This window comes from Streptomyces sp. NPDC007907, from assembly GCF_042959365.1.
GTDB lineage: Bacteria > Actinomycetota > Actinomycetes > Streptomycetales > Streptomycetaceae > Streptomyces > Streptomyces indiaensis.
Window position 1 is genome coordinate 112,910 of record NZ_JBIBKR010000001.1, and the last position, 228,028, is coordinate 340,937.

The window sequence follows — 228,028 nt, forward strand, 5'->3', positions numbered from 1 at the left end:
CATCACCAGGGCGGAACAGATGAGCATGAACCCTGTGTTCGCGGCAGAGAGCTTGGGCGCTTCTGCGGCAAGGGTGATGGCTGGTGCCATCGGCGTCTCCTCGTCATTGGTACGGCCCCGTGCGGGCGAAGCCTCGAGCGGAATGAGGGGTGGGCCGGTTATGCGCCACGAGATTGGCGCAGCGCGGTTTCGGTCGAAGCCCCTCGTTGTTTCGCGACCGTGACGAAGGCGCGTTCTGTGTTACGCGTCGATGAACTGCCCGATTGCGGGCGAGCCGATCGTTATCGTGGCGCAACCTTCGGCTTTCAGGCAGCCGTGGGCGCATGGAACCGGCCGCGGTCGGCCTTCCGATGACCTGGCATGGGGGAGCCGAGTCGGGCAGTTCGGGAGGGCCGGCCGCGGCCGGGGTTCAGGGGGTGAGGCGGCTTCTCAGACGGCCTCGGCGGTCTCGGGCAGCTCGACCGCGAGCCGCTCGGTGAGGTCGACGACCTCGCCGAGGTCGCCGAAGTCGCGCGCCGCGGTGTCGATCGTCTTGCGGATCCGGGTGTTGACCCGCTCGGAGCGAACCTTCTTGGCGACCTGCATGGCCTCGGTGGCGAAACCCGTGCTCCGTTCGGGCTCGCGCTGCAGGAGGTGGACCGTGGCCATGCCGATGAGGTTGAGCGCGTAGGAGCGCTGGTGCTCGGCGTCCTTGGCGAAGAGCTCCACGGCCCGGCTCATCAGGGGCTCGGCCAGCGAGGCGTAGGTGGGGCTGCGGCCGGCGACGTAGGCCAGGTCGCGGTACGAGTGGGAGTTCTCCCCGTAGAGCTCTGCCTCGGAGAAGAAGCGGATCCAGTCGGGGTCGGGCTCGTCCCACTCGTCGGCCTCGGCGAAGGTGTCCTCGGCCATCCGCACCGCCCGCTTGCACTTGCCGGGCTGCCCCATGTTGGCGTAGGCGCGGGCCTCCATCGCATACAGCATCGACTGGGTGCGGGGGCCGGCGCAGTCCCGGCTGCCGTACTGTGCGAGGTGGATCAGCTCCAGCGCGTCGTCGGGCCGGCCCAGGTGGATCATCTGGCGGCTCATGCTGGACAGCACGTACGACCCCAGGGGCCGGTCACCGGCCTCCTTGGCGGCGTGCAGCGCGAGGACGAAGTACTTCTGCGCGGTCGGCTGGAGCCCGATGTCGTACGACATCCAGCCGGCCAGCTCGGCCAGTTCGGCGGCGACCTTGAACAGGCGCCTGGTCGTGGATTCCGGCTGGGGCTCCTGGAGGAGGTCGGTCACCTCGTGCAGCTGCCCTACCACCGCCTTGCGGCGCAGGCCGCCGCCGCACTGGGCGTCCCACTGCCGGAACATCACCGTCGTGGACTCCAGGAGGTCCAGTTCCGGCTTGGAGAGCCGGCCGCGGGCGCGCCCCGAGCCGCCCACGGGCCCGGGCTCGGAGCGCGGGGCCGGCGGCGAGGGGACGAGCCAGCGCTGCATGGGCTCGATGAGGGCCGGGCCCGCAGACAGGGCCAGCGAGCTCCCGAGGAAGCCGCGCCGCGCCAGCATCAGGTCGCTGCGCGAGAACTCGCTGAGCAGGGCCACGGTCTGCGGGCCCGTCCACGGCAGGTCGACGCCGGTCGCGGAGGGTGACTGACGCGCGGTGCGCAGGCCCAGGTCCTCGACGGAGACGACGACGCCGAAGCGCTCGGAGAACAGCTCGGCCAGGATCCGGGGGATGGGCTCGCGGGGGTTCTCGCCATCGAGCCAGCGGCGCACCCGCGAAGTGTCCGTGGAGATGTGGTTGGCGCCCAACTGCCGTGCTCTGCGGTTGACCTGCCGGGCGAGCTCGCCCTTGGACCAGCCGCTGCGCACGAACCAGGAGGTGAGCAGCTCGTTCGAGCGCTTGTCAGCGTGCGTCGCGCTCGCAGCGTTGGTTCCGCTTCCGCCGTTGCCGCTCACTGGAACGCCCCCATTCCTGAGACCACTTGTCGCCGAGTGCGCCAAGCCCTATCAGCATGCCGGTTCGTACGGCCGCCCGTCCGGCCCTTGTCACCCTTCGAACGGAATGACGACTTGCCTCCGGCATACCCACGAGCGCATGTGCCCCTCGGGACTCGTGCACACAAAGTAATCCTACGATCACTGCTCCAGCCACGGCTCACACGGAAACGCCACCATTCGCCACCCCTTCGAATGAACTCACGTATCCCCAGGCGCGATTGACTTGACGCAGCACGACCGAGAGCGGGTGCAGCGATGCAATCGGGGGCGCGCGTCGCCGGGCACACCACCCCGGGCACATCCGGGCGCCGAGTGGGCCGACCGCCGACGGGAAGGCGGAATACGGAGAGTCACACACCGCGCCCGCTGCGTAACCACCGGTGCGCCGGACCCGTTGGAGGGGGCATGGGCTTCACGATCGGCATCAACCGTGGCATGCGCGACATCCGGTCCGGCTCACGCCGCCGCCGCACGTCGGACGGCACCGCCGTCGCCGAGTACACCGGGCTGTGGGGCTGGGACGTGGTGCCGGGTGCCCGGGCCTCGGCGGGCGCCTGCTCCTGCGGCCGCGGCGACTGCCCCGCGCCGGGCGCGCACCCGCTCGACTTCGCCCCGGTGCTCCCGGCCGGAGCGACGCTGGACGCCGTGACCGAGACGTGGAGCGAGTTCCCCGGGGCCTCGGTGATGCTGCCGGTCGGCGGGGCGTTCGACGTCATCGAGGTGGCCGAGCCCGCCGGCTGCCGCGCGCTGGCCCGGCTGGAGCGCATGGGCCTGCCCGTCGGCCCGGTCGCCGTGACCCCGGACGGCCGGGCACAGTTCTTCGTCGCCCCCGGCGCCGCCGCCGGCCTGCGCGGGCTGCTCTACCGCATGGGCTGGGACGACCCGGACGCGCTCGACCTGCGCGGCCTCGGCCCGGGCACGCACATCACGGCACCGCCCTCCGACCGCGGCGGCCTGGGCCGGGTGTGCTGGCTGCGCTCCCCCGCGCTGGACTCGGCGTCCCGCCCGCCGGAGGCCCGCCTGGTGCTGGGCACGCTGGCGTACGTGGCCCACCGGTCACGGGCCTAGGGGCAGGTCCCGGCCGCGCTACGGACGTACACAGCGAAGCGCCCGTCCCCGACTGCACCTCGGGGGCGGGCGCTTCTCGCGCGTGTACGGATTCTCGGCGGTCGTTCCTCGGTGGGTGCCGAGCTCACTCTCCGATAAGGGCGTCAACGAACGCCTCCGGCTCGAACGGCGCCAGGTCGTCCGCTCCCTCGCCGAGTCCGACGAGCTTGACCGGGACGCCCAGCTCGCGCTGGACCGCGACCACGATGCCGCCCTTGGCCGTGCCGTCGAGCTTGGTGAGCACGATGCCGGTGATGTCGACCACCTCGGAGAAGACCCGGGCCTGGACGAGGCCGTTCTGGCCGGTGGTGGCGTCCAGGACGAGCAGCACCTCGTCGACCGGGGCCTGCTTCTCGACGACCCGCTTGACCTTGCCGAGCTCGTCCATGAGGCCGGTCTTGGTGTGCAGGCGGCCGGCGGTGTCGATGAGCACGACGTTCGCACCCATCTCCTTGCCCTCCTTGACCGCGTCGAAGGCCACGGAGGCAGGGTCGCCACCCTCGGGCCCGCGCACGGTGTGGGCGCCGACGCGCTCGCCCCAGGTCTGGAGCTGGTCGGCGGCGGCGGCACGGAAGGTGTCGGCGGCGCCGAGCACGACGCTCTGGCCGTCGGCCACCAGGACACGGGCGAGCTTGCCGGTGGTGGTGGTCTTGCCGGTGCCGTTGACGCCGACGACCATCACGATGCCCGGCTTGCGGTCCTCCGGCTCGGTCTTGACCACGCGGTCCATGTCGCGGCCGACCAGCGTGACGAGCTCCTCGCGGAGCAGGGTGCGCAGCTCCTCCGGGGTACGGGTGCCGAGCACCTTCACCCGCTCGCGCAGCCGCTCGACCAGCTCCTGGGTGGGCTGCACGCCGACGTCGGCGGTGAGCAGCGTGTCCTCGATCTCCTCCCAGGTGTCCTCGTCGAGGTGCTCGCGCGACAACAGCGTGAGCAGCCCCTTGCCGAGGGCGTTCTGCGAGCGGGAGAGCCGGGTCCGCAGCCGGACCAGGCGGCCCGCGGTGGGTTCCGGGATCTCGATCGCGGGGGCTTCGGCGGGCGGCTCCTCGACTACGACCGGAGCCGAGCCGTCCGGGAGATCCACCTCCTCTATCGTTCGCCGCGGTTCCTCCCGCGGCGTCTCGGCCTCGTCGCCGACGTGCGGCTCGGCCGGTGGGGCGGTGATGTCGGGCGCCGCGGGCGGGGGCGGAGGCAGCTGCTTCTTGCGCCGGCTGCCGACGATGAGCCCGCCGAGCGCGCCGATCACGACCACGGCGATGACTACAGCAAGGATGACGATGTCCATAACGGGTCCAGTATCAGTCATGGGCCCCCGGGTCACCCCGCTCGCGCCGCCCCGCGGGGCCGGGTGCCGCCGGATCTCCACACCCCTGGATGTCTGACGCCTCGTCAGCTAACGTCCTCCGGACACCCGCCCGGCGGAGGGAGACGCCCCCATGCCCGTCACGGTCGCACGCTTCAACCTCGTCGCTCCCGGGGCCGGCCCCGCCGAGCTCGGCGCCCGCTACCGGGCGGCCCTGGAGATGGCCGCGTACGCCGACGACCGGGGTGTCACGACGGTGCAGACGGAGGAGCACCACGGGGCGGAGAACAACTGGCTGCCCTCACCGTTCGCCTTCGCGGGGGCCGTCTTCGGTGCGACCCGGCGTGTCGCCGTCACCGTCTCGGCGGTCATCGGCCCGCTACACGACCCGCTGCGGCTGGCCGAGGAGATCGCCGTGCTGGACCTGCTGAGCGGCGGCCGGCTGGTGACCGTCGCCGGGATCGGGTACCGGCTGGAGGAGTACGAGCAGTTCGGCGTGGACTTCGCCCGGCGCGGCGCCCTCCAGGACGAGCTGCTGGAGACGCTGCCGGCGGCCTGGACGGGTGAGCCCTTCTCCTACCGCGGCCGCACGGTCCGCGTCACACCGCGTCCCTTCACCGAACCGCACCCGCTGCTCCTGGTCGGCGGTTCGTCCCGGGCAGCGGCCCGGCGCGCCGCCCGGCTCGGTCTGCCGTTCTTCCCGAGCGCGCACCTGCCGGAGCTGGAGGCGTACTACAAGGAGCGGCTCGCCGAGTACGGCACCGAGGGCTGGGTGATGATGCCGGCCGCCGAGACGCCCCTGCTGCACGTGGCGGAGGACCCGGACCGGGCCTGGGCGCAGTACGGGCGGCACTTCCTGCACGAGGCCCGGACGTACGCCTCCTGGCAGACGGGCGGGATGCGCTCGGCGGTGAAGTCGGCCGCAGCGACGGTCGGGGAGCTGCGCGCGGAGGGCGTGTACCGGATCCTCACCCCGGAGGCGTGCGTGGCGCTGGGGCTGGACTCCTACGTCCTGCATCCGCTGGCGGGCGGGATGCCGGTGGAGGAGGGGTGGCGGAGCCTGCACCTGTTCTGCGAGCGGGTGCTGCCCCGGCTGGCCGGGTGAGACGACAGACCGCCGCCCCGGCTCGGGCAGTGGCCGAACCGGGGCGGCGGCGGGTTACGGGGAGAGGGGCAGCGGGGACTTGGCCCCTTCTCCCCGAGTCGCGGGGCGGGTCTAGCCCATCTCCTCCAGGGCCTTGCCCTTCGTCTCCTTGACGAACTTCAGGACGAACGGGATCGAGAGCGCGGCGAACGCGGTGTAGATCACGTACGTCACGGAGAGGTTCCAGTCGGCCAGGGACGGGAAGCTCGCGGTGATGGCCCAGTTGGCGATCCACTGCGCGGCGGCGGCCACGCCCAGGGCGGCGGCACGGATCCGGTTGGGGAACATCTCGCCGAGCATGACCCAGACGACCACGCCCCAGGACAGGGCGAAGAAGAGGACGAAGACGTGCGCGGCGATCAGGGCGATCCAGCCCTGCGTGGCCGGCAGCTTGCCGTCGACGAGGTGGTAGGAGAACGCCCAGGCCTCCAGCGCCAGGCCGACGACCATGCCGACCGAGCCGATGATCGCGAGCGGCCGGCGGCCGATGCGGTCGACGAAGATCATCGCGATGACGGTGCCGACGATGTTGATGATCGACGTGGTGAAGGAGTAGAAGAACGAGTCGGCGGGGTCGACGCCGACGGACTGCCACAGCGTGGCGGAGTAGTAGAACGCGACGTTGATGCCGACGAACTGCTGGAAGACCGACAGGCCGATACCGACCCAGACGATCGGCTTGAAGAAGAAGCCGCCGCCGAGCAGGTCCTTGAAGCTCGACTTGTGCTCGCTCTTCATGGCGCCCTCGATCTCGGCGACACGGGCCTTCAGGTCGACGTCCTTGCCCTCGACCTCGGCGAGGATCTCCCGGGCGCGCTCGTGCTTGCCGACGGAGATGAGGAAGCGCGGGGACTCGGGGATGGCGAAGGAGAGCAGGCCGTAGAGGACGGCCGGGACGACCATGACGCCGAGCATGACCTGCCAGGCCTCCAGGCCCATCAGCTTGCCGCGCTGGTCACCGTCGGCGGCGTTCAGCAGGCCCCAGTTGACCAGCTGCGACACGGCGATGCCGATGACGATCGCGGCCTGCTGGAAGGAGCCGAGCCGGCCGCGGTAGGCGGGCGGCGCGACCTCGGCGATGTAGGCCGGGCCGATCACGGACGCCATGCCGATGGCGAAGCCGCCGACGACCCGCCAGAAGGCCAGGTCCCACAGGCCGAAGGGCAGCGCGGAGCCGACGGCGCTGACGGTGAAGAGGGCCGCGGCGATCTGCATGCACCGGATGCGGCCGATGCGGTCGGCTATGCGGCCGGCCGTCGCCGCGCCGACGGCGCACCCGATCAGGGCGATGGCGATGACCTGGGCGAGGGCCGCGGAGCCGACGTCGTAGCGGTCCCGGATGGCCTCGACGGCGCCGTTGATCACGGAGCTGTCGTAGCCGAAGAGGAAGCCGCCCATCGCGGCCGCCGCCGCGATGAAGATGACGTGCCCGAGATGATCGGGGTGAGCCGTCCTGGCTCCTGACTTGGGGGCCTGCGCTGTGCTGGTCACGTGAACTCCTCGGGCCACCGGCAACGCTGCCGGAGGGGATCAGCCCTTCGTGGTGCCACCTGAAGGTACCTGAAGGTAAAAGGAACGTTGCAGAGACTATGCCTTCAAGTTTCGAAGTCAATAGGTCAGCAGCTGTGAACCTGAGACAGGAGTGTGGGGGCTATGTGTTCAAGTGTTGAAGTCACGAAGAGATGCAGGTGAAGACGGTGTAACGCGCACGCATCTAGCGGAGGCGCTGGCTGATGACCTTCGACACACCGTCGCCCTGCATGGAGACGCCGTAGAGGGCGTCGGCGACCTCCATCGTGCGCTTCTGGTGTGTGATCACGATCAGCTGGGAGGCTTCCTGGAGCTCCTGCATGATCCGGATGAGCCGCTGGAGGTTGGTGTCGTCCAGGGCGGCCTCGACCTCGTCCATGACGTAGAACGGACTGGGCCGTGCCTTGAAGATCGACACCAGCATCGCCACCGCCGTCAGCGACCGCTCCCCGCCCGAGAGCAGCGACAGCCGCTTGACCTTCTTGCCCGGCGGACGCGCCTCGACGTCCACGCCCGTGGTGAGCATGTTGTCGGGGTCGGTCAGCACCAGCCGCCCCTCACCACCGGGGAACAGCCGGCTGAAGACGCCCTCGAACTCCCGGGCCGTGTCGCGGTACGCCTCGGTGAAGACCTGCTCGACGCGTTCGTCGACCTCCTTCACCACCTGGAGGAGGTCCGCCCGCGTCTTCTTCAGGTCCTCGAGCTGCTCGCTGAGGAACTGGTGGCGTTCCTCCAGCGCCGCGAACTCCTCCAGGGCGAGCGGGTTCACCTTGCCGAGCTGCTGGTAGGCACGCTCGGCGGCCTTGAGGCGCTTCTCCTGCTCGGCCCGGAGATAGGGCCGGGGCCGGTTGCGCGGGTGCTCCGGGTCCTCCGGCAGCTCCTCGCCCTCGGCGGGGGGCGAGGGCGGCACGAGCTGGTGCGGTCCGTACTCCGCCACCAGCCCGGCCGGTTCGACACCCAGCTCCTCCAGCGCCTTGGTCTCCAACTGCTCGATGCGCAGCCGTTTCTCGGCGCCGAGTACCTCGCCGCGGTGGACCGAATCCGTCAACTTGTCGAGCTCGGCCTTGAGATCGCGCCCCTCGGTGCGTGCACGGGCGAGTTCCTGCTCGCGGCGGGCCTTGGCGGCCTCGGCGGCGGTGCGCTCCCGGTCGGCGCGGGCCAGGGAGACCTCGACGTGCGCGAGCAGCTGCCGCGCACCGGAGCCGACGGCCTCGGCGACGGCCGCCTCGTGGCGCAGCCGGGCCCGCCGCTGCTCGGCACGCGCGCGTGCCTCGCGTTCCGCGCGGGCGGCCCGGTCCAGGGAGTCGGCCCGTCCGGCCAGTCCCTTGACGCGTTCCTCGTGCGTCCGGGCCTGGAGCCGGGCCTCCATCTCGGTCTGCCGTGCGTTGGCACCGTCGGCGGCGAGCCGGTCCCGTACGGAGGTGTCGGGCTCCTCGTCGATCGGCATCTCCTCGGCGACGGCGAGCCGCTCGGCGAGTTCCTCGACCTCTTCCAGTGCCCTGTCGAGGGCTTCCTGCGCCCGGGCCGCGGCGGCGGTGGACCGCTCGGCCTCCCCCGCCGCGCCCCGTGCCTGCCCCGCGAGACGGCCGAGCTGCTGGGCGACGGCCGACTTCTCCCGGTCGGCCGCCCGGCGCCGCTCCCCCAGCTCCTCGACCAGCACGGCGGCTTCCTTGCGCCGCTCGACGGCTGCATGCTGGGCCTCGGTCAGCTCCTCGCAGCGGACGGCGAGCTCTTCCAGCTCGGCGGCGGCCTCGTCGACGGATGCCTGGACCTCGAGGAGGCTGGGGGCGCCGGCGGAGCCGCCGTGGGCGAAGTGGGTGCCGAGGAGGTCGCCTTCGGCGGTGACGGCGGTGAGGTCCGGGTGGGTGTAGACGAGGCTTTCCGCGTCTTCGAGGGTGTCGACCACGACGATGCCGTGGAGGAGCCGTCTTACGGCAGGCATGAGGTCCGTGGGGCCGCGGACCAGGTCTGCGGCACAGGTGTGGCGGGCGTCTGCGGGGCCGTGGCTGCTCGCGCAGTTCCCCGCGCCCCTGAGGGCGTCATCTCCTGCCAGGAGCAGGGTGGCCCTGCCCCCGTCCTGTTTGCGGAGGAGTCGGATCGCGTCGGCCGCGGTTGCCGGGGACGTGACCGCGATGGCGTCCGCCGCCGCCCCGAACGCCGCGGCCAGGGCGACCTCGTGGCCCTGGACCACCGTCAGGAGTTCCGCCGCCGGGCCGAGCAGGCCGGAGAGGCGGTCCTTCGCGGCCAGCAGTATGCCGGTGCCGTCCTTGCGGCGCAGGCCGAGGGCCAGGGCCTCGTGGCGGGCCTGGGTCGCGGCGCGTCTGCGTTCCGCCGCGGTGGCGGCCTCACGGGCGGCCGTGAGGGCGGACTCGGCGTCGGCCAGCCGCTGCTTGGCCGACTCGTGCTGCTCGGCGAGTTCCGCGTCGCCCGCGTCGAGACCGTCGACCTCGGCCTGGAGGGCCTCGTACTCCTCCTGGGCGGCGACGGCACGTTCCTGCGCCTCGTCGCGGGCGGCGGCCAGGCGTTCGATCTCGGCCTGGGCGGAGGCCGCGCGGGAGCGGGCGGCGTTGACCTGGCCGCTGAGGCGGGCCAGTCCCTCACGCCGGTCGGCGATGGCACGGGCGGCGTCCTTGAGGCGCCGTTCCTCCTCGGTGAGGGCGCGTTCCAGCTCGGCACGGTGGGCGACCGTGTCCTCCAGGGCGCGTTCGGCCGCCTCCAGGGCCGCCTCCAGCTCGGCCTCCTGCTCGCGGATGCGGGCCGCCTCGCGCTCCATGTCCTCGGGATCGCGGCCGCGCCGCTCCTCGGGGGGCGCGGAGGTGGCGCTCTTCACCCGGGCGTCGGCGAGGGAGATCGTGCCGCGCACGCGTTCGGCGAGCTGGGAGAGCTCGTACCAGGTCTGCTGTGCCCGCTGGAGGCGTGGCGTGAGCTGCCGGACCTCGTCCTCCAGGAGGGCCTCGCGCTGGAGCGCCCTGCGCAGGTCCTGCTCGGCGGACTCCTTGCGTTCCTTCAGCGCGGCCTCGTCGGCGACCTCGGCCTTGAGCGCCTCCTGGAGCCGTACGAGGTCGTCGGCCAGCAGGCGCAGGCGGGCGTCGCGCAGGTCGGCCTGGATGACGGCGGCCCGGCGGGCGACGGCCGCCTGGCGGCCGAGGGGCTTGAGCTGGCGTCTGAGTTCGTCGGTGAGGTCCTGCACGCGTGCGAGGTTGGCCTGCATCGCGTCCAGCTTGCGCAGCGCCTTCTCCTTGCGCTTGCGGTGCTTGAGGACGCCGGCGGCCTCCTCGATGAAGGCGCGCCGGCCCATGGGGTCGGCGTGCAGCACGGAGTCGAGCTGGCCCTGCCCGACGATCACGTGCATCTCACGGCCGATGCCGGAGTCGGAGAGGAGCTCCTGGATGTCGAGGAGGCGGCAGGTGTCGCCGTTGATCTGGTACTCGCTGCCGCCGTTGCGGAACATGATCCGCGTGATGGTGACCTCGGCGTACTCGATGGGGAGGGCCCCGTCGGAGTTGTCGATGGTCAGGGACACCTCGGCCCGGCCCAGCGGGGGGCGGCCGGTGGTGCCGGCGAAGATGACGTCCTCCATCTTGCCGCCGCGCAGCGACTTGGCGCCCTGCTCGCCCATGACCCAGCTGAGCGCGTCGACGACGTTGGACTTGCCCGAGCCGTTCGGTCCGACGACGCACGTGATCCCCGGCTCGAACCGGAGGGTGGTCGCCGAGGCGAACGACTTGAACCCACGGAGGGTCAGGGCCTTGAGGTGCACGCCGCCGGACTTTACCGCCCGGGTCGGTCTCACTCCATGAACCCACGGTTTCACCGCTGAACGCGCAGGGCACATCAGACGTTAAAGACGGTGAAAGGATGCGGGGGCAAGAAAGAAGGGACGCCGACGGGGCGTCCCTTGCACTTCTGACAATCAGGCGGTTGTGACGGGCGGCCCGACCACTGCTGTGCCGATGTGGAGCGGCGCAGTGATCAGGTGAGCGCAGGCTCCGCCTGGTGTGCGTCAACGCTCTCCATGATCCTGTCGTGAGAAGCGGCAGCCGTCAGCGCTTCGTTCTCCGCCTGGATCCGTCCGAGCTCGGATTCCAGGTCCTGGACGCGCTGCTGGAGCCGTCGCATCTCGGCGAGGAGTCGCGGGTCGGAGCCGCCGACGTAACCGAGAAGCGCCTTTGCCATGATGGATGGTCCTCCACAATGCGTGACCGACCGCTGCGGTGTGGGTCGTGAGGGATTCGCACCCGCGGTCTTGGCAGGGCCTGGAGTTGTACTGCCGTTCAGCCATGCCAAACAGCTAAGGTGCGCGGGGCTTTCAGCGTCTCACCAAAAAGTTTGACGGTCAACACGATCACGCCCCGTATCAAGGGGCAGCCCGGGCACGCGCGGCCTGGAACGGCCGTACCGCGGCTTCTGCGGGACCCTCGGGGCGTGGCGATCATCCTTGCGTGCGGAGCGCGCCGAGGCAAGCGGTTCCGGCAATCACCAGCAAGTTTCGTCTCGGGGTGGCTGTCCGCGCCCCGTGCGCGGGCGGCCCGGGGGGCCGCCCGGCGGGCCTGATCAGCGGATGGCGAAGCCCTCGTAACCGCCGCGGGGTGTGTCCCAGATCTCGGTGACGCCGTCCACGCGGCCGGGCGTGTCGTCGCCCTGCAGCCACTCCAGAAGGCCCTCGCAGCCCTCGCGCCCGCCCTCGGCGACCACCTGGACCCGCCCATCGCCCAAATTGAGAGCAAAACCACTCAGGCCGCCGATCTCCAACGCCTTGGCCCGCGTGAACCAGCGGAAACCCACACCTTGGACGCGTCCTCGCACCCAGGCGACCAGTCGCACATCTTCGCTCATGACTGCAACCTAACCGCCCAATCTCCCTGCGGGCACTTCCTCCACTTGCGCCATGCGGTACCGTCCCCCCTCAACGAATCTCATATGAAACTCACACGATCGAGTGAGTTTGGTGTTGATCTCGAGGACGAGTCGACCGCCAGGACGAGGAAGGCCAGGACATGGGACGCCACCGACGCTCCGACGCCGGCCGCGCCGCCACGGGCCGCGCCACGGGAATCACCCACCCCGACGGCTTCGCGGAGCGCCACGGACCGCTGTACACCGCGGACGACGCCCCGACGATGGGCATCGCGCCCTATCTGAACCCGGAGGCGTACGCCGAGACCAGCGCCAGAAGCGACGCCTACCTGTTCGGCGCGGAGGCCTCCCCGGCCGGTGACCGCTTCACGGACACGGCCGTCTTCGCGAGCGGCGGGTTCGGCTCCGACGGGTTCGGCTCCGACGGTTTCACCCCCGACGGCGGCACCCGCCGGGCGGGCGCGCACCGTCGCCGCAAGAAGACCGCCCGGCCGATGCGCACCGGCCTGCTCGGTGTCTCCGCCGCGGTCGCCCTCGGCACGGTCGCGGTCGCCACGGGCGCCGTGCCCGGCCTCGACAACTACAAGCTCGGCGGGGGCGGCGGGGCCGACAACGTCCAGGCCGGCGACACCCCCACGAACACTCCGATCGAGCAGGGCGGCACGTCCGGCAGCGCCGACAGCCGGGACGAGACGTCCACCAGCCGGGGCACCGAGCGCTCCGCCTCGCCGTCGCCGTCGGCCTCGAAGACCTCGGCCGCGCCGACGAAGACGCCGGAGAAGCCCGAGAAGACGCAGGAGAAGAAGACCCCGGAGAAGAAGCCGGCGGCCACTCCCAGCGAGAAGCCGGAGAGCACGCCCTCCCGGACGGCCACGAAGGCGCCCCAAAAGCCCGACGCCTCCGCCGCGCTGTCCGGGGAGTCCGCCGCCGCGGCACAGGTGCTGAGCCTCGTGAACGAGGAGCGGGCCAAGGTGGGTTGCAGCCCGGTGGCCGCCAACAGTGCACTGACCGCCCTGGCCCAGAACTACAGCGAGGCCATGGCCGCCCGGGGCTTCTTCGATCACACCGACCCGGACGGCCGCACGCCGTGGGACCGGGCCGAGAAGGCCGGGATATCCAACCTCGGCGGTGAGAACATCGCCCGCGGCCAGGCCGACGCCGCGGCCGTGATGGACGCCTGGATGAACAGCCCCGGCCACCGCGCGAACATCCTGAACTGCGACTTCAAGACTCTGGGCGTCGGCGTCGAGCTCGGCTCGGGCGGCCCCTGGTGGACCCAGAACTTCGGCTATTGAGATAACCGCAGGTCACAGGACTATGCCCCTCGTGGGCCGTGTCCGGGCCGTCCGTGGCAGGTTCCTCGTCAGAGAAAACGCGATCCACGGCGGCCCGGGTCCGGGTCCCGCTCGACGGCATCAGGATCTACTTCGCCGGGAGGGGCCTGATCCGCCGTCGCAAGCGATGCGTTGCCCCGAAGCCCGACGAACCGCGCCTTGTCTACGACGGGGATGGCCCCAACGTCGTGCTGTGGCGGGCAGGTCCACAGACTGCCCGACGTGCCGGAAACTTACGGGGCCATGATCACTCGCTCCGAAGCCGCTCCGCCGACCTTCAGTGCTGGCTGTTGCGGAATCCGATGACCACGGCGCCCCACCAGCAGGCCTGAGAGACGAGAGCCGTCGCGGCTCCCCAGGCCAAGAGGCGCGGCGAGAACACACCGCTGCCCTGTTGCATCATGCGTCTGTTCAGGAGGCCGGCCTGGAGGCCGTTGAGGGTGAGGCCGAGCACCAGCCCCAACTTGATGCGAGTGAGGGTGGAGCCAAGGTTCGGGTGGAGCATCACGCCGCTGGCCACGAGACCGGCAAGGCCGGTCCAGATGGGGACGTGGAGGTGGGCCGTGCTGTTCAGGGCATCGCGCAGGGCGCACCGGCCCGTCAGATACAGGAGCGCGTAGTAGTCGGTCACCAGGACAGCCCCAAAGCCGAGCACGAGCGAGGCCAGGTGAGCAAAGAGCACCACGGTGTGGAGGGCGGCGTCCACGTGCAGGTGCATGGATATCCAGGCGCAGGCCGAGAGCCCCAGGCAGGCGGCGAGCGCGGCAGCTCCGACTGTCCACCATGTGTCGTACAGCCCCAGCGGCCGGGCGGGCGCCGCCGGAGGGGACACGGATGACTCCGAGGGCAGCACGGACACAGATGACTCCTACGGCAACCACAGACGAGATTTAGGTAAGGCTCACCTAAGGGCTATTTTTAGTCAAGGTCGCAGTGCGAATAGGGTTCCAGCCGCGACGCAAGCGTGATCAGGGCGTGCCACTCCCGCGACCTGCGCGGCTAGAGGCAAAAGACGGTCAGCGCTGGCCGGTGGGGTTGCGTGCTCAACGACGACCAACGCCGACAACCACCGACAGCTGAGTCGCAGGTCGCAGCGTTGATCGAATATACGGCCGCAGGTCAGAGACCCGGCCCTTCACTTCTTCGGCTACTGAGTCCCGCTCGCGGCACTCAGGCGGCGGCCAGGCCCCTGCGGAACACCCTGGCCGTCTCGGCCACCCTGCGGCCCAGCGCCTCGGCCGTGGCGATGTCCGCCTTGTGGACCGCCTCGGGGCCCTCGTCGGCGTTGGTCTGAGCGGCCGCGCCCGCGAAGACGCCGAGACGGTTGAGGTCCTGCTCGGAGCCGGTGCTGCTGTTCCAGCCGGGGAGCAGCCCCAGGTTCACCCAGTGCATGCCGAGCTGGGCGGCGAGGATCTGGAAGTACTGCAGGGTGTGCAGCTTGTCACCGCTCTTGGAGGCGGAGTTCGTGAAGCCCGCGGCCAGCTTGTCCTTCCAGGCCTGGGTCGCCCAGCGCTTCGACGTGGCCTCCGCGAAGACGTGGAAGGCGCCGGACGCGGTGCCCATGTAGGTGGGCGATCCGAACACGATGGCGTCCGAGCGGTCGAGGACCGCCCACTGCTCCTCGGTGATCTCGTCGACGTTGATCAGGTGCACCTCGGCACCGGCCTCAACGGCACCGTCCCGGACGGCCTCGGCGATGACGGCAGTGTGGCCGTAGCCCGAGTGGTAGGCGAGGGAGACGACAGGGGTGGTCACGTGAGTACTCCTGAGACAGAGGCGAGTTGCTGACGATGACCAAAGGAAAGCACTAACTTTTGGTTAGTGCAACCTGTTGGTTAGCGCTGCGCTGACGTACCCTGGTCGTATGACCACCACCCAGGAGCTCCCGGAGGGGCTCGGCGACCTTCCGTTCAACGTGTTCGCCAAGGCCTGCCCGTCGCGCGGCACGCTGGAGCACGTCACGGGACGCTGGGGCGGCCTCGCGCTCGGCGCCCTGTACGAGGGTTCGCTGCGCTTCAACGAGCTGCGCCGACGCGTCGACGGTGTGAGCGAGAAGATGCTGTCCCAGACGCTGCACGCCCTGGAGCGCGACGGCCTGGTGCACCGTGAGGCCCAGCCGACCAATCCGCCCCGCGTGGACTACGAACTGACGCCGCTGGGGCGCGAGGTGGCCGAGCGGCTGCTCGCCCTGATCCACTGCGTGGAGGGCAGCATGGAAGAGGTCCTGGCCGCGCGCGAGCGGTACGACTCCGCTAGGGCGTGATCCTCGGCGGCCGCTGGCACTTCGGGCAGTAGTAGCTCGACCGGTTCATCCAGGGCCGTCGGCGCATCGGCGTGCCGCAGCGCCGGCAGGGCAGGCCCTCGCGCCCGTACGCGTCGAGCGACCGGTCGAAGTAGCCCGACTCTCCGTTGACGTTGACGTAGAGGCTGTCGAAGCTGGTGCCGCCCACCGCGAGGGCCGCGTTCATCACGTCCCGTACATGGCCCAGGAGCATCAGGGTGCGGGGGCGCGTGAAGGTCGCGGTGGGGCGCTCGTAGTGGATGCGGGCCCGCCAGAGGGCCTCGTCGGCGTAGATGTTGCCGACGCCGCTGATCAGTGACTGGTCGAGCAGGGCCCGCTTGATGGTGGACCGCTTGCGGCGCAGCGCCCGGTGGAAGGCCTCGTCGTCGAAGAGCTCGTCGAGCGGGTCGCGGGCGATGTGCGCGATGACGTCCGGCAGCCCCTCGGCGGTGTTGTCGTGCAGCGAGAGACCGCCGAAGGTGCGCTGGTCGACGAAGCGGAGTTCGGTCTCCAGGGCGTCGGTGAAGCGGACGCGGATGCGCAGGTGCTTCTCGTCCGGGGCGGTGTGCGGCTGGACCAGGAGCTGGCCGCTCATCCCGAGGTGGGCGAGGATCGACTGGTCCGTGTCCTCCAAGGGCAGCCACAGGTACTTGCCGCGGCGGCTGGGCACGCCGATGCGGTGGCCCTTGAGGCGGTGCGCGAAGTCGTCGGCGCCGGCGAGGTGGCGGCGCACTGCGCGCGGGTGCAGCACCTCCGCCTCGGCGACGGTCCGGTGGGCGACCCACCGCTCGAGACCGCGCCGTACGACCTCGACCTCGGGCAACTCGGGCATGGCTCCCCCGTCACGGACCTGTGGATGACGCGAGCGCCCGCCCCGGGCAGGGGCGGGCGCTCGGGTGCGCTTGCTTTCCGCCCGGTGCGGGCGGCGGCGGTCAGCCTGCGGCGCTGCCGTCGGTGACCGCCTGGGCGGCCTGAGCTGCTGCCGTCTGCGTCGCCTCGGCGTCCTTCGCCGCCTTGGCACGCTCGTCCGCCGCGGCCCGGATGGACCGCCATGCGGACTCGGCTGCCTGCTGCTCCGCCTCCTTCTTGCTGCGGCCGGTGCCGGTGCCGTACGAGACGCCTCCGACGCGGGCGGCAGCAGTGAAGGTCTTCTCGTGGTCGGGGCCGGTCTCCGTGACCAGGTACTCGGGAACGCCGAGCCCCTCGGTCGCGGTGAGCTCCTGGAGACTGGTCTTCCAGTCCAGGCCGGCTCCGAGGTTCGAGGACTTCTCGATCAGGGGGTCGAACAGGCGGTGCACCAGCTCCGCCGCCGAGTCCAGTCCCTGGTCCAGGTAGACCGCGCCGATCACCGCTTCGAGGGTGTCGGCGAGGATGGACGCCTTGTCCCGGCCGCCCGTGCCCTCTTCACCCCGGCCGAGCCGGATGAAGGAGCCCAGGTCGAGCCCACGGCCCACCTCGGCGAGCGCACGCGAGTTCACCACCGCGGCCCGCAGCTTGGCCAGCTGGCCTTCTGGGAGGTCGGGGTGGGTGCGGTACAGCGTGTCCGTGACCACGAGGCCGAGGACGGAGTCCCCGAGGAACTCCAGGCGCTCGTTGGTCGGCAGACCGCCGTTCTCGTATGCGTACGACCGGTGGGTCAGTGCGCGCACCAGAAGGGCGGACTCGAGCTTGTAGCCGAGCCGCCCTTCCAGAAGCGTGTGGGACGAGGCCTGGCTGTCCGCCGGAGCATTCCCGCTCGCACGGGAAGACTTGTTCTTAGGCGTGGACACAGTGCCTCTCACCAGCCGCTCAGACCTCGAGGACCTGGCGCTTGTTGTAGGTGCCGCACGACGGGCACGCGATGTGCTGCTGCTTGGGCTCGTGGCAGCGCTCGCACGCAACCAGGGTGGGGACCGCAGCCTTCCACTGCGACCGGCGGTGGCGCGTGTTGCTGCGCGACATCTTCCGCTTCGGAACAGCCACGGCTACTTCTCCTGCTTCTCGTCGACGCCCGCTTCCGCGTCAGCGCCGCTCATCTCGTCCTTCTCGCCGTCCTTCATGGTGCCGGCGAGTCCCTGCAATGCCGCCCAACGGATGTCGACGGCGTCATGGTGGTGGTCCGGGTCGTCCGCCAGTCGCGCGCCGCACTCGGCGCACAGCCCGGGGCAGTCTTCCCGGCACACCGGCTGCATCGGCAGTGCGAGCACCACCGCATCACGCAGCACGGGCTCGAGGTCGAACAAGCCGTCCTCGAGGAAGAGCCTGTCCTCGTCGTCCTCGGCGTCGTCGCCCGGTTCCGCGATCACGCGGCCCCGGTCGTCGGCGTCAGGGTACGAGAACATCTCCTGGAACTCCGCTTCGAGCTCCTGCTCGAGCGGCTCCAGACACCTTACGCACTCCCCCTCGGCCGCGGCACGAGCGGTGCCTGTGACGAGCACCCCTTCCATGACCGACTCCAGGCGGAGTTCGAGCTCCACCGGGGCGCCTTCCGGCACTCCGATGACTCCCTTGATACCGAAGTCCTTGGGAGCGTCGACCGTGCGGGTCAGGCGCTGCAGCGCACCAGGCCGCCGACCCAGCTCGTGTGTGTCGAACACGAGGGGGTTGCGGTGGTCGAGGCGGGCGTTCAGGGCCATTCCAACTTTCGGTCTGCTGATGAGCTCAGGGGGGACGCCGCCCTTCGTCATTCCCGGGCAGCGTTGATCGCGGACGTACGCGCGACCGAAGAGCCAGGATACTGGACCTTTCGCTTTCGGCCCAATCCGGGGTTCAGCCCTGCCCGCGGCCCTGCTCGTAGGCCCGCAGCTGCTCGGCGCTGATCATGCTGGTGTCGAAGAGGCTGGTCTCGTCGAGGGCGTAGCCCTGCTGGGCCTGGTGCCCCTGCTGCGGCTGCTGCTGGGCCTGGTGGGGGTCGTAGCCGCCCTGCTGGGGGTCGTAGCCCTGGTACGCGTAGGGATCGGCGTGCTGGTAGCCGTAGGAATCCTGCTGGGCGGCGTAGGCCTGCTGGGGGTAACCGCCATAGGGGTCGGGCTGCTGGACCGGGGCGTCCGGCGCCGGGGCGTAGCCGGCGGTCGGGGCGTACGCCGGCTGCGACTGCGCGTAGTCCTGCTGCTGGGCGGGCTGCCCGGGCGGGGGCTTCTGGTCGGCGAGGGCGGCCAGGTCGGCGAGGTAGTCGGCGTCGCTGGAGTGCTGGACGGTGCTCGCGTCGTCGGCGAGGGCGCCCAGGTCGTCGGTGGCGATCCGGCCGTGCAGCTTCTGCCGGCCGCGGCCGACGGCCTCCAGGGTCTTGGCGAGGACCGCCTCGAAGGCGCCGAGCTTGACGTCGACGTACTCGTCGGCGCTGCGGCGCTGGGTCTGCGGGTCGTGGCTGCGCTCGGGGGCGTCCTCGTCCTCGTAGCCGTGCTCGTCGACGCCGGGGCCGGTGCCCAGCAGCTTCTCGCGGCCGCGGCCGACGGAGCCCAGGGTCTTGGTGAGGACGACCTCGAAGTTGGCGAGCTTGGAGTCGACGTACTCGTCGGCCTCGGCGCGGATCTCCTCGGCCTCCTGGCGGGCCTCGGCGAGGATGCGGTCGGCCTCGGCCTGGGAGCGGCGGGCGACCTCGGTGCCGGAGATCAGCGAGCCGCGCTCGGCGTGCGCGCTCTCGATGATCTGCTGGGCCTCCTGGCGGGCCTGCTCGACCATCTGCTCGCGCCCGCCGATCAGCTCCTGGGCCTGGGCGAGGGAGTCGGGCAGTGCCGCGCGCACCTCTTCCAGCATCGCGAGCAGTTCGGCGCGGTTGACCACGCACGAGGCCGACATGGGCATGGACCGGGCGCCGGAGACCGCGGAGACGATCTCGTCGAGCTTCTTCTGCACGTCCACCGTGTGCTCGCCACTCTCTACAGATGCGTTGGAGACGGACGGGACGACTGTACGGCCACGGGGTCGCCCCGGAACACCGGGTGACGGGCAGTCAGCCTCCGTGCAGGCCTCCGGGGCGGGTTCAGTCCCTCTTCAGGCGCTCGGTGAGGACCTGGAGGACCTCGGCGGGCACCAGGTGGGAGACGTCGCCGCCCCAGGTCGCGACCTCCTTGACCAGGGAGGACGACAGGAAGCTGTAGGTGGGGTTGGTGGGGATGAAGAGGGTCTCCACGCCCGAGAGGCCGTTGTTCATCTGGGCCATCTGCAGCTCGTAGTCGAAGTCGCTGACCGCGCGCAGGCCCTTGACGATGGCCGGGATGTCGCGCTGCTTGCAGAAGTCGACGAGCAGGCCGTGGAAGGCCTCCACGCGGACGTTGCCGTACTCGGCGGTGACCCGGCGGATCAGGTCGATCCGCTCCTCGATCTCGAACAGGCCCTTCTTGGCCTGGTTGATCATCACCGCGACGTAGACCTCGTCGTACAGCCTGGAGGCGCGGGAGATGATGTCGAGGTGTCCGTTGGTGATCGGGTCGAACGACCCGGGACAGACGGCGCGGCGCACTTGTGATCCCTCGCTCTCCGGTCCGGTCATCGTGCGTCTTCGCACGTAGAGGCGGCGCGACCGTACCAAAACGTTCCCTCGCCGTAGCGACGGGCCCGGAGGGGTTCGAAACCCTCGGGCCACCGGAATTCACCGCCTCTGGTGCTGCGCTCCACGGTGACGAGGGCTTCTTCGCCGAGCCAGCCCTCTGTGCGGAGTGTGAGGAGGATCTCCCGAAGATCGTCGTCGGTGACGGCGTACGGGGGGTCGAGAAAGACCAGGTCGTAGGGGTCGCCGGGGGGTGCCGTGCGGATGATCCGTTCCGCTTTGCCCGCTCTGACCTCGGCGCCGGGGAGACCGAGGTTCTTGACGTTCTCGCGGACCGTCCGCACGGCCTTGGCGTCGGCCTCGACGAGGAGGGTGTGGCCGGCGCCTCGGGAGAGGGCCTCCAGGCCCACGGCTCCCGAGCCTGCGTAGAGGTCGAGGACGCGTTCGCCGTCCAGGGGGCCGCCGAGGAGGGACTGCCAGGTGGAGAAGAGGCCTTCGCGCGCGCGGTCGGAGGTGGGGCGGGTGCCGGTGCCGGGAGGAACGGCGAGTCGACGTCCGCCGGCGGTGCCGGCGATCACGCGGGTCATCTGTGGTCCTTGGTCGTGGGCGGCTTCGGGTATCAGTTTGGCTGGTCGCGCAGTTCCCCGCGCCCCTGGGGCGGCATCCCTCACCCTTTTTCCAGGTACTGCTCCCGTTCCTCGTCCAGCAGGGCGTCCAGAGCCGTCCGCAGGGCCGGGAGGTGGGTCAGGTCCGGGTCGGCGCTCACCACCGCCGTCGCCTCCTGCCTCGCCTCCGCGATGATCTCCTCGTCCTCGATGACGGCGAGGACCTTCAGGGAGGTCCGGGCTCCGGACTGGGCCTGGCCCAGGACGTCTCCCTCGCGGCGCTGTTCCAGGTCGATGCGGGAGAGCTCGAAGCCGTCGAGGGTGGAGGCGACGGCGTTGAGGCGCTGGCGGGCCGCGCTCGCCTCGGGCATCTCGGTGACCAGCAGGCACAGGCCGGGGGCCGAGCCGCGGCCCACGCGGCCGCGCAGCTGGTGGAGCTGGGAGACGCCGAAGCGGTCGGCGTCCATGATCACCATGGCGGTGGCGTTCGGGACGTTGACACCGACCTCGATGACCGTCGTGGCGACCAGGACGTCGGTGTCGCCGGCGGCGAAGCGGCGCATGACGGCGTCCTTGTCGTCGGGGTGCATGCGGCCGTGCAGCACCTCGACGCGCAGGCCCTGGAGAGGCCCCTTGACCAGTTGGTCGGCCACGTCGAGCACGGCGAGGGGCGGGCGCTTCTCCGCCTCGTCCTCGGGGGACTTCTTCCTGGCGGACTTCTTCGGGTCGTCCTCCTCGTCGCCGATGCGGGGGCAGACGACGTAGGCCTGGTGGCCGTTCTCCACTTCCTCTCGGACCCTTTCCCACGCGCGGGACAGGAAGTGGGGCTTGTCGGCGGCCGGGACCACGTGGCTGGCGATCGGCGAGCGGCCGGCCGGCAACTGGTCGAGGACGGAGGTCTCCAGGTCGCCGAAGACGGTCATGGCGACCGTGCGCGGGATGGGTGTGGCGGTCATGACCAGCAGATGCGGGGGTTGCTTGCCCTTGCCGCGCAGGGCGTCGCGCTGCTCGACGCCGAAGCGGTGCTGTTCGTCGACCACGACCAGGCCCAGGTCGTGGAACTGCACCTTGTCCTCGATCAGCGCGTGCGTGCCGATGACGATGCCGGCCTCGCCGGTGGTGAGGTCGAGCAGGGCGTGCCGCCGGGCGGCCGCTCCCATGGAACCGGTGAGCAGCACGACCTTGGTGGCCTGCTCGGCCCCGCCCAGCATCCCGCCCTCGGCCAGCTCGCCCATCATCTCGACGATGGACCGGTGGTGCTGCTGGGCGAGGACTTCGGTGGGCGCGAGCATGGCGGCCTGTCCCCCGGCGTCGACCACGGCGAGCATGGCGCGCAGCGCGACCATGGTGTTGTGGGTGACGGTGAAGTTGTCGGTGACATAGGCATGGCTGGGGTGGGCGACGCTGATGCACTGGACAGGCTTCCGCCCCACGTACTCGACCGCCCGGACACCGCGCCGGAACGGGTCGTCCTTCGGCCTCGGACGCAGGCGTTCTGCTTTGCCGGTGAGCCGGAACGGGGTGTACGCGTCCGGCAGCGACACCTGCACGTGGTACGCGGCTGTCCTCGGCTGCACGCGGGCCCGGCCGCCCAAAGAGCGCACGAGCCATGCGACGTCCTGTGCGAGCCGGCGTGAAGGCGAGCAGAGGGAGATGCTCAGGCCGTCGGCCTGGACGCTGCCGTCCGTGTCCAGAAGCCCTTGCAGGACGGCGAGACGGTCCTTGATCGAAGCGTTCTTGAAAGCCGCAGGGACGAACCTGTCGTGGGACGTCCTTCCCCAGAGGCCCACGTCGCGCAGGACCTGGACGACGGGATTCCGCACGCCTCCGGCACGTTCCTGGAGCTGAATCGCGTAGTCACAGTGGGACCCCTCCACCGGTACCAGCGAGCAATCAGGCGCGAGTGCCGCCGCCACCGCCTCACGGATCTCGTCGTCGATGACGGAAAGGCGGAGACGGTGGCGGAATGAACCACCCCCCAGCAGCAGCCCGAGCAGGTAGGGGTCGAGGGGCAGCCCGGCGTCGCCGCCGAGGTCGACCGGCTGTGCAGGCGGGATGTACCACTTCGAGGACCCGTCGGCCTTGAACGTATCGAGACGGATCTCCCGGGTCGTCATGACCTTGGGAGTCCGGCCACCGTGCCGACCACAGCTCGTGCCGACGATCCAGAGATGCTCGTCGTCGCACTCGACGGAACTCCCGTCGGACAGGACCAGGCGCCACACATCGCGCTCGCCCTGCGGGAAGACACCATCGATCAGCCCGATGCCGCCGTCCGGCACGACCACCTCGTCACCCACGCGCAGATCTCCCATGCGACGGAAGCCCATGGGTGTGAGCACCTGCGCGTCGAGGGGTTGGGCCTTGCCCGAACCCACCTCCCCCTGCAACAGCCGGTGCATCGGATGACTCGTGGCCAGGTCGTCGAAGATTTCGCGGGAGACGCGCTGCTGGCCGTCGGTGAGGGTGAAGGGGAGTCGGGCGTCGAAGGCGGTGAGGAGGCCGTCGGGGGCGGGCTTGCGGGGGACGGCGGGGAGTTGGGAGTCCGCGTGGCGGCGGCGGGCCAGGGCGACCTGGAGGACGAAGGCCTCGTCCCACTTGAGGCGGGAGCGGGCGTCCTCGACGTCGGCCTTGGTGTGCGGGCGGTGGATCTTGAGGAGGGCTTCGGGGAGCGGGACCAGACCGCGGCCCTCGCGCAGGGTGTCCGGCAGCGGGTCGACGGCCTCCTGGGCGGTGGGCAGGACCGTCTGGATCGCCTTGCCGATCTTCCAGGACTCGAGCTTGGCGGTGGCGGGGTAGATCGGGATCAGGGCGCCCGCCCACGTCTCGACGGACTCCTCTGGGTCACCGCGCAGCAACTCGTAGGCCGGGTGGGCGAGTTGGAGGCGGCGGTTGAAGACGGAGACCTTGCCGGCGAACATCGCGCGGGTGCCCGGCAGGAGTTCCTTGTGGGGCTTGTGGACGCCCGCGCCGAAGAAGACCAGTTGGAGACGGCCGCTGCCGTCCGTGATCGTGACCTCCAGGCGCTGGCCCTTGCCGCGCGGGGCCTTGGCGGAGGCGAAGGTGTGCAGCCGGGCGTCGGCGACCTGCGCGACCACCGTGACGTGCTCGTCCATGGGGAGGTCGGCGAGGTGGGTGAGCTGGCCGCGCTCCTCGTATCTGCGCGGGTAGTGGTGCAGGAGGTCACCGACGGTGAGCAGGCCGAGGTGCTCGGCCATCACCTTCGCGGTGGCGGGGCCGAGCACCGACTTGAGCGGTTGGCGCAGGGGTTCTTCCAGTGCGGGCACGAGATCCATTGCACACCACGCCACTGACATTGGCCCCAGGTCGCGGCCGGATCGCCGTAAAGATCCCGGAAACCCCTGGTCAGGCCGCTGGTTCGGGCCTTAGGATGACGCGCTCCCGGCCCTCTTCCGCGGTCGCCGCCCCACCGGGACCGCCCGACCCCGCGCCGTCGCGAGTCCCCCACCGGCGCCGTGATGATGGACTCCCAGACCTCACAGCCGTCCCAGGCACCCCATTCGCCCCCGTCACCTCATACGTTCCAGGTCGACCTGCGTGGTCTGGTGGACCTGCTCTCCCATCACCTCTACTCCAGTCCGAAGGTGTATCTGCGGGAGCTACTGCAGAACGCCGTCGACGCCATCACGGCCAGACGCGCGACGGAACCCGACGCTCCGGCCCGGGTCCGGCTGTACGCCGAGGGCGGCGCCCTGCGCGTCGAGGACACCGGCGTGGGACTCACCGAGGCCGACGTGCACGACCTGCTGGCCACCATCGGGCGCAGTTCCAAGCGGGCCGAGGGGCTCCAGGAGGTCCGGTCGGACTTCCTCGGGCAGTTCGGCATCGGGCGGCTGGCCTGTTTCGTCGTGGCCGAGCGGATCCGGGTCGTCAGCCGCAGCGCCCGTACGCCCGGGGCGCCGCCGGTGGAGTGGACGGCGTCCGACGACGGTTCGTACACGGTGCGGACGCTGCCGGACGCCGAGCGGCCCGAACCGGGCACCACCGTGCACCTGGTGGCCCGGGCCGGTTGCGCGGAGTGGCTCGCACCCGGGCGGGTCGCGGCGCTGGCCCGGGACTTCGGGTCGCTGCTGCCCTACGACGTCCGGGTCGGCGACGAGACGGTCACCGACCTCCCGGCGCCCTGGGACCGCCCGTATCCCGGTCCGGCCGCCCGCAGGGTCGCCCTGGCCCGGCACTGCCACGACCTGTTCGGCTTCACCCCGCTGGACACGATCGACCTGTCCGTGCCGCTGGCCGGCGTGCGCGGGGTGGCGTACGTGCTGCCGTCGGCGGTGAGCCCGGCCCGGCGTGCGGGGCACCGGGTGCACCTCAAGGGCATGCTGCTGACCGAGCGGGCCGAACAGCTGCTGCCCGACTGGGCGTTCTTCGTGCGCTGCGTGCTCGACACGGACAGTCTGCGGCCCACGGCGTCGCGCGAGGCGCTGTACGAGGACGAGACGCTGGCCGGTGTGCGCGAGGCGCTGGGCGAGCGGATCCGGGCCTGGCTCACGGGGCTGGCGGCCGGCGATCCGGAGCGGCTGGCCGCGTTCCTGGCGGTGCACCACCTGGGCGTGAAGTCGCTGGCCCGGCACGACCGGGAGATGCTGCGCACGATGCTGCCGTGGCTGCCGTTCGAGACGACCGACGGGCGGCTGTCCCTGGAGGAGTTCGCGCAGCGGCACCCGGTGGTGCACTTCACGCGGACCGTCGAGGAGTACCGGCAGGTCGCGCCGATCGCGTCCGCGCAGGGCATCGGCGTGGTCAACGGCGGTTACACGTACGACAGCGAGCTGGTGGAGGCACTGCCGTCGGTGCGGCCGGGCACGGTGGTCGCCGAGCTGGACGCGGAGACGGTCACCGCGCATCTGGACGCCGTGGAACCGGCCGAGGAGCTGGCCCTGTCCGGCTTCCTGGCGGCGGCCCGCGCCCGGCTCGACCCGCTCGGCTGCGACGTCGTACTGCGGGCCTTCCACCCGCTCTCCGTGCCCGCGCTGCACCTCGACGACCGGGACGTCCGGCACGAGCAGGCCCGGGCGGACGCCGAGGAGCGGGCCGACGACCTGTGGGCGGGCATCCTCGGCTCCCTGCGGGGCGGCGCACCCCGCGCGCGGCTGGTGCTGAACCATCTCAACCCGCTCGTGCGGCGGATCAGCGCGCTGCCCGACCCGGAACTGATCGGCACCGCCGCGGAGTCGCTGTACGGGCAGGCGCTGCTGATGGCGCAGCGGCCGCTGCGGCCGGCCGACTCGGCGCTGCTCAACCGCGCGTTCATCGGCCTCCTGGAGTGGGCCACACACGGCGAGGACGGTCGGGCATGACGGAGATCACGGACTTCGACACGCTGCGCGCGGCGATGACGGAGAACTCCGGGCAGCCGGAGGGGCCGGCCCGCAACGCGCGCGCGGAGCAGCTGCTGGCGGCGGCCGAGAAGCTGAACATCCCGCTGGCCGTGATCGAGGCGCTCGGGCACCAGCTGAAGGTCTACAACTACAGCTCCGAGAAGGGGAAGATGTTCGTCCCCTTCGCGCGTCTGCTGCGCATGTGGGACGAACGGCCCGAGGACTTCGACGAGTACGAGACCCACTCGCTGCACTGGGTCTTCAAGTGGGTCTCGGCCGGCATGCTCGACCAGCCGCACATCCCGCTCGCGTCGATCGAGAAGTGGCTCGGCGAGATGGAGCACCGCTACCGGCTCGCCGGGCACTCCGAACGGGCCGTGCGCAGCGCCGAGCACAGTGTGGCGGCGCACGTCGGGGACGTGGCGCGGGCCGAGCGGGCGTACACGGCGTGGCTGGCCGCCGACCGGGACGCGATGGCCGACTGCCACGCCTGTGAGCTGCACGGGCAGGGCTGGTGGCAGGCGGAGAGGGGGCGGGACGCGGAGGCGCTCCGGCTGTGGGGGCCGGTGCTTGAGGGCGAGTACGCCTGCGCCCACGAGCCGCACACGGCCCTCGCGTCCTCCCTGCTGCCGCTGCTGCGGCTGGGCCGCCTCGACGAGGCCCGGGCCAACCACCTGCGGGGTTTCCGGCTGGTGCGGGCCATGGAGAGCATGCGCGGCGCGTACGCGGACCACGTGGAGTTCTGTGCGCTGACCGGCAACGAGGCGCGGGGCCTGGAGTTGCTCGCGGAGCGCCCGGCGTACTTCACGGACGACGGGCATCCGCGGAGCAGGCTGGACTTCATGAGCGTGGTGGCCCTGCTCATGGACCGGCTGACCGCGCTCGGGCTGGGTGAGCGGCAGGTGCCGGGGCCGGCCGGCCGGGAGTGGACCGCGAGTGAACTCGCCGCGCACGCGCGTGGGGAGGCCCTGGCCTTGGCGGCGCGCTTCGACGCACGCAACGGCACCGGGCACGTGAGTGAGCGGGCACGCGTGCGCATGGCGGGCCGGCCGCTGGTGGAGCGGCTGCCGCTGGGCGTGCGGTCGGTACGGCCGGCTCCCCCGCCCGCTCCTCCGAAGGCTCCGGTCCGCGTCACCGGGCAGCCGGACCTGGCCGCGCTGCTGGCCGAGGCACGGCGGCTGTCGGACACCCTGCGGCCGAACGCCGTGGAGGCGTGGGCGGCCGCCGCAGAGGCCGCGGAGGGCGCCGAGACGGCCCCGCGCGACCGTGCCGAGATGGCGGACCACGAGGCGATGTCCCTGGGCCCCGAGGGCGCCGGGCTCTTCGAGCGGGCGGCGGACCTGTACGCGGAGGCGGGCGACCCGGGCGAGGCCCTCGCGGCACGCGCGCGTGGGGCGTACGTCCGCGCCCTGGCGGGTGACGTGGACGGCGCGGTCGCGGCGGTGGCGGGCCTGTACGACGAGGTCCTCGCGCTGTACGCCGCGGAGGGCACGGGCGTGCGGCAGACGGCGTCCGTCGTGATGAGCCGGGCGCGGATCCTGACGCGGCGGGCGCACGAGACCGACGGCGACACGGCCGCACTCGCCGAGGCCGGGGCCGCCGTCCGTGAGGTCCTGGCGCTCGTGGACGGCCGGACCGGGGAGGACGTAAGGCTGGCCGCGCGGGCCGCCGAGTCGCAGGCGATGCTCGGGGAGCTGGCGGGTCTGGCCGGGGACCTGGAGACGGCCGCGGAGCTGTTCGCGCGGGGCGCTGCGGCGTTCGTCGCGGCGGGGCTGCCCTGGTTCGCGGTGGAGTACGAGGCCCGTCTGGCCTCCCTGGCCCACCACCTCGGTGACGCGGCGGAGACCGAGCGGGCGCTGCGGGCGGCCCTGGAGCACGGCGGAGCGCAGTTGGAGGCGCCCGGACGGGCCCAGCTGCACCTTCAGCTCGCCGAGGTCGTCGGCGGCCGGGGCGACGCCGTGGAGGCCGCCGAGCACGCCCTGGAGGCCGCCCACTGGGCCGACGAGGCGGGTGAGTCGGCGACGCTGGGTGCCTGGGCGAGGCAGCAGCTCGGCGGGTTCCTGCTGCGGCAGGGGCGGTGGGCCGAGGCCGCGGAGGTGCTGGAGTCTGCGCTGCCCGACCTGACCGCCGAGACGCACGGCGACGGGGCGGTCGTGCAGACGCAGTGGTGGCTCGGCGACTGCCTGAGCGAGCTCGGTGAGCACCGCGCGGCGGCGGAACGGCGTCTGCAGGCCGCCGACATCGCCCGGCACTGGCCCGAGCAGCACGACCATGCGACCCTCGCGCACCTGGCCGGGGAGTCCCTCGGGCAGGCCGGTCTGCCCGCCGAGGCGGACCGGGCCTACGCCCGCGCGGGCGACCTGTGGCGCGCGCTCGGCGACACCCACGGTCTGGTCCGCTCCCTGCGCGCCCGCGCCTGGCTGGCGTTGGACACGGCGGGCGGGCCGGACGCGGCACGCGCCCTGATGACGGACGCGCTCCGCGCGTGCGAGACGGCACGGGACGCAGCGCCCGACGAGCAGTCCCGGCAGCGGCTCGTCGCCGAACTCGGCCACACACACGGACAGTTCGGCGACCTGCTGGCCCGCTCCGCCGCCGAGGACGCCGAAGCCGTTCCGGACGGGGACCTGTTCGAGGAGGCGCTGGCCCAAGTGGTCCGGTCGGCCGCGGTGTTCGCCTCCCTCGGGGACGGCGCCCTGCACAGCCGCACCGGCGCGGAACTCGCCGCGGGCCGGCTGGAGGCCGAACTGGACCGCCGCGCCGACGCGGTGGCACGCGCGCGTGCGGTGCTGGCGGTGTACGAGGGGTACGACGACGCGGTGACGGGCGACGGGGACGGCGAGGCCGAAGCGGTGCGGGTCCGCCGGGCGGAGGCGGAGCAGCTGCTCCGCCTGCTGACGGAGCGGCCGGACTGAGGAGGCCAGGGCACGCCGGACGCGGAAGGCACGCTGCTCCACGCCCGGATGCAGAAGACCGGCCCTGCTCCACGCCCGGATGCAGAAGACCGGTGGAAGGCCTGCCCTACTCCACGCCGATGAGGAGCAGGGCCCCCTGCCGTCCGCCCCGGTAGAGAACCGTGTCGACGGCGAGGTAGCCCTCGCGGACCCGGCCCTCCAGGTGCTCGGCGACGGTGTCGGGGACGTCGTCGCCGAGGACCAGGGTGACCATCTCGCCCCCGGCCGAGAGCATGCGGTCCAGGACGGCCTCGGCGGTAACCGTGACGTCCGAGCCGATCACGGCCACGTCCCCGTCGATCAGGCCCAGGACGTCGCCGGCCTGGCAGATGCCGGCCATCGTCCAGGACTGCCGTTCGGCGACGGTGACCTCGGCGTAGCGGGTGGCCCCGGCGGCCGAGGTCATGGACACGACGTCCTCGTCGAAGCGGCGGTCCGGCTCGTGCACGGCCAGCGCCGCGATGCCCTGGACCGCCGAGCGGGTCGGGATCAGGGCCACCCGGACGCCCTCCGCGCGGATCTGCTCGGCGGCCGCCGCCGCGGTGTGCCGCAGGTCGGCGTCGTTGGGCAGCAGCACGACCTCGCGCGCGTGGGCCCGCCGTACGGCCTGGACGAGCTCGCCGCTGGCGGGCGGCTCCCCGGGGCGGGCGAGCACGGTCGTCGCACCGGCCTCCGTGTACAGCCGGGCCAGCCCCTCACCGGGCACGACGGCCACGATCGCCCGCTCGGCACGCTCTCGTGGCGGCCGCTCGGCGCCGGTTGTGTGCACGTCACCGGCGCCGAAGTGCGTGATGCGGATGCGGTGGGGCCGTCCGGCCTCGATGCCGGCCTCGACGGCGGCGCCCGCGTCGTCGACATGGACGTGCACGTTCCACAGCCCGTCGCCACCGACCACGACGAGGGAGTCCCCGAGGGCGTCGAGCCGCTCCCGCAGCCGCTCCACGGCCGTGTCCTCGGCGTCCAGGAGGTAGATCACCTCGAAGGCGGGCCCCTCCACACCGGGCACCGCGGCGGTGCCGTCGACGCGCTCCCCCGGGCCGCCGTCGGCGCACTCGCCGAGGCCGCCGTCGACAGGCGCGGAGCCCACGGGGGAAGCGGCGTCCACGGGGGATCCAGTGACCGTGGAGGAACCAGAGGCCGGGGAGGAAGCAGTGGCCGAACTCGCCACCACCCCTCGCGCCCTCTCCCCCGTGAGCGTCTCCACCAGCGCTCCGAGCACCGCGACCAGCCCCCGCCCACCGGCGTCGACCACCCCGGCACGCTCCAGGACGGGCAGCTGGCCCGGCGTCGCGGCCAGGGCCGTGCGGGCTCCGCCGTAGGCCGCCCGGGCCACGGTCCCGCAGTCCCCCTCCGCGGCGTCCGCGGCATCGGCGGCGGCCGAGGCGACGGTGAGGACGGTGCCCTCGACGGGGTGGGCGACGGCCCGGCGGGCGGAGTCGGCGGCGTGGCGCAGGGCGAGCCGCAGCCCTGAGCCGTCGGCGGGGGCGTCGTCGTCGGCCAGCACCTGGGCCATGCCGCGCAGCAGCTGGGCGAGGATCGTCCCGGAGTTCCCGCGGGCGCCGATGAGCGCGCCGTGCGCCATGGCCCGGGCGGCGTCGGCGAGTGTCGGGCCCTCGGAGCCCGTGGCACCGGATCCGGCGGCGCCCGGGCCCGTCGCGGTCACGGGTCCCGCCGCGTGCCCCGCGAACACCGCCTCGACCGCCGCGACCGCCGACTCCAGGGTCAGATACAGGTTGGTGCCCGTGTCGCCGTCCGCCACCGGGTAGACGTTGATCGCGTCGATCTCCTCACGCGCCCGCCCCAGTGTCTCCAGCGCGAGACCGCACCAGGTGCGCACCGCGAGAGCATCGAAGAATGTCTGCGGCACCTGCGCCACTGCGCCTCCTTGAGCTGCTGGACGTGGCACGCAGCGTAGACCCCGGGGCGGTGTCCAGCGGAAGCGGGAGGGGACCGGGCCCCTGAGCTGCCATGGTAGTTTCGCTCTACGGGTGCAGCCGTTGTATGCTGCTCCGGTTGCCCGATCTGATCGGGCCTTCCCCCTGGCAACGCCACTCAGATTTCGACCGGCTGTCCACAGCCCGAGAATCTTGATCCCGGCCTGCCGGGATCAACCGTAAGTGCATCTGAAGTCTTTGGAGTGACCCGTGGCTGCCAACTGCGACGTCTGCGGCAAGGGGCCGGGCTTCGGCAACAACATCTCGCACTCGCACCGCCGTACGTCCCGCCGCTGGAACCCGAACATCCAGCGTGTGCGTACCGTGGTGGGCGGGACGCCGAAGCGCGTGAACGCTTGCACCTCGTGCATCAAGGCCGGCAAGGTCTCGCGCTGACGCTCAGCTAGCGCGCGGCCACTGCTGGTTCGCTGCAGAGCCGGTCCACCTCTGGTGGACCGGCTCTTTGCCGTGCCCGATCGCGGCCGACCCCGTGCCGTACCTGATCGTCCCCTGTCCCGTACCTGATCGTCGCCGGGCTGTGCCGTGTCCGCCCGCCAGCGCTCGGGGCCGGGCCCTGCCCTCAGCGCTCGGGGGCGGCCCGGAAGCGCCAGCCGTGATCCACCGGGCCGATGCCACCGCCGAGCGCGAACCCGGCGGCGACGGCGCCCGTGACGTACTCCTTGGCCGCCGCCACCGCCTCGGGCACGGACTGTCCCTTGGCGAGCTGGGAGGCGATCGCGGAGGCGAGGGTGCAGCCGGTGCCGTGGGTGTGGCGGTTGTCATGCCGCGGCGCCCGCAGCCAGTGCTCCTCGGAGCCGTCCGTGAGCAGATCGACGGCGTCCCCGGGCAGGTGCCCGCCCTTGATCAGCACCCAGCGCGGCCCGTAGGCGAGGAGGGCCTCAGCGGCCCGCCGCAGCTCCCCCTCCGACTCGACCCGGACGCCCGCGATCTGGGCGACCTCGTCGAGATTCGGGGTGGCGACCGTCGCCACGGGCAGCAGCTTCGTACGGACGGAGTCCAGCGCGGAGGCGGCGAGCAGGGCGTCGCCGTGCTTGGAGACACCCACCGGGTCGACGACCGCCGGGGCGTCCGTCCCGGCGATCAACTCGGCGACCGCCTCCACGAGTTCCGCGGAGGCCAGCATCCCCGTCTTGACCGCCCGGACACCGATGTCGTCGACGACACTGCGGTACTGGGCCCGCACGGCCTCCACGGGCAGCTCCCAAGCCCCCTGCACACCCAAGGAGTTCTGCGCGGTCACCGCGGTCACGACGCTCATGCCGTGCACGCCGAGCGCGAGCATCGTCTTGAGGTCGGCCTGGATGCCCGCGCCGCCGCCGGAGTCGGAGCCCGCCACCGTCAGGACGCCCGGGATCATGACTCCATGTCCCCGAAGTGGTCCCAGCCGCCCTTGCTGGTCCACGGCGCCCCGTCGACCGTCACCTGGGGCAGCGCCGACGGGTTGAGGACCTCACCGATGACCTTCCAGCGGGCGGGCAGTTTCACGTCCGGCGGGAAGGTCGCCACGATCGCGTGGTCCTCTCCCCCGGTCAGCACCCACTGCATGGGGTCGACCCCGACGGCCTGCCCGATGTCGTTCATCTGGGAGGGGATGTCGATCGCCCCGGAGCGGATGTCGATCCGCACCTTGCTGGCCTCGGCGATGTGCCCGAGGTCCGCGATCAGCCCGTCGCTGACGTCGCACATCGCGGTCGCGCCGAGCCCCGCGGCGGCCGGGCCCGCGTGATAGGGCGGCTCCGGGCGCCGGTGGGCCTCCACGAACGCCCGCGGCGAGCGGAACCCCCGGGACAGCACCGCGTACCCGGCCGCCGACCAGCCCAGCCAGCCGGTCACCGCGACGCGGTCGCCGGGCTGGGCGCCCGCCCGCGTCACCGGCTCCTGGTTGCGCAGATCGCCGAGGGCGGTGATCGACACCATGATCGAGTCGCCGCGTACGACGTCCCCGCCGACCACGGCGGCACCCGCCACCTGGCATTCGTCGCGCAGCCCGTCCATCAGCTCGCTCGGCCAGGTCACCGGCAGCTCGGCCGGGACGACCAGGCCGAGCAGCAGCGCGGTCGGCACGGCACCCATGGCGGCGATGTCGGCGAGGTTCTGCGCGGCCGCCTTGCGGCCCACGTCGTACGCCGTCGACCAGTCGCGCCGGAAGTGCCGGCCCTCGACGAGGATGTCCGTGCTCGCCACGACCCTGCGGTCGGGTGCGGCCACCACGGCGGCGTCGTCGCCGGGGCCGACCCGCACCGCCGGGGTGGTGGTCAGACGGGAGGTGAGCTCCCTGATGAGCCCGAACTCACCGAGCTCACCAACAGTGCCCTTCATTGCCCGTTCTCCCCTTCTGTCCCTGTCCGTTCCCGGTCGCGAGGCATCTCGGTCCTCGCTACGGTCGAAGTGACCGTCAAGTTCTGCCGGCCCTGCACCCCGGCGCGCACAACCCGGTCCCCGCGGGTCTCCCCGCGGCGAGCGGCGACGCGATACCGTGGCGTTCCTTTTCCCCACATGATCCTCGTGGCCGCCCTGGAGGTTCCGTGGTACAGGCGTACATCCTGATCCAGACCGAGGTCGGGAAGGCCTCGGTCGTCGCCGAGACGATCAGCAAGATCCCTGGGGTCATCCAGGCCGAGGACGTGACGGGACCCTACGACGTCATCGTGCGGGCCCAGGCCGACACCGTCGACGACCTCGGCCGCATGGTGGTCGCCAAGGTCCAGCAGGTGGACGGCATCACCCGCACCCTGACCTGCCCGGTCGTCCATCTGTAGCCCCCGTCTACCCTGTGCCGGTGAACTCTTTCCGTCACCGGCACCGTTGTGTCTTCCGCGTGTTCCGCCTGCCCGCTGTCGCGCTGTTGATCACTGTTGCGGGCTGCTCCTCAGCAGACGACAGCGCGTCGGCGGCGGTTCCCAGTCCGGACGCGAAGGTCGCGGGACTGTGCCGGAACCTGGACAAGGTACTGCCCGCGACGGTGGACGGTGAGCGCCGTGAGGATCCCGAACCCGCGTCGGCGTTGACGGCGGGCTGGGGCAGCCCGGCGATCATACTGCGCTGCGGTGTGCCGCAGCCGCCGAAGATGGTCGACCCGAAGGTGGCCGAGGGACGGGATCCGGATGCCGTCGCCGGGGGTGTGAACGGGGTCGACTGGCTGATGGAGGAGCAGGACGGCGGGGGGTACCGGTTCACCACCGCCAACCGCGAGGCCTACGTCGAGGTCCGGGCGCCCGAGGGCGCGGACAGCTCGGGTGTGCTGATCGATCTGGCCGCGGCAGTGAAGAAGGCGATCCCCAAGGGGATCGCCTCCTGAGCACCGCGTTTCAGAGCGGGTTCACCGCAGGCCCGTGGACCTGCGCAGCGCGGCCTGCACCAGCCGGTCGATGAGCTCCGGGTAGCTCACCCCGCTCGCCTGCCACATCTGCGGATACATCGAGATGGGCGTGAAGCCGGGCATCGTGTTGATCTCGTTGATCACGAACTCGCCGTCCTCGGTGAGGAAGAAGTCCGCGCGCACCAGACCCTCGCAGGACGCCGCGTCGAAGGCGTCGACCGCCAGGCGCTGAACCTCGGCCGTCTCCTCGGGCGTGAGGGGCGCCGGGACGAGCCCCGGGGTGGAGTCGATGTACTTGGCCTCGAAGTCGTAGTACGCCTGCGCCTCGGGCGGCGGGATCTCCGCGGGCAGGGAGGCCCGGGGGCCGTCCTCGAACTCCAGGACGCCGCACTCGATCTCGCGGCCGCGCAGGGCGGCCTCCACGAGGATCTTCGGGTCGTGGCGCTGGGCCTCGGCGATGGCCTCGTCGAGTCCGGAGAGGTCGTCGACCTTGGTGATGCCGATCGACGAACCGGCCCGCGCGGGCTTCACGAACAGCGGCCAGCCGTGCTCGCCGGCGAAGTCGACGATCTTCTTGCGGGCGGCCGCCCGGTCCTGCTCCCACTCGCGGGGACGCACCACCACGTACGGGCCGACCTTCAGCCCGAACGAGGTGAACACCCGCTTCATGTACTCCTTGTCCTGGCCCACGGCCGAGGCGAGCACGCCCGAACCCACGTACGGGACGCCGGAGAGCTCCAGGAGGCCCTGGAGGGTGCCGTCCTCGCCGTACGGGCCGTGCAGCACCGGGAAGACCACGTCGACCTCACCGAGGGCCTTGGGGACCGATCCCGGCTCGCTGTAGACGACTTCGCGGTTGGCGGGGTCGACCGGGAGGATCACCCCGCCCTCGGCGGACTCGGCCAGGGCGTCGACGCTCGGCGGGCGCCGGTCGACGATCGCCATCCGCTCCGGTTCGTCCGCCGTGAGCGCCCAACGCCCGTCCTGCGTGATGCCGATCGGCAGGACGTCGTACTTCGTCCGGTCGATGGCCTTGAGGACGGCGCCGGCGGTGACCACGGAGATCCCGTGTTCGGAGCTGCGCCCGCCGAACACGACGGCCACACGCGGCTTGCGAGGCGGCTGCTCGGGGCTCTGGGGGAGGTTCTCGGTGCTCATATCGCGTTGAGAGTACCCGTTGGTAGGGCCGCTAGTAAGCGCCGCCGGCCTCGCGTCGCTCAGCGTCGTTCGGGCTTCGCGCTGCGCGACATCAGCTCCTTGAGGGCCACCACGGGGGGCTTGCCCTCGTGCACGATGCCGACCACCGTCTCCGTGATGGGCATGTCGACGCCGTACCGGCGGGCCAGGTCGAGCACCGACTCGCAGGACTTGACGCCCTCGGCGGTCTGCTTGGTGACCGCGATGGTCTCCTGGAGGGTCATGCCCTTGCCGAGGTTGGTGCCGAAGGTGTGGTTGCGCGACAGCGGCGACGAGCAGGTGGCCACCAGGTCACCGAGGCCCGCGAGTCCGGAGAAGGTCAGCGGATCGGCACCGAGGGCCATGCCGAGCCGGGTGGTCTCGGCGAGGCCGCGGGTGATGAGGGAGCCCTTGGCGTTGTCGCCGAGTCCCATGCCGTCCGCGATGCCGACGGCGAGGCCGATGACGTTCTTCACGGCTCCGCCCAGTTCGCAACCCACCACGTCCGTATTGGTGTACGGCCGGAAGTACGGCGTGTGGCAGGCGGCCTGGAGGCGCTGGGCGACGGCCTCGTCGGTGCAGGCCACCACGGCGGCGGCCGGCATCCGTGCGGCGATCTCCCGCGCCAGGTTGGGCCCGGTGACCACGGCGATCCGCTGCGGGCCGACCTTGGCGACGTCGTCGATGACCTCGCTCATCCGCATCGCGGAGCCGAGTTCGACGCCCTTCATCAGCGACACCAGGACCGTGCCGGGGGCCAGCAGCGGGCTCCACTCGGCGAGGTTGCCGCGCAGGGTCTGCGAGGGGACCGACAGCACCGTGAAGTCGGCGTCCGCCGCGGCCTCGGCGGGGTCGGTGGTGGCCCGGACGTTCTCCGGGAGCTCGACCCCCGGGAAGTAGTCGGGATTGGTCCGCGTGGAGTTGATCGCCTCGACGACCTCCGGGCGGCGCGCCCACAGGGTGACCTCGCACCCCGCGTCGGCGAGCACCATGCCGAAGGCCGTGCCCCACGAACCGGCGCTCAGGACCGCCGCCTTGACCGGCTTGCTCACTTGCCCAGCCCCTCTTCCTGCACGGTCTGCCCGGACTTCAGGTGCGTCTGCGTCTGTGCCTGCGTGCGGCGCCGCTGCTCGATCCGCTCCCGGCGCGGGTCGTACGGCGTCTCGGGCGCCTTCTCGCCGCGGATCTGCTCCAGCTGGGCGGTGACGGCGGCCATGATGACCTCCGTGGCCTCCTTCAGCAGCTCCGCGGTCATCTCCCGGTCGTAGAACCGCGCGAGGTCCACGGGCGGCCCGGCGAGTACGCGGTGCGTCTTGCGCGGCAGCAGGTTCGGCTTCTTCGCGTACGGCGGCAGCAACTCGTTGCAGCCCCACTGGGCCACGGGGATCACCGGGCACTTGGTCTGCAGGGCGACGCGCGCGGCCCCGGTCTTGGCGGTCATGGGCCAGCCGTCCGGGTCGCGGGTGAGGGTGCCCTCGGGGTAGAAGGCGACGCATTCACCGCGGTCCACGGCGTCGATCGCGGCCCGGAAGGCGCTCAGCGCGTCCGTGCTCTCGCGGTAGACGGGGATCTGCCCGGTGCCCCGCATCGCGGCCCCTATGAATCCCTTCTTGAAAAGCCCGCTCTTCGCGAGGAATCGCGGGACGCGCCCGGTGTTGTACTGAAAGTGCGCGTAAGCGAAGGGATCAATGTGCGAATTATGGTTCACCGCGGTGATAAATCCACCCTCTGCCGGAATGTGCTCCATTCCACGCCAGTCCCGCTTGAGCAGAACCACCAGCGGCGGTTTGCAGATCACCGCGGCGAAGCGGTACCAGAAGCCGATTCTGCGGCGGGGCACGCGGACACCTTCCTCTAGGGCCTGAAGCCGGGGCCACGGGGGCCGCACAAGTGTCGCCCCAGGCCGCCGGTCTGTCGAGAACACCGTACGCCCCGGCACGCCGCCCGCCCGAGGCCCCGGGTGACAATGACCGCGACAAGAGGAGGACGGAACACCCGTGCAGTGGACCCTGGTCGTACCCCTGAAGCCCCTGGCAGAGGCCAAGAGCAGGCTTGCGGACACCGCGGACGACGGGCTGCGGCCGGACCTGGCGCTGGCCTTCGCGCAGGACACGGTGGCGGCCGCGCTGGCCTGTCCGGGGGTGGGGGATGTGGCAGTCGTCACGGACGACGCCCGGGCGGGCCGTGAGCTGGCCGCACTGGGCGCGGCGATCATCCCGGACGAGCCGGGCGGCGGTCTCAACGCCGCCCTCGCACACGCGACGCGGTCCGTACGGTCCGTGCGCCCGGCCCGGGCGGTGGCCGCGCTGAACGCCGATCTGCCGGCTCTGCGCCCCGCGGAATTGTCCCGGGTACTCGATGCCGCCGCCGAATTCCCGCGGGCTTTTCTCGCGGACGCGGCCGCAATCGGCACGACCTTGCTGGCCGCCGCCCCGGGCCGGGAATTGCGCCCGGCCTTCGGCACGGACTCCCGGGCCCGGCACCGCGCGTCGGGGGCCGTGGAACTGTCCCTCTCCGCCGTCGATTCCGTACGCCAGGACGTGGACACCGGCGACGACCTGCGCAGCGCGCTGGCCCTGGGGGTGGGCCCTCATACGGCCGCGGCCGCCGCGCGGTTGCTCATTCCCGGGCAGTAGGCTGCGGCCATGCAGGCGACCGCGTACACGTACGACCCCGAGAGCCGCAGCGGGCAGGTGCTCCTGGACGACGGCACCCCGGTGCCCTTCGACGCGGCCGCGTTCGACGCGGGGGGACTCAGACTGCTGCGCCCGGGCCAGCGGGTCCGCATCGAGGTGGAGGGCGCGAGGGACGCGCTGCGGATCACACTGGTGACCCTCCAGACCCTCTGACCTCACGCTGAACACGCCGCGGGCCGGACTCCGTGCGGAGTCCGGCCCGGCGCGTGAGTACCCCGGTGCCCTTACTTCTTGCGGGCGGTGGTCTTCTTGGCGGTGGTCGTGCGCGCCGTCGACTTCTTGGCGGGGGCCTTCTTGGCCGTGGCCTTCTTCGCCGGGGCCTTCTTCGCGGTGGTCTTCTTCGCGGCGGTGGTCTTGGACGTCGCCGTGGTCTTCTTGGCGGGCGCCTTCTTCGCGGTGGTCTTCTTCGCGGCCGCGGTCTTCGTCGTGGCCTTCTTCGCCGTCGTCTTCTTGGCGGTGGTCTTCTTGGCGGCGGCCGACTTGGTGGTCGCCTTCTTCGCGGCGGCCTTCTTGACCGTCGCGCCGGCACCGCCGGTCAGGCTGCCCTTCGGCGCCTTCTTCACGGAGACCTCGCCGCCGCGCGGGAGCTTCTTCGAGCCGCTGACCAGGTCCTTGAAGCCCTGACCGGCGCGGAAGCGCGGAACGGAGGTCTTCTTGACCCGAACCCTCTCGCCCGTCTGGGGGTTACGGGCGTACCGGGCCGGACGGTCAACCTTCTCGAACGAACCGAAGCCGGTGACCGAGACCCGCTCACCCGAGACGACCGCGCGGACGATGGCGTCCAGTACATGGTCGACAGCGTCGGCGGCCTGCTGGCGGCCGCCCATCTTGTCGGCAATCGCTTCTACGAGCTGCGCCTTGTTCACGTCTTCCCCTTCGGAGACATCGCCAGAACGAAAGTGTTCAAGCTTTTTCGCACGTTAGGCAGATATATACCGCAAATCAAACACGAAACGGGCTTATCACCCTTGTGCCGCAACGAACTCGACGGTGTCGAAGGGTTCAGCGTTCCTCGTCGGGGAGACGTCCCTCGTCGAGGTCCGCATTGAACCGCTCCAGCCGCCTTGCCGCGTCGGCGAGATCGTGCTTGGCCGCGGCCGTAATGACCAGCAGCTTCCGGGTCAGCGCCATCCGTACGCCCTCCGGGACTTGCAGTGCGCGCACCCTTGTGTGCGCTTCCTTGAGTTGGTCCGCGACTGCCGCATAGAGCTCGAGTTGGCCGTCGTGTTCCATGCACAGATTGTGCCATCTGGGGCGAGTTGTCGCCTGCGCAGGGGACAACTGCCGCCTCAAACGGCCTTCCCGGCACACGTGGAAGTCACGGCTGTACTCCTCGCGTACCCCAGCAACCACCCGCTTAACGTGGGAAGTTGGCAGCGGAACAACGGGTGGGCAGGGCCGTTCGGGTGCAGAGACGGCTGTACCCCCGATCGGGCTGATCGGGGGTACGGAGGGGGTGTTGCCGTGGCCGAAAGTCGCCTTGTTCAGAGGCGGCGGACCGTGCCCGGGGTCAGACCGGGAGGGTGCGCGGCTTGAACGACGGGCGCTTGGCCTCGTAGGCGGCGATGTCGGCTTCGCTCTGGAGGGTGATCGAGATGTCGTCGAGGCCATTCAGCAGCCTCCAGCGGGAGTTCTCATCCAGCTCGAAGGAGGCGGTGATGCCCTCGGCCCGCACCTCGCGGCGCTCCAGGTCGACGGTGATCTCGGCCTGCGGGTCCTTCTCGGTGAGCTCCCACAGCGCGTCGACGGTCTGCTGCTCCAGCACGACCGTGAGCAGGCCGTTCTTGAGTGAGTTGCCGCGGAAGATGTCGGCGAAGCGGGAGGAGATCACGGCCTTGAAGCCGTAGTTCTGCAGGGCCCAGACGGCGTGCTCGCGGGAGGAGCCGGTGCCGAAGTCGGGGCCGGCGACCAGCACGGTCGCCCCCTGCCGCTCGGGCTGGTTGAGGATGAACTGCGGGTCCTTGCGCCAGGCCTCGAACAGCCCGTCCTCGAACCCGTCGCGCGTGACCTTCTTGAGCCAGTGGGCGGGGATGATCTGGTCGGTGTCGACGTTGGAGCGGCGCAGCGGGACGGCCCGGCCGGTGTGGGTGGTGAAGGCTTCCATGACTGTTCAGACTCCAGCGGGCGTGACGGCGTCGGCGGACAGGTCGGCCGGGGAGGCCAGGTGGCCCAGGACGGCGGTGGCGGCGGCGACCTGGGGGGAGACCAGGTGGGTGCGGCCGCCCTTGCCCTGCCGGCCTTCGAAGTTGCGGTTGGAGGTGGACGCCGAGCGCTCACCGGGGGCGAGCTGGTCGGGGTTCATGCCCAGGCACATCGAGCAGCCCGCGTGCCGCCATTCGGCGCCGGCCTCCTTGAACACCACGTCCAGGCCCTCGGAGACGGCCTGCAGACCGACCCGCGCCGAGCCCGGGACGACCAGCATCCGTACCCCGTCGGCGACTTTGCGGCCCTTGACGAGCTCGGCGGCGGCGCGCAGGTCCTCGATGCGGCCGTTGGTGCAGGAGCCTACGAAGACGGTGTCCACCTTGATGGAGCGCAGCGGCTGGCCGGCCTCCAACCCCATGTACTCCAGGGCCTTTTCGGCGGCGAAGCGCTCCGAAGCGTCTTCGTACGAAGCGGGGTCGGGGACGGACGCCGAAAGCGGTGCGCCCTGGCCCGGGTTGGTGCCCCAGGTGACGAACGGCGACAGCTCGGCGGCGTCGATGACGACCTCGGCGTCGAACTCGGCGTCGTCGTCCGTCCTGAGCGTCTTCCAGTACGCGACGGCGGCGTCCCAGTCCTCGCCCTCGGGGGCGTGCGGGCGGCCCTGGAGGTAGGCGAAGGTGGTCTCGTCCGGGGCGATCATGCCCGCGCGGGCGCCGGCCTCGATCGACATGTTGCAGATGGTCATGCGGGCCTCCATCGAGAGCTTCTCGATGGCCTCGCCGCGGTATTCCAGGACGTAGCCCTGGCCGCCGCCCGTGCCGATCTTCGCGATGATCGCCAGGATCAGGTCCTTGGCGGTGACACCCTCGGGCAGTTCGCCGTCGACCGTGATCGCCATGGTCTTGGGGCGCGTCATCGGCAGCGTCTGCGTGGCCAGGACGTGCTCGACCTGCGAGGTGCCGATGCCGAACGCCAGCGCGCCGAAGGCGCCGTGCGTGGAGGTGTGCGAGTCGCCGCAGACGACGGTGGTGCCGGGCTGGGTCAGGCCCAGCTGCGGGCCCACCACGTGCACCACGCCCTGCTCGACGTCGCCCAGCGGGTGCAGACGCACCCCGAAGTCGGCGGCGTTCTTGCGCAGCGTCTCCAGCTGCACCCGCGACACCGGATCCGCGATCGGCTTGTCGATGTCGAGGGTGGGGGTGTTGTGGTCCTCGGTCGCGATGGTGAGGTCCAGGCGCCGCACACTGCGGCCGCTCTTGCGAAGGCCGTCGAAGGCCTGCGGGCTGGTCACCTCGTGCAGCAGGTGCAGATCGATGAAGAGAAGGTCGGGCTCGCCCTCCGCGCGCCGGACGACGTGGTCGTCCCAGACTTTCTCCGCGAGTGTCCTACCCATCGCTGTTCCCTCCGGCCGACGACGATCCGCCGACCCAACTAGAGATCTTGAGGAGGCGATGCCCGGACCCCTGCTTCCGGGCACACACCGCCAGGCCCTTATGTCACGGGCCGTTGTGACTTCGTGATTCCAGGGTGGCGGGTTCCACGGAAAATTGAACTTGCGTTTCACAGAGTGAGACGGGAGTATCGTTGCATGGACAACAGTAGCGGCGTCGGCGTTCTGGACAAGGCGGCCCTCGTCCTGAGCGCTCTGGAGTCCGGTCCGGCCACCCTCGCGGGTCTGGTCGGTGCCACCGGACTGGCACGACCCACGGCCCACCGCCTGGCCGTGGCGCTGGAACACCACCGCATGGTGGCGCGCGACATGCAGGGCCGTTTCATTCTCGGCCCTCGCCTGGCCGAGCTTGCCGCGGCCGCGGGTGAGGACCGTCTCCTCGCCACCGCCGGCCCGGTGCTCACGCATCTTCGTGACATCACGGGCGAGAGCGCGCAGCTCTATCGCCGCCAGGGCGACATGCGCATCTGCGTCGCCGCGGCGGAGCGCCTGTCCGGACTGCGGGACACCGTCCCGGTCGGTTCGACGCTCACGATGAAGGCCGGCTCCTCGGCGCAGATCCTGATGGCCTGGGAGGAGCCGGAGCGGCTGCACCGCGGTCTACAGGGGGCGCGCTTCACGGCGACGGCCCTGTCGGGTGTGCGGCGGCGTGGCTGGGCGCAGTCGATCGGTGAGCGGGAGCCGGGTGTCGCGTCGGTGTCGGCGCCGGTGCGGGGGCCGTCGAACCGGGTGGTTGCCGCGGTGTCCGTGTCCGGGCCGATCGAGCGGCTGACGCGTCACCCCGGGCGGATGCATGCGCAGGCTGTGATCGATGCGGCGGGGCGCCTCTCCGAGGCGTTGCGGCGCACCGGCTGAACCGACTGATCGCCCTTGGGGAGAGCAGGCCTCAACGCCGCGGCAGGCTTTCCCCGAGTACGCGCCGCAGAACGTGCGGTTTCGCTGTCGAGCGCAGGGCGGCCGCGGCTGATCGCGCAGTCCCCGCGCCCCTGAAAGCCAAGAAGGCCCTCCACCGAAGTGGAGGGCCTTCTCTGTTGTACCCCCGACCGGATTCGAACCGGCGCTACCGCCTTGAGAGGGCGGCGTGCTAGGCCGCTACACAACGGGGGCCTGGACACTGCGTTTCCGCAGGTCCGAGCTGGTCTACCTGGACTCGAACCAAGACTAACTGAACCAGAATCAGTCGTGCTGCCAATTACACCATAGACCAATGTGGTTTAGACCAGTCAGTACCCCCGACCGGATTCGAACCGGCGCTACCGCCTTGAGAGGGCGGCGTGCTAGGCCGCTACACAACGGGGGCCCTAGCAGTCCCGAGATGATCGTCGATCTGCCGATCTTCGGAACCAGTACCCCCGACCGGATTCGAACCGGCGCTACTGCCTTGAGAGGGCAGCGTGCTAGGCCGCTACACAACGGGGGCGATGCAGATAAGCTCTGCGAGCTGGCCTACCTGGACTCGAACCAAGACTAACTGAACCAGAATCAGTCGTGCTGCCAATTACACCATAGGCCACTGGAACGCAATCCCCCGAGGGGTTCGTGTTCTAGCTTTGCGCCTGGGGTTCCGGCCTTCCGGCCCGCTCCCGCGGCGCAGGAAGAACATTACCCGAAGGTGGACGGGGCTCCAAAACGAGTATCCGAGCCCAGCAGGGACGGCAGTTCGGCGAGTGAGGCGATGCGGTGCGGCCCGACGGGCGGTTCGATCGTGGCGTACAGACCGCCGCGGTCGATCCACACCGACAGCAGCCCCGCGTCGGCGGCGCCCCGTCCGTCGATCTCCGGATGGTCACCGACGTAGGCGACCTGGTGCGGCGGGAGCCCGAGGAATGCGCAGGCCGCGAGGAACGCACCGGCCTCGGGCTTGGAGACGCCGAGCTCGGCCGCGCACAGGATGGTCTCGAAGCGGTCGTGGACGCCGAGGGCACGCAGCTTGCGGTCCTGGACGTGGAGGCTGGAGTTGGAGAGCACGGCGTGCCGGTGGCTGGCGGCGAGGGCGTCGAGGACGGGCAGGACGTCCGGGAAGAGGGCCCAGACCGCCTCGTAGTGGGTGACGTACCGCTGGAACCAGGCGTCGGCCTCGGTGTCGGTGAGGTCCTGGTCCAGGAACGCCCGGACGCGGTCGCGCCGCTGGTCCTCGAAGGTGACCTCGCCGGCGGAGAAGCGCGCCCACTGCACTTCGGTGGTCCTCCGCCAGTGGTCGATGGCCTGCTCGACGCTGTCGTAGCGGTCGAGCAGGCCCTCGGCCGCGAGGTGGGCGTGCATGCCGAGCCGGTCGGCGGTGGTGTAGTCGAAGAGGGTGTCGTCGACGTCCCAGACCACGGCGTGGATGCTCATGCTCCGACCGTACCCACCGCGTTCCGTTCTCAGCCCGGGTTCATGGTGCCCGAGAGGGTGAGTCGGGGCCTTGGCCGTCGCGGGGGTGAGCGGTGAGTTTCCAGGTGAGCGCGCCGCCCGGGGTGCCGCCGCCGCTGTCCGTGGTGCCGTCCCAGGCGGGGCGTACGGCGGCTCCGGTGGAGGCGCCGGTCAGGGTGCGGACTCTCTTGCCGAAGGCGTCGGTGAGGGTCAGGGTCCAGGTGGAGGGCTTGTTCAGCTGCCAGACCGGAGTCCAGGGGAAGGATGTGCCGATCACGGACGGCGAGTGGACCTGGGCCTCCATCTGCGCGAGGGGCGAGGTGGGGACGCCGCTGGGGACGATCGAGACCTCGCCGTACGTGCCGTTGAGGTAGGCGATGGCGCCGCCGAAGCGGTCGACCGCCCAGCGGCCGTTGCTGCCGCCGGTGTTCCGGTCCGTGGCGGGCAGCTTCACCAGGGCGCGGGTGGTGGCCGTTCCGGTGTGGAAGTCGGTGAGCAGCAGTTCGTGGGTGGTGCGGTTCTCGCGCAGCAGGAAGCCGTCGGCGAGGCGGGCCGGGCCGAGGTCGGCCGGGACCGTGATCTTGCGCTGGGTGGCCCGGTCGTAGACGCCGGCCGAGGTGCCGCAGGACCAGTACAGCCAGGTGTTGACGGCCTGGATGTCGGTGGGGATGCAGGGGGCGCCGGTGGCGATGGATGTGGTCGTGCCGGTCTTGATGTTGCGGCCGGTGACCTGGCCCTGGGCGCTGCCCGGGGCCCACAGGGTCTGCCCCCACACCGCGGCGGCGGTGCGGTCACGGGTGAGGGTCGTCTCGCCCGCGGTCGCGGCGCGCGGGAAGTCGACGACCCGCTGCTTGCCGGAGCCGCCGTTGTAGAGCACGTACCGGCCGGTGCCGCCGCCGGTGCGGCCGCGGGAGTCCCCGTCCGTGGGCGCGCTGAGGACGGTGGTGGTGTCGAGGCCGACGGTGACGACGGACGCCTGGCCCGTCTCGCTGGTCCACAGGTGACTGACGCGGCCGTCGCCGAGGGCCTCCAGCTGAGGGCAGGCGGCGTCACCGGTGAGGCAGGTGGGTGCGCTAAGTCCGGGGCTGCGGCGCCTCTGCGGGCCGTTGGGCCGGCCGGCGGCGTCCAGCTGGAAGCTGCTGTAGCGCAGCGAGGCGCCGGGCGTCGCTCCATACAGGAACAACTCGCCGCCGGCGAGGGCCAGTCCCTCGACGCCGGTGGCCGCGGCGGGGACCCGGGCGACTTCGGCGGTGGTGAGGCCGCCGCTGCCGTCAGGGGTGATCCGGTGGATGTTCCAGTCGAGGCTGGAGGGGCCGGCGGTGGCGAGGGCGCCGCCGTCCAGGGTCGGGCCGATGCCGCCGAACGACGAGGGGAGCACGGTGGTCGAGGCGCCGGTGACCAGGGACCGGGCGGTCAGCGCGGCCTCGGTGCCGCCCAGCACGAAGCCGGGGTTGCCGATCAGGAGCTGGTCGCCGACGACGGCTTCGAGCTGGGTGTCGGTGCTGGTCAGGGCGGTGGGCTCGGTGCCGGGTCCGGCGTCCACCCGGATCGCCTTCCAGTCGGCGACGAGCCAGCGGTCGTTGAAGGCGAGCTGGGGGGTGGCGCTGTCGCCGGTGACGTACGTGCGGAACGTGCCGTCGGAGAGGTCGACCAGGCCCACGGACGTCTTGCCGTCCAGCGCGTAGACGATCGCGAGGCGGGTGACCGAGCCGCCGGTGCGGTAGAGGACGGGGCGGGCGCCCGTGGGGAAGCCGGTGACCGGGGTGTCCACGGTGAGGGTGCCGTCGACGGTGCGCAGCACGTGCAGGGCGCCGGTGCCGTCCATGGTCAGCACGCTCCAGCCGACGGCGGCCCGGTAGGCCTGGCCGGTGGGGATCGTGACGGTGGCGGTGACGCCCGTGGAGCGGTGCTTCTGGGCGACGGTCTGGCCGTCGCGGGTGTTCACGACGTCGGTGCCGGTGGCCAGGTCGTCCGGGCCGGCGTGGGCGGGCGGGGCTGTGTCGGGGTAGTCGACCGTGGTGACCGAACTGGTCCCCGGGCGGTACTGGAAGCCGGACGCGCCGGCCCACGGGTAGTCGACGGTCACGCGCTTCTCGGTGGCCAGCCGCACCGTACCGGCCGGCTCGTCGACCGCGGGCGCCGCCTGCGCGGGTGCGGTCAGCACCGTGCAGGACAGGGCCATCGCCCCGCCGACCGCCGCGTGGACGAGTCTTCGTGAACGGATCATGCTCTCTCCCCCGGGACCAGGGCGCACACGCGCACCGTGCGCACAGAGGGCATCCAACGTCCCTTCCTGGGACGGGAGTTGGCCGGAAGGGTGAACTCCGGGTGACGGCTGGGAGGACACGGCGAGGGCGGCGCCCGAACCGGACGCCGCCCTCGTGGTGTGGGATGTCGCGCGCTACGCGGCCAGCTTCGCCAGCGCCGCGTCGATCCGGGCCAGGGTGGTCTCCTTGCCCAGGACCTCCAGGGACTCGAACAGCGGCAGACCGACCGTGCGGCCGGTGACGGCGACGCGGACGGGGGCCTGGGCCTTGCCGAGCTTCAGGCCGTGCGCCTCGCCGGCGGCCAGGACGGCCTCCTTGAGCGACTCGGCGGAGGTCCAGTCGGCGGCCTCCAGCTTCTCGCGGGCCGTGCGCAGCAGGGCGTCCGAGCCCTCCTTCATCGCCTTGGCCCAGGAGGCCTCGTCCTCGACCGGCTCCGGCAGGAACAGGAAGTCGACGTTGTCGGTGATCTCGGAGAGGACCTTGAGGCGGGTCTGCGCGTGCGGCGCGATGGCCTGCCACTTCGCCTCGTCGAAGGCCTCCGGGTCCCAGGGGGCGAACGGGGGCTGGAGCCAGGGGCGGCAGCGCTCCGTGAAGTCCTTCACATCCAGCAGACGGATGTGGTCGCCGTTGATGGCTTCGCACTTCTTGAGGTCGAAGCGGGCCGGGTTGGGGTTCACGTCGGAGATGTCGAACGCCGCGATCATCTCGTCGATCCCGAAGACGTCCTGGTCGGCCGAGAGGGACCAGCCGAGCAGCGAGAGGTAGTTGAGCAGGCCCTCGGGGAGGAAGCCGCGCTCCCGGTAGAGGTTGAGGGAGGACTGCGGGTCGCGCTTGGAGAGCTTCTTGTTGCCCTCGCCCATCACGTACGGCAGGTGGCCGAAGGACGGGATCTCCTTGGCGATGCCGAGCTCGATCAGCGCCTTGTAGAGGGCGATCTGGCGGGGGGTGGAGGAGAGCAGGTCCTCGCCGCGCAGGACGTGGGTGATCTCCATCAGGGCGTCGTCGACCGGGTTGACCAGCGTGTACAGCGGGGCGCCGTTGGCACGGACGATGCCGTAGTCCGGGACGTTCTCCGGGGTGAAGGTCAGTTCGCCGCGGACGAGGTCGGTGAAGGTGATCGTCTCGTCGGGCATCCGGAAGCGGACGATCGGCTCACGCCCCTGGGCCTGGTACTCCTCGACCTGGGCGGCGGTCAGCTCGCGGCAGTGGCCGTCGTAGCCGGAGGGCTTGCCGGCGGCGCGGGCGGCCTCGCGGCGGGTGTCCAGCTCGTCCTGGGAGCAGTAGCAGCGGTAGGCGTGACCGGCGTCGAGCAGCTTCTGCGCGACGTCCTTGTAGAGGTCCATGCGCTGCGACTGGCGGTACGGCGCGTGCGGGCCGCCGACCTCGGGGCCCTCGTCCCAGTCGAAGCCCAGCCAGCGCATCGCGTCGAGCAGCTGGGTGTAGGACTCCTCGGAGTCGCGGGCGGCGTCGGTGTCCTCGATGCGGAAGACCAGGGTGCCCTGGTGGTGCTTGGCGAACGCCCAGTTGAACAGGGCGGTGCGCACCAGGCCCACGTGGGGGTTACCGGTGGGTGAGGGGCAGAAACGGACGCGTACTGGAGTGCCGGATGCGCTAGCCACGCTTGACAACCTTGTTGGTGAGAGTGCCGATGCCTTCGATGGTGACGGCGACCTCGTCGCCGACGTTCAGGGGGCCGACCCCAGCCGGGGTGCCCGTGAGGATCACGTCGCCGGGGAGCAGCGTCATGGCCTCGGAGATGTTGACGACCAGGTCCTCGATGGAGTGGATCATCTCGCTGGTGCGGCCGAGCTGGCGCTGCTGGCCGTTGACCGTGAGCTGGATGGTGAGGTCGCTCGCGTCCAGGTCCGTCTCCACCCAGGGGCCGAGCGGGCAGGAGCTGTCGAAGCCCTTGGCCCGGGCCCACTGCTTCTCGCGCTTCTGCACGTCGCGGGCGGTGACGTCGTTGGCGCAGGTGTAGCCGAAGATCACGTCCTTGACGCGTTCGCGCGGGACCTCGCGGCACATCCGGCCGATGACCACGGCCAGCTCGGCCTCGTGGTGCACCTCCTCGGAGAACGAGGGGTACTGGATCTCGTCGCCGGGGCCGATCACCGAGGTGGACGGCTTGAAGAAGGCGAAGGGGGCGTCGGGCACCTCGTTGCCCAGCTCGCGCGCGTGCTCCGCGTAGTTGCGGCCGAAGGCCACGACCTTGTTCGGGAGCACCGGCGGCAGCAGCCTGACCTTGCCGACCGGCACCTTCGTGCCGGAGAGCTCGAAGTCCGCGAACGGGATGCCCTTGATGATGTTCAGGACGAGCTCGTCCTGCTTGTCGCCCTCGATGGCGCCGAAGGCGACGTTCCCGTCGATGGAGAACCTGGCGATGCGCACGGGATGCTTGGCCCCTTGACTGAAGCGGCTGGAGTCTGACGGTCCAGGCTAACGCGGGGAGGTGACCTCGCCCCGCGCATTACGCGGCGGCGCCCCGGCACGCACGAAGGGGCGCCCCGTCCTGGGGGCGCCCCTCCGAAATCCGGTGCCCGGCGCCATGAGCATCCGGCGGCCGGCGCGCGTACTAGCGGGTGTCACTCCGCGGCCGCGGCGGCCGCGACGGGGATCTCCATGAGGACGGTGCGCTTGGGGTTTGCGGTCTGGGCCGGCAGGTCGACGGGGTGTTCCGGCTGCTCCGGCGTCTGCAGTTCGTCGGCGTCGTTCAGGTGTGCCAGCGTCGTGCGTCGCGGGTTGGCGATCTTGTGGAACATCGTCGTCGTCTTCACTGTTTACTTGACCCTGTCCTGTGACGGGCGCCGGCAGGGTGGGTGTGAACCCCCGTACGGGCGCGGGTTGTCGATAGTGCCATCGCTGTAAAGCGTCAGGCTAAACATCCAATTCCCCGGCCCGGACGCGCAGAGGGCATGATCAGCATGTGAGTTTCCTCACGAATCAGAGGGCGAATCGGTCAATCCGGACTCGCGTTCCACCCCAACGAAACGGACATTGACCCCCTGAAGCCCTCATTCCGCTCCTGATCATGGCGACTGGGACACCCGGCACGGCTCGACGACTCGCGGGCTTACGCCCGAAATGGGCGAACTCACCTTCTACGGCTGGTAGTCCCGCACTCACATGGCGTCACCTACATCACGGCTCGGCCTACGGGCCTTGTTGGAGATCCTGTGCTGTGCTGGAATCTCACGGACCGCCGCAGGATCGAGCCGGCGCACAGGGGGCGCACAGTCGCGCCGAGTGGCGGCGAGAAGGGGGAGCCAGCGCCGGTCACTCACGACCACCACGGGGGCGAATTTCAGGGCGTCCCCAGAACGCCGACACCGTGCTCCGTCGTTTCAGGCGACGGGGTGCCTGGTCCAGAGGTTGCGACGCTAGTGCAGGGACGTTTCAAGAGGGATGGCAGCGCTTCGGCGGAGCCGGAGCCGCACGGCGGGACTGGCCCCGTGAAAGGCGGCCCCGCGCCCCAGCACGCCCAGAACCAGGGCCAGGCGGGCGACAGCGGTGAGCGCTCAGGGCGCCCCGGTGCATCGGCCCCCTCGGGGCCCGGAAGCCCTTCGCCGGCGCTGAAGCCGCCGACGGGGCCGACCGGCCCCGGGCCGCGAATAGCCCTGCGCAACTGGCGCATCTCCACGCGACTGGTGTCGCTGCTCGCCCTCCCGGTGGTCGCGGCCACCTCGCTGGGCGCGCTGCGTATCGACCAGTCCATGGACGACATCCAGCAGCTCGACAACATGAAGCTGCTGACCGACATGACCAAGCAGGCCACCGAGCTGTCGGCCGCGCTCCAGGAGGAGCGCGACCAGTCGGCCGGCCCGCTGGCGCACGGCGGCAAGGCGAGCGACTTCACGGTCAAGGGACTTCGCGAGAAGACCGACCGGGCGATGAAGAACTTCCTCGACAGTTCCGAGGAGATCGACGGCGCCAGCAAGGACGGCAACCTCAGAGGCGTCCGCGAGTACCTCGTGCAGCTCGCCGGCGAGCTGGGCGACCTGGAGCAGATCCGCAAGGGCGCCTACGCCTCCGAGGGCAACTCCACGCAGACCGTCGAGGCGTACCACCGTCTGATCGGGAACCTGATCGACCTCTCCCAGGACATGGCCGAGGCGACCAGCAACCCGGACATGATCCAGCGCACGCGTGCGCTCGCGGCGTTCTCCGCCGCGAAGGAGTACTCCTCGATCCAGCGCGCGGCCCTCGCGGCGGCACTGCCCGCGAGCAACACCACGACCGGCAAGCTCTCGCCGAACGACCGGCTCTACGCCGAGTCGGCCCTGGAGAGCCAGAAGTCCGAGATCCGCAGCTTCAAGAGCATCTACGGCGAGGACGCCGCGGCCGAGCTGCTGAAGCCCATCGAGGACGGCGGCAACTCCACGATCAAGGCGACCGACACCTACGCCGGCCGCGCCCTGGTCTCCGCGAGCGGTCTCGCCCAGCAGGACAAGCGGTCCTACCGTGACTGGCTGGACGACAGCTCCACCAAGATCCAGCAGATGAAGAACATCGAGCACACGCTGCTCGAGGAGATGGAACAGAAGGCCCGCGAGCTGCGCAGCGCCACCGAGCGCGACGCGATCATCTCCGGTGCCCTGATCCTGATCGTGCTCGGTGTGTCGCTGGTCGGCGCCTTCGTCGTGGCGCGGTCCATGATCCGCTCGCTGCGCCGCCTGGAGGACACCGCGACCAAGGTCGCCTCCGACCGTCTGCCCGAGCTGGTCAAGCAGCTGTCCGAGTCCGACCCGCAGGACGTCGACACCTCGGTCGAGTCGGTCGGTGTGCACTCCCGCGACGAGATCGGCCGAGTGGCCGCGGCCTTCGACGACGTGCACCGCGAGGCGGTCCGCCTCGCCGCCGAGCAGGCGCTGCTGCGGGGCAACGTCAACGCGATGTTCACCAACCTCTCGCGCCGCTCCCAGGGTCTGATCCAGCGCCAGCTGTCGCTCATCTCCGAGCTGGAGTCCCGCGAGGCCGACCCGGACCAGCTGTCCTCGCTGTTCAAGCTCGACCACCTCGCCACCCGCATGCGCCGTAACGGTGAGAACCTCCTCGTCCTCGCGGGTGAGGAGCCCGGCCGCCGCTGGACCCGCCCGGTCCCGCTGGTCGACGTGCTCCGCGCCGCCGCGTCCGAGGTGGAGCAGTACGAGCGCATCGAGCTGGCCTCGGTGCCGACCACCGAAGTGGCCGGCCGTGTGGTCAACGACCTCGTGCACCTGCTCGCCGAGCTGCTCGAGAACGCGACCTCCTTCTCCTCGCCGCAGACCAAGGTCAAGGTCACCGGTCACGCGCTGCCCGACGGCCGTGTGCTCATCGAGATCCACGACACCGGTATCGGTCTGTCGCCGGAGGACCTGGCCGCGATCAACGAGCGGCTCGCCTCTCCCCCGACGGTGGACGTCTCCGTCTCCCGCCGCATGGGTCTGTTCGTGGTCGGCCGGCTGTCCCAGCGGCACGGCATCCGCATCCAGCTGCGCCCGTCCGACTCCGGTGGTACGACCGCGCTGGTCATGCTGCCCGTCGACGTCGCCCAGGGCGGCCGCAAGCCCCAGCCCAAGCAGCCCGGTCAGCCGCCGTCCGGCGGCGGTCCGGCCGCCGCGCAGGCGGCCGCCGGCGCTGCCGCGGCGCGACGCGCGGCCGGTGCCGGCCAGGGGGCCGGTGCCCTCGGGGCCGGTGCGTCCGGCGGTGCCTTCGGCGGCGGTGCGTCCGGCGCCGGCCGGCTCGGTTCCGGTCAGGGGCCGCGGGCCGCACTGCCCGGGCGTGACGCCGACGGCGGCCGCCCGGGAGCGCCCGGTGGGGCGCGCGGACCGCAGGGTCCCGGAACCTCGCCGTTCGAGCAGGGTGGTCCCTCGCAGGGCCGTCCCGCTCCATCCGGCGCCGGGTTCGGCCAGCAGGCGCCGGGTGCCCCGCAGGGTCTGCACGCGGCGGGCACCGGCGGGCCGCAGGGCCAGGACGCCTTCGGCGGAGGCCGCAGCCGCAGCCGCAAGAAGCAGGGCGGTGCCTCCGAGCAGGGCGCGGGCCGCAGGCCGCAGCTGCCGCCGCGTGGCACTCCGCGCGCCGAGCTGCCCGGCGGTGACGCGCAGCAGCGCGTGCCGAGCTGGAGCGACGAGAACGCCCAGCCGCCGGCGCCGCGCGCCTCGCTGGACACCCCGCGCGGGCACGAGGAGCAGGACCTCTCCCGGACGTCGCCGCTGCCGCGCGTGGACGACCGTCAGGGTCCCGGCGCGACGGCGGAGATACCGGCCGTGCCGCGCGACAACGACCGGCAGGGCCTGGGCTCTCCGTCCGACTTCGGCGCTCCCCAGCACGCGGACCCGTTCGGCTCCGGCGCGAACGCGCCGCAGGGCCAGGGCCAGAGCCCGTTCGTCCGCCCGGACGTCTTCGGCTCCTCCGCCGGTCAGCACGACGCGTCGTCCCCGACGGGCCAGTACCCGGCACAGCAGTCCTACGACAACGGGTCGACGGGTCAGTACCCGGCGCCCCGCCAGGACAACGGCTCCACCGGCCAGTACCCGGTGCCCCGCCAGGGCAACGGCAACCAGTACCCGGCCCAGCGTCAGGACAACGGCTCGACGGGTCAGTACCCGGCGCCCCGTCAGGACAACGGCTCCACCGGCCAGTACGCGGCGCCTCGCCAGGACAACGGCTCCGGGCGGCCCGGCCTCCCGGGTCCGGCCGACGTCGGTGCCCCGCGTCCGCCCGCCCCGCAGGCCCGTCCGGTCCGGCAGGAGCCCGAGGCTCTGCCGCCGGCGTCCGGTCCGGGCGACGGTCGTACGCCGCTGTACGACACGCTGGAGACCAACTGGTTCCACGGCCAGCAGGAACAGCAGCAGTCGCAGTCGCAGAACAACGGCTCCGCGCCGGCTGCCCCGCAGCAACCGCAGGGACCCACCGGTCCGCAGCGGTCCGCCGCCCCCGCCGGGTGGCGCACCTCGCCGAACGACGACCTCGTCCGCCAGGCCGAGCGCGTCCGCCAGCCCGCCGCGGGTGGTATCACCACCTCCGGTCTGCCGCGCCGGGTCCCCCGGGCCAACCTCGTCCCGGGCACGGCGCAGCAGCAAACCCACCAGAGCGGTCCGCAGGTCTCGCGTGCGCCCGATGACGTGCGCGGCCGGCTGACCAATCTCCGTCGGGGAATCGCACAGGGTCGTCAGGCCGGGTCCACCCAGACCGGTAGCCACCCACGGCCCACTCACCAGCAGGAGCGTTAGTTGAGTCCGATGAGCCAGGCGGCACAGAATCTCAACTGGTTGATCACCAACTTCGTGGACAACACCCCCGGGGTGTCCCACACCGTCGTCGTGTCCGCCGACGGCCTCCTCCTGGCGCTGTCGGAGGGCTTCCCGCGCGACCGCGCGGACCAGCTCGCGGCCGTCGCCTCGGGCCTGACGTCCCTGACGGCAGGCGCTTCCCGGATCTTCGAGGGCGGTGAGGTGGCGCAGACGGTGGTGGAGATGGAACGCGGATTTCTCTTCCTCATGTCCGTCTCCGACGGCTCGTCGCTGGCCGTCCTCGCCCACCCGGAGTGCGACATCGGCCTCGTCGGCTACGAGATGGCCCTCCTGGTCGACCGCGCGGGCGCGGTCCTCACCCCTGACCTGCGGGCTGAGCTCCAAGGCAGTCTGCTCCACTGATCGGCCCCGGCACCACCCGTCTCACCACATCACCGTCCGGCCGCCACATCCCCCACACAGGCCCCGTCAGACGGCTTGTTGACCGACTTGCTGTCCCGCCCGGAGGACCCATGACCCCGCCCACCGCCTCTCATGATCCGTACGCGGAGCCGTACGAGGACGAGGGCGACCAGCCGCTGGTAAGGCCGTACGCCATGACCGGTGGCCGGACGCGGCCGCGCTACCAGCTGGCCATCGAGGCACTGATCAGTACGACCGCGGACCCCGCCGCGCTCATGGGGCTGCTCCCGGAGCACCAGCGGATCTGCCACCTGTGCCGTGAGGTCAAGTCGGTGGCCGAGGTGTCCGCCCTGCTCAACATGCCGCTGGGCGTGGCCCGGATCCTGGTCGCGGACCTCGCCGAGGCCGGTCTCGTCGCGATCCACCAGCCGGGCGGCGACGACGCCACCGGCGCACCGGACGTGACACTGCTCGAAAGGGTGCTCAGTGGACTTCGCAAGCTCTGACGCGGGGCGGTCCACCACCTCCGCGAAGATCGTGGTGGCCGGTGGTTTCGGCGTCGGCAAGACCACGTTCGTGGGTGCCGTCTCGGAGATCAACCCGCTGCGCACCGAGGCCGTCATGACGTCCGCTTCGGCGGGCATCGACGACCTCACCCACACCGGGGACAAGACCACCACCACGGTGGCCATGGACTTCGGCCGTATCACCCTGGACCAGGACCTGATCCTGTACCTGTTCGGTACGCCCGGCCAGGACCGCTTCTGGTTCATGTGGGACGACCTGGTGCGCGGTGCCATCGGCGCGGTGGTGCTCGTGGACACCCGGCGCCTGGCCGACTGCTTCCCGGCCGTGGACTACTTCGAGAACAGCGGCCTGCCGTTCGTCGTCGCGCTGAACGGCTTCGACGGCCAGCAGCCCTACCAGCCCGAAGAGGTGCGCGAGGCACTGCAGATCGGTCCCGACACCCCGATCATCACGACGGACGCCCGGCACCGGTCCGATGCGAAGAGTGCCCTGATCACGCTGGTCGAGCACGCTTTGATGGCACGGCTGAGGTAGCACCCAATTCTGAGGCGTCATACGGCAGTTGTCGTAGATACACCGGAGCCGACTGTGTCCTTTGACACGGTCGGCCAAGGTGTTCATAACGTTTCGGCAGAGGAATCGGGTGGTATGGCCACGCGTCGCGCACATCCGGTCTCGCTGCGCGCACAATCGCCCCGCCTTTTGGCGGGGCTCGCTCTTTATGACCGTTTTATCTGGGGCTTACATCACCTCGATCACCCGCCTCGGACTGTTTGGAAGAGCGCAGGTCGTCGTGCTGGAATGCCTGAACTGCCCAATAGTCAATGACGTACTCGTCCGTCGCCGGCGACTTGGGCTCTGAACACTGCGGCACAACGTTGGTGCCGACCGCCGAGAGGTTGTTGGTCGAGTGAGGCGAAGCAAGAACAGTCCCGAGCCGTCGGCCCGGGGCAACTTCACCCCGCCGCCGCGCACAGCGGCGCCCGCCCCCGTGCCCGGTTCGGAACCGACGGCCGCGCCCACCGAGAGCGCCGGCCGTCTCTCCCCGCGCAACTGGCGCGTGGCGACCAGGCTGAACGCGATCCTGCTCATACCCGTGGTGGTCGGCCTCGTCATGGGCGGCTTCCAGGTGAAGAGCTCGATCGACACCTGGCAGGAGGCCGAGGACGCGGAGAACACCGCGCGCCTGGTCCGCGCGTCGCTGCTCTACGCCAACGCCCTCTACAACGAACGCGACATCACCGCCGCCCCGCTGCTCCAGGGCAAGGGTCAGGACGACAAGACCGTCGTCGACGCACGCAAGCTGACCGACAAGGCCGCCGACGAGTTCGACGCCGCCGCGCAGGACATGCCGGGCAAGCCGGGCCTGGAGCGCCGGCTGGACCTGTTCCGCAAGGCGGAGCCGAAGCTGGCCACCCTGCGCCAGGTCGCCTACACCTCCAAGCTCAAGGGCGTCCAGACCGAAGAGGGCTACGTCGAGGTCGCCCACCCGCTGACGGAGTTCGCCAACGAGCTCGGCCTCGGCACCGGCAACATCACCAGCTACGGCCGGACCGTCTACGCCATGGAGCTGACCAAGGCGGCCCTGTCGCTGCAGCGCTCGATCGGCATGCACATCCTGGTCAAGCCGGGCCCCGATGACGGCAACCTGGCCAGCCAGCGCATCGCCCTGTCCTCGTACGCCTACCTCGAGCGCATCGCCGTGCAGGAGTACATCGGCGGTGGCACCGAGCAGGACGCGGCCAAGCTCAAGACGGCCGAGGCCAAGATCAAGGCCGACGGTGCCGCGATGGCCCGCGAGGCCAAGGCCAAGAACCCCGACTACGTCCCGCCGCCGGCCAACCCGACGTCGATGATCTCGGCCGTGGCGACGCTGCCGAGCACGGACGCGAGCGCTCGTGCCGCACTCGCCCAGAAGGGCATCACCGCCGAGAACTGGTGGGCGGTCAACACGCTCAAGTTCAACGCGTACGAGAAGATCGAGACGGACATGGCCGACAAGGCCGTGAGCGAAGCGTCCGACATCGCCGACGACGCCCAGCGTGACGCCTACATCACCGGTGCCGCCGTCGTGGTCGCCCTGCTCCTGGCCTTCATCCTGGCCGGCGCGGTCGCCCGCCAGATGAGCCGCTCGATGCGCCAGCTGCGCAACGCCGCCTTCGGCATCGCCGAGCAGCGTCTGCCGATGCTGGTCGACCAGCTCTCCCGCACCGACCCCGGCCGGGTCGACACCCGCGTCGCCCCCATCCCGATCTCCACCACGGACGAGATCGGCGAGGTCGCCCGCGCCTTCGACCAGGTCCACCGCGAGGCCGTGCGGCTCGCCGCCGAGCAGGCCCTGCTGCGGGGCAACATCAACGCGATCTTCACCAACCTGTCGCGCCGCAACCAGTCGCTGATCGAGGGCCAGCTGACCCTGATCACCGACCTGGAGAACAACGAGGCCGACCCGGACCAGCTGGAGAACCTCTTCCGCCTGGACCACCTCGCGACCCGTATGCGCCGCAACGGCGAGAACCTCCTGGTCCTCGCCGGCGAGGAGCCCGGCCGCCGCTGGGACCAGCCGGTGCCGCTGGTCGACGTGCTGCGCGCCGCCTCCTCCGAGGTGGAGCAGTACGAGCGCATCGAGCTCTCCGGCGTCCCGGAGGCCGAGATCCACGGCCGCGCCGTGACCGACCTCGTGCACCTGCTCGCCGAGCTGCTGGAGAACGCCACGACGTTCTCCTCCCCGCAGACCAAGGTCCGCGTCACCGCGACCCGTCTCCCCGACGGCCGTGTGATGATCGAGATCCACGACAAGGGCATCGGCCTGACCGCCGAGGACTTCGCGGACATCAACCACAAGCTGGCCAACCCGCCGACCGTGGACGCCGCGATCTCGCAGCGCATGGGCCTGTTCGTGGTCGGCCGGCTGTCCGACCGGCACGGCATCCGCGTCCAGCTGCGCCCCTCGGGCGAGCAGGCCGGCACCACCTCGCTGGTCATGCTGCCGGACGCCATCACCCACGGTGGTGGCGGTGAGCAGCACGTGGACCGCGACGAGTTCACCGTCTCGCAGATCATCCCGGAGCAGAACTTCGGCGGCGGTGAGAACTTCAACCAGCAGCCCATGCGCACGGCCGCGGAACTCGGCTTCGACGACAGCCGCTACTCCGACGTCCCCGACGACATACGGGAGCTGGACCCCGTCGGCCGCTCCCTGATGCGCGAGGAGCGCCGGGCGGCCCTGGAGTCCCAGTCGCACGAACAGCCCGCGCTGCCCGGCCAGAGCAGTCAGGATTCCGGCCAGGCGACCGGCTACCGCGACGAGTACCACGGGCACAACGGGCAGCAGGGCTACGACGCCGGGCAGGCCTACGACACCGGCCAGAGCGGCTACCCGGAGCAGCAGCAGTCCGCGTACGACCGCCAGGCGCCGTACGAGCAGCAGCAGGGGTCGTACGAGGAGCAGCAGCACACGGCGTACGAGGAGCCGCAGCAGCCTGCTTACGACGAGCAGTACTACGCGCCGAACGGCGGCCTGCCGCAGAACGACACCTTCTCGCCCAACGGCGGCTACCCGGAGCCCTCCTATGCGGAGCCGGCCCAGGAGGAGCCCTCGGAGCAGGGTGCGGGCACGGCGGGTGGTTTCGCCGCGTTCGAGCAGCGCCGTCACCAGGACGACTGGCCGCAGCAGGACGGCTACCGCAACGGCTACCCGAGCCAGTACCCTTCTCAGGCCCCGGAAACGGAATCTGCGCAGGCCGCTGACGCAAGTGAGCAGGACCGCGTAGGCTTCGACCGTCCGGGATCGAGCCCCTCCGCCGCTCACACGATGACCGACGCCGGGCTTCCCCGCCGTGGATCCACCGCGAGCGGTGCGAACGGCACGGGTGGCGCACGGCATGTGAGCCAGGAGCCGCCGGCCTCCGCTTCGGAGAGCAACGGCGACGACTGGCGCTCGGCCAACGACGAGCGGTGGCAGCAGGCCTCGCAGCTCCGGAAGCCCAAGGCGGGCGGGGTCACCTCCTCCGGCCTGCCGAGGCGGGTACCCAAGGCGAACCTGATCGAGGGTGCCGCCGAAAGCACCCCTCAGGGAGGCCCACAGGTCTCCCGCGCCCCGGAGGACGTCCGGGGCAGGCTGAGCAACCTGCGACGGGGCGTCCAGCGCGGACGCAGCGCAGGCAGTGAAACGAACGGCCAGGGCTTCGGTCCTGACAGCACCTACAACCAGGAGCGTTAGTGTGAGCCCGATGAGCCAGGCGGCACAGAACCTGAACTGGTTGATCACCAACTTCGTGGACAACACCCCGGGGGTGTCCCACACGGTGGTGGTCTCCGCCGACGGACTCCTTCTGGCGATGTCCGAAGGCTTCCCCCGCGACCGCGCCGACCAGCTCGCGGCCGTCGCCTCCGGTCTGACGTCTCTGACGGCAGGCGCCTCCCGGATCTTCGAGGGCGGCAGCGTGAATCAGACGGTTGTGGAGATGGAGCGGGGATTCCTGTTCATCATGTCCATCTCCGACGGATCATCGCTCGCGGTTCTCGCACACCCGGAGGCGGACATCGGCCTCATCGGGTACGAGATGGCGCTGTTGGTCGACCGAGCCGGTACGGTCCTGACACCGGACCTTCGTGCAGAGCTCCAGGGGAGCCTGCTCAACTAGTAGACGGACGGTGCGTTTTGGCGTCCCGTGGCCGTAAGGTTTCGGGACGCGGCTCCACAGCGATGGGTGCCAGGCACAGTCGGAGGAGGAGAAAGTGGCAACACCCCCAGGCGGTTCGTCTTCGGGCAACTGGTCGTACGGCCCTGCCCAGGGCCAGGGCGACGGTGGTCAGAACCCGAACCGTTACAACTTCCCCTCCGCACCCAGCCACCGGCAGCCATACGCGCCGCAGGGCCCCGGCCCGTCGCCGTACGACCAGCCGTCGGCCCCGCGCATCCAGCCCGTGCAGCCGCAGCGCCGCACCCCCGAGCCGGCGCCCGCCGGGGCGTCGAACAACCCCCTGGTGCGTCCGTACGCCATGACCGGCGGCCGGACCCGCCCGCGCTACCAGCTCGCCATCGAGGCGCTGGTGCACACCACTGCGCAGCCGCACCAGATGCAGGGCCAGTTGCCCGAGCATCAGCGGATCTGCAACCTCTGCCGGGAGATCAAGTCGGTCGCCGAGATCTCGGCGCTCCTCACGATCCCTCTCGGCGTGGCCAGGATCCTCGTCGCCGACTTGGCGGAGGCGGGACTGGTCGCCATCCATCAGCCCGGCGGCGACGAGAACGCCGGCGGCCAGCCAGACGTGACACTGCTCGAAAGGGTGCTCAGTGGACTTCGCAAGCTCTAGCGGAGGGCCTTCCCGCTCCACCACGTCCGCGAAGATCGTGGTGGCTGGCGGCTTCGGCGTGGGCAAGACCACGTTCGTGGGTGCCGTCTCGGAGATCAACCCGCTGCGCACCGAGGCCGTCATGACGTCCGCTTCGGCGGGCATCGACGACCTCACCCACACCGGGGACAAGACCACCACCACGGTGGCCATGGACTTCGGCCGTATCACCCTGGACCAGGACCTGATCCTGTACCTGTTCGGTACGCCCGGTCAGGACCGCTTCTGGTTCATGTGGGACGACCTGGTGCGCGGCGCCATCGGCGCGATCGTGCTGGTCGACACGAGGAGGCTCGCCGACTGCTTCCCCGCCGTCGACTACTTCGAGAACTCGGGCCTGCCGTTCGTCATCGCGCTGAACGGCTTCGACGGCCAGCAGCCGTACACGCCGGACGAGGTCCGGGAAGCCCTCCAGATCGGTCCTGACACCCCGATCATCACGACGGACGCGCGGCACCGGGCCGATGCGAAGTCGGCGCTGATCACGCTGGTGGAACACGCTCTGATGGCGCGCCTGCGCTGATCCAAGCTGTGGGACAGCCCCCGACGGCCAGTGCGCTGCCGGGGGCTGTTGCGTGCCGTGTGCGGGTCGCGGGGGCTGGTCGCGCAGTTCCACGCGCCCCCAAAAAAAGCAGGCCCCTCTACGAGGGGCCTGCTTTTCGGTTCTGTGCTCAGCGCCAGCTGTGCGGGGCGCGGAAGCCGGGCTCGCGCTCCAGGCGGCGCCAGCCTGCCTTGATGCGGCCTCGGTGGGCCGGGGTCGGGTCCGTGGGGCGGGCGGCGGCGCGGGCCAGGAGGATGGCCGTGATGGCGGCGACCTCCTCGGGCTCGGCGTGGCCCTTCTCGACGCGGATGTCAGGCGATTCCATGGGTGTCAGTCTCCGTGAGGAAGATGTCCGCCGGGTTACTGCGGCGGGTTGCCGTGCTTGCGGGACGGCAGGTCCGCGTGCTTGGTCTGGAGCATCGCGAGGGACTTGATGAGCACCTCGCGGGTCTCGGCGGGGTCGATGACGTCGTCGACCAGGCCGCGCTCGGCCGCGTAGTAGGGGTGCATCAGCTCGGACTTGTACTCCTTGACCATGCGGGCCCGCATGGCCTCGGGGTCCTCGGCGTCGGCGATCTGGCGGCGGAAGATGACGTTGGCCGCACCCTCCGCTCCCATGACGGCGATCTCGTTCGTCGGCCACGCGTAGGTGAGGTCGGCACCGATGGACTGGCTGTCCATGACGATGTACGCACCTCCGTAGGCCTTGCGCAGGATCAACGAGATCCTCGGCACGGTCGCGTTGCAGTAGGCGTAGAGGAGCTTCGCGCCGTGGCGGATGATGCCACCGTGCTCCTGGTCGACGCCCGGGAGGAAGCCGGGGACGTCCAGAAGAGTGATGATCGGGATGTTGAACGCGTCGCACATCTGCACGAAGCGGGCCGCCTTCTCGGAGGCCTCGATGTCCAGCACGCCCGCCAGGGCCTGCGGCTGGTTCGCCACGATGCCGACGACCTGGCCGTCCATCCGGCCGAGCGCGCAGATGATGTTGCGGGCCCAGCGCTCGTGGACCTCCAGGTAGTCGCCGTCGTCGACGATCTCCTCGATGACCTTGGCCATGTCGTAGGGCCGGTTGCCGTCCGCCGGGACCAGGTCCAGGAGGACGTCCGAGCGGCGGTCGGCCGCGTCCGAGGACTCGGTGCGGGGCGGGTTCTCGCGGTTGTTCTGCGGGAGCAGCGAGAGGAGGTAGCGGACCTCGGCGATGCAGGTCTCTTCGTCGTCGTAGGCGAAGTGGCAGACGCCGGACGTCTCGGCGTGGACGTCGGCGCCGCCCAGGCCGTTCTGGGTGATCTCCTCGCCGGTGACCGCCTTGACGACGTCCGGGCCGGTGATGAACATCTGCGACGTCTCGCGGACCATGAAGACGAAGTCGGTGAGGGCGGGGCTGTAGGCCGCGCCGCCGGCGCACGGGCCGAGCATGACCGAGATCTGCGGGATGACGCCCGAGGCCTTGGTGTTGCGCTGGAAGATGCCGCCGTAGCCGGCGAGGGCCGAGACGCCCTCCTGGATGCGGGCGCCGGCGCCGTCGTTCAGCGACACCAGCGGGGCACCGGCCGCGATGGCCATGTCCATGATTTTGTGGATCTTCGTGGCGTGGGCCTCGCCCAGGGCGCCGCCGAAGATGCGGAAGTCGTGCGCGTAGACGAAGACCGTGCGGCCTTCCACCGTGCCCCAGCCGGTGATGACACCGTCGGTGTACGGCTTCTTGGCCTCCAGGCCGAAGCCCGTGGCGCGGTGCCGGCGCAGCTGCTCGACCTCCCGGAAGGACTCCGGGTCGAGGAGGAGTTCGATGCGCTCGCGCGCCGTCAGCTTGCCCTTGGCGTGCTGCGCCGCGGTCGCCTTCTCGCTCGGTCCGGCCACCGCCTGCGCACGGATCTCGTGCAGTTCGGCCACGCGTCCACGCGCGTCGGTCGGCTCACCCGGCGCCTCATCCAAAACGGTCATGTAGCGACCATACGAAGCCGAGCGAGAAATCCGGGCCGTCGACTCCTCACAGTCTCCGGCGTGTTTTCCTGGTACCCCTGAACAGAACCGTGGCGGAGTGCAGCCTTTCCGACTGCTCAGCGGGCGTGTCGCTTGTAAGGGTCGAACAAAACCGTCAGGCGAGAGTCACCTCACAGATATGCGTGGCGCATGCCTCCCCCGGGGTGACGCGCACGCGCAGCCGGCGGCCTGTGGAGAGCACCTCGACGGTGTCGTCCAGGCGGTCGACCCGCCGGACCGGGCGGTCCCAGGTGATCTCCAGGGGCGCGCCCGTGCGGGGCGGTTCGCTCACGCAGAGGGTAGCGGTGCGGCCCCGGACGACGGTCAGCACGCTCGCGGCGTCGGACGCGGTGAGCGGGCCCGCGGTGCCCGCGGTCCAGAAGTTCGCGGCCGTGCAGCCCAGGGACGGCACGGTGACCGCCTGGCGGTGCGGATCGTTGGCGAGCATCGACAGCCAGTGACGGTCGGCGGCGCGCCGGGCGACCGCCGGGCGGGACGCCCCGGGCATGAGGACATAGGCGTACGTGGCGTCCTCGGGGTCGGTGCCGTGGTCGAGCCAGAGGGTCTGCCAGCGGCGGGTGCGCCGCTCCGGCGTGCCGCCGGTGTTGATGTCGGACCAGGCGCCGGTGCGGTCCTCGCGCAGCGCCCTCAGCTCGCCGTCGAGCACCAGCCAGCCGCCGTGGTCCTCCAGGTGGGCCCACCTCGGTCCCTTCACGAAGCGCTGGGTGCCGTTCGCGCCGAGGTTGCGGTTGTCGACGACCGTCTCGACCGGGACGCCGTCGGCACAGGTGATCCCGGCGCCCAGGCAGATCACCGCGTCCGCGACGCAGAACCAGGACTTGCGGGCCTCCAGGGTGGAGCCGAGGCCCTTGAGGTGCTGGCCGAGCGCCGCATGGGTGCCGTCGGTGGTGCCGCCGACCCAGCGCGCGTCCGGGCGGGCGGTGCCCCACTCGCCTCCTTCGCGGTCGGCGAGCCGCTTGGTGGAGACGGTGGTGCCGGGCAGCCGGTACCAGTCGACGGTAGGCCAGAACCAGTCCGTGTACTGGTCGCCGGTGCCCTCGGCCCACCAGCTGACCATGCCCGCGCCGGTGTGCCAGCCGCGGGGGTTCTCGCCGTTGCCGCACTCGTAGTGGGCGATGCGGTCGCTGGCCATGGCGATGTTCACGGTGAGGCCGGGGCCGCGGTGGACGGCGCGGTCCATGGCGGCGAACAGGTGGTGTCCGGTGGGTTCGGGCGCGGCCGGGCCGGGTGCGGCGGCGACGGCGTGCAGCCGGGCCAGGTCGGCGACACCGAACTGGGGGGACGTCAGGAGAGGGCTGACGGTGTCCCGTTCGATCCAGCCCTTGATGCGGGCGTGCCAGCGGTCGCGTTCCGCCGGGCTCGCGCAGGTGGCGAGGAGGGCGACGGCCGCGATGAGCTGGTGGCCGTGGTAGTGGTCGCCGCGCAGGATCCCGCGGTCGTCGGTGGTGAGGTGACCGCGGCTGATGGCCCGCCCGTTGACGCTGTCCATGACCAGTCCGTCGTGGAGGAGCGGCGCGTAGGCCCGCTCGACGCTGTCGAGGACGATCTGCCGGCCGGGGTCGGTGACCTCCCAGTCGGATCCGGCGAGCAGGGCGAAGAGGCGGCCGAGCCCGTCGAGCACGACCTGGCCGTAGGTGCCCGAGTAGGCGACCCAGGTGTGCTGGACGAAGGAGCCGTCGGCGTAGAGGCCGTCGCCCCGGGTGACGTACGGGAAGACCGGGGAGAGCGCGTCCCGGGCCAGGGCGATCTTGGCGGGGTCACGGCCGAGGACGCCGCGCAGGGCGACGGAGCGGCACAGGTCGACGCGGTTGGCGCCGGTGGAGGTGCCGCTGTAGTCGCCGAGGGCCGCGTCGGGGACGAAGTGGTCCACGGCGGCGCAGGCGGCGTCGACGCGGGTCCGGCCCAGTTCCTCGTACAGCGCGGCCGTGATGTCCATCAGCAGGCGGGGGCTGCCGATCTGCCACTCCCACCAGTTGCCGTAGGGGGTGGTGGCGGGGTGGTAGACGGTGGCGGAGAGGTGGTCGAGGCCGCGCAGGATGCCGGCGAGGAGGCCGGGGTCGGCGGTCGAGCCGGTGCCCTGCTGGACGTAGGCCCGGGTCATGGTCCACAGGCGCGCGTAGCCGAGGGTGATGCCGGCCGGGGGGTCGAAGGGGTGGCCGGGCCAGAGGGAGTTCGCCGTGGGGACCATGCTCGCGTGCAGGGCGCGGGCGAGTGCGCCGGTCTCGGCGAGCCGGGCGGCGTAGGGCTCGGCCGCCGGGTCGTAGCCGGTGCCGAGGGAGATGCCGAGCCAACGGCGGCGAAGGGTGTTGTATCGGTCGCCCGGCGGGTCGGCGTTCGGCCCCGCGGGCGCCGCGCCCCCGGTCGCCGCGAGGGCCGCGGCCGCCAGCAGCAGGGCACGGCGGCCGGGCCGGAACGAGGCGGCGGCCCCGGCCGTGCGGTGGGGGCCGAAGCGATGCTGGGGAGTCATGCCCATGCCCTACCACGGGGAGGCGCTCACCTGAACGGTGGATCAGGCCGGAGTGACCGGAACGGCGGAACGGCAGCACGGCAGGGCGGGTGGCCGCACGAATCCGGCCGGAGCGGCGGTACGGATGACCCACGGCAGCACGGGTGGCGCCACGAGTCCGGCTCGGGGCGACGAAGGCCCCGCACGACTCGGCCGAAGCGGCTGAGCAGGCGGCGGTGCTGCCGCGCAGGCGGATCAGCGACCTCGCATGCAGGCCCGGTCGGCCGGCACGGACACGACGGCTCAGCCGAAGCGGTTGAGCAGGCGGCGGTACAGGCCCGGTGCGAGGCCTCGGACCCGGCCGGGGACGGTCAGCCAGGCGGGGACGTAGGCCTCGTCGCGTTCCTCCCGGACGGCCTCCCAGATGGTGCCGGCGACGCAGCCCGGCGAGAGCAGTCCGGTGCGGGTGCCGTCGTAGGGCCTGCCGCGGCGGGTGTGGAAGGCCGTGTCGACGGCTCCGGGGACGACGAGGGTGACGCCCACGCCCGTGCCCCGCAGCTCCTGGCGCAGCGCCTCGGCGAACGCGGCCAGGCCGGCCTTGGCGGCGGAGTACACCGCCTCCTCCCGCAGGCCCACGCAGCCCGCGACCGAGCCGAGCAGCACCACACGGCCCCGCCCGGCCGCGATCATGGAGGGCAGGACCTCCCGCACCAGGTGCAGCGTGGCGTTGAGGTCGAGGCTCAGCACCCGGTCGATGTCGGTGTGCGGCATGGCGGTGAAGGGGCCCGTCCAGCCCATGCCCGCCCCGGCGACCAGGACGTCGATGCGGCCGGTGGTGTGCAGCGCGGACTGGGCCAGCAGGCGCGGCCCGTCCGGGGCGGCGAGGTCGGCGGGCAGCACGACGGCCGAGGTGCCGGAGGCCGTCTGCTCCAGCCGGTTCCGGTCGCGGCCGCTGAGAAGCAGCTGCCAGCCGTCCATCGCGAACCGCCGGGCCGTGGCCGCCCCGATGCCGGAGGAGGCGCCGGTGACCAGGGCCACGCGCCGGTCGAGACGTCGCGGTGGCCCGTACTGGTGCACCCGGGCGGGTACGGGGGCCGTGGAGCGGCGCGGGGCGGGATCCGCCGGTGGGTCGTGGGCCGAGCCGGAGCCGGTGAGTGTCACGAGTCGCTCTCCCCTGCGCTGTGCGTCCGCCGTGGTCTCGTCTGTCTCCATGCGCTCCCTTGACACGGAACCCCCTCTCGCCGGACACCGCCACCGCACCGGGCACCGGCCGTGGCCCGACGCCCCGCGCGCGAGGGGCCGCGTCCCCTGGGCCGACCGGCGCGGGGCCACCGCGCACGACGTCGACGGGTGCACCCGCGCGAGCCGCGGGATTGCGCCATGCGGCGGAACGAGAGGCGTGCTGCTGACGCGGAGCTGAGAACCTTCCCCGAAGATGTTGAACATTGAACGGAATAGGTCTACGGTGGGTCGCGTTGGAGTAGTTAAAGATTCAACATCACGCACAGGAGGCGTACACCATGAGCATCTTCAGCCGCACCGAGACCCGCACCGCCGCCGCGAACACCGCCGTGAACCCCGAGCTGGCCGCCCTGACCGGCGACTACACGATCGACCCGGCGCACTCGACGATCGGCTTCACCGCCCGGCACGCCATGGTCACGAACGTCAAGGGCAGCTTCCAGGACTTCACCGGCGCGCTGCACCTCGACGGCACCGACCCGTCGCGCTCGACGGCCTCCCTCGACGTCGTGATGGACAGCATCGAGACCGGCAACGCCGACCGTGACGGCCACCTCAAGAGCGCGGACTTCTTCAAGACGGAGGAGTTCCCGACCATGACCTTCCGCTCCACCAAGGCGGAGGCGCTCGGCGGCGACGACTACCGGATCACCGGCGACCTGACGATCCTCGGCACCACCCGCACGCTCTCCATCGACCTGGAGTTCAACGGCGCCGCGAAGGACCCCTTCGGCAACGAGCGCGTCGGCTTCGAGGGCAAGGCGGAGATCCTGCGCTCCGAGTGGGGCCTGACCTGGAACGCCGCGCTGGAGACCGGCGGTGTCCTGGTCTCGGACAAGATCAAGCTGAACTTCGACATCTCGGCCATCAGGAACGCGTGAGCCCTGCGGGACCGGCCCGGTGAAGCGTCACCGGGCCGGTCTGGCTTGTTCCGGCCCCTTGTGCAAAGACTGCCGGCGTTCCCATAATCCAGCAGCAGTATTTTGACCAGTCCATGCCAGCACATGGACGTTCTTTTTGCCTCTGCTGCTGTCATGCACTCGTCAATCTGATGCTTCGGTTGCACCTCCCCAGTCAACCCCCCATGGAAGGCATCACGTTGAAGAGACTCCTCACGGCCCTCAAGAGATGCGCGGTCCTCGGTGCCGCCGCACTCGCGATCGCCAGTCTCCAGCCCGTCTCCGCCGCCCAGGCCGCCCCGTCGCCCGTCGTCGGCGGGACCCGGGCCGCGCAGGGCGAGTTCCCGTTCATGGTCCGGCTCTCGATGGGCTGCGGCGGCGCCCTCTACACCCAGCAGATCGTGCTCACTGCCGCGCACTGCGTGGGCAGTTCGGGCAACAACACCGGCATCACCGCCACCGCGGGGGTCGTCGACCTCCAGTCCACCAGCGGCCGGGTCCAGGTCCGCTCCACCAAGGTGCTGCGCGCCCCCGGCTACAACGGCACCGGCAAGGACTGGGCGCTCATCAAGCTCGCGCAGCCCATCAACCTGCCGACGCTGAAGATCGCCACCACGACGCAGTACAACACCGGTGACTTCACCGTCGCTGGCTGGGGCGCGAACCGGGAGGGCGGCTCCCAGCAGCGCTACCTCCTCAAGGCGACCGTGCCGTTCGTCAGCGACGCCGCGTGCAAGGCCTACGGCGGCCTCTACAGCGACCTCGTCGCGAACGAGGAGATCTGCGCCGGCTTCGACGCGGGTGGTGTCGACACCTGCCAGGGCGACTCCGGCGGCCCGATGTTCCGCAAGGACAACGCGGGCAACTTCATCCAGGTGGGCATCGTGAGCTGGGGCGAGGGCTGCGCCCGGCCCGAGGCTCCCGGCGTCTACACGGAGGTCTCCACCTTCGCCTCGGCCATCGCCTCGGCGGCGTCGAGCCTCTGACACAGGGCTTCGGGGCCCGGCGCCGAGGGGCGCCGGGCCCGTTCCGCGAGCGGGCCCCGCCGCACGGACTCACCGCTTCCGGGGCTCCGGCGACTCCAGCTTCCGCACCGCCGCCGCCACCTGCGCGGCCCGGCTCCGCGCCGTCCTGGCCCGCAGCACGGCGAGCATCGCCAGGTACCGGTCCGTCCGCCCGAGGGCGTCGAACGCCGCGGCGGCCCGGGGGCTTTGCTCCAGCGCCGCCGCCAGGTCCTCGGGGACCGCGGCCTCCTTCTGCGACGCGTACGCCGCCTCCCACCGGCCGTCCGCCCGCGCCGCCGCCACCTCCGCGAGCCCGCCGGGCCGCATCCGTCCGGCGGCGGTCAGCTCCTCGACCCGCCGGACGTTGACCACGGACCAGACGCTGCCCGGACGCCGCGGCGTGATCCGCTGGAGGTAGCACGCCTCGTCAAGCCCCTTGCGCCACCCGGTGATCCACCCGTGGCACAGCGCCAGGTCGTTGACGTCGGCGGCACTGACGGAGCGGATGCCCGAACCCTGCCGGAGTGCGGCGCCGGGTGCGCGGTGAGCCAGGAGTCCAGGTCGGCGGTGGTCTCGAAGGTGAGGGGACCCGCGTCGTCGGAGGTGGTCATGGGACCACCGTAAGAAGGAAGCAGGACCGCGGCTGTCCGCTGGGTCGTGTCGGCACAGTCCCGCCTGCCCCGGACACGATCCAGGCGAGCAGGAAGGCCTGGTCGCGGGCCTCGGCGACGGCGTCGGGGAAGACGCCCGGGCCGTGGGCGACCGGGGCGCCCTCGTGCAGGAGCATCGGCGTCCGGGCGGTCGCATCCGCCGTCCCGGGTGTGATCTCCGCGGCGAGGGCCGTGAACAAGTCGAGCATCCACCGCTTGTGGCCGGTGACGATCGGGCGGGCCGGGTGGGCGGCGTCGCCGATCTCCGCGTGGGCGTCGACCAGGCTGCGTCCCCTGGGGGCAGACCGCTCTCGGGCCGACGGGCTGCCTCCTGGCGGTCGTCCTCATCCATCGAGGGGACGGCCGACGGGACACGCCCCGGACCGCCGCCCGGGCCCCGCGGCAGGACAGCCGGTGGACCCGGCCGAAGGCGAGCCCTCGGACTCGCCCGCGTGCCGGTCGCTGAGCGGTGGCTCAGAACCCGCCCCCGAAGTCCCCGCCGCCGCCGAAGTCCCCTCCGCCGAAGCCGCCTCCGAAATCGCCGCCGAAGTCGCCGGCGTTGAAGTCCGCTCCGGAGACGTCGCCGCCCTCGTAGCCGCCGAAGTCGCCGTAGCCGGAGCCGTAGTCGGCCGCGTAGGCGGGGGCGGCCATCATGCTGCCGAGCACGGTGCCGACGAGGAGGCCGGGCAGGAGGCCGCCGCCGAAGTAGCCGCCGGCCCAGGGACCGTACGCCGGCCCGGCGTCCCAGTAGGGGCGGCGGCCGTAGTCGGTGTCGACCTCGCGGATCACCGGGTCGCGGCCCTCGGCCAGACGCCTTTCGTCGGCCGCGCAGACGGGGACCTCGCGGGCGGTGCCGGCCGGGGGCGTCCAGGTGGCGTCGGCGACCGAGGGGCCGTGGCGCGGGTCGAAGAAGCAGGGCGGGCGGCGCTCCGGCAGGGCCCCGCCCTCGCGGCGGGCCGCGAGCCGGGCGAGGGAGAAGCGGCCGTCCTCCACGGCCTGGGTGACGGCCCGGACGTCCTCGGGTTTCGTCGCGGCCGCCATCAGGGACTTGGCCTGCTCGTAGGAGTCCAGGGCCCGCTCGTAGTCGGTGCGCATCGCGTCGTCGGCGCCGGGCTCCCCGGGATGGAAGTCGAGCCGGTCGAGTTCCTCGCCGAACGCTGTGATGTCCTCGTCGACGACCACCCGCAGCTTCTCCAGGGCGGCCCGCTGCTCTTCCTCGTGGCGGCGCCGGTTGCGGCGGACCATGGCGTAGGCGCCCGCGCCGCCGGCCGCCACCAGGGCGCCGACCGTGATCAGGCCGCCGACCGGCACGTCGGTGCCCGAGCCGCCGCTCCAGCTGCTCGGCGCCGACCCGCCCACGTTGCGCAGGGCGTCGTCGACGAAGTCGTTCAGCTGGGCCTTGGCGTCGCCCGCGCCCTGCACGGACGTGACCAGGTTGGACACCGCCTGCCGGCTCATCACGGAGCTGTCGGCGCGGGCGTCGAAGCGGTCGCCGAGACGGATGCCGTACAGGCCGGTGACGCCGGTCTCGGTGCGGAGGTTCCGGAAGAGGTCCTGGGTGGGGTAACCGGCCGGGAGGACCGCCACGAAGACGGGTTTGTCCGCGTCCTTGATCTTGTCGGCGAGCGCCTCGGCGTCCGACGCCGCGAGCTGCCCGGAGGCGGCCGGGTCGACGTAGACGGGGCTCTGGCGCAGCTCCCGGGCGACCTCGGAGAGGTCGGTGGCCGCGTGCGCGCCCGGCGCACCGGCCAGCAGCACCGCCAGCACGGCGGCGAACGGCACGATCAGCAGACGTACGACGGTACGCACCAGTGCGGCCCTCATATGTTCGAAGCTACCCGAAACACCCCAAAAAGGGTTATCCGTCGAGCAAGGGATATGGGGACGCGGCTGTGCCCGGGTCGTGTCCGTCGTGGGGCGGGCGGGACCTCGCGGGCACGGCCTAGGATGCCCCTGGCCATCCAGGAGGGGCGGGAGCGGGACATGTTCGGACGACGCAGGGCTGCGGACATGACGGTGTCCGAACTGACCGAGCTGGACCGGTCGCGTACGCGCGCCGACCTGCTGTGGGAGCTGTTCCGGCACGCCGAGGCGGAGGTGAGGTCGGCGATCGGCTGGTACCTGGCACGGCGCCGGGGGCCGTCGCTGTGGTCGCGTTCGCTGCGGGCGCTCGCCACGCTGCTGGGCATCGTCGGCACGATCACACCGCTGGTGCACGCGGCCTCGCCCACGACCGTGCAGCCCGAGTGGGGGTTCGTGTTCCTGGCCGGCGGGGCGGGCTGCGTGCTCTTCGACCGGATCTTCGGGTTCTCGGCGTCCTGGACCCGCTACATCCGCGCGGAGATGGCACTGCAGCAGATCCTCAAGAAGGCGCAGTCCGACTGGGCGCAGGCGTTCCTGCGGACCACCGACTCCCCCAGCGACAAGGAGCAGGCCGCCCTGCTCGGGGTGATCGAGCGGCTGCGGACCGACGCGCAGCGGATCATCGAGGACGAGGGCACGGCGTGGGTCGGCTATCTGGCCGACGGCGTCGAGGAGCTGACCCGCTCCACCACCTCCGCCACCGGCCAGCGCTCCCACACCGCGGGTCTGTTCCGCCTCGACCGGGGCCCCGGGCGGGACCGGGGCGGCGAGGTTCCGGTGCCGCGGTCCCGGGACACCGCGATGTGACACCCGCCGCGGGGCCTGTCGTGCGCGTCAGGCCGCAGACGCGGCGGCCGAGGCCGCGGCCCGGCCGAACCCTCGGCTACTCCGCCGGATCGACCCCCGCGCGCAGCAGCCCGTACGTGTACGCGTCCTCCAGGGCCTGCCAGCTCGCGGCGATGACGTTGTCGGCGACACCGACGGTCGACCACTCGCCCGTGCCGTCGGACGTGGAGATGAGCACGCGGGTCGTGGAGTTGGTGCCGTGCTTGCCCTCCAGGATGCGGACCTTGTAGTCCACCAGCTCCAGCTTGGCGAGCTGCGGGTAGATCTTCTCCAGGCCCACGCGCAGGGCCCGGTCGAGGGCGTTGACGGGGCCGTTGCCCTCGGCGGTGGCGACGATGCGCTCGCCCTTGGCCCACAACTTGACCGTGGCCTCGTTGGCGTGGGAGCCGTCGGGCCGGTCCTCGACGATGGCGCGCCAGGACTCGACCTCGAAGTAGCGCAGCGGCTCGCCCTGGACCTCGGCGCGCAGCAGGAGTTCGAAGCTCGCGTCGGCGGCCTCGTAGGTGTAGCCCTTGAGTTCGCGCTCCTTCACGCGCTCGACGACCCGCCCGACCAGCTCGCGGTCGCCGCCGAGGTCGATGCCGAGCTCCTTGCCCTTGAGCTCGATGGAGGCCCGGCCCGCCATGTCGGAGACCAGCATCCGCATGGTGTTGCCGACCCGCTCGGGGTCGATGTGCTGGTACAGGTCCGGGTCGACCTTGATCGCGGAGGCGTGCAGTCCGGCCTTGTGGGCGAAGGCGGAGAGGCCGACGTAGGGCTGGTGCGTGGAGGGGGTGAGGTTGACGACCTCGGCGATGGCGTGCGAAATGCGGGTCATCTCGCGCAGGTGCCCCTCGGGCAGGACCTTCTTGCCGTACTTGAGCTCCAGGGCCGCCACGACCGGGAAGAGGTTGGCGTTGCCGACGCGCTCGCCGTAGCCGTTGGCGGTGCACTGCACATGGGTGGCGCCGGCGTCGACGGCGGCCAGGGTGTTGGCGACGGCGCAGCCCGTGTCGTCCTGGGCGTGGATGCCGAGCCGGGCGCCGGTGTCGGCGAGGACGGTGGAGACGACGGCCTGGATCTGGGCCGGGAGCATGCCGCCGTTGGTGTCGCACAGGACGACGACGTCCGCGCCGGCCTGCGACGCGGTGCGGACGACCGCCTTGGCGTACTCGGGGTTGGCGCGGTAGCCGTCGAAGAAGTGCTCGCAGTCGATGAAGACCCGCCGGCCCTGCGCCTTGAGGAAGGACACGGTGTCGCGGACCATCGCCAGGTTCTCGTCCAGGGTGGTGCGCAGCGCGAGTTCGACGTGGCGGTCGTGCGACTTGGCGACCAGGGTGATGACCGGTGCGCCGGACTCCAGCAGCGCTCTGACCTGAGGGTCCTGGTCGGCGGTGGTGCCGGCGCGGCGGGTGGAGCCGAACGCGACGAGCTGGGCGTGCCGGAAGTCGATCTCCTGCCGGGCACGGGCGAAGAACTCGGTGTCCCGGGGGTTGGCGCCCGGCCAGCCGCCCTCGATGAAGCCCACGCCGAAGTCGTCCAGGTGCCGCGCGATGGCCAGCTTGTCCGCGACGGTGAGGTTGATGCCCTCCCGCTGGGCGCCGTCGCGCAGGGTGGTGTCGAAGACGTGGAACGAATCGTCGAGCTCGCTGGTTTCGGTCATGGTCTCAAGGCTCCTGAGGATGGGATCTCGGTCGTACCGGAATGACCGGCTCCACCGCCCTCACATGGTCCCTCGCGCTGTCGCCTCCGGCTGCGGGTGGGCCAGAAATGCGAAAAACCTCTCGCGGGTGCGAGAGGTCTGCGCGCGGGTCGAGGACGACGGTGTCCGCCCGTACCTGGTCGTACGTGCGGTCACTGCGGACCGGCGCGCCTGCTGCCAATAATCATGGCGAACGAGAGCACGGGGGCAGTTTGGCACAACCCCCGCGCTCCGCTCACCGCTGTCTCAGGATGCGGGCGGTCACTTCAGGTGACGGATGTAGACGTGCGCGGTGTCGTACGTGTCGCCGGGTACGAGGTCGGGTGAGGAGCTGCTGAAGGCGACCGTGCGGCCGGTGCGGTCGATCACCGGGGCGGACACGCTGTGGTCGTTCGGGCCGCCCCCGGTGTCCGCGCTGGCGAGGACCGTGCGGCCGGTGCGCAGGTCCCGGACATACGCGCGAAGGGTGTAGTCGGTGTCGCCGGGGTCGACCGACACGAAGGCCAGGTACCGGTTGTCCGCGCTGAGCCGCGGTTGGGCGGTGAAGGCGGCCGGGTCGGCGGCGTCGATCCGGCGCAGGCCGCCCGTCTTCAGATCGCGGACGAAGACGTTGTGCCCCCGGTTGGTGTCGCCCGGGGTCAGCCGCGAGTCGAGCGAGTTGAAGACCGCGTACCGGCCGTCCGGGCTGACCTGCGGGAACTCGGCCTGCCCGTCGGACGTCCGGCCGTCCGGGGCGAGGTCGGCCTGGATCAGCTCGCCGCTCGGGACGTCGCGCACCCAGGCGTCGCTCCAGTCGCCCGGGGCGGGGTGCGGAACGAAGAACTGGTAGCCGACGCGCTTGCCGTCGGCGCTGATGGACGGGTTGGTCGCGGCGGTCTTGCGGGCGCCGGCGGCGGGCACCTGGCTGATGCGGACGGCCTTGCCGCTGGTGCGGTCGACGCGGTAGACGCGGCCCCAGCGGTCGTCCCCCTCCGAGAACTGCGACCGCTCGGCGATGAAGGCGACGTAGCGGCCGTCGGCGCTGAGGACGGGCTGCCGGGCGGTGTCGTATCCGGAGGCGACGGTGTCCTCGACGCGCTGCACGGCGCCGGTCGTGAGGTCCTCGACCCAGATGTGGCTCAGGCCGTCGTCCCGGCCGGTGGCGCTGAAGGCCAGGTGGCGGCCGTTGCCGCTCAGGGCGACGCCGTCGACGGAGCCGTCCACCGAACGGCCGGCCATCCGGGTCGTGCCGGTCCGCAGATCACGGACGAAGGCGTCGGCGGCTCCGTCGGTGTCACCGGCGACGAGGTTGTCGGCGCTGGAGACGAAGGCAAGACGGCGGCCGTCGGCGCTCAGGCTCGGCCCGCCGGAGGGGGCGTTGCCGTCGGTGCCGTCCGGGGCCACGCTCGCCTTCTCGGTCCGCGGCGCGGGCGCCGCCGTCGCGGGCAGCGTGGCGACGGTGCCGAGCGTGACGGCCAGAGCCACGCCGAGCGTGATCGACGTGGCCTTCCTGGTGCTGGTCATGTGCTGTTCCCCCTGTTGTTCCCGGGGTCCCGGGAACCTGTGCCCCCGTTTCCCCGTGGACGCTTCTCCCCCGGCCCCGCGCCGAGGGCTCCCCCGAGCCAACATCACCACGGGCCGGAGGGTCAATCCGTCATATCGAGTACAACCCGGGCGTACGTTCAGGCGTCCGCGAGGAGGCTGTCGGCGAGGAACTCCCGCACGTGGTCCAGGATCTGCGCCCGGTCGGTGCCGCGCAGGCCGATCGCCACGTGGATGGAGAAGCCGTCGAGCAGCGCCCGCAGCCGGGCGGCGAAGCGGTCCGGGTCGACGCGCCGGAACTCCCCGCGCGAGATGCCCTCGGCGAGCAGGGCGACCAGGTCGCGGTGCCAGGCGCCCTCGATGGCGGCCTGCCGGTCGCGGGCCTCCGTGTCGGCGTTCTGCGAGCGGTTCCAGACCTCCAGCCACAGCGTCCAGTGGGGGTCGCGGTGGCCGTCGGGGACGTACAGGTCGACGTAGGCGTCGAGGCGTTCACGGGCGGGCGCGGTCCGGGTGAGCAGGCGCCCCCGCTCGGCGCCGAGCCGGCCCTCGCTCCACTCCAGGGTGCGCAGCAGCAGCTCGTCCTTGGAGCCGAAGTAGTAGAGCAGGTGGCCGCTGCTCATCCCGACCTGGCGGCCGAGCGCCGCCATGGTGAGCTTCTCCAGGCCGCGCTCGGCGATCATCTCCATGGCCGCGACGAGGACGTCCTCACGGGGCGGCGCCTGCCGTCGCCCTCCGGCCATGTGCACTCCTAGATCCTCGGCTGCTGCTGGGTGATGCAGTGGATGCCGCCACCGCCCGCGAAGATCGTACGGGCGTCCACCAGCGTCACGGTCCGCTCGGGGAACAGGCGGCGGAAGATGCCGGCGGCGATCTCGTCGCGCGGGTCGTCGAAGCCGCACAGCACCACGCCGCCGTTGCACAGGTAGTGGTTGATGTAGGAGTAGTCGGCCCAGTGGCCGTCGGCCTCCAGGACGGTCGGGGCGGGAACCTCGACGACCTCCAGGCGGCGGCCGCGCGCGTCCGTCTGTGCCTTCAGCAGGCCGATGGCCTCCCGGGTCACCTCGTGGTCGGGGTGGGCGGGGTCCGGCTGGGAGTGCGCCACGACGACGCCCGGGCGGGCGAAGGCCGCGACGATGTCGACGTGGCCGAGGGTGCCGAAGCCGTGCGGAGGGTAGTCGCCGGTCAGGCCGCGCGGCAGCCAGATCGCCTTGCGGGTGCCGAGCTGTGCGTGGATCTCGGCCTCGGCCTGCTCGCGGGACCAGCCCGGGTTGCGCTCCGGACCGAGCTGGACGGTCTCGGTCAGCAGGACCGTGCCCTCGCCGTCGACGTGGATCGCCCCGCCCTCGTTGACGAGCCTCGAGGCGTACGTCCGCGCCCCGGCGAGATCGGCGACGTGCGCGGCGACCTTCGCGTCGTGCTCCCAGCGGGCCCACTCCTGGGCGCCCCAGCCGTTGAACGTCCAGTCGACGGCGGCCAGTCGGCCCTTCCCGTCGGTCAGGAAGGTGGGGCCGATGTCGCGCATCCAGGCGTCGTCGAGGTCCCGCTCGACCGTGTCGACGCCGTCGCCCAGCAGGGCACGAGCCTCGCCCGACTGCCCCGGCCCGCACACCACCGTCACCGGTTCGAAACGCCGCACGGTCCGGGCGACCGCGGCCCACGCGACCCGGGCGGCGGCCAGTTCCGCGGGGTCGTCGAAGGTCTGGTTCGGGCCCGGCCAGGCCATCCAGGTGCGCTCGTGCGGGGCCCATTCGGCGGGCATGCGGAAGCCGTCGGCGGCTGCGGGCATCGTTGATCCTCAGAGGAAGTAGAGACGGTTGAGGGAGACGGAGTCGGCGGGTTCGGAGCGCAGCGGCTCGCCGTCGAGGGTGACCAGACCGGTGCGCTGGTCGACGTCGACGGCTCCGGTACGGGAGTTGAGGCGCAGGTCGGCCGGGCCGATGCCGCGGGTACCGCGCACGGCGACCCTGCGGCGCCGGGTCGGCATGGTGTCGTGCCCCTGGTCGAGCGCGGCCCGCGCGACGAACGCCACCGAGATGTCGGCCGGTGTCGCCCCATGCGCGCCGAACTGCGGCCCGAGGACGAGGGGTTCGCAGGTGTCGGTCGCCGCGCCCGGGTCGCCGACCACGCCGTACGCCGGGAAGCCGGCCTTCAGCACCAGTTGCGGTTTGGCGCCGAAGTACTCGGGCCGCCACAGCACGATGTCGGCGAGCTTGCCGGTCTCGATGGATCCCACCTCGTGCGAAAGCCCGTGCGCGAGGGCGGGGTTGATGGTGAGCTTGGCCATGTAGCGCAGGACGCGCTCGTTGTCGTGGCCGTCGCCGGGAGCGCCGAACTCGGCCTTCATCTTCCCGGCCATGGCGAACGTACGGCGGACGGTCTCGCCGGCGCGTCCCATGCCCTGCGCGTCCGACGAGGTGATGCCGATCGCCCCCAGGTCGTGCAGGACGTCCTCGGCGCCCATGGTTCCGGCCCGGATGCGGTCCCGGGCCATGGCGGCGTCGCCGGGCAGGTCGGTCTTGAGGTCGTGGACGGAGACGATCATGCCGTAGTGCTCGGCGACGGCGTCCCGGCCGAAGGGCAGGGTCGGGTTGGTGGAGGAGCCGATGACGTTCGGCACGCCCGCCATCTTCAGCACGTTGGGGACGTGCCCGCCGCCGCAGCCCTCGATGTGGAAGGCGTGGATGGTGCGGCCTTCCAGCACGCGCAGGGTGTCCTCCACCGACAGGCACTCGTTCAGCCCGTCGCTGTGCAGGGCGACCTGCACGTCGTGCTCCTCGGCGACGCGCAGGGCGGTGTCGAGCGCGCGGGTGTGGGCGCCCATGTCCTCGTGCACCTTGAAGCCGCTCGCCCCGCCCTCGGCGAGGGCCTCGATCAGGGGCGCCTCGTACGAGGAGGACCCCCGGCCCAGGAAGCCGATGTTGACGGGCCAGGCGTCGAAGGCGTTGAACGCGTGGCGCAGCGCCCAGGGCGAGTTGACGCCGACGCCCCACACCGGGCCGAACTCCTGCCCGATGATCGTGGTCACGCCGGAGGCGAGCGAGGCCTCCATGATGCGCGGCGACAGCAGGTGGACATGGGTGTCGACGGCCCCGGCGGTGGCGATGAGGCCTTCGCCGGAGACGATCGAGGTGCCCGTGCCGACGATGACGTCGACCCCGTCGAGGGTGTCGGGGTTGCCGGCCCGCCCGATCGCGCAGATGCGGCCCTCGCGGATGCCGATGGAGACCTTCCGCACGCCCTGCACGGCGTCGATGACGACGACGTTGCTGATGACGACGTCACAGGTCTCGCGGACGGCGGCGGCCTTGAGGTGCAGTCCGTCGCGGGCGGTCTTGCCGAACCCGGCGAGGAACTCGTCGCCGTACCGCTGGGAGTCGGACTCGACCCGCACGATCAGCCCGGAGTCGCCCAGGCGGATGCGGTCACCGGCGCGGGGCCCGTGGGCGGCGGCGTACTCGTACGGGGTGAGGCGGCGCGCCTCGGCGGGGTGGCCTCCTGGGCGGCTCATCGCTCGACCTCCTGATCAGCTGTTTCCGGTACGCCGAGGTAGCCGCAGGCGGCGGCCCGCTTCAGGGCCTCCTCCTTGGCGCCCGGCGCGTCCAGCGGCCCGTCGACGAGCCCGGCGAAACCGATGGCGATCCGCTCGCCCCCGATCGGCACCAGCCCGACCTCGGCGCTCTCCCCCGGCCCGAAGCGCACGGAGGACCCCGCGGGCACGGCGAGGCGCATGCCGTAGGCCCGGCCGCGGTCGAAGTCGAGCCGCGGGTTGGCCTCGAAGAAGTGGAAGTGGGAGGTCACCGAGACGGGCACGGTCGCGGTGTTGGTGACCGTGAGCCGCTCGGCCGGCTCGGGCTCGGGATGCTCCGGCCCGGGCAGCAGCGCGCCGGGGGCGTCCGGCCCCGAGCCGCCGCCGATGGGGTCGGACACGACCGCGAGCCGGGAGCCGTCGTCGAAGACGGCCTCGACATGCACCTCCGCGACGACGTCGGCGACGCCGGGCAGCACGTCGCCGGGCCCGAGGACGGACCGGGCGGCCTCCACGGCCTCCGCGAGCCGCTTGCCGTCCCGGGCGGCCTCGCACACCGTGTCGGCGATGAGCGCGGTCGCCTCGGGGACGTTGAGCCTGAGCCCCCTGGCCCGGCGGGCGCGGGCGAGTTCGGCAGCGCCGAAGAGCAGCAGCCGGTCGCGTTCGGTCGGGGTCAGCCGCATGTCACTCCCTCCATTTAGAGCATCACTCTAAACATGAAATTCCCTCGACCGAAAGGTTGACGGCGAAGTAATGCACACAGCACATTGAACGTCGTTCTAACCAAGGGAGACCAGCATGCCGATCGAACAGCGCGGAGTCGACACCATCCCGGAGGAGGAACGCACGAGCGGGCCACGCGACCTCGTCTCGATCCTGCTCGGCTCCAACCTCTGCCTGGGCGTGATCGTCTTCGGCTGGCTGCCGCCGTCCTTCGGCCTGGACTGGTGGTCGTCCGTCAGCGCGGTACTGGCGGGCACGGTGGTGGGCGTGCTGTTCACGGCTCCGCTGGCGCTGGTCTCGCTGCGCACCGGCACCAATCTGTCGACCTCCTCCGGCGCCCAGTTCGGGGTGCGCGGGCGGCTGGTCGGCTCGGTGGTCGGACTGCTCCTGGCCCTCGGCTACACCGCGCTGACGGTGTGGATCGGCGGGGACGTGATGGTGAGCGTCCTGGGCCGGCTGGCCGGACTGCCGCAGGACGGGGTGGCGTACGGCGTCGTCTACGGGCTGCTCGCCGCGGCCACCGTCGCCGGTGCGGTGTACGGCTACCGGGTGCTGCTGGCGATGTCCCGGGTGCTGGCGTTCGGCATGACGGCCCTGCTGGCCGTGGGGGTGGTCGCGTACGCGCCCGCCTTCACCACCGCCGCGCTGCCGGAGGCCGGCGGTTATCTCCTGGGCGGCTTCTGGCCCACCTGGCTGCTCGCGGCGGTGGCCGCCGGGCTGTCCGGGCCGGTCGCGTTCATCACGCTGCTCGGCGACTACACCCGCTACATCTCACCGGCCCGGCACTCCTCCCGCCGGGTGCTGCACGCGACCTGGCTGGGGCTGCTGCTGGGCCTGCTGGTGCCGCAGCTGTTCGGCACGTTCACCGCGTACGCGGCCGGGGCGGCCCTCGACTACGCGGGCCCGCTGGTCGAGGCGGCCCCGTCCTGGTACCTGGTCCCGCTGCTGCTCGCGGCCTCGGCGGGCTCGGTCGGCAACGCGGGGCTGATGCTGTACTCGATGGGCCTCGACCTGGACGCGATCCTGCCGCGCGCCTCCCGGGCCCGGGCCACGTACGTGGTCGCGGCCGTCGCCACGGCCTGCGTCTTCGCCGGGCACTATTTCTCGACCGCGCAGGACGCGATGACGTCCTTCGTGCTGCTGCTGACCGCCATCGGCACGCCCTGGGCGGTCATCACCCTCATCGGCTTCGCCCGCTGCGGCGGGGTCTACGACGCGGACGCCCTCCAGGTCTTCAACCGCCGCGCGCGGGGCGGCGTCTACTGGTACCGCTCCGGCTGGAACGTCCCCGCGACCCTGTCCTGGGCGGCCGGGGCGACGGTGGGCGTCCTGGCGGTGTCCCTGCCGTCGTACGAGGGTCCGCTGCTGGCGCTGACCGGCGGGGTGGACTGCAGTTTCCTGCTGTCGGGGGTGGTGGGAGGGGTGGCTTATGCGCTGTCGACCCCGGGGTCTCCCGCAGAGGAGCCCGGGGCCGGTGAGGCGACGCCCGCTTCTCGTCCGATCGATTCGCGCCCGGCTTCTTGACCGACCGGATCCCGGCGGGGCGAAGGTCCGGCTTCCTGTCCGACCGAGTCGGGCGGTGGGTGGGCATAGGCCCGGGGGTCCGGGGGCGGAGCCCCCGGGGGCCGGGAGTGCTCAGCCCAGGCGGTGCATCCAACCGTGCGCGTCCGAGGCCGTACCCCGCTGAATGTCCAGCAGCGCCTGGCGCAGCCGCAGCGTGACCTCGCCCGGCTCTCCCCCGCTCTGCTTCCACTCCGCCGTGGCCCGCTTCACCGTGCCGACGGGAGTGATCACCGCCGCCGTACCGCAGGCGAAGACCTCGGTCAGCGACCCGTTCTCCGAGTCCCGCTGCCACTGGTCGACCGAGACCCGGCCCTCCTCGGCCTCGTACCCGAGGTCTCGGGCGACGGCGAGCAGGGAGTCGCGCGTGACGCCCTCCAGGATCGACCCGGTCAGGGATGGCGTGACGATCTTGTTCCCGTACACGAAGTACAGGTTCATGCCGCCCAGCTCCTCGACCCAGGTGTGCTCCACGGCGTCGAGGTAGCAGACCTGGTCGCAGCCCTTCGTCGCGGCCTCGGCCTGCGCGAGCAGGGACGCCGCGTAGTTGCCGCCCGTCTTCGCGTCGCCCATGCCGCCGGGGACGGCACGGACGCGGTCCTCGGAGACCCAGATGGACACCGGCTTCACGCCGCCGGGGAAGTACGCCCCGGCCGGGGAGGCGATCACCAGGAAGAGGTACTCGTTGGCCGGCTTCACGCCCAGCCCGACCTCCGTGGCGATCATGAACGGGCGCAGGTAGAGGGACTCCTCGCCGCCGTGCGCCGGCACCCACGCCTTGTCCTGCTGCACCAGGACGTCACACGCCTCGATGAACGTCTCGACCGGAAGCTCCGGCATGGCCAGCCGGCGGGCGGAGCGCTGGAACCGCTCGGCGTTCTTCTCCGGCCGGAAGGTGGCGACGGACCCGTCGGGCTGGCGGTAGGCCTTCAGCCCCTCGAAGATCTCCTGCGCGTAGTGCAGCACCGTGGTGGCGGGGTCGAGGGAGATCGGCGCGTACGGCACGAGCTGGCCGTCGTGCCAGCCACGGCCTTCCGTCCACTTGATCGTCACCATGTGGTCGGTGAAGTGGCGGCCGAAACCGGGTTGGGCCAGGATCTGCTCGCGCTCGGCGGCGGAGAGCGGGTGGGCGGAGGGCTTGAGCTCGATCGTGGGCGTCGTCATGGGTTGATGTCCTTCACCGGTTGTAGTGACGGGCCGCGCTCGGTACTGCTCTGGTGGTGACCAGTGCTAGGACGTCCGAGCATTCCTCATTGCGCGGCCTCGCGTTCGATTATCGCCCGGAGGCGGCCGTGGAAGGAACGGGGTGACTGCGGCCCGGTGTGGTCGATGGTGGCACCCGGCGGGGAACATGCGGAAGCCGCCGGGCGCGGATGCGACCCGGCGGCTTGCGGAGAGCAGCGGCGGGTCAGCCGGCTACGCGTACGGCGAGTGCGTCGCCGATCTCGGAAGTGGAGCGGGCGGGCCTGCCGGTGCGCTCGGCGAGATCGGCGGAGACCGCCTCGTCGATGCGGGCGGCCTCGGCCTCGTAGCCGAGGTGGCGCAGCAGCAGGGCGACGGACAGCACGGTGGCGGTCGGGTCGGCCTTGCCCTGGCCGGCGATGTCGGGGGCCGAGCCGTGCACGGGCTCGAACATCGACGGGAACTCGCCGGAGGGGTTGATGTTGCCGCTGGCGGCGACGCCGATGCCGCCGGAGACGGCCGCGGCCAGGTCGGTGATGATGTCGCCGAAGAGGTTGTCGGTGACGATCACGTCGAAGCGCTCGGGCTGCGTGACGAGGTAGATCGTCGCCGCGTCCACGTGCATGTACTCGGTGGTGACCTCGGGGAACTCCTCGGCCACCCGGTTGAAGATGTTCGTCCACAGGTGACCGGCGAAGGTCAGCACGTTGTTCTTGTGGATCAGCGCCAGCTTCTTGCGCGGGCGGGCCTGGGCCCGGGCGAAGGCGTCACGCACCACGCGCTCGACACCGAAGGCCGTGTTCACGGAGACCTCGGTGGCGACCTCGTGCACGGTGCCCTTGCGGATCGTGCCGCCGTTGCCGGTGTAGGGGCCCTCGGTGCCCTCACGGACCACGACGAAGTCGATCTGCGGTTCGCCGGCCAGCGGGGTGGCCACACCCGGCAGCAGCTTCGACGGGCGCAGGTTGACGTGGTGGTCGAAGGCGAAGCGCAGCTTGAGCAGGAAGCCCCGCTCCAGGACGCCGGACGGCACCGACGGGTCGCCGATCGCGCCGAGCAGGATGGCGTCGTGCCGCTTCAGGGCGTCGAGATCGGCGTCGGTGAGGGTCTCACCGGTGGCGTGGTAGCGCCGGGCGCCGAAGTCGTACTCCTCGGTCTCCAGCTTCACATCCTGCGGAAGGACGGCGGAGAGGACCTTCAGGCCTTCGGCCACGACCTCCTGGCCGATGCCGTCACCGGGGATCACTGCGAGATTGAGGCTGCGAGACATGCGGGCACCCTACTCCTCGTCCCATGGGATGACATGCGGCGTCCGGGATGCGGACAGCCGGGATGCACCCGGCCGGGGGAAGGCACGCGTCCGTCGGATGCCGTTCACCCGTATGGGGTGCGGCCGTTGACCTCCGCTGGGAGATTCACTGGACATGGAGATCCCCCACTTCGGCATCCCGCCCGAGCTCGCCGGCCGCATGAGCATGGCGGAGCAGCACGAGTACCTGCGGACGCGGCTGTCGCGGCGGCGCACCCTGGTGACGGCGGGCGCGGTGGCGAGCGGGCTGCTGACCGGCTGTTCCGGCTCCGGTTCCCGTTCTGGGCAGAACGGTGCCACGGCCACCGGCGGCCCATCACCGAGCACGTCGGAGGCGCCCGGCTCCCTGATCACCCCCTTCGGCCGCCATCTGGCCTTCGGCGCCGACCCGAAGACGCAGATGCGGATCTCCTGGCAGGTGCCGCTCGCGGTGCGCAAGCCGTACGTCCGGGTGGGGCTGCGCCCCGACGACCTCGGTCGCAAGGTCGAAGCGGAGCTGCGCGACCTGCGCACCCCGGAGCTGAAGGGCATCCGGGCGGCGGTCGAGCAGTACTACCTGCACGCCGCGCTGGACGGCCTGCGCCCGGACACGACGTACTACTACGGCGTCGGCCACGAGGGCTTCGACCCGGCCTCCCCACGGCACCGGTCGACCGTCACGTCCTTCCGGACGGCACCGGCGCGTCCGCCCGAGCGGTTCGTGTTCACCGCGTTCGGCGACCAGGGTGTCGGAGATGAGGCGGCCCTCAACGACCGTACGCTGCTGGGCCGGAAGCCCGCCTTCCATCTGCACGCCGGCGACATCTGCTACGCCGACCCGACCGGCAAGGGCAAGGAGTCGGACGTCTTCGACGCGACCCAGTGGGACCGGTTCCTGAAGCAGACCGAGCCGGTGGCCCGGTCGGTGCCGTGGATGGTGACGACCGGCAACCACGACATGGAGGCCTGGTACTCGCCGGACGGCTACGGGGGTCAACTCGCCCGGTTCTCCCTGCCGGACAGCGGCTTCGACGCGCGCACGGCACCGGGCGTGTACGCCTTCGCGTACGGCAACGTCGGTGTGGTCGCGCTGGACGCGAACGACGTGTCGTACGAGATCCCCGCCAACTTCGGCTACTCGGAGGGGAGGCAGACGAAGTGGCTGGACTCGAAGCTCGGCGAGTTGCGGGCTTCGAAGGACGTCGACTTCATCGTCGTCTTCTTCCACCACTGCGCGTACTCGACGTCCACGCACGCCTCCGACGGCGGGGTGCGCGCCGAGTGGCTGCCGCTGTTCGCCCGGCACGAGGTGGACCTGGTGATCAACGGGCACAATCACGTCTACGAGCGGACCGACGCCGTCAAGGGCGGCGAGGTGGGCCGGCCGGTGCCGGTCGGCGGCACGACGGACCCGCGGCGGGACGGGATCGTCTACGTCACCGCGGGCGGCGGCGGCAAGGAGCTGTACGGCTTCCCCGACGGCGTGAAGGAGAGCTACGAGGGCAACACCGCCGACCACGAGGCGGTCAGCACGTTCCGGTGGACCAGGTCGCAGGGCACCGAGGAGGAGTCGGCGCAGTGGTCACGGGTGCGTTACCGCGGTTTCTCGTTCCTCTCGGTGGAGGCGGTCGGCGGCGCCAGGCCGGAGCTGAAGGTGTCGGCGCTGGCGTCGAGCGGCGAGCGGATCGACCATTTCGAGGTGCGGCGCGGGGCGTGAGGCCCCGCACCGCACCTCGTCGGGCGGCTCCCGGTCGGTCGCGGCGTGCGGCTCAGTGGCCGCTCGACCCGCCGTTGTCCCTGCGGTCCAGGGCGCGCTGGAGCGCGGCGGCGGCGTTCTTCCGGTCGGACTCGGTCGTACGGGAAACGTGACGGACTCGGCGGCGGACGGTCGTCTCGGCCATGGGAAATCGACTCCTTCGACAGCGCGGAGTGCAACAGGGAGGGTTGCGAGACGCCGGATGGGGCGGGGAGCGCGGTGCCGCAGGGGTTGCCTGCACGGGGCCCGGCTCACGACCGCCCTTCGCTTGGTCGAGCGAGACGTTCGGCTCCTACAAAGCTAAGGGAGGCCGGAGCGTCTGTCTCCACAATTACTCGGACTTCCTACTATCTGAGACGGCGGACTGGGTCACACCGTCCTGACCTGCGGCGCTCTCTTAGAGCACGTCACCGTCGCGCCAGTCGAAGACGAGTTCGTGCGCGGGGTCGAGCGGACCGGCGAGGGCGGGCCGCACGAACGTGCTGGCCTCTTCTTCGGGCAGCCGGACGATGCCGTCGAGCGGGCTGAGGGCGTGCACCCGGCCGTCCCAGAGCCGCCAGCCCCGGGAGGTGTAGAGGCGGGCGCCCTCGTCACTGGCGGAGAGGGCGCCGAGATCGTAGGCCCGGTCGACGACGCGTTCCAGCTCCGCCATCACCCGTCCGCCGAGGCCGGTGCGCCGGGCGTCGGCGCGGACGGCGACGTTCTCGACGTACCCGGCTCGCAGCCACCGGCCGCGGTGCCGCACCCGTCGCATCACGACCGCCCCGTGCGCGACGAGCCCCGAGCCGTCGTGGACGAGGGCGTGCACACCGCCGAGTCCGTGGTCCCAGTCCTCGTCACCGAAGTCACCCTCGAACGCGGCGTCCAGCAGGCCGCGCGCGGCGTCGAGTTCGGCGGGGGTCAGGTCGGCGGTGTGGGCGGTGCGCATGCGGATGGTCATCGGCCCAGTCTTTCCCCGGACACGCCGACGGGCCAGGTCTTTTCGGCCTGGCCCGTCGGTGCGGCGGGGTGTCAGCCCATGTGCGGGTAGGTGTAGTCCGTCGGCGGGACCAGCGTCTCCTTGATGGCGCGGGTCAGGGTCCAGCGCATCAGGTTCTGCGGGGCACCGGCCTTGTCGTTGGTGCCGGAGGCACGGCCGCCGCCGAAGGGCTGCTGGCCGACGACGGCGCCGGTGGACTTGTCGTTGATGTAGAAGTTGCCGGCCGCGTAGCGGAGCTTGTTCGCCGTGTAGGCGGCGGCCGCGCGGTCGTTCGCGACGACCGAGCCGGTCAGGGCGTAGTCGGAGACGGACTCCATCTGGGTCAGCATCTCGTCGTACTTGTCGTCCTCGTAGACGTGCACGGCGAGGATCGGGCCGAAGTACTCGGTGCGGAAGACCTCGTTGTCGGCGTCGGTGCACTCGATGACGGTCGGGCGGACGAAGTACCCCTCGGAGTCGTCGTAGCTGCCGCCCGCGACGATCGTGCAGGAGGCGTCCTCCTTGGCCCGGTCGATGGCGGCCTTGTTCTTGGCGAAGGCACGCTCGTCGATGACGGCGCCGATGAAGTTCGACAGGTCGGTGACGTCGCCCATCTTGATGCCGTCGACCTCGGCCGCGAACTCCTCCTTGAAGCCGGAGTTCCAGATCGAGGCGGGGACGTACGCCCGGGACGTGGCGCTGCACTTCTGGCCCTGGTACTCGAAGGCACCCCGGGTCAGCGCCGTCTTCAGGATCGCCGGGTCGGCCGACGGGTGGGCGACGAGGAAGTCCTTGCCGCCGGTCTCGCCGACCAGGCGCGGGTAGGTGCGGTACTTCTCGATGTTGGCGCCGACCGTCTTCCACAGGTACTGGAAGGTCTTGGTCGAGCCGGTGAAGTGGATGCCGGCGAGGTCGCGGTGCTCCAGGGCGACCTCGGAGACCTCGATGCCGTCACCGGTGACGAGGTTGATGACGCCCTTGGGCAGACCGGCCTCCTCCAGCAGCTGCATGAGCAGCACGGCGGCGTGGGTCTGCGTCGGAGACGGCTTCCACACGACGACGTTGCCCATCAGGGCGGGGGCCGTCGGCAGGTTGCCCGCGATGGCGGTGAAGTTGAAGGGCGTGATCGCGTAGACGAAGCCCTCCAGCGGACGGTGGTCCAGACGGTTCCACACGCCCGGGGCGTTGGCCGGGGGCTGCTCGGCCAGGAGCTTGCGGGCGTAGGAGACGTTGAAGCGCCAGAAGTCGATCAGCTCGCAGGGCGTGTCGATCTCGGCCTGCTGGGCGGTCTTGGACTGGCCGAGCATGGTGGAGGCGGCGAGCGTCTCCCGCCACGGGCCGGACAGCAGCTCGGCGGCGCGCAGGATGATCGCCGCGCGGTCGTCGAAGGCCATCGCACGCCAGGCGGGCGCGGCGGCCAGGGCCGCGTCGATGGCGTCCTGCGCGTCCTGCTGGGTGGCGTTGCGGTACGTGCCGAGCACGGCCTTGTGGTTGTGCGGCTGGACGACCTGGAAGGCCTCGCCGCCGCCCATCCGCTTCTCGCCGCCGATGGTGCAGGGCAGGTCGACCGGGTTGTCGGCCAGCTCCTTCAGCTTGGCCTCCAGCCGGGCCCGCTCGGGCGAGCCGGGGGCGTAGCCGTGCACCGGCTCGTTGACGGGGGTGGGGACCTGGGTCACAGCGTCCATGTTTTCCGTAACTCCTTACTGAGCGGTGTGTCGGTCTCAGCCCTTGAAGGCTGTCAGCCCTTGGTGAGCATCGAGCGGGCGAAGAAGCGCAGGTTGGCCGGCTTCTCCGCGAGACGGCGCATGAAGTAGCCGTACCAGTCGGTGCCGTACGCGGTGTAGACGCGCATCCGGTGGCCCTCGGCGGCCAGCCGCAGGTGCTCGTCGGTGCGGATGCCGTAGAGCATCTGGAACTCGTACTCGTCGGGCTTGCGCCCGGCCTGGTGGGCGAGTTCCTGGCCGATCGCGATCAGGCGCGGGTCGTGGGATCCGATCATCGGGTACCCCTCCCCCTGCATCAACGTCCGCAGAATGCGTACGTATGCCCGGTCGATCTCGTGTTTGTCCTGGTACGCGACGGAGGCGGGCTCCTTGTACGCGCCCTTGACCAGGCGGACCCGGCTGCCGCTCTCCGCGAGGCGGCGGGCGTCGGCCTCGGTGCGGAACAGGTAGGCCTGGATCACGCAGCCGGTCTGCGGGAAGTCCTTCCGCAGTTCCTCGTGGATGGCGAACATCGAGTCGAGGGTGGTGTGGTCCTCGGCGTCGAGCGTGACCGTGGTGCCGATCTCGGCGGCGGCCTCGACGACCGGGCGGACGTTCTCCAGGGCCAGCTCGTGGCCGCCCCGGAATGTGGGGGTGGGCCCGGAGGGCCCTTCGAACGGGGTGGTGGTGGGCGACGGGAGGGCCTGCCCGAACATCGACAGCTTGACCGACATCTCGGCGCGGGTGCCGAGCTCCAGCGGCTTGAGGCGGTCCACGAGCTCCAGGTAGGCGTCCCGGGCGGCGGCGGCCTGCGCGGGGCTGGTGATGTCCTCGCCGACGACGTCCATCGTCAGCTCCAGTCCCTGCCCGGTCAGGTCGAGTACGACGGGGACGATGTCGTCGACGTCCTCGCCGGGGATGAAGCGGTCGACGACCTGCTTGGTCACCGGGGCCGCCGAGATCAGGCGTCGCATCCGGTCGCTGCGTGACGCGGCGAGAATCACGGGACCCAGCACGGGGCACCTCCAGAGCACAAGCAACGTGAAGGCCGGACCCCTCGCGGCGACGCGTCGGGTACGGCACGGAGAACCACCGTGAAACCTAAGGATCCCTCCGATCGTCGGCCATCGACAGCTGTCACGCATCCGTGCCGGAGATCTCAGACAGATGTATGAAGGGGCCCGGGAAGTGCGCGACAATGCCCGGGTGACGTCGGAACACAGGGGCGACTACGAGGAGCTGGTCGACGAGATCTCGGAGCTGCTCGGCGCGCCCGCGACCCTGGAGAACCGGGACTTCGAGCTGATCGCCTTCGGTGCCTACGACAGTGAGGGCGACCTCGATCCCTCGGCCCTGGACCCGGTGCGCACCCGCTCGATCCTCACCCGCCGCTCGACGGCCGCGGTGCGGGCCTGGTTCGAGGGCTTCGGCATCACCCGCGCGACGGAACCGGTCCGTATCCCGCCGACACCGGAGGCCGGGGTCCTGCGGGGCCGGATCTGCCTCCCCGTCCGGCACCGGGGAGTGGTGCACGGCTACGTCTGGCTGCTGGACGACGATCCCGGCCCGAGCGAGCAACAGCTGTCCGCCGCCATGCGGGTCACGGCCCGCATCGGTGCCCTGCTCGCGGACGAGGCACAGCACGGCGCCGACCTCAGCCGGGAGCTCCGGGCCGTCCTGACCGCCGAGCCCGGCTGGCCGGGCGACATGGCCGTCGCCGAGCTCCGCACGGCCCTCGGTCCCCGCGCCGACGGCCTCCACGCCCTGGTGTGTGTCGCGCCCTGGCCCTCGGCCGACCCGGACGACGCCCCGTCGGTCCGCGCGATCCCGGGGGCGACGGCGCTGTGCACCCTGCCGTGGGGGGCGACGGCCCAGTGTCTGGCGGTGCTGATCCGCCTGCGCTCCTCGGACGTGCTGACGCCGGCGACCACGGCGGCGGGGCGGCTGCTGGAGAGGGCGCGTGGGGGAAGCGGCGTGGAGAGCGGTGGGCCGAGCGGCAGCGGCCCGCGCCCGGCAGCGACACCGGCACGGGCACCGGCCGCCGGTATCGCCACCCCGCGCTCCGGGCTCGCCGAAACGGCCACCGCTTGGCGCGAGGCGTCGGCGGCAGCCCGGGCGGCACGGGCCGAGACGCGGTTCGGGCCGGTCGCGCAGTGGGCGTCGATCGGGCCGTTCCGGCTGCTCACGGCCCTGCCACCCGACGTCGCCCACGACCCCGTCGCCCGCGCGCTGCTCACCCCGGCCCACCAGGAACTCGCCCGGACCGCCGAGGTCTTCCTCGACTGCGCCGGCCAGGCCGCCCGGGCCGCCGCCGAACTCGGCATCCACCGCCAGACCCTGTACTACCGTCTGTCCCGCATCGAGAAGCTCACCGGCCTCGACCTGGACGACGGCGAGGACCGCCTGCTGCTGCACATGGCCCTGAAGGCGCACCGCCTGTGAGGACGGGCCCACCAGGTCGTCGGCGCACCGGGTGAGGCGTCACTTCCCCCCGGCGGCCTCGATCACCTGTCGCAGCCCGGCGGTGAGCCGCTCGGCGTCCGGCGCGCTCTCCGGGTCGAAGGTCCACTGCGCCATCAGGCCCATCATCAGGGTCAGGTAGAAGGACCCGAGGGTGTCCACCTGCTCGTCCGTCACGTCGTCCTCGTGCCCGCCGAGGAAGAGCGGCAGGATGCCGCGCGCGCCCTCCCGCTGGGCCCGTGCGAGATGCGCCCGCACCTCCGGCAGCTGATCCCCCATGGCCACGATCTCCATGCTGAGCCGCCACAGGGAACCGGGCTCCCGCATGGTCTGGATGATGTTCGCCCAGACGTCGGTGAAGCGCTCCAGCGAGCCCGGCTCCCCGCGCAGCGCACCGCCGCCCTCGAAGGCGTCGGACATGCCCTCCACCATCTCCACGTACGCCTGGGCCAGCAGCGCGTCCTTGGAGCCGTAGTGGTAGCCGATCGACGCCAGGTTGGTCCCCGACTCCTTGACGATGTCGCGCGCCGTCGTGCGCAGGAAGCCCTTCGCCAGCAGGCAGCGCTTGGCGCCCTCCAGCAGATCCTCACGGTGTCCCATGGCACGCCAGCCTAGCCCGTTATCCAGACGCACGTATTAAACAGACGTACTAGACAAGCGTTTAATACGATCGTACAGTCCTGTCCATGACGACGAACCCCCCGCCCTCTCCCGCCCTCGCCGGCCGCCGTGAATGGACGGCCCTCGGCGTGCTGATGCTCCCGCTGCTGCTGGTCTCGATGGACGTCTCGGTCCTCTACTTCGCGATTCCCGCGATCAGCGCCGATCTGGAACCGAGCGCCACCCAGCAGCTGTGGATCTTCGACATCTACGGCTTCGTGCTGGCCGGCCTGCTGATGACGATGGGCTCGCTCGGCGACCGCATCGGCCGCCGCAGGCTGCTGCTGATCGGCGCCGCCGCATTCGGCACGGCCTCCCTGATCGCCGCCTACGCGAACAGCGCCGAGACCCTCATCGCCGCCCGCGCGGTCCTCGGCATCGGCGGCGCGACGCTGATGCCGTCCACCATGGCCCTGGTCCGCACGATGTTCACGGACCCCGCGCAGCGCACCAAGGCGATCGGTGTCTGGTCGGGCGTGATGACGGCCGGCATCGCGCTCGGCTCGGTCATGAGCGGCATGCTGGTCGAGCACTTCTGGTGGGGCTCGGTCTTCCTGGTCAACCTGCCCGCGATGCTGCTGCTCCTGGTCCTCGGACCCGCCCTGCTGCCCGAGTCGCGCACGCCGGACCCCGGCCGCTTCGACCTGCTGAGCGTCCCGGTGTCGATGGCGGCGGTGCTCCCCGTGATCTACGGGCTGAAGGAACTCGCGGCCGAGGGCTGGAACGTGCGGTACGTGATGTCGGTGACCGTCGGCCTGCTCTTCGCCGCGCTGTTCGTCCACCGCCAGCGCACGACGGCCTCCCCCCTGATCTCCCCGGACCCGTTCCGGGCCCCCGGCTTCAGCCCGGCACTCGTCCTCAACCTCGCCGCCGCCTTCGGCATGATGGGCTCGGCGTTCTTCACGACGCAGTACATCCAGTCGGTCCTGGACAAAGGCCCCCTCGAAGCGGCGCTGTGGAGCCTGCTGCCGTCGGTGCCCATCGCACTCGCCGCGCCCGTCTGCGCACAGCTCGTCCAGCGGGGCGTCGCACGCGCCCACGTGATCGGCGGAGGCTTCGCGGTCGCCGCGTGCGGCTACGTGATGCTGACCCTGGCCAAAACCGGCTCCCTCTGGCTGCTGCTCGCCGCTTGCGCCGTCCTGGCCTGCGGCATCGTCGCGGTGATGTCACAGGTCACGGACCTCGCCCTGAGCGCCGCCCCGGCCGAGAAGGCCGGCGCGGCATCGTCCCTGCTGGAGACGGGCACGGAGTTCGGCGGCGCGCTGAGCATGGCGTTCCTCGGCTCCATCGGCACGGCCGTCTTCCGGCACGACATGCCGGACTCGGCTCCGGCGGCGGCACGCGAGACCCTGGGCGGCGCCCTGGCCGTGGCCGACCGGCTCCCGGGGCGCGCGGGGGACGCCCTGGCGACGGCGGCCCGGGAGGCCTTCACCAGCGGCATGCACGCGGCAGCGGTCACGGGTGCGGTGCTGCTGGCCGGTGCGGCGGCAGCGGCGGTACTGACCCTGCGGCGGGTCCGGGAGACGAAGAACGCCGGACGGGCTGAGCAGCTCAGCCCGTCCGGCGTCTGAGGACGGACCCGTTCAGGACGAACGGGATGCACCCGGGGGGTGAAGCCCCCCGGGCAGGTCAGGCCAGGTTCACCGACCGGGCCGAGGTCGCCCCGATCTCCGCGGCCACCTCGGCCAGCACCGGCGCGGTCACCGTGTCGTCCACGGTCAGGACCGCCAGTGCCTCGCCACCGGCCACCGCACGCGACACCTGCATGCCGGCGATGTTGAGGCCCGCCTCGCCGAGGATGCGGCCCACCGTGCCGACCACGCCGGGACGGTCCTCGTACTTCAGGACCACCATGTGGTCGGCGAGCGCGAGGTCCACGTCGTAGTCACCGACCGCGACGATCTTCTGAAGGTGCTTGGGGCCGGCGAGCGTGCCGGACACCGACACCTCCTCACCGTCGGAGAGCGTGCCGCGCACCGTGACGACGTTGCGGTGCTCGGTCGCCTCGGAGCTGGTGGTGAGGCGCACCTCGACACCGCGCTCCTGCGCGAACAGCGGCGCGTTGACGTAGGAGACCGTCTCGTCGACGACGTCCTCGAAGACACCCTTGAGCGCGGACAGCTCCAGCACCTTCACGTCGTGCTGGGTGATCTCGCCGTACACCTCGACGTCGAGGCGGACCGCGACCTCGCCGGCGAGCGCGGTGAAGATCCGGCCCAGACGCTCGGCGAGCGGCAGACCCGGCTTGACGTCCTCGGCGATGACACCGCCCTGCACGTTCACCGCGTCCGGCACGAGCTCACCGGCGAGGGCGAGACGCACCGAGCGGGCCACGGCGATACCGGCCTTCTCCTGCGCCTCGTCGGTGGAGGCACCGAGGTGCGGGGTGCAGACGACCTGGTCGAACTCGAACAGCGGGGAGTCCGTGCAGGGCTCCTTCGCGTACACGTCGAGACCGGCACCGGCGACCCGGCCCTCCTTGAGGGCGGAGTACAGCGCCTCCTCGTCGACGATCCCGCCCCGCGCGGCGTTGACGATGCGCACGCTCGGCTTGACCTTGCGCAGCGCCTCGTCGCCGATCAGGCCGAGGGTCTCGGGGGTCTTGGGGAGGTGGACGGTGATGAAGTCGGAGACCTCGAGCAGCTCGTCCAGCGACAGGACCTTGACGCCCATCTGCGCGGCGCGGGCGGGCTGCACGTACGGGTCGTAGGCGACGACCTTCATGCCGAAGGCCGACATGCGCTGTGCGACGAGCGCGCCGATGCGGCCGAGGCCGACGACGCCGAGGGTCTTCTCGGCCAGCTCGACGCCGGTGTACTTGCTGCGCTTCCACTCGCCGTTCTTCAGCGCGGCGTTGGCCTGCGGGATGTTGCGGGCGGTGGCGACCAGCAGACCGCAGGCCAGTTCGGCCGCGGTCACGATGTTCGAGGTGGGGGCGTTGACGACCATCACGCCGGCCTTGGTGGCGGCGGAGACGTCCACGTTGTCCAGGCCGACGCCGGCTCGTGCGACGACCTTCAGCTTGTTCGCGGCGGCGATGGCCTCGGCGTCGACCTTGGTGGCCGAGCGGACCAGAATCGCATCGACGTCGGCGATCGCCGGGAGCAGCTCCGCCCGGTCGGCGCCGTTGCAGTGCCGGATCTCGAAGTCCGGGCCCAGTGCGTCGACGGTGGCGGGCGACAGCTCTTCAGCGATGAGTACGACGGGTTTCGAGCTCACGTGAGTCCTCACAAGTCCAGTGCTGCGGACGGCCGTCCCGACGGCCGCAGGCGGTGGAGGGGTGCTTGCCGCGTTGGAGACGCACGACGCTGTGGGCCTGACGCGTATGTATCTGTGCAGCAGTCTAGTGGCGCCCGGGGGGTCGTCCTGTGCCGCTGCGGAAGGATCACCCGGACGAGACGTGCCGATCTGGAGGGGTCCGGGGCGAAGCCCCCGCGGCGGCGTCCCCCTGCCGGGGGGCACCGCCGCGGGGCCGGTGGGTCACGCGTCCTCGTTCACCCACGACATCAGCTTGCGCAGCTCCTTGCCGGTGGTCTCCAGCAGGTGCTCGGAGTCCTGCTTCTTGTACTCGTTGTACTTCTTCAGACCGCCGTGGTACTCGTCCATCCACTGGGTCGCGAAGGTGCCGTCCTGGATCTCGGCGAGGACCTTCTTCATCTCGGCCTTGGTGGCGTCGGTGATGATGCGCGGGCCGGTGACGTAGTCGCCCCACTCGGCGGTCTCGGAGATCGACCAGCGCATCTTCTCCAGGCCGCCCTCGTACATGAGGTCCACGATCAGCTTCAGCTCGTGCAGGCACTCGAAGTAGGCGATCTCCGGCTGGTAGCCCGCCTCGGTCAGCGTCTCGAAGCCGGCCTTGACCAGCGCCGCGGTGCCACCGCAGAGGACGGCCTGCTCACCGAACAGGTCGGTCTCGGTCTCCTCGGTGAAGGTCGTCTTGATGACGCCGGCGCGGGTGCCGCCGATGCCCTTGGCGTAGGACAGCGCCAGCGCGAAGCCGTTGCCCGTGGCGTCCTGCTCGACGGCGGCGATGCAGGGAACGCCGCGGCCCTCCTCGTACTGGCGACGGACCAGGTGGCCCGGGCCCTTCGGGGCGACCATGCAGACGTCCACGCCGGCCGGGGGCTTGATGAAGCCGAAGCGGATGTTCAGGCCGTGGCCGAAGAACAGGGCGTCGCCGTCGTTCAGGTTGGGGGCGATGTGCTCCTCGTAGACCTGCGCCTGGATCGGGTCCGGGACGAGGATCATGATGACGTCGGCCTCGGCGGCGGCCTCCGACGGGCTCACCACGCGCAGGCCCTGCTCCTCGGCCTTGGCCTTGGACTTGGAGCCCTCGTGCAGACCGACGCGGACGTCGACACCCGAGTCACGGAGCGACAGCGCGTGGGCGTGGCCCTGGCTGCCGTACCCGATGACCGCGACCTTGCGGCCCTGGATGATGGACAGGTCGGCGTCGGCGTCGTAGAACAGCTCGGCCACTTTGGGTTCTCTCCTCGGGAGTGCAGGTGTTGCGTCCCACCGTATGACGGGGGGCGGAAGGGAAGTCTGAGGGTCTCGGAATACGGGCGGACGGAGGCGCTCCGACCGCCCGTTCCGGGTGTTACGCCGACCGGTCCAGAGCGCGCAGCGACCGGTCCGTGATGGAACGGGCACCGCGTCCGATCGCGATGGTGCCGGACTGGACGAGTTCCTTGATGCCGTAGGGCTCCAGCATCTTGAGCATCGCGGTCAGCTTCTCGCCGGATCCGGTGGCCTCGATGGTGACGGCCTCCGGGGAGACGTCGACGGTCTTGGCGCGGAACAGCTGCACGATCTCGACGATCTGGGAGCGCGTCTCGTTGTCGGCGCGCACCTTCACCAGAACGAGTTCGCGCTGCACGGCCTGTGACGGCTCCAGCTCGACGATCTTCAGCACGTTGACGAGTTTGTTGAGCTGCTTGGTGACCTGCTCCAGCGGCAGGTCCTCCACGCCGACGACGATGGTGATGCGGGAGATGTCGGGGTGCTCGGTGACGCCGACCGCGAGCGAGTCGATGTTGAAGCCGCGGCGGGAGAACAGGGCGGCGATCCGGGCGAGGATGCCGGGGGTGTTCTCCACCAGGACGGAGAGCGTGTGCTTGGACATGGTCTTTTACGTCTCTCTCGCTCAGTCGTCTTCGTTGTCGCCGAAGTCGGGGCGGACGTCCCGGGCGGCCATGATCTCGTCGTTGGAGGTGCCGGCGGCGACCATCGGCCAGACCATCGCGTCCTCGTGGACGATGAAGTCGACGACGACGGGGCGGTCGTTGATGGAGTTCGCCTCTTCGATGACCTTGTCGAGGTCGTCCGGGGACTCGCAGCGGATGGCGTAGCAGCCCATGGCCTCCGACAGCTTCACGAAGTCGGGGACGCGGGTGCCGCGGGCCTCGGGGTTGACGTCGTCCGGGCCGGAGTGCAGCACGGTGTTGGAGTACCGCTGGTTGTAGAAGAGGGTCTGCCACTGGCGGACCATCCCGAGGGCGCCGTTGTTGATGACGGCGACCTTGATCGGGATGTTGTTCAGGGCGCAGGTGGTGAGTTCCTGGTTGGTCATCTGGAAGCAGCCGTCGCCGTCGATGGCCCAGACGGCCCGCTCGGGCGCTCCGGCCTTGGCGCCCATGGCGGCCGGGACGGCGTAGCCCATGGTTCCGGCGCCGCCGGAGTTCAGCCAGGTGCCCGGCTTGTCGTACTCGATGAAGTGGGCGGACCACATCTGGTGCTGGCCGACGCCCGCCGCGAAGATCGTGCCCTCGGGGGCGAGCTGCCCGATGCGCTCGATGACCTGCTGCGGGGAGAGCGAGCCGTCGGCGGGCTGGTCGTAGCCGAGCGGGTAGGTGTCGCGCCAGCGGTTCAGGTCGTTCCACCAGGAGCTGTAGTCGCCCTGATGGCCCTCGCTGTGCTCCTTCTGGACGGCCTGGATCAGGTCGGCGATGACCTCGCGGGCGTCACCGACGATCGGCACGTCGGCGGCGCGGTTCTTGCCGATCTCGGCCGGGTCGATGTCCGCGTGGACGATCTTGGCGAGCGGGGCGAAGCTGTCCAGCTTGCCGGTGACGCGGTCGTCGAAGCGGGCGCCGAGGGCGACGATCAGGTCGGCCTTCTGCAGCCCGGTGACGGCGGCGACGGAGCCGTGCATGCCGGGCATGCCCAGGTGCTGCGGGTGCTTGTCGGGGAACGAGCCGAGCGCCATCAGGGTGGTGGTGACGGGCGCGCCGGTGAGCTCGGCGAGGACCTTCAGCTCGGCCGTGGCCTTGGCCTTGATGACACCGCCGCCGACGTACAGCACGGGCCGCTTGGCCTGGGTGATCAGCTTGGCGGCCTCGCGGATCTGCTTGGCGTGCGGCTTGGTCACCGGGCGGTAGCCGGGCAGGTCCATGGTGGGCGGCCAGGCGAAGGTGGTCTTCGCCTGGAGGGCGTCCTTGGCGATGTCGACCAGGACCGGGCCGGGACGGCCGGTGGAGGCGATGTGGAACGCCTGGGCGATGATCCGCGGGATGTCCTCGGCCTTGGTGACGAGGAAGTTGTGCTTGGTGATCGGCATGGTGATGCCGACGATGTCCGCCTCCTGGAAGGCGTCCGTGCCGATCGCCTTGGACGCCACCTGGCCCGTGATCGCGACCAGCGGCACGGAGTCCATGTGCGCGTCGGCGATCGGGGTGACCAGGTTGGTGGCGCCGGGGCCGGACGTGGCCATGCAGACGCCGACCTTGCCGGTGGCCTGGGCGTAGCCGGTGGCGGCGTGACCGGCGCCCTGCTCGTGGCGGACCAGGACGTGGCGCACCCTGGTGGAGTCCATCAGCGGGTCGTAGGCCGGGAGGATCGCACCGCCGGGAATGCCGAATACCGTGTCGGCGCCGACCTCCTCGAGAGAGCGGATGAGGGACTGTGCGCCCGTCACCTGCTCGGGGGCGGAGTGTCCTCCGGATCGGGGCCGGGGCTGCGGGTGGTGGGCCCCGGTGGCCTGCTCGGTCATCGGCATTCTCTTCTCAGATGCTGAGGGTTTATGCGAGGTTTGGACGGTCTTCGGCTGCCGCACGGAAGGGGCCCGTGCAACAAAAAACCCCTCGTGCCATAAGGCAAGCGAGGGGAGCGCGCCGGGTGGGGTCGCTGAGCGGTCGAGGCTCAGCGTCAGCCGACGCGCTTTCCAAGTACGAGAATTCGGGTGCGCATGGCACTGACCCTCCCCCCGGCACGCACTCACTGTCAAGTGGGTGGGACGGGAGTCTCATTATGTGAACGAAGGGTCGTCCCGCCTCCGATGACGGCGGACATGCCCGAGCTGTACACCCGCGGGGCGCCGCCCGCGAACGCCGGCTCGGCCGGTCCGTCCGGCACCGGAAAGTGGCCGGCGGCGAGCGCCCGGCGCAGCCGGTACTCGTCGAGCGGCCCGGAGAAGGCCATTCCCTGTCCGTGCGTGCAGCCCATCGCGCGCAGGGCGACGACCTGCTCGGGCAGGTCCACCCCTTCGGCCACGGACTTCAGCCCGAGGTCGCCCGCGATGCGCAGCAGCCCGCTGGTGATCTTGTACAGGCGGGCGGACTCGACGACGCCCTCGACCAGACCGCGGTCGAGCTTCAGCACGTCGACGGGGAGCCGCCGAAGGGCCGTGATCGCCGCGTAGCCGCTGCCGAACCCGTCGAGCGCGATCCGTACGCCGACCCGCCGCAGCGCACCCAGGCGCCGCTCCAGCTCGTCCAGCGAGACCCTCGGGTCGGCGTCCGACAGCTCGATGATCAGCGAGCCGGACGGCAGTCCGTGCCGTGTGAGCAGCGCCTCGATCGAGCCGAGCGGCATCGACCGGTCCAGCAGGCGGCGGGCGCTCATCCGGACGACGACCGGCGCGGACAGCCCGGCCGCGTGCCGCTCGGCGGCCTGCTCGACGGCCTCCTCGATCATCCACCGGCCCAGTTCGGCGGTCTTGTCGCCGTCCTCGGCGACGCGCAGGAACTCCGCCGGGGTGAAGAGCACCCCCTGCGAGGAGCGCCAGCGCGCCTGGGCGGACACCGACGTGATCCGGCCGTCCTCCAGGGAGACCACCGGCTGGTGCAGCAGGGCGAACTCCCCGTCGTGCAGCGCGGCCCGCAGCCGGGTGGCCAGCTCCGCCTTGCGGACGACGTCCTGCTGCATCTGCGGCCGGTACAGCTCGACGCGGCCCTTGCCGCCGGCCTTGGCGCGGTACATGGCCAGGTCGGCGTTGCGCAGCAGTTCGCCGGCGCCGAGGCCGGATTCCGCGAAGGCCACGCCGATGGAGGCGTTGACCCGGACATCGTTGCCGTCGATGAGGTAGGGCTGGGACAGGGTCGTCCTGAGGCGGTCGGCGAGCTCCAGGATGTGCCGCTCCCGGGCGTCCCGGTCGCGGGTGTTGTCCCCGGCGATCAGGGCCGCGAACTCGTCCCCGCCGAGCCGGGACGCGGTGTCGCCGTGCCGTACGGAGTCCTGGAGTCTGCGGGCGGCCTGGACGAGCAGTTCGTCCCCGGCCTGGTGCCCGATCGTGTCGTTGACGGCCTTGAAGCCGTCGAGGTCGATGAACAGCACGGCCGTGTTCCGCAGGGCCACGCCCCGGTCGGAGGCGCGGCGTCCCGAGAGGGCGTGCTGGACGCGCTTGGTGAACAGGGCGCGGTTGGGCAGGTCCGTGAGCGGGTCGTGTTCGGCGTTGTGCTGCAACTGGGCCTGCAGGCGCACCCGTTCGGTCACGTCACGGCTGTTGAAGATGAGGCCGCCGTGGTGGCGGTTGATGGTGGACTCGACGTTGAGCCATTCTCCGTCGCCCGAGCGGAAGCGGCACTCGATGCGCGTGGTGGGTTCCTCGACCGGGTTGGCGGCGAGGAACCTGCGTACCTCGTGCACGACGCAGCCCAGGTCCTGGGGGTGGATGAGGTTGGCCAGTTCCGTACCGACCAGGTCCTCCGCCGGACGGCCGTAGACACCGGCGGCGGCCGGGGAGACGTAGCGCAGGACGCCGCTGGGTGCGGCGATCATGATGACGTCGCTGGAGCCCTGGACCAGGGAGCGGAAGTGGTTCTCCTTCTGCGCCAGTTCCTGGGTGAGGGTGATGTTGTCGAGCAGCATGATGCCCTGGCGCACGACGAGCGCGAGGACCACCGTGCCCCCGGTGAGCAGGACGACGCGGTCGACGCTGCGGCCGTTGAGGACGTTGTAGAGGATCCCCAGGGTGCACACGGCGGCCGCCAGATACGGCGTGAGCGCGGCGAGGGAGCCGGCGATGGGCCGGGTGGCCGGATACCGGCTGTGCTCGGCGTCGGGCGGGGGCGCCGGGTGGTGGGCGCCGGCGCGCTGCCCCGGCACGTGTTCGTGCACCACGCGGGTGTGCCCGGCGGTGCCGTACCGGTCGAGCTCCGCGCGGGCCCCCGCCCACGGGGCGTACGCCAGGAGCAGCGAGCCGGCGAACCAGCCCGCGTCGAGGAGCTGCCCGGAGCGGTAGTCGTGGTGCATGAGCGGTGAGGTGAACAGGGCGTCGCACATCACGGTCAGGGCGAGGGCGCCGATGGCGGTGTTGACCGCGGAGCGGTTCACCGCGGACCGCCTGAAGTGCAGTGCGAGCACCATGCTGACCAGCGCGATGTCGAGCAGCGGATAGGCCAGCGACAGCGCGATGTGCGCCACACCGGGCCCTTCCGACTTCGCGGCCTGGGCGAGGGCGAGGCTCCAGGCCAGCGTCAGCAGCGAGCCGCCGATGAGCCAGGCGTCCAGCCCGAGGCAGACCCAGCCGGCCTTCGTCACGGGCCGCTTGGCGAGCACCAGCAGCCCGACGATCGCGGGCGGGGCGAAGCAGAGGAAGAACAGGTCGGCGTAGCTGGGACTGGGCACGGGCAGCCCCAGGACCACCTCGTACCACCCCCACACCAGGTTGCCCAGGGATGCCATGGTCGAGGAGAGGCCGAACAGCAGCCAGGCGGGTCGAAAGCGGGTGCGGCGGCTGCGGGCGTAGAGGAAGCACGAGACGGCGGCCGTGCCGGCCGCGGCGCTCAGCCCGAAGTCGCCCATGAACAGGGCCACTTCGGACGAGCCCCAGCCGAACGCGGCACCGACGGCGTATCCCGCGCAGGCCAGGGTGAGGACGACTTTGGGGGCCAGGCCGGGCCGCTGCCCGGTGACCGGCGTACGGGGCAGGAGCGCGCCCGGGGAAGGAGGCTGTGCCCGCAGCGCTCCGTCCAGCGTGGGGGTGGGGGGCGCGTTCACCGGGCCCTCCCGGTCCGCGCCGCGCCCGGGTCCCGCGAGCCTGGGTGGACCGGCTGGGCGTGCCGTCGGCCCCTGCCGGTCCTGCGGTGGTGATGGCTGTGATCGGTGTGGTGTTCGCTGTGGTGGGTGTGGTGGCCGACGTGATCGGCGTGCTGACCGCGTCTGCTCGCGGCCGCCCGCCAGGGTCGCCGCCGGCAGCCCCGCCCCGTCGGATCGCTCGTCCATAGGCCGTGCATCGCCTGTCGCCCCCCTCACAGTCTGAAGTGTCCGTCCCCGGCGCCGTTTGGTCCCCGGCGCAGCCCCTGTCGGGACGATACACCAGTCTCGTCACTCAGGGACATAGGTTCTCTACGCTCCGTGACGATCAATAGATATATGAGTACCCACCGCACCCGGAGGATTGCGGACGGTACTCGCACTTGTCTCAGACGGTTGAGGCACCCGTCGTAAGGATCACGTTGCGGAGCGGCTCCCGGTTCACAAAACGGTTCAACTGATCCACCAGGAGCCGCTTGGCGCGCGGAAGGAACGCGGAGGTGGGTCCGCCGACATGGGGGCTGATGAGTACCCCCGGCGCGCGCCACAGGGGGTGTTCGCGCGCCAGCGGCTCCGGGTCGGTGACGTCGAGAGCGGCGGTGATGCGGCCGGTCTCCAGCTCGGCGAGCAGGGCCTTGGTGTCGACGACCGGGCCGCGGGCGACGTTGACGAGGAGCGCGCCGTCCTTCATCCGGGACAGGAAGTCGGCTCCGGCCAGGCCACGGGTGGTTTCGGTGAGCGGGGTGGACAGGATGACGACGTCCGCTTCGGGCAGGAGCGCGGGGAGTTCGGTGAGCGGATGCACCGGACCGCGCGCCGTGGTGCGCTCGGAGCGCGCGACGCGCGCCACCCGCGCCACCTCGAACGGAACGAGCCGGTCCTCGATGGCCTCGCCGATCGAGCCGTACCCCACGATGAGGACGTTCTTGTCGGCGAGCGCGGGCCGGAACCCGCCGAGCCACTCCCCCCGGTCCTGCGCGCGCACGAAGTCGGGGATCCCGCGCAGCGAGGCGAGGATCAGCGCCAGCGTGAGCTCACCGGTGCTGGCCTCGTGCACCCCGCGCGCATTGCACAGCCGGACACCGGAGGGCAGCTGCGCGAGCCCCGGCTCCACGTGGTCGATCCCGGCCGAGAGGGTCTGCACGACGCGGACGTTGTTCATCCGCCCCAGGGGACGTACGCACAGCGGGCTGGGCTTCATATAGGGGACGACGTAGAAGGCGCAGTCGGCCGGGTCCGCGGGGAAGTCCGCCTCGCCGTTCCAGAAGCGGTAGTCCGGCCCCTCGGGGAGTCCCTCGATCTCGTCCGGCGGGATGGGCAGCCACACGTCAGCAGTCATGCTCTGGAGGCTATGTCAGGTGCCTGTGACGGCAGAGGTTAGGTTGGGGTGGCTCGAACAGGGAGGGTCACGACCAGGTGGAGCGCAGGACGATCGGCGCGGCGGCGCTCGCGGTGGGGGCCGTCGGACTCGGGTGCATGCCGATGAGCTGGGCGTACAGCGCGTCGCGGCGGCGCGGCGACGAGTCGCTCAGGGCGGTGCACCGGGCGCTCGACCTGGGCGCGTCCCTGCTGGACACCGCCGACATGTACGGCCCCTTCACCAACGAGCTGCTGGTGGGGCGGGTGTTGAAGGAGCGGCGGTCCGACGCGTTCGTGTCGACGAAGGTCGGGCTGCTCGTGGGCGACCAGCACATCGTCGCCAACGGCCGCCCCGGGTACGTGAAGCGGGCCTGCGACGCCTCGCTGCGGCGGCTGCAGACGGACGTCATCGACCTGTACCAGCTGCACCGGGCCGACCCCGAGGTGCCGGTGGAGGAGACCTGGGGCGCGATGGCGGAGCTCGTGCAGGCCGGGAAAGTACGGGCGTTGGGCCTGTGCGCGGTGGGCGCGCGGGCCGGCCGCCGCGCCGGGGCCCGGCTGCACGACGGAACGATCCGGCAGCTGGAACGGGTGCAGCAGGTCTTCCCGGTGAGCGCGGTGCAGGCCGAGCTGTCGGTGTGGTCCCCGGAGGCGCTGGAGACCCTGCTGCCGTGGTGCCGGACGCGGGGCGTTGGATTCCTCGCCGCGATGCCGCTGGGCAACGGCTTCCTGACCGGCAGGCTGCGCCCCGGCGCCGGCTTCGAGGCGGACGACCCGCGCGCCCGGCACCCCCGCTTCACGGGCGAGATGATGGCCGCGAACCAGCCGGTCGTCGCGGGCCTGCGGCGCGTGGCCCGCCGGCACGGCACGGACGTCACTCCCGGCCAGATCGCCCTCGCGTGGGTGCTGGCCCAGGGCCCGCACGTGGTCCCGGTCCCGGGCACGAAGCAGGAGCGCTGGGTCACGGAGAACACGGCCGCCGCGGACGTGCACCTGACCCTCGACGATCTCCGGGAGATAGCCGCGCTGCCGCCGGCCCGGGGGTCGTGGGACTGAGCCCCGTTTCCGCGGGTGCGTTCCGGGCAAACCCCGTGTTCCGGCTACGGCGTTGCGTGATCGGGAACCTCTGAGCCGCGAGCGGTGTATGACAGGGAGAGGACCTGCCCCGTCGAAGGGACCATGATCGTGCAACGTCGAGCCGTCCCGGCCGTGCTGGCCGCCGCCGCGCTCCTGCTGACGGCCGGTTGCTCCTCCGACGGCGGAGGTCCCTCCGGCAAGGACGACAGCGCCTCCCCGAGCCGTACGGCGCCGGGGTCGTCCGCGCCGCCGCGGCAGGCCGACGAGACACCGCCCGCCAAGGGCTCGGTGAAGGTGGTGCGCACCGTCGCCGAGGGCCTGGACTCCCCCTGGGGTCTCGCTCCGCTGCCGGGCGGCGGGCTGCTCGTCGCCTCCCGGGACGACGGGACGATCGTGCGGGTCGACGAGAAGACCGGCAGGAAGACCGAAGTGGGCGAGGTGCCGGGCGTCTCGGCGGCCGGCGAGGGCGGCCTCCTCGGGCTCGCCGTCTCCCCCGACTACGCCTCGGACCGCATGGTCTACGCGTACTTCACCTCGGCCTCCGACAACCGCATCGTCCGCATGATCTACGACGGGCAGAAGCCGGAGGGCGAGCAGCTCGGCGCTCCCGACACCGTCTTCAAGGGCATCCCCAAGGGCTTCATCCACAACGGCGGACGCATCGCGTTCGGCCCGGACAAGATGCTGTACGTGGGCACCGGTGAGAGCGGCGACACGGGCCTGTCGCAGGACAGGAAGTCCGTGGGCGGCAAGATCCTGCGGCTGACCCCGGAGGGCGAGCCGGCGCCGGGCAACCCGTTCCCGGACTCGCCGGTGTACTCGTACGGGCATCGCAACGTGCAGGGCCTCGCCTGGGACGACAGGCAGCGGCTGTTCGCCTCGGAGTTCGGGCAGGACACCTGGGACGAGCTCAACGCGATCAAGCCGGGCGACAACTACGGCTGGCCGGAGGCGGAGGGCCGGTCCGACGACAAGGCGTTCCACAACCCGGTCGACCAGTGGACCACGGCGGAGGCCTCGCCGAGCGGCATCGCCTACGCGCAGGGGTCGGTGTGGATGGCTGGTCTGCGCGGCAAGCGGCTGTGGCGCGTCCCGCTGGACGGCACGGCGGCCTCGGCCGAGCCGCAGGCGTTCCTGGAGGGCGAGTACGGGCGGCTGCGCACGGTCGTCGCGGCGGGCGCCGACAGGCTCTGGCTCGTCACCAGCAACACGGACGGCCGGGGCGACCCGAAGGCCGGCGACGACCGGATCCTGGAACTGCGGGTGTCGTAGCGGCTCCGGCCGCCTTCCGGTCGCCCGGCTGCCGCGGGTGCCGTGGCGGCTGCGGGTGCCGGGGCGTCCGGCCGTTGCGGGAGAGGTAACGGCTCCGGCTGCCGGGGCCGTCCGGCTGCCGCGGGTGCCGTGGCGGCTCAGGTCGTTGCGGGTGGCGTGGCGGCTCCGGGTGCCGGGGCGTCCGGCCGTTGCGGGAGAGACGGCTCCGGCTGCCGGGGCCGTCCGGCTGCCCCGGGTGCCGTGGCGGCTCAGGTCGTTGCGGGTGGCGTGGCGGCTCCGGGTGCCGGGGGCGTGCGGTCGTTGCGGTGTTGCAGTGGCTTCCGTTGGTTACCGGGGTCGTCCGGGTCCTCGTCGGGTGGCCGGACGACGACCTTTCCGGAGGCGAGATCTATCGGCCCGCGTCCGGGGTCGCCGTCCCCCACGTCCTCACGGGTCAGTTCCAGGCGGTTCTGCTCGTCGTGGGTGTGCTTGCGCCCGGGCGAGAACAGTTCCTCGAACATGTTGAACAAAGGGTGCCTCCCTGGGCCGCGGGGTCACGGCATCCACGACCTCCTTTCCAGCGTATGCCTCAGCCCGCCGGACCGGGCATGAGCATCTCGGCCGGGAACAGCCCCAGCCGGTGCGCCACCGCCGCCGCCTCGCCCCGCCCGGAGACGCCGAGTTTGCCGAGGATGTTGGAGACGTGCACGCTCGCCGTCTTGGGCGAGATGAACAGCTCCTGCGCGATGCGGCGGTTGGTGTGGCCCGCGGCGACCAGGCGCAGGACGTCCCGTTCCCGGGTGGTGAGGCCGAGGGTGTCCGCGGGGTCGGCCGGCGCGGGGGCGGGTCCCGTGACGGGCGTCAGTGGGAGGCGGGCGCGCCGGGCGAGCGCGGTGGCGGCGTCGGTGAGCGGACGGGCACCGAGGTGGCGGGCGACGGAGTGGGTGAGCCGAAGCAGTTCCGTGGCACGGTCGCGCTCGTCCTCGCCGGCGCCCGTCAGCAGGGACTCGGCCAGGCGGTACCGGACACGGGCGAGGTCGTAGGGCCGGCCCAGCGGTTCGAAGGCGGTGACCACGTCCGACCAGGTGTCCGGGGTGCTGCGGCCCTCGGCGCGGTGGAGCTCGGCGCGGACCCACAGCTCGTGGGCGAGCCAGACGGGGGCGTGGGTGGTGAGGCGCTTGACGGCGGTGAGGACACCGTCCAGGACCTGCTCGCGGCCGTCGCGGGCGGCGGGCAGCGCCCGGGCGTCGGCCTCGGCGGTGGCCGCCTGGAGCAGCAGCGGCCAGGCGTAGCGCTGAGTGCCGAGCGGGAAGCCGGATTCCAGGGTGCGGGCCAGTTCGGCGCGGGCGTCGGCCAGGCGGCCCTCGGCGGCGGCGACGGCGATGGTCAGGTAGGAGATCGGCAGGTCGTGCTGCGGCATGGGGTCGTGCGGGCCGTAGGCGGCGCGGCCCTGGGCGAGATACCGGGCCGCCTCGGGCACCTGCCCGCGTGCGAGCGCCAGATACGCCAGGCAGTTGGCGCCGGACCCGTGCGGACCCGCGGTCTGGCCGCGTCGCTGGGCGTTGCCGGCGGCCTCCGCGGCCTCGTCCCAGCGGCCGAGGGAGATGAGCGACTCGGCGAGGTTGCTCCAGATCCAGGCCTCGGCGTCCCGCAGACCCATCGTCCCCGTGAGCCGCAGGCCCTCCCGCAGGATCTCGACGGACTCCTCGGAGCGGCCGACACCTTCGAGGACGGAGGGCAGGTTCACATGGCTGCGGCCCACGACGACCGCAAGGCCACGGGCGACCACCTCGTCCCGGACGTCGTACATGTGGCCGAGCCCGGCGTCGATCTGCCCGGCGTCGACCATGAGCCCGCCGAGGGTGAGCCGGGCGTTGGACTCGATGTCGTCGGCGCCGACCATGCGCGCGTACTCGACGGCGCGCTCGGCGGCCTTCAAGGCGTCCGGGCCCGGTTCGTGCAGCATCGACCAGTGGGCGGCCGTGGCCAGCACCTCCGCGTGCACCTCTGACGGCGGCAGACCGCGGACCAGTTCCTGCGCGGTGGCGATCTCCTGCCAGCCGTCGCCCCGGGCCAGTCCCTGCACCAGCCGGGAGCGCTGGATCCAGAACCAGGCGGCGCGCAGGCGGTCGTCCTCGTCCTCCAGCAGGCGCAGTGCCCGCTTGGTGATCTTCAGGGCGCGTTCGCGTTCCCCGCAGAGCCGTCCCGCCACGGCCGCCTCGGCCAGCAGGTCGAGGTGGCGCAGCGTGGTGGTGGCGGGGTCGCAGCCGCTGGGGGTCCCCCCACGTCGTTCAGACAGTGGGTGAGGGTAGACCTCGGTGTAGTCCACGGGGCGCAGGGTGCCGCGCACGGCCTCGGGAGCGGAGTCCCACAGCTCCATCGCCCGCTCCAGGAGCCGGAGTTGCTCGGAGTAGGCGTGCCGGCGGCGGGCCTCCACGGAGGCTTCGAGGACGGCGGGCAGGGCCTTGGCGGCGTCGTGGGCGTGGTACCAGTAGCTGGCCAGGCGGGTCGCGCGCTGGTCGGCGGGGACGAGGGCCGGGTCGGTCTCCAATGCTTCGGCGTAGCGGCGGTTGAGGCGGGAGCGTTCACCGGGGAGCAGGTCGTCGCTGACGGCCTCGCGGACCAGGGAGTGGCGGAAGCGGTAGCCGTCGCCGCCGGGCGCGGGGGCGAGGATGCCGGCGTTCACGGCGGCCCGCAGCGCCTCGATGAGGTCGTCCTCGGCGAGCCGGGCGACGGCGGCCAGCAGCCGGTACTCGACGGTGGAGCCGCCCTCGGCGACGAACCGGGCGACCTGCTGGGCGGACTCCGGGAGTCCCTCCACGCGGACGAGCAGCAGGTCGCGCAGGGAGTCGGTGAGGCCGGTCCGGCAGCCCTCGTGGGCGGCGACGGCGAGTTCCTCCACGAAGAAGGCGTTGCCGTCGGAGCGTTGGAAGATCGCGTCGACCTGGTCCGGGGCGGGTTCGTGGGCGAGGATCCCGGCCACTTGGCGGCCGACCTCGTCACGGTTGAAGCGGGCGAGTTCGACGCGGCGGATCGTGCGGAGCCGGTCGAGTTCGGCGAGGAGGGGCCTCAGCGGGTGGCGTCGGTGGATGTCGTCGGAGCGGTAGGTGGCGAGGACGACCAGACGGCCGGTGCGCAGGGTGCGGACGAGGTAGGTGAGCAGGTGGCGGGTGGAGGCGTCGGCCCAGTGCAGGTCCTCCAGGGCGAGGACGACGGTGTGCTCGGCGGCGACGCGCTCCAGCAGGCGTGCGGTGAGCTCGAAGAGGCGGGCCATGCCGTCCTCGTCGTGCCGTCCGGCCCGTGATTCGCCGAGTTCGGGCAGCAGCCTGGCCAGTTCCTCCTCCTGTCCGGCGGCCGCGGCGGCCAGTTCGCCGGGCAGTTCGCGGCGCAGGGCGCGCAAGGCGGTGGAGAAGGGGGCGAAGGGCAGCCCGTCGGCGCCGATCTCCACGCAGCCGCCGAGGGCGACGACCGCCCCCCGGCGGCGGGCGGCGGCGGCGAACTCCTCGACGAGGCGGGTCTTGCCGACCCCGGCCTCCCCGCCGACGAGCAGGGCTTGCGGCTCGCCCGCGCGGGCGCGCGCGAGGGCGTCGTGCAGCGTGCCCAGCTCCTCGGCACGGCCGACGAAGACGGGACTGACGGACCTGGTCTCCACGGGCCCGAGCATCGCATGCGGGTCTGACGGAGCGGCACCGGTTTTCCGTCCGACGGCACCGGCAGCGGCGGCCGTCCCCGCAGGGGCGACGGCACGGGCAGCGGCCGCCGTCCCCTCAGGGACGACGGCCGCTTTTCCCCGGACGGCCACGGCGCCGGCCGGCCCCGCCTGGGTGTTCACGCGGTCCGGGCGGACCGGAGCCGGCGGAAGCGGCGGCTATGGCTCTCGTGCTCGGCGGAGTCCTGGTCCGCTTCGTGGCGGGCCGCGCGGCGGGCCCGGGCGGCCTCGCGGACCAGACGCTCGTGGTCGGCCCGGCGGATGAGGTCGGAGGTGCGCAGCTGCTGGAGCTCGTACTCGTACATGGTGTGTCCTTCGAGGAGAGGCCGGTCGCGGGGTGTTCCTCCGCGATGACCTCACTCTCGTCTCCCAGGTGGGGCCGCCACATCGGGAGAGTTCCGCATCTTCGGCCGTGGGAGGGGCCTTAGACGCGGCTGAGGGGCCTCAGGGGTTCCGTAAGGTGCTCACGGAACCGCCTAAGACCCCTCGGGACCTGCGGGCTCTCAGCTCGCGGAGGGCAGTCCGAGCAGGATGCCGGTGTACTTGAGGACGGCCAGGATCAGGCCGATGACGCCGAGCGCGACTCCCGCCCAGGCGACGGACTTGATCCAGGGGGCCTGGATCCTGCCCGGCGTGCCGAACGCGGGCCGGGCCAGCGTCACGACGCCGACGACCAGCGCGATCAGCGCGAACAGGCCGCCCCACAGGGCGGTGGTCCGCCAGGCGTCGCCGTAGACCGCCTGGATCTGCTGGGCCACGCCCGCGTTCTGCGCGGTCTCCAGCTGGCCGACGAGGTTCTGGCGCGCGGAGGCGACGGTGCCGATCCAACTGCCGGTGAGCGAGACGACGCCCAGCGCCGCGGAGACCACGGCCGCGGCGCCCTGGCCCACACCGGTGGGGCTCTCCTCCCTGGCCGGCACGTCTGCCTCGTCGGCAGCGGCCGGGACGTCGGCCCGGGGCGCCTCGTCGGACTCGGTGGTGTCCACCGCCTTCTCGTCGGTCGTGGCCTTGGTGGCCTCGGTCTCGTCCACTGCGTTCGTTGCCATGTCTCGCACCGTAGGGTCGCTGTCTGAGAAGTCTCTTAATGATCGTCGTGAGCCGCACGCGCGCGTGCGGCCCGCCACTCGGGCGCCAGCACCGACCAGACTTCGAGATCGTGCCGTACGCCACCATAGGGGTGGGCCTCGCGGCGCACACCGTCGCGGGTCATCCCGAGCCGCCGGGCCACGTTCAGGCTCGGCTGGTTGCCCGAGGCGGCGACCCACTCCACGCGGTGGATGCCGCGCGCCTCGACCGCCCAGTCGATCAGCACCCGCATCGCGCGGGTGACCAGGCCGCGGCCCGTTCCCGCGGGCTCCAGCCAGCAGCCGACCTCGCAGTTCCCGGTGGCCGCGTCGAAGTTCAGGAACAGCACCCCGCCCACCAGAGTCCCCTCCAGCCACAGGCCGTGCAGGGAACCGGTGTCGGCGGCGCGCATGTCGGCGTAGCGCTGGAGCTTCGCGCGGGCCGAGGGCAGGTCCGTCTCGGTCGTCCCGAACGGGATGTACCGCCCGATGAACTCCCGCCCCCGCTCCAGGTGCGCCAGGAACTCCCCGGCGTGCCAGGGCTCCAGCGGCCTCAGCTCGGCGTCGTCACCCAGGGATATCGCGTACATCCCGCTGCCGCTCCTCCTCCGCCAGGACGTCCGCCACCTCGGCGTCCGTCGCGGCGGCCAGCCTCTCATGGGCGGCGCGGCTCTCGGGCGGCTCGATGCTGATGCGCGGCATGCGCTTGTCCAGCCAGCGGGGCAGCCACCAGTTGGCGCCGCCCAGCAGGTGCATCAGGGCCGGGACGAGGAGCGTGCGCAGGACGAAGGCGTCCAGGGCGACCGCGGCGGCCAGGGCGATGCCGAACATGGCGATCACCCGGTCTCCGCTGAGCACGAAGGCCAGGAAGACGGAGATCATGATGACGGCCGCCGAGTTGATCACCCGGCTGGTCTCGGCGAGGCCGACCCGCACCGCCCGCCGGTTGTCGCCGGTCTCCAGCCACTCCTCGTACATCCGGCTGACCAGGAAGACCTGGTAGTCCATCGAGAGGCCGAAGAGCACCGACACCATGATCACGGGCAGGAAGGGTTCGATGGGTCCCGCGCTGCCGAGGCCGAGCAGTTCGCTGCCCCAGCCCCACTGGAAGATCGCGACCACCACCCCGAAGGCGGAGGCCACGGCGGCGACGTTCATCGCGGCGGCCTTCAGCGGTATGCCGATCGACCGGAAGGCCAGCAGGAGCAGCAGACAGCCCAGGCCGATGACGGCCCCGACGAAGACCGGCAGCTTGGAGACGATGACGTCGGCGAAGTCGTCGTAGCCGGCCGTCATGCCGCCCACCTGCACGTCGAGCGCGGTGCCCGACTCGGCGCGCGGCAGCACCTCCTCGCGCAGCCGGTCGACGAGGTCGCTGGTCCGCTTCGACTGCGGGGAGGACTCGGGGACGACGGTCAGGTACGCGGTGTGGCCCCCGGAGCCGAACGTCACCGGGGTCACCGAGGCGACGCCCTCGGTGGCGCGGAGGGTGCTGTCGAGGTGGTCCAGGGCGAGCTTGTCGTCGGCGCCGTCAATCTCCGTGACGAGGGTGAGCGGGCCGTTCACGCCGGGTCCGAAGCCGTCGGCGAGCAGGTCGTAGGCCTGGCGGGTGGTGGCGGTCTTCGGGCCGTTGCCCTGGTCGGAGGTGCCCAGGTGCAGCGACAGGGTGGGCAGGGCGAGGACGGCCATGACGACCAGGGCGACCGCGCCGAGCACCTTGGGGTGGCGCTCCACGAAGGCGGACCAGCGGGCCGCGAAGCCGGTGGGCACCTCGGGTTCGGGGCCGTGCTCCGCGAGGCGGCGGCGCTCGCGGCGGCTGAGGGCGCGCATGCCGATGAACGACAGCAGGGCGGGCAGCAGCGTCACGGAGGCGGCGACGGTGAGGAGCACGGTGAGGCCGGCCGCTATGGCGACGCCGTTGAGGAAGCTCAGCCGGAGGATCAGCATGCCCAGCAGGGCTATGCAAACGGTGGCACCCGCGAACACGACCGCTCGTCCGGTGGTCGCGACGGCGTTCGTGGCGGCCTCGGTGACGGACAGCCCGCGTTTCAGCCCGCGCCGGTGCCGGGTGACGATGAACAGCGCGTAGTCGATGCCGACGCCGAGTCCGACGAGCATGCCCAGCATGGGGGCGAAGTCGGCGACGGTCATGGCGTGCCCGAGCAGCACGATCCCCGCGTAGGCGGTGCCGACGCCGACCAGGGCGGTGGCGATGGGCAGCAGGGACGCGGCGAGCGAGCCGAAGGCGAGGAACAGCACCACCGCGGCGACGATCACGCCGACGATCTCGGCGACGTGCCCGCCGGAGGACTCGGTGAGCGCGACGGCGCTGCCGCCCAGCTCCACCTGGAGCCCGTCGGTCTCGGCGCTCTTCGCGGTGTCGACGACGGCCTGCGCCTCGCCCTTGGCGATGTCCTCGGCCCGGTCGTCGAAGGTGACCGAGGCGAACGCGGTCCGGCCGTCCTCGCTGATGCGGCCGGTGCCCGGCCCGTCGTAGGGGCTGGTGACCGAGGCCACGCCGGGGAGGTTCTCGATGCGGTCCAGGGTGCGGGTCATCGTCTGCTCGACGTCGGCCGCCCGGACACTGCCGGACGTGGTGTGCCAGACGACGGTGTCGCTGTCACCGCCGAGCCGCGGGAAGCCCTCGTGCAGCAGCTGTGTGGCGCGGCCCGACTCGGTACCGGGGACCTCGTAGTCGTTCGAGTACGTGGTGCCGGCGACGGCGGCGCCCGCGGCGACCCCCGCGAAAGCGAGGAGCCACAGCAGGACGCTGAGCAGACGGCGCTGGACACACCAGCGTGCGAGGGCTGCCACGAAACGTGCTCCCGGAGTTGCCTTGTGTGGATCTTTGGCCGGGAACAGTCGTACATGAACTGAACAGCCAGCAAAGAACGCATGAGCAATGCGCTGCCACTCTTACAAACGAACGAGATCATTTGTCGGTTTCGTGGGCTTATTCACAGCGGCCGGTCTCAGTCGAACTGATCCCCCAGCGCCATCACCATCACGCCCGCGATCAGCAGCCACAGCGCGCGCCGGGTGCGGCCGCGGGAGCCCAGCACGGCGGCGGCCGCGCACACGGCGGCCCCGCTCGCGTAGGCGGCCGGGACGAGCGCCGGCGCGGGGCGGGTGAGGCGGAGCACGGCCGCGGCGAGTCCCGCCAGGGTCAGCGCGGCACCGGTGGCGGCCGCCGTCCAGCGGGCCCGGCGCGCGGCTCCCTCGTCCTCCGCCGCGTCACCGGCCGCGTCCTGCGCGTCGGCCGCCTCCGAGTCCGCTGTCTCGGGCTCGGTGTCGGAATCAGGACGTCCACTCATGGCCGTGACGGTAGCGCGCCCGGCGGAGAAACCCGGGTGCGGGTCCGGGAGGCCGGCTGTTAGCGTCCGATGGTCCGAGGTATGCCCGCGGCATCGCGCCGCCCGGCCGAAGCAGGTGCATTGTTTGACGGTCCGACCGAGCTCCTCCGCATCCCCATTCCTCCTCAAGGACTCAAGGAGCCCGTCCACCGATGTCGGACCTCACTTCCCGCACTTCGAACGACCCCCTCACTGACCGTGTGAGCCACCCCGGCTACCCCCGCAGCAACGGTTACGACGCCCGCTGGACCGTCGACAACCAGATGGGCCCGCACGCGCTGTGGCTGCTGGAGTGGCTGGCCCCCGCCCTGGGGCTCGACACCCTGAGCCCCGGCTCCCGCGTGCTCGACCTGGGCTGCGGGCGCGCCATGACGTCGGTCTTCCTCGCCAGGGAGTACGACGCCCAGGTCACCGCCGCCGACCTGTGGATCAAGCCCGACGAGAACGCCGGGCGCATCGCCGAGGCGGGCGTCGCCGACCGGGTGCTGCCCGTGCTGGCCGAGGCGCACGACCTGCCGTTCGGCGAGAACAGCTTCGACGCGATCGTCTCGATCGACGCCTACCAGTACTTCGGCACCGACGACCTGTACCTGCCCGGGCTGACGCGGCTGCTGAAGCCCGGCGGGCGGATCGGCGTCGTCGTACCGGCGCTGCGCGAGGAGATCGACGGCGTCGAGCCGCCGGAGCACCTCGAGCCGTACTGGGAGCCCGGCTTCTGGTGCTTCCACACCGCGGCCTGGTGGCGGCGCCACTGGACCCGCAGCGGGGCCGTGCAGGTCGAGGCCGCTGACTGGCTTCAGGACGGCTGGCGCGACTGGCTGCGCTGGTGCGAGGTCGTGGCCGACGAGAGCACGGACGAGTGGCATGTCCGGATGGCCGGGCAGTGCGCCGAGATGCTGCGGCTCGACCGGGGCGAGACGCTGGGCTTCGTCCGGGTCGTCGGCCGCCGCCTCTGAGTCCATGCCGCCACTGAGTTCGTGCCGCCACTGAGTCCGTGCCGCCTCTGAGGCATGACGCCTCTCAGCGAATGACGAGGGGGGACGCACCGGGTCCGGTGCGTCCCCCCTCGTCTCCGCGGGAGGTCAGCCTTCGCTGACGCCCAGCTTCTGGAGGATCAGCTCCTTGACGCGAGCCGCGTCGGCCTGGCCGCGTGTGGCCTTCATGACCGCACCCACCAGCGCTCCGGCCGCGGCCACCTTGCCACCGCGGATCTTGTCCGCGACGCCCGGGTTGCCGGCGATGGCCTCGTCGACGGCCGCCGTCAGCGCGCCCTCGTCGGAGACGACCTTCAGACCGCGCTTGTCGACGACCTCGTCCGGGGTGCCCTCGCCCGCGAGGACGCCCTCGATGACCTGGCGGGCCAGCTTGTCGTTCAGGTCGCCCTTCGCGACGAGCTCGGTGACCCGGGCCACCTGCTCCGGCGTGATCGCCAGCTCGTCGAGCGCCTTGCCCGACTCGTTGGCGCTGCGGGCCAGCTCGCCCATCCACCACTTGCGGGCGGACGCGGCGTCGGCCCCGGCCTCGATCGTGGCGACGATCGGCTCCAGCGCACCGGCGTTGAGGATCGCCTGCATGTCGGTGGCCGAGATGCCCCAGTCCTCGCGGAGCCGGTTGCGGCGGACCAGCGGCAGCTCGGGCAGCGCGGCCCGGATCTCCTCGACCCACTCACGCGAGGGGGCCACCGGGACGAGGTCGGGCTCCGGGAAGTACCGGTAGTCCTCGGCCTCCTCCTTCACACGGCCCGAGGTCGTCGACCCCGTGTCCTCGTGGAAGTGCCGCGTCTCCTGGATGATCGTGCCGCCGGAGGAGAGAACGGCCGCGTGCCGCTGGATCTCGAAACGGGCCGCGCGCTCCACGGACCGCAGCGAGTTGACGTTCTTGGTCTCGGAACGGGTGCCGAACTTCTCGGTGCCGTTCGGGCGCAGCGACAGGTTCACGTCGCAGCGCATCTGGCCCATCTCCATGCGGGCCTCGGAGACGCCGAGCGCCTTGATGACCTCACGCAGCTCCCGGACATAGGCCCGGGCGACCTCGGGGGCGCGCTCGCCGGCGCCCTCGATCGGCTTGGTGACGATCTCGATGAGCGGGATGCCGGCGCGGTTGTAGTCCAGCAGCGAGTGGGACGCGCCGTGGATACGGCCGGTGGCGCCGCCGACGTGCGTCGACTTGCCGGTGTCCTCCTCCATGTGGGCGCGCTCGATCTCCACGCGGAAGGTCTCGCCGTCCTCCAGCTGCACGTCGAGGTAGCCGTTGAAGGCGATCGGCTCGTCGTACTGGGAGGTCTGGAAGTTCTTCGGCATGTCCGGATAGAAGTAGTTCTTCCGGGCGAAGCGGCACCATTCGGCGATCTCGCAGTTCAGCGCGAGGCCGATCTTGATGGCGGACTCGACGCCGGTCGCGTTGACGACCGGGAGCGCGCCCGGCATGCCGAGGCAGACCGGGCAGGTCTGCGTGTTGGCGTCCTGGCCGAGAGCGGTCGAACAGCCGCAGAACATCTTGGTCTTGGTGCCGAGTTCGACATGGACCTCGAGGCCCATGACGGGGTCGTACGACGCGAGTGCTTCCTCGTACGACACCAGGTCGGTCGTGGTGGTCACGGTGAGTACTTCCCTCTCAGCCCAGCAGGACGTCGTCGTCGCCCAGCCGCTTCAGCTCGCGGTAGAGAATGGCCAGGTTGGTGACGACGGCGGCTCCGGTCACGACGGCGTCGAGCAGCCGCAGCGTGTCGTTGTCTCCGCGGGCCTTCTTGATCTGCTTGTAGACACCGACGGCGCCGAACGCCGACGTGGCCATCGACACGTACAGACCGGACTTGGACTTCTTGAAGCCCTTGGCCTTGGACAGTGCGCTCACAGCGACGGAGCCTCCTCGATCAGCGGGTGGCCCCACTTTTCCACGAAGGCGGCCTCGACGGCGGCTCCCACCTTGTACAGGCGGTCGTCCTTCATGACGGGGGCGATGATCTGCAGACCGACCGGGAGGTTGTCCTCCGGGGCGAGACCGCACGGCAGCGACATGGCCGCGTTGCCCGCCAGGTTGGTCGGGATGGTGCACAGGTCGGCGAGGTACATCGCCATCGGGTCGTCGGCGCGCTCGCCGATCGCGAAGGCGGTGGTCGGGGTCGTCGGGGAGACGATCACGTCGACCTGCTCGAACGCCTTGTCGAAGTCCTGCTTGATGAGCGTGCGGACCTTCTGGGCGCTGCCGTAGTAGGCGTCGTAGTAGCCGCTCGACAGGGCGTACGTGCCGAGCATGATGCGGCGCTTGACCTCGGGGCCGAAACCGGCCTCGCGGGTCAGGGAGGTGACCTCCTCGGCGGAGTGCGTACCGTCGTCGCCGACGCGCAGGCCGTAGCGAAGGCCGTCGAAGCGGGCGAGGTTGGAGGAGCACTCGGAGGGCGCGATCAGGTAGTACGCCGACAGCGCCAGGTCGAAGGACGGGCAGTCCAGCTCGACGATCTCGGCGCCGAGCTCCTTCAACAGCGCGACGGACTCGTCGAAGCGCTGGATGACGCCGGCCTGGTAGCCCTCGCCGCGGAACTGCTTGACGACGCCGACGCGCATGCCCTCGACGCTGCCGTTGCGGGCGGCCTCGACGACCGCCGGGACGGGCTCATCGATGGAGGTGGAGTCCATCGGGTCGTGCCCGGCGATCACCTCGTGCAGCAGGGCCGCGTCCAGGACCGTACGGGCACAGGGGCCGCCCTGGTCGAGGGAGGAGGAGAAGGCGACCATGCCGTAGCGGGAGACGGCGCCGTACGTCGGCTTCACGCCGACCGTGCCGGTGACGGCGGCCGGCTGGCGGATGGAGCCGCCGGTGTCGGTGCCGATGGCGAGCGGGGCCTGGAAGGAGGCGAGCGCGGCGGACGAACCGCCACCGGAGCCGCCGGGGATCTTCGTCAGGTCCCAGGGGTTGCCGGTCGGGCCGTAGGCGCTGTTCTCGGTGGAGGACCCCATGGCGAACTCGTCCATGTTGGTCTTGCCGAGGATGACGACGTCGGCCGCCTTCAGGCGCTGGGTGACCGTCGCGTCGTACGGCGGGATCCAGCCCTCGAGCATCTTCGAACCGACCGTCGTGGGGACGCCCTCGGTGGTGAAGATGTCCTTCAGCGCCAGGGGCACGCCGGCCAGCGGGCCGAGCTTCTCGCCACGCTCGCGCTTGGCGTCCACGGCGCGGGCCTGGGCGAGGGCGCCCTCGCGGTCGACGTGCAGGAAGGCGTGCACCTTCTCGTCGACGGCCTCGATGCGGGCCAGGTGGGCCTCGGTGACCTGCACGGCCGTGAGCTCGCCGGAGGCGATCTTCGCGGCTGTCTCGGCGGCCGTGAGCTTGATGATGTCCGTCATGGCTGTTAGTCCTCCCCCAGGATCTGCGGCACCTTGAAACGCTGCTGCTCCTGGGCCGGGGCGCCGGAGAGCGCCTGCTCGGGGGTGAGCGACGGACGGACCTCGTCCGCGCGCATGACGTTCGTCAGCGGGAGCGGGTGCGAGGTCGGCGGTACGTCTTGGTCGGCGACCTCGCTGACGCGGGCGACCGCGCCGATGATGTCGTCCAGCTGTCCCGCGAAGTGGTCGAGCTCTTCGGGCTTCAGCTCCAGACGCGCCAGCCGGGCGAGGTGGGCGACCTCCTCGCGCGTGATGCCAGGCATGCAGCGATCCTCTGGGGTGAGTGAATGTGGTGTGGCCCAATCCTATGGGGCGCGGGGCCGTGCCCGTGAAACGGTTTCGCCCGTCCGTCAGTGACGGCGGCTTTCCCAGGCCTCGTTCCTCAGGAAGTGGTGGTCGTACAGCTCCTGCACCTCGAGGAGACGCTCGGGCGTGGCCTCACCGAGGGCGACGCGCCGCAGGTGGCGGAAGCACTCGAAGCGCTCGACGCCGGGTGTGAGGACGATGAGCAGGTCGGCGTCGGCCCCGGGGACCGCCGCGAAGGTGTGCGGCCTGCCGGGCGGGACGAAGGCACCGCCGGTCGCGCTGCTGTCGGCCAGCAGGTGCACGGAGACAGGGGTGCGGCCGACGGCTTCTGCGTCGGCGGCGCGGACGATCACGGACTCGTCGAACCGCGGAACGACCACCGACATCTCAGGACCTCCGGATCATGTGGGGGCGCGCTCAGACCGCGAAGAGCAGGCCGGCGCTGATCAGGACGATGACCGCGGTGGCGAAGTGGACACCGAAGGCCACCGCCTTCGCACCGCCGTGGCGCAGCACGATCACGGTGTCGCCGAGCGGTATGAGTGCCACGGCGAGCATGAACCAGGCCTCGGCCCCGGCTCCCGCGAAGGCGAGCACGACGAGACCGACCAGCCCGAGGGTGCCGTCCCGCAGGCCCTTGATCGTCAGATAGGCACCGGCGTCGCCGCCGGGGTCGGCCGGGACGCCGTAGCCGGCTGCCGCGGGGCCGGGCTGGAAGAGGAACCGGTAGCCGAGGAACAGGCAGAACAGGTTGAGCACGACGGCCAGGGTGTACGCGGTGACGGTCATGATCTTCTCCGCTCGTCGATTTCTAGCAGCGCTAGGGACAAGAGCGAAGCTAGCAGAGCGACGACAGGAACGCTAGCGGTGCTAGAATTTCTCGCATGACGATCCAGAAGCGCCGTGAGCGTGAACGAGCGGAACGTGAGCGGCTGATCGTGACGGCCGCGCGAGAGCTGGCGGAGGCGGAGGGCTGGGACGCGGTGACCACGCGCCGGCTCGCCGACGAGATCGAATACAGCCAGCCCGTGCTCTACAGCCACTTCAAGGGCAAGGGCGCGATCATGGCGGCGGTGGCGGTGCAGGGCTGCGAGGAGCTGGCCGGCGAGCTGCGGGCGGCGCGCACGGCGGCCGGGAGCGCCCGTGAGGCGCTGGCCGCGGTGGGCCGCGCCTACACCGCCTTCGCCCGGCGGCGGCCCGCGCTCTACGACGTGATCTTCACGCTCGACGTGGACCTGCCCTTCGCCACCCCCGAGGCGCCCGCGGCCCTCCAGGATGCCTTCGGCGAGCTGCTGCAGGCCGTCCAGCCGATCGCGGCCGAGGGCGAGGACATGGGAGCGCTCACGGAGACGTACTGGGCCGGGCTGCACGGACTGGTGACCCTGATGCGCAGCGGCCGGCTGCCCGAGGAGGCGCACGAGCGACGGCTGGGGCTGTTCATCGGCCACTTCGTGCCGCAGGGCACGGACTGAGCGCTCGCCCCGGGGAGCGCGCCCCGGAGGAGCGCGACAGCGGGGGCCTACTCGTCGGCCGTCGCCGCGGGCAGCGCGGCGCGCGGGCGCTGCCATCCCCGGGGGCCCCGGGCCCGCAGCCACGCCGTGGTCTCGTCCGGGGGCATCGCCGCGGCGACCAGCCAGCCCTGGACGGCGTCGCAGCCCAGGTCGCGCAGGCGCTCCCAGGTCTCGTCGTCCTCGACGCCCTCGGCGACGACGAGCAGACCGAGGGAGTGGGCGAGGTCGACGGTGCAGCGCACGATCTCCGCGTCCTCGGCGTCGACCGCGAGCCGGGCCACGAACGAACGGTCGATCTTCAGCTCGCTCACCGGCAGCCGGCGCAGGTGCACGAGCGAGGAGTAGCCCGTGCCGAAGTCGTCGAGGGACATCTTCACGCCGTGCGCGGTCAGCTGGTTGAGGGTGTCGGCGGCGCGTTGCGGGTCCTCCAGGAGCACGTGCTCCGTGATCTCCAGTTGGAGCGCTCCCGCCGGGACGCCGTGCCGGGCCAGCCGGGCGGCGACGGAGCCGGCGAAACCGGGGGTGTGCACATCGCGCGGGGAGACGTTCACCGCGACCGGCACGAACAGGCCCTGCTCCCGCCAGCGCGCGACCTGGCCGAGCGCCGTCTCCAGTACGTACTCGGTGAGATGGGGCATCAGCCCCGAGGACTCCGCGATCGCTATGAACTCGTCCGGCGGCACCTTGCCCCGCTCGGGGTGCACCCAACGGACCAGCGCCTCCAGGCCCGCGACCTGCCCGTCGAAACGGACCTTGGGCTGGTAGTGCAGCTGCACCTCGCGCGCGTCGAGGGCGCGGCGCAGATCGCCCAGCAGACCGAGCCGGTCGGGGGTGTTGGAGTCGCGCTTGGACTCGTAGACCTCGACGCCGGTGCGGTCCCGCTTGGCCTGGTACATCGCCACGTCCGCGCGCCGCAGCAGCCCTTCGGCGTCCAGGGCGTGGTCGGGAAAGACGGCGACCCCGGCGCTGGCCTCCAGCACGAGGGTGAGGCCGTCGAGGTCGAGGGGTGAGCTGAGAGCGGCCACGAGGTCGCGGGCGACCCGGGTCGCGGAGGTCGTGGAGTCGGCGACCGGGAGTAAGACGGCGAACTCGTCCCCGCCGAGCCGGGCGGCCTCCGCCCCGCGCGGCAGCGCCACCCGCAGCCGGTCGGCGATCTGCAGCAGCAGCCGGTCACCGGCGAGATGACCCAGCGTGTCGTTGACCGAACGGAACCGGTCGAGGTCGATCAGCATCAGGGCGGCGCGGGCGTCGATCCGCTCCGCGTCGTCCAGCGCGGTCCAGATGCGCTCCAGCAGCCACTGACGGTTGGGCAGCCCGGTCAACGGGTCACGCAGTTGCTCCTCCGCCCGGGCTCGGGCGATCCACAGGGTGGAGTCCAGGGCGATCAGCGGGATGGAGAACAGCGGCAGCAGGATCGGCTTGGCCACGGCGACCACGCAGACCAGCGGCGCGATGCCCAGCAGCGCGACGGCCACCAGACCCTGTCTGACCAGGGCGGTGCGGGCGACGGTGGGCAGCCCGGGGCGCGGGGCGTGCAGGTACCAGAGCAGGACGCGGGTGACCATCAGGTAGGCGACGGCGACCAGGGCGACCTGGGGCGCCGTGGCGAGTGTCCAGGCGGCGGGCTCCGCCGGGGACTCGACGGACGGCACGCTGCCGAACACGCCCAGCACGAGCGCGCCCGCGCCGATGCCGAGGAGGTCGACCGCACCGTGCAGCACGCCCTGGCGCCAGCGGTTGCGGCGGGCTATGCCGACCAGGACCACGACCGTGAGGCTGACCATGCCGGCCGGAACCCAGCCGTAGAGCAGCAGCACGGCGAGAGTGAGGGCGGCGCCCGAGCCGGTGCCGCCCCACCAGCGGGAGCGGCCGAGCATGACGAGGTGGCCGACGATGATGCCGGTGAGCACCGCCAGCGACCAGCCGGTCGTGCCGGCCGGGAAGAGCGCATGCCCGCCGGTGAAGGCCCGGTAGAACCCGGCGCCCAGGACGAGCCCGGCCGCCGCGACGACCGCAGCGGGCAGCGCGGGCCAGGACTGGTGCCGATCGCCGTCCGTGTCCGCATCCGCGCCGGCCGGTCGGGGAGTGTGGTCGATGACCGGCTGTGCCCCGGGGCCCTCCGCGCGCCCTCCGGCGCCGCGCCCGTCCGGGGTGTACTGTCCGACGGCGCGCGCCTCCGCACCCGGACGCCCCGCCGGCCGTACGGCCTCACGGACCGCACGCCAGGCGGCCGCCATGCGGCGCAGGTGCAGCCGTGAGCCCGGCACGGCGCTCTCGGTCGGTTCCATTCCCGTCCCTCTCACAGCCGGCGGTGCCCACGCCCCGCGGCCCGGTGCCCGACAACCCTTAGGCGGCCCGCGCCCGAAAACCCTTCCCCGCGCTCCGTGCGAGCACGAAGATGCCCCGACCGCAGCTGGGCACGGCAGGCGCACATCTCAACAGTAGGCCGCGGAAGGCTTCCACGGGCAGCGGTCGCCGACGGTTGCCCGAATGCGCCCCGGCCACCCGTATGCATCTGATATGCGCCGAACGGGTGGCCTTCAACCGCTACTCCTCGGCCGAAAGGGCGACTTCGGCCGCGGCTTCCGGTCCCTGCTCCAGCAGGACGCCGAAACCTTCCTCGTTCAGGACCGGAACCTTCAGCTGCATCGCCTTGTCGTACTTCGAGCCGGGGCTGTCACCGACCACCACGAACGACGTCTTCTTCGACACCGAGCCGGTCACCTTGGCCCCGCGGCTCTGCAGCGCCTCCTTGGCGCCGTCCCGCGTGAAGTGTTCGAGGGTGCCGGTGACGACGACGGTGAGGCCCTCCAGGGGGCGCGGCCCCTCGTCCTCCCCGGTGCTCTCGGCCTCCATGCGGACGCCGGCGGCCTTCCACTTGCGGATGATGTCGCGGTGCCAGTCCTCGGCGAACCACTGCTTGAGGGAGGCGGCGATGGTCGGTCCGACGCCCTCGGTGCCCGCCAGTTCCTCTTCCGTGGCCTGGTCGATCCGCTCGATCGAGCGGAACTCGCGGGCCAGTGCCTCGGCGGCGACGGGCCCGACATGACGGATCGACAGGCTGGTGAGGATGCGGGCCAGGGGGCGTTCCTTGGCCGCCGCGATGTTCTCCAGCATGGCGACGGCGTTCTTGCGGGGCTCGCCCTGCTGGTTGGCGAAGATCGTGGCGACCTTCTCCTCGCCGGTCTTCGGGTCGCGCTTGGGCAGGCCGCTGTCGGGGTCCAGGACGTACGCCTTGATGGGCAGCAGCTGCTCGATGGTGAGGTCGAAGAGGTCGCCCTCGTCTACCAGCGGCGGGGTCTTCGGCTCCAGCGGGGCGGTGAGAGCGGCGGCGGCGACGTAGCCGAAGTGCTCGATGTCCAGGGCCTTGCGGCCGGCGAGGTAGAACAGGCGCTCGCGCAACTGGGCCGGGCAGGTGCGGGCGTTGGGGCAGCGCAGGTCGACGTCGCCCTCCTTCATGGGCCGCAGGGCCGTGCCGCACTCGGGGCATTCGCTCGGCATGACGAACTCGCGCTCGCTGCCGTCGCGCAGGTCGGCGACCGGGCCGAGGATCTCCGGAATGACGTCACCGGCCTTGCGCAGCACCACGGTGTCCCCGATGAGGACGCCCTTGGCCTTGACCACGTCCTGGTTGTGGAGGGTGGCGAACTCGACCTCGGAGCCGGCGACCGTGACCGGCTCGACCTGGGCGTACGGGGTGACGCGGCCGGTGCGGCCCACACCCACACGGATGTTGACGAGCTTGGTGTTGACCTCCTCCGGCGCGTACTTGTACGCGATGGCCCAGCGCGGGGCGCGTGAGGTGGAGCCGAGGCGGCCCTGGAGGGGGATCTCGTCGAGCTTGACGACGACGCCGTCGATCTCGTGCTCCACGGAATGGCGGTTCTCCCCGTAGTGGGCGATGAACTCGCGGATGCCTTCCAGGCCGTCGACCACCCTGTTGTGCCGGGAGGTCGGCAGGCCCCAGGTCTTGAGCAGGTCGTAGGCCTGGGACAGGCGGGTCAGGCCGGTGAAGCCCTCCAGGGCGCCGATGCCGTGGACCACCATGTGCAGGGGGCGGGTGGCGGTGACGCGCGGGTCCTTCTGGCGCAGGGAACCGGCCGCCGCGTTGCGCGGGTTGGCGAAGGGCTTGTCGCCGGCCTCCACCAGGCGGGCGTTGAGCTCCTGGAACTTCTCCATCGGGAAGTAGACCTCGCCGCGGATCTCCACGAGGTCGGGCACGTCGTCGCCCTTGAGGCGGTCGGGGATCTCGGCGATCGTCCGCACGTTCGGTGTGATGTCCTCGCCGGTGCGGCCGTCGCCGCGGGTGGCCGCCCGGGTGAGGCGGCCGCGCTCGTAGGTGAGGTTCACGGCGAGGCCGTCGACCTTCAGCTCGCACAGGAAGTGGTACTCCTGCTCGCCCAGTTCCCGGGCGATGCGCTCGGTCCAGGCGGCCATCTCCTCGTCGTTGAACGTGTTGTCGAGGGAGAGCATGCGCTCGCGGTGCTGGACGGCCGTGAACTCCGTCGCGTAGGACCCGGAGACCTTCTGGGTCGGCGAGTCCGGCGTGCGCAGCTCGGGGTACTCCTCCTCCAGCGCCTCCAGGGAACGCAGCAGCTGGTCGAACTCCGCGTCGCTGACGACGGGAGCGTCCTTCACGTAGTAACGGAAGCGGTGCTCCTCGATCTGCTCCGCGAGGCGCGCGTGCTTCTCCCGTGCCTCGGCGGGCACCGTCGTCGTCTCCGCCTGCTTGTCGCCGGCCACCGTGTCGTCCTCCCGTTACTCTGGGTTGTCCGCGAGGGATCTCGCCGCCCGGGCGCACTGCGCGAGAGCCCTGCGCGCGTACCCCGGGGAGACCCCCGCGAGTCCGCACGCCGGGGTGACCGTGACCGCCTCCGCGAGAAGCCCCGGAGACAGCCCCAGCCTGCGCCACAGCGTCCTGACACCCATGACGCTACCGGCAGGGTCTGACAATGGGCCCTCCGCGGACGGCACGACGCCGGTGAAGAGCCGGGTGCCGGCCTCCACGGCCTCCCCGATCGCCTCGTCGTCACGCTCGGTGAGCAGGGAGAAGTCGAACGAGACGGCGGCCGCCCCGGCCCGGCGCAGCAGGGCGAACGGCACGTCGGGAGCGCAGGAGTGGACCACGACCGGGCCCGCCTCGTGCACGCCGACGAGGTCGCGCAGCGTCTGCTCGACGATCTGCCGGTCGACGGCCCGGTGGGTGCGGTAGCCGCTGGCGGTCTTGACCTGGCCGCGCAGGACGGCGGTCAGGGACGGCTCGTCGAGCTGGAGGACGAGCTGCGCGCCGGGGATCCGCCGCCGCACCTCGGCGAGGTGCAGTCGCAGCCCCTCGGCGAGGGAGGCAGCGAGGTCGCGGCAGGCTCCGGGATCGGAGAGGGCGGCCTCACCGTTGCGCAGCTCCAGGTGGGCCGCGAGGGTCCAGGGACCGACGGCCTGGACCTTCAGCGGGCCCTCGTACTCCTGGGTGAACTCCTCCAGCGCGTCGAGGTCCTCGCCGAGCCAGGAGCGCGCCCGTTTGGTGTCCCGGCCCGGCCGGTCCCCGAGCCGCCAGCCGCTGGGCTCCACGCGCGCGTACAGCTCGACCAGCAGGCCGGCGGTCCGGCCGATCATGTCCGCGCCGGGCCCCCGGGCGGGCAGTTCGGGCATGAAGGGGAAGTCCTCGAAGGTGCCGGTGACGGTCTTGGCGGCCTCTCGGGCGTCACCGCCCGGCATGGACCCCACGCCGGTGGCCGCGCCGAACCTGAACTGGCTGTTTTCGCTCACCGGAGAAGCCTACGCAGGGGGCTTGCCGGGGTCAGCTCCCCGGGCGCACCGTCAGGTCGTTGACCTCCGCGTCGCGCGGCAGGTCCAGGGCCATGACGACCGTCGTGGCGACCGACTCCGGGTCGATCCACCGCGTGGCGTCGTAGTCCTTGCCCTCCTGCTGGTGGACCTTGGCCTGCATGGGGCTGGCCGTGCGGCCCGGGTAGACCGAGGTGACGCGGACGCCGTTGCCGTGCTCCTCGTGACGCAGGGAGTCGGCGAGAGCCTTCAGGCCGTGCTTGGAGGCGGCGTAGGCGGACCAGTCGGCGTGGGCGTTGAGGCCGGCGCCGGAGTTGACGAAGAGCACGTGTCCGCGGGCGGCGCGCAGTTGCGGCAGGAAGTGGCGGGTCAGCTCGGCGGGGGCGATCAGGTTGACGTTGAGCTGGTGGCGCCAGGTCTTCGGGGTGAGTTCGCCGACCGGGCCGAGGTCGACGACGCCGGCGATGTGCAGCAGCGAGTCCACGCGGTCGGGCAGCGACTGGTGGGAGAAGGCCCAGGACAGCCTGTCGGGGTCCGCGAGGTCGCCGACGAGGGTCCGCGACCCGGGGAACTCGGCCGCCAGTTCCCTGGCGCGGCCGGCGTCGCGCGCGTGCAGCACGAGTTCGTCCCCGCGCGCGTGGAGGCGGCGGGCCACGGCCGCGCCGATGCCGGAGCCGGCTCCGGTGATCACATGAGTAGCCATGCCCGCCATGCTCGCATCAGGGCCGGGCCACGCGAGCCCCGGCACTCCCGCCCGCCCGGGGCGACGCGCGCCCGCCACGGCCGGCCCCTCGGGCCTGTGCGACGCCCTGGCTCTCCTCTCCCGCAAGCACCGGCACGGGCCTACTCGATGCCCTGGCTCTCCTCCAGGTACGCCAGTGCCCCCACCGGCTCCTCGGCGAAGAAGACCAGGTCGGTGAGCGGCCGGGGCAGGAATCCCTCGCTGTCCATGCGGCGGAACTGCTCCTTCAGGCCGTCGTAGAAGCCCGCGGTGTTGAGCAGCACCACCGGCTTGTCGGTGTGCCCGTGCTTCTTCAGCTCCAGGATCTCGGTCGCCTCGTCGAGCGTGCCGGTGCCGCCGACCATGACGACCACGGCGTCGGCCTTCTCCAGGAGCAGCTTCTTGCGCTCGGCGAGGTCCTTGGCGACGATCATCTCGTCGACGCCCGGGCGGGCCTTGGCCGCGAGGAACTGCACGGAGACGCCGGCCAGCCGGCCGCCCGCCTCCTGCACCCCGTCGGCGACCACCTTCATGAGGCCGACGTCGGAGCCGCCCCAGACGAGCGTGTGGCCGCCCTTGCCCAGCAGTTCGGCGAACTCCCGCGCGGGGCGGGTGTAGCGCTCGTCGAGGTCGGCGGCGGACAGGAAGACGCAGATGTTCATGAGCCCACCGTACGGGCCCGGTCCACCGTCGCAGTGACCCGCATCTTCGACTGCCGGTGCGGCAGGCGCTCCCAGTCGTCCATGAAGCGGGCGTCCAGGCCGTGCCGCGCGGCGAGGTCGGTGAGGGTCCGCGTCCGGTAGTAGAAGTCCTCGTGCAGGACCTGGTGCTCCTCCCCCTCGGTCCGGTCGAAGGTGAAGTCGAAGAAGCCGCCCGGCGCGAGGATCCGGCCGACGTGGGCGAAGCACTCCTCGATGACGTGCAGCGGCGAGTGCGAGAAGACGCTGTGCGCGTGCACGACGTCGAAGTGCGCGTCCGGCAGGAAGGCGAAGGTGAGGTCGTCGGCGAGCGCCAGGTAGGGCAGTTTGGGCTGGAGCTTCTCGGCCACGAGGGTGTCCTGCGCGGCGAGCAGGATGTGCGGCGAGATGTCGATGCCGTAGTAGTGCCCGGTGTCGAGGTGGTCGATGAACAGCCGTCCGGCGCGCAGGTTGCCGCAGCCGATCTCCAGCATGCGGTGGTGCGGCAGCAGACCGTGGCCCACCAGGTAGTCGAACTGCATGCGGCCGATGCGTTCCCACTGTTCGCGCGAGGGGTTGTGGCCGACCGCCGCCTCGGTGCTGCGGGCCGCGTCCGAGGCCATCACGGCCCGGTAGTAGGCGATGTGGTCGGGGTGGCGCAGCCGCAGCCAGGCGTCCCGCAGCGTGCGCCGGGCGTGCGCGGGCACCCGGTCCGGGTGCCGCAGGGCGTACCGGACCTGGTGGAGCAGTCGGGAGCGGTTTCCGGCCGGTTCCGTGGCGCGCATGGGAGCCTCCTGGCGCGAGGGAAGAACTCCGCTTCAGCCTGCGCTGTAGCGGAGGAGTCGGCTACCCGAGGAGGGGCGATCGTGACGACAGGGCATCGCATCACCATCGAGCGGAGCGGCAGGCGCGTGCGCGTGGTGCACGGCGGTCAGGTGCTGGCGGACAGCGACCGGTCGCTGGTCCTGCGTGAGACGGGCTGTCCCGAGCGCTACTACATCCCGCCCGAGGACGTGCGCACGGACCTGCTGACGCCGTCCGGCACACAGACGTACTGCCCGTTCAAGGGCACCGCCTCCTACTGGTCGCGGCCGGACGCGGCGGACCTCGTCTGGGCGTATCCGGATCCCAAGCCGGACGTCGCCGAGATCAGGGACCACCTGTGCTTCTACGAGGTGGAAGTGTTCTGATCGGCGGACGCGCCGCCCGCCTCATCGATGAACACCGCGCCGTGCGGCAGTCTGCATGAGCATGGACAAGAAGACCCTTTCGCGTGACGGCACCCGCATCGCCTACGAGAGCACCGGACGCGGCCCCGCGGTCGTCCTGGTGAGCGGCGCGATGTCGACGGGCGGCACGCTGGCGCCGCTGGCCGTGTCGCTCTCGGAGCGTTTCCAGGCCGTGGTGTACGACCGCCGGGGCCGCGGCGCCAGCGGTGACACCGCGCCGTACGCCGTGGAGCGTGAGGTCGAGGACCTGGCCGCGGTGATCGAGGCGGTGGGCGGCGAGGCGCTCCTGTACGGCACCTCCTCCGGCGGGGCCCTGGCGCTCGAGGCGGCGGCGAGCGGGCTGCCGGTGCGGCGGGTGGCCGTCTACGAGACGCCGTTCGCGATGTCGGAGGAGGGCGCCAAGGAGCGTGCGCAGTACACCGGGCGGCTGGCGGAGGCGCTCGGTGAGGGGCGGCGCGGGGACGCCGTCGAGCTGTTCCTGCGGCTGACGGGCCTGGCCGAGGGAGTGATCCAGGGCGCCCGCCAGTCCCCCATGTGGGCGGGCATGGAGGCGATGGCCCCGAGCCTCGCCTACGACGACGCCGTCATGCGCGACGGCCGCGTCCCCCGCTCCCGGCTGGGCTCGGTCGGCGTTCCCGTCCTGGCGGTGGCGGGCGACGCGAGCCCCGAGTGGCTGCGCGAGGCGGCCCGGGCGATCGCGGAATCGGTCCCCCAGGGCGCGTACCGCACACTCCAGGGGCAGACGCACATGGTCGAGCCGGATGTGCTGGCGCCCGTGCTCATGGAGTTCTTCGGGCGGGGGTGAGTCGCGGGGCGCGGGACCACGCGCGCGTGGAGCCCGCCCCCCGGATCCCCAGCAGGATCAGGCCACGCCCGCCGTCACCCGGACCGTCGACGCGATCGTCGCCGAGCCCACCACGCGCGTGCCGTCGTACAGGACGATCGCCTGGCCGGGGGCGACGCCGCGGACGGGCTCGGTGAAGGTGACCTCCAGGGAGCCGTCGACGACCTCGGCGCTCACCTCGGTCTCCCCGCCGTGGGCGCGCAGCTGGGCCGTGTAGGTGCCGGGGCCGACGGGGGCCGCGCCGCACCAGCGGGGCTTGACGGCTGTGAGGGCGCTGACGTCCAGGGCGGCCGCCGGGCCGACGGTCACCGTGTTGTCCACGGGCGAGATGTCGAGGACGTAGCGCGGCTTGCCGTCGGGGGCGGGGGTGCCGATGCGCAGTCCCTTGCGCTGGCCGATCGTGAAACCGTACGCCCCCTCGTGCGTGCCGATCTTGGTGCCGGACTCGTCGACGATGTCGCCCTCGGAGCGGCCGAGCCGGTTCGCGAGGAAGCCCTGGGTGTCGCCGTCGGCGATGAAGCAGATGTCGTGCGAGTCGGGCTTCTTGGCCACGGCCAGGCCCCTGCGCTCGGCCTCCGCGCGGATCTCGTCCTTGGTGGTGACGGTGTCGCCGAGCGGGAACATCGCGTGGGCGAGCTGCCGGTCGTCGAGCACGCCGAGGACGTACGACTGGTCCTTGGCCATGTCGGAGGCGCGGTGCAGCTCGCGGGTGCCGTCCTCGCGGACGATCACCTGGGCGTAGTGGCCCGTGCAGACGGCGTCGAAGCCGAGCGCGAGCGCCTTGTCGAGGAGCGCGGCGAACTTGATCTTCTCGTTGCAGCGCAGGCAGGGGTTGGGGGTGCGGCCGGCCTCGTACTCGGCGACGAAGTCCTCGACGACGTCCTCGCGGAAGCGGTCCGCGAGGTCCCACACGTAGAACGGGATGCCGATGACATCCGCGGCGCGGCGGGCGTCACGCGAGTCCTCGATGGTGCAGCAGCCCCGCGCGCCGGTCCGGAAGGATTGGGGGTTGGCGGAGAGCGCGAGGTGGACGCCGGTCACGTCGTGGCCCGCTTCGGCCGCACGGGCGGCGGCGACGGCGGAGTCGACTCCGCCGGACATGGCGGCCAGGACGCGGAGGGGGCGGGGGCGCTGCGGGGTCTCAGTCATAACCCTTCCAGGGTACGGGGCGCGGGAACCGGGGCCGCCGGGTATCCGTTGTCGATCACATGGGACAGGGGAAGGCTTCGAAGGACGGTGACCGCAAGGTCGGCCGCCGCGCGCTGCTGATCGGCGGCACGGCGGCCGCGGCGGGCACCGCCCTGCTCGCCCGGGACGAGCTGGCGCGTCTGTGGTGGCGCACTCCGGGCGTGGAGAAGCCGCGCAAGGAGGGCGAGGTCGACTACGCGGGCGCGCGCTGGGTGGCGGCCTCGGAGGCGAACTGGCGCCGTGCGGACCGCCCCGACGACTACGGCATCGACATGGTCGTGGTCCATGTCACCCAGGGAAGCTTCGACAGCGCGGTGAAGGCCTTCCAGGACCCGGGCCACCGGGCGGCGGCGCACTACATCGTCGGGCAGGACGGGCACGTGGCCCAGATGATCCGCGAGCTGGACGTTGCGTACCACGCGGGCAACCGCGACTACAACGAACGCAGCGTCGGCATCGAGCACGAGGGCTTCGTGGACCGCCCGCAGGACTTCACGGACGAGATGTACGAGGCCTCGGCGCGTCTCACGGCCCGGATCTGCGCCCGCTACGACATACCCGTGGACCGCGAGCACATCGTCGGTCACGTGGAGGTCCCGGGCACCGACCACACGGACCCGGGGCGGCACTGGGACTGGGACAAGTACCTGCGCCTGATACGCCGGGCGCGTACGGGCCCGGCCTGAGCTCCGGGGTACGCCGGCGAGGGGTCCTTACGTCAGTCCCGCCGCCCGCGCCCGTTCCACCGCCGGGCCGATGGCCTTGGCCAGGGCCTCGACGTCGGCCTCGGTGGAGGTGTGGCCGAGGGAGAAGCGCAGGGTGCCGCGCGCCAGGTCGGGGTCGGTGCCGGTGGCGAGGAGGACGTGGCTCGGCTGGGCGACGCCGGCGGTGCAGGCGGAGCCGGTCGAGCACTCGATGCCCTGGGCGTCGAGCAGGAGCAGCAGGGAGTCGCCCTCGCAGCCGGGGAAGGTGAAGTGCGCGTTGGCCGGGAGGCGTCCGGCCGGGTCCGGGTCACCGCCGAGGATCGCGTCCGGCACGGCCGAGCGGACGGCGGTGACGAGGGCGTCGCGCAGGGCGCCGATCTCCGCGGCGAACCACGCGCGTTGCTCGGCGGCCAGCCGTCCGGCGACAGCGAAGGAGGCGATGGCGGGCACGTCGAGGGTGCCGGAGCGCACGTGCCGCTCCTGGCCGCCGCCGTGTAGTACGGGGACGGGGGTGTGCTCACGGCCCAGGATCAGCGCGCCGATGCCGTAGGGGCCGCCGATCTTGTGGCCCGAGACCGTCATCGCGGCGAGGCCGGAGGCGCCGAAGTCGACGGGGATCTGGCCGAAGGCCTGGACGGCGTCCGCGTGCAGCGGGACTCCGAACTCGGCTGCCGCGTCGGCGAGTTCACGGACGGGGAGGATGGTCCCGATCTCGTTGTTCGCCCACATGACGGTGGCGAGGGCCACGTCGTCGGGGTTGCGGGCGATCGCCTCGCGCAGCGCGTCCGGATGGACCCGGCCGTGAGGGTCGACCGGCAGGTACTCGACGGTGGCGCCCTCGTGTTCGCCGAGCCAGTGCACGGCGTCGAGGACCGCGTGGTGCTCGACGGGGCTGGCAAGGACTCGGGTGCGGGCCGGGTCGGCGTCGCGGCGTGACCAGTACAGGCCCTTGACGGCGAGGTTGTCGGCCTCCGTGCCGCCCGAGGTGAAGACGACCTCGCTGGGGCGGGCGCCGAGGGCCTCGGCGAGGGTCTCGCGGGCCTCCTCGACGGTGCGGCGGGCCTGCCTGCCGGATGCGTGGAGGGAGGACGCGTTGCCGGTGGCACCCAGCTGGGCGGTGAACGCCTCAACCGCCTCCGGGAGCATCGGGGTGGTCGCGGCGTGGTCGAGGTAAGCCATGGTGAGCCCGATTCTACGGCTCTCTTTCGACCGGCCTCAGAGCTGGGCAGGCCGAACGTGGACCGCTCTCCGGCGCGGCGACGGCCCGTCGTCCTAGGGCCCGGCCGCGGCGTACCGGCGGACGGCTGTCCGACGGCGGCTCAGAAGCTCCAGGAGATCGTGCTGTCGAACTGCATGAAGGCCGCGAGGACGACCAGGTCGGCGACACCCAGGCCCAGGCCCAGCAGTGCGCGGCCGCGGCGTTCGGTACCGCGCCACAGGGCGACGCTCGCCAGCACGATGGCGATCGGGCCGAGGAAGAGGTTGAGCACGAGCAGGCCGAGGAGGCCGAGGATGAAGGACGCGACGGCCATGCCGTCGGTGTCACGGATACCGGTGCGGCGCGAGGCCGGAGCGGTGAGCTGCATGGTGATCGACTCCTGAGGTCGGATCGGGACAGGGGTGGTCGGGGTCAGTGGGCCTGGGTGTGGCGACGGCGGCCGCGCTCGCGGAGCGCGAAGATGCCGAGCCAGACGGCGATGACGGCACCGACAGCGACGGAGAAAGTGAGCGGTGCGTGGGCCACGGTGCCCAGGACGACGCCCAGCAGCAGAAGTGCGGCGACGATGAACAGCACGGGAACAACCCCCAGGGTTTCGGTGAACGATTGTGGTTACAGTTGTTCACTGACTTCCCAGTCTAACGCCTCCCATGACTTCCCAATTCCAGAGAACAGTTGTTAACTGCATGGTATGAGTCACACCCTCGGCATCCGTCAGGCCCAGAAGCAGAAGACCCGGCAGGCACTCCTCGACGCCGCCCTCGGGCTACTGGAGGAGCAGAGCCTGAGCAGCCTGGGACTGCGCGAGGTCACCCGCGCCGTCGGTGTCGCCCCGACCGCCTTCTACCGCCACTTCCGCTCCACGGCGGACCTGGGCGTGGCCCTGGTCGAGGAGGCGCTGGGCAGCCTGCACCCGATGATCCGGACGACGGTGTCCACGACGGGCGACCACGAGGAACGCATCGCGCGCACCATCGAGTTGATCGCCCGTCACGTCGACGGGTACCCCGCCCATGTCCGTTTCATCGCCCGTGAACGACATGGCGGAGTTCAGCCGGTTCGGGAGGCGATACGGGAGCAACTGGCCCGGTTCGCCCAGGAGGTCAAGGACGAGCTGGCCAAGGACCCGGTGTCCGCGGGCTGGAGCGGGGACGACCTGCTGATGCTCGCCCATCTCTACGTCGACCAGATGCTGAGCACGGCGTCGCTGTTCCTGGAGGCCCTGGAGGGGCCGGAGGAGGAGCGCCCGGCCCGCACCGGGCACGTCACAGAGCTGGCGACCCGCCAGATGCGGCTGATCGGGCTCGGGCGCCGTCATTGGCTGGATTGACCCCCCGGCAACACACAGGGGCGGCGCGCCCGTTCCCGGGACACGCCGCCCTCACCATGCCCCGGGGTGGGCCCGGGCCGGCTTGCCTGCGCCGCCTGTGCGCAATCCAGTGCCGCCCAGATCCCCCTCGGGGCCGCCCCGCGAACCGCTTGTCAGCGGGCGGGGTTCAGGCCAGTCGGACCCGCGCCAGCTGCCTGGACTGTGCGACCAGCCGGTCCGCGCTGTCCCACACTTCGGCGTCCTCCTCCAGGAAGCCGCCGGCGAGATTGCGTGTGGCGATCGACACCCGCAGCGGGCCCGGCGCCGGGCGGCAGCGGACGTGCACGGTCAGCTCGACGGTCGGCACCCAGCCCTTCACACCGAGCTCGAACGCGGTGGGCGGCAGGGCGTCGACCGCGAGCAGCAGGGAGAGCGGGTCGGGATCGCGCCCGTCCTTGAGCCCGAACCAGGCTCGCATCTCGCCCTTGCCGGAGGGCTGCCCGAGGGCCCAGCCGAGGGTGGACGGGTCGAGCTTGAGCATCAGGCGCTCGGTGATCGCCGAGCTGCCGTCGACGGGGGTGGGCCCGTCCTCCGGGCCGAAGCAGTGCTCCATCGGCGGGATCGCGGGCGGCCGGGCCGAGGTGCGGACGTCGTCGGGCAGGGCGTCCAGGTCGCCGTAGGAGGCGAGGACGCGGATGCGTTCCACCTCGCGGCCCTCGTCGTCGTACTGGAAGAGGGAGGCCTGGCCGGTCGACAGGGTGCGGCCGGTGCGGACGACGTCCGTGCGGACGACCGCCGGGCCGGGCTGGGACGCGGTCAGGTAGTGCGCCGAGATCGTGAAGGGGTCGGCGTGCGGCAGGGCGTCCGCGAGGGCTCGGCCGAGGACGGCCAGCAGATAGCCGCCGTTGACGGCGCTGATGATCGTCCAGCCGACGGAGAGGTCGATGTCGTAGACGCCGGGCGCGCGGCGGGTGAGCGCGGTGTCGCGGTCGAACTCGCTGTCGCCGATCGAGGCCCGGGCGGCCGGGGCGGTGGCTGCTTCTGGCATGACTGAACAGTACAAGAACTAACTACTAAGCGGTAGCTTTGCGCCTCCGGCCTCGGCCGCCGCGGGGTGCAGGTCGCCCGAGTCGCCGCGGATCCCGTTGTACCTCTCGGGCCGGCCGCACGACGGCTACGAGGACGCCGTGGCCCTGGAGCAGACCGCCGAGGCGCCGACGACCGTGCACGTCGTCTCCGTCCCGAAGAGCGCGGGCGGCCACACCATGGCGCTGCGGCGGCCGCAGGTGGTCCCGGCGTTCCGGTGGCTGACCCAGGAGACGGGCGTCGGGCCCCTCACGGCAGGACGGGCTGCTCCTCCTCGCTCACCGTCGACCGCCGGTGCCAGGCCCGCGGAGCTCGCCAGTGGTACCGCATCGCGAGCAGCCGCAGTACGAAGGCGGTGATCACCGCGAGGGAGCTGGTGAGCGGGTTCAGGGCGTCGTAGCGGATGCACAGGGCGGCCAGGGCGGAGCCGACGATCGCCGGGACCGCGTACAGGTCGCGGTCCCAGCGCAGCAGCGAGGGCACCTCGTTGGCGAGCACGTCCCGCAGCACACCGCCGCCCACGGCGGTGGTCAGGCCGAGCCCGGCCGAGGCGGTCAGGCCGAGCCCGTACTCGTAGGCCTTGGTCGTGCCGGCGACGCAGAACAGGCCGAGGCCGGCCGCGTCGAAGACGTTCACCGCGACCTGGATGCGCTCCACCTGCGGGTGCAGGAAGAAGACGAGCAGGGTGGCGAGCAGCGGGGTGAGGAAGTACCCCAGGTCCGTGAACGCGGCCGGCGGCACGGCCCCGATGACCAGGTCGCGGAACAGCCCCCCGCCCAGCGCGGTGACCTCGGCGAGCACGGCCATGCCGAACACGTCGAAGTTCTTGCGCACGGCCAGCAGGGCGCCGGAGATCGCGAAGACGAAGATGCCGATCAGGTCGAGCGTGTGCTGGACGGACGGGCTGAAGAGTTGCAGGAGCACCCGCACATTTTCACCCACGGGTGAGCCCCCGCCCCGATGTACGAGGGCGGGGGCTCGGGATGACTCACTTCCCGGCGGTCGCGGCGTCGCCGCCCGTGGACTTCTCCACGCCGTTCTCGGCGGCCACCTCGTGCGCCGAGGACAGCAGCTTGGTGTCCTGCGGCTGCTGGTCCTCGAAGTTCTCCGGGTGGTGGCAGGCAACCTGCTGCCCGGCCCGCAGCTCCTTGAGCGGCGGCTCGGTCGTCTTGCAGATCTCCGTCGCCTTCCAGCAGCGGGTGTGGAAACGGCAACCGCTCGGCGGGGCGATCGGCGAGGGCACGTCGCCCTTGAGCAGGATGCGCTCGCTCTTGACGCCCCGGCGCTTGGGGTCCGGGATCGGCACGGCCGACAGCAGGGCCTTGGAGTACGGGTGCATCGGCGACGTGTACAGCTGGTCGCGCTCGGCCAGCTCCACGATCTTGCCGAGGTACATGACCGCGATCCGGTCCGAGACGTGCCGGACGACCGACAGGTCGTGCGCGATGATCACATACGTCAGGCCCAGCTCCTGCTGGAGGTCGTCCAGCAGGTTCACCACCTGCGCCTGGATCGACACGTCCAGCGCGGAGACCGGCTCGTCCGCCACGACCAGCTTGGGGTTGAGCGCGAGCGCGCGGGCGATGCCGATGCGCTGGCGCTGACCGCCGGAGAACTCGTGCGGGTAGCGGTTGTAGTGCTCGGGGTTGAGGCCGACCACCGACAGCAGCCGCTGGACCTCCTTCTTCACCCCGCCCTCGGGCTCGACGCCCTGGAGCCGGAAGGGGGCGCTGACGATCGTGCCGATCGTGTGGCGGGGGTTCAGCGAGGAGTACGGGTCCTGGAAGATCATCTGCACGTCGCGGCGCATGGGGCGCAGCTCGCCGGTCTTCAGGTGCGTGATGTCCTTGCCCTCGAACTGGACCGAACCGCCGGTCGGTTCGAGCAGCCGGGTGATCAGCCGGCCCATGGTGGACTTGCCGCAGCCCGACTCACCGACGACGCCGAGCGTCTCGCCCTTGCGCACCTCGAAGTCGATGCCGTCGACGGCACGCACCGCGCCGGTCTGCCGCTGGAGCAGGCCCTTGCGGATCGGGAAGTGCTTCTGAAGGCCGGTCACCTTCAGCAGGACCTCGCCGTCGGCGGTGGTGCCCTGGGTGAGGGTGCTCCCGCTGGTGTCCGGTGTGCTCACCGTTTTGTCGTCGCTCACAGCTTCGGCGCAATCTCTTCGGTCCAGATACGCTCCCGCTGCTCCTGCGTCATGTGGCAGGCGGCCCAGTGCGAGCCGCCGACCTCGGTCAGCTCGGGGCGGACCGTGCGGGTGACGTTGTCCTTCGGGATGTCCGCGTACGGGCAGCGCGGGTGGAAGGCGCAGCCGGACGGGAGGTTGATGAGGGAGGGCGGCGCGCCCTTGATCGGGATGAGCCGGTCGGTCTCCTCGCGGTCCAGACGCGGCATCGAGCCGAGCAGGCCCCAGGTGTAGGGATGCCGGGGCTCGGAGAACACGTCCTCGGCGGGGCCGCGCTCCACGCACCGGCCGCCGTACATGACCAGCAGATCGTCGGCCATCTCGGCAACCACACCCAGGTCGTGGGTGATCATGATGACCGCGGAGCCGAACTCCTTCTGCAGGTCCCGGATCAGGTCGAGGATCTGCGCCTGCACGGTGACGTCCAGGGCGGTGGTCGGCTCGTCCGCGATGAGCAGCTCGGGGTTGTTCACCAGCGACATGGCGATCATGGCGCGCTGGCGCATACCGCCGGAGAACTCGTGCGGGTAGCCGTCGACACGCTTGCCGGGCTCGGGGATGCCGACCCGGTCGAGCATCTCGATCGCCCGCTGCCTGGCGACCTTCTTGCTGACGTCGTGGTGGACCCGGTACGCCTCGACGATCTGGTGCCCCACCGAGTAGTAGGGGTGCATCGCCGACAGCGGATCCTGGAAGATCATGGCCATCTTCCGGCCCCGCAGCCGCCGTACGTCGTCGGGGTCGGCCGCGATGAGCTCCTGGCCGTCCAGCCAGACCTCGCCGGAGACCTTGGCGCGCGCCGAGCGGTGCAGGCCCATCACGCCGAGCGAGGTGACCGACTTGCCGGAGCCGGACTCGCCCACGATGCCCAGGGTCTTGCCCTTGCGCACGTCGAAGCTGACGCCGTCGACGGACTTGACCAGGCCGTCGTCGGTGTCGAAGTGGATGCGCAGATCACGGACGGACAGGAACACGTCGTCCGGTACGGACGGGGCGGTGGTGTCCGGTTCGCCGAGCGCGGCTTTGTCGAGCTTGCTCACGAGTACCTCACCCGGGGGTCGATGGCGGCGTACACCAGGTCGACGATCAGATTGCAGAAGACGATGAAGAACGCGGCGACCAGGGTCACGCCCATCACGATGGGCAGGTCGTTGTCCTTGATGGCCTGGACCGAGTAGGCGCCGATGCCCTGGAGGGAGAACACGGTCTCGGTGAGCACCGCGGTGCCGACCAGGGTGCCGAAGTCCATGCCGAAGATGGTGACGATCGGGGTGAGCGCGGAGCGCAGGCCGTGCTTGGCCACGACCGTGGTCTCCTTCAGACCCTTGGCCCTGGCCGTTCTGATGTAGTCCTCGCTCATCGTCTCCAGCATGCCCGCCCGGGTGAGCCGGGCGTAGAGGGCGGAGAAGAGGAACGCGAGGCTGATCCAGGGCAGCATCAGGTGCCAGGCCCATTCGGCCGGGTTGTCCGTGAACGGGACGTAGTCGATGCTCTCCCAGATGGGGATCTCGTAGACGAACAGCGCCAGCAGGATCTGGCCGGTGAAGAAGATCGGGAGCGAGACGCCGGCGAGCGCGATGAACATGGCGAAACGGTCGATCGGCTTGCCCTTGCGCAGGGCCGAGATGACACCGGTCGTGACACCGGTGATCAGCCAGATCACCGCCGCACCGACGGCCAGCGAGAAGGAGACCGGGATCCGCTGCTGCAACTGCGGCCACACCTCGATGTGGCTCTTGAAGGAGTACCCGAAGCAGGGTGCGCTGCAGTGCGTCGCGTCGGGGCCGAACTTGTAGTCGGCGCCCACCACGAGGCCCTTGATGAACTCCCAGTACTGGACGTAGACCGGCTGGTCCAGACCCAGGTTCTGCTTGATCGCGGCGACGGATGCGGGGTTCGCGTCCTTGCCGACGTACTGGGTGGCCAACTGGTCGGCCGTCTGCCCCCCGAGGCGGGGGACCAGGAAGAAGATGGCGAAGGTGACTGCGCTGACCACCAGCAGCAACAGCACTGCGCCCATGACGCGTCGGAGGATGTACGCAGCCACAGCTGTACGGCCCCGGGTGGCCGCGGCGGGATCGTCCGCCGCGGCCACCCGGTGCCTTCACCTGCCTTTCGAAAGGATCCGGCCTGCTGAATTACTTCGAGGAGCTCATCAGCAGGTAGTCGTACATGCCGAGGTAGGCCTGCGTGACGGTGACGTTCTGCGCGGACGTCGGCCGGAGCAGCAGGTTCTTGCGGTAGACCAGCGGGACGACCGAGGCGTTGTCGAGCACCATCTTGTCGATCTCACCCCAGGCCTTGGTGCGGGCCGCGTCGTCGGTGTTGGCGATCGCGTCCGTCAGGGCCTTGTTGATCTTCGGGTCGTCCAGCTCCATCAGGTTGTTGCCGCCGGAGGGCTTGATGGCGGCACCGTTGACGATCTGGTCGAGGAAGCCGTAGCCGGTCGGCCAGTCGGCGCCCCACGCCATCGAGAGCATGCCGAGCTTGTTGTCGTGGACGTAGCTCGGGACACCGGCGAAGTTCGAGAAGTACTTGCCGGAGGGGAACTGCTTGATCTCGATGTTGATGCCGATCTTCTTCAGCGACGCCTGGATGGCGGTCGCCGCGGCAACCTCGGCGGGGCGGTCGGAGCGCGCCGTCAGGATCGTGTTGAAGCCGTTCGGCTTGCCGCACGCCTTCAGGGCTTCCTTGGCCTTGGCCACGTCACCCTTGTGACCGTCGGTCGCGTAGGTGTCGAACTTGGTGTAGCCGTTCACCGACGGCGGCAGCAGCGTGGTCGCCACGTCGCCCTTCGGGGAACCGCCCATGGCGTCGAGCACCGACTGCTTGTCGAGGCCCCACTGCACGGCCTTGCGGCAGTCGGCGTTGTCGAACGGCTTCACGTTCACGTTGAGCGCGATGTACTGCGTGGCGCCCGCGTAGGAGCTGTCGGTCTGGTTGGCGTACTTGCCGCGCAGCACCTTCGGCTGGGTCTGCGGCTGCACACCGGTGCCGGCCGCGTCAGCCGTGATCTTGTCGGACAGCAGGTTGTTGTCGACCGTGACCGGGTTGACCTTGAACTTGATCGTGATCTTGTCCGGCAGGGCCTTGCGGATCGGGTCCGTCTTGGCGTCCCACTGCTTGTTGCGCACGAGGGTGGCGCCGCGGCCCTCCTCGTAGGACTGGAACTGGTACGGGCCGGTGGACTGGATCGCCTGGACGTACTTGGCACCGGTGTCCTTCGCCTGCGGCACGGGGGCCGTCTGCGAGAAGGTCGCCAGGTAGTCGAAGTCGGCGAACGGCTGCTTCAGCTTGAAGACGATCGTCCGGTCGTCCGGCGTCTCGATGGACTTGATGCCCTCGGCGGACTTGTCCTTGTAGGGGCCCTTGTACTTGTCGCCGCCCTCCAGGTACGACTTGAAGTACGTCGGGCCGTTGGACAGCGCCTCGGGCGCGAAGTTGGAGCGCTCGATGGCGTACTTCACGTCCTTGGACGTCACCGGGGTGCCGTCCTGGAACTTCACACCGGCACGCAGCTTGTACGTCCAGGTCTTGGCGTCCGGGCTGGACTTGCCGAGCCCCTCCGCGAGGTCCGGCACGACCTCCAGGCCGGCCTTGCCCGCCGCCGGCTTGAACGTGGTGAGCGTCCGGCCGTAGAGGCGGGAGAAGTTCTGGACCCAGCCGTAGTACGTGTTGCCCGGGTCGAGGGAGTCCGGGACGTCCGAGTGCTCGTACGTGACCGTTCCTCCCTTCTTGTCGGACGCGTTGACGATCGAGTTCAGCGCGGCGTCCTTCTTGCCGTTGCCTCCCCCGTCGTTGTCGTCGCCTCCGCCGCACGCGGCGGCACCCAGCGACAGTGCCAGGACCGACGCAACGCCGGCGGTCACCCTTCTCGTCTTCACCTGAGGAAGCCCCCTCATTCGATGGATCACTTGCTGCGAGGGTCGAGGGCGTCACGCAGCCCGTCACCCAGCAGGTTGAAGGCCAGGACGGTGATGAAGATCGCCAGTCCGGGCACGAACATGTACTGCGGATCAGCCGTGTAGAGATCCACAGCGTTGCTGAGCATGCCGCCCCAGGAAGCCTGCGGCGGAGCGATACCGACGCCGAGGAAGCTCAGCGCGGCCTCGAACAGGATGTTCGTCGGAATGATCAGCGTCGCGTAGACGAGGATCGGTGCGACGAGGTTCGGGAGGAGCTCCCGGAACAGGACGTACGGGCCGCGTGCCCCGAGGCTCGTGGACGCCTCGATGAACTCCCGCTTGCGCAGGGTCATCGTCTGGGCGCGCACGATGCGGCCGATGTACGGCCAGCTGAAGAAGCCGATCACGAAGATCAGCACGCAGATGCGCAGCGACAGGCCTTCGAGGCCGAAGAACCCGTCCTGCACGGAGGCGGAGATCGAGATGGCGAACAGCAGGAGCGGGAAGGCCAGGAAGGTGTCCATCAGCCTGCTGATCACACTGTCGATCCAGCCGCCGTAGTACCCGGCGACGACACCGAGCACGGTGCCGAGGCACACGGACAGCAGCGTGGCGCCGCCCGCGACCAGGAGGGAGACCCAGGAGCCGTCGATGATGCGGGCGAGCATGTCACGGCCGTACTGGGGGTCCACGCCCAGCGGGTGGTCCCAGCTCATGCCTCCCCAGCCGCCCTTGGGGGCGAGCAGCGCGGGGTCGATGAGGTCCTGGTTGAACTTGTTGGGATCGAGGTTGAAGATCCACTGGATCGGCTTGGAGAACACCGCCATCAGCGTGAGCAGGATGACGACGACGCCTCCCGCCATCGCCACCTTGTCCCGCTTGAAGCGCATCCAGGCGATCTGGGTGAGCGAGCGCCCTTCGATCTGGCTCTTCTTGACCCCGGAGAGCACGGCCTCGGGCTGTGCTCCGGCTTCCGCCCCGGTGGTCTCGATCGGTGCGGTCACGGTGCGATTGACCCCTCTCGGGCCGGCGGTCGCCGAGCCCCTGGTGCCGCTGTAGCGGTTTTGTTTGTCTCGTACACGAGACCGACCCGGCCCGTGTCTTGCGGGGAGTCTTCAACGCTTTGGCGATCTGTTGCCAGACTTGGCGGTGAAAGGATGCGTAAACGTGATGCTGTCTGCGGGGTTCCGTTATCCGGACAACGGGTAACAGGGGTCGGACACCCCAGGACAAGGGCATTTTAGGACAAGCTCTAACTTTTCACCCGCATCTACGCGCGCAGAGCTGAGCAATCGTCGCGTTACGGGGAGGGTGCGGAGGAGGCCGCCGGGGGCGACTTCCAGCCGGTCAGTACCGGCCCTGGGCCGGAGGGTAGCCGTAGCCGGAGGCGGGCGCCTGGACCGGGGCGGTGGCATGGGCCTCGCGGTCGTAGAACGGGCGGGCCTTCGCGCGCAGCCACATGACGACCGGGTCGTGCTCGTCGGACATGGCGACGGTCGACACGGGCAGCCCGTCCGGTACGGCTCCGAGAGACTGCTGCATCATCGCGCGCACCGAATCCACGGCCTGCGGCGAGGTGTCGTACACGTCCAGTCCGATGGCGAGATACGGCGCTCCCAGCGCGGGCTGCACCCAGGCGCGGCGCAGCGAGCGGACGGCCGGGGTGCGGTGGGCGTTCTGCGCGAGCAGGGCGTAGAACTGCGGGATCTCGATGGCCGGTTCGGACAGGCGCAGGGGTCCGGCGGGCTGACGGTCCAGGCCCGTGGCGATCCGGCGCAGGTCGAGCCAGGGGATGCCGACCCCGCCGCCCGGGGCGTGCGGGTTGAGCCAGAGGCCGTAGTGGTCGGGGTAGAGGGCACGGGCGACGTCGAGTCCGTCGATCACCTCGTACGAGCGGTTCCAGCCGCTGGCGGAGAGCTCCTGGGCGGAGGTCACGCAGGGCGCGTAGCCGTGGCCGTCGACGTCCATGTTCCCGTACTGGGCGTCGGGCGAGCCGGCCTGACCCTGCCACAGGAGCATCCAGATCTGGCCGGTGTGCGGGGTCGCGAGCGCGCGCAGGAGTGCCTCGTAGGCGTCGTAGCGCCCGGGCGTGACCTGGCGCAGCATGTGCTCGACCTGTCCGGCCGCAGCCGTGCCGCTCGCGCTCACCTTTACCGCCCCTTCGTACAACGCCTCGACGGTGCCCTAGCTTAAGCCCGCAGGGGAGCCGGGGGATTATGCCGTCGGGCGGGGGCGGGTCGTGTGTGGTTGACCACGCCCACGCGGCGGAGCCGCTGATGTCACAGCCCCGCGCCCCGGGGGCGACTGCCTACCGCTGGTAGAAGGGCCGGACCCTCTCCCGCATCCAGTTGCCCACCGGGTCCTCCGTCACGTCGAGGAGCACCAGGTTCACCGGCCAGGGGGCCGGGGCCGTGGTGACGGCACGGGTGAGGGCGTCCAGGGGGAGGACGCGCAGGTCGCCCTCCCACTGGGAGAGTTCGACGCCGACGAACATCACCGGGTCGGCGGTCTCGATCGCGGCGAGGCAGCGGCGGGCGGTGACGACGACGCCGGTCGCCTCGAACTCGGCCGAGGCGGCGGCCAGGAAGTCCAGCGGGTCGTCCTGCCAGTCGGGCTCGAAGAGGCGGACCCGGCCGCCGCTCGCGGGGCCGTCCAGCGGGGTGCGGCCGGCCCGGCACAGCTCGGCCACGGCGGGCGGCGGGAGCGGGATGCCGACCACACCGCCCGGGTTGACGGCTATCCCCGCGTGCGGGGGCAGGCCGCGGGCGAACTCCACCGCGGGCGCGATGGTGTACGACATGTGCGAGCCGGCGACCTGGCGGAACTGCTCCTCGGAGCTGAACACCGGTACGAACGCCTGGCCGTCGATCTCGATGCCGGGCAGGTCGAGGGGACCGCTGTGCGGGCCGCCGCCGTTGGGCAGCGGGATCCAGACGAAGCTCCGGCCCAGCACCTCGACGATCCGCCCGCCGGCCGCCGGTCCGGCGCCGAGGCAGGCCGAGAGCACCTCCTCCAGCTCGTTGCCGGGCCAGCCACCGTGCGGGTGGGTCTGCGTGTGCGCCGGGAAGTCCGCGGAGAAGTCCGCCGGGATGTCCATCTGCCTACCGCCTGCCTGGAACCACTGCTGTGGCTCAAAAGGCTAACGGCTGACGGACTGCGGGCGGCATGGGTGATGCCGGCTCGTGGACGCGGGCGCGGTTCCACCCGTGAAGCCGATGCTGTGGAGACTGTCCGCGGCGTCCCGGTCGGCCAGGACGGCCGAACCGCAGCCCGCCGGGAGATCACCGCGCTCCACCGCCCGCAGCAGGCGGGTGCTCGCCGCGCGGTGGCGCAGGAACGCGTAGCGCGAGACACCGCGGCCGCGGTCGCGCTGACCGGCCAGGGCCTGTTCGGGCGTGACGTCGAGGAGGAGCAGGTGCAGGGTGCCGCCGCGGCGGCGGGCCTCGCGGGCGAGCCAGCGGCGGACCCAGGCCTGGGTGCCGCAGTCGTGCACCACGACGCCCTCGCCCGTGCGCAGGGCGCGGCGCAGTCCGGCGTAGTGGGCGAGGCGGACGAGCGGCCGGTAGAGCGCGTACGGCAGGGCGCGCGGCATGCGGCGGGCCCAGCGGTCACGGGTGTCCTGGGAGTCGATGCGCCGGCCCGGCACGGTGCGCCGCATCAGGGTGGACTTGCCGCTGCCGGGCAGGCCCGTGACCACGACGAGGTCGCGGGGGCCGAACAGCAGCGCGCGCGGCCCGCGGCCGGCGCGGTCGCGCAGATCGCGGACGACCGGTGCCGGTGCCGGCACCGGAGCGCCGGCCGCCCGGGCCGGAGCGGCCGGCTGCTCGGGCAGCGCGATGCCCGTCGTCGCGTACGCGGTGGTCCTGTTCACCGTGATCGTCCTCCCCTGGGGCCAGGTACGGAGTCCCATCCCCGCCGAGTGTAAAGAGAAGGTAATGCCGCTGGCCTCTCCATTTCGTGCTCGTCCTGCAACAGGGCTGCTACAGGACGCCGTGCCCGGCGCGTGGGACTCGTGCACTCCCTGGGAAAGGTCCCCCTGCCGCGCCGGAAGGATGCGTGCAATGATGTGCGCGCCAACTGCATACCGGCCGTTTGAATCCGCGCGGGAGAGTTCCCAGCACCGCAAGAGCTGGGGCGCCGAAGGAGCAAGTCCCTCCCTTGAATCTCTCAGGCCCCGTTACCGCGCGGGCGAGGCACATCTGAAAAGCGGGCCACCTCCTCCGCACGCGAGGCGTGGCCCCACCCAAGGTGCAAGCCGTGTCCCGAGTGGTCATGGCGAACCTCTCAGGTTCCGATGACAGATGGGGAGGAACGACCTCGCCCGTCATTGCCCTGGGAGACGACCGACTGTGAGCAGTACAGGAGAACTCCGTCACACCGCGCTCGATGCCCTGCATCGCTCGCTCGGCGCGACGATGACCGACTTCGCCGGCTGGGACATGCCCCTGCGCTACGGCTCCGAGCGCGACGAGCACACCGCCGTGCGCACCAAGGCCGGACTCTTCGACCTCTCCCATATGGGCGAGATCACCGTCACCGGCCCGCAGGCCGCCGCCCTGCTGGACTTCGCCCTGGTGGGCAACATCGGCGGGGTGAAGCCGGGCCGCGCCCGCTACACCATGATCTGCCGGGCCGACGGCGGCATCCTCGACGACCTGATCGTCTACCGGCTGGGCGAGACCGAGTACATGGTGGTCGCCAACGCCTCCAACGCCCAGGTGGTGCTGGACGCGCTGACCGAGCGCGCCGCCGGTTTCGACGCCGAGGTGCGCGACGACCGGGACGCCTACGCGCTGATCGCCGTGCAGGGCCCGGAGTCGCCCGGGATCCTGAAGTCCCTCACCGACGCCGACCTCGACGGCCTGAAGTACTACGCCGGGCTGCCCGGCACGGTCGCGGGCGTCCCGGCCCTGATCGCCCGCACCGGCTACACCGGCGAGGACGGCTTCGAGCTGTTCGTGAAGCCCGAGCACGCCGTCGAGCTGTGGCAGGCGCTGACCAAGGCCGGCGAGGGCGTCGGCCTCGTCCCGTGCGGGCTGTCCTGCCGCGACACGCTGCGCCTGGAGGCGGGCATGCCGCTGTACGGGCACGAGCTGACCACTTCCCTCACCCCCTTCGACGCCGGGCTCGGCCGCGTGGTGAAGTTCGAGAAGGAAGGCGACTTCGTGGGGCGCGAGGCCCTGCGCGAGGCCGCCGCCCGCGCCGAGCAGAACCCGCCGCGCGTCCTGGTCGGACTCGTCGCCGAGGGCCGCCGCGTCCCGCGCGCCGGGTACACGGTCGTCGCCGGCGGCGAGGTGATCGGCGAGGTCACCTCCGGCGCCCCCTCCCCCACCCTCGGCAAGCCGATCGCGATGGCGTACGTCGACGCCGCGCACGCCGCGCCCGGCACGGCCGGCGTGGGCGTGGACATCCGGGGCAGTCACGAGCCGTACGAGGTCGTGGCGCTGCCGTTCTACAAGCGCCAGAAGTAGACACTGGCCGAAGGGCCGCGGCAGCGACCCCGTGCCCGTCGTCCCAGCTCACCAGCAGTCCCCCCTTCCACAGCACTCCCGCGCGTACAGGAGAATCCAGGCCATGAGCAACCCCAACGAGCTGCGCTACAGCAAGGAGCACGAGTGGCTGTCGGCCGCCGAGGACGGCGTGTCGACGGTCGGCATCACGGAGCACGCGGCCAACGCGCTCGGCGATGTCGTGTTCGTCCAGCTTCCCGAGGTCGGTGACTCCGTGTCCGCCGGCGAGACCTGCGGCGAGCTGGAGTCGACCAAGTCGGTGTCCGACCTGTACTCCCCGGTCTCCGGTGAGGTCACCGAGGTCAACGAGGACGTCGTGAACGACCCGTCGCTGGTGAACTCGGCCCCCTTCGAGGGCGGCTGGCTGTTCAAGGTGCGGGTGACGGACGAGCCGGGCGACCTGCTCTCCGCCGACGAGTACACCGCGTTCTCCGCGGGCTGAGGGAGTCGTATGTCCGCCCTGAACACACCCCTGCACGAGCTCGACCCGGCCGTCGCCGCGGCGGTCGACGCCGAGCTGCACCGCCAGCAGTCCACGCTCGAGATGATCGCCTCGGAGAACTTCGCCCCGGTCGCGGTCATGGAGGCGCAGGGCTCGGTCCTCACCAACAAGTACGCCGAGGGCTACCCGGGCCGCCGCTACTACGGCGGCTGCGAGCACGTCGACGTGGTCGAGCAGATCGCGATCGACCGCATCAAGGAGCTGTTCGGCGCCGAGCACGCCAACGTGCAGCCGCACTCCGGTGCCCAGGCCAACGCGGCCGCGATGTTCGCGCTGCTCAAGCCGGGCGACACCATCATGGGTCTGAACCTCGCGCACGGCGGGCACCTGACCCACGGCATGAAGATCAACTTTTCCGGCAAGCTCTACGACGTCGTCGCCTACCACGTGGGCGAGGACGGCCGGGTGGACATGGCCGAGGTCGAGCGGCTGGCCAAGGAGTCCAAGCCGAAGCTGATCGTCGCCGGCTGGTCGGCCTACCCGCGCCGGCTGGACTTCGCCGCGTTCCGCCGGATCGCGGACGAGGTCGGCGCGTACCTGATGGTCGACATGGCCCACTTCGCCGGGCTCGTGGCGGCGGGGCTGCACCCCAACCCGGTGCCGCACGCGCACGTGGTCACCACCACGACCCACAAGACCCTCGGCGGCCCGCGCGGCGGTGTGATCCTCTCCACGGCCGAACTGGCCAAGAAGATCAACTCCGCTGTCTTCCCCGGTCAGCAGGGCGGCCCGCTGGAGCATGTGATCGCCGCCAAGGCGGTCGCCTTCAAGGTCGCCGCCTCGGAGGACTTCAAGGAGCGCCAGCGCCGTACGCTGGAGGGTGCCCGCATCCTGGCCGAGCGTCTGGTCAAGGACGACGTCCGGGCCGTGGGCGTGGACGTCCTGTCCGGCGGCACGGACGTGCACCTGGTCCTGGTCGACCTGCGCGACTCCGAGCTGGACGGGCAGCAGGCCGAGGACCGGCTCCACGAGATCGGCATCACCGTCAACCGCAACGCGATCCCGAACGACCCGCGGCCGCCGATGGTGACGTCCGGTCTGCGGATCGGCACGCCGGCCCTGGCGACCCGCGGGTTCCAGGCCGAGGACTTCGCGGAGGTCGCGGACGTCATCGCCGAGGCGCTGAAGCCGTCCTTCGACGCGGAGGCCCTCAAGGCCCGGGTGAAGGCCCTTGCCGACAGGCACCCGCTGTACCCGGGTCTGAACAAGTAAAGAAGAAACCTTTCGGGTGCCGCCGCCCGTCACGAGCGGGCGCGGCACCCACCCCCCTCTGCACCACCCCCGTAGTCAGGAGTTCCCCCGTGGCCATCTCGGTCTTCGACCTGTTCTCGATCGGCATCGGCCCGTCCAGCTCCCACACCGTCGGCCCGATGCGGGCGGCCGGCCTCTTCGTCCGGCGGCTGCGCAACGAGGAGCTCCTGAGGTCCGTCGCCTCGGTCCGTGCGGAGCTGTACGGCTCGCTCGGCGCGACCGGGCACGGCCACGGCACGCCCAAGGCGGTGCTGCTCGGCCTGGAGGGCGACTCGCCGCGGACGGTCGACGTGTCGAGCGCGGACGAACGGGTGGAGGCGATCAAGTCCGGCGGCCGGCTGAACCTGCTCGGCGAGCACGAGATCGCGTTCTCCTTCGACGACGACATGGTCCTGCACCGCCGCAAGGCCCTGCCGTACCACGCGAACGGCATGACGTTGTGGGCGTACGACGCCTCGGGCGCGGAGCTGCTGACGAAGACGTACTACTCGGTGGGCGGCGGGTTCGTCGTCGACGAGGACGCGGTCGGCGCGGACCGCATCAAGCTCGACGACACCGTGCTGAAGTACCCCTTCCGCACCGGTGACGAGCTGCTGCGCCTGACCGAGGAGACGGGTCTGTCCATCTCCGCGCTGATGCTGGAGAACGAGCGGGCCTGGCGCACCGAGGAGGAGATCCGCGCTGGCCTGCTGGAGATCTGGCAGGTGATGCGGGACTGCGTGGCGCGCGGACTGTCCCAGGAGGGCATCCTGCCGGGCGGCCTCAAGGTGCGCCGCCGGGCCGCCAACACCGCGCGCAAGCTGCGCTCCGAGGGCGACCCGCTGGCCTTGGCCATGGAGTGGATCACCCTGTACGCGATGGCGGTCAACGAGGAGAACGCCGCCGGCGGCCGGGTCGTCACCGCCCCCACGAACGGCGCCGCCGGCATCATCCCGGCGGTCCTGCACTACTACGTCAACTTCGTGCCCGGCGCCGACGAGGAGGGCGTGGTCCGCTTCCTGCTCGCCGCGGGCGCGATCGGCATGCTCTTCAAGGAGAACGCGTCCATCTCCGGCGCCGAGGTCGGCTGCCAGGGCGAGGTCGGCTCCGCCTGCTCCATGGCCGCGGGCGCCCTGGCCGAGGTCCTCGGCGGCTCGCCCGAGCAGGTCGAGAACGCCGCGGAGATCGGCATGGAGCACAACCTCGGCCTGACCTGCGACCCGGTCGGCGGGCTGGTGCAGATCCCCTGCATCGAGCGCAACGGCATGGCCGCGGTCAAGGCCGTCACGGCCGCCCGCATGGCGATGCGCGGCGACGGGTCCCACAAGGTGTCCCTGGACAAGGTCATCAAGACGATGAAGGACACCGGCGCGGACATGTCGGTGAAGTACAAGGAGACGGCCCGGGGCGGGCTGGCGGTGAACATCATCGAGTGCTGAACCGTCCCGCCTGGGCTACTCACATGGGGATCCGGAGAAACCGAAAGGCGAGATGCCTGACATCGTCGCAGTGACCGTGAGACCCGGCATCTCGTACCGCGTCAGTTCGATCCTCTCCCTCGACTCCGGTGAGGCCGCCTCCGTCACCGGCGCGCCCGCTTCCCCGGTCACCTCCTCCGCCTCCTGAATCCGCCCTTCGTGCACGAGCGCCGGGTGCGAGCCGCCTCGCGCCCGGCGTAAGGCCGCCGCAGCGGGGGCATCACCACACCCCGGACCCGGGGGACCTCCAACCCCCGCACGCGACCGAAGTCGGCCTTTCCGTATCGGCCGGCGCCGGCACGTGCCAAGGTGGTCCGACTCCCCCTCCCCCACGTGCACTCCAGGGAGACCCCCATGCTGCGCGGAATCGACGTGAGCGCCTACCAGAGCTCCTCCTACGACACCGACGGCCTCTCCTTCGTCTTCGTCAAGGCGACCGAAGGCCGCTCCTACGTCAATCCCAAGCTGGCCGCCCAGGCCAAGCGGGCCAGAGACGCCGGACTGGTCGTCGGCTTCTACCACTTCCTGTGGCCCGGCAACCTCACCGCCCAGGCCGAGTACTTCGTCGCCAAGGCCCCGGACCGGCCGGGCGACATCCTCGCCGTCGACTGGGAGACGACCGGCGAGGGAACACACGCGAGCAACTCCGAGAAGGACCGGTTCATCCGGAAGCTGAAGGACCTCCGGCCGGAGAACCGCGTGGTCCTCTACTGCAACCGGCACTTCTGGCTGAACGTCGACACGTCGTCCTATGCGGGCGACGGTCTGTGGATCGCCGACTACGTCTCCGCGGGCAAGCCCCGCATCAAGGCCAAGTGGCGCTTCCACCAGTACACCGAGGACCCGCACGACAAGAACGTGGCCGCCTTCGAGAGCAAGGCGGCGCTGCGCACGTGGGCCGACGAGGCCTGACCTGTCCGCGGCTCCGGCATGCGCTCCGGGGACGCCTCCGCCAGGGCCTTCCTGACTGGTGTACAGGGGAGTCCCGTGATCCGGGTCGACCGGCGGGGGGGTGTTCCGGCTCCGGGTGCGGCGAGGGGCCCGGTCCGCAGCGTGGACCGGGCCCCTTCGCTCGGCAGGGCGAGCCGGGCGCCTACTTGTTCAGGTAGGCCCAGAACTCGTCGAAGCTCAGCCGCTTGTCGCCGTCGAGGTCACGGGTCTTGATGACGACCTCGGCGACCGACTCGGTGACGTTCCAGTCACCCGACCCGGCCAGGGCGGTCTTGAACTCGGCAGCGGTGATGAATCCGTCCCCGTCCGTATCGATCCGCTCGAACTGCTTGCGTGCTTCCTCGATGTCCGCCACCGGTCCGCCCCTCATCTCGTGCTGTACGTCCTGCTGGCGCAGGTCTGACGCAGGTCAGATTAACCGGCCGTGTGCGCCTCCAGCGCGGCGACCACCCAGGCGAACTCCTCCTGGTACGTCGCCTCGGGCCCGGTGCCCTTCACCAGGGCGAGCAACTCGCGGTACCGGGCGACCCGGTCGGTGGCGTGCGACCGCAACCGGCTCAGCACCACGGCCGGGTCGGCGTCCCCCAGCAGCTCGCCCAGCACCTCGGCCGCCTCCGGCGATCCGGGGGCGATCCCGCGCTCGCGGGCCCGGGCTCCCCACTGCACCAGCCGCCGGGAGAACCACAGGGACGCCCCGGCGGGGGTGCCGTGACCGTGGTCGGCCGCGTTGAACTCGGCCACCGTGCGCATCTGGGCCCGGAAGTCCGGATCAGCGAGCATCTCGGCCAGCTCCAGCCAGGCGTCGACCTGCTCGGGGGTGGGTTCCTCGGGCAGGTCGGCGGCGGTGCTGCGCATGCGTTCACGGATGACCGGGTCCGCGGTGTCAAGCCCGTGGAACACCTCGTCCACGAAGTCCTCCACGATGCGCCGCCGCTCGGCCGCCGACAGCCGTGCCAGACGGTTCAGCAGCGTCATCTCCTGCATGCCGGAACCCCGCTTCGCCACGGTCGACAGCACCGCACGGGTCACCTTGAGCGACCGGATCTGCGCGTCCAGCGCGACCACGTGCGCGTCCGCGATCCGGGCGACGGTCGTCTCGCCGGCCAGCACCCCGCCCGGCGGCCGTCACCGGTCCCGTCTCACCGGAAGACGCCGGTGTGGCCGAGCGAGTAGCGGCCGGGCTGCGGGTAGACCGCGAGGCCGTGCGGGCCGCTGCCGACGGGGATGCGGGCGAGCTGGATACCGGTGCGGGTGTCGACGGCGTACACCTCGGCGTCGTAGCGGCCGGACAGCCACAGCACCTTGCCGTCGGCGGAGACGCCACCCATGTCGGGGCTGCCGCCGTCGGGCAGCTGCCACTTCTTCGTCAGCCTGTCCTGGGTGAAGTCGAAGACGGAGATCGTGCCCTCGCCGCGGTTGGTCACGTACATCTCGCGCGAGTCGCGGCTGACGTACAGGCCGTGGCAGCCCTTGCCGGTGGGCATCAGGGTGGGCTTGCCGAACCGGTCGCCGTCCAGGACCCACATGCCGTGGGCCATCATGTCGGCGACGTAGAACTTCTTGCCGTCGGGCGAGACCTTCACGTCCTGCGGCATGGCGCCCTGGAACGGCAGCCGCTGCTGCCCGACGACCTCCATCTTCTCCGTGTCGACCTTGAGCAGCTCGCCGCTGAACTCGCAGGAGACGATGAAGTAGCGGCCGTCGAGGGAGAAGTCGGCGTGGTTGACGCCGTAGCAGGAGACCGGGACGGTCTTCCGGACCTCCATGGTGTGCGGGTCGCGGAAGACCAGTTGGCGGTCGAGGGAGGCCATGACGACGGCGTATCTGCCGTTGGGTGTGAAGTAGAGGTTGTAGGGGTCGTGGACCTCGACCTCCTTGCCCGCCTTGCCGGTCCTCGGGTCGATCGGGGTGAGGGTGTGGCCGCGGTTGTTGTTGACCCACAGCGTCTTCAGGTCCCAGGACGGGACGACGTGCTGCGGCTGCCGGCCCACCCGGATCGTCTCGGTGACCTCGTAGGTCTTCGGGTCGATGACGGTGACCGTGTCGGACTCGGTGTTGGGGACGTAGACCCGGGACGGGAAGTCCTCGACCACGGGGGACAGCCTGTTCGGGCGGTCGGCGGCGTACACGTCCTCGGGGTCCAGGACGGGCGGCATGCCGGGCAGTCCCTCCACGGGCTTCTTCTCGGACGGGGCGGGCACGGCGGCCTCGGTGCCGCGCGCCTCGGAGGTCCGCTCCCCGCTCGCGGTACCGCAGGCGGCGAGGACGGCGAGGGCGGCACCCGCGACCAGGATGCTCTTGACGAGATGGGGGCGCATTGCACCATTTAATGGGCGCCTGACGGGGAAACCAGTGATTCGTCCGTCCGGCGACCGGGTGAGGCATCGGGCGCGTTCAGCGGTCGGCGACCCGCATCTCGAACCAGGTCGTCTTGCCCCGGGGCAGCAGATCGACCCCCCAGCGGTCGGCGAGTTTGTCGACGAGGAACAGGCCCCGGCCGCTGACGTCCATCTCCTGGACGGGCATCAGGCAGGGCAGGCCGCGGGAGGGATCGCGGACCTCGACGCGGATCCAGCCGCGGCGCCGGTGCAGACGCAGCCCGAAGACCCGGGCGCCGGTGTGGCGTACGGCGTTACCGACCAGTTCGGAGACGAGCAGGACCGCGTCCTCGGTGGTCTTGGGCGTGAGGCCCCAGTGGCGCAGGACCACGACCTGGGTGAGGCGTCTCGCGGTGGCGGCGGACTCGGGGCGGGACGGCAGTGGAACCTCTGCCTCCGCCGGGTTGCCGTACAACTCCAGCGCCTTGAGCGCGTGTTCGTCCTCGACGGTCGGCGACCAGCGCGCCGCGGCCGCATGTGCGTGTCCCCGCGGCTGTTCCATACCCTCCAGCCCCGCCATGCCCCCATCATGGCCGCCCGGAGCACCCGAAGGGGCCGTTCCCGGGGAATACACCCCGGGGAACGAGGGGCGGGCCGGCGATCATCCGTCATATGCCAGAGGCACCTCGGCGTCGCCGACACCTGCCCTGAACTGCTGGAACGTCTTATTCCGGCACAATCGCCGGACTCTCCCGTTCCGGCACGCTTAAGGTTGCCTTAAGGCTGTCATAAACCGCCCCATCGAGGGACCGCGGGTCAGACACCGCGTCAACGGCAAGCCCCTGGAGGAACGTTCAGAGGAACTTCGCCTTGCCCGGCCCCTCCTCCACGAAGCTGCGCATCCCGCGCTCGCGGTCCTCGGTGGCGAACAGACCCGCGAACCAGTTCCGTTCGATCGCGAGGCCCGTGTCGATGTCCGTCTCCAGGCCGGTGTCGATCGACTCCTTCGCGGCACGCAGCGCGAGCGCCGGACCCTGCGCCAGCTTCGCCGCCCAGGCGTGCGCCTGGGTGTACACCTCGTCGGCGGGGACGACCCGGTCGACCAGGCCGATCTCACGGGCCTCCCCGGCCTTCACCATCCGGCCCGTGAAGATGAGGTCCTTGGCCTTGGAGGGGCCGACCAGGCGGGCCAGGCGCTGGGTGCCGCCGGCGCCGGGGATCAGGCCGAGCAGGATCTCCGGCTGGCCGAGCTTGGCGTTCTCGCCGGCGATGCGGAAGTCCGCGCACAGGGCGAGTTCGCAGCCGCCGCCCAGCGCGTAGCCCGTCACGGCCGCGACGACCGGCTTGGGGATCCGGGCCACCGCCGTGAACGAGTCCTGGAGGGCACGGGCGCGCAGGACCATCGCGGTGTGGTCCATCGCCTGCATCTCCTTGATGTCCGCGCCGGCCGCGAACACCTTCTCGCCGCCGTAGATCACCACGGCCCGCACGTCCTCGCGGCGCGTGGCCTCCTCGGCGAGTTCCTTCAGCCGGTCCTGCGTGGCGATGTCCAGCGCGTTCATGGGCGGGCGGTCGAGACGGATCGTGCCGACGCCTTCAGCGACTTCGAGAGAGACGGTCATGGGCAGCAGGTTAACCGGGACTAACAGAAGGGGCCCCGGTGTAGTCGGTCACACCGGGGCCCCACGTCCTGCGACGCCTACTTCTTCCACTGCTCCCAGGACATGTTCCAGCCGTTGAGCCCGTTGTCCGGGTCGACGATCCGGTCCTTCGAGTTCTTGACGACCACCACGTCGCCGACCATCGAGTGGTTGAAGAACCACGCGGCCGCCACCTTCTTGTCCCAGCCGCCGCGCACGTCGCGCAGACCAATGCAGCCGTGGCTGGCGTTGTAGTTGCCGAAGGCGCCACTCGCCCAGTAGTTGCCGTGCAGGAAGGTGCCGGAGGTGGTGAGGCGGACGGCGTGCGGGACGTCCTTGATGTCGTACTCGCCGCCGTAGCCGACCGTCTCGCCGTTCATCCGGGTGACCGTGAGCATCTCGCTGATGACCATCTGGCCGTTCCAGGTCTCCATGCCGGGCTGGCCGGTGGTGACCGGGATGGTCTTGATGGTCTTGCCGTCCTGCATGACCTTCATCGTGAGCTTCTTGGCGTCGACCACCGAGACCTGGTTGCGGCCGATGGTGAACTTCACCGTCTTGTCCTGCTCGCCGTAGACGCCGGAGCGGCCCTCGACGCCGTCGAGGTTCAGGTCGACGGTCACCTTGGTGCCGGGCTTCCAGTACTTCTCGGGGCGGAAGTCGAGGCGGTCGTTGCCGAACCAGTGGCCCTCGACGTCGACGGCCGGCTCCGTCTTGATGCGGATGGCCTTCTCGACGTCCTGCGGGCTGGTGATGCCCCGGGAGAAGCGGATGGAGAACGGCATCCCGACGCCGACCTTCGAACCGTCCTCGGGGGTGAAGGTGCCGGTGAAGGTGTTCTCAGGGGTCAGTGTGGTGAAGCCCGCGTCCTCCGCGGCGGTGCGGCCTTCGGAGTCCTTGGCGACCGCGTGGACCGTGTACCTGGTGGCACCGGCCAGATGGGTGGACGGCGTCCAGCTGGCGCCGTCCCCGGATATCTCGCCGTCGACCTTCCTGCCCTCGGCGTCCTTGACCTCGACCTCGGTCAGCTTGCCCTTCGACGCGGTGACCTTCAGCGCACCGCTGGTGTCGACGGACTTGGCCCCGTCCTTGGGCGTGATGCCGACGACCGCCTCGGACTGCTTGCTCTGCGCGGCGCCCGAGTCGTTGCCCTTGGCGTCGCCCTCACCGGAACCGGAGCCGGTCCCCCCGCCACCGCACGCCGTCGCGGCGAGCAGCAGCACGCCGATCGCGGACGCGAGCATTGCGTTCCTGCGCCCAACCGACGCCCCCGATATCGGTCGCCCGTTCACGTGGTTCTCCCCTCCCAGGGCCTGGTCAGGCCCGCACCCCGCGCGTCCCCCGCGCGTCGGCGAATAGTAACCACAGGGTGCACGGCACGGGCGGCCCGCGATTGTCACTGTTCGGTCCCAACAGATCGCCGGCTCAACCCGCCTCCTTGTCGGGCTACTTCACCGCACTGCCCGCCTTCCATGCATTCCAGCCCATATTCCATCCTCCGAGTCCGTTGTCGGGAGAGACCTTTTTGTCATTGCTGTTGACGACCTCGACGACGTCCCCGACGAGGCTGCGGTCGAAGAACCAGCCGGCCGGGGTGTCCGACCCGCCGCCCTTCACATCGCGCAGCCCGATGCAGCCGTGACTGACGTTGCTGCGGCCGAACACGGTGCGGTGCGCCCAGTAGTTGCCGTGCAGGAAGGTGCCGGAGTCGGTCAGCCGCATGGCGTGCGGAACATCCGGGATGTCGTACTCGCCCTTGCCGTCGCGCTTCTTGAAGCCGACCGTGGCGCCGTCCATGCGGGTGACGTCGAGCATCTCGGTCACCACCATCTTGCCGTTGTACGTGGTGTTCTTGGGCGCGCCCGCCGTGACGGGCACGGTGGCGAGGGGCTCGCCGTCGCGCCGGACCTCCATGGAGTGCGCGGCGGCGTCGACCACGGAGACCTGGCTGCGGCCGACGGTGAAGGAGAACGTCTTGTGCTGCAGACCGTAGACGCCGGGTGCGCCCTCGACGTCACGCAGCCGCAGGGCGACGGTGACCTGGGTGCCGGGCTTCCAGTAGTCCCGGGGGCGGAAGTCGAGACGGGTCGCGCCGAACCAGTGCGGGCGGATCTCGACGGGCGGGCGGGCAGTGACCCGGACCGCGCGTTCGACGGCGGCGCGGTCGGTGATCTCGCGGTTGAACTCCAAGGAGACGATCATGCCGATGCCGACCGTGGCACGGTTCTCCGGGGCGACGTAGCCGATGAAGCGTTCCTCGGGGACGTGGGTGGTGAAGGTGGTGTGCCGGGCCGAGCGGTGTCCGTCGCCGTCCACCGCCACCGCGTCGACGGTGTATTTGGCGGCCAGCGCGAGCCGCTGTTCGTCCGGTTCCCAGGTCAGGCCGTCGGCGGAGAGGTGCCCGGGCACCGGGGTCTCCTGTGCGTCCTGCGACCTGACGACCTTCACCTTCTCCAGCCGGCCGTCGGGCACGCGCACCCGCAGCGTCCTCCCGGGGCGCACACCCCTGCTGCCGTCGTCGGGCGAGACCTTGATGACGTCATCGGGCGCCGGGGGCGCGCCGAACACCCCGGCGAGTCCGCCCGCGTCGTCCGAGGTACAGCCCGTGGCCCCGGCGAGGAGCCCTGCCCATGTCACTACGGCGGCCAGCGCGGCCCTCGCGCGCCGCGCGCGCCCTTGTACGTGCCTCACGCGGTGCCCAACGACCGGCCTCGTCCCGGGGAAACGACCATGCCCGCCCCCGGGGAAACGTGAGTGCGACGCATGCTCTGGGCAGAACAGTGGGGAGGACGACGCGCAGGGAGCCGCGACCCGGGCCGCAGCACAGGGCCGCGCCTCTCTGTCCCCCGTCGTCCCACGAGCCGGTGGGAGGCTGACAGGTGTCCAGCGCAGCCGAGCAGGAGGCGGTGGCCGGTCATCGGGCCACCGGGAACGGGCGCCAGACGGCCGCCGTGAACGGCGCGCGGAAGGCCGCGCCGCCGCCCACCGTGCCCGCGTGGCCGGGCGCGCCGACGCCGCTGGGTGCCCGGTTCCGGGTCGGCCCGGACGGGGTGGCCGGCACCAACTTCGCGTTGTGGGCGGGCGGGGCCGAGGGCGTCGAGCTGTGCCTGTTCGACGAGTCGGGCAAGGAGTCGCGGGTGCGGCTCGCCGAGCTGACCCACGAGATCTGGCACGGCTTCGTCCCGGACGTGCTGCCCGGGCAGCGCTACGGCTACCGGGTGCACGGCCGCTGGGACCCGTGGACGGGCGCCCGCTGGAACCCGGCGAAGCTGCTGCTCGACCCGTACGCCCGCGCGGTCGACGGCGACTTCGGCCTGCCGCCGGAGGTGTACGGGCACGTCCGTGACTGGCCGCAGCAGCACGTCGCCGACACCGTGCGCGACGACCGGGACTCGGCGCCGTACGTGCCGAAGGGCGTCGTCGTCCACGATGACGACGACTGGTCCGACGACCGCCGGCCGAAGACGCCGTGGGCCGACTCGGTGATCTACGAACTGCACGTCAAGGGCTTCACGCAGCTCCACCCCGGCATCCCCGAGGAGCTGCGGGGCACCTACGCCGGTCTCGCGCACCCGGCGGCGATCGAGCACCTGGTGAGGCTGGGCGTGACGGCGGTGGAGCTGCTGCCGGTGCACCAGTTCGCCCACGAGGACCACCTGCTGCGCAGGAGCCTCAGGAACTACTGGGGCTACAACTCCATCGGGTACTTCGCACCGCACGCCGCCTACGCGGCCTCCGGGACGAGAGGACAGCAGGTCGGCGAGTTCAAGCGGATGGTGCGCGCCCTGCACGCGGCCGGGATCGAGGTCATCCTCGACGTGGTCTACAACCACACCGCGGAGGCGGGCGAACTGGGCCCGACGCTGTCCCTGAAGGGCATCGACAACCGCGGCTACTACCGCCTCCAGGACGACGCCCGCCGCTACGCCGACTACACCGGCTGCGGCAACACCCTGCACGTGGTCCAGCCGCACGTGCTGCGCCTGATCACGGACTCGCTGCGCTACTGGGTGACGGAGATGGGCGTGGACGGCTTCCGCTTCGACCTGGCGGCGGCGCTGGCCCGCTCGATGCACGACGTCGACATGCTCTCCCCGTTCCTGGCGGTCATCGCCCAGGACCCGGTGCTGCGCCGGGTGAAGCTGATCGCCGAGCCGTGGGACGTGGGGTCGGGCGGCTATCAGGTGGGGGCGTTCCCGCCGCTGTGGACGGAGTGGAACGACCGGTACCGCGACGCCGTACGGGATTTCTGGCGGCACGCGCTGCCGGACGTCCGGGAGATGGGCTACCGGCTGTCGGGCTCCAGCGACCTGTACGCCTGGGGCGGGCGCAGGCCGTACGCGTCCGTCAACTTCATCACCGCGCACGACGGTTTCACCCTGCGGGACCTGGTGTCCTACGAGTGCAAGCACAACGAGGCCAACGGCGAGGGCAACCGGGACGGCACGGACGACAACCGGGCCTGGAACTGCGGCGCCGAGGGCGAGACGGGCGACGAGGGCGTACGGGCGCTCAGGCGGCGCCAGCTGCGGAACCTGCTGACCACGCTGCTGCTGTCGACGGGCGTGCCGATGCTGGTCGCGGGCGACGAACTGGGCCGCACCCAGCGCGGCAACAACAACGCGTACTGCCAGGACAACGAGATCGGCTGGCTGGACTGGGAGCTGCTGGAGGACCCCGGCTGGCAGGCCCTCTTCGCGCTGACCTCCCGGCTGATCGCGCTGCGCCACCGGCACCCGGTGCTCAGGCGCCGGGCGTTCTTCTCGGGCCGGGCGCAGACCGCGGACGGGCTGCGCGACCTGGCGTGGTTCACCTCCCGGGGCACGGAGATGACCGAGCAGGACTGGTACGCGCCCGCCGCCACACTGGGCATGTACCTGTCCGGCCGGGACATCCCGGGCCGCGACGAACGCGGGGAGCAGATCCTCGACGACAGCTTCCTGGCCGTGCTGCACGCGGGCGAGGTGCCGGTGGACTTCGTGCTGCCGGGACCGCCCTGGGCCGAGCGCTACGAGGTGGTCGTGGACACGAGCCTGGAGGAGCAGGGGGAGGCGCCGGCCGTGGAGCACCGGGCGGGAGCGGAGATCACGATGCCGGCGCGGGCGGTACTGCTGCTGCGAGTGACGGGCTGAGGCATCGTTTCACCGAAGGGGCGGAGCGCGGCGCCGGACCGGCGCGAGCAGGCCGGTCCCGCGCCGGACCGGCCGGAGTTGCCGGCGGAGCCGAGGACCGCCTGGGAGAAGGCCGACCGGACCCCGCTGCCCTGTCCGGGCCGGCCGGGCATCCCCCTCCGGTGGGTGCGACGGGTCCGGGCCGGCCCGTCGAACACGCAGGTCGTAGGACCAAGGACCGAGTCGGGTCCGGCGGAAACTCGGTGGGCAGTGTCAGTGGCGATCCGTAGGCTCGCTGCTGATGGCCACGACACCCGCCCCCGTCCAGGACCGTTCCGCCGTGCGTTCGCTGCTGCGCCTGTGGCCGTACGTGCGGCCCGTGCGGGCGCGGCTGTTCAGCGCCGCGTTCGTGGCGATACTCGCCTCCTGCGTGGGCCTGGTGATCCCGCTCGTCCTGAAGTGGATGGTCGACGGGCCCATCGCCCGGCGGGACCCGGCCGGCGTGTGGCTCGGCGCGCTGTACCTGCTGCTGCTCGGCTTCGCCGAGGCCCTGCTGTTCGGGCTGCGGCGGTGGCTGGTGGCCCGTCCGCTCACCCACGTCGAGGCGTCCATGCGGGCGGGGCTGTACCGGCACCTGCAGCGGCTGCCCGTGGCCTTTCACGACCGGTGGGCCTCGGGGCAGTTGCTGTCCCGGGCCACCACCGACTTGATGCTGCTGCGCCAGTTCCTCGCCTTCCCCCTGACGTTCCTGCTGGTCAACGGCGTGACGATCGTCGTCGGCGTGGTCGTCATGCTGCTCCAGGACTGGACGCTCGGGCTGGTCGTCCTCGGGCCGGCCGTGCCCGTCGTGGTCACCTGCGTGGTCTTCGAGAAGCGGTACGCGCGGGTGGCCCGGCGGGCCCAGGACCAGGTGGGCGACCTGACGACGGTCGTCGAGGAGAGCGTGCTCGGCATCCGCATCATCAAGGGCTTCGGCCGCCACCGCAGTCAGGCCCGGGCGTTCCGGGACCTGTCGAGGACGCTGCGCGGCACGGAGCTGCGCAAGGCGCGGCTGCTGGCGACGATCTGGGGCGTCATCGTGACGCTGCCGGAGGTCGCGATCGGGGCGGCGCTGGTGGTGGGGGTCGTCCAGGTGGCCGACGGCGCCCTGTCGGCCGGGACGCTGGTGGCGTTCTTGTCGACGGCGCTGGCGCTGCGGTGGCCGGTCGAGTCGATCGGGTTCCTGCTGGCGATGAGCCAGGAGGCGGCGACGGCGACGCAGCGGTTCTTCGAGGTGATGGACGAGGAGACCGAGCACACCGCCTCCGGACACGCCACCTCCGGTGCGCGGACCGGCGCGAAGGACCCGCGGGACACGGGGCTCCGCTTCCACCACGTCCGGTTCCGCTACCCGGACGCCGAGCCAGGCTCCCCGCCCGTGCTGCAAGACGTCGACCTGCACATCCGCTCCGGCGAGTCCATGGCCCTGGTCGGTGCCACCGGCAGCGGCAAGACCACTCTCACCGCACTCGTCCCCCGCCTCCACGAGGTGACCTCGGGCCGCATCACCCTCGACGGCGTCGACATCACGGAGCTGTCCAGGAAGGCCCTGCGCGCCAAGGTCGCCATGGCCTTCGAGGAGCCGACCCTGTTCTCGGCCACGGTCGGCGACAACGTTCTCATGGGGGCCGGCGACACCGCCGGGACAGCCGACCTGGAGCGTGCCCTCGCCGTCGCCCAGGCCGACTTCGCGCACGCCCTGCCCCAGGGCACCGACACCCAGGTGGGGGAGCAGGGTCTCAGCCTCTCCGGTGGGCAGCGCCAGCGTCTCGCGCTGGCCCGGGCCGTCGTCGGGCAGCCGGAGTTCCTCGTCCTGGACGACCCGCTGTCGGCGCTGGACGTGCACACGGAGGCCGCCGTGGAGGCCGCACTGCGGCAGGTCCTCGCGGACACCACCGCCCTGATCGTGGCGCACCGCCCGTCCACCGTGCTGCTCGCCGACCGGGTCGCCCTGCTGTCCGGCGGCCGGATCGCCGCGGTCGGCACCCACCACGAACTGCTGCGCACCAACGCCGAGTACGCGCATCTGATGTCAGGGGAAGAGGAGGGCGCACGATGACGACGGCCACCGGCGCACCGGCCGGCAGCAAACCCGGCGACCGGCCCGACGACCGGGCCCCCTCCCTGGGCGACCCCTTCGACCGGGACGTCCTGCCCACCCCGCCGGGCGCCACCGGGACCCTGCTGCGCTCCCTGCTCGCGCCCATGAGGGCCCGGGTCGCGGGCACGACGCTTCTGCTGCTGCTCCAGCAGGCGGTCGTGCAGGCGGGTCCGCTGCTCGTGGCGTACGCCATCGACCGCGGTGTGCCGGCGTTCCGGGCACAGGACCACGGGCCGCTGATCGCGGTGGGCGTCGCGTATCTGGCGTGCGCGCTGGCCGCCGGCGGGCTGCAGTTCGCCTTCGTCTCCGCCGCGGCCCGGGTCAGCCAGGACGTGCTGCTGGACCTGCGCGGCCGGATCTTCCGCCACGCGCAGGCGCTGAGCGTCGACTTCCACGAGCGCTACACCTCGGGCCGGCTCATCTCCCGCTCCACGACCGACGTGGAGTCCCTGCGCGAACTGCTGGACGAGGGTCTCCAGGAACTCGTGACGGTGATCCTGTCCTTCGTCTACATCTCGGCGATGCTGCTCTGGCTCGACCCGGGTCTGGGGAGCGTGGCGGTGGCCTCCCTGGTGCCGCTCGCCGCGCTCGTGCGGTGGTACCGGCGGCGGGCCGGGCGGGTGTACCGGGCGCGGTCGACCGCCATCGCGGCCGTGATCGTGAAGTTCGTCGAGACGATGAACGGCATCCGGCCGGTGCGTGCGTTCCGTCGCGAGTCGGCCAACGACGCGGACTTCGGCGAGCTCAACCGGCGCCACGAGCGGGTCAACGGCGACGCGCTGCTGGAGATGGCCCGCTACGTCACCGGCTCGCGGCTGGTCGCCAACACGGCGGTCGCGGCCATCGTCCTGTGGGGCGGCTACCGGGTGGCGGACGGCACGCTGGCCCTCGGTGTGCTGGCGGCGGCCGTGCTGTACCTGCGGCGGCTGTACGACCCGATCGACCGGCTCGGGATGTTCCTGAACTCCTATCAGTCGGCGGCGGCCTCGCTGGAGAAGATCGCCGGCCTGCTCGCCCAGACCCCGTCGGTCCCCGAGCCGGCCGCCCCGCGCCGGCTTCCGCCGCTGGAGGGCGAACATCCGGGCCGGGAAGTGGTCTTCGACTCCGTCCGCTTCGGCTACCGCACCGGCGGGGAGGTGCTGCCCGCGTTCGACCTCACCCTGCCGGCGGGGCAGACGGTCGCGGTCGTGGGCTCCACGGGCGCCGGGAAGTCGACGCTGGCCAAGCTGCTGGCCCGGTTCTACGACCCGTCCGGCGGCCGGGTGCTGCTGGACGGCGTCGATCTGCGCGACCTCGCCGTGCCCGAACTGCGGCGCGGGGTGGTCATGGTGACGCAGGAGACGTTCCTGTTCTCGGGCACGGTCGCCGACAACATCGCGATCGGCCGGCCCGACGCCACCCGCGAGGAGATGGAGCAGGCGGCCAAGGAGATCGGCGCGCACGACTTCATCAGCGCCCTGCCCGACGGCTACGACACCGACGTGCGCAAGCGGGGCGGCCGGATCTCCGCCGGGCAGCGGCAACTGGTCGCTTTCGCCCGGGCGTTGCTGGCCGACCCGGCGGTGCTCATCCTCGACGAGGCGACCAGCTCGCTGGACGTCCCCGGGGAGCGTGCGGTGCAGCGGGCCATGACGACGGTGCTGAAGGGCCGTACCGCCGTGGTCATCGCGCACCGGCTGTCGACCGTGGAGATCGCGGACCGGGTCCTGGTGATGGAAGGCGGCCGGATCGTGGAGGACGGCGAACCGGCCGAACTTATCGCGGCGACCGGCCGGTTCGCAGATCTGCACCGGGCCTGGCGGGACAGCCTGGCGTAGGGCGCGGGGCGGCGGCGCCCGGGTTCCGCATTCGCCGGGCCGGGGGTCGTCGCCGTACCGACGGCTCGCGGGCCCGGCGCCGCTGCGCCCGGGGGTCGAGAAGCGTCTGCCCGGCGAAGCGTCCGCATACCGAACATGAACTTCCGGACAACGAACTGTTTCCGGCCATACTTTTGACGCGGTCCTGACAGAAAGCGCCCTCCCCTGCCACGCTTCCCACGACTGCTCCACAGGAACCCCACAGCAACACCTCCACCTCCCCAGGCCGGGCGACCCCCGGTCCCGCAGAAGGAGTCAGTGTTGAGAAGCAGTTCCTCGCGAAGAGGCACCTCCCACAGACGCACTCCCCACACCACCGCGGCCGTCGCCCTCGCCGGCGTCGCCGCGCTGATCGCCGCCGCCGTCCAGAGCGGCACCGCCGTCGCGGCCCCCGAGCAGGCACCGTCGGCCGCGGGCAAGGCGATCCCCGGCGCGCAGTCGGTCAAGCTCAGCCCCGCCCAGCGGGCCGCGCTGATCCGCGAGGCCGAGGCCCGCACGGCGCAGACGGCCCGGGACCTGGGCCTGGGCGCCAAGGAGAAGCTGATCGTCCGTGACGTCGTGAAGGACGCCGACGGCACGGTCCACACCCGCTACGAGCGCACCTACGACGGCCTGCCCGTCCTCGGCGGCGACCTGGTCGTCAAGACCGCCGCGTCCGGTGCGACCAAGGCGGTCGTCAAGGCCACCCGCGCCGCCATCAAGCCGGCCACCACCACCGCCGCCGTCTCCGCCGCCAAGGCGCAGAAGCAGGCGCTGGCCGTAGCCAAGGCGGACGACACCAAGAGCGCCGACATCGACAAGGCGCCGCGCAAGGTGGTCTGGGCGGCCGGCGGCAAGCCCACCCTCGCCTACGAGACCGTCGTGGGCGGCCTCCAGAAGGACGGCACCCCGAACGAGCTGCACGTCGTCACCGACGCCGCCACCGGTGCCAAGCTCTACGAGTACCAGGGCATCGAGAACGGCACCGGCAACACGATGTACAGCGGCACGGTGACGCTCGGCACCACGCAGTCCGGGTCGACGTACAACCTCACCGACGGCGCGCGCGGCGGCCACAAGACCTACAACCTCAACCGCGGCACCTCCGGCACCGGCACCCTCTTCTCCGGTCCCGACGACGTGTGGGGCAACGGCAGCGCCTCCAACGCGGAGACCGCGGGCGCGGACGCGCATTACGGCGCCGCCCTGACGTGGGACTACTACAAGAACGTGCATGGGCGTTCGGGCATCAAGGGCGACGGCGTCGGCGCCTACTCCCGCGTCCACTACGGCAACAACTACGTCAACGCCTTCTGGTCCGACAGCTGCTTCTGCATGACCTACGGCGACGGGTCGGGCAACACCCACCCGCTGACGTCCATCGACGTGGCCGGTCACGAGATGACCCACGGCGTCACGTCCAACACCGCGGGCCTCGTCTACAGCGGGGAGTCCGGCGGTCTGAACGAGGCCACCTCCGACATCTTCGGATCGACGGTCGAGTTCTACGCGAACAACTCCTCCGACGTCGGTGACTACCTCATCGGCGAGGAGATCGACATCAACGGCGACGGCAGCCCGCTGCGCTACATGGACAAGCCGAGCAAGGACGGCTCGTCCAAGGACAGCTGGTACTCGGGCATCGGCTCGATCGACGTGCACTACTCGTCGGGCCCCGCCAACCACTTCTTCTACCTGCTCTCCGAGGGCAGCGGCACCAAGACCATCAACGGTGTCACGTACAACTCGTCCACCTCGGACGGCCTCCCGGTCACCGGCATCGGCCGGGACAAGGCGGAGAAGATCTGGTTCCGCGCGCTCACCACGAAGTTCACCTCGAACACCAACTACGCGGGCGCCCGCACCGGCACCCTCGCGGCCACGGGTGAGCTGTACGGCACGGACAGCGCCGAGTACAAGGCGGTCCAGGACGCGTGGGCGGGCGTCAACGTCGGCACCCGCTCCGGCGGCGGGGGCGGCGGTGGCACGTCCTTCGAGAACACCGCCGACGTGGCGATCCCGGACCGGGGGGCGGCGGTCAACTCGCCGGTCACCGTCTCCGGCCGGACGGGCAACGCGCCGTCCAACCTCCAGGTCGCGGTGGACATCGTCCACACCTATATCGGTGACCTCAAGGTGGACCTGGTCGCCCCCGACGGCACGGTGTACACGCTGAAGGGCTACGGCACCGGCGGAAGCGCGGACAACATCAACACCACCTACACGGTGAACGCCTCCTCCGAGGTGGCCAACGGCGTCTGGAACCTCCGGGTCCAGGACAACGCGGCCATCGACACCGGCTACATCAACAGCTGGAAGCTGACCTTCCCGTAGACCGGTAGCTCCACAGGCCTTCAGGCCCTCGAGTCAGGGCGCCGCCCCGGTGGGTTCGAATCCCCCGGGGCGGCGTCCGTTTCACGTGTCCTCGCGTACATCTGGCCGTCGAGTTCCGGCCAACATCACGCCTCACTCCTGACATGTACGCGTCCCCAGTGCCACTCTTCCCCCACCCGCACAGCACCACAGCACTTCCCCCACGTCGAGGAGCTTGTGTGTCCACCTCTCTCTACGCGCGTCACAAGCGCGCCACCCTGGCCATCGCCACCGCCGTCGCCGCCGGCGCCCTGCTCACCACCGGCCTGACCGCCGGCAGCAGCGCCGCCGCCGACTCCGCGAGCAAGCCGGCCCTCGCCGCGGCCCCCGTCCTGCTCTCCGCTCCCGCCCGCACCGCGCTCATCCAGGAGCAGCAGGCCGACGCCGCCAGGACCGCCGACGCGATAGGCCTCGGCGCCCAGGAGAAGCTGGTCGTCAGGGACGTCGTGAAGGACGCCGACGGCTCGGTCCACACCCGCTACGAGCGCACCTACGCGGGCCTGCCGGTCCTCGGCGGCGACCTCGTGGTGCACCAGTCGAAGTCGGGCGCGACCTCGGGCGTCACCAGAGCCACCAAGGCGGCCGTCAAGGTCGCCTCGCTCAAGCCCGAGGTCACCGCCGCCAAGGCCGAGCAGCAGGCCGTGACCCTCGCCAAGGCAGCCGGCTCGGCCAAGACCGAGGCGAAGTCCGCTCCCCGCAAGGTGATCTGGGCCGCGAGCGGCAAGCCGGTCCTCGCCTACGAGACCGTCGTCGGCGGCCTCCAGGAGGACGGCACCCCGAACGAGCTGCACGTCATCACCGACGCCGCCACCGGCAAGAAGCTCTACGAGTACCAGGGCATCGAGACCGGCACCGGCAACACCACCTACAGCGGCCAGGTCACCCTCAGCACGACCAAGTCCGGGTCGACGTACAACCTCACGGACGGCACCCGCGGCGGCCACAAGACCTACAACCTCAACCGCGGCACCTCCGGCACCGGCACCCTCTTCTCCGGCGCCGACGACGTCTGGGGCACCGGCGACCCGTCCAACGCCGAGACCGCCGCCGCCGACGCGCACTACGGCGCCCAGATCACCTGGGACTTCTACAAGAGCACCTTCGGCCGCAACGGCATCCGCAACGACGGCAAGGCCGCCTACTCGCGGGTCCACTACGGCAACAGCTACGTCAACGCCTTCTGGTCCGACAGCTGCTTCTGCATGACCTACGGCGACGGCTCGGGCAACACCCACCCGCTGACCTCGCTGGACGTGGCCGCTCACGAGATGAGCCACGGGCTGACGTCGGCCACGGCGGGCCTGAACTACAGCGGCGAGTCCGGTGGTCTGAACGAGGCCACCAGCGACATCTTCGGCGCGGGCGCCGAGTTCTTCGCGGGCAACTCCTCCGACGTCGGTGACTACCTCATCGGCGAGGAGATCGACATCAACGGCGACGGCACCCCGCTGCGCTACATGGACAAGCCCAGCAAGGACGGCTCGTCCAAGGACAGCTGGTCCGCCGGCCTCGGCGGCGTGGACGTCCACTACTCCTCCGGTCCCGCCAACCACTTCTTCTACCTGCTGTCCGAGGGCAGCGGCTCGAAGACGATCAACGGCGTGACCTACAACTCGCCCACGTCCAACGGCTCCACGGTCACCGGCATCGGCCGCACCAAGGCGCTGCAGATCTGGTACAAGGCGCTGACGACGTACATGACGTCGACGACCAAGTACGCGCAGGCCCGCACGGCGACCCTGAACGCGGCCTCCGCGCTGTACGGCGCGTCCAGCACCGAGTACAAGGCGGTCGCCGCCGCCTGGTCGGCCGTGAACGTCGGCTGACCGAAGCACGACCACGGGCGGTACCCGGACCCCGAGCGGATCCGGGTACCGCCCTAGTCTTGGGGACCGTGTCTTCTACGGAATCGCAGGACTTCACCTACGCCGATGTCGGCGCCACCCGTGATCAGGGTTTCTGCCCGCCGGGCTTTCGTCCCATGAACGTACGCACCCGCATCGGCGAGGGCGAGGAGGTCTTCCGCCGGGCCGCGGAGGCCGTCCTCACCTGGGAGATGCACCGCGCGATGGGCGTCGGCCTCGACGCGAGCGCAGACCGGGCCGCCCCCGGCGTCGACGTCACCGTCACCCTCGCCGGCATGATCAAGGCCCCCTGCCGCGTGGTCTGGACGGTCGAGGAACCCCGCCGGGCGGGCTGGGCCTACGGCACGCTGCCCGGCCACCCGGAGGCCGGCGAGGAGTCCTTCGTGGTCGACCGCACGGGAGACGGCACGGTCTGGCTGACGGTGAACGCGTTCAGCCGCCCGGCCAAGTGGTACGCCAAGGCGGGCGGCCCGGCGACCAGGGGCTTCCAGCACGCGTACGCACGCAGGTGCGGCAGTGTCCTGCGGAACCTGGCGACGCGAGGCGGCGAGCCGGCCTAGCGGCGCGGGGCTGTATCGATCTGCGGCTCCGCCGCGTGGGCGCGACGAGCCCCCACGCGCCCGCGGACGGCAAGCTCACCGCATCAACAACCCCGCAGCCTCCACCAGCTCCTCGGAAGGCCCCGCAACCAGGCCCAACTCCGCGCTGGAAGCCAACAGCCGATGCGCGGGAAGGATCCGCACCGTGTACCCAAAAGGCCCGGTGCGATCCAGCGACAAGGGCCCCTCGTACACCCAGCGCCCGTCCTGGTCGGGAGACCCCACCGGCTTCAGGGGCACGACCGTCGCGTCCCCGATCCGGTCCTCCTCGTCGACCCGCCCGGAGACGGCCTGCACCTCCACGTCGTCCGGCCCGAGCGCACCGAGCCCGACCCGTACCCGCAGCCCCAGCGTCGTCCCCAGCTCGGCCAGCGCCTCTGACGCCGACGTCTCCACATGGTCGACGGTGACCTCCGGCCACGCCGCCCGCACCTTCCCCTTCCACGCGGCGAGGTCGCGTGCCGCGTCCGGGCCCGTGGACCGGTGGGAGAGAGCGGCGGGCGCGTAGAGGCGCTCCACGTACTCGCGGACCATCCGCCCCGCCAGCACCTTCGGCCCGAGCAGGCTCAGCGTGTGCCGGACCATCTCGATCCACCGGTCCGGCAGCCCGCTGCGCCCGCGCTCGTAGAAGCGGGGCGTCACCCGCTGCTCCAGCAGGTCGTACAGCGCCGCCGCCTCCAGGTCGTCACGGTGGTCCGGGTCGGTTCCGACGCCGTCCGCCGTGGGGATGGCCCAGCCGAAGTCGGGCTGGAACCACTCGTCCCACCAGCCGTCCAGGACGGACAGATTGAGACAGCCGTTCAGCGCGGCCTTCATGCCGGAGGTGCCGCAGGCCTCCAGCGGCCTCAGCGGGTTGTTCAGCCAGATGTCGCAGCCGGGGTACAGCTTCTGTGCCATGGCCATGCCGTAGTCCGGCAGGAACACGATCCGGTGGCGCACCCGCGGGTCGTCCGTGAACCGCACCAGCTCCTGCACCAGCCGCTTGCCGCCGTCGTCGGCGGGGTGCGCCTTGCCCGCGACGACGATCTGGACCGGTCGCTCGGAGTGCAGCAGCAGATCCATCAGCCGGTCCCGGTCTCGCAGCATCAGCGTCAGCCGCTTGTACGACGGGACGCGCCGGGCGAAGCCGATGGTCAGCACGTCCGGGTCGAGCACGTTGTCGATCCAGCCCAGTTCGGCCGTGCCGGCGCCGCGCTGCCGCCAGGACGCGCGCAGCCGCTCGCGGACCTCCTCGACGAGCTGCTCGCGCAGCACCCGCCGCAGGTCCCAGATGTCCTGGTCGGGAATGTCGGCCACGGAGTCCCAGCGCTCCGAGCCGCCGACCGTCATCGCGTCCTCGGCGCGCCGGTCGCCGATCTGCCGGGCGCCGAGCCGGAACACCTCGGGGGCGACCCAGGTGGGTGCGTGCACCCCGTTGGTGACGGAGGTGATCGGCACCTCGTCGGCGTCGAAGCCGGGCCACAGGCCGGAGAACATCTCGCGGCTGACGTTGCCGTGCAGCAGTGACACGCCGTTGGCGCGCTGGGCCAGGCGCAGGCCCATCACGGCCATGTTGAACAGGTTGGGCTCGCCGCCCGGGTAGCTCTCCATGCCGAGCCGCAGGACGCGGTCGACGTCGATGCGGGGCAGCTCGGCGTCGGGGCCGAAGTGCCGGGCGACCAGCTCGCGGTCGAAGCGGTCGATGCCGGCCGGGACGGGCGTGTGGGTGGTGAAGACGGTTCCGGCCCGGACCGACTCCAGCGCGGCGTCGAAGTCCAGTCCCTCGGCGCAGAGTTCGGCGATGCGCTCCAGGCCGAGGAAGCCGGCGTGCCCCTCGTTGGTGTGGAAGACCTCAGGCTCGGGGTGGCCGGTCAGCCGGCAGTACGTCCGTACCGCCCGGACCCCTCCTATGCCGAGGAGCATCTCCTGCAGCAGCCGGTGCTCGCTGCCGCCGCCGTAGAGCCGGTCGGTCACGCCGCGCTCGCCGAGGTCGTTCTCCTCGACGTCGGAGTCCAGCATCAGCAGCGGGACCCGGCCGACCTGCGCCAGCCAGATCCGGGCGCGCAACTGCCTCCCGCCGGGCAGGGCGAGAGCGACCTGGGCGGGGGTGCCGTCGGGCTCCTCGAGCTGGGCGACGGGCAGCTCGTTCGGGTCGAGGACGGGATAGTGCTCCTGCTGCCAGCCGTCGCGGGACAGCGTCTGGCGGAAGTAGCCGTGCCGGTAGAGCAGGCCGACGCCGATCAGCGGGACGCCGAGGTCGCTGGCCGCCTTGAGGTGGTCGCCGGCCAGGATGCCGAGGCCGCCGGAGTACTGGGGCAGGGCGGCCGTGATGCCGAACTCGGGTGAGAAGTAGGCGATCGCGGACGGCAGTTCCTCGGGCTGGGCCTGGTACCAGCGGTCGCCGGTGGTGTAGTCGCGCAGATCGTCCGCGACCGCGGCGAGGCGGCTCAGGAACGAGTCGTCCCCGGCGAGCTCCGCCAGCCGTGCGGGCGGCACGCTGCCGAGCAGCCGGACGGGGTCGCCGCCCGAGGCGGCCCATCGCTCGGGGTCCACGGACCGGAACAGGTCCCGGGTCTCCGCGTGCCATGACCAGCGCAGGTTGCGGGCCAGGTCGCTGAGCGGCCGGAGGGGGTCGGGGAGAACGGGTCGGACGGTGAATCGACGGATCGCCTTCACGGGTTCCACCTCGGCGCGTTCGCTGGATTTCGCAGGGCTTCGACGACGTCTCCTACGACAGTACCGGCGTCGGCGCCCGCGCCGCTGAGGCTCCGCCACCGGACCCCCGATCGGCTTGAACCGCACCATCCGCGGATATGGCCGAATCCGCACCCATAGGCGTCCTTGTGGTGCTTCACACGCCACGAGAGGCTGCCTGTGGCGTACCGGCCCGCGCCCGCCGCACGCGGCGCCGCGCGGCAGCCGTACGCCGAGTCGAGGAGGGGAACTCGGACCATGGCTCGGACGCGCGAGCGGCGTCTGCGCCGGACGGGGGGCCTGGCGGCGGCGGTCTGCGCCGCCGCGTTTTCGGCCATCACCCTGCCCGCGCACGCCGTACCGGAGGGGCGGATACTCGGCGCCGGATCACCCGGCTCCGTGCACGGCAGTTACCTGGTGACACTGAAGGAGGGCACACAGGCCCGGTCGGCGGCCGGAAAGGGCCTCGCCGACAAGTACGGGGTGACGATCAGCCACACCTACGGCACGGTCCTGAACGGCTACGCGGTCCGGGCGGACGGGAGACAGGCCGGGCGGATGGCCGCCGACCCGCGGGTCGCCTCGGTCGTCCAGGACACCCGCGTACGGCTCGAGGGCACGCAGAAGAACCCTCCGTCCTGGGGGCTGGACCGCCTCGACCAGCCGAGGCCGCCGCTGGACCGGAGCTACACCTGGCCCCGGTCGGCCGGGGCGGGGGTGACGGTGTACGTGATCGACACCGGCGTCCGCACCACCCACCGGGACTTCGCGGGCCGGGCGGGCCACGGCTGGGACTTCGTGGGGGACGACCGGGTCGCCTCGGACGCCAACGGCCACGGCACGCATGTCGCCGGCACGGTCGCCGGGACGGTCCACGGCGTCGCCAAGAAGGCCCGGATCATCTCCGTGCGCGTCCTCGACGCCGCGGGCGCGGGCACCACGGCCCGGGTGATCGCCGGGATCGACTGGGTGACCCGGCACGCGAGGAAGCCCGCGGTCGCCAACCTCAGCCTGGGCGGACCGCGCAACGAGCGGCTGGACGCCGCCGTCCGCGCCTCGATCGCCTCCGGGGTCACCTACACGGTCGCCGCGGGCAACGACGGCAGGCCGGCCGGCCTGTACTCGCCGGGGAGCGTCGAGCAGGCCGTCACGGTGGGGGCGAGCGACCAGGAGGATGCAAAACCGGCCTTCTCCAATGACGGTCCGGCCCTCGATCTGTTCGCCCCGGGCGTCGGAATCACCTCCGCTTCCGCGGCGAGCGACACCGCGCGGGCAACGTATTCGGGTACCTCGATGGCGTCTCCGCATGCCGCCGGCGTCGCCGCGCTCTACTTGGCCGATCATCCGAAAGCGACTCCGGCGCAGGTCGGGAGGGCTTTGACGGTGTCAGCGGCGACCGGGAAGGTCTCCGGCCGCGGCATCGGTTCGCCGGACAAATTACTGCGGGTGCCGCGCGAGTAGGGCGAAGCGGCAGCCACGCCGGGGGCCGGCCTCGTCCGTCGCGGACGAGGCCGGTCTTGTGTGTCGACATACGCGTGAGTAGTTAACAAAGTGCCGGATTGCTCACCCGAATAGGGTGGGAAGGCTCCTGCGGGTACCCCTCTCAGGAGCACCATGCAGGACCCACCTCCCCACAGACATCCGCCTACCCTCGTTGACGCGGACAGGAGCGGTCATGCCCGCCAAGCACCATTCGCCAGCACCCCCCAGCCGCCGCACCACCGGGGCGCGCGCACCCGGAGGCGAAGCACGCCCCGCACGCCCGGCCGAGGCGGGCCCACCGGCCTCGCCACCACCTCGCGGGAGCGACGCGACCGCCGTCGGACGCATACCGGTCCTCGACGTCCGCCCGGTGGTGCTGCAGGGCCGCCGGCCGGCCAAGGCCGTCACCGGTGAGACCTTCCAGATCTCGGCGACCGTGTTCCGGGAGGGGCACGACGCGGTCGCCGCCAACGTCGTCCTGAAGGACCCCGAGGGCCGCCCCGGCCCGTGGACCCCGATGCGCGAGCTGGCCCCCGGGACGGACCGGTGGGGTGCCACGGTCACCGCCGGGGAGCCGGGCCTGTGGACGTTCACCGTCGAGGCTTGGGGGGACCCGGTCAGCACCTGGCGCCATCACGCCGAGATCAAGATCCCGGCGGGCATGGACACGGACGTCGTCCTGGAGGAGGGCGCGCGTCTGTACGAGCGGGCGGCCGCCGGTCTGCCCGAGGAGGGAGGGTTGCGCGACGTGATCCGCACCGCCGTCGACGCCCTGCGGGACGAGGGCCGTCCCGCGGCTTCCCGGCTGGCGGGGGCGCTGACGCCGGAGGTGGACGCGGTGCTGGCCCGGTATCCGCTGCGGGAGCTGGTCACCGGCAGTGATCCGCTGCCGCTGCTGGTGGAGCGGGAGCGGGCCCTGTACGGCTCCTGGTACGAGTTCTTCCCGCGCTCGGAGGGCACCCGCGAGCACCCCCACGGCACCTTCCGCACCGCCGCGCGCAGGTTGCCGGCGATCGCCGCGATGGGTTTCGACGTGGTGTACCTGCCGCCGATCCACCCCATCGGCACCACCTTCCGCAAGGGCAAGAACAACACCCTCTCCCCCGGCCCCGACGACGTGGGTGTGCCGTGGGCGATCGGTTCGCCGGAGGGCGGCCACGACGCGGTGCACCCGGATCTGGGGACGCTGGAGGACTTCGTCCGGTTCGTCGCCCGGGCCCGGGAGCTGGGCATGGAGGTGGCGCTGGACTTCGCGTTGCAGTGCTCCCCGGACCACCCGTGGGTGCAGAAGCACCCGGAGTGGTTCCACCACCGCCCGGACGGGACGATCGCCTATGCGGAGAACCCGCCGAAGAAGTACCAGGACATCTATCCGATCGCCTTCGACGCGGACATGGACGGTCTGGTGGCGGAGACGGTGCGGGTGCTGCGGCACTGGATGGACGCCGGGGTGCGGATCTTCCGGGTGGACAATCCGCACACCAAGCCGGTGGTCTTCTGGGAGCGGGTGATCGGGGAGGTCAACCGCACCGACCCGGATGTGATCTTCCTGGCGGAGGCGTTCACGCGGCCGGCGATGATGCACACCCTGGCCCAGATCGGTTTCCAGCAGTCCTACACGTACTTCACGTGGCGCAACACCAAGCAGGAGCTGACCGAGTACCTGACCGAGCTGTCGGGTGAGGCCGCCTCCTACATGCGGCCCAACTTCTTCGCCAACACCCCCGACATCCTGCACGCCTACCTCCAGCACGGCGGCCGGCCCGCCTTCGAGGTGCGGGCCGTGCTCGCCGCGACGCTGTCGCCGACCTGGGGCATCTACTCCGGCTACGAACTGTGCGAGAACACCCCGCTGAAGGAGGGCAGCGAGGAGTACCTGGACTCGGAGAAGTACCAGCTCAGGCACCGCGACTGGGACAACGCCGAACGCGAGGGCCGCACCATCGTCCCGCTGCTGACCCGGCTCAACACCATCCGGCGGGAGAACCCGGCCCTCCAGCAGCTGCGCGACATCCACTTCCACCACGCCGACCAGGAGGCGGTGATCGCCTACTCGAAGCGGAAGGGTTCGAACACGGTTCTGGTGGTCGCCAACCTCGACCCCCACCACACCCAGGAGGCCACGGTCTCGTTGGACATGCCGCAACTCGGCCTGGACTGGCACGCGTCGGTGCCGGTGCGCGACGAGCTCACCGGTGAGACCTACCACTGGGGCAGGACCAACTATGTGCGCCTCGAACCGGGACACCGGCCCGCGCACGTCTTCACGGTCCTGCGACCGTCCACCCCGGAGATCGGAGGGTCACCCACAACATGATCGTCAACGAACCCGTTCCGGACACCTTCGAGGACACCCCCGCCAGGGACCGTGACCCGGAGTGGTTCAAGCGTGCCGTCTTCTATGAAGTGCTCGTCCGCTCGTTCCAGGACAGCAACGGCGACGGCGTCGGTGACCTCAAGGGCCTGACCGCGAAGCTCGACTACCTCCAGTGGCTGGGCGTCGACTGCCTGTGGCTGCCGCCGTTCTTCAAGTCGCCGCTGCGCGACGGCGGCTACGACGTCTCCGACTACACGGCCGTGCTGCCGGAGTTCGGTGACCTGGCCGACTTCGTGGAGTTCGTCGACGCAGCCCACCAGCGGGGCATGCGCGTGATCATCGACTTCGTCATGAACCACACCAGCGACCAGCACCCGTGGTTCCAGGAGTCGCGCAAGGACCCCGACGGGCCCTACGGCGACTACTACGTGTGGGCCGACGACGACAAACAGTTCCAGGACGCGCGGATCATCTTCGTCGACACCGAGGCCTCCAACTGGACCTACGACCCGGTCCGCAAGCAGTACTACTGGCACCGGTTCTTCTCCCACCAGCCGGACCTCAACTACGAGAACCCGGCCGTGCAGGAGGAGATGATCTCCGCGCTGAAGTTCTGGCTGGACCTGGGCATCGACGGGTTCCGGCTGGACGCGGTGCCGTACCTGTACCAGCAGGAGGGCACGAACTGCGAGAACCTCCCGGAGACACACGACTTCCTCAAGCGGGTGCGCAAGGAGATCGACGCGCAGTACCCGGACACCGTGCTGCTGGCGGAGGCCAACCAGTGGCCCGAGGACGTCGTCGACTACTTCGGCGACTACGCCGCCGGCGGCGACGAGTGCCACATGGCCTTCCACTTCCCGGTCATGCCGCGCATCTTCATGGCCGTGCGGCGCGAGTCCCGCTATCCCGTCTCCGAGATCCTGGCCAAGACTCCGGCCATTCCGTCGAACTGCCAGTGGGGCATCTTCCTGCGCAACCACGACGAGCTCACGCTCGAGATGGTCACCGACGAAGAGCGCGACTACATGTGGGCCGAGTACGCCAAGGACCCCCGCATGCGCGCCAACATCGGCATCCGCCGCCGGCTCGCCCCGCTGCTGGACAACGACCGCAACCAGATCGAGCTGTTCACGGCCCTGCTGCTGGCCCTGCCGGGGTCGCCGATCCTGTACTACGGCGACGAGATCGGCATGGGCGACAACATCTGGCTCGGCGACCGGGACGCGGTGCGCACGCCGATGCAGTGGACGCCCGACCGCAACGCGGGGTTCTCCTCGTGCGACCCGGGACGGCTGTTCCTGCCGGCGATCATGGACCCGGTCTACGGCTACCAGGTCACCAGCGTCGAGGCGTCGATGTCGTCGCCGTCGTCGCTGCTGCACTGGACCCGCCGCATGATCGAGATCCGCAAGCAGAACCCGGCCTTCGGACTCGGCTCGTACACCGAGCTGCCGTCGACGAACCCGGCGGTGCTGGCGTTCCTGCGGGAGTACGAGGACGACCTGGTGCTGTGCGTGAACAACTTCTCGCGGTTCGCACAGCCCACCGAGCTCGACCTGCGTGAGTTCGCGGGACGGCACCCGGTGGAGCTGTTCGGCGGGGTGCGCTTCCCCGCCATCGGCGAGCTGCCGTACCTGCTGACCCTCGGGGGCCACGGCTTCTACTGGTTCCGGCTCCGCAAGGAGACCGTGTGAGGCCTGAAAAGGCCTGTTGAGGCCCGATCCGCGGGACGGGCCGCAAACCCCGGCGGCGGGGCGTTTCCTCCGCCCCGCCCGGGGCACGCATCAGTAACACCCCGCCCACCCCCGTGAGCCGGAGGGGCGCCGTCCGGGGCCGGTCACAGGCACCGGGAGGCGCACCACATATGGGTGAAAGGACGCGACGCCATGTCGGAAGCCGTCACACGCACCGTCACCGCCCCGCCCGGCCTTCTCGCCTCCCTGGATCCGCTGCTGCGGGAATGGCTGCCACGGCAGCGCTGGTTCGCGGGCAAGGGACGGGCGGTCACCGGGTTCACGCTGGTCGAGGCCACCGAGCTGCTTCCGGCCACGTCCAAGCTGGGGCTGTACCACCTGCTCGTCCGCGCCCACCAGCCCGTCGCGCCGACCCACGGGGCGCCCGGTCACCCCGGTGACTGCTACCAGCTGTTGATAGGCGTGCGCGAGGCGCTGCCGCCTCGGCTGGCGCCCGCGCTGATCGGACACGTGCCGACGGGACCGCTGGCCGGCCGGACGGTCTACGACGCCCTGCACGACACCAGGCCCGCCGAGCTGCTCCTGGAGGCGCTGCGCACACAGGCCCGGGTCGGCAGGCTCCGCTTCGAGCGGGACCCCGGCCAGGACATCCGTACCGGACTGGTACCGCGCGTGGTGACCGCGGAGCAGTCCAACTCGTCGCTCGTCTACGGAGATACGTTCATCCTCAAGTTGCTTCGCCGGATCGTGCCGGGGGTGAACCCCGATCTGGAGCTGCCGCTCGCGCTGGCCCGCGAGGGCTGCCCCCGGGTGCCCGCGCCGACGGCCTGGCTGGTTGCCGACATCGCCCCCATGGCGGACCCGGTCGTCCCGGCGGGCCCGGTGGACCTCGCCGGCCAGCCGTACGTCCTGGGGGTGCTCCAGCCGTTCCTGCAAGGCGCCTCCGACGGCTGGGAGCTGGCGCTGCGCGAGCTGGCCAAGGGCGAGGACTTCGGCGCCGAGGCGCGGGCCCTGGGGCGGGCCACCGCCGAGGTGCACACCGCACTGGCCCGGGCGTTGCCGACCGTCACGCTCGGTCACACACAGCTCCAGCTGATGGTGGACGGCATGATCGAGCGGCTGGACGCGGCCGTCCAGGCGGTGGCCGCGCTGCGGCCGTACGCGCGCGGCCTGCGGTCGGCGTTCACCGCGCTGGGCGACCTGGCCGCCGAGGGCCGCACCTGGACCGCGCAGCGGGTGCACGGCGACCTGCATCTCGGTCAGTGCCTGCGCTCGCCGTCCGGCGAGTGGTGGCTGATCGACTTCGAGGGTGAACCGGCCCGGCCGCTGGCCGAACGCCGCATGCCGCAGCCGGCGGTGCGCGACGTCGCCGGCATGTTGCGGTCCTTCGACTACGCGGCACGCTCGGTCGACCCGCCCCAGCCGGACTGGGCCGAGACCTGCCGGTCCGCGTACTGCTCCGGCTACGCGGAGGCCTCCGGCCGCGACCCGCGCACCGACCCGGTGCTGCTGCGGGCCTACGAGACGGACAAGGCGATCTACGAGGTGGTGTACGAGGCCCGGCACCGCCCCGACTGGCTGCCGGTGCCCCTGGCCGCCATAGAACGCCTCGCCTCGACCGGCCACCTGACCTGACCGACCACCCCTCGTCCTGGAGGCTCCGCCCGTGACCCCCCGCCCTGAGTCCAGCGGTTCGCGTCCCAAGGGTGCCGCCGGGGAGAAGATCCCCGAGCAGCCCACGGCCGCCCAGCAGAAGAGCGCCGCGAAGAAGACGGCGGTGCCGAAACAGGCAGCGGCGAAGAAGGCGGCCCCCGCGAGGACGACCGCCAAGAAGGCGGCCGCCGGCAAGACCACCGTCGCCAAGACCGTGGCCAAGAAGGCGGCGACGAAGAAGGCTCCCGCCAGGAAGACGTCGGTGGAACAGCCCGACGCCGCTGCCGCTGCCGCCGCCGAGACGACGACGGTCGCGAAGAAGACCGCCGCGAAGAAGGCGGCGGTGAAGAAGACGGCTGCGAAGAAGACCGCGGCCGGGACGGCGGTCAGGAAGACCGTCGCCGAGAAGGCCACGACGGCCGGGGCGACGGGGGCCGGGCCCGCCGCGAAGAAGGCCGCAGCCGCCAAGTCCCCCGCCAAGAAGGCCGCGGCGAAAAAGGCGACCGCGAAAAAGGCCGTGGCGAAGAAGGCGCCCGCCGCCAAGGCTCTCGCGAAGAAGGCCACCGCGTCGGAGGCGCCTGCGCAGAAGGCCACCGCGTCCGAGGGCCCCGTGCAGAGGGCCCTCCCGAAGAAGAGCGCGGTCGAGAAGGCCCCCGCGGAGACGACGCCTACCGGGACGGCCGCTTCCGCGCAGGCCGTTCCGCCGGAGATGGAGGTCGCCGTCGCGCCCGGCGTCGGGTCGGCGGACCGGGAGCGACTGCTCGGCGGCACCCACCACGACCCGCACTCCGTGCTCGGCGCGCACCCCGTGCCCGGCGGCGTCGCCTTCCGGGCGTTCCGTCCGTACGCCCTGTCGGTGACCGTCGTCGCCGGGGAGATGCGAGCGGAGCTGCACGACGACGGTGAGGGCTTCTTCTCGGGGCTGCTGCCGCTGACGGAGGTCCCTGAGTACCGGCTTCTCGTGGAGTACGAGGGCACGGTCCTGGAGACCGAGGACGCTTACCGCTTCCTGCCCACGCTGGGCGACCTCGACCTGCATCTGATCGGCGAGGGCCGGCACGAGGAGCTGTGGACGGCGCTGGGCGCGCACCCGATGACCCACCAGGGCGTGACCGGCACCCGGTTCGCGGTGTGGGCACCGAACGCGCGCGGGGTGCGCGTGGCCGGCACCTTCAACTTCTGGGACGGCACCGGGCACGTCATGCGCTCGCTCGGCTCGTCCGGGGTGTGGGAGCTGTTCCTGCCGGACATCGGCGAGGGCGAGCTGTACAAGTTCGAGATCACCCGCCCCGACGGTTCGAAGACGCTGCGCGCCGACCCGCTGGCCCGCCGCACGGAGGTGCCGCCCGCGACCTCGTCGGTCATCACCTCCTCGCAGTACGAGTGGGGTGACGCGGATTGGCTGGCCCGGCGTGCCGAGGTCCCGGCGCACGAGGCGCCGTTCTCCGTCTACGAGGTGCATCTGCCCTCCTGGCGACCGGGTCTGACGTACCGCCAGCTCGCCGAGCAGCTGCCGGTGTACGTGAAGAACCTGGGCTTCACGCACGTCGAGCTGATGCCGGTCGCGGAGCATCCGTTCGGGGGCTCCTGGGGCTACCAGGTGACCGGCTTCTACGCGCCGACGGCCCGGCTGGGCACGCCGGACGACTTCCGGTACCTGGTCGACAAGTTGCACCAGGCGGGCATCGGCGTCCTCATGGACTGGGTGCCGGCGCACTTCCCGCGGGACTCGTGGGCGCTGGCCGAGTTCGACGGGCGTCCGCTGTACGAGCACGAGGACCCGCTGCGGGCCGCGCACCCCGACTGGGGCACGCTGGAGTTCGACTTCGGGCGCAACGAGGTGCGCAACTTCCTCGTGGCGAACGCCGTGTACTGGTGCGAGGAGTTCCACATCGACGGGCTGCGCGTGGACGCCGTCGCCTCGATGCTCTACCTGGACTACTCGCGCGAGCCGGGGCAGTGGACACCCAACGAGCACGGTGGCCGGGAGAACCTGGACGCGGTGGCGTTCCTGCAGGAGATGAACGCGACGGTGTACCGCAGGGTCCCGGGCGTGGTCACGATCGCCGAGGAGTCCACCGCCTGGGACGGCGTCACCCGCGCCACCCACCACAAGGGCCCGAGCGGCTTCGGCGGGCTGGGGTTCGGGCTGAAGTGGAACATGGGCTGGATGCACGACTCGTTGCAGTACATGAGCCACGAGCCGGTGCACCGCAAGTACCACCACGGGGAGATGACCTTCTCCATGGTGTACGCCTACAGCGAGAACTACGTGCTGCCGATCTCGCACGACGAGGTGGTGCACGGCAAGCGTTCGCTGGTGTCGAAGATGCCGGGCGACTGGTGGCAGCAGCGGGCCGGGGTCCGGTCCTACCTGGGCTACATGTGGGCCCATCCGGGCAAGCAGCTGCTGTTCATGGGGCAGGAGTTCGCGCAGGGCGCCGAGTGGTCAGAGGCGCACGGCCCCGACTGGTGGCTGCTGGACCCGGGGTACGGGGCCGAGCCCGACCACCGCGGGGTGCGCGACCTGGTCCGCGACCTGAACACCGTCTACCGGGCGACCCCGGCGCTGTGGCGCCTGGACACGGACCCGGCCGGTTTCGAGTGGATCGTCGGGGACGCCGCCGACGACAACGTCTTCGCGTTCCTGCGGCTGGACCCGGAGGGCGTCCCGGTGCTGGCGGTGTCCAACTTCGCACCGGTCACCCGCCAGGACTACCGCCTGGGCGTCCCGGAGGACGTTCCCGCCTGGCACGAGGCCGTCAACACCGACGCTGCCCGCTACGGCGGCAGTGACGTCACCAACCCCGACCCGGTCAAGCCCGAGCCGCTGGCCTGGCACGGCCGCCCGGCCAGCATCCGGCTGACCCTGCCGCCCCTGGCGACGGTCTGGCTGCGGCCGGCGTAAGGGGCAGGCCCCGAGGCAGGGCGTGGACGGGAGCGGCTCACACCGCCGCTCCCGTCAGCGTGTGGGCGAGGTGGTCGGCGAGGGGGAACAGCCAGTCACCGCGTGCGTTGCCGAGCAGGTGGTCGCCGTGCGGGACGGGAAGGTAGGTGCCGTGCGGTGCCAGTCGGGCCAGCGGCTCGCCGTTCGTCACGCCGGGGATGACGTCCTGCCCGCCGTCCACGACCAGCAGCGGGGCCGTGATGCGCGGTGCCAGGCCGGTGAGATCGACCCGGCGGGCGAAGGCACGGGCTGCGTCGGCTCCTTGGGCCCGGCGTGTCATGACGTCCCGCACCGGCGGAGGCAGTCTGTCCCAGTCGAGGCGGAAGGGGCCGCTGACGGTGGCGGCGGCCGCCACGCGGGGCTCCAGGGCCGCGGTCCGTGCCACGTGGTAGCCGCCCAGGCTGAGGCCCACCAGCCCGACGTGCGGGACGCCGAGGGCGTCGACGACCCGGCCGACGACCTGCTCGTAGTGCGGGGTGAGGGTGGTCGTGGCCGCGAGGGCGCCCTGCCCGGGTCCGTCCATCGCGAACACCGCGAGTCCCCGGGCGAGCAGCGCCGCCGTCAGGTCGAGGAACTCCTCCTTGGCCGAGTCCAGGCCGGGGACCACGATCACCGTGCCGGGGGCGTCCGAGGGTCCGCGCAGCCAGCCGGTGAACCCCGTGCCGCTGACGCGCCGCGCACCGGGCTCCAGCACGGTCAGCGCCCGGCTCAGGGCCTCGTCCGCGGCTGCGGCGGCACGGCCGGCCTCCGCGTAGGGGGCGAGCGTGGCGAGGTGGAACCACCGGGCCGCCATCAGCAGGTGCTCTCCCGCCGAGACGGACGATCCGGCCCGCTCCGCGCGCTCGACGAAGGCCTGTCCGGTGTGCGAGAAGGCCGGTCCCCAGTCGGCGACACGGGTGAGGGCGGCGGTGACGCGCCGGTACTCATGGGGGTCGACGCCCGCGCCGGTGGCGCGTGTCCACTGGGCGGCGGCGAAGTCGGGGGCGCTCATCGGGTTCCTCCCGTCAGCAGGACGGCCTTGCCGCGTATCCGGCGCTCGCGCAGGTCGACCAACGTGCCGGAGGTGTCCGCCCAGTCGGCGGTCCGGCCGATCTCCGGGTGCAGTCGCCCCTGTTCGACCAGACGCACCAGCGTCGAGAGATCGGGGCCGTAGGGGGCGCCCGCGTAGTGGAAGTGCCGGAGGGTCACCCGCTCGGGGCCGCCGAGGAGTGCGAAGAAGTCGAGGGTCGCCGGGGTACGGCTCGCCTGGCCGAACCAGACGACCAGGCCGCCCGGGCGGGTCCTGGCGACGGCCGCCGGCAGGTCTGGTCCACCCGTGGACTCCAGCACGACGTCGAACGGCCCGTGTGCCGCCGCCACCTCGTGCACCACCTGCGCGCCCAGCTCCTGGAGGCGGGCGCCGCGCTCCGGTGTGGCCGTCACCGCGGTCAGCTCAGCCCCGGCGGCGACGGCCAGCTCGGTGACGTAGTGGCCGACGCCGCCCGAGGCACCGGTGAGCAGTACCCGTGTGCCGGCCAGGGATCCGGCCGTGCGCAGCAGGCGTAGGGCGGTGATGCCGGCGAGGGGCAGGGCCGCTGCCCGGACGCTGTCGACGCCGTCCGGGAGCGGGGCGAGGGAGTGGGTGGGCACGGCGGCGTACTCGGCCCAGCCGCCCTGTGCGGGGTGTCCGGCCACGCGGGTGCCGAGGGCGGGGCCCGAGCCGTCGGCCGCGGCCTGCACGACCAGTCCCGCGATGTCCTTGCCGGGCAGCAGCCCCGGCTCGGGATGTTCGAGGAGGAACGTCTCGCCCCGGTTCGGCGCGAACGCCTCGACCTTCACGAGTGCTTCGTCGGGCGCGGGGACGGGCGGGGGTGCCTCGGTGAAGGCGACCGGCCGGGCCGCCTCCCCCGTGGGAATAAGTCTTCGCATGCCGGACATGCAACCTCCGCGGCCACTGTGCGCTCCAACAACGAACCGGCAGGACCGACAACGTACGGTTGTCGCCCGAGCTCCAGGTCGGACACGACCTAGTGCCGCGGCAGGCAACGTTTGCCCGTGAAGGAGCGGCGTCCGGTGCGCGCTCTGGGGTGCGGCGAGAGGGCGTGCGGGCGTCGCGACGAGGCGGACGTTGCCTGCCGCGGCACTAGGGTGGGGAGCCATGGATCTCGACATGGCGCGGGTACGGGCCTTCGTGTGCGCCGCCGAGGAACTGCACTTCGGGCGGGCGGCCGGCACGCTCGGTCTCACCCAGCAGGCCCTGTCCAAGCGGATCGTGCGGCTCGAGTCGCTGCTCGGCACCGCGCTGTTCCGGCGCGGCGGCAAGGCGGTGGAACTCACGGAGGCGGGACGGCGTTTCCTCGCGCCGGCCCGGCAGGCCCTGGCCGCGGCCGAGGCGGCCGTCGCGGCGGCCGTGGGGACGGGCCGGCCCCTGCGGGTCGATGTCTGGGGGCATCTCTACGCGCCGATGCGGACCCTGGCCGAGGTCGCCGGGCGGGCAGGGGAGCTGGTGCTGGGCCACGGGCGTGATCTGCCGTCGGTGACGGCGGCCCTGCTGCGTGGTGACATCGACGCGGCCTTCGGCCGGGTGCACCCTCCGCTGCCCGCGGGACTGGCGCACCGTCTGGTGCGGCTGGAGCCGGTGGACGCCGTGCTCGGCGCGGACCATCCGCTCGCAGCCGAACCCGCCGTGAGGCCCGGGCAGTTGAGCGGCGGTGTGCTGTGGGCGCCCGGGACGCTGGACCGGCTCGACTTCCTCCACCGGTTCGCCCGGCGCTTCGGCATCCCCACCACGGCAACCGCCCTCAACCTGGGCCTCGCCCACTTCCTCGCCGAGGTGGTGGCGGACCCGCGGCGTTTCTCGCTGCTGCCCGCCGACGTGCCCCTGCCGGACGTGCCGGGGCTGCGCTCCGTCCCGCTGGTCGACCCCACGCCCTTGTACGCCTGGTCGCTGGTGTGGCGCGCCGGCGGCGGGCACCCCGGCGTTGACGTCCTCACCACGGCCCTCGCCGAGCAGGCGGGCCGGAGCCGGTGGCTGGAGTACGACCCGACTCGTGACTGGCTGCCCGAGCCGCCCGTGAACGCGTCCGCGCAGCGGGCAGGTTGAGCTGCCCTGTGACAAGGGCGTGACCGGAGGGGTGGACGGCTTCGGCGAAGTCACCCGGGACGGGCCGTCCCCTCACCGCCCCTCGTACCTGCCGCTGCGCTTCGGCTCCGTCTACTCCGGCGACCCCGACCACGGCTGGCCGTGGCCCTGTTGTTCATCGGCGCGGGCTGCGCCACCGAACCGCGCGCCCGCAAGACGGCCGTGACGTCATGACGCTGCTCGCCGTCCTGCGGCAGGCGGGCCCCGTGCCCGGGTGGGCACGGGGCCGTTCCGCTAGGCGAAGGCGTCCGCCAGGGGCTTGGGCAGTGCGCCGGTGTGGAGCACGCCCAGCCGCTGGGTGGCCCGGGTCAGGGCCACGTACAGGTCGCTCGTGCCGTACCGGCCGGGCTCGACCACGAGGACGGAGTCGAACTCCAGGCCCTTGGCCTGGCGCGGGTCGAGCAGAACGACCGACCGGGTGAGGTCGGGCTCGGTGCCGGCCGTGACACCGTCCAGCCGGGCCGCGAGGGAGCGGTGGAGGTCGCGGGGCGCGATGACCGCGAGCCTGCCCTCGTCCGGGGTGAGCTCCCCGACCGCCTTGGCGACGTCGCCGGGAAGGTCGTCGGTGGCGCGTGCCCAGGGGCGTACGCCCGTGGAGCGGACCGAGCTGGGCGGCTCGAACCGCGGGTGCTCGGCACGGACCACGGCCGCGGCGACGTCCATGATCTCGGCCGGGGTGCGGTAGTTGACGCCCAGGCGGGTGTGCTCCCAGCGGTCCTCGACGTACGGCTCGAGGATGCCGGACCAGGACCCGACCCCGGCCGCCTCCGCGGTCTGAGCCGGGTCGCCGACCAGGGTCATCGAACGGGTCGGGCTGCGCCGCATCAGCAGCCGCCACGCCATCGGCGACAGCTCCTGCGCCTCGTCGACGATGATGTGCCCGAACGCCCAGGTGCGGTCGGCGGCGGCGCGCTCGGCGGCGCTGCGGTGGTCGTCCTCCTCGTGCCGCTCGGCGAACCGCTCGGCGTCGATGATGTCGTGCGCGGACAGTACCTCGGAGCCCTCGGGGTCGTCCTCCTCCTTGTCCTCGAACTCATAGGTCCGGGACGCGTAGGAGACGTCGAGCACGCCCTGGGCGTAGGCGATCTGCCGCTGCCGCTCGCGTTCGGCGCGGTCGCGGGCGAGCCGGTCGTCGTCGCCGAGGAGTTCGGCGGCCTCGTCGAGCAGCGGCACGTCCGCCACCGTCCAGCGCCTGGTCACCGGCCGGCGTACGGCGTCGGCGTCCTCGGCGGGCAGGAACTCCTCCGGCGCGGCGAGGAAGTCCGCGACGAGCCGCTGCGGGGTCAGCAGCGGCCACAGCTGGTCGACGGCCGCCCAGACCTCGGGGTTCTCGGCGAGGTCGTCGCGGATCTGGGTGATGTCGCTGGGGTCGAGCAGGCTGGACCCGTCGAAGGGGTCGGTGCCGATCCGTTCGGCGTACAGGTCGGTGAGGGCGTTGAGGATGTGGCCCTCGAAGTGCTCGCGGGCGGCGTTGTGCGGCAGTCCGGCGGCACGGGTGCGCTCGCGGGCGACGTTGACCAGGCCGTCGTCGAGCATGAGGACCTCGCGGTCGTGCTCGATGGCGATCACCGGGTCGGGCAGCGCCTGCCGGCTGCGCACGGCCTCGGCGAGGACGTCGGCCATGTCGGCGCGACCCTTCACCGCGGCCGCCTCGGGCGTGTCGGTCGCGGTCGCCTTCACCCCGGGGAACAGCTCGCCCACGGTCGCGAGCAGCACCCCCGTCTCGCCGAGGGAGGGCAGCACCTCGCCGATGTAGCCGAGGAACGCCGGGTTGGGCCCGACGATCAGCACCGCCCGCTTGGCGAGCAGCTCCCGGTGCTCGTAGAGCAGGTAGGCGGCGCGGTGCAGGGCGACGGCCGTCTTGCCGGTGCCCGGACCACCCTCCACCACCATGACGCCGCGGTGCGGGGCGCGGATGATGCGGTCCTGGTCGGCCTGGATCGTCTGCACGATGTCGCCCATGCGCCCGGTGCGCGCCGAGTTGAGGGCGGCGAGCAGTACGGCGTCGCCCGTCGGGTCCTCGTGGCCGGTGCGGGTCTCGTCGCCGAGGTCGAGGATCTCGTCGTGCAGGTGGGTGACCGTACGGCCGTCGGTGGCGATGTGCCGGCGGCGCCTCAGACCCATCGGGGTGTGGCCGGTGGCCAGGTAGAAGGGGCGGGCGACGTCGGCGCGCCAGTCGATGAGGACCGGGGTGCGTTCGGCGTCGTCCGTGCGCAGGCCGATGCGGCCGATGTGGTGGGTGACGCCCGAGGTGAGGTCGATCCGGCCGAAGCACAGGGAGCCGTCCACCGCGTTCAGCGCGGCGAGCAGCCCGGAGCGCTCGGCGACGAGGATGTCCCGCTCGAGTCTGGCCTGCATGGGGGTGTTGCCCTGCGCGAGCGCGTCCGTGACGGAGGTCTCGGCGTAGCCGCGCAGCGCGTCCACGCGCGCGTACAACCCGTCGATGAATTCCTGTTCCTGGCGCAATTCATCGTCCGGAAATTCGGTGTTTGACAATTCCGCTCCCGCCCGGATATACTGTGCTCACTGAACTTCACTGTGGCTTCATTCGACTTGAAGTCACGAACAGACAAATATACGCAAGGAAATCCCCGGAGCGCAATTGCTCCGGGGATTTCCTGTTGTCCGGGCGGATCGCTCAGATCACATCGGCCAGCTCCTCCAGCAGCTTCCGCTTGGCCCGTGCACCGACCATCGCCTTCACGGGCTCACCGCCCCGGAACACCATGAAGGTCGGCATGGAGAGCACCTTGTAGGCGTTGGTCGTCTCCGGGTTGGCGTCGACGTCCAGCTGCACGACCTTCAGCCGGTCGCCCTCCTCGGTGGCGAGGGCCTTGAGCACCGGGCCCATCTGCCGGCAGGGCGGGCACCAGTCGGCGGTGAACTCCACCAGCACCGGCAGCTCGGCCCCGATCACCTCCGCCTCGAAGTTCGCGTCCGTCACATCCGTCACGCCGGTCACCATGGGTCCCCTCCCAGCTCGCACACGGGTTCCGGACCGCCCGGAACCTCCGCCTCGGCGGCCAGCTCGGCCCGGGCCAGCTCGGCGCGCTCCAACTGCCGCGCGACGGTGTCCCGTACGCCGTTCAGCTGGCCGATCAGCGCGTCGAGTTCGTCCAGCTTGCGCCGGTAGACCGCGAGCGACGCCGGGCACGAGTCGCCTTCGGGGTGCCCGGCGCGCAGGCACTCCACGAAGGGCCGTGTCTCCTCCAGGTCGAACCCGAAGTCCTGGAGCGTCCTGATCTGCCGCAGCAGGCGCAGGTCGCTCTCGTCATAGGTCCGGTATCCGTTGCCGGTGCGCCGCGCGGGCAGCAGGCCCCGCGATTCGTAGTAGCGCAGCGTCCGCGTCGTGGTCCCGGCCCGTGCGGCCAGCTCGCCGATTCGCATGCGGTCGAACGTAATCCTTGACCCCGGCGTCAAGGCAACAGCGGTTTCCGCTCCACCGGGGAGGTCAGCACGATCGACGTGGTGGTGCGGCCCAGCGCCGAGACGGCCTCCAGGACCTCCTCCAGGTGGACGGTGTCGCACACCGCGACCTTGAGGATCCAGCAGTCCTCCCCGACCACGTGGTGCACCTCGGTGATCTCGGGGCGCTCGATCAGCTCCAGGGTCCTGGGGTGCTTCAGGTTGTAGCCGCCGTGCGGGTTGACGCGGATGAAGGCCTGGATTCCGTAGCCGAGCCGGGCCGGCACGACATGGGCGCCGTAGCCGCTGATCACGCCCGCCGCCTCCAGTCGCCGTACCCGTTCGGTGACGGCCGCCGGGCTGAGCCTGACCCGGCGGCCCAGCTCACTGAGCTTGATCCGGCCGTCGGTCTGGAGCAGCTGGAGGATCTGCCGGTCCAGTGCGTCGAAGGCCACCGACGTTTCGTCGGCGGCGCTGCGCGGATGCCGTGGTTCTTTCGGCGCGGCGGCCTGAACTCCCATGGTTCCCCCTTCAGGGCGTGACGGTACGCCGGGAGAATTATGGCCATGGAAAAAGCCCTGGACGTCCTGGTCATCGGCGGCAACCGGTACGTCGGAAAGCGCCTGATCGCCATGCTGCTCGCCGAAGGCCACCGCGTCACCGTGCTGAACCGCGGCTCCTCGCCGCCGCCCGCCGGGGTGGCGCACCTGCGCGCCGACCGGGACGACGAGCGGTCGCTGACCGGCGCGCTCGGCTCGCGCGTCTTCGACGTCGTCGTCGACCAGGTCTGCTACACCCCGCGCCAGGCCGCGCTCGCCCGCCGGGTCTTCACCGGCCGCACCCGGCGCTATGTGATGACGTCGACGGTCGAGGTGTACGAGTACGAGGACTCCCCCGCACTCGTGCGCGAGGAGGCCGTCGACCCGTCCGCCGTCACCGTCGACCTGGAACTGCCCTGGGGCGACCCCGCGTTCGCGGAGGCCCACTACGGGGAGGGCAAGCGGCAGGCCGAGGCGGTCCTCGCGGCCGGCGGCGCGGCGCTGCCGTACACGGCGGTGCGGGTGGCCCATGTGCTGGGCGGGGACGACGACTTCACCGGCCGGCTGGCCCACTACGCCGAGCGGATGCGCTCCGGCGAGCCGATCGCCGTGCCGGCGGTGAACCGGCCGGCCACCTACGCGTACGTCGAGGAGGTCGCCCGCTTCCTGGCCTGGGCGGCGGGCGAGGACTTCACCGGGCCGGTGAACGCCGCCTCGTCCGGGGTGCTGAGCACCGAGGAGCTGTGCGCGGCGGTGGCCGCCCATGTCCCCGGGGGCCGGGCTGAGTTCCGGTCCGTGGAGGTCGGCGAGGTCTCGCCGTTCTCGTTCCGCCGCTCCTACGGCATGGACAACTCCCGGGCCGCCCGGCTCGGTTTCCGCTTCGGCGAGGCCCGGCAGTGGCTGCCGCGTGCCGTCGCCGAGACGCTCGGGAAGGGCGACTGACATGCGGTACAGGACTCTCGGCGGGCTGCGGGTGAGCGCCGTGGGGCTCGGTGCGATGCCGCTGTCCATCGAGGGCAGACCGGACGAGGAGCGTGCCCTGGCGACCGTGCACGCCGCGCTCGACGCCGGTGTGACCCTCCTGGACACGGCCGACTCGTACCACCTGCCGGGGGCGGAGCCCGGCCACAACGAGCGTCTGGTGGCCCGGGCACTGGCTTCCTACGGCGGTGACACCTCCGGCGTCCTGGTGGCGACGAAGGGCGGACGGGGCCGGCCGGCGGGCGGCCACTGGACGGTGGACGGCTCCCCCGGCCACCTCAAGGCCGCCGCCGAGGCGTCGCGCGAGCGGCTGGGCGTCGAGGCGATCGGCCTGTACCAGCTGCACAAGCCCGACCCCGCGGTGCCCTTCGAGGAGTCCGTCGGGGCGCTGCGCGAGCTGCTCGACGCGGGCACGATCCGGCTGGCCGGTGTGTCCAACGCGGACGCGGACCAGATCCGCCGGGCCCGGGAGATCCTCGGCGACCGGCTGGTGTCGGTCCAGAACCGGTACTCCCCCGCCGTCCGGGACAGCGAGCCGGAGCTGCGGCTCTGTGCGGAGCTGGGTCTGGCGTTCCTGCCGTGGAGTCCGCTGGGCGGGCTGGCCCGCAGCTCACTGGACGGGCCCTCACGCACGGAGGGCGAGCGGCGCTTCGCCGCGTTCCACGCGGTGGCGGCGGAGCGCGGTGTCAGTCCCCAACAGATCGGTCTGGCCTGGCTGCTGGGCCGTTCCCCGGCGGTCGTCCCGATCCCGGGGGCGAGCCGTCCGCAGACCATCAGGGACTCGGCGGCCGCGGCGGACCTGCTCCTCACCTCGGAGGAACGCACCCGGCTGGACGAGGCGGCCGTGCCGGTCCGGCCGGTGCACGACAGTGAGGCCGACCAGTCCGGCCCGGCCCCCGCCCGGAAGTGACACCGACCGGGCCTGTCCCGGGCCGCGCACGAGAGTGACGCCGGCCGGCTTCACCCACCCCCGCGCACGAGAATGACGCCGGCCGGTTTCCCCCACCCCCCGCGCGAAAGTGACGCCGACCGCAACCGGGCGGTGGCGCCACTCCCGCGCACTCCGCGAACCCTCGCGAACCCGAGAGTTCCCGCGAGCTCCCGCGAGCTCCCGCGAGCTCCCGCGAGCCGTCCTAGCGGGTCCCCGCGGACTCCAGCTCCCGGCTCTCCTCGACGGGCTCCTCCTCCGCCGCCTTCGGCCTGCCGGGCAGCAGCAGCGCCACCACCAGCGTGCCGACGCCCAGGATCACGGCCCCGATCAGACTGGTGTGCGCGACCGCGTCGGAGAACGCGGACCCGACCGCGTCGGCCATCTGCCGTGCGCCGCCGCCGAGTTGCTCGGCCTGCGTCCGCAGCCGCTCCGCCTGCTGGGGGTCGCCGGTGTGCGCGGCCTGCTCGGCCAGCTGCCGTGCCTTGTCGCCGATGCCCTGGGCGACGGCGTACCCGGCGCCGACGGAGTCCTGGGCCGTGGACAGGGAGGAGGCGGGAAGCTTGCTCCCGGTCGTCGCGTCCGAGAGGTGGCCGGAGTACGAGGTCGCCAGCAGCGAGCCCAGGATGGCGATGCCGAGCGAGCCGCCGAGCTCCAGCGAAGTGTCGTTCACCGCGCCGCCGACGCCGAGCTTCGACTCCGGGAAGGCCCCCATGATGGCGTCGGTGCAGGGCGACAGGGCGAGCCCGATCGAGAGGCCGAGCACGACGAGGGGCGCGACGAAGTCGCCGTACGACGAGGTGGCGTCGACCCGGGCGAGCAGCGCCAGGGCCGTCGTGCCGCCGACCATGCCGGCCGTGACGGTCCACTTCATGCCGACCCGGGGCGTGAGGAGACCGGTGAGGGCGGCGCCCACGAACACGGCACCCGCCAGCGGCAGCATGCGCAGGCCCGTGTCCAGGGCGTCGTAGCCGAGGACGAACTGCAGATGCTGGGTCAGGTAGTAGAAGGCGCCGAAGACCGCCAGGAAGAACAGGGCGACGGCGAGGTTGGAGCCGGCGAAGCCGCGGTCGGCGAAGCGGCGGACGTCGAGCAGCGGGCGCGGGTGGCGCAGCTCCCACAGGACGAAGGCGACGAGCCCGGCTCCGGCGACGACCGCGGCGGTGACGGCCTTGACGCCCCAGCCGAAGTGCGGGCCCTCGATGATCATGTAGACCAGTGCGGCGATCCACACCACCGACAGCAGTCCGCCGCCGTAGTCGATGCGCCCGCGGTCCGCGGCCTTGGACGGCGGGACGAGGACGAAGGCGCCGAGGAGGGCCAGGACCGCGACGGGGACGTTGATGAGGAACGTCGAGGACCAGCCGTGATCCTCCAGCAGCGCTCCGGCGACCAGCGGTCCGGCCGCGATGGCGAGTCCGGCCGTGGCGGTCCACAGGGTGATGGCCTTGGCCCGCTCGGCGCGCGGGAAGGTCGCGGCGAGCAGGGACAGCGTGGCGGGCATGATCATCGCGGCGCCGGCGCCCATCACGGCCCGGGCGGCGATGACGGTCGTGGCGCTGTCGGCGAGGTAGCCGAAGACGGAGCCGGCCGCGAAGACGACCAGTCCGAGGACGAGCGCGCCCCGGCGGCTGTACTTGTCGCCTATCGCGCCGAGCAGCAGCATCAGCGCGGCGTAGGGGACGGTGTAGCCGTCGATGACCCACTGCAGGTCGGCGCTGGTCAGACCCAGGTCCTCGGTCATGGCGGGCGCGGCGACGGTGAGGGCGGTGTTGGCCATCACGATGATCAGCAGGCTGAGGCAGAGCACCAGCAGCGCCCACCAGCGGCGTGCGTAGGGGCGGTCCATCCTCTCGGCCGGTTGGTTCATGACGAGTCGCATGGCAGGGGTCGCCTTCCCGACTGGGGTTGCACATGGGTGTGCATTTACACAACGCTGCGCAATCTACTTCGTTGCACAGTGCTGTGCAACTCGATCGGGGAAGGGGCACAATGACGTCCATGACCACGGGAACCAGCCGCGCCGACGCCAACCGCCGCCGCATCCTCGACGTCGCCCTCGCCGAGCTGCTGCGCGACCCGGACGCGTCGATGGACCAGATCGCACGGGCCGCGGGAGTCGTCCGGCGGACGGTGTACGGGCACTTCCCGAGCCGCGAGGCGCTGATCAGCACGCTCGTCGACGAGGCCGTCGAGGCGCTGTCGGCCGCGCACGCGGCGGGCCGCGAGGACGTGCGGGAACCGGCGGAGGCGGTGGCGTGCTCGGTGCTGGCGGTGTGGGAGATCGCCGACCGCTACCGGCTGCTGGTGGCGCTCGCCCAGCGCACGGTCACCATGCAGGGCATCCGCGAGCGGCTCGCGCCGGTCAGGAAGGAGAGCATCGGGTTGTTGCAACGTGGGCTGGACGACGGGGTCTTCAGCTCGCCGCTGCCGGCCCCGGCGCTGGCGTACGTGCACGAACAGATGCTGTTCGCCGTGATGGAGGCGGTGAACGACGGCCTGCTGACAGCACAGGAGGCGGGCCGCTGCGCCGCGGTCACCGTACTGACCGCGGCGGGCGTGCCCGCCTCGAAGGCCACCGCACTGGTGGCGAAGCTGAACGCTTGATCCGTCTGTGCGCCGGGGGACCGGGCGGCTGAGCGACGGGGGGACGCCCAGCCGCCCGGAATCTGTGGGGGCGGAGCGGCCGTCAGGCCTTCGCCAGTTCCTTCTCGCCTCCCTGCTCGGGCACCTCGGTCTCGGTGCGGTCCTCCGCGGGGCCGCCGTGGTGGTCGTCCAGCAGCGTCTTCTCGTCGAAGGGCAGCCGGCCGGCGAGGACCTGGTTCACGCGGTCCTTGTCGATCTCCTTCGTCCAGGTGCCGATCAGCACGGTGGCCACGGCGTTGCCGGCGAAGTTGGTCAGGGCGCGGGCCTCGCTCATGAAGCGGTCGATGCCGACGATGAGGCCGATGCCGTCCACCAGGGCCGGCTTGTGCGACTGCAGACCACCGGCCAGGGTCGCGAGACCGGCGCCGGTGACACCGGCGGCGCCCTTGGAGGCGACCAGCAGGAAGAGCAGCAGCGGGATCTGCTCGCCGAGCGACATCGGCGTGCCCATGGCGTCGGCGATGAACAGCGAGGCCATGGTCATGTAGATCATGGTGCCGTCGAGGTTGAAGGAGTAGCCGGTCGGGACGGTGATGCCGACCACCGGCTTGCTGACGCCCAGGTGCTCCATCTTCGCGATGAGCCGCGGCAGCGCGGACTCGGACGAGGACGTGGACAGGATCAGCAGGAACTCCCGGCCCAGGTACTTGAACAGCGTGAAGACGTTCAGGCCTGCGACCACGCGCAGCAGGGCGCCGAGCACGATGAAGACGAACAGGAAGCAGGTCACGTAGAAGCCGAGCATCAGCACGGCGAGGCTCTTGAGCGCCTCCAGGCCGGCCGAGCCGGTGACGGCGGCGATGGCGCCGAAGGCACCGATCGGGGCGGCCCACATGACCATCGCGAGGATGCGGAAGACGAGCCGCTGGATGTGCTCGATGCCGCGCAGGATCGGCTGGCCGGCCGAGCCCATGCCCTGCAGCGCGAAGCCCGCGAGCAGCGCGATCAGCAGCGTCTGCAGCACCGACTCGCTGGTGAAGGCGGAGACGATGGTCGTCGGGATGATGCCGAGCAGGAACTCCGTGGTGTCCTTGGCCTCGGAGTCGATCTGCGCGTGACCGGCGTCCTTGATCGCATCGGTCACCGCGAGGCCGGTGCCCGGCTCCAGGATGTTGCCGACGACCAGACCGATGCCCAGCGCGACCAGCGACATGACCATGAAGTAGCCCAGGGCGATACCGCCCACGGCGCCGACCTTCGCGGCCTTGCGCACCGAGCCGATGCCCAGCACGATCGTGCAGAAGATGATCGGCGAGATCATCATCTTGATCAGGGCCACGAACCCGGTGCCGATCGGCTTCAGCCCGACAGCGAAGTCCGGCGCGGCCAGGCCCACCGCGATACCGGCGGCGACCGCGATGATCACCGCGATGTAGAGGTAGTGCGTGCGGTCCCGCTTGGGTTTGCGTGCGGCAGGTGCCGTATCGGCTGCGCTGGTCACGGCGGCCCTCCTTGACGACGTCGTCGGCATCACCGGCGTGCGGCTCACGTCCGGAAAAGACTCCGGGAGGCCCGGGAAATTCGGAGCGGGGCTCCCGGAGATGCGTGATGGGGAATGCCGTGACTATGTCCTGCTCTGTGAGCGCGGTCACCCTTCCGTTCATTTAGTTCACAATCAGCCACGGTGCAGACTGACGGCATGCGCCTCACCGTCCCCGGCCCCCGCAGTCTGGCGGGCCAGCTGTTCGCCATGCAGGCCGTGCTGATAGCGGTCGTCGTGGCCGGATACGCGCTGTTCTCCTACGTCAGCGACCGCAGCCAGGCCGAGGAGGCGGCGACGCGCCAGGCCAGGGCGGTGGCCCGCTCGGTAGCCGATTCCCCGTCGGTGCTGGCCGCGACCCGCGCCCCCGACCCGACCGCCGAGCTCCAGCCGTACGCGCTGAAGGTGATGCGGGACACCGAGGTCGACTTCATCACGATCATGGATCCGCGGGGCATCCGCTGGACGCACCCCGACCCGAAGCAGATCGGCCAGACCTTCCGGGGGCACACCGAGCGGGCCCTGAAGGGCGAGACCTTCACCGAGACCTATACGGGCACGCTCGGCCCGTCGGTCCGCGCGGTCACCCCGATCCGGGACGGCAGCAGGGTGGTCGGCCTGGTCAGCGCCGGGATCCGGGTCGAGCAGATCACCCAGCGGGTCCAGGACCAGCTGACGGCCCTGCTCGGTGTGGCGGCCGGCGCGCTGGTGCTGGGCGCGGTCGGCACGTACGTCATCAACGCCCGGCTGCGCCGCCACACCCACGGCATGAACGCGACCGAGCTCAGCCGGATGCACGACTACCATCAGGCCGCCCTGCATGCCGTGCGCGAGGGCCTGCTGATGCTGGACGGGCAGTACCGTGTGGCGCTGATCAACGACGGAGGTCGGGAGTTGCTCGGCGTGGCCGGGGACGTGGTGGGCAGGTCGGTGGCCGAACTGGGGCTGCCGGCCCCGCTGACGGGTGCCCTGCTCGCCTCGGAACCGCGCGTGGACGAGGTCCATCTGACGGCGTCCCGGGTCCTGGTGATCAACACCTCACCGGTGTCGGGCGGCGAGCGGCGCGGTACCGTCGTCACCCTGCGCGATGTCACCGAACTCCAGTCGCTGATGGGCGAGTTGGATTCCGAGCGCGGCTTCACACAGGCGCTGCGCTCACAGGCGCACGAGGCGGCCAACCGGCTGCACACCGTCGTGTCACTGATCGAGCTGGGGCGGGCGGAGGAAGCGGTGGAGTTCGCGACGGCCGAGCTGGAGCTGGCGCAGGCACTGACCGACCAGGTCGTGGCGGCGGTGAGCGAGCCGGTGCTGGCGGCGCTGCTGCTGGGCAAGACGGCCCAGGCGAACGAGCGGGGCGTGGAGCTGATGGTGTCGGAGGACAGCAGCCTGGACGACGGTCTGCTGCCCGAGACCCTGCCGGCGCGGGACCTGGTGACCATCCTCGGCAACCTCATCGACAACGCCGTGGACGCGGCGCAGGGCAGTGTCCGGGCCCGGGTGACGGTGGCGGCCTACACCCGCGACCGCGGTGACGTCCCGGAACTGGTGCTGCGGGTCTCGGACACCGGCCCGGGCGTCGATCCCGAGCACGCCGAGGCGGTCTTCCAGCGGGGCTTCTCGACGAAGCCCGCGGGACCGGGCGGCCGGGGGCTCGGGCTGGCGCTCGTCCGGCAGGCGGCCCAGCGGCACGGAGGCTCCCTGACGGTCGCGGAGGCCGACGGGGGCGGGGCGGAGTTCGAGGTACGGCTGCCGCTGCGGGAGCCGGGGACGGCGGCCGGGGGCGTGCCCTCCGGGGCCTCGGTGGCCAGAGGCGCTGGAGGCGACGCATGACGAGCAGCGAGAAGGCCATCCGGGTCCTGGTCGTGGAGGACGACCCGGTCGCAGCCGACGCGCACGTCCTGTACGTCGGCCGGGTGCCGGGGTTCGCGGCCGTGGGCAAGGCGCACTCGGGCGCGGAGGCCCGCCGGGTCCTGGAGCGCACCCCGGTGGACCTCCTGCTGCTCGATCTGCACCTGCCCGACGTGCACGGACTGCACCTGGCCCGGTCCCTGAGGGCGGCCGGCCACCACGCGGACGTGATAGCGGTGACGTCGGCGCGCGACCTGGCCGTCGTCCGTGAGGGCGTCTCGCTCGGTGTCGTGCAGTACGTCCTGAAGCCGTTCACCTTCGCGACCCTGCGCGACCGCCTGGTGCGCTACGCCGAGTTCCACGCGGCGGTCGGCGAGGCGAGCGGCCAGGACGAGGTGGACCGGGCGCTCGCGGCCCTGCGGGCGCCGGGCCCGGCCGCGCTGCCCAAGGGGCTGAGCGCGCCGACGCTGGAGCGGGTGACGGTGGCCCTGCGCGACAGCGCCGAGGGCCTGACGGCCGCCGGCGTCGCGGAGACGGTGGGCATCTCCCGCATCACGGCCCGCCGTTACCTGGAGCACCTGGTCGACGCGGGCCGCGCCGAACGCCGCCCGCAGTACGGCACGGTGGGCCGGCCGGAGCTGCAGTACCGCTGGGTGTCGGGGCAGTGAGGCTGTGACGGCCCGCCGGCCGGGACGCCGTGATCCACAGCCCTGAGAAGACGGCTCAGCCGGCCGGCTCCTCCGGCAGGACGCCCGCCCGGAACGGCTCGACGCCCTCAAGCCTCCGCACCCGCGTCGGCTCGATCAGCAGCATGACCCGGCGCTCCCCCGGCAGCAGCCACGGGTACCGGTCCTCGCCGAGGTACTTGCGCGCCAGCCGGTCCATCGCCCGCTCCGCGTCCTCGCCCTCCACGAACCGGACGACCCTGCCCCGGATCTCCGCGCGGTCGTACGGGTTCTCGGGGTCGTGGTGGGACAGCGAAACGTACGGATTGCGCCGCAGATTCTCCTCCTTCACCCGCCCGACCGAGGTGTTGACCATGACGTACTCCCCTTCGATGTCCGCCCACATGGGCGACACCTGGGGCGCCCCGTCCGCCCCCACCGTCGCGAGGTGCCAGAAGTTCGGTGCGCGAAGACGCTCGCGAATATGCCCGTTGAGCTTGCCGTTCACGTGAGTCACTGCCTTTCCGGGCCCGTGATCACCGGACCCGGCGCCATCCTCGCCCGGCCGGCGCCCCGCCCGACAGACGATCTTCGGCCCCGGTCGAACCCGTCGGTAGCCGTAGCTTCCTACAATCCGTGATCCTGGCCGAACTGACCGTAGTCAGTGTGTTCCGGCCGTCCTAGCTTGTGAGCCGTGCGCCGACCTTCAGCCCGACCGAACCAGCCGTCTCCCCCTCACCCCGCGCAGACCGCCCCCACGCCCCCGCCGTTCAACGCCCCCGCCGCCCGCCGGCTGCGCGCGGCCCTCGGCATGGCACCCGAACACGTCGCCCACGGCATGCGCATCTCGTACGGGCATCCCCACATCACCCCGGACGACGTGAGGGCCTGGGAACGCGGGGCCGCCGCCCCGAGCGGCTCCGAACTCACCGCGCTCGCGGGCGTGCTGTGGTGCTCGCCCGCCGAACTGATCGGCAGACCGCGCACCCTGCGCGAACACCGCATCGCCCGCTGCCTCGCCCCGGAGGACGTGGCCCGGGCCGTGGGGCACGACGTGCACGCGTATCTGCGCATGGAGGAGACCGACACCTGGCGCGGCACGGAACGCCAGGCCGGCGCCCTCGCCGAGCTGCTCGGGCTCACGCTGCCCGACTTCGTGTCCGTCACCGGCCGTGACGCCAAGCTGGGCGGCCTGCTGCGCAGCGCGGCCACGACCCGCTGGCAGGCCTACGTCCGTCCGGTGGCCAAGCTCGTCCCCCTGGACCGCCGGTTCCTCGAGGCAGCCCTGCAGGGTCTGCACGAGGACTACCAGGGCCACATGGCCGCCACCCTCAGCTGGGGCGGCGGCAGGGGCGACGCGGGCGGCGCCGGCCAGGAGTTCCTGGACCGGATCGTGGAGCACTTCTGGGCGAAGCTCCAGGACGACACCGGCCCGGAGGCCGGTTAGAAGACCGACTCGGCCTCGTCCATGCGGTCCTTCGGCACGGTCTTCAGCTCGGTCACGGCCTCGGCGAGCGGGACCATCACGATGTCCGTCCCGCGCAGGGCGGTCATCCTGCCGAACTGCTCCTGGTGCGCCGCCTCCACCGCGTGCCAGCCGAAGCGCGTGGCGAGCACCCGGTCGTAGGCGGTCGGCACACCACCGCGCTGGACGTGGCCGAGGATGACCGGCTTGGCCTCCTTGCCGAGCCGCCGCTCCAGCTCGTGGGCGAGGGCGGTGCCGATGCCCTGGAAGCGCTCGTGGCCGAACTTGTCTATGGCGCCCTTGTTGTAGTCCATGGAGCCCTCGGCGGGGTGGGCGCCCTCGGCGACGCAGACCACCGCGAACTTCTTGCCGCGCGAGAAGCGCTCCTCGACCATCTTCACGAGGTCGGCCGGATCGAACGGCCGCTCCGGCAGACAGATGCCGTGCGCACCGGCCGCCATGCCGGACTCCAGGGCGATCCACCCCGCGTGCCGGCCCATGACCTCCACGACCATCACGCGCTGGTGGGACTCGGCGGTGGTCTTCAGCCGGTCCATCGCCTCGGTGGCGACCCCCACCGCTGTGTCGAAACCGAAGGTGCGGTCCGTGGAGGAGATGTCGTTGTCGATCGTCTTCGGGACACCCACGACGGGCAGGCCCGCGTCGCTCAGCATGCGCGCGGCCGTCAGCGTGCCCTCGCCGCCGATCGGGATCAGCGCGTCGATGCCGAACTGGTGGATCATGTCGGAGGCGTTCTCGCAGGCCTCGCGGAGGCGGTCCCGCTCCAGCCGGGACGACCCGAGGATCGTGCCGCCGCGGGCCAGGATGCCGCTGACGGACTCCAGGTCGAGACTGCGGTAGCGGCCGTCCAGCAGGCCGGCGTACCCGTCCTCGAAGCCGATGACCTCGTCGCCGTAGTGGTCGACCGCCCGGTGCACGACCGACCGGATCACGGCGTTCAGGCCGGGGCAGTCGCCGCCTGCGGTGAGAACTCCGATACGCATCGTGCTGTGTCTCCTGCTCGCTGTTGACACCGGTGAGCCACTGCCGATTGTTTCACGCTCCACGACCGGCTGTGGCACCCCGGCCTGACGGGCGCCTTATCTAGCGGCAGAGGTATTGTCAAGAGGGTTCTGCTCACCTCGGTGGGCGATTTTTGTGCCCCGGGCTGGATAGCAGTGGGGCGAGAGGCCTACCCCCATCAGACCCTCATCCGACCCTCATCCGAGACGAACGGAGAGCGCGCGTGACCCGCAGCGTGTACGTGACCGGCATCGACCGCGGCGACGGACGCCAGGTCGTCGAACTGGGGGTCATGGAGCTCCTCACCCGGCAGGTCGACCGGGTCGGTGTGTTCCGCCCCCTGGTCCACGACGGGCCCGACCGCCTCTTCGAGCTGCTGCGCGCCCGCTACCGGCTCACCCAGGACCCGTCGACCGTCTACGGCATGGACTACCACGAGGCGTCCGCCCTCCAGGCCGAGGCCGGCACGGACGAGCTGGTGTCCACCCTCGTCGACCGCTTCCACCGGGTCGCCCGGGACTACGACGTCGTGCTCGTCCTCGGCACCGACTACGCCGGCACCCAGCTGCCCGACGAGCTGTCGCTCAACGCCCGGCTGGCGAACGAGTTCGGCGCGTCCGTGATCCCCGTCGTCGGCGGCCGCAAGCAGACCGTCGAGTCCGTGCTCGCCGAGACGCGCAACGCCTACCGCGCCTACGACACTCTGGGCTGCGACGTGCTGGCCATGGTCGCCAACCGGGTGGCCCGCGAGGACCGCGACGAGATCGCCGGACAGCTCGACTCCCGGCTGCCGGTGCCCTGTTACGTCCTGCCCGACGAGCCCGCGCTGTCCGCGCCGACCGTCTCGCAGATCGGCCAAGCCCTCGGCGCCAAGGTGGTGCTGGGCGACGACTCGGGGCTCGCGCGGGACGTGCTCGGCTTCGTCTTCGGCGGTGCGATGCTGCCGAACTTCCTGGGCGCCCTGACCCCCGGCTGCCTGGTCGTCACCCCGGGCGACCGGGCCGACCTGGTCGTCGGGGCACTCGCCGCGCACAGCGCCGGCACCCCGCCGATAGCGGGCGTGCTGCTCACCCTGGACGAGGTGCCCGGCGACCGCATCCTCACCCTCGCCGACCGCCTCGCCCCCGGCACGCCCGTGCTGTCGGTGGCCGGCACCAGCTTTCCCACCGCCGAGCAGCTGTTCTCCCTGGAGGGCAAGCTGAACGCGGCCACTCCGCGCAAGGCGGAGCGGGCCCTCGGCCTGTTCGAGCGGTACGCCGACACCGCCGACCTCGCCCGCCGGGTCTCCGCGCCGAGCAGCGACCGCGTCACGCCGATGATGTTCGAGCACAAGCTGCTGGAGCAGGCCCGTTCCGACCTGCGCCGGGTGGTGCTGCCCGAGGGCACCGAGGAGCGGGTGCTGCACGCCGCCGAGGTGCTGCTGCGCCGCGGCGTGTGCGAACTGACGCTGCTCGGGCCGGTCGACCAGATCCGCAAGAAGGCCGCCGACCTCGGCATCGACCTCGGCGAGTCCCAGCTGATCGACCCGGCGACCTCCGAGCTGCGGGACACCTTCGCCGAGCAGTACGCGGCCCTGCGCGCCCATCGGGGCGTCACCGTGGAGCTGGCCTACGACGTCGTCTCCGACGTGAACTACTTCGGCACGCTGATGGTGCAGGAGGGCCTCGCCGACGGCATGGTGTCGGGCTCGGTGCACTCCACGGCCGCGACCATCCGCCCGGCCTTCGAGATCATCAAGACCAAGCCGGACGCGGACATCGTCTCGTCGGTGTTCTTCATGTGCCTGGCCGACAAGGTCCTCGTCTACGGCGACTGCGCGGTCAACCCGGACCCCAACGCCGAGCAGCTGGCCGACATCGCCATCCAGTCGGCGACCACGGCCGAGCAGTTCGGCGTGGAGCCGCGCATCGCGATGCTGTCGTACTCCACCGGCACCTCCGGCTCCGGCGCCGACGTCGACAAGGTCCGCGAGGCCACCGAGCTGGTCCGCTCCCGCCGCCCCGACCTGAAGATCGAGGGCCCGATCCAGTACGACGCCGCCGTGGAGCCGTCGGTCGCGGCGACCAAACTGCCCGGTTCCGAGGTCGCCGGGCAGGCGAGCGTGCTGATCTTCCCCGACCTGAACACCGGCAACAACACCTACAAGGCCGTGCAGCGCTCGGCCGGCGCGATCGCGGTCGGCCCGGTGCTGCAGGGTCTGCGCAAGCCGGTCAACGACCTGTCCCGGGGCGCCCTCGTCCAGGACATCGTCAACACGGTCGCCATCACGGCGATCCAGGCCCAGTCCCCCGCCCCGTCCCCGAGCGAGAAGGCAACCGCCCAGTGAGCCCCACCCGCGTCCTCGTCCTCAACTCCGGTTCCTCCTCCCTGAAGTACCAGCTGCTCGACATGCGCGACAGCAGCCGGCTGGCGGTGGGCCTGGTGGAGCGCATCGGCGAGCAGACCTCCCGCCTGAAGCACACCCCGGCCGGCGGCGAGAGCCGGGAGCGCGGCGGGGCGATCGCCGATCACGACGGCGCCCTGAAGGCCGTGGCCGAGGAGCTCGCCAGGGACGGCCTCGGGCTGGACTCGCCGGAGCTGGCCGCGATCGGGCACCGGGTGGTGCACGGCGGGAAGTTCTTCACCGAGCCGACCGTGATCGACGACGCCGTGCTGGCCGAGATCGAGCGGCTCATCCCCGTGGCGCCGCTGCACAACCCGGCCAACCTCACCGGCATCCGCACGGCGCAGGCGCTGCGGCCGGACCTGCCGCAGGTCGCCGTCTTCGACACCGCGTTCCACACGACGATGCCGGAGTCGGCCGCCCGCTACGCGATCGACGTCAAGACCGCCGACGAGCACCGCATCCGCCGCTACGGCTTCCACGGCACCTCCCACGCCTACGTCTCCCGGGCCACCGCCGAGCTGCTGGGCAAGGACCCGGCCGAGACCAACGTGATCGTGCTGCACCTGGGCAACGGGGCCTCGGCGTCGGCCGTGCGGGGCGGTCGCTGCGTGGACACCTCCATGGGGCTGACGCCTTTGGAGGGGCTCGTGATGGGTACGCGCTCCGGAGACATGGACCCGGCCGTCATCTTCCATTTGATGCGTGTTGGTGGAATGTCCGCCGACGAGATCGACACTCTTCTCAACAAGAAGAGCGGTCTGATCGGTCTGTGCGGCGACAACGACATGCGGGAGATCCGCCGGCGCGTCGACGAGGGCGACGAGCAGGCGGAGCTGGCGTTCGACATCTACATTCACCGCCTGAAGAAGTACATCGGCGCCTATTACGCCGTGCTCGGACGGGTGGACGCGGTCGCCTTCACGGCCGGTGTGGGCGAGAACGCGGCTCCTGTGCGGGCGGCCGCCCTGACGGGGCTGGAGGAGCTGGGCCTTGCGGTGGACGGTGAGCGCAACGCCGTACGCGGCGACGAGGCGCGGCTGATCTCGCCCGAGGGCGCGCGGGTCGCGGTGGCGGTGGTGCCTACTGACGAGGAATTGGAGATCGCGACACAGACCTACGCGCTGGTAATTGGTTCGGGGAATCACACCTGAGCGGCATGCCGCCCTTTTGTATTTTCCGCCAGACGGAATATTCCGTTGCGAAACAAACCGATAGGATCGCCCCATGCGCCGTTCGAAAATCGTCTGTACTCTCGGCCCCGCGGTCGACTCCCACGATCAGCTTGTCGCGTTGATCGAAGCCGGCATGAACGTGGCCCGCTTCAACTTCAGCCACGGCAGCCACGCCGAGCACCAGGGCCGGTACGACCGGGTCCGTGCCGCCGCCAAGGAGACCGGCCGGGCCATCGGTGTCCTCGCCGACCTCCAGGGCCCGAAGATCCGTCTGGAGACCTTCGCCGAGGGGCCGGTGGAGCTGGTCCGCGGGGACGAGTTCACCATCACCACCGAGGACGTCCCGGGCGACAAGACGATCTGCGGAACGACCTACAAGGGCCTGCCGGGCGACGTCTCCCACGGCGACCAGATCCTCATCAACGACGGCAACGTCGAACTGAAGGTCACCGAGGTCCACGGACACCGGGTGAAGACGATCGTCATCGAGGGCGGCGTCATCTCCGACCACAAGGGCATCAACCTGCCCGGCGCGGCCGTCAACGTGCCCGCGCTGTCCGAGAAGGACATCGAGGACCTCCGCTTCGCCCTTCGGATGGGCTGCGACCTGGTCGCGCTGTCCTTCGTCCGGGACGCGAAGGACGTCCACGACGTGCACCGCGTCATGGACGAGGAGGGCCGCCGCGTCCCCGTCATCGCCAAGGTGGAGAAGCCGCAGGCGGTGCAGAACATGGAGGACGTCGTGATGGCGTTCGACGGTGTGATGGTCGCCCGCGGTGACCTGGCCGTCGAGTACCCGCTCGAGAAGGTCCCGATGGTGCAGAAGCGCCTGATCGAGCTGTGCCGGCGCAATGCCAAGCCGGTGATCGTGGCGACCCAGATGATGGAGTCGATGATCACCAACTCCCGTCCGACCCGTGCCGAGGCCTCCGACGTGGCCAACGCGATCCTGGACGGCGCCGACGCGGTCATGCTGTCCGCCGAGTCGAGCGTGGGCGCGTACCCGATCGAGACGGTCAAGACGATGTCGAAGATCGTCACCGCGGCCGAGCAGGAGCTGCTCTCCAAGGGCCTGCAGCCGCTCGTCCCGGGCAAGAAGCCGCGCACCCAGGGCGGTTCGGTGGCCCGGGCCGCGTGCGAGATCGCCGACTTCCTCGGCGGCCGGGGCCTGGTGGCCTTCACCCAGTCCGGCGACACCGCCCGCCGGCTGTCCCGCTACCGCGCGCAGCAGCCGATCATCGCCTTCACCACCGACGAGGGCACCCGCAACCAGATGGCGCTCAGCTGGGGCGTCGAGCCGTACGTGGTGCCGTTCGTGAACAGCACCGACGAGATGGTCGACCTCGTCGAGCAGGAGCTGGTGAAGCTGAACCGCTTCAACGACGGCGACATCGTGGTCATCACCGCCGGTTCGCCCCCCGGCGTGCCCGGCACCACCAACATGGTGCGTGTCCACCACCTGGGCGAGGCCAAGGGCTGAAACCGGCGGGGGCCGTGAAGGCCCCTGCACGGCACCGAGGGGCGCCCCCTGGGATCCAGGGGGCGCCCCTCGGTGTGTGCGGCTCCCGAACAGGCTCTGAGGGGCGCTCAGTCGGTGACGAAGTTGTGCAGCCCCGGCACGTGGAGGGTCCCGCCGAACTGGCCGGCCTGCTGGACCTTCACGTTGGTGAAGTAGATCAGCGGGATGTTCAGCGGCGGCGGGTGCTCCGGGTCGAACGTGATCGGTATCAGCCCGAGCAGGTTGCCCGAGATGCTCTCGGTGTACATCAGGGTGTCGCCGTCGCGGATCGTGGACGTCGAGCCCTTGGCCGCCTGCACGTGGTAGGTCTTGCCGGACTGCTTGTCCTTGACGGTCTGGTGCAGGTCGCCGATGTCGGTGCCGCCGGATATGACGTACTTCAGCACCTTCTTGACGGTGCCGTCGGCGGTGCGCACCTTGACGACGCCCTTGTAGTCGGCACCCTTCAGCGTCAGCGAGCTGGCGTTGAGGAACCACGGGTCGTCGGGCAGCGGCACCTTGTTGTCGACGCCGCCCTCGGCGTCGGTGGCGGCCGGGCAGTCGTCGGCGTCCGTGGTGGCGCTCGGGGAGGGGCTGGGCGAGGCGGTGGCCTCCTTCGCCTTCTCCGCCGCGTCCTCGGCCGCCTTCTCGACGGCCTTGGTGGTGTCCTGCACCGTCTTGCCGGTGTCCTTCACCGTGTCGGACGCCTTGTCGGTGGTGTCCTTGACGGTGTCCTCTACCGTGCCGGTGGCCTTCTCGGCCGTGTCCTGCGTGCCGGAGGCGTCCTCGGCCGGCTTCTCGGTGCTCTCCGACGCCGAGGCGGACGGGCTCGGTGCGGGGCTCGCCCCGTCCGTGCCGTCGTCCTTCCCTCCGTCGAAGATGCCGCCGATCGCGTCGCCGATGCCCTCCAGGATGCCGCCGCTCTCGGAGGGCGAGGGCGACGGAGTGGCCGCCGCGTCGTCACCGCCCGTGGCGGGAGCGCTGGTGGACGGGGTCGGCTTCGGCTCGGCCTCGTCGTCGGAACCTGAATCCGACGAAGAGGAACCGCCGTTGCCCGCGTCCGCGCCACCCGAGGGGGACGGCTTCGGGGCGGTGCCGCCCTGGTCGTCCTTCTCGCCCGCCGCGCCGTCGCTCGCCGAGGGGGACGGCGTGGGCGAGGCGGAGTCGTCCTTGGAGTCCTCCGAGTCCTTGCCGGCCTTGTCGGCGTCCTCGAGGGCCGCCACACAGTCCTTGTACTCGTCGGCCGTCAGGCTCTTGGAGGTCGGCGCCGCCGGGCTGTTGCTGTCGGCTATGGCGAGCGTCGACGTGAAGCCCATGCCCATGAGCACCGCCGTCGGCATCGCCGCCATGGCTATCGCCTTGCCGGCCGGCCTGTTGAACCTGGTGAACAGCGGCTTCTTGGGTGCCGCGTGGCGCGGCCCGGTTCTCACACGGGACGTCTCCACGTCTGCCCCGTGGGTCACCTCGTCAGCCGGCACTGTGCCTCCCGTTCGCCCCGTTGGCCGGGTTCGTTCCTGACAGATCGTTCGGCTCGTCCACCCCGTCCGCGGGTCGCAGCACCGCGGTGTCGTGGTCCGTGGCCTCGGGAGCCCCGTCGACGCCCGTGCCGGCCATGGCGGCCTGCTGTCCCGCGGGCGGCGCGCCCGGCGCCCACGCCACGGCCATCGCCCCGCCCACGAGGGCGAGCAGGAAGCCGATGAGGAAGCCGCCGAGGTTGGACACGGGGATGGACACCAGCGCCAGCAGGATCGCCGCGACTCCCGCGAAGACGCGGACGTGCTTCTGGAACCAGAGGCTGACGCCCAGGACGACGAGCAGCACGCCGATGATCAGGGACCCGGCACCCGCGGTGGTCGCCATCGCCAGCGTCAGGTGACCGATCTGGAGGTTCGCGTACGGGAAGTAGGCGATGGGCAGTCCACTCAGGAGGACCAGCAGCCCGGCCCAGAACGGCCGCTCACCCCGCCAGGCGCGGAACTGCTGCCTCCGGACGGTGAACTGGCCGGTGGCGGCAGGAGTCTCGGCGCTCATGGAAAAACAGCTCCCTGGTACAGCGTTGCTGTGGTGGTGATGTGGGCCGCGTGTGAAGACGCGGCCGGAAGGTGGACGGGCGGGGGCGCCACCGGCTCCCCCGCCCGTCATCGAGTGCTTAGTAGCACTCCTTGACACCCGTCGACAGCGACATCTTCAGGCCGCTGAGCTTGAAGGTTCCGGCGGTGGTCGCCCACGCCGTCTGCTTCACGTCGGTCAGGGTCGCCCTGTCCGCCTGCTGGGCGAAGCCGTACGGGTTGGTCGTCTCGCCCTTCCGCATGGCCGGACCCTTGCTGGCGTCCTTGGCGGCCACACCGATGTCGATGTTCTCGAACGTCGCGTCCGCGCTGAGGTCGGCGACGTCGATGTAGAGGTTCTGGGCCTCCACCGGCTTCGCACCCTGACCCGCACGCAGGATGAGGCTGACGTTCCCGAGCACCGGAATGTTCGGGGTGACGACCGACTGGCACAGGTTCTTGATCGTCGCCGACTTGAACGACGAGACCGCGACCGGGTGCACCGACTTCTTGCCGTCGAGCGTGTACCCCTCGTCGAGGGCGCCGTACTGCGAGAAGCCCTCACCGACGAGCTGGTCGGTCGTGACCTTGAACGACTGGCCGGAGACGCTGAACGACGCGGCGAGAGCGCCCTGCGCGAGGGCGACACCTATCGCAGCCGTGGCGGCGACGCTGGGCACCATGACCACAGCGAACCGCTTCCATCTGGTCCCGCCACGCACCTGGGACTCCATATTTCCTCCTTCTCGGACGTACATCTCCTGTCCTGGCTCGCCCCGATTGGCGGCTCAGCCGGGCAGGGATGGGAGAAGTGCTACGTCCTCGGGAAGGAGAGCGCCTGCACTCGGCGGCGCAACTGCGCCCGAATCACCGGCGATCACCCCCGAGCGACAACCACTGGTCGCGCCTGACACGCATCACGCACAACCCTGCTGGACAGGCTTCGCCGGAAGGGCGAAGACCCCCCTGTCCAAGAGCCGGCGCCACTGCCGCCGGCTCTGCTCGGTGGGGACCCAGGTTGTCCCGCGACCCAACCGGCTGCCGGGGTACGGGAATGGACCGAGCGTGGCCGATCGTGGTGCATTCTCGCCGCCCGCACAAGGGGGTTCGTTACTCGCTAGTAACGGCCGGATAACCGATCAACGACCCGTCGGTCTCGGTCGGCGACTCAGGGTGGCGCCCGGCGGCGGTACAAAGCTGTTGATCGATGGACAGAATCCGACAGATCAACGCCGGTGACTTACTCGTAGTAACAGCGGCCGCGATTACCAAGTTTTGGTAAAGCGCGGCCGCAGTGACCGACTGTCGGCAAACTTTTCACGCGGGCACCACACGCCCGCGTGTTTAACGACTGGTCAGAACAGGGCGCGTGCCAGGGCCCTGCGGGCCGCGATCACGCGGGGGTCGTCGGGGCCGACGACCTCGAACAGCTCCAGCAGCCGCACGCGTACGGTGTCCCGGTCGTCACCCACCGTGCGCTGCACGGTCTCGATGAGCCGGCCGAAGGCGTCCTCGACGTGGCCGCCCACGAGGTCCAGGTCGGCCGCGGCGATCTGCGCCTGCACGTCGGCCGGCTTGTCGGCCGCGTCCCGGCGCACCTGCTGCGGGTCGACGCCCTGCACCCGCTGGAGCAACTCGGCCTGCGCGAGGCCCAGCTTGGCCTCCTCGTTGGCCGGGTCCTCGTTCAGCACGTTCTTGTACGCCTGGACGGCACCGGACAGATCGCCCGAGTCAAGCGCCTGCACGGCGGCCTCCAGGAGACCGTCGTGGGGACCGGCCGGCCGCTCCGGAGCCGCCTGGGCACCGCCCGGCTCGGCCTCGGGGTCGACGGTGAGGCCGGTCAGGCCGAAGCGCTGCTCGCCGACCTGCACCAACTGGTCGAGGGTCTGCCGAATCTGGGCCTCGCCCGCCGCCCCCTGGAAGAGCGGCAGCGCCTGCCCCGCGACGACCGCGAACACCGCGGGGATTCCCTGGATGCCGAACTGCTGCATCAGCATCTGGTTGGCGTCGACGTCGATCTTGGCGAGCAGGAAGCGGCCGTTGTACTCGACGGCCAGCCGCTCCAGGACCGGGCTGAGCTGCTTACAGGGCTCACACCACTCGGCCCAGAAGTCGATGACGACGGGCACCTCGGCGGAACGCTGCAGGACGTCCCTCTCGAACCCCGCCTCATCGACGTCGATGACGAGATCGGCCGGGGAGATCGCCCCCGTCCCGCCCTCCCGGGCTGCTTGCGCGCGCGCCTGCTCCGCCTTCGCCTTGGCCTCCTGGGCCGCCTTCACCGCGGCGAGGTCGACGACTCCGCTCATGGACATGTTCCGTGGCTGCATGCGTCTATCCTCCCCCGTTCGGTGCGCGCGTGTGAAAAACGGTGTGAAAGCAGGGCCGGTCGGTGCCCTTGGCGCCGGGTCCCCACCCCACGCCGGTGTGCCAAGGCCCGTGTACGTCCCTCACGGGCTTTCGCTACGAGTCGTAGCGTAATGCCATGCGGGGGCTCCGGGACACCGCCCCCCGGTGATCTCCCTCACGGGGCCGCGCGGGAACCGCCGGTTTATGGTCGGGGACATGCACAGTCGCAGCCCAGCCGTCCGTTCCGGGCGCCCGCGCAGCGCCGAGGCGGACACGGCGATCCTGGCCGCGACCCGTGAGGCGCTGGTGGAGCTGGGCTGGTCCAAGCTCACCCTGGGAGACGTGGCGACCCGTGCCGGGGTCGCGAAGACGACGCTCTACCGCCGCTGGGCGGGCAAGAACGAACTGGTCGTCGACGCCGTGGCCGAGCTGTTCGACGCGCTGGAGCTCCCCGACTGCGGCTCGCTGGCCGCCGACATCGAGGGCGTGGTGCTGCAGTTCGCCGCGATCCTGGCCCTGCCGGAGGCGCGGAGCGGCCTGATGGCGGTCGTGGCGGAGGCCACCCGTGACGAGGCCCTGCGCGAACGCATCCGCGCGTCCGTGGTCGACCGCCAGAAGCGGCTGGTCCTGGAGGGCCGCGCCCGGGCCCAGGCACGGGGCGAACTCCCGGCGGAGGAGGACCCGGAGTCTGCCGCCCGCACGGTGGACCTGATCTTCGACATGGTGGCGGGCGCGGTGGTGCACCGCACCCTGGTGAGCGCGGAACCCGCCGACGAGGAGTGGGTCCGCAGCTTCACCAGGGTGCTGTTGCAGGGGCTGGGGTCGTAGGCCGTCAGAAGCCGGCCGGCTCCGTGTACACGCCCCACTCGTCGCGGAGCACGCCGCAGATCTCTCCGAGCGTCGCCTCCGCGCGGACGGCCTCCAGCATCGGCCCGATCATGTTGGCGCCGCTGCGGGCGGCGGCCAGCATCGCGTCGAGCGCCGTGCGCACCGCGGCGTCGTCACGGGCCGCCTTGCGCCCGCCGAGCACCCGCACCTGCTCGCGCTCGACCTCGTGGCTGACCCGCAGGATCTCCAGGTCCCCGGTGACCGACCCGTCGTGACAGTTCACGCCGACGACCCGCTTGTCGCCCTTCTCCAGCGCCTGCTGGTAGCGGAACGCCGACTCGGCGATCTCGCCGGTGAACCAGCCGTCCTCGATGCCGCGCAGGATCCCGGAGGTGATCGGGCCGATGGGGTGCTGCCCGTCGGGGTGCGCCCGCAGCCCGCGCTCCTTGATCTGCTCGAAGATCTTCTCCGCGTCGGCCTCGATGCGGTCGGTCAGCTGCTCGACGTACCAGGAACCGCCCAGCGGGTCGGCCACGTTGGCGACGCCGGTCTCCTCCATCAGCACCTGCTGCGTGCGCAGCGCGATCTCGGCGGCCTGCTCGCTGGGCAGGGCGAGGGTCTCGTCGAGCGCGTTGGTGTGCAGCGAGTTCGTCCCGCCGAGCACGGCCGCGAGCGCCTCCACGGCCGTCCGTACGACGTTGTTGTACGGCTGCTGCGCGGTGAGGGAGACCCCCGCGGTCTGTGTGTGGAACCTCAGCCACTGGGCCTTCTCGGACTTCGCCCCGTAGACGTCGCGCATCCAGCGGGCCCAGATCCGGCGGGCCGCGCGGAACTTGGCGATCTCCTCGAAGAAGTCGACGTGCGCGTCGAAGAAGAAGGACAGGCCGGGGGCGAAGACGTCCACGTCCAGCCCGCGCGACAGACCCAGCTCGACGTAACCGAAGCCGTCCGCCAGCGTGTACGCCAGCTCCTGCGCGGCCGTCGCCCCGGCCTCGCGGATGTGGTAGCCGGAGACGGACAGCGGCTTGTACGCGGGGATGCCGGCCGCGCAGTGCTCCATGAGGTCGCCGATGAGCCGCAGGTGCGGCTCGGGCTGGAAGAGCCACTCCTTTTGTGCGATGTACTCCTTGAAGATGTCCGTCTGGAGCGTGCCGTTGAGGACGGACGGGTCGACGCCCTGCCGTTCGGCGGCGACCAGGTACATGCAGAAGACGGGGACGGCCGGGCCGCTGATGGTCATCGACGTCGTGACGTCACCGAGCGGGATGTCCTTGAACAGGACCTCCATGTCGGCCGCCGAGTCGATGGCGACCCCGCAGTGCCCGACCTCGCCCAGCGAGCGCGGGTCGTCGGAGTCGCGGCCCATGAGGGTCGGCATGTCGAAGGCGACCGAGAGCCCGCCTCCGCCATTGCGGAGGATCATCTTGTAGCGCTCGTTGGTCTGCTCGGCGTTGCCGAACCCGGCGAACTGCCGGATGGTCCACGTCCGCCCTCGGTAGCCGGTCGCGTACAGGCCCCGGGTGAAGGGGTACTCCCCCGGCCAGCCGATCCGGTCGAACCCCTCGTAGGTGTCACCGGGCCGGGGCCCGTACACCGGCTCCACGGGGTCGCCGGAGAGCGTGGTGAAGTCGGCCTCGCGCTTGCGTGCGGCGTCGTACCGGGCCTGCCAGCGGCGGCGGCCCTCCTCGATGGCGTCAGCGTCCATACCCTCGAATTTACTTGGACGTCCTAGTAAATGTCGATGGCTGACGGGAGTGACCTGGCGAACGGGTGAAGGCGACCGCCGCGCATCGGGGGGCGCGATGGCCGCCGGGTGCCTGCCTAGGCCTTGACGGGCGCGGGCGCGTCCTCGGCGAGCTTGCCCTCCAGCTCGTGGCTGATCCTGCGCTCCACGAAGAACGCGGCCGTGGGGATCGTGCCGGCGAGCAGCACCCACAGCTGCTTCTTGACCGGCCACTTCGCCTTGGAGCCGAGGTCGAAGGCGAAAATCAGGTACACGACGTACAACCAGCCGTGCGCGATGCTGACCACCTGGGTGAAGTCAGCCGCGCCGCCCAGATCGAGGACGTACTTGCCGATCATGCCGAGGGTCAGCGCGACGAGCAGCACACCGGTGACGTAGGCCATGACCCGGTAGCGGGTCAGCACGCTCTTCTTCATGCCGTCGAGCGTAACGACCCGTTCCGGGAGATCTTGCCCCGGGTCACTCCTCGTCGAAGTCGCCCGCCGAGATGCGCAGCGGCCGCAGCATCGCGAAGATCTCCGCGCACTCCTCCGCGTCGTAGACGCCGAGTCCGAAGTCCATCGCCATCAGGTCACGGGTGGCCGACTCGACGACCTCGCGGCCCTTGTCGGTGATGCTGGCGAGGGTGCCGCGGCCGTCGTTCGGGTTGGGCCGCTTGGCGACCAGACCCGACTTCACCAGCCGGTCCACGGTGTTCGTCACCGATGTGGGGTGCACCATGAGCCGCTCACCGATCTTGGACATCGGCAGCTCGCCGGACTTGGAGAAGGTGAGCAGCACCAGCGCCTCGTAGCGCGCGAACGTCAGCCCGTACGGCCTGACCACCGCGTCGACCTCGGCGAGGAGGATCTGCTGGGCGCGCATGATCGAGGTGATCGCGGCCATGGACGGCACGTTTCCCCAGCGCTGCTTCCAGCGTTCGTCGGCGCGCGCGATCGGATCGAAGGAGAGACTGAGCGGCTTCGGCACGAACCCGACCTTACCGGCCGGTCACATGCCGGTCAGCCCCGTCTCGCCCTTCGGGCGCACGGGCCGGGACGGGCGGAGTCGCCGCGGGGCCGGGTGATGGCCGGGACGTAGGGGTGCGGGTGGGAGTGGGAGCGGGGGCGGTCGACTTCACCCTGACGGGGACCGTGAGCGTGCTTCCGGAAGCGGTCTGCGTGAGGTGAAGGACGTAGCCGCCCGCTGTGGCGTCCGCCGGGACGACCGGCGGTCACCGTCGACGACGAGAACCCCGGCCCGCAGGGGCCGGGGTTCTCGTGACAGGTCAGTGGGTCCGCTGTTCGGCGAGGTGCCGTTCCACCGTCTCCACCTTCGACGTGAGACCGTCCGTCACACCGGGGCGGATGTCCGCCTTGAGGACGAGGGAGACGCGGGGCGCGCGTCGCTCGACCGCGGCGACCGCGCGCCGGACCACGTCCATGACCTCGTCCCACTCCCCTTCGACGGACGTGAACATCGCGTCGGTGCGGTTCGGCAGCCCGGACTCGCGCACCACCCGCACGGCGTCGGCGACGTACTCCCCCACGTCCTCGCCGACCCCGAGCGGCGTCACGGAAAAGGCGACGATCACGCGCCCACCACGCCTTCCTTGCGCGCGCGGGAGGCGATGACCGCGTCCTCGGTCTCACGGCGCAGCCGGCGCTCGGCGAAGAAGCCGCCGGCGGGCAGCACCGAGAGGACGAAGTACAGCGCGGCGGTCTTCAGCGACCACTTGGCACGGTTCCAGGCGTCCGCCCAGAAGATGACGTACAGGACGAAGAGCGCACCGTGCACCGCGCCCATCACCGGCACGGCGTTGAAGTCCGTGGTCCGCTTCAGCACCGAGCAGACCAGCAGGAGGAGGAAGGAGATCGCCTCGGGGGCCGAGACCAGGCGGAGGCGGCGGATGGCGGTGGCGGTCTTGAGGTCCACGGGTCACCTTCGGTGGGAGAGAAACAGTTTGTGAACACGCGCACAAGCGTCCGCCCATTGTGGCAAACCGTCGCGCGCCCTCCGGCCGGGGGTCCGCCCGGGTACGCCCGCGCAGCCTAGGGGTGCTCTCGGGGTCGTTCTCCACCCGCGGGCCCTGTCCGTGAGGCCCGGCCTGCGGATACCTTCCAGTCGTGGCGATGTTCCGACTTCAGAGCAGCAAGGTGCTCGCCGTCGACATGACCGGAGACGCCGTCAAGGCGAAGAACGGCTCCATGGTCGCGTACGACGGCGAGATGGCCTTCAAGAAGCTCAGCGGCGGCGGCGAGGGGATCCGGGGGATGGTGACCCGGCGGCTGACCGGTGAGCAGATGACGTTGATGGAGGTGAAGGGCCGGGGGACCTGCTGGTTCGCCGACCGGGCCTCCGAGATCAACCTGGTCAGCGTCCAGGGCGACAAGCTCTACGTAGAGTCGAGCAACCTGCTCGCGACCGACGGCGGGCTGCGCACGGGTACGGAGTTCACCGGCCTGCGCGGCGCCTCGCAGGGCAACGGGCTGTTCACGACGACCGTCGAGGGCCACGGCCAGGCGGCGATCATGTCGGACGGCCCCGCGGTGGTGCTGCGGGTGAGCGCGCAGTACCCGCTGACCGTCGACCCGGGGGCGTACGTGGCGCACCAGGGGAACCTGCGGCAGTCCTTCCAGTCCGGTGTGACGTTCCGCACGCTGCTCGGGGAGGGCGGCGGCGAGGCGTTCCAGATGCGGTTCGAGGGTGACGGGCTGGTGTACGTGCAGCCGAGCGAGCGGAACACGATCGCGGGGGACGTGTGACATGGCCTTCCGGGAGATCAACGGAAAGATGGTCGAGGCGACGGTCGCGCCGGGCCAGCGGCTGTTCAGTCAGCGCGGCGCGATGCTCGCGTACAAGGGCGAGGTGTCCTTCACGCCCAACATGGCGGGCGGCCAGGGCGGGATCATGTCGATGATCGGCCGCCGGGTGGCCAACGAGGACACCCCCCTGATGTCCGTCGAGGGCAGCGGCACGGTGCTGTTCGGGCACGGCGGGCACCACGTCCAGGTGATCCGCCTGACCGGCGACACGCTCTACGTCGAGGCGGACCGCCTGCTGGCCTTCGAGGGCACGCTCCAGCAGGGCACGATGTTCCTGGGCTCGCAGGGCGGCGTCATGGGCATGGTGCGCGGGCAGGTCAGCGGCCAGGGACTGTTCACGACGACGCTGCAGGGGCACGGGGCCGTCGCGGTCATGGCCCACGGCGGTGTCATCGAGATCCCGATCAGCCCGCAGCGCCCGGTCCACGTGGACCCGCAGGCCTACGTCGCCCACCACGGAGACGTCCGTAACAAGCTGTCGACGGCGCTGGGCTGGCGGGACATGGTGGGCCGCGGCTCGGGCGAGGCGTTCCAGCTGGAGCTCAGCGGCAGCGGTGCGGTGTACGTCCAGGCGTCGGAGGAGAAGCTGTGAGCACGTACGGAACGCCGGGCGCCGGCCCCGCCGTCTTCGACCCGGCGACGCTGCCGCCGGACGACAACGTCAATCCCTACACCTTCTGCGTGGAGCTCAAGGGGAGCCAGTGGTTCCTGCAGAAGGGGAAGATGATCGCCTACTACGGCTCGATCGACTTCAACGGCGTCGGACACGGCCGGCTGGACCGTCTCGTGCGCACCTCGTTCCATTCGCCACTGCACGCGAGCGACTGGGTGGTGGCCGAGGGCTCGGGCAAGATGCTCCTCGCCGACCGGGCCTTCGACGTCAATTCGTACGACCTCGAGGACGGCAACCTGACCATTCGCTCGGGCAACCTCCTCGCTTTTCAGCCAACTCTGGCACTGAAGCAATCAATCGTGCCGGGTTTTCTGACCCTCATCGGAACCGGAAAGTTCGTGGCCGCGTCCAACGGACCGGTGGTGTTCATGGAACCCCCGATCCGGGTCGACCCCCAGGCCCTGGTCGGCTGGGCCGACTGCCCCTCCCCGTGCCATCACTACGACCACGGGTACATGACCGGTGTCATGGGCGGTCTACGTGCACTGACGGGCCTGGGAGGCGCCTCCGGCGAGGAGCACCAGTTCGAGTTCGTCGGCGCCGGGACGGTGCTGCTGCAGTCGTCCGAGACACTGATGGCCGAGCAGGCCACGGGGGGCGTTCCGCATCAGGCCGGCGTGCCCGGCGGCGGGGCGCACATCCCCCAGACGGGGCAGTCCGGGGTACCGCGCCTTCCCGGACAGCTGGGCGACCTCCAGCGTCGCTTCGGGCTGTGAGCGGTAGTCTGCGGAGTGTGACATCGAACGTCTGCGCACGGTTGTCCGCCAGGCGTGCGCCATCACACACCACCCCTCACTAGTTCGCCTTTCAACATTTTAGGTAGACTTCATTCATGGAGACCGAGACGGCCACCCGCTGGCTGACCGATGCGGAGCAGTGCGCTTGGCGCACCCACCTGGAGGTCAACAGGCTGTTGACGTACCAGCTCGAGAAGGACCTGCAGCCGTTCGGCCTGACAATGAACGACTACGAGATCCTGGTGAATCTCTCCGAGTCCGACGACCAGAGAATGCGGATGAGCGACCTCGCCTCCGCCACGCTCCAGTCCAAGAGCCGCCTCTCGCACCAGATCACGCGCATGGAGAACGCGAACCTGGTCCGGCGGGAGAACTGCGAGTCGGACCGCCGGGGGCTCTACGCGGTCCTCACCGAGCACGGCATGGCGACGATGCAGAAGGTCGCGCCCCACCATGTGGCGTCCGTGCGCAGGCACTTCATCGACCTGCTGTCCCCCGAGGCCCTGGCCGAGCTCGACAAGGGCCTCAAGCCCATCGCGGAGCACCTGCGCGGCCAGCGCGGGCGCCCATAACCGCAGTTCCCGCTAGGCGAGCGGCAGGCGGAGTTCGAACAGGGCTCCGCCTGCGGGCCCCCGCCCGGCCGTGAGCGTGCCGCCGTGCCGGACGGCGACGTCCCGGGCGATGGCGAGCCCCAGCCCGGCACCGCCGTCGTCGCGGCTGCGCGCGGCGTCCAGCCGGACGAACCGTTCGAAGATCCGCTCCCGGTCGTCCTCGGGCACCCCGTCACCGTCGTCGGCCACCCCGACCACGGCCCGGTCGCCCTCGCGCCGCACGGTCACGGTGACCGCGGACCGGGCGTGCCGCTGGGCGTTGTCCAGCAGATTGGCGAGCACCCGCCCCAGCTGCCCCCGCGAACCGGCCACCTCCGCCGGCTCCGCGTCCACGGTGACACCCGTCCGCCCCTCGGCCTCCTCGCGGGCGATTCCGGCGAGGTCGATCTTCGCGTCACTGGGCCGCTCCCCCGCGTCCAGCCGGGCGAGCAGCAGCAGATCGGCCGCCAGCCGCTGCAACCGGACGGTGTCCTCCACGGCCCCGTCGAGGTCCAGCAGCTCGGGATGGGCCGCGGCCACCTCCAGCTGCGTCCGCAACGAGGCGATCGGGCTGCGCAGCTCGTGGGAGGCGTCCGCGACGAACCGCCGCTGCCGCTCCACGGACGTCTCCAGCGCCGCGAGCGTCTCGTTGGTGGTGCTGGCGAGCCGGGCGATCTCGTCGTGGGTGTCCGGCTCCGGAACGCGCCGGGCGAGGTCCTCGGAGTGGGTGATCGCGGCCATCTCGCGCCGGATGCCCTCGACGGGCCGCAGGGCCCTGCGGGTGACCAGCCAGGTGACGGCCGCGACGACGGCGAGCAGCAGAGGGAACCCGATCAGCATCACCGTCAGCGCGGTCCGCACGGCCCCGTGCTCGGCGGCCAGCGGGGAACCGGCGTAGACCGTGAGGTGCCCCCGGTCGTGGGTCTCCACCTCGACGGCGGCGAAGCGGTAGTCCTCCGCCTCGCCGTCGATCGTCGCGGACCCGTTGCTGAACACGGTCTCCCCGGAGATCTCACCGGGTTCCAGTGCCTCGCCCGCGTCATCCGAGTCGTCGTCATCACCGGTGGGGCTCGCCGCCGGCTGCGGCTTCACCTGCCCGCTGTCGGTCCCGCTGATCCGCTCCAGATCCTCACTGACCGCGACCAGCCGCTTGTCGTCGTCGACGACCTGCACCGGCCCGTCGTCGCCGTCCAGCCCCGAGAGCTTGTCGTACGGCGTGCCGGCGGCGAGCTCGGCGGCGACCGCCCGCGCGGAGCGTTCCGCCTGCGTACCGGCCTCGCCGATCAGGTTGGACCGCAGGGACAGCAGCACGGCGGCGCCCGCGGCGACGAGCGCCACCGCGACCACGAGTGTCGCCCCCAGCGTGGCCCGCGCCCGGACGGACCCGAACAGCCGCCTCACGGTGACGTCTCCAGCCGGTACCCGGCCCCGCGCACGGTCCGGATCAGCTCCGCCCGCAGCTTGCGCCGCAGGGTGCTGACGTACACCTCGACGATGTTGGGATCGCCCTCGTACGCGAAGTCCCAGACGTGCTCCAGGATCTCCGGCTTCGACACCACCTCACCGGCCCGCAGCACGAGCTGCTCCAGCACGGAGAACTCCTTGGCGGTGAGGGTGATCTCGTCCTCGCCGAGGAACACCCGGCGCGCAGCGGTGTCCACCTTCAGATCTCCGTGCACCTGCACGGGCGACGCCCCGGCCCCCTGCCCGCGCCGCCGCAGCAGCGCCTTGACCCGGGCGACGAGCACGACGTACGAGAACGGCTTGGTCAGGTAGTCGTCCGCACCGGTGTCGAGGCCCTCGGCCTCGTCGTACTCGCCGTCCTTGGCGGTCAGCATCAGGATCGGCACCTCGTGTCCGGCGGCCCGCAGGGCGGCGCAGACCCGGTAGCCGTTGAGGCCGGGCAGCATGATGTCGAGGATGACCAGGTCGTATGTGCCCTCCGAGGCCCGGTACAGCCCCTCGCGGCCGTCGTGGACGACGTCCACTGCGTACCCCTCGGCGGTCAGGCCCCCGGCGAGCGACAGGGCCAGCCGCTTCTCGTCCTCCACGATCAACAGGCGCATGCGTCAAGAGTGGCAAAGCCAACCTGAAGATCCCTTCAGGGACCTTCAGGTTCCTCTCAGCCTCGGTCGGCCAGAGTCGAAGGCGTCGAAAACGAACCGACTCGGGAGGAAACCGCATGAAGCGCAACATCGTGATCGCCGCCGTGACCGCCGCCGCCCTGATCGGAGGCGGTACGGCCACCGCTCTGGCGACCACGGCGGACGACGGTGACTCGGCGCGCCAGACGGCGAACACCCGCCTCTCGAACGACGCGCAGGACGACCGCGGCGACCGCGAGGACCGGGACGACCGCGGCGACCACGGCGACCGCGGCGACCGCGGCGACGACGCCGAGCGCGCCGCCTCCACCGACGTCACGGCGTCCGAGGCGATCGCCTCCGCGCTGAAGCACACGTCGGGCACGGTGGTCTCCGCCGAGCTGGACGACGAGGACGACAGCGACAAGGTGGTCTGGAAGGTCGACGTCCTGTCCGGCGACGACACCTGGCACAGCGTGAGCGTCGACCCGTCCGACGGCAGGGTTCTCGGCTCGCAGACCGACGACGAGGACGACACGGCGCAGGTGCGGGTGGCGCTGAAGGGCTCGTCGGTGACGGCCGAGCAGGCGGTGAAGGCTGCCGCCGGCAAGGGCGTGGTGACGTCCGTGGACCTCGACGACGACGGCAAGAACACGTCCTGGGAGACCGAGACCCGCACGTCCGGCGGCACCGAGCGGGACTGGAAGGTCGACCTGAACACCGGAAAGATCACGGCGGACCGCTCCGACGACACGGACGACCGGGACTGACCAGCAGCTGTCGGATTTTCCCGCCCCGGCGTCGAGGCCGACGCCGGGGCCTCAGCCCTCCGTCAACCCCGCCACCAGCTCGTCAGCCGCCCGGTAGGGATCCAGTTCGCCCGCGATGATCCGCTCCGCCAGCGCCCCCAGCCGGCGGTCGCCGTGCAGGTCGCCGATCCGTTCCCGCAGGGCCGTCACCGCGATCGTCTCGACCTCGCGCGAGGCCCGGGCCGCCCGGCGCTCCGTGAGGACGCCCCGCTCCTCCATCCAGGCCCGGTGCTTCTCCAGCGCCTCGACGACCTCGTCGACGCCCTCGCCCCGCGCGGCGACCGTCTTCACGATCGGCGGCCGCCAGTCGCCAGGCCCCCGGGACTCCCCCAGCCCCAGCATGTGGTTCAGCTCGCGGGCCGTCGCGTCCGCCCCGTCCCGGTCCGCCTTGTTCACGACGTACACGTCACCGATCTCCAGGATTCCGGCCTTGGCCGCCTGGATCCCGTCGCCCATCCCCGGCGCGAGCAGGACGACGGACGTGTCCGCCTGCGAGGCGATCTCCACCTCCGACTGCCCGACCCCCACCGTCTCGACCAGGATCACGTCACAGCCGGCGGCGTCCAGCACCCGGATGGCCTGCGGGGCCGCCCACGCCAGCCCGCCCAGATGCCCGCGCGTCGCCATCGACCGGATGTACACGCCCGGGTCGGACGCGTGCTCCGACATCCGCACCCGGTCCCCGAGCAGCGCACCACCCGAGAACGGGGACGACGGGTCGACGGCGAGCACGCCGACCCGCTTGCCCTGCTTGCGGTACGCGGTGACCAGCGCCGAGGTCGACGTGGACTTGCCGACCCCGGGCGACCCGGTCAGTCCCACGACGTACGCCCCGCCCGTCAGGGGCGCGAGCGCCGCCATGACCTCCCGCAGCTGCGGGGACGCCCCCTCCACCAGGGAGATCAGCCGGGCCACGGCCCGCGGCCGGCCTTCCCTGGCCTGGGCCACCAGGGTGGAGACGTCCTGCATCACAGCTCCGTTCAGATAAGGGACGTACCGGAAATCAGGCCTTGGGCACGCGCACGATCAGCGCGTCACCCTGCCCGCCGCCACCGCACAGCGCGGCCGCGCCCACGCCACCGCCACGCCGCTTCAGCTCCAGCGCGAGATGCAGCACGAGCCGCGCACCGGACATCCCGATCGGGTGACCCAGGGCAATGGCGCCACCGTTGACATTCACCTTTTCGGTGGACACCCCGAGGTCCTTCATGGACTGCACGGCCACGGCCGCGAACGCCTCGTTGATCTCGATGAGGTCGAGGTCCGAGACCTCCAGGCCCTCCTTCTTCAGGGCGTGCAGGATCGCGTTGGACGGCTGCGACTGGAGCGAGTTGTCCGGCCCGGCCACGTTCCCGTGCGCCCCGATCTCGGCGATCCACTCCAGGCCGAGCTCCTGGGCCTTGGCCTTGCTCATCACGACGACGGCGGCGGCACCGTCGGAGATCTGCGAGGCGGAACCGGCCGTGATCGTGCCGTCCTTGGCGAACGCCGGACGCAGCTTTCCGAGCGACTCGGCGGTCGTGTCACCGCGGATGCCCTCGTCCTTGCTGAACAGCACCGGGTCGCCCTTGCGCTGCGGGATCTCCACGGGCGTGATCTCGGCGTCGAACACGCCGTTCTTCTGCGCCGCGGCGGCCCGCTGGTGCGACAGCGCGGCGATCTCGTCCTGCACCGGCCGGGCGATGCCGAGGCGGGTGTTGTGCTTCTCCGTCGACTCGCCCATGGCGACACCGTCGAAGGCGTCGGTCAGACCGTCGTGGGCCATGGCGTCGAGCATCTCGATGGCGCCGTACTTGTAGCCCTCGCGGGACTTCGGCAGCAGGTGCGGGGCGTTGGTCATGGACTCCTGGCCGCCGGCGACGATCACGTCGAATTCACCCGCGCGGATGAGCTGGTCGGCGAGCGCGATGGCGTCGAGGCCCGACAGACACACCTTGTTGATGGTCAGCGCCGGCACGTTCATCGGGATGCCGGCCTTGACGGCGGCCTGGCGGGCCGGGATCTGCCCGGCACCGGCCTGGAGCACCTGCCCCATGATCACGTACTGCACCTGGTCGCCGCCGATCCCCGCACGGTCGAGGGCGGCCTTGATCGCGAAGCCGCCGAGGTCGGCTCCGGAGAAGGACTTCAGCGATCCGAGCAACCGACCCATGGGCGTACGCGCGCCCGCGACGATCACCGAGCTGTTCGCTTCGGAAGTTCCAGAAGACATGAGCTGCGATCCCCTTACCGGCTGCACAGCCGAGGAGTGAACGAGGGTTTACTTCGAATGTACTGAGTGGCACTCCGTGCCGTCATCGGGCTGTCGGTGTGATCGCGCGCACGTTGCGTAACCACCTCGGGGGCGCTGCACTGAATCCATGCTGACGCGAATCGACCACATCGGAATCGCCTGTTTCGACCTCGACAAGACCGTCGAGTTCTACCGTGCCACCTATGGCTTCGAGGTGTTCCACTCCGAGGTCAACGAGGAGCAGGGCGTGCGGGAGGCCATGCTCAAGATCAACGAGACGTCCGACGGCGGCGCCTCCTACCTGCAGCTCCTGGAGCCGACCCGCGAGGACTCCACCGTCGCGAAGTGGCTCGCCAAGAACGGCGAGGGCGTCCACCACATCGCTTTCGGTACGGCAGATGTCGACGGGGACGCCGAGGAGATCAAGGGCAAGGGCGTACGCGTGCTGTACGAAGAGCCGCGAGTCGGTTCCATGGGGTCACGGATCACCTTCCTGCACCCCAAGGACTGCCATGGCGTACTGACAGAACTGGTCACTTCGGCGCCTGTTGAGTCACCTGAGCACTGACCCTCGTACATAAGGGCCGGTAGGGTTGGGGGCGGTCGCCGCTCAGTCCAGGGTGACCGCGGTCCCGCCGTGCGACGGCAGGACCACCGGGGTCCGGGTTTCGGGGGACGAGCGTCGGGGCAGCAGCCTCTGCTCCGCCGATGATCTGACACCATTCCCCGGGGGCCCCGTTCGGCGGATGGACGGAGCTCGTTCGGTAAGAGTTTCGACCAGGGGACGGATGGGACCGCGCAGTGCGGGGCTACGAGAGCCAGGAGCGAGAGCCGGCGGCTGACGTCGACCACCTCTCTCGGTTCGAAGCCGAGATGAAGCGGCTGAAGACCGAGCGGGAAAAGGCGATCCAGCACGCCGAGGACCTCGGCTACCAGGTCGAGGTGCTGCGCGCCAAGCTGCACGAGGCGCGGCGGACCATCATGACCCGGCCCTCCTTCGAGGGGGGCGACATCGGCTGGCAGGCCGAGCAGTTGCTGCGCAATGCGCAGATGCAGGCCGACCAGATCCGCGCGGACGCCGACCGGGAGCTGAGCGAGGCCCGGGCCCAGACCCAGCGGATCCTCCAGGAGCACGCCGAGCAGGCGGCCCGGCTCCAGGCGGAGCTGCACCAGGAGGCGGTGACCCGCCGCCAGCAGCTGGACCAGGAGCTGTCCGAGCGCCGCCAGACGGTCGAGTCGCACGTCAACGAGAACGTGGCGTGGGCCGAACAGCTGCGGGCCCGCACCGAGCAGCAGGCCCGCCGGCTGCTGGAGGAGTCCCGCGCCGAGGCCGAGCAGGCCCTGGCCACGGCCCGCGCGGAGGCCGAGCGGCTCGCCACCGAGGCCCGGCAGCGGCTGACGAGCGCGGCCGAGGAGGCCCGGGCCGAGGCCGAGCAGATCCTGCGCCGCGCCCGCACGGACGCCGAGCGCCTGCTCAACGCCGCCTCCACGCAGGCCCAGGAGGCCACCGACCACGCCGAGCAGCTGCGCACGTCCAGCGCCACGGAGTCGGAGTCCGCGCGCCGCGAGGCCCAGGAGCTGAGCAAGGCCGCCGAGCAGCGGATGGCCGAGGCCGAGGAGGCGCTGCGCAAGGCGCAGGCCGAGTCGGAGAAGCTGGTCACGGAGGCCAAGGAGGCCGCCGCCAAGGCCCTGGCGAGCGCGGAGTCGGCGAACGAGACGCGGACGCGCACCGCCAAGGAGCAGGTCGCCCGGCTGGTCGAGGAGGCCACGAAGGAGGCCGAGAACACCAAGTCCGAGGCCGAGCAGATCGTCGCCGACGCCAGGGCCGAGGCCGAGAAGATCGTCGCGGAGGCCTCCGAGAAGGCCCGCACGCTCACCGCCGAGGAGACCGCGACCCAGCTGTCCAAGGCCGCCCGTACGGCCGAGGAGGTCCTCACCAAGGCGTCGGAGGACGCCAAGAAGACCACCAGGGCCGCGGCCGAGGAGGCCGAGCGGATCCGCTCCGAGGCCGAGGCCGAGGCGGACCGGCTGCGGGCCGAGGCGCACGACATCGCCGAGCAGCTCAAGGGCGCGGCGAAGGACGACACCAAGGAGTACCGCGCCAAGACGGTCGAGCTGCAGGAGGAGGCCCGCCGGCTGCGCGGCGAGGCCGAGCAGCTGCGGGCGGACGCGGTCGACGAGGGCGAGAAGATCCGCGCCGAGGCCCGCAAGGAGGCCGTGGCGCAGATCGAGGAGGCGGCGAAGTCCGCCGAGGAACTGCTCGCCCGGGCCAAGGCGGACGCGGACGAGCTGCGTACCACGGCCCAGGCGGACAGCGAGAAGGTCCGCACCGAGGCCATCGAGCGGGCGACGACCCTGCGCCGGCAGGCCGAGGAGACCCTCCAGCGCACCCGGCAGGAGGCCGAGCGGCACCGCGAGGAGGTCGTCGAGCAGGCCGAGGCGCTCAAGGAGGAGGCCGAGCGCGCGGCCCGCGAGCTGCACGAGGAGACCGAGCGGGCCATGGACGCCCGTCGCGCCGAGGCCGCCGAGGAGCTGACGCGGCTCCAGACGGAGGCCGAGGAGCGGCTGACGGCCGCCGAGCAGGCGCTGTCGGACGCCCGTGAGGAGGCCGCGCGGATCCGCCGCGAGGCCGCCGAGGAGAACGAGCGGCTGCGTGCCGAGGCCGCCGAGCGGATCCGTACGCTCCAGCAGCAGGCCGAGGCGGAGGCCGAGCGGCTGCGTGACGAGGCCGCGGCGGACGCGTCCGCGGCGCGTGCCGAGGGCGAGGCCGTCGCCGTACGGCTGCGCTCGGAGGCGGCGAGCGAGGCCGAGCGGCTGAAGTCGGAGGCGCACGAGAGCGCCGACCGGGTGCGCGCGGAGGCGCAGGCCGCCGCCGAGCGGCTCGCCACGGAGGCGTCCGAGACGCTGGCCGCCGCCCAGGAGGAGGCCAACCGGCGCCGCCGCGAGGCCGAGGAACTTCTCGGCAGCGCCCGTCAGGAGGCCGACCAGGAGCGGGAGCGGGCCCGCGAGCAGAGCGAGGAGCTGCTGGCCTCGGCGCGCAAGCGTGTGGAGGACGCGCAGACCGAGGCCGTCCGGCTGGTCGAGGAGGCCGACCGCCGTGCCACGGAGATGGTGTCCGCGGCCGAGCAGCACGCCCAGCAGGTCCGTGACTCCGTCGCCGGGCTGCACGAGCAGGCCCAGGAGGAGATCACCGGGCTGCGCTCCGCCGCCGAGCACGCGGCGGACCGTACGCGGCGGGAGGCCCAGGAGGAGGCGGACCGGGTCCGCTCCGACGCCTACGCCGAGCGGGAGCGGGCGAGCGAGGACGCGGGCCGGCTGCGGCGCGAGGCGCACGAGGAGACCGAGGCCGCCAAGGCGCTCGCCGAGCGGACGATGTCCGAGGCGATCGCGGAGGCGGAGCGGATCCGCGCGGACGTCGCCGAGCACGCCCAGCGGGTGCGCACGGAGGCGTCGGACGCGATCGCCGAGGCGGAGCAGAGCGCTTCGCGCACCCGGGCGGACGCCCGCGAGGACGCCAACCGCATCCGGTCGGACGCGGCGACGCAGGCGGACACGCTCATCTCCGAGGCCCGAAGCGAGGCGGAGCGGCTCACCACCGAGACGGTCCAGGAGACCGACCGGCTGCGGATGGAGACGGTCACCGAGGCCGAGCGGGTTCGCACGGAGGCCCTGTCCGAGGCCGAGCGGGTCCGGTCCGAGGCGGCCACGGAGGCCGAGCGGGTGCGGGCCGAGGCCGCCGAGACGGTCGGCTCGGCGCAGCAGCACGCCGAGCGGATCCGCCGTGAGGCCGAGCGCGTCAAGACCGACGCGGAGGCGGAGGCGGAGCGGCTCGTCGGCACCGCGCGCGAGGAGGCCGACCGCACCCTGGACGAGGCACGCAAGGACGCCAACAAGCGGCGCTCCGAGGCGGCCGAGCAGGTCGACAAGCTCATCGCGGAGACCACGGCCGAGGCGGACAAGCTGCTGACCGAGGCGCAGCAGCAGGCGCACAAGACCACCGCGGAGGCGGAGTCGCGGGCCGACACCATGGTGGGCGCGGCCCGCAAGGAGGCCGACCGGCTGGTCTCCGAGGCGACGGTCGAGGGCAACTCCCTGGTGGAGAAGGCCCGTACGGACGCCGACGAGCTGCTGGTCGGCGCGCGCCGGGACGCCACGCAGATAAGGGAGCGTGCCGAGGAGCTGCGCGACCGCATCACCTCCGAGATCGAGGAGCTGCACGAGCGGGCCCGCCGTGAGTCGGCCGAGACGATGAAGTCGGCGGGCGACCGCTGCGACGCGCTCGTCAAGGCGGCCGAGGAGCAGCTGGCGAAGGCGCAGGCCAAGGCGAAGGAGATCGTCTCGGAGGCCAACTCCGAGGCGGGCAAGGTCCGTATCGCCGCGGTGAAGAAGGCGGAGGGGCTGCTCAAGGAGGCCGAGCAGAAGAAGACCACGCTGGTCCGGGAGGCCGAGGAGCTCAAGGCCGAGGCGATCCGCGAGGCCAAGCGCACGGTCGAGGAGGGCAAGCGCGAGCTGGAGGTCCTGGTCCGCCGCCGCGAGGACATCAACGCCGAGATCTCCCGTGTCCAGGACGTCCTGGAGGCGTTGGAATCCTTCGAGGCACCCGTCGGCTCCAAGGACAACGGAGTCAAGGCGGGCGCGACGGTCGGCGCACCCCGATCGGGTGGCAAGTCCTCGGACGGCTAGCGCCTCCGGCCGGGCCGGGAAGCCCGATTCCGGGGGCCTCCGGGGGCTTTGACCAAGTTTTGGCAAGTGATCCGCCGCTTAGCCACTCAAAAGGGGTCTCATTTTCCAGATCAAACGCGCATCCGCTCGATGACACACCGTTTCGGCCCCTAGGATTCCACCTATCACCTCACCGGTCTCATTCGACAGGAACCCCATGAGCGACACTTCCCCCTACGGCTTCGAGCTTGTGCGGCGTGGGTACGACCGCGCTCAGGTGGACGAACGTATCTCCAAGCTCGTCTCCGACCGTGACAGCGCTCTCTCCCGCATCACCGCTCTGGAAAAGCGCATCGAAGAGCTCCACCTCGAGACGCAGAACGCCCAGGCCCAGGTCACCGACGCCGAGCCGTCGTACGCGGGCCTCGGCGCACGCGTGGAGAAGATCCTCCGCCTCGCCGAGGAAGAGGCGAAGGACCTGCGCGAGGAGGCCCGGCGCGCGGCCGAGCAGCACCGCGAGCTGGCCGAGTCGGCCGCCCAGCAGGTGCGCAACGACGCCGAGTCGTACGCCGCCGAGCGCAAGGCGAAGGCCGAGGACGAGGGCCTGCGGATCGTCGAGAAGGCCAAGAGTGACGCGTCCCAGCTGCGGGCCGAGGCACAGAAGGACGCGCAGTCCAAGCGTGAGGAGGCGGACGCCCTCTTCGAGGAGACCCGCGCCAAGGCCGCGCAGGCCGCCGCCGATTTCGAGACGAATCTGGCCAAGCGCCGGGAGCAGTCGGAGCGCGACCTGGCGTCCCGTCAGGCCAAGGCCGAAAAGCGCCTCGCCGAGATCGAGCACCGCGCCGAGCAGCTGCGCCTGGAGGCCGAGAAGCTGCGCACGGACGCCGAGCGCCGCGCCCGCCAGACGGTGGAGACGGCCCAGCGCCAGGCCGAGGACATCGTGGCCGACGCCAACGCCAAGGCCGACCGCATCCGTTCGGAATCCGAGCGGGAGCTCGCGGCCCTCACCAACCGCCGCGACAGCATCAACGCCCAGCTGACGAACGTCCGCGAGATGCTCGCGACGCTCACGGGCGCCGCGGTGGCCGCCGCCGGTACGCCGGCCGAGGACGAGCCGATCTCCCGTGGGGTCCCGGCTCAGCAGTCCCGGTAACACACGGGCATACGGAGGCTGAATCTCCGCAAAGCCCTCTGCCGCTCGGGTGGCAGGGGGCTTTGTCCCGTTCTAGCGTGGCGGGCATGATTGAGCTGGAGGGGCTGACCAAGCGGTACGGCGAGAAGGTGGCGGTCAACAACCTGTCGTTCACCGTGAGACCGGGCATCGTCACCGGCTTCCTGGGGCCGAACGGGGCGGGCAAGTCGACGACCATGCGGATGATCCTGGGTCTCGACCACCCGACCGCGGGTGACGTCCGTATCGACGGCAAGCGCTACGAACAGCTCAAGGACCCGCTGACGTACATCGGGGCCCTGCTGGAGGCCAAGGCCTGGCACGGCGGGCGTACCGCTTACAACCATCTGCTGTGCCTCGCGCAGAGCAACGGCATTCCGCGCAGCCGGGTGCGGGACGTGCTGGAGACGGTCGGTCTCACCGCGGTCGCCAAGAAGAAGACCAAGGGCTTCTCGATGGGCATGGGGCAGCGGCTCGGCATCGCGGCCGCGCTGCTCGGCGACCCGCGGATCCTGATGTTCGACGAGCCGGTCAACGGCCTCGACCCCGAGGGCATCCACTGGATCCGCACCCTGATGAAGTCGCTCGCGGCGCAGGGCCGGACGGTGTTCGTCTCCTCCCACCTGATGAGCGAGATGGCCCTGACGGCCGAGCACCTGGTCGTCATCGGGCAGGGCCGGCTCCTCGCGGACACCTCCATGGCCGACTTCATCGCGCGCAACTCACGGTCGTACGTCCGGGTCCGCAGTCCGCAGCGGGAGCGGCTGCTCGACGTGCTGCACCAGGCCGGGATCGTGGCGGTGGAGAGCGGCGGCGGGGTGCTGGAGGTGGACGGCGGCAAGGCGGAGCGGATCGGTGAGCTGGCGGCGCAGCACCGGCTCACGCTGCACGAGCTGAGTCCGCAACAGGCGTCGCTGGAGGAGGCGTTCATGCAGCTGACGGCGGAGTCGGTGGAGTACCACGCACACAGCGGGACGCATGCGACGAGCCCCGAACCACCGCGGCAGCAGTGGGGCGACGGCTGGAAGAGGAGCTGAGGGCATGGCGGTGACGCAGGTCGTCCGGTCGGAGTGGACCAAGATCCGGTCGGTGGCATCCACGGTGTGGACACTCTCGCTGGTGGTGGTCGTGACGGTCGCCCTCGGCATGCTGATCTCGGCGCTGTCGAAGAACGAGTTCGACTCGATGAACGCGCAGGCCCGGGCCGAGTTCGATCCGACGTTCATCAGTTTCGCCGGGATGAGTCTCGGTCAGCTCGCGATGATCGTGTTCGGGGTGCTGGTCGTGTCGAACGAGTACAGCACCGGCATGATCCGCACCTCGCTGGCCGCGGTGCCGCAGCGGGGGGCCTTCCTGTTCAGCAAGATCGCCGTGGCCAGTGGGCTCGCCCTGCTGGTCGGGCTCGTCACCAGCTTCGCCGCCTTCTTCCTCGGGCAGGCGATGCTGGGCTCGCACCGGGCGGAGATCGGCGACCCGGGGGTGCTGCGGGCCGTGCTCGGCGGGGGCCTCTACATGGCGCTGATCGCGATGTTCTCCATGGGCGTCGCCGCGATGCTGCGCTCGCCGATGCTGTCGCTGGGCATCCTGATGCCGTTCTTCTTCCTGATCTCGAACATCCTGGGCAACGTCGACGCGACGAAGAAGGTCGGCCGGTTCCTTCCCGACCAGGCCGGCAGCAAGATCATGCAGGTGGTCACACCGATCGACGACGACACCCCGTACGGACCATGGGGCGGCCTCGGGATCATGGGGCTGTGGGTGCTCGCGGCGCTCGTCGGCGGCTATGTGCTGCTGAAGAAGCGGGACGCCTAGGAGGGCCTGGCCGGGCTGAGCTTTTACCTGCTCTTGGGTGGAACCGTCAGCTCCTCGATATCCTCCTAACCCTTACGGGGGCGTGTGCCCCGCTGTCCTGAACCTTGCGATGGGTGCGGAGCATGATCGAAGCAGTCGGCCTGACGAAGCGCTACGGCGACAAGACCGCTGTGTACAACCTTTCCTTCCAGGTGCGGCCCGGGGCCGTCACCGGCTTCCTCGGGCCCAACGGCTCGGGCAAGTCGACGACGATGCGCATGATCGTCGGCTTGGACAACCCGACGGCCGGGCAGGTGACGATCGGCGGCTATCCGTACCGCAGGCTGCCCAACGCCGCCCGTCAGGTCGGCGCCCTGCTGGACGCCAAGGCGGTGCACGGCGGCCGCTCCGCCCGCAACCACCTGCTGTCCCTGGCCCAGCTCTCGGGCATCCCGGCCCGGCGGGTGGACGAGGTGCTCGGGGTCGTCGGTCTGCAGGACGTGGCCAAGAAGCGGTCCAAGGGCTTCTCCCTCGGCATGGGGCAGCGGCTCGGCATCGCCGCGGCGCTGCTCGGCGACCCGCAGGTGCTGCTGTTCGACGAGCCGGTCAACGGCCTCGACCCCG

Annotated in this window: 193 protein-coding genes, 5 tRNA genes, 3 pseudogenes and 1 riboswitch (2 of these 202 cut by a window edge); of the genes and pseudogenes, 74 read left to right on the forward strand and 127 right to left on the reverse strand. The window is 71.4% G+C overall.

All coding sequences use genetic code 11. From position 1 onward, the window contains the following. Together ACFZDI_RS00525 and ACFZDI_RS00530 are read right to left on the reverse strand one after the other, a co-directional pair. Positions 1-90, reverse strand: the 5' portion of a protein-coding gene (locus ACFZDI_RS00525) for an ammonium transporter (protein WP_391246841.1). The gene continues 1,254 nt to the left of window position 1, outside the view; only the first 90 of its 1,344 coding nucleotides appear in the window; it begins with the start codon at positions 88-90; its stop codon lies off the left edge, out of view. Positions 91-429: 339 nt separating this feature from the next. Beyond that, positions 430-1,926 carry a hypothetical protein gene (locus tag ACFZDI_RS00530; RefSeq protein ID WP_391246842.1) on the reverse strand — a complete coding sequence of 499 codons (1,497 nt, stop codon included), beginning with the start codon at positions 1,924-1,926 and terminating at the stop codon, positions 430-432. A 447-nt stretch (positions 1,927-2,373) separates the two neighbouring features. Between ACFZDI_RS00530 and ACFZDI_RS00535 the strand changes: the two genes are divergently transcribed. Beyond that, complete coding sequence (locus ACFZDI_RS00535; RefSeq protein WP_391246844.1) at positions 2,374-3,036, forward strand: bifunctional DNA primase/polymerase; 663 nt, start codon at positions 2,374-2,376, stop codon at positions 3,034-3,036. A 124-nt stretch (positions 3,037-3,160) separates the two neighbouring features. Here ACFZDI_RS00535 and ftsY read toward each other — a convergent pair whose 3' ends face one another. After that, positions 3,161-4,360, reverse strand: coding sequence for a signal recognition particle-docking protein FtsY (ftsY, locus tag ACFZDI_RS00540; RefSeq protein ID WP_234847517.1), 1,200 nt, complete (start codon positions 4,358-4,360; stop codon positions 3,161-3,163). Between the two features lie 151 nt (positions 4,361-4,511). On the opposite strand from ftsY, the gene ACFZDI_RS00545 reads away from it, so the two are divergent. Further along, positions 4,512-5,483, forward strand: coding sequence for an LLM class flavin-dependent oxidoreductase (locus tag ACFZDI_RS00545; RefSeq protein ID WP_391246846.1), 972 nt, complete (start codon positions 4,512-4,514; stop codon positions 5,481-5,483). 111 nt (positions 5,484-5,594) lie between these two features. Here ACFZDI_RS00545 and ACFZDI_RS00550 read toward each other — a convergent pair whose 3' ends face one another. The 4 genes from ACFZDI_RS00550 to ACFZDI_RS00565 all read right to left on the reverse strand — a co-directional run bounded on the left by ACFZDI_RS00550 (position 5,595) and on the right by ACFZDI_RS00565 (position 11,888). After that, positions 5,595-7,013: a sugar porter family MFS transporter gene (locus ACFZDI_RS00550; RefSeq protein WP_234847519.1), complete on the reverse strand. Its 1,419-nt coding sequence runs from the start codon at positions 7,011-7,013 to the stop codon at positions 5,595-5,597. 223 nt (positions 7,014-7,236) lie between these two features. Next, positions 7,237-10,812, reverse strand: a complete 3,576-nt coding sequence (gene smc / locus ACFZDI_RS00555) for a chromosome segregation protein SMC (RefSeq protein WP_391246848.1) — start codon at positions 10,810-10,812, stop codon at positions 7,237-7,239. 212 nt (positions 10,813-11,024) lie between these two features. After that, entirely contained in the window at positions 11,025-11,228 is a 204-nt protein-coding gene (locus tag ACFZDI_RS00560; protein ID WP_030852030.1) for a hypothetical protein, read from the reverse strand. A 378-nt stretch (positions 11,229-11,606) separates the two neighbouring features. Next, the gene (locus ACFZDI_RS00565; protein ID WP_234847521.1) at positions 11,607-11,888 is read right to left on the reverse strand and encodes an acylphosphatase; all 282 of its coding nucleotides are present in this window, start codon (positions 11,886-11,888) and stop codon (positions 11,607-11,609) included. A 161-nt stretch (positions 11,889-12,049) separates the two neighbouring features. Between ACFZDI_RS00565 and ACFZDI_RS00570 the strand changes: the two genes are divergently transcribed. Then, the gene (locus ACFZDI_RS00570; protein ID WP_234847522.1) at positions 12,050-13,204 is read left to right on the forward strand and encodes a CAP domain-containing protein; all 1,155 of its coding nucleotides are present in this window, start codon (positions 12,050-12,052) and stop codon (positions 13,202-13,204) included. A gap of 316 nt (positions 13,205-13,520) precedes the next feature. Here the strand turns inward: ACFZDI_RS00570 and ACFZDI_RS00575 are convergent, their stop codons facing one another. Together ACFZDI_RS00575 and ACFZDI_RS00580 are read right to left on the reverse strand one after the other, a co-directional pair. Further along, a complete protein-coding gene (locus ACFZDI_RS00575) occupies positions 13,521-14,075 on the reverse strand; it encodes a hypothetical protein (protein ID WP_391246850.1) in 555 nt (184 codons plus the stop codon). Positions 14,076-14,413: 338 nt separating this feature from the next. Then, positions 14,414-14,998 carry a flavodoxin family protein gene (locus ACFZDI_RS00580; RefSeq protein ID WP_234847524.1) on the reverse strand — a complete coding sequence of 195 codons (585 nt, stop codon included), beginning with the start codon at positions 14,996-14,998 and terminating at the stop codon, positions 14,414-14,416. Positions 14,999-15,107: 109 nt separating this feature from the next. Here ACFZDI_RS00580 and ACFZDI_RS00585 point away from each other — a divergent pair, with 109 nt between their 5' ends. Then, complete coding sequence (locus tag ACFZDI_RS00585) at positions 15,108-15,506, forward strand: winged helix-turn-helix transcriptional regulator (RefSeq protein ID WP_391246852.1); 399 nt, start codon at positions 15,108-15,110, stop codon at positions 15,504-15,506. Here ACFZDI_RS00585 and mutM read toward each other — a convergent pair. The 8 genes from mutM to ACFZDI_RS00625 all read right to left on the reverse strand — a co-directional run bounded on the left by mutM (position 15,496) and on the right by ACFZDI_RS00625 (position 23,893). Continuing rightward, complete coding sequence (gene mutM, locus ACFZDI_RS00590; protein WP_234847526.1) at positions 15,496-16,356, reverse strand: bifunctional DNA-formamidopyrimidine glycosylase/DNA-(apurinic or apyrimidinic site) lyase; 861 nt, start codon at positions 16,354-16,356, stop codon at positions 15,496-15,498. The two genes, ACFZDI_RS00585 and mutM, sit on opposite strands and share 11 nt — an antisense overlap. A gap of 100 nt (positions 16,357-16,456) precedes the next feature. Next, on the reverse strand, positions 16,457-17,305 hold the full coding sequence (gene rnc / locus ACFZDI_RS00595; protein ID WP_391246854.1) for a ribonuclease III: 849 nt from the start codon (positions 17,303-17,305) through the stop codon (positions 16,457-16,459). A 7-nt stretch (positions 17,306-17,312) separates the two neighbouring features. Then, positions 17,313-17,486 (reverse strand): 50S ribosomal protein L32, encoded by a 174-nt coding sequence (gene rpmF, locus ACFZDI_RS00600; RefSeq protein WP_003951102.1) that lies wholly within the window; start codon positions 17,484-17,486, stop codon positions 17,313-17,315. A gap of 2 nt (positions 17,487-17,488) precedes the next feature. Further along, the gene (locus tag ACFZDI_RS00605) at positions 17,489-18,139 is read right to left on the reverse strand and encodes a YceD family protein (protein WP_361118849.1); all 651 of its coding nucleotides are present in this window, start codon (positions 18,137-18,139) and stop codon (positions 17,489-17,491) included. 133 nt (positions 18,140-18,272) lie between these two features. After that, positions 18,273-19,364, reverse strand: a complete 1,092-nt coding sequence (locus ACFZDI_RS00610) for an ATP synthase F0 subunit B (protein ID WP_391246857.1) — start codon at positions 19,362-19,364, stop codon at positions 18,273-18,275. Positions 19,365-19,485: 121 nt separating this feature from the next. Then, positions 19,486-19,965, reverse strand: a complete 480-nt coding sequence (coaD, locus tag ACFZDI_RS00615; RefSeq protein ID WP_234847533.1) for a pantetheine-phosphate adenylyltransferase — start codon at positions 19,963-19,965, stop codon at positions 19,486-19,488. A 26-nt stretch (positions 19,966-19,991) separates the two neighbouring features. Continuing rightward, positions 19,992-20,579 carry a 16S rRNA (guanine(966)-N(2))-methyltransferase RsmD gene (gene rsmD / locus ACFZDI_RS00620; protein ID WP_391246859.1) on the reverse strand — a complete coding sequence of 196 codons (588 nt, stop codon included), beginning with the start codon at positions 20,577-20,579 and terminating at the stop codon, positions 19,992-19,994. A gap of 80 nt (positions 20,580-20,659) precedes the next feature. Beyond that, positions 20,660-23,893 (reverse strand): helicase-related protein, encoded by a 3,234-nt coding sequence (locus ACFZDI_RS00625; RefSeq protein ID WP_391246861.1) that lies wholly within the window; start codon positions 23,891-23,893, stop codon positions 20,660-20,662. 186 nt (positions 23,894-24,079) lie between these two features. On the opposite strand from ACFZDI_RS00625, the gene ACFZDI_RS00630 reads away from it, so the two are divergent. Together ACFZDI_RS00630 and ACFZDI_RS00635 are read left to right on the forward strand one after the other, a co-directional pair. Beyond that, entirely contained in the window at positions 24,080-25,918 is a 1,839-nt protein-coding gene (locus ACFZDI_RS00630) for an HSP90 family protein (RefSeq protein WP_391247995.1), read from the forward strand. After that, the gene (locus ACFZDI_RS00635; protein WP_391246863.1) at positions 25,915-28,854 is read left to right on the forward strand and encodes a tetratricopeptide repeat protein; all 2,940 of its coding nucleotides are present in this window, start codon (positions 25,915-25,917) and stop codon (positions 28,852-28,854) included. The genes ACFZDI_RS00630 and ACFZDI_RS00635 overlap by 4 nt, the downstream gene beginning before the upstream one ends. A 106-nt stretch (positions 28,855-28,960) precedes the next feature. On the opposite strand, the gene ACFZDI_RS00640 is transcribed toward ACFZDI_RS00635, so the two are convergent. Then, on the reverse strand, positions 28,961-30,769 hold the full coding sequence (locus tag ACFZDI_RS00640) for a DAK2 domain-containing protein (protein WP_391246864.1): 1,809 nt from the start codon (positions 30,767-30,769) through the stop codon (positions 28,961-28,963). A 268-nt stretch (positions 30,770-31,037) separates the two neighbouring features. Between ACFZDI_RS00640 and rpmB the strand changes: the two genes are divergently transcribed. Continuing rightward, positions 31,038-31,223: a 50S ribosomal protein L28 gene (rpmB, locus tag ACFZDI_RS00645; RefSeq protein WP_003993230.1), complete on the forward strand. Its 186-nt coding sequence runs from the start codon at positions 31,038-31,040 to the stop codon at positions 31,221-31,223. A gap of 184 nt (positions 31,224-31,407) precedes the next feature. Here the strand turns inward: rpmB and thiD are convergent, their stop codons facing one another. Further along, positions 31,408-32,205 carry a bifunctional hydroxymethylpyrimidine kinase/phosphomethylpyrimidine kinase gene (gene thiD, locus ACFZDI_RS00650; RefSeq protein WP_391246866.1) on the reverse strand — a complete coding sequence of 266 codons (798 nt, stop codon included), beginning with the start codon at positions 32,203-32,205 and terminating at the stop codon, positions 31,408-31,410. Further along, complete coding sequence (locus tag ACFZDI_RS00655; protein ID WP_234848388.1) at positions 32,202-33,167, reverse strand: thiamine-phosphate kinase; 966 nt, start codon at positions 33,165-33,167, stop codon at positions 32,202-32,204. Before ACFZDI_RS00655 ends, thiD begins: the two co-directional genes overlap by 4 nt. A gap of 206 nt (positions 33,168-33,373) precedes the next feature. Here ACFZDI_RS00655 and ACFZDI_RS00660 point away from each other — a divergent pair, with 206 nt between their 5' ends. Both ACFZDI_RS00660 and ACFZDI_RS00665 read left to right on the forward strand, forming a co-directional pair. Continuing rightward, entirely contained in the window at positions 33,374-33,607 is a 234-nt protein-coding gene (locus ACFZDI_RS00660; RefSeq protein WP_030851968.1) for an Lrp/AsnC family transcriptional regulator, read from the forward strand. Positions 33,608-33,627: 20 nt separating this feature from the next. Next, a complete protein-coding gene (locus tag ACFZDI_RS00665; protein WP_234848389.1) occupies positions 33,628-34,146 on the forward strand; it encodes a DUF3515 domain-containing protein in 519 nt (172 codons plus the stop codon). A 21-nt stretch (positions 34,147-34,167) separates the two neighbouring features. On the opposite strand, the gene ACFZDI_RS00670 is transcribed toward ACFZDI_RS00665, so the two are convergent. The 3 genes from ACFZDI_RS00670 to ACFZDI_RS00680 are packed head-to-tail and all read right to left on the reverse strand — an operon-like array spanning position 34,168 to position 37,183. Beyond that, on the reverse strand, positions 34,168-35,325 hold the full coding sequence (locus ACFZDI_RS00670) for a D-alanine--D-alanine ligase family protein (RefSeq protein WP_234848390.1): 1,158 nt from the start codon (positions 35,323-35,325) through the stop codon (positions 34,168-34,170). A gap of 59 nt (positions 35,326-35,384) precedes the next feature. Further along, positions 35,385-36,395, reverse strand: a complete 1,011-nt coding sequence (locus tag ACFZDI_RS00675) for an NAD(P)H-dependent glycerol-3-phosphate dehydrogenase (protein ID WP_234848391.1) — start codon at positions 36,393-36,395, stop codon at positions 35,385-35,387. Further along, positions 36,392-37,183 (reverse strand): 1-acyl-sn-glycerol-3-phosphate acyltransferase, encoded by a 792-nt coding sequence (locus ACFZDI_RS00680; RefSeq protein WP_234848392.1) that lies wholly within the window; start codon positions 37,181-37,183, stop codon positions 36,392-36,394. The genes ACFZDI_RS00675 and ACFZDI_RS00680 overlap by 4 nt, the downstream gene beginning before the upstream one ends. Positions 37,184-37,340: 157 nt before the next feature. Between ACFZDI_RS00680 and cofC the strand changes: the two genes are divergently transcribed. Continuing rightward, entirely contained in the window at positions 37,341-37,979 is a 639-nt protein-coding gene (gene cofC, locus ACFZDI_RS00685) for a 2-phospho-L-lactate guanylyltransferase (protein WP_234848393.1), read from the forward strand. Between the two features lie 9 nt (positions 37,980-37,988). Next, positions 37,989-38,192 (forward strand): hypothetical protein, encoded by a 204-nt coding sequence (locus ACFZDI_RS00690; RefSeq protein WP_104781455.1) that lies wholly within the window; start codon positions 37,989-37,991, stop codon positions 38,190-38,192. A 71-nt stretch (positions 38,193-38,263) separates the two neighbouring features. Here ACFZDI_RS00690 and ACFZDI_RS00695 read toward each other — a convergent pair whose 3' ends face one another. From ACFZDI_RS00695 to leuC, 4 genes are all read right to left on the reverse strand, one after another. Continuing rightward, entirely contained in the window at positions 38,264-38,905 is a 642-nt protein-coding gene (locus ACFZDI_RS00695; protein ID WP_234848394.1) for an HU family DNA-binding protein, read from the reverse strand. A 136-nt stretch (positions 38,906-39,041) separates the two neighbouring features. After that, positions 39,042-39,272, reverse strand: coding sequence for a hypothetical protein (locus ACFZDI_RS00700; protein ID WP_234848395.1), 231 nt, complete (start codon positions 39,270-39,272; stop codon positions 39,042-39,044). 277 nt (positions 39,273-39,549) lie between these two features. Beyond that, complete coding sequence (leuD, locus tag ACFZDI_RS00705; protein ID WP_391246871.1) at positions 39,550-40,143, reverse strand: 3-isopropylmalate dehydratase small subunit; 594 nt, start codon at positions 40,141-40,143, stop codon at positions 39,550-39,552. 6 nt (positions 40,144-40,149) lie between these two features. Continuing rightward, positions 40,150-41,577 (reverse strand): 3-isopropylmalate dehydratase large subunit, encoded by a 1,428-nt coding sequence (leuC, locus tag ACFZDI_RS00710; RefSeq protein WP_234848397.1) that lies wholly within the window; start codon positions 41,575-41,577, stop codon positions 40,150-40,152. 195 nt (positions 41,578-41,772) lie between these two features. Here leuC and ndgR point away from each other — a divergent pair, with 195 nt between their 5' ends. Continuing rightward, positions 41,773-42,489 (forward strand): IclR family transcriptional regulator NdgR, encoded by a 717-nt coding sequence (gene ndgR / locus ACFZDI_RS00715; protein ID WP_003993203.1) that lies wholly within the window; start codon positions 41,773-41,775, stop codon positions 42,487-42,489. Between the two features lie 179 nt (positions 42,490-42,668). Here the strand turns inward: ndgR and ACFZDI_RS00720 are convergent. From ACFZDI_RS00720 to ACFZDI_RS00765, 10 genes are all read right to left on the reverse strand, one after another. Further along, positions 42,669-42,741: transfer RNA gene (locus ACFZDI_RS00720), tRNA-Glu, on the reverse strand. A 28-nt stretch (positions 42,742-42,769) separates the two neighbouring features. Further along, positions 42,770-42,841: transfer RNA gene (locus ACFZDI_RS00725), tRNA-Gln, on the reverse strand. Between the two features lie 20 nt (positions 42,842-42,861). Beyond that, positions 42,862-42,934: transfer RNA gene (locus ACFZDI_RS00730), tRNA-Glu, on the reverse strand. A gap of 47 nt (positions 42,935-42,981) precedes the next feature. Then, positions 42,982-43,054, reverse strand: a tRNA-Glu gene (locus ACFZDI_RS00735). Between the two features lie 21 nt (positions 43,055-43,075). Beyond that, positions 43,076-43,147 (reverse strand) — tRNA-Gln (locus tag ACFZDI_RS00740). An 89-nt stretch (positions 43,148-43,236) separates the two neighbouring features. Beyond that, entirely contained in the window at positions 43,237-43,968 is a 732-nt protein-coding gene (locus tag ACFZDI_RS00745) for an HAD-IA family hydrolase (protein WP_391246873.1), read from the reverse strand. A gap of 40 nt (positions 43,969-44,008) precedes the next feature. After that, entirely contained in the window at positions 44,009-46,213 is a 2,205-nt protein-coding gene (locus tag ACFZDI_RS00750; RefSeq protein ID WP_391246875.1) for a hypothetical protein, read from the reverse strand. A gap of 174 nt (positions 46,214-46,387) precedes the next feature. After that, the gene (gltX, locus tag ACFZDI_RS00755) at positions 46,388-47,872 is read right to left on the reverse strand and encodes a glutamate--tRNA ligase (protein ID WP_391246877.1); all 1,485 of its coding nucleotides are present in this window, start codon (positions 47,870-47,872) and stop codon (positions 46,388-46,390) included. Then, the gene (locus ACFZDI_RS00760; RefSeq protein WP_234848401.1) at positions 47,865-48,641 is read right to left on the reverse strand and encodes a fumarylacetoacetate hydrolase family protein; all 777 of its coding nucleotides are present in this window, start codon (positions 48,639-48,641) and stop codon (positions 47,865-47,867) included. The genes gltX and ACFZDI_RS00760 overlap by 8 nt, the downstream gene beginning before the upstream one ends. A gap of 194 nt (positions 48,642-48,835) precedes the next feature. Beyond that, on the reverse strand, positions 48,836-49,027 hold the full coding sequence (locus tag ACFZDI_RS00765; protein ID WP_053668778.1) for a hypothetical protein: 192 nt from the start codon (positions 49,025-49,027) through the stop codon (positions 48,836-48,838). Between the two features lie 606 nt (positions 49,028-49,633). On the opposite strand from ACFZDI_RS00765, the gene ACFZDI_RS00770 reads away from it, so the two are divergent. From ACFZDI_RS00770 to ACFZDI_RS00805, 8 genes are all read left to right on the forward strand, one after another. Then, positions 49,634-53,461 carry a nitrate- and nitrite sensing domain-containing protein gene (locus tag ACFZDI_RS00770; protein WP_391246880.1) on the forward strand — a complete coding sequence of 1,276 codons (3,828 nt, stop codon included), beginning with the start codon at positions 49,634-49,636 and terminating at the stop codon, positions 53,459-53,461. A gap of 9 nt (positions 53,462-53,470) precedes the next feature. Beyond that, entirely contained in the window at positions 53,471-53,884 is a 414-nt protein-coding gene (locus ACFZDI_RS00775; RefSeq protein WP_031138073.1) for a roadblock/LC7 domain-containing protein, read from the forward strand. A 110-nt stretch (positions 53,885-53,994) separates the two neighbouring features. Continuing rightward, entirely contained in the window at positions 53,995-54,390 is a 396-nt protein-coding gene (locus ACFZDI_RS00780) for a DUF742 domain-containing protein (RefSeq protein WP_030851927.1), read from the forward strand. Beyond that, positions 54,371-54,946: an ATP/GTP-binding protein gene (locus ACFZDI_RS00785; RefSeq protein ID WP_097220936.1), complete on the forward strand. Its 576-nt coding sequence runs from the start codon at positions 54,371-54,373 to the stop codon at positions 54,944-54,946. The genes ACFZDI_RS00780 and ACFZDI_RS00785 overlap by 20 nt, the downstream gene beginning before the upstream one ends. A gap of 376 nt (positions 54,947-55,322) precedes the next feature. After that, positions 55,323-58,634: a nitrate- and nitrite sensing domain-containing protein gene (locus ACFZDI_RS00790; RefSeq protein ID WP_391246882.1), complete on the forward strand. Its 3,312-nt coding sequence runs from the start codon at positions 55,323-55,325 to the stop codon at positions 58,632-58,634. 10 nt (positions 58,635-58,644) lie between these two features. Further along, positions 58,645-59,058, forward strand: coding sequence for a roadblock/LC7 domain-containing protein (locus tag ACFZDI_RS00795; protein WP_004983065.1), 414 nt, complete (start codon positions 58,645-58,647; stop codon positions 59,056-59,058). 94 nt (positions 59,059-59,152) lie between these two features. After that, positions 59,153-59,731, forward strand: a complete 579-nt coding sequence (locus tag ACFZDI_RS00800) for a DUF742 domain-containing protein (protein ID WP_114255510.1) — start codon at positions 59,153-59,155, stop codon at positions 59,729-59,731. After that, entirely contained in the window at positions 59,712-60,293 is a 582-nt protein-coding gene (locus tag ACFZDI_RS00805; RefSeq protein WP_014675207.1) for an ATP/GTP-binding protein, read from the forward strand. The genes ACFZDI_RS00800 and ACFZDI_RS00805 overlap by 20 nt, the downstream gene beginning before the upstream one ends. Before the next feature lie 148 nt (positions 60,294-60,441). Here ACFZDI_RS00805 and ACFZDI_RS00810 read toward each other — a convergent pair whose 3' ends face one another. The 4 genes from ACFZDI_RS00810 to ACFZDI_RS00825 form a co-directional block, all read right to left on the reverse strand. Further along, on the reverse strand, positions 60,442-60,636 hold the full coding sequence (locus tag ACFZDI_RS00810; protein ID WP_030851540.1) for an acyl-CoA carboxylase subunit epsilon: 195 nt from the start codon (positions 60,634-60,636) through the stop codon (positions 60,442-60,444). Between the two features lie 35 nt (positions 60,637-60,671). Continuing rightward, positions 60,672-62,255 carry an acyl-CoA carboxylase subunit beta gene (locus tag ACFZDI_RS00815; protein ID WP_234848404.1) on the reverse strand — a complete coding sequence of 528 codons (1,584 nt, stop codon included), beginning with the start codon at positions 62,253-62,255 and terminating at the stop codon, positions 60,672-60,674. Between the two features lie 154 nt (positions 62,256-62,409). Continuing rightward, on the reverse strand, positions 62,410-64,782 hold the full coding sequence (locus tag ACFZDI_RS00820; protein ID WP_391246885.1) for a polysaccharide lyase family 8 super-sandwich domain-containing protein: 2,373 nt from the start codon (positions 64,780-64,782) through the stop codon (positions 62,410-62,412). Between the two features lie 282 nt (positions 64,783-65,064). Next, complete coding sequence (locus tag ACFZDI_RS00825) at positions 65,065-65,922, reverse strand: SDR family oxidoreductase (RefSeq protein WP_234848419.1); 858 nt, start codon at positions 65,920-65,922, stop codon at positions 65,065-65,067. A 359-nt stretch (positions 65,923-66,281) separates the two neighbouring features. On the opposite strand from ACFZDI_RS00825, the gene ACFZDI_RS00830 reads away from it, so the two are divergent. Next, on the forward strand, positions 66,282-66,884 hold the full coding sequence (locus ACFZDI_RS00830; protein ID WP_391246887.1) for a YceI family protein: 603 nt from the start codon (positions 66,282-66,284) through the stop codon (positions 66,882-66,884). A 218-nt stretch (positions 66,885-67,102) separates the two neighbouring features. Then, on the forward strand, positions 67,103-67,888 hold the full coding sequence (locus tag ACFZDI_RS00835; protein WP_234848407.1) for a trypsin-like serine protease: 786 nt from the start codon (positions 67,103-67,105) through the stop codon (positions 67,886-67,888). Positions 67,889-67,957: 69 nt separating this feature from the next. Here the strand turns inward: ACFZDI_RS00835 and ACFZDI_RS00840 are convergent. The 3 genes and pseudogenes from ACFZDI_RS00840 to ACFZDI_RS00850 form a co-directional block, all read right to left on the reverse strand. Beyond that, a pseudogene (locus ACFZDI_RS00840) lies at positions 67,958-68,517 on the reverse strand (YdeI family protein). Then, positions 68,514-68,765 carry a hypothetical protein gene (locus ACFZDI_RS00845; RefSeq protein ID WP_391246889.1) on the reverse strand — a complete coding sequence of 84 codons (252 nt, stop codon included), beginning with the start codon at positions 68,763-68,765 and terminating at the stop codon, positions 68,514-68,516. Before ACFZDI_RS00845 ends, ACFZDI_RS00840 begins: the two are co-directional and overlap by 4 nt. Before the next feature lie 265 nt (positions 68,766-69,030). Further along, positions 69,031-70,380 (reverse strand): hypothetical protein, encoded by a 1,350-nt coding sequence (locus ACFZDI_RS00850; RefSeq protein ID WP_391246891.1) that lies wholly within the window; start codon positions 70,378-70,380, stop codon positions 69,031-69,033. 159 nt (positions 70,381-70,539) lie between these two features. Here ACFZDI_RS00850 and ACFZDI_RS00855 point away from each other — a divergent pair, with 159 nt between their 5' ends. Further along, on the forward strand, positions 70,540-71,226 hold the full coding sequence (locus tag ACFZDI_RS00855; protein ID WP_391246893.1) for an SLATT domain-containing protein: 687 nt from the start codon (positions 70,540-70,542) through the stop codon (positions 71,224-71,226). Between the two features lie 76 nt (positions 71,227-71,302). On the opposite strand, the gene cimA is transcribed toward ACFZDI_RS00855, so the two are convergent. The 6 genes from cimA to ureA all read right to left on the reverse strand — a co-directional run bounded on the left by cimA (position 71,303) and on the right by ureA (position 78,676). Next, entirely contained in the window at positions 71,303-72,907 is a 1,605-nt protein-coding gene (gene cimA, locus ACFZDI_RS00860) for a citramalate synthase (protein WP_391246895.1), read from the reverse strand. A 300-nt stretch (positions 72,908-73,207) separates the two neighbouring features. After that, on the reverse strand, positions 73,208-74,449 hold the full coding sequence (locus ACFZDI_RS00865; protein WP_391246897.1) for a TolB family protein: 1,242 nt from the start codon (positions 74,447-74,449) through the stop codon (positions 73,208-73,210). A gap of 158 nt (positions 74,450-74,607) precedes the next feature. Then, positions 74,608-75,207 carry a TetR/AcrR family transcriptional regulator gene (locus ACFZDI_RS00870; protein ID WP_361118903.1) on the reverse strand — a complete coding sequence of 200 codons (600 nt, stop codon included), beginning with the start codon at positions 75,205-75,207 and terminating at the stop codon, positions 74,608-74,610. An 8-nt stretch (positions 75,208-75,215) separates the two neighbouring features. Further along, entirely contained in the window at positions 75,216-76,253 is a 1,038-nt protein-coding gene (locus ACFZDI_RS00875; RefSeq protein ID WP_391246899.1) for an agmatine deiminase family protein, read from the reverse strand. A 9-nt stretch (positions 76,254-76,262) separates the two neighbouring features. Then, positions 76,263-77,975, reverse strand: a complete 1,713-nt coding sequence (locus ACFZDI_RS00880; protein ID WP_391246901.1) for an urease subunit alpha — start codon at positions 77,973-77,975, stop codon at positions 76,263-76,265. Beyond that, positions 77,972-78,676: an urease subunit gamma gene (ureA, locus tag ACFZDI_RS00885; protein ID WP_234848416.1), complete on the reverse strand. Its 705-nt coding sequence runs from the start codon at positions 78,674-78,676 to the stop codon at positions 77,972-77,974. The genes ACFZDI_RS00880 and ureA overlap by 4 nt, the downstream gene beginning before the upstream one ends. A 115-nt stretch (positions 78,677-78,791) precedes the next feature. Here ureA and ACFZDI_RS00890 point away from each other — a divergent pair, with 115 nt between their 5' ends. After that, positions 78,792-80,240 (forward strand): cytosine permease, encoded by a 1,449-nt coding sequence (locus ACFZDI_RS00890; protein WP_391246904.1) that lies wholly within the window; start codon positions 78,792-78,794, stop codon positions 80,238-80,240. A 111-nt stretch (positions 80,241-80,351) separates the two neighbouring features. On the opposite strand, the gene ACFZDI_RS00895 is transcribed toward ACFZDI_RS00890, so the two are convergent. Both ACFZDI_RS00895 and ACFZDI_RS00900 read right to left on the reverse strand, forming a co-directional pair. Beyond that, entirely contained in the window at positions 80,352-81,440 is a 1,089-nt protein-coding gene (locus ACFZDI_RS00895) for a branched-chain amino acid aminotransferase (RefSeq protein WP_234845313.1), read from the reverse strand. Between the two features lie 244 nt (positions 81,441-81,684). Further along, positions 81,685-82,728: a 3-isopropylmalate dehydrogenase gene (locus ACFZDI_RS00900; protein ID WP_391246906.1), complete on the reverse strand. Its 1,044-nt coding sequence runs from the start codon at positions 82,726-82,728 to the stop codon at positions 81,685-81,687. Positions 82,729-82,882: 154 nt separating this feature from the next. Here ACFZDI_RS00900 and ACFZDI_RS00905 point away from each other — a divergent pair, with 154 nt between their 5' ends. Then, positions 82,883-84,463 (forward strand): fibronectin type III domain-containing protein, encoded by a 1,581-nt coding sequence (locus ACFZDI_RS00905; protein ID WP_391246908.1) that lies wholly within the window; start codon positions 82,883-82,885, stop codon positions 84,461-84,463. A gap of 52 nt (positions 84,464-84,515) precedes the next feature. Here ACFZDI_RS00905 and ACFZDI_RS00910 read toward each other — a convergent pair whose 3' ends face one another. The 4 genes from ACFZDI_RS00910 to ACFZDI_RS00925 all read right to left on the reverse strand — a co-directional run bounded on the left by ACFZDI_RS00910 (position 84,516) and on the right by ACFZDI_RS00925 (position 88,179). Further along, positions 84,516-84,647: a hypothetical protein gene (locus ACFZDI_RS00910; protein WP_104781486.1), complete on the reverse strand. Its 132-nt coding sequence runs from the start codon at positions 84,645-84,647 to the stop codon at positions 84,516-84,518. Between the two features lie 252 nt (positions 84,648-84,899). Next, a complete protein-coding gene (locus ACFZDI_RS00915) occupies positions 84,900-85,442 on the reverse strand; it encodes a GNAT family N-acetyltransferase (RefSeq protein ID WP_391246910.1) in 543 nt (180 codons plus the stop codon). A 71-nt stretch (positions 85,443-85,513) separates the two neighbouring features. After that, the gene (gene pruA / locus ACFZDI_RS00920; protein ID WP_391246912.1) at positions 85,514-87,145 is read right to left on the reverse strand and encodes an L-glutamate gamma-semialdehyde dehydrogenase; all 1,632 of its coding nucleotides are present in this window, start codon (positions 87,143-87,145) and stop codon (positions 85,514-85,516) included. 53 nt (positions 87,146-87,198) lie between these two features. Beyond that, on the reverse strand, positions 87,199-88,179 hold the full coding sequence (locus ACFZDI_RS00925) for a proline dehydrogenase family protein (RefSeq protein WP_391246914.1): 981 nt from the start codon (positions 88,177-88,179) through the stop codon (positions 87,199-87,201). Between the two features lie 151 nt (positions 88,180-88,330). Here ACFZDI_RS00925 and ACFZDI_RS00930 point away from each other — a divergent pair, with 151 nt between their 5' ends. Beyond that, entirely contained in the window at positions 88,331-89,605 is a 1,275-nt protein-coding gene (locus ACFZDI_RS00930) for a helix-turn-helix domain-containing protein (protein WP_391246916.1), read from the forward strand. Positions 89,606-89,644: 39 nt separating this feature from the next. On the opposite strand, the gene ACFZDI_RS00935 is transcribed toward ACFZDI_RS00930, so the two are convergent. Continuing rightward, entirely contained in the window at positions 89,645-90,223 is a 579-nt protein-coding gene (locus tag ACFZDI_RS00935; RefSeq protein ID WP_234845319.1) for a TetR/AcrR family transcriptional regulator, read from the reverse strand. Positions 90,224-90,309: 86 nt separating this feature from the next. On the opposite strand from ACFZDI_RS00935, the gene ACFZDI_RS00940 reads away from it, so the two are divergent. After that, on the forward strand, positions 90,310-91,854 hold the full coding sequence (locus ACFZDI_RS00940; RefSeq protein WP_391246918.1) for an MFS transporter: 1,545 nt from the start codon (positions 90,310-90,312) through the stop codon (positions 91,852-91,854). Between the two features lie 58 nt (positions 91,855-91,912). Here the strand turns inward: ACFZDI_RS00940 and serA are convergent, their stop codons facing one another. From serA to ACFZDI_RS00970, 6 genes are all read right to left on the reverse strand, one after another. Beyond that, a complete protein-coding gene (serA, locus tag ACFZDI_RS00945) occupies positions 91,913-93,502 on the reverse strand; it encodes a phosphoglycerate dehydrogenase (protein WP_234845321.1) in 1,590 nt (529 codons plus the stop codon). 261 nt (positions 93,503-93,763) lie between these two features. After that, the gene (ilvC, locus tag ACFZDI_RS00950) at positions 93,764-94,762 is read right to left on the reverse strand and encodes a ketol-acid reductoisomerase (RefSeq protein ID WP_234845322.1); all 999 of its coding nucleotides are present in this window, start codon (positions 94,760-94,762) and stop codon (positions 93,764-93,766) included. A gap of 121 nt (positions 94,763-94,883) precedes the next feature. Beyond that, on the reverse strand, positions 94,884-95,408 hold the full coding sequence (ilvN, locus tag ACFZDI_RS00955; RefSeq protein ID WP_003993148.1) for an acetolactate synthase small subunit: 525 nt from the start codon (positions 95,406-95,408) through the stop codon (positions 94,884-94,886). 21 nt (positions 95,409-95,429) lie between these two features. Continuing rightward, entirely contained in the window at positions 95,430-97,274 is a 1,845-nt protein-coding gene (locus tag ACFZDI_RS00960) for an acetolactate synthase large subunit (RefSeq protein WP_234845323.1), read from the reverse strand. Positions 97,275-97,504: 230 nt separating this feature from the next. Next, the gene (locus ACFZDI_RS00965) at positions 97,505-100,501 is read right to left on the reverse strand and encodes an EAL domain-containing protein (protein ID WP_391246921.1); all 2,997 of its coding nucleotides are present in this window, start codon (positions 100,499-100,501) and stop codon (positions 97,505-97,507) included. Between the two features lie 424 nt (positions 100,502-100,925). Next, positions 100,926-101,876, reverse strand: a complete 951-nt coding sequence (locus ACFZDI_RS00970; RefSeq protein ID WP_234845325.1) for a 2-hydroxyacid dehydrogenase — start codon at positions 101,874-101,876, stop codon at positions 100,926-100,928. Between the two features lie 77 nt (positions 101,877-101,953). On the opposite strand from ACFZDI_RS00970, the gene ACFZDI_RS00975 reads away from it, so the two are divergent. Then, positions 101,954-102,952, forward strand: coding sequence for an aldo/keto reductase (locus tag ACFZDI_RS00975; protein ID WP_391246923.1), 999 nt, complete (start codon positions 101,954-101,956; stop codon positions 102,950-102,952). A gap of 123 nt (positions 102,953-103,075) precedes the next feature. Further along, positions 103,076-104,245: a PQQ-dependent sugar dehydrogenase gene (locus tag ACFZDI_RS00980; RefSeq protein ID WP_391246925.1), complete on the forward strand. Its 1,170-nt coding sequence runs from the start codon at positions 103,076-103,078 to the stop codon at positions 104,243-104,245. Positions 104,246-104,493: 248 nt separating this feature from the next. Here ACFZDI_RS00980 and ACFZDI_RS00985 read toward each other — a convergent pair whose 3' ends face one another. The 7 genes from ACFZDI_RS00985 to ACFZDI_RS01015 all read right to left on the reverse strand — a co-directional run bounded on the left by ACFZDI_RS00985 (position 104,494) and on the right by ACFZDI_RS01015 (position 112,311). Continuing rightward, complete coding sequence (locus ACFZDI_RS00985) at positions 104,494-104,754, reverse strand: DUF6191 domain-containing protein (RefSeq protein ID WP_391246927.1); 261 nt, start codon at positions 104,752-104,754, stop codon at positions 104,494-104,496. Positions 104,755-104,813: 59 nt separating this feature from the next. Continuing rightward, positions 104,814-107,888 carry an AAA family ATPase gene (locus ACFZDI_RS00990; RefSeq protein ID WP_391246929.1) on the reverse strand — a complete coding sequence of 1,025 codons (3,075 nt, stop codon included), beginning with the start codon at positions 107,886-107,888 and terminating at the stop codon, positions 104,814-104,816. 164 nt (positions 107,889-108,052) lie between these two features. After that, the gene (locus ACFZDI_RS00995; protein ID WP_234845330.1) at positions 108,053-108,238 is read right to left on the reverse strand and encodes a hypothetical protein; all 186 of its coding nucleotides are present in this window, start codon (positions 108,236-108,238) and stop codon (positions 108,053-108,055) included. 198 nt (positions 108,239-108,436) lie between these two features. Next, entirely contained in the window at positions 108,437-108,979 is a 543-nt protein-coding gene (locus tag ACFZDI_RS01000; RefSeq protein ID WP_391246931.1) for a hypothetical protein, read from the reverse strand. Between the two features lie 35 nt (positions 108,980-109,014). Beyond that, the gene (locus tag ACFZDI_RS01005) at positions 109,015-109,587 is read right to left on the reverse strand and encodes a GNAT family N-acetyltransferase (RefSeq protein WP_234845332.1); all 573 of its coding nucleotides are present in this window, start codon (positions 109,585-109,587) and stop codon (positions 109,015-109,017) included. Beyond that, a complete protein-coding gene (locus tag ACFZDI_RS01010) occupies positions 109,565-111,811 on the reverse strand; it encodes an MMPL family transporter (protein ID WP_234845333.1) in 2,247 nt (748 codons plus the stop codon). The genes ACFZDI_RS01005 and ACFZDI_RS01010 overlap by 23 nt, the downstream gene beginning before the upstream one ends. A 158-nt stretch (positions 111,812-111,969) precedes the next feature. Further along, positions 111,970-112,311 carry a hypothetical protein gene (locus ACFZDI_RS01015; protein ID WP_391246934.1) on the reverse strand — a complete coding sequence of 114 codons (342 nt, stop codon included), beginning with the start codon at positions 112,309-112,311 and terminating at the stop codon, positions 111,970-111,972. Between the two features lie 191 nt (positions 112,312-112,502). Between ACFZDI_RS01015 and ACFZDI_RS01020 the strand changes: the two genes are divergently transcribed. Further along, positions 112,503-113,306, forward strand: a complete 804-nt coding sequence (locus ACFZDI_RS01020; RefSeq protein WP_391246936.1) for a methyltransferase domain-containing protein — start codon at positions 112,503-112,505, stop codon at positions 113,304-113,306. A 126-nt stretch (positions 113,307-113,432) separates the two neighbouring features. Here the strand turns inward: ACFZDI_RS01020 and gatB are convergent, their stop codons facing one another. The 6 genes from gatB to ACFZDI_RS01050 form a co-directional block, all read right to left on the reverse strand. Continuing rightward, on the reverse strand, positions 113,433-114,947 hold the full coding sequence (gatB, locus tag ACFZDI_RS01025) for an Asp-tRNA(Asn)/Glu-tRNA(Gln) amidotransferase subunit GatB (RefSeq protein ID WP_361118943.1): 1,515 nt from the start codon (positions 114,945-114,947) through the stop codon (positions 113,433-113,435). A gap of 16 nt (positions 114,948-114,963) precedes the next feature. After that, entirely contained in the window at positions 114,964-115,203 is a 240-nt protein-coding gene (locus tag ACFZDI_RS01030; RefSeq protein ID WP_019329755.1) for a hypothetical protein, read from the reverse strand. Then, a complete protein-coding gene (gene gatA, locus ACFZDI_RS01035; RefSeq protein WP_234845337.1) occupies positions 115,200-116,693 on the reverse strand; it encodes an Asp-tRNA(Asn)/Glu-tRNA(Gln) amidotransferase subunit GatA in 1,494 nt (497 codons plus the stop codon). The genes ACFZDI_RS01030 and gatA overlap by 4 nt, the downstream gene beginning before the upstream one ends. A gap of 5 nt (positions 116,694-116,698) precedes the next feature. After that, positions 116,699-116,995, reverse strand: coding sequence for an Asp-tRNA(Asn)/Glu-tRNA(Gln) amidotransferase subunit GatC (gene gatC, locus ACFZDI_RS01040; RefSeq protein WP_018531282.1), 297 nt, complete (start codon positions 116,993-116,995; stop codon positions 116,699-116,701). Between the two features lie 87 nt (positions 116,996-117,082). After that, positions 117,083-117,424, reverse strand: coding sequence for a hypothetical protein (locus ACFZDI_RS01045; RefSeq protein WP_391246939.1), 342 nt, complete (start codon positions 117,422-117,424; stop codon positions 117,083-117,085). 31 nt (positions 117,425-117,455) lie between these two features. After that, positions 117,456-117,827, reverse strand: coding sequence for a DUF4267 domain-containing protein (locus ACFZDI_RS01050; RefSeq protein WP_234845338.1), 372 nt, complete (start codon positions 117,825-117,827; stop codon positions 117,456-117,458). A gap of 95 nt (positions 117,828-117,922) precedes the next feature. Here ACFZDI_RS01050 and ACFZDI_RS01055 point away from each other — a divergent pair, with 95 nt between their 5' ends. Next, the gene (locus ACFZDI_RS01055; protein ID WP_234845339.1) at positions 117,923-118,510 is read left to right on the forward strand and encodes a TetR/AcrR family transcriptional regulator; all 588 of its coding nucleotides are present in this window, start codon (positions 117,923-117,925) and stop codon (positions 118,508-118,510) included. A gap of 47 nt (positions 118,511-118,557) precedes the next feature. On the opposite strand, the gene ACFZDI_RS01060 is transcribed toward ACFZDI_RS01055, so the two are convergent. The 6 genes from ACFZDI_RS01060 to ACFZDI_RS01085 form a co-directional block, all read right to left on the reverse strand. Then, positions 118,558-120,837 carry a bifunctional diguanylate cyclase/phosphodiesterase gene (locus ACFZDI_RS01060; protein WP_234845340.1) on the reverse strand — a complete coding sequence of 760 codons (2,280 nt, stop codon included), beginning with the start codon at positions 120,835-120,837 and terminating at the stop codon, positions 118,558-118,560. A 259-nt stretch (positions 120,838-121,096) separates the two neighbouring features. Then, positions 121,097-123,292 (reverse strand): NAD-dependent DNA ligase LigA, encoded by a 2,196-nt coding sequence (gene ligA, locus ACFZDI_RS01065; protein WP_234845341.1) that lies wholly within the window; start codon positions 123,290-123,292, stop codon positions 121,097-121,099. 15 nt (positions 123,293-123,307) lie between these two features. Continuing rightward, on the reverse strand, positions 123,308-124,315 hold the full coding sequence (locus ACFZDI_RS01070; protein ID WP_391246941.1) for a methionine synthase: 1,008 nt from the start codon (positions 124,313-124,315) through the stop codon (positions 123,308-123,310). Positions 124,316-124,346: 31 nt separating this feature from the next. After that, on the reverse strand, positions 124,347-125,036 hold the full coding sequence (locus tag ACFZDI_RS01075; RefSeq protein WP_234845343.1) for an SDR family oxidoreductase: 690 nt from the start codon (positions 125,034-125,036) through the stop codon (positions 124,347-124,349). A gap of 140 nt (positions 125,037-125,176) precedes the next feature. After that, a complete protein-coding gene (locus ACFZDI_RS01080; RefSeq protein WP_234845344.1) occupies positions 125,177-125,716 on the reverse strand; it encodes a TIGR00730 family Rossman fold protein in 540 nt (179 codons plus the stop codon). Beyond that, on the reverse strand, positions 125,713-126,516 hold the full coding sequence (locus ACFZDI_RS01085; protein ID WP_391246944.1) for a methyltransferase: 804 nt from the start codon (positions 126,514-126,516) through the stop codon (positions 125,713-125,715). The genes ACFZDI_RS01080 and ACFZDI_RS01085 overlap by 4 nt, the downstream gene beginning before the upstream one ends. An 81-nt stretch (positions 126,517-126,597) precedes the next feature. On the opposite strand from ACFZDI_RS01085, the gene ACFZDI_RS01090 reads away from it, so the two are divergent. Both ACFZDI_RS01090 and ACFZDI_RS01095 read left to right on the forward strand, forming a co-directional pair. Further along, on the forward strand, positions 126,598-126,921 hold the full coding sequence (locus tag ACFZDI_RS01090) for a DUF427 domain-containing protein (protein ID WP_234845346.1): 324 nt from the start codon (positions 126,598-126,600) through the stop codon (positions 126,919-126,921). Between the two features lie 61 nt (positions 126,922-126,982). After that, the gene (locus tag ACFZDI_RS01095; protein WP_391246946.1) at positions 126,983-127,765 is read left to right on the forward strand and encodes an alpha/beta fold hydrolase; all 783 of its coding nucleotides are present in this window, start codon (positions 126,983-126,985) and stop codon (positions 127,763-127,765) included. A gap of 57 nt (positions 127,766-127,822) precedes the next feature. Here ACFZDI_RS01095 and mnmA read toward each other — a convergent pair whose 3' ends face one another. Continuing rightward, positions 127,823-128,953 (reverse strand): tRNA 2-thiouridine(34) synthase MnmA, encoded by a 1,131-nt coding sequence (gene mnmA, locus ACFZDI_RS01100; RefSeq protein ID WP_234845348.1) that lies wholly within the window; start codon positions 128,951-128,953, stop codon positions 127,823-127,825. 59 nt (positions 128,954-129,012) lie between these two features. On the opposite strand from mnmA, the gene ACFZDI_RS01105 reads away from it, so the two are divergent. Further along, the gene (locus ACFZDI_RS01105; protein ID WP_361118965.1) at positions 129,013-129,678 is read left to right on the forward strand and encodes a peptidoglycan recognition family protein; all 666 of its coding nucleotides are present in this window, start codon (positions 129,013-129,015) and stop codon (positions 129,676-129,678) included. A 27-nt stretch (positions 129,679-129,705) separates the two neighbouring features. Here the strand turns inward: ACFZDI_RS01105 and ACFZDI_RS01110 are convergent, their stop codons facing one another. From ACFZDI_RS01110 to ACFZDI_RS01120, 3 genes are all read right to left on the reverse strand, one after another. Beyond that, the gene (locus tag ACFZDI_RS01110) at positions 129,706-130,875 is read right to left on the reverse strand and encodes a cysteine desulfurase family protein (RefSeq protein WP_234845350.1); all 1,170 of its coding nucleotides are present in this window, start codon (positions 130,873-130,875) and stop codon (positions 129,706-129,708) included. Between the two features lie 140 nt (positions 130,876-131,015). Next, positions 131,016-131,282, reverse strand: coding sequence for a DUF4190 domain-containing protein (locus ACFZDI_RS01115; protein ID WP_234845351.1), 267 nt, complete (start codon positions 131,280-131,282; stop codon positions 131,016-131,018). Between the two features lie 44 nt (positions 131,283-131,326). Further along, on the reverse strand, positions 131,327-131,491 hold the full coding sequence (locus ACFZDI_RS01120; protein WP_031103608.1) for a hypothetical protein: 165 nt from the start codon (positions 131,489-131,491) through the stop codon (positions 131,327-131,329). A 115-nt stretch (positions 131,492-131,606) separates the two neighbouring features. Between ACFZDI_RS01120 and ACFZDI_RS01125 the strand changes: the two genes are divergently transcribed. Then, positions 131,607-132,245 carry a TetR family transcriptional regulator gene (locus ACFZDI_RS01125; protein ID WP_391246949.1) on the forward strand — a complete coding sequence of 213 codons (639 nt, stop codon included), beginning with the start codon at positions 131,607-131,609 and terminating at the stop codon, positions 132,243-132,245. Between the two features lie 166 nt (positions 132,246-132,411). Here ACFZDI_RS01125 and ACFZDI_RS01130 read toward each other — a convergent pair whose 3' ends face one another. Next, positions 132,412-133,272 (reverse strand): acyl-CoA thioesterase domain-containing protein, encoded by an 861-nt coding sequence (locus ACFZDI_RS01130; protein WP_391246951.1) that lies wholly within the window; start codon positions 133,270-133,272, stop codon positions 132,412-132,414. Positions 133,273-133,357: 85 nt separating this feature from the next. On the opposite strand from ACFZDI_RS01130, the pseudogene ACFZDI_RS01135 reads away from it, so the two are divergent. Continuing rightward, positions 133,358-133,669: pseudogene (locus tag ACFZDI_RS01135) on the forward strand (esterase); the annotation flags it as partial. On the opposite strand, the gene ACFZDI_RS01140 reads toward ACFZDI_RS01135, so the two are convergent. From ACFZDI_RS01140 to ACFZDI_RS01180, 9 genes are all read right to left on the reverse strand, one after another. Then, entirely contained in the window at positions 133,560-134,234 is a 675-nt protein-coding gene (locus ACFZDI_RS01140) for a trimeric intracellular cation channel family protein (RefSeq protein WP_234845354.1), read from the reverse strand. The pseudogene ACFZDI_RS01135 and the gene ACFZDI_RS01140 overlap by 110 nt on opposite strands. Before the next feature lie 64 nt (positions 134,235-134,298). Beyond that, positions 134,299-135,459, reverse strand: coding sequence for an ABC transporter ATP-binding protein (locus ACFZDI_RS01145; protein ID WP_234845355.1), 1,161 nt, complete (start codon positions 135,457-135,459; stop codon positions 134,299-134,301). Beyond that, positions 135,456-136,538: an ABC transporter ATP-binding protein gene (locus ACFZDI_RS01150; RefSeq protein WP_234845356.1), complete on the reverse strand. Its 1,083-nt coding sequence runs from the start codon at positions 136,536-136,538 to the stop codon at positions 135,456-135,458. Before ACFZDI_RS01150 ends, ACFZDI_RS01145 begins: the two co-directional genes overlap by 4 nt. Then, positions 136,535-137,545 carry an ABC transporter permease gene (locus ACFZDI_RS01155; protein WP_234845357.1) on the reverse strand — a complete coding sequence of 337 codons (1,011 nt, stop codon included), beginning with the start codon at positions 137,543-137,545 and terminating at the stop codon, positions 136,535-136,537. The genes ACFZDI_RS01150 and ACFZDI_RS01155 overlap by 4 nt, the downstream gene beginning before the upstream one ends. Before the next feature lie 91 nt (positions 137,546-137,636). Then, complete coding sequence (locus ACFZDI_RS01160) at positions 137,637-139,400, reverse strand: ABC transporter substrate-binding protein (RefSeq protein WP_234845358.1); 1,764 nt, start codon at positions 139,398-139,400, stop codon at positions 137,637-137,639. A gap of 8 nt (positions 139,401-139,408) precedes the next feature. Further along, positions 139,409-140,407, reverse strand: coding sequence for an ABC transporter permease (locus ACFZDI_RS01165; protein ID WP_234845359.1), 999 nt, complete (start codon positions 140,405-140,407; stop codon positions 139,409-139,411). Between the two features lie 343 nt (positions 140,408-140,750). Further along, a complete protein-coding gene (locus ACFZDI_RS01170) occupies positions 140,751-141,551 on the reverse strand; it encodes an enhanced serine sensitivity protein SseB C-terminal domain-containing protein (protein WP_391246954.1) in 801 nt (266 codons plus the stop codon). 160 nt (positions 141,552-141,711) lie between these two features. Next, positions 141,712-142,500, reverse strand: coding sequence for an enhanced serine sensitivity protein SseB C-terminal domain-containing protein (locus tag ACFZDI_RS01175; RefSeq protein WP_391246956.1), 789 nt, complete (start codon positions 142,498-142,500; stop codon positions 141,712-141,714). A 42-nt stretch (positions 142,501-142,542) separates the two neighbouring features. Further along, the gene (locus ACFZDI_RS01180) at positions 142,543-143,274 is read right to left on the reverse strand and encodes an AAA family ATPase (protein ID WP_234845362.1); all 732 of its coding nucleotides are present in this window, start codon (positions 143,272-143,274) and stop codon (positions 142,543-142,545) included. 222 nt (positions 143,275-143,496) lie between these two features. Further along, positions 143,497-143,596, forward strand: a riboswitch (glycine riboswitch). A 108-nt stretch (positions 143,597-143,704) separates the two neighbouring features. Between ACFZDI_RS01180 and gcvT the strand changes: the two genes are divergently transcribed. The 5 genes from gcvT to ACFZDI_RS01205 all read left to right on the forward strand — a co-directional run bounded on the left by gcvT (position 143,705) and on the right by ACFZDI_RS01205 (position 149,035). Beyond that, positions 143,705-144,874, forward strand: a complete 1,170-nt coding sequence (gene gcvT / locus ACFZDI_RS01185; RefSeq protein WP_268838674.1) for a glycine cleavage system aminomethyltransferase GcvT — start codon at positions 143,705-143,707, stop codon at positions 144,872-144,874. A 103-nt stretch (positions 144,875-144,977) separates the two neighbouring features. After that, entirely contained in the window at positions 144,978-145,355 is a 378-nt protein-coding gene (gene gcvH / locus ACFZDI_RS01190) for a glycine cleavage system protein GcvH (RefSeq protein WP_234845364.1), read from the forward strand. A 9-nt stretch (positions 145,356-145,364) separates the two neighbouring features. Next, the gene (gene glyA, locus ACFZDI_RS01195) at positions 145,365-146,627 is read left to right on the forward strand and encodes a serine hydroxymethyltransferase (RefSeq protein ID WP_234845365.1); all 1,263 of its coding nucleotides are present in this window, start codon (positions 145,365-145,367) and stop codon (positions 146,625-146,627) included. An 89-nt stretch (positions 146,628-146,716) separates the two neighbouring features. Further along, a complete protein-coding gene (locus ACFZDI_RS01200; protein WP_234845366.1) occupies positions 146,717-148,084 on the forward strand; it encodes an L-serine ammonia-lyase in 1,368 nt (455 codons plus the stop codon). A 393-nt stretch (positions 148,085-148,477) separates the two neighbouring features. Continuing rightward, positions 148,478-149,035, forward strand: a complete 558-nt coding sequence (locus ACFZDI_RS01205) for a GH25 family lysozyme (protein ID WP_391246960.1) — start codon at positions 148,478-148,480, stop codon at positions 149,033-149,035. Positions 149,036-149,216: 181 nt separating this feature from the next. Here the strand turns inward: ACFZDI_RS01205 and ACFZDI_RS01210 are convergent, their stop codons facing one another. The 7 genes and pseudogenes from ACFZDI_RS01210 to ACFZDI_RS01240 all read right to left on the reverse strand — a co-directional run bounded on the left by ACFZDI_RS01210 (position 149,217) and on the right by ACFZDI_RS01240 (position 155,723). Beyond that, a complete protein-coding gene (locus ACFZDI_RS01210; RefSeq protein ID WP_234845368.1) occupies positions 149,217-149,429 on the reverse strand; it encodes an EF-hand domain-containing protein in 213 nt (70 codons plus the stop codon). A gap of 59 nt (positions 149,430-149,488) precedes the next feature. Beyond that, positions 149,489-150,184, reverse strand: a pseudogene (locus ACFZDI_RS01215) (MerR family transcriptional regulator); the annotation flags it as partial. Positions 150,185-150,213: 29 nt separating this feature from the next. Next, the gene (locus tag ACFZDI_RS01220; protein WP_391246962.1) at positions 150,214-151,392 is read right to left on the reverse strand and encodes a YncE family protein; all 1,179 of its coding nucleotides are present in this window, start codon (positions 151,390-151,392) and stop codon (positions 150,214-150,216) included. A 76-nt stretch (positions 151,393-151,468) separates the two neighbouring features. Continuing rightward, a complete protein-coding gene (locus tag ACFZDI_RS01225; RefSeq protein ID WP_391246964.1) occupies positions 151,469-152,026 on the reverse strand; it encodes an ATP-binding protein in 558 nt (185 codons plus the stop codon). 220 nt (positions 152,027-152,246) lie between these two features. After that, positions 152,247-153,014: an enoyl-CoA hydratase/isomerase family protein gene (locus ACFZDI_RS01230; protein WP_234845371.1), complete on the reverse strand. Its 768-nt coding sequence runs from the start codon at positions 153,012-153,014 to the stop codon at positions 152,247-152,249. Positions 153,015-153,091: 77 nt separating this feature from the next. Continuing rightward, a complete protein-coding gene (locus tag ACFZDI_RS01235; protein WP_391246966.1) occupies positions 153,092-154,324 on the reverse strand; it encodes an Ig-like domain-containing protein in 1,233 nt (410 codons plus the stop codon). A 154-nt stretch (positions 154,325-154,478) separates the two neighbouring features. Beyond that, positions 154,479-155,723, reverse strand: a complete 1,245-nt coding sequence (locus tag ACFZDI_RS01240) for an Ig-like domain-containing protein (protein ID WP_391246968.1) — start codon at positions 155,721-155,723, stop codon at positions 154,479-154,481. A 188-nt stretch (positions 155,724-155,911) separates the two neighbouring features. On the opposite strand from ACFZDI_RS01240, the gene glgX reads away from it, so the two are divergent. From glgX to ACFZDI_RS01270, 6 genes are all read left to right on the forward strand, one after another. After that, positions 155,912-158,164 carry a glycogen debranching protein GlgX gene (gene glgX, locus ACFZDI_RS01245; protein WP_391246970.1) on the forward strand — a complete coding sequence of 751 codons (2,253 nt, stop codon included), beginning with the start codon at positions 155,912-155,914 and terminating at the stop codon, positions 158,162-158,164. 280 nt (positions 158,165-158,444) lie between these two features. Continuing rightward, the gene (locus ACFZDI_RS01250) at positions 158,445-160,241 is read left to right on the forward strand and encodes an ABC transporter transmembrane domain-containing protein (RefSeq protein ID WP_391246972.1); all 1,797 of its coding nucleotides are present in this window, start codon (positions 158,445-158,447) and stop codon (positions 160,239-160,241) included. Further along, positions 160,238-162,100, forward strand: coding sequence for an ABC transporter transmembrane domain-containing protein (locus ACFZDI_RS01255; protein WP_391246975.1), 1,863 nt, complete (start codon positions 160,238-160,240; stop codon positions 162,098-162,100). The genes ACFZDI_RS01250 and ACFZDI_RS01255 overlap by 4 nt, the downstream gene beginning before the upstream one ends. A gap of 300 nt (positions 162,101-162,400) precedes the next feature. Further along, positions 162,401-164,452 (forward strand): M4 family metallopeptidase, encoded by a 2,052-nt coding sequence (locus ACFZDI_RS01260; protein ID WP_391246977.1) that lies wholly within the window; start codon positions 162,401-162,403, stop codon positions 164,450-164,452. 218 nt (positions 164,453-164,670) lie between these two features. Beyond that, on the forward strand, positions 164,671-166,317 hold the full coding sequence (locus tag ACFZDI_RS01265) for a M4 family metallopeptidase (protein ID WP_391246979.1): 1,647 nt from the start codon (positions 164,671-164,673) through the stop codon (positions 166,315-166,317). 68 nt (positions 166,318-166,385) lie between these two features. After that, positions 166,386-166,916, forward strand: a complete 531-nt coding sequence (locus ACFZDI_RS01270; RefSeq protein ID WP_372486528.1) for a DUF1990 domain-containing protein — start codon at positions 166,386-166,388, stop codon at positions 166,914-166,916. Positions 166,917-166,991: 75 nt separating this feature from the next. On the opposite strand, the gene ACFZDI_RS01275 is transcribed toward ACFZDI_RS01270, so the two are convergent. Further along, positions 166,992-169,610, reverse strand: a complete 2,619-nt coding sequence (locus ACFZDI_RS01275) for an alpha-glucan family phosphorylase (protein WP_391246981.1) — start codon at positions 169,608-169,610, stop codon at positions 166,992-166,994. 276 nt (positions 169,611-169,886) lie between these two features. Between ACFZDI_RS01275 and ACFZDI_RS01280 the strand changes: the two genes are divergently transcribed. From ACFZDI_RS01280 to glgB, 5 genes are all read left to right on the forward strand, one after another. After that, positions 169,887-171,089 (forward strand): S8 family serine peptidase, encoded by a 1,203-nt coding sequence (locus ACFZDI_RS01280; RefSeq protein ID WP_391246983.1) that lies wholly within the window; start codon positions 169,887-169,889, stop codon positions 171,087-171,089. A 214-nt stretch (positions 171,090-171,303) separates the two neighbouring features. Next, the gene (locus ACFZDI_RS01285) at positions 171,304-173,427 is read left to right on the forward strand and encodes a maltotransferase domain-containing protein (RefSeq protein ID WP_391246985.1); all 2,124 of its coding nucleotides are present in this window, start codon (positions 171,304-171,306) and stop codon (positions 173,425-173,427) included. Further along, complete coding sequence (gene treS / locus ACFZDI_RS01290; RefSeq protein WP_391246987.1) at positions 173,424-175,124, forward strand: maltose alpha-D-glucosyltransferase; 1,701 nt, start codon at positions 173,424-173,426, stop codon at positions 175,122-175,124. The genes ACFZDI_RS01285 and treS overlap by 4 nt, the downstream gene beginning before the upstream one ends. 192 nt (positions 175,125-175,316) lie before the next feature. Then, positions 175,317-176,759 carry a maltokinase gene (locus tag ACFZDI_RS01295; protein ID WP_234849720.1) on the forward strand — a complete coding sequence of 481 codons (1,443 nt, stop codon included), beginning with the start codon at positions 175,317-175,319 and terminating at the stop codon, positions 176,757-176,759. Between the two features lie 31 nt (positions 176,760-176,790). Next, the gene (gene glgB, locus ACFZDI_RS01300; protein WP_391246989.1) at positions 176,791-179,685 is read left to right on the forward strand and encodes a 1,4-alpha-glucan branching enzyme; all 2,895 of its coding nucleotides are present in this window, start codon (positions 176,791-176,793) and stop codon (positions 179,683-179,685) included. 37 nt (positions 179,686-179,722) lie between these two features. On the opposite strand, the gene ACFZDI_RS01305 is transcribed toward glgB, so the two are convergent. Continuing rightward, the gene (locus tag ACFZDI_RS01305; protein ID WP_391246991.1) at positions 179,723-180,715 is read right to left on the reverse strand and encodes an alpha/beta fold hydrolase; all 993 of its coding nucleotides are present in this window, start codon (positions 180,713-180,715) and stop codon (positions 179,723-179,725) included. Next, positions 180,712-181,632 carry a zinc-binding dehydrogenase gene (locus ACFZDI_RS01310; protein ID WP_234849723.1) on the reverse strand — a complete coding sequence of 307 codons (921 nt, stop codon included), beginning with the start codon at positions 181,630-181,632 and terminating at the stop codon, positions 180,712-180,714. The genes ACFZDI_RS01305 and ACFZDI_RS01310 overlap by 4 nt, the downstream gene beginning before the upstream one ends. Positions 181,633-181,861: 229 nt before the next feature. Here ACFZDI_RS01310 and ACFZDI_RS01315 point away from each other — a divergent pair, with 229 nt between their 5' ends. Then, the gene (locus ACFZDI_RS01315) at positions 181,862-182,806 is read left to right on the forward strand and encodes a LysR family transcriptional regulator (RefSeq protein WP_391246993.1); all 945 of its coding nucleotides are present in this window, start codon (positions 181,862-181,864) and stop codon (positions 182,804-182,806) included. A 273-nt stretch (positions 182,807-183,079) separates the two neighbouring features. Here the strand turns inward: ACFZDI_RS01315 and ACFZDI_RS01320 are convergent, their stop codons facing one another. From ACFZDI_RS01320 to ACFZDI_RS01335, 4 genes are all read right to left on the reverse strand, one after another. Further along, positions 183,080-185,311: an AAA family ATPase gene (locus ACFZDI_RS01320; RefSeq protein WP_234849725.1), complete on the reverse strand. Its 2,232-nt coding sequence runs from the start codon at positions 185,309-185,311 to the stop codon at positions 183,080-183,082. Between the two features lie 172 nt (positions 185,312-185,483). Next, positions 185,484-185,810 carry a co-chaperone YbbN gene (locus ACFZDI_RS01325; RefSeq protein WP_268839700.1) on the reverse strand — a complete coding sequence of 109 codons (327 nt, stop codon included), beginning with the start codon at positions 185,808-185,810 and terminating at the stop codon, positions 185,484-185,486. Next, complete coding sequence (locus ACFZDI_RS01330; RefSeq protein WP_391246995.1) at positions 185,804-186,232, reverse strand: MerR family transcriptional regulator; 429 nt, start codon at positions 186,230-186,232, stop codon at positions 185,804-185,806. Before ACFZDI_RS01330 ends, ACFZDI_RS01325 begins: the two co-directional genes overlap by 7 nt. A 29-nt stretch (positions 186,233-186,261) precedes the next feature. Next, a complete protein-coding gene (locus ACFZDI_RS01335) occupies positions 186,262-186,771 on the reverse strand; it encodes an Lrp/AsnC family transcriptional regulator (protein WP_234849728.1) in 510 nt (169 codons plus the stop codon). A 45-nt stretch (positions 186,772-186,816) separates the two neighbouring features. Between ACFZDI_RS01335 and ACFZDI_RS01340 the strand changes: the two genes are divergently transcribed. Both ACFZDI_RS01340 and ACFZDI_RS01345 read left to right on the forward strand, forming a co-directional pair. Further along, positions 186,817-187,731 (forward strand): NAD-dependent epimerase/dehydratase family protein, encoded by a 915-nt coding sequence (locus tag ACFZDI_RS01340; RefSeq protein ID WP_391246998.1) that lies wholly within the window; start codon positions 186,817-186,819, stop codon positions 187,729-187,731. A 1-nt stretch (position 187,732) separates the two neighbouring features. Then, complete coding sequence (locus ACFZDI_RS01345; RefSeq protein ID WP_234849730.1) at positions 187,733-188,680, forward strand: aldo/keto reductase; 948 nt, start codon at positions 187,733-187,735, stop codon at positions 188,678-188,680. Positions 188,681-188,903: 223 nt separating this feature from the next. Here ACFZDI_RS01345 and ACFZDI_RS01350 read toward each other — a convergent pair whose 3' ends face one another. Then, entirely contained in the window at positions 188,904-190,580 is a 1,677-nt protein-coding gene (locus ACFZDI_RS01350; protein ID WP_391247000.1) for a DHA2 family efflux MFS transporter permease subunit, read from the reverse strand. Between the two features lie 110 nt (positions 190,581-190,690). Here ACFZDI_RS01350 and ACFZDI_RS01355 point away from each other — a divergent pair, with 110 nt between their 5' ends. Further along, complete coding sequence (locus tag ACFZDI_RS01355; RefSeq protein WP_234849732.1) at positions 190,691-191,305, forward strand: TetR/AcrR family transcriptional regulator; 615 nt, start codon at positions 190,691-190,693, stop codon at positions 191,303-191,305. A gap of 82 nt (positions 191,306-191,387) precedes the next feature. On the opposite strand, the gene ACFZDI_RS01360 is transcribed toward ACFZDI_RS01355, so the two are convergent. Further along, the gene (locus ACFZDI_RS01360; RefSeq protein WP_234849733.1) at positions 191,388-192,785 is read right to left on the reverse strand and encodes a cation:dicarboxylate symporter family transporter; all 1,398 of its coding nucleotides are present in this window, start codon (positions 192,783-192,785) and stop codon (positions 191,388-191,390) included. Positions 192,786-192,983: 198 nt separating this feature from the next. Between ACFZDI_RS01360 and ACFZDI_RS01365 the strand changes: the two genes are divergently transcribed. Next, positions 192,984-194,654 carry an ATP-binding protein gene (locus ACFZDI_RS01365; protein ID WP_391247003.1) on the forward strand — a complete coding sequence of 557 codons (1,671 nt, stop codon included), beginning with the start codon at positions 192,984-192,986 and terminating at the stop codon, positions 194,652-194,654. Continuing rightward, on the forward strand, positions 194,651-195,340 hold the full coding sequence (locus ACFZDI_RS01370; RefSeq protein WP_234849735.1) for a response regulator: 690 nt from the start codon (positions 194,651-194,653) through the stop codon (positions 195,338-195,340). The genes ACFZDI_RS01365 and ACFZDI_RS01370 overlap by 4 nt, the downstream gene beginning before the upstream one ends. Positions 195,341-195,395: 55 nt before the next feature. On the opposite strand, the gene ACFZDI_RS01375 is transcribed toward ACFZDI_RS01370, so the two are convergent. Then, positions 195,396-195,854: a PPOX class F420-dependent oxidoreductase gene (locus ACFZDI_RS01375; RefSeq protein WP_234849736.1), complete on the reverse strand. Its 459-nt coding sequence runs from the start codon at positions 195,852-195,854 to the stop codon at positions 195,396-195,398. Between the two features lie 177 nt (positions 195,855-196,031). On the opposite strand from ACFZDI_RS01375, the gene ACFZDI_RS01380 reads away from it, so the two are divergent. After that, entirely contained in the window at positions 196,032-196,784 is a 753-nt protein-coding gene (locus ACFZDI_RS01380; protein ID WP_344368394.1) for a helix-turn-helix transcriptional regulator, read from the forward strand. Here the strand turns inward: ACFZDI_RS01380 and ACFZDI_RS01385 are convergent. Beyond that, on the reverse strand, positions 196,781-197,806 hold the full coding sequence (locus ACFZDI_RS01385; protein ID WP_234848093.1) for an ATP-dependent 6-phosphofructokinase: 1,026 nt from the start codon (positions 197,804-197,806) through the stop codon (positions 196,781-196,783). The two genes, ACFZDI_RS01380 and ACFZDI_RS01385, sit on opposite strands and share 4 nt — an antisense overlap. Positions 197,807-198,048: 242 nt before the next feature. On the opposite strand from ACFZDI_RS01385, the gene pta reads away from it, so the two are divergent. The 3 genes from pta to pyk all read left to right on the forward strand — a co-directional run bounded on the left by pta (position 198,049) and on the right by pyk (position 202,863). Further along, complete coding sequence (gene pta / locus ACFZDI_RS01390) at positions 198,049-200,151, forward strand: phosphate acetyltransferase (RefSeq protein WP_391247006.1); 2,103 nt, start codon at positions 198,049-198,051, stop codon at positions 200,149-200,151. Then, entirely contained in the window at positions 200,148-201,362 is a 1,215-nt protein-coding gene (locus ACFZDI_RS01395; RefSeq protein ID WP_234848095.1) for an acetate kinase, read from the forward strand. Before pta ends, ACFZDI_RS01395 begins: the two co-directional genes overlap by 4 nt. A gap of 73 nt (positions 201,363-201,435) precedes the next feature. Further along, the gene (pyk, locus tag ACFZDI_RS01400) at positions 201,436-202,863 is read left to right on the forward strand and encodes a pyruvate kinase (protein WP_234848096.1); all 1,428 of its coding nucleotides are present in this window, start codon (positions 201,436-201,438) and stop codon (positions 202,861-202,863) included. 107 nt (positions 202,864-202,970) lie between these two features. On the opposite strand, the gene ACFZDI_RS01405 is transcribed toward pyk, so the two are convergent. The 4 genes from ACFZDI_RS01405 to ACFZDI_RS01420 all read right to left on the reverse strand — a co-directional run bounded on the left by ACFZDI_RS01405 (position 202,971) and on the right by ACFZDI_RS01420 (position 207,259). After that, positions 202,971-204,359 carry a hypothetical protein gene (locus tag ACFZDI_RS01405; RefSeq protein ID WP_391247008.1) on the reverse strand — a complete coding sequence of 463 codons (1,389 nt, stop codon included), beginning with the start codon at positions 204,357-204,359 and terminating at the stop codon, positions 202,971-202,973. Beyond that, on the reverse strand, positions 204,349-204,912 hold the full coding sequence (locus tag ACFZDI_RS01410) for a DUF6114 domain-containing protein (RefSeq protein WP_234848098.1): 564 nt from the start codon (positions 204,910-204,912) through the stop codon (positions 204,349-204,351). The genes ACFZDI_RS01405 and ACFZDI_RS01410 overlap by 11 nt, the downstream gene beginning before the upstream one ends. 118 nt (positions 204,913-205,030) lie before the next feature. Further along, positions 205,031-205,663: a DUF6230 family protein gene (locus ACFZDI_RS01415; RefSeq protein ID WP_234848099.1), complete on the reverse strand. Its 633-nt coding sequence runs from the start codon at positions 205,661-205,663 to the stop codon at positions 205,031-205,033. A gap of 621 nt (positions 205,664-206,284) precedes the next feature. Continuing rightward, positions 206,285-207,259 (reverse strand): tetratricopeptide repeat protein, encoded by a 975-nt coding sequence (locus ACFZDI_RS01420; RefSeq protein WP_391247011.1) that lies wholly within the window; start codon positions 207,257-207,259, stop codon positions 206,285-206,287. A gap of 235 nt (positions 207,260-207,494) precedes the next feature. Here ACFZDI_RS01420 and ACFZDI_RS01425 point away from each other — a divergent pair, with 235 nt between their 5' ends. Beyond that, positions 207,495-208,106, forward strand: coding sequence for a TetR/AcrR family transcriptional regulator (locus ACFZDI_RS01425; RefSeq protein ID WP_221757477.1), 612 nt, complete (start codon positions 207,495-207,497; stop codon positions 208,104-208,106). 4 nt (positions 208,107-208,110) lie between these two features. Here ACFZDI_RS01425 and ACFZDI_RS01430 read toward each other — a convergent pair whose 3' ends face one another. The 5 genes from ACFZDI_RS01430 to ACFZDI_RS01450 all read right to left on the reverse strand — a co-directional run bounded on the left by ACFZDI_RS01430 (position 208,111) and on the right by ACFZDI_RS01450 (position 211,764). After that, entirely contained in the window at positions 208,111-209,811 is a 1,701-nt protein-coding gene (locus ACFZDI_RS01430; protein ID WP_391247013.1) for a methylmalonyl-CoA mutase family protein, read from the reverse strand. Between the two features lie 116 nt (positions 209,812-209,927). Next, entirely contained in the window at positions 209,928-210,266 is a 339-nt protein-coding gene (locus tag ACFZDI_RS01435) for a DUF3817 domain-containing protein (RefSeq protein ID WP_053670546.1), read from the reverse strand. A gap of 43 nt (positions 210,267-210,309) precedes the next feature. Next, on the reverse strand, positions 210,310-210,819 hold the full coding sequence (locus tag ACFZDI_RS01440) for a MarR family winged helix-turn-helix transcriptional regulator (protein WP_234848103.1): 510 nt from the start codon (positions 210,817-210,819) through the stop codon (positions 210,310-210,312). 298 nt (positions 210,820-211,117) lie between these two features. Next, positions 211,118-211,423, reverse strand: coding sequence for an MTH1187 family thiamine-binding protein (locus ACFZDI_RS01445; protein WP_234848107.1), 306 nt, complete (start codon positions 211,421-211,423; stop codon positions 211,118-211,120). Then, positions 211,420-211,764, reverse strand: coding sequence for a DUF3817 domain-containing protein (locus tag ACFZDI_RS01450; protein WP_234848108.1), 345 nt, complete (start codon positions 211,762-211,764; stop codon positions 211,420-211,422). The genes ACFZDI_RS01445 and ACFZDI_RS01450 overlap by 4 nt, the downstream gene beginning before the upstream one ends. Before the next feature lie 197 nt (positions 211,765-211,961). Here ACFZDI_RS01450 and ACFZDI_RS01455 point away from each other — a divergent pair, with 197 nt between their 5' ends. The 4 genes from ACFZDI_RS01455 to ACFZDI_RS01470 all read left to right on the forward strand — a co-directional run bounded on the left by ACFZDI_RS01455 (position 211,962) and on the right by ACFZDI_RS01470 (position 214,636). Then, complete coding sequence (locus tag ACFZDI_RS01455) at positions 211,962-212,594, forward strand: AIM24 family protein (RefSeq protein ID WP_102911820.1); 633 nt, start codon at positions 211,962-211,964, stop codon at positions 212,592-212,594. A gap of 1 nt (position 212,595) precedes the next feature. After that, entirely contained in the window at positions 212,596-213,246 is a 651-nt protein-coding gene (locus ACFZDI_RS01460) for an AIM24 family protein (protein ID WP_234848109.1), read from the forward strand. Further along, positions 213,243-214,043: an AIM24 family protein gene (locus ACFZDI_RS01465; protein ID WP_391247016.1), complete on the forward strand. Its 801-nt coding sequence runs from the start codon at positions 213,243-213,245 to the stop codon at positions 214,041-214,043. The genes ACFZDI_RS01460 and ACFZDI_RS01465 overlap by 4 nt, the downstream gene beginning before the upstream one ends. A 116-nt stretch (positions 214,044-214,159) precedes the next feature. Then, positions 214,160-214,636 (forward strand): MarR family winged helix-turn-helix transcriptional regulator, encoded by a 477-nt coding sequence (locus ACFZDI_RS01470; RefSeq protein ID WP_234848111.1) that lies wholly within the window; start codon positions 214,160-214,162, stop codon positions 214,634-214,636. Positions 214,637-214,648: 12 nt separating this feature from the next. Here the strand turns inward: ACFZDI_RS01470 and ACFZDI_RS01475 are convergent, their stop codons facing one another. After that, entirely contained in the window at positions 214,649-216,055 is a 1,407-nt protein-coding gene (locus tag ACFZDI_RS01475; protein WP_391247018.1) for an ATP-binding protein, read from the reverse strand. Continuing rightward, entirely contained in the window at positions 216,052-216,720 is a 669-nt protein-coding gene (locus tag ACFZDI_RS01480) for a response regulator transcription factor (protein ID WP_234848113.1), read from the reverse strand. The genes ACFZDI_RS01475 and ACFZDI_RS01480 overlap by 4 nt, the downstream gene beginning before the upstream one ends. Positions 216,721-216,836: 116 nt before the next feature. Between ACFZDI_RS01480 and ACFZDI_RS01485 the strand changes: the two genes are divergently transcribed. Then, on the forward strand, positions 216,837-217,508 hold the full coding sequence (locus tag ACFZDI_RS01485; RefSeq protein WP_391247021.1) for a PepSY domain-containing protein: 672 nt from the start codon (positions 216,837-216,839) through the stop codon (positions 217,506-217,508). Between the two features lie 51 nt (positions 217,509-217,559). On the opposite strand, the gene meaB is transcribed toward ACFZDI_RS01485, so the two are convergent. Both meaB and ACFZDI_RS01495 read right to left on the reverse strand, forming a co-directional pair. Beyond that, positions 217,560-218,516 carry a methylmalonyl Co-A mutase-associated GTPase MeaB gene (gene meaB / locus ACFZDI_RS01490; protein WP_391247023.1) on the reverse strand — a complete coding sequence of 319 codons (957 nt, stop codon included), beginning with the start codon at positions 218,514-218,516 and terminating at the stop codon, positions 217,560-217,562. Between the two features lie 34 nt (positions 218,517-218,550). Next, positions 218,551-219,759 carry an acetyl-CoA C-acetyltransferase gene (locus tag ACFZDI_RS01495; protein ID WP_234848116.1) on the reverse strand — a complete coding sequence of 403 codons (1,209 nt, stop codon included), beginning with the start codon at positions 219,757-219,759 and terminating at the stop codon, positions 218,551-218,553. A 148-nt stretch (positions 219,760-219,907) separates the two neighbouring features. Between ACFZDI_RS01495 and mce the strand changes: the two genes are divergently transcribed. From mce to ACFZDI_RS01525, 6 genes are all read left to right on the forward strand, one after another. Continuing rightward, a complete protein-coding gene (mce, locus tag ACFZDI_RS01500; RefSeq protein ID WP_031107947.1) occupies positions 219,908-220,348 on the forward strand; it encodes a methylmalonyl-CoA epimerase in 441 nt (146 codons plus the stop codon). Positions 220,349-220,581: 233 nt separating this feature from the next. Next, entirely contained in the window at positions 220,582-224,463 is a 3,882-nt protein-coding gene (scy, locus tag ACFZDI_RS01505; protein WP_391247024.1) for a polarized growth protein Scy, read from the forward strand. Positions 224,464-224,659: 196 nt separating this feature from the next. Further along, on the forward strand, positions 224,660-225,595 hold the full coding sequence (locus ACFZDI_RS01510) for a cellulose-binding protein (protein ID WP_234848118.1): 936 nt from the start codon (positions 224,660-224,662) through the stop codon (positions 225,593-225,595). Between the two features lie 86 nt (positions 225,596-225,681). Beyond that, positions 225,682-226,650 carry an ATP-binding cassette domain-containing protein gene (locus tag ACFZDI_RS01515; RefSeq protein ID WP_391247026.1) on the forward strand — a complete coding sequence of 323 codons (969 nt, stop codon included), beginning with the start codon at positions 225,682-225,684 and terminating at the stop codon, positions 226,648-226,650. Positions 226,651-226,654: 4 nt separating this feature from the next. Beyond that, positions 226,655-227,425, forward strand: a complete 771-nt coding sequence (locus ACFZDI_RS01520) for an ABC transporter permease (protein ID WP_391247028.1) — start codon at positions 226,655-226,657, stop codon at positions 227,423-227,425. A 122-nt stretch (positions 227,426-227,547) separates the two neighbouring features. Next, positions 227,548-228,028: the 5' portion of an ATP-binding cassette domain-containing protein gene (locus ACFZDI_RS01525; RefSeq protein ID WP_391247030.1), read on the forward strand. Its footprint extends 905 nt past the window's final position; the window shows 481 of its 1,386 coding nt (coding positions 1-481); the start codon lies at positions 227,548-227,550; the stop codon falls past the right edge of the window.

Excerpts from the sequence above, each read along its gene's own strand:
- ACFZDI_RS00855 (WP_391246893.1), top strand. The coding sequence starts at position 70,540 with ATGTTCGGACGACGCAGGGCTGCGGACATGACGGTGTCCGAACTGACC.
- leuC (WP_234848397.1), bottom strand. The coding sequence starts at position 41,577 with ATGGGTAGGACACTCGCGGAGAAAGTCTGGGACGACCACGTCGTCCGG.
- ACFZDI_RS01470 (WP_234848111.1), top strand. The coding sequence starts at position 214,160 with ATGGAGACCGAGACGGCCACCCGCTGGCTGACCGATGCGGAGCAGTGC.
- ilvN (WP_003993148.1), bottom strand. The coding sequence starts at position 95,408 with ATGTCCAAGCACACGCTCTCCGTCCTGGTGGAGAACACCCCCGGCATC.
- pyk (WP_234848096.1), top strand. The coding sequence starts at position 201,436 with ATGCGCCGTTCGAAAATCGTCTGTACTCTCGGCCCCGCGGTCGACTCC.
- ACFZDI_RS01330 (WP_391246995.1), bottom strand. The coding sequence starts at position 186,232 with ATGCGAATCGGCGAGCTGGCCGCACGGGCCGGGACCACGACGCGGACG.
- ACFZDI_RS01355 (WP_234849732.1), top strand. The coding sequence starts at position 190,691 with ATGACGTCCATGACCACGGGAACCAGCCGCGCCGACGCCAACCGCCGC.
- ACFZDI_RS00960 (WP_234845323.1), bottom strand. The coding sequence starts at position 97,274 with ATGACCGAGCAGGCCACCGGGGCCCACCACCCGCAGCCCCGGCCCCGA.
- ACFZDI_RS01230 (WP_234845371.1), bottom strand. The coding sequence starts at position 153,014 with ATGACCGTCTCTCTCGAAGTCGCTGAAGGCGTCGGCACGATCCGTCTC.
- ACFZDI_RS01095 (WP_391246946.1), top strand. The coding sequence starts at position 126,983 with ATGGACAAGAAGACCCTTTCGCGTGACGGCACCCGCATCGCCTACGAG.
- ACFZDI_RS01310 (WP_234849723.1), bottom strand. The coding sequence starts at position 181,632 with ATGCGAAGACTTATTCCCACGGGGGAGGCGGCCCGGCCGGTCGCCTTC.
- ACFZDI_RS00625 (WP_391246861.1), bottom strand. The coding sequence starts at position 23,893 with ATGGATCTCGTGCCCGCACTGGAAGAACCCCTGCGCCAACCGCTCAAG.
- ACFZDI_RS01430 (WP_391247013.1), bottom strand. The coding sequence starts at position 209,811 with ATGGACGCTGACGCCATCGAGGAGGGCCGCCGCCGCTGGCAGGCCCGG.
- glyA (WP_234845365.1), top strand. The coding sequence starts at position 145,365 with ATGTCCGCCCTGAACACACCCCTGCACGAGCTCGACCCGGCCGTCGCC.
- ACFZDI_RS01105 (WP_361118965.1), top strand. The coding sequence starts at position 129,013 with ATGGGACAGGGGAAGGCTTCGAAGGACGGTGACCGCAAGGTCGGCCGC.
- ACFZDI_RS00970 (WP_234845325.1), bottom strand. The coding sequence starts at position 101,876 with ATGACTGCTGACGTGTGGCTGCCCATCCCGCCGGACGAGATCGAGGGA.
- ACFZDI_RS01255 (WP_391246975.1), top strand. The coding sequence starts at position 160,238 with ATGACGACGGCCACCGGCGCACCGGCCGGCAGCAAACCCGGCGACCGG.
- ACFZDI_RS00905 (WP_391246908.1), top strand. The coding sequence starts at position 82,883 with ATGGAGATCCCCCACTTCGGCATCCCGCCCGAGCTCGCCGGCCGCATG.
- ACFZDI_RS00560 (WP_030852030.1), bottom strand. The coding sequence starts at position 11,228 with ATGGCAAAGGCGCTTCTCGGTTACGTCGGCGGCTCCGACCCGCGACTC.
- ACFZDI_RS00670 (WP_234848390.1), bottom strand. The coding sequence starts at position 35,325 with ATGAGCACCGAGAACCTCCCCCAGAGCCCCGAGCAGCCGCCTCGCAAG.
- pruA (WP_391246912.1), bottom strand. The coding sequence starts at position 87,145 with ATGGACGCTGTGACCCAGGTCCCCACCCCCGTCAACGAGCCGGTGCAC.
- ACFZDI_RS00630 (WP_391247995.1), top strand. The coding sequence starts at position 24,080 with ATGGACTCCCAGACCTCACAGCCGTCCCAGGCACCCCATTCGCCCCCG.
- ACFZDI_RS00605 (WP_361118849.1), bottom strand. The coding sequence starts at position 18,139 with ATGGCCCTGAACGCCCGCCTCGACCACCGCAACCCCCTCGTGTTCGAC.
- ACFZDI_RS00815 (WP_234848404.1), bottom strand. The coding sequence starts at position 62,255 with ATGACCGTTTTGGATGAGGCGCCGGGTGAGCCGACCGACGCGCGTGGA.
- ACFZDI_RS01305 (WP_391246991.1), bottom strand. The coding sequence starts at position 180,715 with ATGAGCGCCCCCGACTTCGCCGCCGCCCAGTGGACACGCGCCACCGGC.
- ACFZDI_RS01250 (WP_391246972.1), top strand. The coding sequence starts at position 158,445 with ATGGCCACGACACCCGCCCCCGTCCAGGACCGTTCCGCCGTGCGTTCG.
- ACFZDI_RS01045 (WP_391246939.1), bottom strand. The coding sequence starts at position 117,424 with ATGTCGGTGGTCGTTCCGCGGTTCGACGAGTCCGTGATCGTCCGCGCC.
- ACFZDI_RS00570 (WP_234847522.1), top strand. The coding sequence starts at position 12,050 with ATGGGACGCCACCGACGCTCCGACGCCGGCCGCGCCGCCACGGGCCGC.
- ACFZDI_RS00655 (WP_234848388.1), bottom strand. The coding sequence starts at position 33,167 with ATGAAGGGCACTGTTGGTGAGCTCGGTGAGTTCGGGCTCATCAGGGAG.
- leuD (WP_391246871.1), bottom strand. The coding sequence starts at position 40,143 with ATGGAAGCCTTCACCACCCACACCGGCCGGGCCGTCCCGCTGCGCCGC.
- ACFZDI_RS00545 (WP_391246846.1), top strand. The coding sequence starts at position 4,512 with ATGCCCGTCACGGTCGCACGCTTCAACCTCGTCGCTCCCGGGGCCGGC.
- ACFZDI_RS00940 (WP_391246918.1), top strand. The coding sequence starts at position 90,310 with ATGACGACGAACCCCCCGCCCTCTCCCGCCCTCGCCGGCCGCCGTGAA.
- ACFZDI_RS01385 (WP_234848093.1), bottom strand. The coding sequence starts at position 197,806 with ATGCGTATCGGAGTTCTCACCGCAGGCGGCGACTGCCCCGGCCTGAAC.
- ACFZDI_RS00690 (WP_104781455.1), top strand. The coding sequence starts at position 37,989 with ATGCAGGCGACCGCGTACACGTACGACCCCGAGAGCCGCAGCGGGCAG.
- ACFZDI_RS01085 (WP_391246944.1), bottom strand. The coding sequence starts at position 126,516 with ATGCGCGCCACGGAACCGGCCGGAAACCGCTCCCGACTGCTCCACCAG.
- ACFZDI_RS00875 (WP_391246899.1), bottom strand. The coding sequence starts at position 76,253 with ATGCCCGCAGCCGCCGACGGCTTCCGCATGCCCGCCGAATGGGCCCCG.
- ACFZDI_RS01480 (WP_234848113.1), bottom strand. The coding sequence starts at position 216,720 with ATGCGCCTGTTGATCGTGGAGGACGAGAAGCGGCTGGCCCTGTCGCTC.
- ACFZDI_RS00810 (WP_030851540.1), bottom strand. The coding sequence starts at position 60,636 with ATGGAATCGCCTGACATCCGCGTCGAGAAGGGCCACGCCGAGCCCGAG.
- ACFZDI_RS01365 (WP_391247003.1), top strand. The coding sequence starts at position 192,984 with ATGCGCCTCACCGTCCCCGGCCCCCGCAGTCTGGCGGGCCAGCTGTTC.
- ACFZDI_RS01370 (WP_234849735.1), top strand. The coding sequence starts at position 194,651 with ATGACGAGCAGCGAGAAGGCCATCCGGGTCCTGGTCGTGGAGGACGAC.
- ACFZDI_RS01205 (WP_391246960.1), top strand. The coding sequence starts at position 148,478 with ATGCTGCGCGGAATCGACGTGAGCGCCTACCAGAGCTCCTCCTACGAC.
- ACFZDI_RS00900 (WP_391246906.1), bottom strand. The coding sequence starts at position 82,728 with ATGTCTCGCAGCCTCAATCTCGCAGTGATCCCCGGTGACGGCATCGGC.
- ACFZDI_RS00750 (WP_391246875.1), bottom strand. The coding sequence starts at position 46,213 with ATGATCCGTTCACGAAGACTCGTCCACGCGGCGGTCGGCGGGGCGATG.
- ACFZDI_RS00935 (WP_234845319.1), bottom strand. The coding sequence starts at position 90,223 with ATGGGACACCGTGAGGATCTGCTGGAGGGCGCCAAGCGCTGCCTGCTG.
- ACFZDI_RS00700 (WP_234848395.1), bottom strand. The coding sequence starts at position 39,272 with ATGGAACACGACGGCCAACTCGAGCTCTATGCGGCAGTCGCGGACCAA.
- ACFZDI_RS01005 (WP_234845332.1), bottom strand. The coding sequence starts at position 109,587 with ATGTACGCGATATCCCTGGGTGACGACGCCGAGCTGAGGCCGCTGGAG.
- ACFZDI_RS01520 (WP_391247028.1), top strand. The coding sequence starts at position 226,655 with ATGGCGGTGACGCAGGTCGTCCGGTCGGAGTGGACCAAGATCCGGTCG.
- ACFZDI_RS01325 (WP_268839700.1), bottom strand. The coding sequence starts at position 185,810 with ATGGTGACCGGCGTGACGGATGTGACGGACGCGAACTTCGAGGCGGAG.
- ACFZDI_RS00745 (WP_391246873.1), bottom strand. The coding sequence starts at position 43,968 with ATGAGCATCCACGCCGTGGTCTGGGACGTCGACGACACCCTCTTCGAC.
- ACFZDI_RS00830 (WP_391246887.1), top strand. The coding sequence starts at position 66,282 with ATGAGCATCTTCAGCCGCACCGAGACCCGCACCGCCGCCGCGAACACC.
- ACFZDI_RS01420 (WP_391247011.1), bottom strand. The coding sequence starts at position 207,259 with ATGCAGCCACGGAACATGTCCATGAGCGGAGTCGTCGACCTCGCCGCG.
- ACFZDI_RS01285 (WP_391246985.1), top strand. The coding sequence starts at position 171,304 with ATGCCCGCCAAGCACCATTCGCCAGCACCCCCCAGCCGCCGCACCACC.
- ureA (WP_234848416.1), bottom strand. The coding sequence starts at position 78,676 with ATGCGGCTGACCCCGACCGAACGCGACCGGCTGCTGCTCTTCGGCGCT.
- ACFZDI_RS00535 (WP_391246844.1), top strand. The coding sequence starts at position 2,374 with ATGGGCTTCACGATCGGCATCAACCGTGGCATGCGCGACATCCGGTCC.
- mutM (WP_234847526.1), bottom strand. The coding sequence starts at position 16,356 with ATGCCCGAGTTGCCCGAGGTCGAGGTCGTACGGCGCGGTCTCGAGCGG.
- ACFZDI_RS00865 (WP_391246897.1), bottom strand. The coding sequence starts at position 74,449 with ATGACCAGCACCAGGAAGGCCACGTCGATCACGCTCGGCGTGGCTCTG.
- gatA (WP_234845337.1), bottom strand. The coding sequence starts at position 116,693 with ATGACGGACATCATCAAGCTCACGGCCGCCGAGACAGCCGCGAAGATC.
- ACFZDI_RS01020 (WP_391246936.1), top strand. The coding sequence starts at position 112,503 with ATGTCGGACCTCACTTCCCGCACTTCGAACGACCCCCTCACTGACCGT.
- ACFZDI_RS01495 (WP_234848116.1), bottom strand. The coding sequence starts at position 219,759 with ATGTCTTCTGGAACTTCCGAAGCGAACAGCTCGGTGATCGTCGCGGGC.
- ACFZDI_RS01175 (WP_391246956.1), bottom strand. The coding sequence starts at position 142,500 with ATGGACATCCCGGCGGACTTCTCCGCGGACTTCCCGGCGCACACGCAG.
- ACFZDI_RS01460 (WP_234848109.1), top strand. The coding sequence starts at position 212,596 with ATGGCCTTCCGGGAGATCAACGGAAAGATGGTCGAGGCGACGGTCGCG.
- ACFZDI_RS01410 (WP_234848098.1), bottom strand. The coding sequence starts at position 204,912 with ATGAGCGCCGAGACTCCTGCCGCCACCGGCCAGTTCACCGTCCGGAGG.
- ACFZDI_RS01345 (WP_234849730.1), top strand. The coding sequence starts at position 187,733 with ATGCGGTACAGGACTCTCGGCGGGCTGCGGGTGAGCGCCGTGGGGCTC.
- rsmD (WP_391246859.1), bottom strand. The coding sequence starts at position 20,579 with ATGACCCGCGTGATCGCCGGCACCGCCGGCGGACGTCGACTCGCCGTT.
- ACFZDI_RS01115 (WP_234845351.1), bottom strand. The coding sequence starts at position 131,282 with ATGCAGCTCACCGCTCCGGCCTCGCGCCGCACCGGTATCCGTGACACC.
- ACFZDI_RS00995 (WP_234845330.1), bottom strand. The coding sequence starts at position 108,238 with ATGTACGAGTACGAGCTCCAGCAGCTGCGCACCTCCGACCTCATCCGC.
- ACFZDI_RS01510 (WP_234848118.1), top strand. The coding sequence starts at position 224,660 with ATGAGCGACACTTCCCCCTACGGCTTCGAGCTTGTGCGGCGTGGGTAC.
- cimA (WP_391246895.1), bottom strand. The coding sequence starts at position 72,907 with ATGACCGAAACCAGCGAGCTCGACGATTCGTTCCACGTCTTCGACACC.
- ACFZDI_RS00910 (WP_104781486.1), bottom strand. The coding sequence starts at position 84,647 with ATGGCCGAGACGACCGTCCGCCGCCGAGTCCGTCACGTTTCCCGTACG.
- ACFZDI_RS01060 (WP_234845340.1), bottom strand. The coding sequence starts at position 120,837 with ATGGAACCGACCGAGAGCGCCGTGCCGGGCTCACGGCTGCACCTGCGC.
- ACFZDI_RS01415 (WP_234848099.1), bottom strand. The coding sequence starts at position 205,663 with ATGGAGTCCCAGGTGCGTGGCGGGACCAGATGGAAGCGGTTCGCTGTG.
- ACFZDI_RS00915 (WP_391246910.1), bottom strand. The coding sequence starts at position 85,442 with ATGACCATCCGCATGCGCACCGCCCACACCGCCGACCTGACCCCCGCC.
- gatC (WP_018531282.1), bottom strand. The coding sequence starts at position 116,995 with ATGCCTGGCATCACGCGCGAGGAGGTCGCCCACCTCGCCCGGCTGGCG.
- ACFZDI_RS00845 (WP_391246889.1), bottom strand. The coding sequence starts at position 68,765 with ATGCTCGACTTGTTCACGGCCCTCGCCGCGGAGATCACACCCGGGACG.
- ndgR (WP_003993203.1), top strand. The coding sequence starts at position 41,773 with ATGGACAACAGTAGCGGCGTCGGCGTTCTGGACAAGGCGGCCCTCGTC.
- ACFZDI_RS00850 (WP_391246891.1), bottom strand. The coding sequence starts at position 70,380 with ATGAGGGCCGCACTGGTGCGTACCGTCGTACGTCTGCTGATCGTGCCG.
- meaB (WP_391247023.1), bottom strand. The coding sequence starts at position 218,516 with ATGCAGGACGTCTCCACCCTGGTGGCCCAGGCCAGGGAAGGCCGGCCG.
- ACFZDI_RS01340 (WP_391246998.1), top strand. The coding sequence starts at position 186,817 with ATGGAAAAAGCCCTGGACGTCCTGGTCATCGGCGGCAACCGGTACGTC.
- gcvH (WP_234845364.1), top strand. The coding sequence starts at position 144,978 with ATGAGCAACCCCAACGAGCTGCGCTACAGCAAGGAGCACGAGTGGCTG.
- ACFZDI_RS00585 (WP_391246852.1), top strand. The coding sequence starts at position 15,108 with ATGACCACCACCCAGGAGCTCCCGGAGGGGCTCGGCGACCTTCCGTTC.
- ACFZDI_RS01455 (WP_102911820.1), top strand. The coding sequence starts at position 211,962 with ATGTTCCGACTTCAGAGCAGCAAGGTGCTCGCCGTCGACATGACCGGA.
- ACFZDI_RS01080 (WP_234845344.1), bottom strand. The coding sequence starts at position 125,716 with ATGAACATCTGCGTCTTCCTGTCCGCCGCCGACCTCGACGAGCGCTAC.
- ACFZDI_RS01125 (WP_391246949.1), top strand. The coding sequence starts at position 131,607 with ATGAGTCACACCCTCGGCATCCGTCAGGCCCAGAAGCAGAAGACCCGG.
- ACFZDI_RS01075 (WP_234845343.1), bottom strand. The coding sequence starts at position 125,036 with ATGGCTACTCATGTGATCACCGGAGCCGGCTCCGGCATCGGCGCGGCC.
- ACFZDI_RS01425 (WP_221757477.1), top strand. The coding sequence starts at position 207,495 with ATGCACAGTCGCAGCCCAGCCGTCCGTTCCGGGCGCCCGCGCAGCGCC.
- ACFZDI_RS01435 (WP_053670546.1), bottom strand. The coding sequence starts at position 210,266 with ATGAAGAAGAGCGTGCTGACCCGCTACCGGGTCATGGCCTACGTCACC.
- ACFZDI_RS00565 (WP_234847521.1), bottom strand. The coding sequence starts at position 11,888 with ATGAGCGAAGATGTGCGACTGGTCGCCTGGGTGCGAGGACGCGTCCAA.
- ACFZDI_RS01485 (WP_391247021.1), top strand. The coding sequence starts at position 216,837 with ATGAAGCGCAACATCGTGATCGCCGCCGTGACCGCCGCCGCCCTGATC.
- ACFZDI_RS01350 (WP_391247000.1), bottom strand. The coding sequence starts at position 190,580 with ATGCGACTCGTCATGAACCAACCGGCCGAGAGGATGGACCGCCCCTAC.
- ACFZDI_RS00775 (WP_031138073.1), top strand. The coding sequence starts at position 53,471 with ATGAGCCAGGCGGCACAGAATCTCAACTGGTTGATCACCAACTTCGTG.
- ACFZDI_RS00990 (WP_391246929.1), bottom strand. The coding sequence starts at position 107,888 with ATGCTCGGGCCCGTGGAGACCAGGTCCGTCAGTCCCGTCTTCGTCGGC.
- ACFZDI_RS01130 (WP_391246951.1), bottom strand. The coding sequence starts at position 133,272 with ATGCCAGAAGCAGCCACCGCCCCGGCCGCCCGGGCCTCGATCGGCGAC.
- mnmA (WP_234845348.1), bottom strand. The coding sequence starts at position 128,953 with ATGACTGAGACCCCGCAGCGCCCCCGCCCCCTCCGCGTCCTGGCCGCC.
- ACFZDI_RS01515 (WP_391247026.1), top strand. The coding sequence starts at position 225,682 with ATGATTGAGCTGGAGGGGCTGACCAAGCGGTACGGCGAGAAGGTGGCG.
- ftsY (WP_234847517.1), bottom strand. The coding sequence starts at position 4,360 with ATGGACATCGTCATCCTTGCTGTAGTCATCGCCGTGGTCGTGATCGGC.
- gcvT (WP_268838674.1), top strand. The coding sequence starts at position 143,705 with ATGGGGAGGAACGACCTCGCCCGTCATTGCCCTGGGAGACGACCGACT.
- ACFZDI_RS00890 (WP_391246904.1), top strand. The coding sequence starts at position 78,792 with ATGCCGATCGAACAGCGCGGAGTCGACACCATCCCGGAGGAGGAACGC.
- ACFZDI_RS01315 (WP_391246993.1), top strand. The coding sequence starts at position 181,862 with ATGGATCTCGACATGGCGCGGGTACGGGCCTTCGTGTGCGCCGCCGAG.
- thiD (WP_391246866.1), bottom strand. The coding sequence starts at position 32,205 with ATGATCCCGGGCGTCCTGACGGTGGCGGGCTCCGACTCCGGCGGCGGC.
- ACFZDI_RS00870 (WP_361118903.1), bottom strand. The coding sequence starts at position 75,207 with ATGGCCGGAGGGCGACGGCAGGCGCCGCCCCGTGAGGACGTCCTCGTC.
- ACFZDI_RS01335 (WP_234849728.1), bottom strand. The coding sequence starts at position 186,771 with ATGGGAGTTCAGGCCGCCGCGCCGAAAGAACCACGGCATCCGCGCAGC.
- ACFZDI_RS00980 (WP_391246925.1), top strand. The coding sequence starts at position 103,076 with ATGATCGTGCAACGTCGAGCCGTCCCGGCCGTGCTGGCCGCCGCCGCG.
- ACFZDI_RS01280 (WP_391246983.1), top strand. The coding sequence starts at position 169,887 with ATGGCTCGGACGCGCGAGCGGCGTCTGCGCCGGACGGGGGGCCTGGCG.
- ACFZDI_RS01050 (WP_234845338.1), bottom strand. The coding sequence starts at position 117,827 with ATGACCGTCACCGCGTACACCCTGGCCGTCGTGCTCAACCTGTTCTGC.
- ACFZDI_RS00930 (WP_391246916.1), top strand. The coding sequence starts at position 88,331 with ATGTATGAAGGGGCCCGGGAAGTGCGCGACAATGCCCGGGTGACGTCG.
- ACFZDI_RS01160 (WP_234845358.1), bottom strand. The coding sequence starts at position 139,400 with ATGAGGGGGCTTCCTCAGGTGAAGACGAGAAGGGTGACCGCCGGCGTT.
- ACFZDI_RS00780 (WP_030851927.1), top strand. The coding sequence starts at position 53,995 with ATGACCCCGCCCACCGCCTCTCATGATCCGTACGCGGAGCCGTACGAG.
- treS (WP_391246987.1), top strand. The coding sequence starts at position 173,424 with ATGATCGTCAACGAACCCGTTCCGGACACCTTCGAGGACACCCCCGCC.
- ACFZDI_RS01295 (WP_234849720.1), top strand. The coding sequence starts at position 175,317 with ATGTCGGAAGCCGTCACACGCACCGTCACCGCCCCGCCCGGCCTTCTC.
- ACFZDI_RS01055 (WP_234845339.1), top strand. The coding sequence starts at position 117,923 with ATGACGATCCAGAAGCGCCGTGAGCGTGAACGAGCGGAACGTGAGCGG.
- ACFZDI_RS01000 (WP_391246931.1), bottom strand. The coding sequence starts at position 108,979 with ATGGCAACGAACGCAGTGGACGAGACCGAGGCCACCAAGGCCACGACC.
- mce (WP_031107947.1), top strand. The coding sequence starts at position 219,908 with ATGCTGACGCGAATCGACCACATCGGAATCGCCTGTTTCGACCTCGAC.
- ACFZDI_RS00795 (WP_004983065.1), top strand. The coding sequence starts at position 58,645 with ATGAGCCAGGCGGCACAGAACCTGAACTGGTTGATCACCAACTTCGTG.
- ACFZDI_RS01110 (WP_234845350.1), bottom strand. The coding sequence starts at position 130,875 with ATGGCTTACCTCGACCACGCCGCGACCACCCCGATGCTCCCGGAGGCG.
- ACFZDI_RS00820 (WP_391246885.1), bottom strand. The coding sequence starts at position 64,782 with ATGACTCCCCAGCATCGCTTCGGCCCCCACCGCACGGCCGGGGCCGCC.
- ACFZDI_RS01015 (WP_391246934.1), bottom strand. The coding sequence starts at position 112,311 with ATGAGTGGACGTCCTGATTCCGACACCGAGCCCGAGACAGCGGACTCG.
- ACFZDI_RS00880 (WP_391246901.1), bottom strand. The coding sequence starts at position 77,975 with ATGAGCCGCCCAGGAGGCCACCCCGCCGAGGCGCGCCGCCTCACCCCG.
- ACFZDI_RS00635 (WP_391246863.1), top strand. The coding sequence starts at position 25,915 with ATGACGGAGATCACGGACTTCGACACGCTGCGCGCGGCGATGACGGAG.
- ACFZDI_RS01220 (WP_391246962.1), bottom strand. The coding sequence starts at position 151,392 with ATGCGCCCCCATCTCGTCAAGAGCATCCTGGTCGCGGGTGCCGCCCTC.
- ACFZDI_RS00895 (WP_234845313.1), bottom strand. The coding sequence starts at position 81,440 with ATGACGACGCCCACGATCGAGCTCAAGCCCTCCGCCCACCCGCTCTCC.